General features: G+C 60.8%; 175 protein-coding genes, 1 other RNA gene and 2 pseudogenes. 70 read left to right on the top strand and 108 right to left on the bottom strand.

Annotation, left to right across the window (positions count from 1 at the left end):
* Positions 1-88: 88 nt before the first annotated feature.
* The 3 genes from GIV26_RS06335 to GIV26_RS06325 form a co-directional block, all read right to left on the bottom strand.
* Positions 89-1,012, bottom strand: coding sequence for an SdiA-regulated domain-containing protein (locus GIV26_RS06335; protein WP_236279688.1), 924 nt, complete (start codon positions 1,010-1,012; stop codon positions 89-91).
* 247 nt (positions 1,013-1,259) lie between these two features.
* Positions 1,260-1,925 (bottom strand): fumarylacetoacetate hydrolase family protein, encoded by a 666-nt coding sequence (locus GIV26_RS06330; RefSeq protein WP_236279687.1) that lies wholly within the window; start codon positions 1,923-1,925, stop codon positions 1,260-1,262.
* Between the two features lie 22 nt (positions 1,926-1,947).
* The gene (locus GIV26_RS06325; protein WP_005792341.1) at positions 1,948-3,342 is read right to left on the bottom strand and encodes an FAD-binding oxidoreductase; all 1,395 of its coding nucleotides are present in this window, start codon (positions 3,340-3,342) and stop codon (positions 1,948-1,950) included.
* A 205-nt stretch (positions 3,343-3,547) separates the two neighbouring features.
* Between GIV26_RS06325 and serA the strand changes: the two genes are divergently transcribed.
* A complete protein-coding gene (gene serA, locus GIV26_RS06320) occupies positions 3,548-4,777 on the top strand; it encodes a phosphoglycerate dehydrogenase (RefSeq protein WP_003195214.1) in 1,230 nt (409 codons plus the stop codon).
* 135 nt (positions 4,778-4,912) lie between these two features.
* On the opposite strand, the gene GIV26_RS06310 is transcribed toward serA, so the two are convergent.
* A complete protein-coding gene (locus GIV26_RS06310; RefSeq protein WP_034128985.1) occupies positions 4,913-5,353 on the bottom strand; it encodes a DUF4399 domain-containing protein in 441 nt (146 codons plus the stop codon).
* 134 nt (positions 5,354-5,487) lie between these two features.
* On the opposite strand from GIV26_RS06310, the gene GIV26_RS06305 reads away from it, so the two are divergent.
* Positions 5,488-5,961, top strand: coding sequence for a transporter substrate-binding domain-containing protein (locus GIV26_RS06305; protein ID WP_020301833.1), 474 nt, complete (start codon positions 5,488-5,490; stop codon positions 5,959-5,961).
* A 108-nt stretch (positions 5,962-6,069) separates the two neighbouring features.
* On the opposite strand, the gene GIV26_RS06300 is transcribed toward GIV26_RS06305, so the two are convergent.
* Positions 6,070-6,552, bottom strand: coding sequence for a DUF523 domain-containing protein (locus tag GIV26_RS06300; protein ID WP_236279686.1), 483 nt, complete (start codon positions 6,550-6,552; stop codon positions 6,070-6,072).
* Positions 6,553-6,554: 2 nt separating this feature from the next.
* Positions 6,555-7,187 (bottom strand): 2OG-Fe(II) oxygenase, encoded by a 633-nt coding sequence (locus GIV26_RS06295; RefSeq protein WP_003195222.1) that lies wholly within the window; start codon positions 7,185-7,187, stop codon positions 6,555-6,557.
* 131 nt (positions 7,188-7,318) lie between these two features.
* On the opposite strand from GIV26_RS06295, the gene GIV26_RS06290 reads away from it, so the two are divergent.
* Positions 7,319-8,071 carry a DUF2059 domain-containing protein gene (locus tag GIV26_RS06290; protein WP_236279685.1) on the top strand — a complete coding sequence of 251 codons (753 nt, stop codon included), beginning with the start codon at positions 7,319-7,321 and terminating at the stop codon, positions 8,069-8,071.
* An 86-nt stretch (positions 8,072-8,157) separates the two neighbouring features.
* Here the strand turns inward: GIV26_RS06290 and GIV26_RS06285 are convergent, their stop codons facing one another.
* Entirely contained in the window at positions 8,158-9,099 is a 942-nt protein-coding gene (locus tag GIV26_RS06285; protein WP_106117742.1) for an alpha/beta hydrolase, read from the bottom strand.
* Positions 9,100-9,197: 98 nt separating this feature from the next.
* On the opposite strand from GIV26_RS06285, the gene GIV26_RS06280 reads away from it, so the two are divergent.
* Both GIV26_RS06280 and GIV26_RS06275 read left to right on the top strand, forming a co-directional pair.
* Complete coding sequence (locus GIV26_RS06280; RefSeq protein ID WP_032894642.1) at positions 9,198-9,773, top strand: DUF6436 domain-containing protein; 576 nt, start codon at positions 9,198-9,200, stop codon at positions 9,771-9,773.
* Between the two features lie 26 nt (positions 9,774-9,799).
* The gene (locus GIV26_RS06275; protein ID WP_089041497.1) at positions 9,800-12,154 is read left to right on the top strand and encodes a penicillin acylase family protein; all 2,355 of its coding nucleotides are present in this window, start codon (positions 9,800-9,802) and stop codon (positions 12,152-12,154) included.
* Positions 12,155-12,282: 128 nt separating this feature from the next.
* Here the strand turns inward: GIV26_RS06275 and GIV26_RS06270 are convergent, their stop codons facing one another.
* Positions 12,283-13,248 (bottom strand): GlxA family transcriptional regulator, encoded by a 966-nt coding sequence (locus GIV26_RS06270; protein ID WP_034128992.1) that lies wholly within the window; start codon positions 13,246-13,248, stop codon positions 12,283-12,285.
* Between the two features lie 248 nt (positions 13,249-13,496).
* Between GIV26_RS06270 and GIV26_RS06265 the strand changes: the two genes are divergently transcribed.
* Entirely contained in the window at positions 13,497-14,138 is a 642-nt protein-coding gene (locus tag GIV26_RS06265; RefSeq protein ID WP_236279684.1) for an HD domain-containing protein, read from the top strand.
* 128 nt (positions 14,139-14,266) lie between these two features.
* Here the strand turns inward: GIV26_RS06265 and GIV26_RS06255 are convergent, their stop codons facing one another.
* The 7 genes from GIV26_RS06255 to GIV26_RS06225 form a co-directional block, all read right to left on the bottom strand.
* The gene (locus GIV26_RS06255; RefSeq protein ID WP_003195236.1) at positions 14,267-15,151 is read right to left on the bottom strand and encodes an ABC transporter permease subunit; all 885 of its coding nucleotides are present in this window, start codon (positions 15,149-15,151) and stop codon (positions 14,267-14,269) included.
* Entirely contained in the window at positions 15,148-16,068 is a 921-nt protein-coding gene (locus GIV26_RS06250) for an ABC transporter permease subunit (protein ID WP_003195238.1), read from the bottom strand. The genes GIV26_RS06255 and GIV26_RS06250 overlap by 4 nt, the downstream gene beginning before the upstream one ends.
* Positions 16,065-17,207 (bottom strand): ABC transporter ATP-binding protein, encoded by a 1,143-nt coding sequence (locus GIV26_RS06245; protein WP_003195240.1) that lies wholly within the window; start codon positions 17,205-17,207, stop codon positions 16,065-16,067. Before GIV26_RS06245 ends, GIV26_RS06250 begins: the two co-directional genes overlap by 4 nt.
* Positions 17,208-17,273: 66 nt before the next feature.
* A complete protein-coding gene (locus GIV26_RS06240) occupies positions 17,274-18,368 on the bottom strand; it encodes a polyamine ABC transporter substrate-binding protein (protein WP_014720384.1) in 1,095 nt (364 codons plus the stop codon).
* 241 nt (positions 18,369-18,609) lie between these two features.
* Entirely contained in the window at positions 18,610-19,704 is a 1,095-nt protein-coding gene (locus GIV26_RS06235) for a polyamine ABC transporter substrate-binding protein (RefSeq protein WP_019817783.1), read from the bottom strand.
* A 183-nt stretch (positions 19,705-19,887) separates the two neighbouring features.
* Positions 19,888-21,252 carry an aspartate aminotransferase family protein gene (locus GIV26_RS06230; RefSeq protein ID WP_054917061.1) on the bottom strand — a complete coding sequence of 455 codons (1,365 nt, stop codon included), beginning with the start codon at positions 21,250-21,252 and terminating at the stop codon, positions 19,888-19,890.
* 57 nt (positions 21,253-21,309) lie between these two features.
* On the bottom strand, positions 21,310-22,668 hold the full coding sequence (locus GIV26_RS06225; RefSeq protein WP_003195249.1) for a glutamine synthetase family protein: 1,359 nt from the start codon (positions 22,666-22,668) through the stop codon (positions 21,310-21,312).
* Positions 22,669-23,265: 597 nt separating this feature from the next.
* Between GIV26_RS06225 and GIV26_RS06220 the strand changes: the two genes are divergently transcribed.
* Together GIV26_RS06220 and GIV26_RS06215 are read left to right on the top strand one after the other, a co-directional pair.
* Positions 23,266-24,642, top strand: coding sequence for a glutamine synthetase family protein (locus GIV26_RS06220; protein ID WP_003195252.1), 1,377 nt, complete (start codon positions 23,266-23,268; stop codon positions 24,640-24,642).
* Positions 24,643-24,872: 230 nt separating this feature from the next.
* A complete protein-coding gene (locus tag GIV26_RS06215) occupies positions 24,873-25,502 on the top strand; it encodes a TetR/AcrR family transcriptional regulator (protein WP_236279683.1) in 630 nt (209 codons plus the stop codon).
* A gap of 121 nt (positions 25,503-25,623) precedes the next feature.
* Here GIV26_RS06215 and GIV26_RS06210 read toward each other — a convergent pair whose 3' ends face one another.
* The 8 genes from GIV26_RS06210 to GIV26_RS06175 all read right to left on the bottom strand — a co-directional run bounded on the left by GIV26_RS06210 (position 25,624) and on the right by GIV26_RS06175 (position 32,876).
* Entirely contained in the window at positions 25,624-25,839 is a 216-nt protein-coding gene (locus tag GIV26_RS06210; RefSeq protein WP_003176783.1) for a TOBE domain-containing protein, read from the bottom strand.
* Between the two features lie 19 nt (positions 25,840-25,858).
* Positions 25,859-26,665 carry an aliphatic sulfonates ABC transporter ATP-binding protein gene (gene ssuB / locus GIV26_RS06205; RefSeq protein ID WP_032902254.1) on the bottom strand — a complete coding sequence of 269 codons (807 nt, stop codon included), beginning with the start codon at positions 26,663-26,665 and terminating at the stop codon, positions 25,859-25,861.
* A complete protein-coding gene (ssuC, locus tag GIV26_RS06200; protein WP_003195258.1) occupies positions 26,662-27,447 on the bottom strand; it encodes an aliphatic sulfonate ABC transporter permease SsuC in 786 nt (261 codons plus the stop codon). The genes ssuB and ssuC overlap by 4 nt, the downstream gene beginning before the upstream one ends.
* Positions 27,448-27,456: 9 nt before the next feature.
* Positions 27,457-28,605: an FMNH2-dependent alkanesulfonate monooxygenase gene (gene ssuD / locus GIV26_RS06195; RefSeq protein ID WP_003195260.1), complete on the bottom strand. Its 1,149-nt coding sequence runs from the start codon at positions 28,603-28,605 to the stop codon at positions 27,457-27,459.
* Between the two features lie 26 nt (positions 28,606-28,631).
* A complete protein-coding gene (locus GIV26_RS06190; RefSeq protein ID WP_072445610.1) occupies positions 28,632-29,600 on the bottom strand; it encodes a sulfonate ABC transporter substrate-binding protein in 969 nt (322 codons plus the stop codon).
* Between the two features lie 97 nt (positions 29,601-29,697).
* A complete protein-coding gene (ssuE, locus tag GIV26_RS06185) occupies positions 29,698-30,291 on the bottom strand; it encodes an NADPH-dependent FMN reductase (protein ID WP_014720392.1) in 594 nt (197 codons plus the stop codon).
* 328 nt (positions 30,292-30,619) lie between these two features.
* Positions 30,620-31,258: a peroxiredoxin gene (locus tag GIV26_RS06180; RefSeq protein WP_003195267.1), complete on the bottom strand. Its 639-nt coding sequence runs from the start codon at positions 31,256-31,258 to the stop codon at positions 30,620-30,622.
* Positions 31,259-31,532: 274 nt separating this feature from the next.
* Positions 31,533-32,876: an OprD family porin gene (locus tag GIV26_RS06175; protein ID WP_034128998.1), complete on the bottom strand. Its 1,344-nt coding sequence runs from the start codon at positions 32,874-32,876 to the stop codon at positions 31,533-31,535.
* 370 nt (positions 32,877-33,246) lie between these two features.
* On the opposite strand from GIV26_RS06175, the gene tauA reads away from it, so the two are divergent.
* Complete coding sequence (gene tauA, locus GIV26_RS06170) at positions 33,247-34,233, top strand: taurine ABC transporter substrate-binding protein (protein WP_236279682.1); 987 nt, start codon at positions 33,247-33,249, stop codon at positions 34,231-34,233.
* 113 nt (positions 34,234-34,346) lie between these two features.
* Here tauA and argA read toward each other — a convergent pair whose 3' ends face one another.
* Both argA and argE read right to left on the bottom strand, forming a co-directional pair.
* On the bottom strand, positions 34,347-35,645 hold the full coding sequence (gene argA, locus GIV26_RS06165) for an amino-acid N-acetyltransferase (RefSeq protein ID WP_003195273.1): 1,299 nt from the start codon (positions 35,643-35,645) through the stop codon (positions 34,347-34,349).
* A 133-nt stretch (positions 35,646-35,778) separates the two neighbouring features.
* Entirely contained in the window at positions 35,779-36,927 is a 1,149-nt protein-coding gene (gene argE / locus GIV26_RS06160) for an acetylornithine deacetylase (RefSeq protein ID WP_096144046.1), read from the bottom strand.
* A 158-nt stretch (positions 36,928-37,085) separates the two neighbouring features.
* On the opposite strand from argE, the gene GIV26_RS06155 reads away from it, so the two are divergent.
* Positions 37,086-38,453 (top strand): CYTH domain-containing protein, encoded by a 1,368-nt coding sequence (locus tag GIV26_RS06155; protein ID WP_236279681.1) that lies wholly within the window; start codon positions 37,086-37,088, stop codon positions 38,451-38,453.
* 71 nt (positions 38,454-38,524) lie between these two features.
* Here the strand turns inward: GIV26_RS06155 and GIV26_RS06150 are convergent, their stop codons facing one another.
* Positions 38,525-38,995, bottom strand: coding sequence for an Lrp/AsnC family transcriptional regulator (locus GIV26_RS06150; RefSeq protein ID WP_054896032.1), 471 nt, complete (start codon positions 38,993-38,995; stop codon positions 38,525-38,527).
* A 127-nt stretch (positions 38,996-39,122) separates the two neighbouring features.
* Here GIV26_RS06150 and GIV26_RS06145 point away from each other — a divergent pair, with 127 nt between their 5' ends.
* The 4 genes from GIV26_RS06145 (at position 39,123) to GIV26_RS06130 (ending at position 42,938) form a co-directional block, all read left to right on the top strand.
* Positions 39,123-39,461 (top strand): hypothetical protein, encoded by a 339-nt coding sequence (locus GIV26_RS06145; protein WP_014720398.1) that lies wholly within the window; start codon positions 39,123-39,125, stop codon positions 39,459-39,461.
* Between the two features lie 79 nt (positions 39,462-39,540).
* A complete protein-coding gene (locus GIV26_RS06140; protein WP_236279680.1) occupies positions 39,541-41,238 on the top strand; it encodes a GspE/PulE family protein in 1,698 nt (565 codons plus the stop codon).
* A gap of 78 nt (positions 41,239-41,316) precedes the next feature.
* Complete coding sequence (locus GIV26_RS06135) at positions 41,317-41,631, top strand: DUF2388 domain-containing protein (RefSeq protein WP_003176799.1); 315 nt, start codon at positions 41,317-41,319, stop codon at positions 41,629-41,631.
* Positions 41,632-41,795: 164 nt separating this feature from the next.
* A complete protein-coding gene (locus tag GIV26_RS06130; RefSeq protein ID WP_236279679.1) occupies positions 41,796-42,938 on the top strand; it encodes a DegT/DnrJ/EryC1/StrS family aminotransferase in 1,143 nt (380 codons plus the stop codon).
* A 144-nt stretch (positions 42,939-43,082) separates the two neighbouring features.
* Here GIV26_RS06130 and gcvH read toward each other — a convergent pair whose 3' ends face one another.
* The 9 genes from gcvH to GIV26_RS06085 all read right to left on the bottom strand — a co-directional run bounded on the left by gcvH (position 43,083) and on the right by GIV26_RS06085 (position 52,481).
* Positions 43,083-43,466: a glycine cleavage system protein GcvH gene (gcvH, locus tag GIV26_RS06125; RefSeq protein ID WP_003195293.1), complete on the bottom strand. Its 384-nt coding sequence runs from the start codon at positions 43,464-43,466 to the stop codon at positions 43,083-43,085.
* Between the two features lie 52 nt (positions 43,467-43,518).
* Positions 43,519-44,601, bottom strand: coding sequence for a glycine cleavage system aminomethyltransferase GcvT (gcvT, locus tag GIV26_RS06120; protein ID WP_034129004.1), 1,083 nt, complete (start codon positions 44,599-44,601; stop codon positions 43,519-43,521).
* Positions 44,602-44,757: 156 nt separating this feature from the next.
* On the bottom strand, positions 44,758-46,374 hold the full coding sequence (locus tag GIV26_RS06115; protein ID WP_236279678.1) for an ABC transporter permease: 1,617 nt from the start codon (positions 46,372-46,374) through the stop codon (positions 44,758-44,760).
* Between the two features lie 150 nt (positions 46,375-46,524).
* Positions 46,525-47,529, bottom strand: a complete 1,005-nt coding sequence (locus tag GIV26_RS06110; protein ID WP_014720404.1) for an extracellular solute-binding protein — start codon at positions 47,527-47,529, stop codon at positions 46,525-46,527.
* Between the two features lie 162 nt (positions 47,530-47,691).
* Positions 47,692-48,909: a 2-octaprenyl-3-methyl-6-methoxy-1,4-benzoquinol hydroxylase gene (locus GIV26_RS06105; protein WP_236279689.1), complete on the bottom strand. Its 1,218-nt coding sequence runs from the start codon at positions 48,907-48,909 to the stop codon at positions 47,692-47,694.
* An 8-nt stretch (positions 48,910-48,917) separates the two neighbouring features.
* Positions 48,918-49,403, bottom strand: coding sequence for a DUF4442 domain-containing protein (locus GIV26_RS06100; protein ID WP_034129007.1), 486 nt, complete (start codon positions 49,401-49,403; stop codon positions 48,918-48,920).
* Complete coding sequence (gene ubiH, locus GIV26_RS06095) at positions 49,396-50,583, bottom strand: 2-octaprenyl-6-methoxyphenyl hydroxylase (protein ID WP_054895992.1); 1,188 nt, start codon at positions 50,581-50,583, stop codon at positions 49,396-49,398. The genes GIV26_RS06100 and ubiH overlap by 8 nt, the downstream gene beginning before the upstream one ends.
* Positions 50,580-51,902 carry a Xaa-Pro aminopeptidase gene (gene pepP, locus GIV26_RS06090; RefSeq protein WP_034129009.1) on the bottom strand — a complete coding sequence of 441 codons (1,323 nt, stop codon included), beginning with the start codon at positions 51,900-51,902 and terminating at the stop codon, positions 50,580-50,582. The genes ubiH and pepP overlap by 4 nt, the downstream gene beginning before the upstream one ends.
* Before the next feature lie 21 nt (positions 51,903-51,923).
* On the bottom strand, positions 51,924-52,481 hold the full coding sequence (locus tag GIV26_RS06085) for a YecA/YgfB family protein (protein ID WP_034129010.1): 558 nt from the start codon (positions 52,479-52,481) through the stop codon (positions 51,924-51,926).
* A 138-nt stretch (positions 52,482-52,619) separates the two neighbouring features.
* Between GIV26_RS06085 and GIV26_RS06080 the strand changes: the two genes are divergently transcribed.
* From GIV26_RS06080 to GIV26_RS06065, 4 genes are all read left to right on the top strand, one after another.
* Entirely contained in the window at positions 52,620-52,829 is a 210-nt protein-coding gene (locus GIV26_RS06080) for a TIGR02449 family protein (protein WP_003177365.1), read from the top strand.
* Positions 52,826-53,143: a cell division protein ZapA gene (locus GIV26_RS06075; RefSeq protein ID WP_054895993.1), complete on the top strand. Its 318-nt coding sequence runs from the start codon at positions 52,826-52,828 to the stop codon at positions 53,141-53,143. Before GIV26_RS06080 ends, GIV26_RS06075 begins: the two co-directional genes overlap by 4 nt.
* A gap of 30 nt (positions 53,144-53,173) precedes the next feature.
* Positions 53,174-53,352, top strand: a non-coding RNA gene (ssrS, locus tag GIV26_RS06070) — 6S RNA.
* 57 nt (positions 53,353-53,409) lie between these two features.
* On the top strand, positions 53,410-54,042 hold the full coding sequence (locus tag GIV26_RS06065) for a 5-formyltetrahydrofolate cyclo-ligase (RefSeq protein ID WP_054917082.1): 633 nt from the start codon (positions 53,410-53,412) through the stop codon (positions 54,040-54,042).
* Between the two features lie 9 nt (positions 54,043-54,051).
* Here the strand turns inward: GIV26_RS06065 and GIV26_RS06060 are convergent, their stop codons facing one another.
* Entirely contained in the window at positions 54,052-54,201 is a 150-nt protein-coding gene (locus GIV26_RS06060; protein WP_010207387.1) for a hypothetical protein, read from the bottom strand.
* Positions 54,202-54,396: 195 nt separating this feature from the next.
* Here GIV26_RS06060 and GIV26_RS06055 point away from each other — a divergent pair, with 195 nt between their 5' ends.
* Positions 54,397-54,846: an EVE domain-containing protein gene (locus tag GIV26_RS06055; protein ID WP_057975322.1), complete on the top strand. Its 450-nt coding sequence runs from the start codon at positions 54,397-54,399 to the stop codon at positions 54,844-54,846.
* Between the two features lie 109 nt (positions 54,847-54,955).
* On the opposite strand, the gene GIV26_RS06050 is transcribed toward GIV26_RS06055, so the two are convergent.
* The gene (locus GIV26_RS06050; protein ID WP_124379883.1) at positions 54,956-55,363 is read right to left on the bottom strand and encodes a flagellar basal body-associated protein FliL; all 408 of its coding nucleotides are present in this window, start codon (positions 55,361-55,363) and stop codon (positions 54,956-54,958) included.
* A gap of 150 nt (positions 55,364-55,513) precedes the next feature.
* On the opposite strand from GIV26_RS06050, the gene GIV26_RS06045 reads away from it, so the two are divergent.
* Positions 55,514-56,491 carry an NADPH:quinone oxidoreductase family protein gene (locus GIV26_RS06045; protein ID WP_236279677.1) on the top strand — a complete coding sequence of 326 codons (978 nt, stop codon included), beginning with the start codon at positions 55,514-55,516 and terminating at the stop codon, positions 56,489-56,491.
* Positions 56,492-56,782: 291 nt separating this feature from the next.
* Positions 56,783-58,120 carry a glycerol-3-phosphate transporter gene (gene glpT, locus GIV26_RS06040; RefSeq protein WP_032878817.1) on the top strand — a complete coding sequence of 446 codons (1,338 nt, stop codon included), beginning with the start codon at positions 56,783-56,785 and terminating at the stop codon, positions 58,118-58,120.
* Here the strand turns inward: glpT and GIV26_RS06035 are convergent.
* Positions 58,117-58,770 carry a gamma-glutamylcyclotransferase gene (locus tag GIV26_RS06035; protein ID WP_054895996.1) on the bottom strand — a complete coding sequence of 218 codons (654 nt, stop codon included), beginning with the start codon at positions 58,768-58,770 and terminating at the stop codon, positions 58,117-58,119. The genes glpT and GIV26_RS06035 overlap by 4 nt on opposite strands.
* A gap of 250 nt (positions 58,771-59,020) precedes the next feature.
* On the opposite strand from GIV26_RS06035, the gene GIV26_RS06030 reads away from it, so the two are divergent.
* Positions 59,021-59,503, top strand: coding sequence for a sn-glycerol-3-phosphate transporter (locus tag GIV26_RS06030; protein WP_236279676.1), 483 nt, complete (start codon positions 59,021-59,023; stop codon positions 59,501-59,503).
* 58 nt (positions 59,504-59,561) lie between these two features.
* Here the strand turns inward: GIV26_RS06030 and GIV26_RS06025 are convergent, their stop codons facing one another.
* From GIV26_RS06025 to GIV26_RS06000, 6 genes are all read right to left on the bottom strand, one after another.
* Complete coding sequence (locus GIV26_RS06025; RefSeq protein WP_236279675.1) at positions 59,562-60,530, bottom strand: CDP-6-deoxy-delta-3,4-glucoseen reductase; 969 nt, start codon at positions 60,528-60,530, stop codon at positions 59,562-59,564.
* Positions 60,530-61,996: a 4-hydroxy-3-polyprenylbenzoate decarboxylase gene (ubiD, locus tag GIV26_RS06020; RefSeq protein WP_003195329.1), complete on the bottom strand. Its 1,467-nt coding sequence runs from the start codon at positions 61,994-61,996 to the stop codon at positions 60,530-60,532. The genes GIV26_RS06025 and ubiD overlap by 1 nt, the downstream gene beginning before the upstream one ends.
* Positions 61,997-62,055: 59 nt before the next feature.
* Positions 62,056-64,038 (bottom strand): acyltransferase family protein, encoded by a 1,983-nt coding sequence (locus GIV26_RS06015; RefSeq protein ID WP_236279674.1) that lies wholly within the window; start codon positions 64,036-64,038, stop codon positions 62,056-62,058.
* A gap of 156 nt (positions 64,039-64,194) precedes the next feature.
* Entirely contained in the window at positions 64,195-65,454 is a 1,260-nt protein-coding gene (gene rho / locus GIV26_RS06010) for a transcription termination factor Rho (RefSeq protein ID WP_003176825.1), read from the bottom strand.
* A gap of 234 nt (positions 65,455-65,688) precedes the next feature.
* Positions 65,689-66,018, bottom strand: coding sequence for a thioredoxin TrxA (trxA, locus tag GIV26_RS06005; protein WP_034129019.1), 330 nt, complete (start codon positions 66,016-66,018; stop codon positions 65,689-65,691).
* A gap of 121 nt (positions 66,019-66,139) precedes the next feature.
* Positions 66,140-66,835, bottom strand: a complete 696-nt coding sequence (locus GIV26_RS06000; RefSeq protein WP_060763912.1) for a FadR/GntR family transcriptional regulator — start codon at positions 66,833-66,835, stop codon at positions 66,140-66,142.
* A gap of 254 nt (positions 66,836-67,089) precedes the next feature.
* Between GIV26_RS06000 and GIV26_RS05995 the strand changes: the two genes are divergently transcribed.
* Genes GIV26_RS05995 through GIV26_RS05980 form a run of 4 tightly spaced genes read left to right on the top strand, consistent with a single transcriptional unit; the run spans position 67,090 to position 69,929 of the window.
* Positions 67,090-67,875 (top strand): transporter substrate-binding domain-containing protein, encoded by a 786-nt coding sequence (locus GIV26_RS05995; protein ID WP_236279673.1) that lies wholly within the window; start codon positions 67,090-67,092, stop codon positions 67,873-67,875.
* Between the two features lie 14 nt (positions 67,876-67,889).
* On the top strand, positions 67,890-68,558 hold the full coding sequence (locus tag GIV26_RS05990; RefSeq protein ID WP_058426445.1) for an amino acid ABC transporter permease: 669 nt from the start codon (positions 67,890-67,892) through the stop codon (positions 68,556-68,558).
* Positions 68,555-69,205, top strand: a complete 651-nt coding sequence (locus GIV26_RS05985; protein WP_034129023.1) for an amino acid ABC transporter permease — start codon at positions 68,555-68,557, stop codon at positions 69,203-69,205. The genes GIV26_RS05990 and GIV26_RS05985 overlap by 4 nt, the downstream gene beginning before the upstream one ends.
* Positions 69,192-69,929, top strand: a complete 738-nt coding sequence (locus GIV26_RS05980) for an amino acid ABC transporter ATP-binding protein (RefSeq protein WP_034129024.1) — start codon at positions 69,192-69,194, stop codon at positions 69,927-69,929. Before GIV26_RS05985 ends, GIV26_RS05980 begins: the two co-directional genes overlap by 14 nt.
* A 4-nt stretch (positions 69,930-69,933) precedes the next feature.
* On the opposite strand, the gene GIV26_RS05975 is transcribed toward GIV26_RS05980, so the two are convergent.
* The 5 genes from GIV26_RS05975 to GIV26_RS05955 form a co-directional block, all read right to left on the bottom strand.
* The gene (locus GIV26_RS05975; RefSeq protein ID WP_070415456.1) at positions 69,934-70,476 is read right to left on the bottom strand and encodes a hypothetical protein; all 543 of its coding nucleotides are present in this window, start codon (positions 70,474-70,476) and stop codon (positions 69,934-69,936) included.
* Between the two features lie 10 nt (positions 70,477-70,486).
* Positions 70,487-72,991, bottom strand: a complete 2,505-nt coding sequence (locus GIV26_RS05970; RefSeq protein ID WP_268942023.1) for a fimbria/pilus outer membrane usher protein — start codon at positions 72,989-72,991, stop codon at positions 70,487-70,489.
* A gap of 6 nt (positions 72,992-72,997) precedes the next feature.
* Positions 72,998-73,699 (bottom strand): fimbria/pilus chaperone family protein, encoded by a 702-nt coding sequence (locus GIV26_RS05965; protein ID WP_205548284.1) that lies wholly within the window; start codon positions 73,697-73,699, stop codon positions 72,998-73,000.
* A gap of 105 nt (positions 73,700-73,804) precedes the next feature.
* Positions 73,805-74,464 (bottom strand): DUF1120 domain-containing protein, encoded by a 660-nt coding sequence (locus GIV26_RS05960; protein ID WP_157717968.1) that lies wholly within the window; start codon positions 74,462-74,464, stop codon positions 73,805-73,807.
* 115 nt (positions 74,465-74,579) lie between these two features.
* Positions 74,580-75,239 (bottom strand): DUF1120 domain-containing protein, encoded by a 660-nt coding sequence (locus tag GIV26_RS05955; RefSeq protein WP_236279671.1) that lies wholly within the window; start codon positions 75,237-75,239, stop codon positions 74,580-74,582.
* 755 nt (positions 75,240-75,994) lie between these two features.
* On the opposite strand from GIV26_RS05955, the gene ppx reads away from it, so the two are divergent.
* A complete protein-coding gene (gene ppx / locus GIV26_RS05950; protein WP_003195352.1) occupies positions 75,995-77,497 on the top strand; it encodes an exopolyphosphatase in 1,503 nt (500 codons plus the stop codon).
* Between the two features lie 139 nt (positions 77,498-77,636).
* Here ppx and ppk1 read toward each other — a convergent pair whose 3' ends face one another.
* Positions 77,637-79,859, bottom strand: a complete 2,223-nt coding sequence (ppk1, locus tag GIV26_RS05945; RefSeq protein ID WP_054896006.1) for a polyphosphate kinase 1 — start codon at positions 79,857-79,859, stop codon at positions 77,637-77,639.
* A gap of 18 nt (positions 79,860-79,877) precedes the next feature.
* Positions 79,878-80,891 carry a porphobilinogen synthase gene (gene hemB, locus GIV26_RS05940; RefSeq protein ID WP_057975313.1) on the bottom strand — a complete coding sequence of 338 codons (1,014 nt, stop codon included), beginning with the start codon at positions 80,889-80,891 and terminating at the stop codon, positions 79,878-79,880.
* Between the two features lie 208 nt (positions 80,892-81,099).
* On the opposite strand from hemB, the gene GIV26_RS05935 reads away from it, so the two are divergent.
* On the top strand, positions 81,100-81,735 hold the full coding sequence (locus tag GIV26_RS05935; RefSeq protein ID WP_034129029.1) for a DedA family protein: 636 nt from the start codon (positions 81,100-81,102) through the stop codon (positions 81,733-81,735).
* Here GIV26_RS05935 and GIV26_RS05930 read toward each other — a convergent pair.
* Positions 81,716-82,951, bottom strand: coding sequence for a sterol desaturase family protein (locus GIV26_RS05930; RefSeq protein WP_127880366.1), 1,236 nt, complete (start codon positions 82,949-82,951; stop codon positions 81,716-81,718). The two genes, GIV26_RS05935 and GIV26_RS05930, sit on opposite strands and share 20 nt — an antisense overlap.
* A 115-nt stretch (positions 82,952-83,066) precedes the next feature.
* On the opposite strand from GIV26_RS05930, the gene elbB reads away from it, so the two are divergent.
* A complete protein-coding gene (gene elbB / locus GIV26_RS05925) occupies positions 83,067-83,732 on the top strand; it encodes an isoprenoid biosynthesis glyoxalase ElbB (RefSeq protein ID WP_089041512.1) in 666 nt (221 codons plus the stop codon).
* A 146-nt stretch (positions 83,733-83,878) separates the two neighbouring features.
* On the opposite strand, the gene GIV26_RS05920 is transcribed toward elbB, so the two are convergent.
* The 5 genes from GIV26_RS05920 to abc-f form a co-directional block, all read right to left on the bottom strand.
* Complete coding sequence (locus GIV26_RS05920; RefSeq protein ID WP_034129032.1) at positions 83,879-84,334, bottom strand: YaiI/YqxD family protein; 456 nt, start codon at positions 84,332-84,334, stop codon at positions 83,879-83,881.
* 1 nt (position 84,335) lies between these two features.
* Positions 84,336-86,231, bottom strand: coding sequence for an FTR1 family protein (locus GIV26_RS05915; protein ID WP_054896007.1), 1,896 nt, complete (start codon positions 86,229-86,231; stop codon positions 84,336-84,338).
* Between the two features lie 202 nt (positions 86,232-86,433).
* Positions 86,434-87,066, bottom strand: coding sequence for a LysE family transporter (locus GIV26_RS05910; protein WP_005792425.1), 633 nt, complete (start codon positions 87,064-87,066; stop codon positions 86,434-86,436).
* Positions 87,067-87,235: 169 nt separating this feature from the next.
* A complete protein-coding gene (locus GIV26_RS05905) occupies positions 87,236-87,802 on the bottom strand; it encodes a mechanosensitive ion channel family protein (RefSeq protein WP_034129034.1) in 567 nt (188 codons plus the stop codon).
* Positions 87,802-89,712, bottom strand: coding sequence for a ribosomal protection-like ABC-F family protein (gene abc-f / locus GIV26_RS05900; RefSeq protein ID WP_014720438.1), 1,911 nt, complete (start codon positions 89,710-89,712; stop codon positions 87,802-87,804). Before abc-f ends, GIV26_RS05905 begins: the two co-directional genes overlap by 1 nt.
* Positions 89,713-89,762: 50 nt before the next feature.
* On the opposite strand from abc-f, the gene GIV26_RS05895 reads away from it, so the two are divergent.
* Positions 89,763-90,227, top strand: a complete 465-nt coding sequence (locus GIV26_RS05895; protein ID WP_034129036.1) for a TIGR02444 family protein — start codon at positions 89,763-89,765, stop codon at positions 90,225-90,227.
* Here the strand turns inward: GIV26_RS05895 and GIV26_RS05890 are convergent.
* The gene (locus GIV26_RS05890) at positions 90,224-91,138 is read right to left on the bottom strand and encodes an AlgP family protein (RefSeq protein ID WP_236279670.1); all 915 of its coding nucleotides are present in this window, start codon (positions 91,136-91,138) and stop codon (positions 90,224-90,226) included. The two genes, GIV26_RS05895 and GIV26_RS05890, sit on opposite strands and share 4 nt — an antisense overlap.
* Positions 91,139-91,330: 192 nt before the next feature.
* On the opposite strand from GIV26_RS05890, the gene GIV26_RS05885 reads away from it, so the two are divergent.
* Entirely contained in the window at positions 91,331-92,008 is a 678-nt protein-coding gene (locus GIV26_RS05885; RefSeq protein ID WP_034129038.1) for an FKBP-type peptidyl-prolyl cis-trans isomerase, read from the top strand.
* 53 nt (positions 92,009-92,061) lie between these two features.
* Here the strand turns inward: GIV26_RS05885 and GIV26_RS05880 are convergent, their stop codons facing one another.
* The 7 genes from GIV26_RS05880 to GIV26_RS05850 all read right to left on the bottom strand — a co-directional run bounded on the left by GIV26_RS05880 (position 92,062) and on the right by GIV26_RS05850 (position 98,450).
* A complete protein-coding gene (locus GIV26_RS05880; protein WP_034129039.1) occupies positions 92,062-92,520 on the bottom strand; it encodes an Rsd/AlgQ family anti-sigma factor in 459 nt (152 codons plus the stop codon).
* 209 nt (positions 92,521-92,729) lie between these two features.
* Positions 92,730-93,251: a disulfide bond formation protein B gene (locus GIV26_RS05875; protein ID WP_127880361.1), complete on the bottom strand. Its 522-nt coding sequence runs from the start codon at positions 93,249-93,251 to the stop codon at positions 92,730-92,732.
* A gap of 236 nt (positions 93,252-93,487) precedes the next feature.
* Positions 93,488-94,729: a heme biosynthesis protein HemY gene (locus tag GIV26_RS05870; RefSeq protein ID WP_105228939.1), complete on the bottom strand. Its 1,242-nt coding sequence runs from the start codon at positions 94,727-94,729 to the stop codon at positions 93,488-93,490.
* 5 nt (positions 94,730-94,734) lie between these two features.
* On the bottom strand, positions 94,735-95,850 hold the full coding sequence (locus GIV26_RS05865) for a uroporphyrinogen-III C-methyltransferase (protein ID WP_236279669.1): 1,116 nt from the start codon (positions 95,848-95,850) through the stop codon (positions 94,735-94,737).
* Between the two features lie 18 nt (positions 95,851-95,868).
* The gene (locus GIV26_RS05860; protein ID WP_236279668.1) at positions 95,869-96,627 is read right to left on the bottom strand and encodes a uroporphyrinogen-III synthase; all 759 of its coding nucleotides are present in this window, start codon (positions 96,625-96,627) and stop codon (positions 95,869-95,871) included.
* Positions 96,624-97,565, bottom strand: a complete 942-nt coding sequence (hemC, locus tag GIV26_RS05855) for a hydroxymethylbilane synthase (protein ID WP_034129044.1) — start codon at positions 97,563-97,565, stop codon at positions 96,624-96,626. The genes GIV26_RS05860 and hemC overlap by 4 nt, the downstream gene beginning before the upstream one ends.
* A 138-nt stretch (positions 97,566-97,703) precedes the next feature.
* Complete coding sequence (locus GIV26_RS05850) at positions 97,704-98,450, bottom strand: LytR/AlgR family response regulator transcription factor (RefSeq protein ID WP_034129045.1); 747 nt, start codon at positions 98,448-98,450, stop codon at positions 97,704-97,706.
* Positions 98,451-98,950: 500 nt separating this feature from the next.
* Here GIV26_RS05850 and argH point away from each other — a divergent pair, with 500 nt between their 5' ends.
* Positions 98,951-100,345 (top strand): argininosuccinate lyase, encoded by a 1,395-nt coding sequence (gene argH, locus GIV26_RS05845; RefSeq protein WP_236279667.1) that lies wholly within the window; start codon positions 98,951-98,953, stop codon positions 100,343-100,345.
* A gap of 106 nt (positions 100,346-100,451) precedes the next feature.
* On the opposite strand, the gene GIV26_RS05840 is transcribed toward argH, so the two are convergent.
* The gene (locus GIV26_RS05840; RefSeq protein ID WP_034129047.1) at positions 100,452-101,111 is read right to left on the bottom strand and encodes a glutathione S-transferase family protein; all 660 of its coding nucleotides are present in this window, start codon (positions 101,109-101,111) and stop codon (positions 100,452-100,454) included.
* 125 nt (positions 101,112-101,236) lie between these two features.
* Between GIV26_RS05840 and GIV26_RS05835 the strand changes: the two genes are divergently transcribed.
* The 3 genes from GIV26_RS05835 to GIV26_RS05825 all read left to right on the top strand — a co-directional run bounded on the left by GIV26_RS05835 (position 101,237) and on the right by GIV26_RS05825 (position 104,881).
* The gene (locus tag GIV26_RS05835) at positions 101,237-101,521 is read left to right on the top strand and encodes a hypothetical protein (protein ID WP_014720450.1); all 285 of its coding nucleotides are present in this window, start codon (positions 101,237-101,239) and stop codon (positions 101,519-101,521) included.
* A 95-nt stretch (positions 101,522-101,616) separates the two neighbouring features.
* Entirely contained in the window at positions 101,617-101,871 is a 255-nt protein-coding gene (locus GIV26_RS05830) for a TIGR02647 family protein (protein WP_003195403.1), read from the top strand.
* A 169-nt stretch (positions 101,872-102,040) separates the two neighbouring features.
* Entirely contained in the window at positions 102,041-104,881 is a 2,841-nt protein-coding gene (locus tag GIV26_RS05825; protein WP_236279666.1) for a class I adenylate cyclase, read from the top strand.
* Here GIV26_RS05825 and rnk read toward each other — a convergent pair.
* From rnk to cyaY, 3 genes are all read right to left on the bottom strand, one after another.
* Positions 104,878-105,291 (bottom strand): nucleoside diphosphate kinase regulator, encoded by a 414-nt coding sequence (gene rnk / locus GIV26_RS05820; RefSeq protein ID WP_034129049.1) that lies wholly within the window; start codon positions 105,289-105,291, stop codon positions 104,878-104,880. The genes GIV26_RS05825 and rnk overlap by 4 nt on opposite strands.
* Positions 105,292-105,422: 131 nt before the next feature.
* Complete coding sequence (locus GIV26_RS05815; protein WP_186353363.1) at positions 105,423-105,644, bottom strand: DUF1289 domain-containing protein; 222 nt, start codon at positions 105,642-105,644, stop codon at positions 105,423-105,425.
* Positions 105,644-105,976, bottom strand: a complete 333-nt coding sequence (cyaY, locus tag GIV26_RS05810; protein WP_054896013.1) for an iron donor protein CyaY — start codon at positions 105,974-105,976, stop codon at positions 105,644-105,646. The genes GIV26_RS05815 and cyaY overlap by 1 nt, the downstream gene beginning before the upstream one ends.
* 238 nt (positions 105,977-106,214) lie before the next feature.
* Between cyaY and lptM the strand changes: the two genes are divergently transcribed.
* From lptM to GIV26_RS05780, 6 genes are read left to right on the top strand one after another with little or no spacing between them, the layout of a single operon-like run.
* On the top strand, positions 106,215-106,382 hold the full coding sequence (gene lptM / locus GIV26_RS05805) for an LPS translocon maturation chaperone LptM (protein ID WP_003195417.1): 168 nt from the start codon (positions 106,215-106,217) through the stop codon (positions 106,380-106,382).
* 14 nt (positions 106,383-106,396) lie between these two features.
* Complete coding sequence (gene lysA / locus GIV26_RS05800; RefSeq protein WP_236279665.1) at positions 106,397-107,644, top strand: diaminopimelate decarboxylase; 1,248 nt, start codon at positions 106,397-106,399, stop codon at positions 107,642-107,644.
* Between the two features lie 3 nt (positions 107,645-107,647).
* Entirely contained in the window at positions 107,648-108,478 is an 831-nt protein-coding gene (dapF, locus tag GIV26_RS05795; protein WP_060766884.1) for a diaminopimelate epimerase, read from the top strand.
* A gap of 13 nt (positions 108,479-108,491) precedes the next feature.
* Positions 108,492-109,208, top strand: coding sequence for a DUF484 family protein (locus tag GIV26_RS05790; RefSeq protein WP_014720458.1), 717 nt, complete (start codon positions 108,492-108,494; stop codon positions 109,206-109,208).
* A 2-nt stretch (positions 109,209-109,210) separates the two neighbouring features.
* The gene (gene xerC, locus GIV26_RS05785; RefSeq protein ID WP_236279664.1) at positions 109,211-110,110 is read left to right on the top strand and encodes a tyrosine recombinase XerC; all 900 of its coding nucleotides are present in this window, start codon (positions 109,211-109,213) and stop codon (positions 110,108-110,110) included.
* Positions 110,107-110,802, top strand: a complete 696-nt coding sequence (locus GIV26_RS05780; RefSeq protein WP_034129055.1) for an HAD family hydrolase — start codon at positions 110,107-110,109, stop codon at positions 110,800-110,802. The genes xerC and GIV26_RS05780 overlap by 4 nt, the downstream gene beginning before the upstream one ends.
* A gap of 188 nt (positions 110,803-110,990) precedes the next feature.
* Here GIV26_RS05780 and sutA read toward each other — a convergent pair whose 3' ends face one another.
* From sutA to glnK, 4 genes are all read right to left on the bottom strand, one after another.
* Positions 110,991-111,323 carry a transcriptional regulator SutA gene (gene sutA, locus GIV26_RS05775; protein ID WP_014720461.1) on the bottom strand — a complete coding sequence of 111 codons (333 nt, stop codon included), beginning with the start codon at positions 111,321-111,323 and terminating at the stop codon, positions 110,991-110,993.
* 102 nt (positions 111,324-111,425) lie between these two features.
* On the bottom strand, positions 111,426-111,851 hold the full coding sequence (locus GIV26_RS05770; RefSeq protein ID WP_034129056.1) for a secondary thiamine-phosphate synthase enzyme YjbQ: 426 nt from the start codon (positions 111,849-111,851) through the stop codon (positions 111,426-111,428).
* 209 nt (positions 111,852-112,060) lie between these two features.
* Positions 112,061-113,398: an ammonium transporter gene (locus GIV26_RS05765; protein WP_020302863.1), complete on the bottom strand. Its 1,338-nt coding sequence runs from the start codon at positions 113,396-113,398 to the stop codon at positions 112,061-112,063.
* Between the two features lie 34 nt (positions 113,399-113,432).
* Positions 113,433-113,771: a P-II family nitrogen regulator gene (glnK, locus tag GIV26_RS05760; protein WP_002555808.1), complete on the bottom strand. Its 339-nt coding sequence runs from the start codon at positions 113,769-113,771 to the stop codon at positions 113,433-113,435.
* Between the two features lie 423 nt (positions 113,772-114,194).
* On the opposite strand from glnK, the gene GIV26_RS05755 reads away from it, so the two are divergent.
* Together GIV26_RS05755 and GIV26_RS05750 are read left to right on the top strand one after the other, a co-directional pair.
* The gene (locus tag GIV26_RS05755) at positions 114,195-114,458 is read left to right on the top strand and encodes an accessory factor UbiK family protein (protein WP_003195432.1); all 264 of its coding nucleotides are present in this window, start codon (positions 114,195-114,197) and stop codon (positions 114,456-114,458) included.
* A gap of 630 nt (positions 114,459-115,088) precedes the next feature.
* Positions 115,089-116,585, top strand: coding sequence for a YifB family Mg chelatase-like AAA ATPase (locus tag GIV26_RS05750; RefSeq protein ID WP_034129058.1), 1,497 nt, complete (start codon positions 115,089-115,091; stop codon positions 116,583-116,585).
* 6 nt (positions 116,586-116,591) lie between these two features.
* Here the strand turns inward: GIV26_RS05750 and GIV26_RS05745 are convergent, their stop codons facing one another.
* Positions 116,592-117,167 carry a TetR/AcrR family transcriptional regulator gene (locus GIV26_RS05745; protein ID WP_034129059.1) on the bottom strand — a complete coding sequence of 192 codons (576 nt, stop codon included), beginning with the start codon at positions 117,165-117,167 and terminating at the stop codon, positions 116,592-116,594.
* Between the two features lie 112 nt (positions 117,168-117,279).
* Between GIV26_RS05745 and GIV26_RS05740 the strand changes: the two genes are divergently transcribed.
* The gene (locus tag GIV26_RS05740; RefSeq protein WP_034129060.1) at positions 117,280-118,194 is read left to right on the top strand and encodes an ABC transporter six-transmembrane domain-containing protein; all 915 of its coding nucleotides are present in this window, start codon (positions 117,280-117,282) and stop codon (positions 118,192-118,194) included.
* A gap of 3 nt (positions 118,195-118,197) precedes the next feature.
* On the opposite strand, the gene GIV26_RS27325 is transcribed toward GIV26_RS05740, so the two are convergent.
* The 3 genes and pseudogenes from GIV26_RS27325 to GIV26_RS05730 form a co-directional block, all read right to left on the bottom strand.
* On the bottom strand, positions 118,198-118,920 hold the full coding sequence (locus GIV26_RS27325; protein ID WP_430962202.1) for a methyl-accepting chemotaxis protein: 723 nt from the start codon (positions 118,918-118,920) through the stop codon (positions 118,198-118,200).
* A gap of 180 nt (positions 118,921-119,100) precedes the next feature.
* Positions 119,101-120,174 (bottom strand): annotated as a pseudogene (locus GIV26_RS27320) (Cache 3/Cache 2 fusion domain-containing protein); the annotation flags it as partial.
* A 176-nt stretch (positions 120,175-120,350) separates the two neighbouring features.
* Positions 120,351-121,271: a LysR substrate-binding domain-containing protein gene (locus tag GIV26_RS05730; RefSeq protein WP_014720465.1), complete on the bottom strand. Its 921-nt coding sequence runs from the start codon at positions 121,269-121,271 to the stop codon at positions 120,351-120,353.
* A gap of 152 nt (positions 121,272-121,423) precedes the next feature.
* On the opposite strand from GIV26_RS05730, the gene GIV26_RS05725 reads away from it, so the two are divergent.
* Positions 121,424-122,827 carry a NorM family multidrug efflux MATE transporter gene (locus GIV26_RS05725; protein ID WP_096144033.1) on the top strand — a complete coding sequence of 468 codons (1,404 nt, stop codon included), beginning with the start codon at positions 121,424-121,426 and terminating at the stop codon, positions 122,825-122,827.
* A gap of 125 nt (positions 122,828-122,952) precedes the next feature.
* Here the strand turns inward: GIV26_RS05725 and GIV26_RS05720 are convergent, their stop codons facing one another.
* Positions 122,953-124,617: a putative bifunctional diguanylate cyclase/phosphodiesterase gene (locus tag GIV26_RS05720; RefSeq protein WP_034129063.1), complete on the bottom strand. Its 1,665-nt coding sequence runs from the start codon at positions 124,615-124,617 to the stop codon at positions 122,953-122,955.
* 266 nt (positions 124,618-124,883) lie between these two features.
* Here GIV26_RS05720 and rep point away from each other — a divergent pair, with 266 nt between their 5' ends.
* Both rep and GIV26_RS05710 read left to right on the top strand, forming a co-directional pair.
* Positions 124,884-126,893, top strand: coding sequence for a DNA helicase Rep (gene rep / locus GIV26_RS05715; RefSeq protein WP_005792464.1), 2,010 nt, complete (start codon positions 124,884-124,886; stop codon positions 126,891-126,893).
* A gap of 58 nt (positions 126,894-126,951) precedes the next feature.
* The gene (locus GIV26_RS05710; RefSeq protein WP_003195447.1) at positions 126,952-127,524 is read left to right on the top strand and encodes a xanthine phosphoribosyltransferase; all 573 of its coding nucleotides are present in this window, start codon (positions 126,952-126,954) and stop codon (positions 127,522-127,524) included.
* 116 nt (positions 127,525-127,640) lie between these two features.
* Here GIV26_RS05710 and GIV26_RS05705 read toward each other — a convergent pair whose 3' ends face one another.
* From GIV26_RS05705 to dadA, 6 genes are all read right to left on the bottom strand, one after another.
* Entirely contained in the window at positions 127,641-129,563 is a 1,923-nt protein-coding gene (locus GIV26_RS05705; protein ID WP_236279663.1) for an acetyl-CoA hydrolase/transferase C-terminal domain-containing protein, read from the bottom strand.
* A gap of 138 nt (positions 129,564-129,701) precedes the next feature.
* Positions 129,702-130,112 (bottom strand): c-type cytochrome, encoded by a 411-nt coding sequence (locus tag GIV26_RS05700; protein ID WP_034129081.1) that lies wholly within the window; start codon positions 130,110-130,112, stop codon positions 129,702-129,704.
* A 182-nt stretch (positions 130,113-130,294) separates the two neighbouring features.
* Positions 130,295-130,843: a cupin domain-containing protein gene (locus tag GIV26_RS05695; protein WP_014720470.1), complete on the bottom strand. Its 549-nt coding sequence runs from the start codon at positions 130,841-130,843 to the stop codon at positions 130,295-130,297.
* 116 nt (positions 130,844-130,959) lie between these two features.
* Positions 130,960-132,033: an alanine racemase gene (gene alr, locus GIV26_RS05690; protein ID WP_034129082.1), complete on the bottom strand. Its 1,074-nt coding sequence runs from the start codon at positions 132,031-132,033 to the stop codon at positions 130,960-130,962.
* 79 nt (positions 132,034-132,112) lie between these two features.
* Positions 132,113-132,466 (bottom strand): RidA family protein, encoded by a 354-nt coding sequence (locus GIV26_RS05685; protein WP_236279662.1) that lies wholly within the window; start codon positions 132,464-132,466, stop codon positions 132,113-132,115.
* Positions 132,438-133,739: a D-amino acid dehydrogenase gene (gene dadA, locus GIV26_RS05680; protein ID WP_054896021.1), complete on the bottom strand. Its 1,302-nt coding sequence runs from the start codon at positions 133,737-133,739 to the stop codon at positions 132,438-132,440. Before dadA ends, GIV26_RS05685 begins: the two co-directional genes overlap by 29 nt.
* A gap of 156 nt (positions 133,740-133,895) precedes the next feature.
* Between dadA and GIV26_RS05675 the strand changes: the two genes are divergently transcribed.
* On the top strand, positions 133,896-134,384 hold the full coding sequence (locus GIV26_RS05675; RefSeq protein WP_003176896.1) for an Lrp/AsnC ligand binding domain-containing protein: 489 nt from the start codon (positions 133,896-133,898) through the stop codon (positions 134,382-134,384).
* A gap of 71 nt (positions 134,385-134,455) precedes the next feature.
* Here GIV26_RS05675 and GIV26_RS05670 read toward each other — a convergent pair whose 3' ends face one another.
* Entirely contained in the window at positions 134,456-134,809 is a 354-nt protein-coding gene (locus tag GIV26_RS05670; protein ID WP_054919711.1) for a YkgJ family cysteine cluster protein, read from the bottom strand.
* A 115-nt stretch (positions 134,810-134,924) separates the two neighbouring features.
* Between GIV26_RS05670 and GIV26_RS05665 the strand changes: the two genes are divergently transcribed.
* Positions 134,925-136,217, top strand: a complete 1,293-nt coding sequence (locus GIV26_RS05665) for an NAD(P)/FAD-dependent oxidoreductase (protein WP_236279661.1) — start codon at positions 134,925-134,927, stop codon at positions 136,215-136,217.
* On the opposite strand, the gene GIV26_RS05660 is transcribed toward GIV26_RS05665, so the two are convergent.
* Positions 136,218-136,442: a DUF1127 domain-containing protein gene (locus GIV26_RS05660; protein ID WP_034129086.1), complete on the bottom strand. Its 225-nt coding sequence runs from the start codon at positions 136,440-136,442 to the stop codon at positions 136,218-136,220. It lies immediately after the preceding gene.
* Positions 136,443-136,608: 166 nt separating this feature from the next.
* On the opposite strand from GIV26_RS05660, the gene GIV26_RS05655 reads away from it, so the two are divergent.
* Positions 136,609-138,033 (top strand): aminotransferase-like domain-containing protein, encoded by a 1,425-nt coding sequence (locus tag GIV26_RS05655; RefSeq protein ID WP_089041523.1) that lies wholly within the window; start codon positions 136,609-136,611, stop codon positions 138,031-138,033.
* 61 nt (positions 138,034-138,094) lie between these two features.
* Positions 138,095-139,663, top strand: a complete 1,569-nt coding sequence (locus GIV26_RS05650) for a phospholipase D family protein (RefSeq protein ID WP_236279660.1) — start codon at positions 138,095-138,097, stop codon at positions 139,661-139,663.
* A 126-nt stretch (positions 139,664-139,789) separates the two neighbouring features.
* On the opposite strand, the gene GIV26_RS05645 is transcribed toward GIV26_RS05650, so the two are convergent.
* Together GIV26_RS05645 and GIV26_RS05640 are read right to left on the bottom strand one after the other, a co-directional pair.
* Positions 139,790-140,932, bottom strand: coding sequence for an MFS transporter (locus GIV26_RS05645; RefSeq protein ID WP_054919722.1), 1,143 nt, complete (start codon positions 140,930-140,932; stop codon positions 139,790-139,792).
* A 158-nt stretch (positions 140,933-141,090) separates the two neighbouring features.
* A complete protein-coding gene (locus GIV26_RS05640) occupies positions 141,091-142,584 on the bottom strand; it encodes an aldehyde dehydrogenase (RefSeq protein ID WP_236279659.1) in 1,494 nt (497 codons plus the stop codon).
* 230 nt (positions 142,585-142,814) lie between these two features.
* On the opposite strand from GIV26_RS05640, the gene GIV26_RS05635 reads away from it, so the two are divergent.
* The gene (locus tag GIV26_RS05635; RefSeq protein WP_014720478.1) at positions 142,815-143,177 is read left to right on the top strand and encodes a cupin domain-containing protein; all 363 of its coding nucleotides are present in this window, start codon (positions 142,815-142,817) and stop codon (positions 143,175-143,177) included.
* A gap of 149 nt (positions 143,178-143,326) precedes the next feature.
* On the opposite strand, the gene rpmG is transcribed toward GIV26_RS05635, so the two are convergent.
* A complete protein-coding gene (rpmG, locus tag GIV26_RS05630) occupies positions 143,327-143,482 on the bottom strand; it encodes a 50S ribosomal protein L33 (protein ID WP_003176906.1) in 156 nt (51 codons plus the stop codon).
* Between the two features lie 11 nt (positions 143,483-143,493).
* Entirely contained in the window at positions 143,494-143,727 is a 234-nt protein-coding gene (rpmB, locus tag GIV26_RS05625) for a 50S ribosomal protein L28 (RefSeq protein WP_003176907.1), read from the bottom strand.
* Positions 143,728-144,184: 457 nt separating this feature from the next.
* On the opposite strand from rpmB, the gene GIV26_RS05620 reads away from it, so the two are divergent.
* Positions 144,185-145,777: an ABC transporter substrate-binding protein gene (locus GIV26_RS05620; protein ID WP_089041524.1), complete on the top strand. Its 1,593-nt coding sequence runs from the start codon at positions 144,185-144,187 to the stop codon at positions 145,775-145,777.
* A gap of 129 nt (positions 145,778-145,906) precedes the next feature.
* Here GIV26_RS05620 and radC read toward each other — a convergent pair whose 3' ends face one another.
* Positions 145,907-146,581: a RadC family protein gene (gene radC / locus GIV26_RS05615; RefSeq protein WP_054919727.1), complete on the bottom strand. Its 675-nt coding sequence runs from the start codon at positions 146,579-146,581 to the stop codon at positions 145,907-145,909.
* A 142-nt stretch (positions 146,582-146,723) separates the two neighbouring features.
* On the opposite strand from radC, the gene coaBC reads away from it, so the two are divergent.
* The 4 genes and pseudogenes from coaBC to argB all read left to right on the top strand — a co-directional run bounded on the left by coaBC (position 146,724) and on the right by argB (position 150,980).
* The gene (coaBC, locus tag GIV26_RS05610; RefSeq protein ID WP_003195481.1) at positions 146,724-147,932 is read left to right on the top strand and encodes a bifunctional phosphopantothenoylcysteine decarboxylase/phosphopantothenate--cysteine ligase CoaBC; all 1,209 of its coding nucleotides are present in this window, start codon (positions 146,724-146,726) and stop codon (positions 147,930-147,932) included.
* Between the two features lie 5 nt (positions 147,933-147,937).
* A complete protein-coding gene (dut, locus tag GIV26_RS05605; RefSeq protein WP_054919777.1) occupies positions 147,938-148,393 on the top strand; it encodes a dUTP diphosphatase in 456 nt (151 codons plus the stop codon).
* 254 nt (positions 148,394-148,647) lie between these two features.
* A pseudogene (locus GIV26_RS05600) lies at positions 148,648-150,054 on the top strand (phosphomannomutase/phosphoglucomutase); the annotation flags it as partial.
* Positions 150,055-150,074: 20 nt separating this feature from the next.
* A complete protein-coding gene (gene argB / locus GIV26_RS05595; RefSeq protein WP_003213275.1) occupies positions 150,075-150,980 on the top strand; it encodes an acetylglutamate kinase in 906 nt (301 codons plus the stop codon).
* 165 nt (positions 150,981-151,145) lie between these two features.
* Here argB and pyrE read toward each other — a convergent pair whose 3' ends face one another.
* Positions 151,146-151,790: an orotate phosphoribosyltransferase gene (pyrE, locus tag GIV26_RS05590; RefSeq protein ID WP_057975296.1), complete on the bottom strand. Its 645-nt coding sequence runs from the start codon at positions 151,788-151,790 to the stop codon at positions 151,146-151,148.
* Positions 151,791-151,872: 82 nt separating this feature from the next.
* Here pyrE and GIV26_RS05585 point away from each other — a divergent pair, with 82 nt between their 5' ends.
* The gene (locus GIV26_RS05585; RefSeq protein WP_003195493.1) at positions 151,873-152,652 is read left to right on the top strand and encodes an exodeoxyribonuclease III; all 780 of its coding nucleotides are present in this window, start codon (positions 151,873-151,875) and stop codon (positions 152,650-152,652) included.
* A gap of 59 nt (positions 152,653-152,711) precedes the next feature.
* Here GIV26_RS05585 and GIV26_RS05580 read toward each other — a convergent pair whose 3' ends face one another.
* Together GIV26_RS05580 and rph are read right to left on the bottom strand one after the other, a co-directional pair.
* The gene (locus tag GIV26_RS05580; RefSeq protein WP_003195495.1) at positions 152,712-153,080 is read right to left on the bottom strand and encodes a DUF4870 domain-containing protein; all 369 of its coding nucleotides are present in this window, start codon (positions 153,078-153,080) and stop codon (positions 152,712-152,714) included.
* Between the two features lie 21 nt (positions 153,081-153,101).
* Complete coding sequence (gene rph, locus GIV26_RS05575) at positions 153,102-153,824, bottom strand: ribonuclease PH (RefSeq protein ID WP_003195497.1); 723 nt, start codon at positions 153,822-153,824, stop codon at positions 153,102-153,104.
* A gap of 217 nt (positions 153,825-154,041) precedes the next feature.
* Here rph and GIV26_RS05570 point away from each other — a divergent pair, with 217 nt between their 5' ends.
* From GIV26_RS05570 to GIV26_RS05545, 6 genes are all read left to right on the top strand, one after another.
* Entirely contained in the window at positions 154,042-154,905 is an 864-nt protein-coding gene (locus GIV26_RS05570) for a YicC/YloC family endoribonuclease (RefSeq protein WP_003195504.1), read from the top strand.
* Between the two features lie 10 nt (positions 154,906-154,915).
* The gene (gene gmk, locus GIV26_RS05565) at positions 154,916-155,536 is read left to right on the top strand and encodes a guanylate kinase (RefSeq protein ID WP_019818119.1); all 621 of its coding nucleotides are present in this window, start codon (positions 154,916-154,918) and stop codon (positions 155,534-155,536) included.
* A 167-nt stretch (positions 155,537-155,703) separates the two neighbouring features.
* Positions 155,704-155,967 carry a DNA-directed RNA polymerase subunit omega gene (gene rpoZ / locus GIV26_RS05560; RefSeq protein ID WP_003195508.1) on the top strand — a complete coding sequence of 88 codons (264 nt, stop codon included), beginning with the start codon at positions 155,704-155,706 and terminating at the stop codon, positions 155,965-155,967.
* Between the two features lie 60 nt (positions 155,968-156,027).
* A complete protein-coding gene (spoT, locus tag GIV26_RS05555) occupies positions 156,028-158,133 on the top strand; it encodes a bifunctional GTP diphosphokinase/guanosine-3',5'-bis pyrophosphate 3'-pyrophosphohydrolase (protein ID WP_003195510.1) in 2,106 nt (701 codons plus the stop codon).
* Between the two features lie 24 nt (positions 158,134-158,157).
* Positions 158,158-158,538: a RidA family protein gene (locus GIV26_RS05550; protein ID WP_003176922.1), complete on the top strand. Its 381-nt coding sequence runs from the start codon at positions 158,158-158,160 to the stop codon at positions 158,536-158,538.
* A 55-nt stretch (positions 158,539-158,593) separates the two neighbouring features.
* Positions 158,594-159,334 (top strand): hypothetical protein, encoded by a 741-nt coding sequence (locus tag GIV26_RS05545; RefSeq protein ID WP_060763899.1) that lies wholly within the window; start codon positions 158,594-158,596, stop codon positions 159,332-159,334.
* Positions 159,335-159,460: 126 nt separating this feature from the next.
* Here the strand turns inward: GIV26_RS05545 and GIV26_RS05540 are convergent, their stop codons facing one another.
* On the bottom strand, positions 159,461-160,312 hold the full coding sequence (locus tag GIV26_RS05540; protein ID WP_236279658.1) for an SDR family oxidoreductase: 852 nt from the start codon (positions 160,310-160,312) through the stop codon (positions 159,461-159,463).
* A gap of 188 nt (positions 160,313-160,500) precedes the next feature.
* Here GIV26_RS05540 and exbB point away from each other — a divergent pair, with 188 nt between their 5' ends.
* The 6 genes from exbB to GIV26_RS05510 all read left to right on the top strand — a co-directional run bounded on the left by exbB (position 160,501) and on the right by GIV26_RS05510 (position 167,298).
* Positions 160,501-161,484 carry a tonB-system energizer ExbB gene (gene exbB / locus GIV26_RS05535; RefSeq protein ID WP_034129097.1) on the top strand — a complete coding sequence of 328 codons (984 nt, stop codon included), beginning with the start codon at positions 160,501-160,503 and terminating at the stop codon, positions 161,482-161,484.
* Between the two features lie 6 nt (positions 161,485-161,490).
* Positions 161,491-161,916, top strand: a complete 426-nt coding sequence (exbD, locus tag GIV26_RS05530; RefSeq protein WP_003195519.1) for a TonB system transport protein ExbD — start codon at positions 161,491-161,493, stop codon at positions 161,914-161,916.
* Positions 161,913-162,659, top strand: a complete 747-nt coding sequence (locus tag GIV26_RS05525) for an energy transducer TonB family protein (protein WP_003195521.1) — start codon at positions 161,913-161,915, stop codon at positions 162,657-162,659. The genes exbD and GIV26_RS05525 overlap by 4 nt, the downstream gene beginning before the upstream one ends.
* A gap of 156 nt (positions 162,660-162,815) precedes the next feature.
* Complete coding sequence (locus tag GIV26_RS05520; protein WP_003195523.1) at positions 162,816-163,736, top strand: hydrogen peroxide-inducible genes activator; 921 nt, start codon at positions 162,816-162,818, stop codon at positions 163,734-163,736.
* Between the two features lie 8 nt (positions 163,737-163,744).
* On the top strand, positions 163,745-165,820 hold the full coding sequence (gene recG / locus GIV26_RS05515; RefSeq protein WP_034129255.1) for an ATP-dependent DNA helicase RecG: 2,076 nt from the start codon (positions 163,745-163,747) through the stop codon (positions 165,818-165,820).
* A 77-nt stretch (positions 165,821-165,897) separates the two neighbouring features.
* The gene (locus GIV26_RS05510; protein ID WP_236279657.1) at positions 165,898-167,298 is read left to right on the top strand and encodes an aminoacyl-tRNA deacylase and HDOD domain-containing protein; all 1,401 of its coding nucleotides are present in this window, start codon (positions 165,898-165,900) and stop codon (positions 167,296-167,298) included.
* A 129-nt stretch (positions 167,299-167,427) separates the two neighbouring features.
* Here the strand turns inward: GIV26_RS05510 and GIV26_RS05505 are convergent, their stop codons facing one another.
* From GIV26_RS05505 to tagH, 13 genes are all read right to left on the bottom strand, one after another.
* A complete protein-coding gene (locus GIV26_RS05505) occupies positions 167,428-167,802 on the bottom strand; it encodes a hypothetical protein (protein WP_003195530.1) in 375 nt (124 codons plus the stop codon).
* Between the two features lie 124 nt (positions 167,803-167,926).
* Positions 167,927-168,850, bottom strand: coding sequence for a type VI secretion system-associated lipoprotein TagQ (gene tagQ / locus GIV26_RS05500; RefSeq protein ID WP_003195532.1), 924 nt, complete (start codon positions 168,848-168,850; stop codon positions 167,927-167,929).
* An 84-nt stretch (positions 168,851-168,934) separates the two neighbouring features.
* A complete protein-coding gene (locus GIV26_RS05495; protein ID WP_236279656.1) occupies positions 168,935-170,647 on the bottom strand; it encodes a formylglycine-generating enzyme family protein in 1,713 nt (570 codons plus the stop codon).
* Positions 170,640-171,824 carry an FtsX-like permease family protein gene (locus GIV26_RS05490; RefSeq protein WP_236279655.1) on the bottom strand — a complete coding sequence of 395 codons (1,185 nt, stop codon included), beginning with the start codon at positions 171,822-171,824 and terminating at the stop codon, positions 170,640-170,642. Before GIV26_RS05490 ends, GIV26_RS05495 begins: the two co-directional genes overlap by 8 nt.
* Positions 171,824-172,528 carry an ABC transporter ATP-binding protein gene (locus tag GIV26_RS05485; protein ID WP_060763895.1) on the bottom strand — a complete coding sequence of 235 codons (705 nt, stop codon included), beginning with the start codon at positions 172,526-172,528 and terminating at the stop codon, positions 171,824-171,826. Before GIV26_RS05485 ends, GIV26_RS05490 begins: the two co-directional genes overlap by 1 nt.
* On the bottom strand, positions 172,528-175,506 hold the full coding sequence (locus GIV26_RS05480; protein ID WP_236279654.1) for a serine/threonine-protein kinase: 2,979 nt from the start codon (positions 175,504-175,506) through the stop codon (positions 172,528-172,530). Before GIV26_RS05480 ends, GIV26_RS05485 begins: the two co-directional genes overlap by 1 nt.
* Positions 175,503-176,222 (bottom strand): PP2C family protein-serine/threonine phosphatase, encoded by a 720-nt coding sequence (locus GIV26_RS05475; protein WP_034129104.1) that lies wholly within the window; start codon positions 176,220-176,222, stop codon positions 175,503-175,505. Before GIV26_RS05475 ends, GIV26_RS05480 begins: the two co-directional genes overlap by 4 nt.
* The gene (gene tagF, locus GIV26_RS05470; protein ID WP_014720494.1) at positions 176,223-176,876 is read right to left on the bottom strand and encodes a type VI secretion system-associated protein TagF; all 654 of its coding nucleotides are present in this window, start codon (positions 176,874-176,876) and stop codon (positions 176,223-176,225) included.
* Positions 176,873-180,373, bottom strand: a complete 3,501-nt coding sequence (tssM, locus tag GIV26_RS05465; protein WP_034129106.1) for a type VI secretion system membrane subunit TssM — start codon at positions 180,371-180,373, stop codon at positions 176,873-176,875. Before tssM ends, tagF begins: the two co-directional genes overlap by 4 nt.
* Positions 180,370-181,659, bottom strand: coding sequence for a DotU family type VI secretion system protein (locus GIV26_RS05460; RefSeq protein WP_054896050.1), 1,290 nt, complete (start codon positions 181,657-181,659; stop codon positions 180,370-180,372). Before GIV26_RS05460 ends, tssM begins: the two co-directional genes overlap by 4 nt.
* Positions 181,660-181,665: 6 nt before the next feature.
* Positions 181,666-183,000: a type VI secretion system baseplate subunit TssK gene (gene tssK / locus GIV26_RS05455; RefSeq protein WP_236279653.1), complete on the bottom strand. Its 1,335-nt coding sequence runs from the start codon at positions 182,998-183,000 to the stop codon at positions 181,666-181,668.
* Between the two features lie 18 nt (positions 183,001-183,018).
* Positions 183,019-183,528 (bottom strand): type VI secretion system lipoprotein TssJ, encoded by a 510-nt coding sequence (gene tssJ, locus GIV26_RS05450; protein WP_019818127.1) that lies wholly within the window; start codon positions 183,526-183,528, stop codon positions 183,019-183,021.
* 57 nt (positions 183,529-183,585) lie between these two features.
* On the bottom strand, positions 183,586-184,264 hold a 679-nt coding region (gene tagH, locus GIV26_RS05445), incomplete at its 5' end, for a type VI secretion system-associated FHA domain protein TagH (protein ID WP_236279652.1).

Raw genomic sequence — 184,264 nt, 5'->3', positions numbered from 1 at the left:
ATATCAAGGTCACCTGAATTTAAACTTAAACGCACCGGACTGCCTGGCGAATGCCGTTTATAAAGAAAACTCTGACGTAATTCGTCAGTTATTTCTGCTTTTCAAAGCGATAGAACAGGTTTGGCTCACTGACCATGTACAGATTGCCGCTCTCGTCCATGGTCACGCCTTCGGCACGTGGGATCGTGTCTTTCAGGCCATTGAAGCCGCCAAGCAAGGTCATGAAGCTGACTTGCTCGCCCGTTTCATCCAGTTCCAGCAGCAGGTGGGAATCGGCCGACAGCACCAGCAAATGCCCGGTACGTGGGTCGATGGACAGGGCCGACAGGTTGCGCACATCCAGTTCGGTGCTGGCCAGTTTTTGCTTGTCGCCGGTCAGCGTATTGCCATCGCTTTTCCAGGTAAACAAGGCCGGCGGACGCTCTTCGCCCAGCACCAGCTGCTGGTTGCGCTTGTCCCATGTGACGGCTTCAAAGGCTTTGTTCTGATCTTTGGACGGGCCCAGGTCATGGCTGGGGAAATCGGCCTTGTTCAGCGCCGTAGTGCCGGCGTCGACCTTGACCACGGTCAGGCTGTGATCGCGCTCATCGACCACCGCCATCAAGCCGTTTTCCATCACCGCCACGCCTTCCGGATTGTTCCAACCGTTGAGCGGCATTTTGCGCAACACATCGCCTTGCAGGCTCAACTCGACCAGGAAGGGGTTCTTGCCCATCACCGAAAACAGGGTTTTGGTCTGAGGATTGTAGGACAGGTCCGAAGCCTCATCCTTCTCCATACCGGGCAGCAACTTGGCGTCGATCACCGCGTGATAGTCGGGCAGCCACACACTCTCCCGGCGCTCAGCCGAACTCTCGAAACGCTCCAGCACCCACAGCAGACCGCGATCGTCCCAGTGCATGGCCCAGGCCACGCCATACAAAATGGCACCGGCCAAGAACACCCAGGAATACCAGCGCATGGACAAGCGGGAGCGGAGCGAGGTTCTCGAAGTGGGCAGAGGCACGACCATTGAGCGCTTTTCCGGAAAGTGAGCCGTAGGGGATAGCACAGGATTCAAGGCCCCGCGCGCAAGAGCAGGGAATTATCCGGATGGCGTGTGAAAAAAATGCAAAACGCCGGATCCTGCAGATGTACACAAACAACTGTGGGAGCGGGCTTGCCCGCGATTGAGGGCGTTCAGTCAACTATTCAGTGACTGTCACACCGCCATCGCGAGCAAGCCCGCTCCCACAGTTTAATTGCAGTTTGGCAGTGATTTAGCGCACAACGCTTTCGGAGCGATTGACACCCGCCAGCTCCAACACCACTTCATCCCCCACATTCAACGGGCCAACGCCCGCCGGGGTGCCGGTCAGGATCACGTCGCCCGCTTGCAGGGAGAAGCAACCCGCCATGTACTGAATCATCGGCACAATCGGGTTGAGCATCTGCGCGCTGTTGCCGTCCTGGCGCACTTCACCGTTGATGCTCAGGCGAATGCCGATATCGGTCACGTCTGCAAAGGTACTGCTGACCACGAAGGGGGCAATCACCGCCGCGCCATCGAACGACTTGGCGATTTCCCACGGCAGGCCCTTGGCTTTGAGCTCGGCCTGTTTGTCGCGCAGGGTCAGGTCCAGGGCCGGGGCGAAGCCCGAGATGGCGTCCAGCACTTCTTCCCGGCTCGGCTTGGCGGACAAAGGCTTGCCGATCAACACGGCGATTTCCGCTTCGTAGTGCACCGAACCGCGTTCGGTCGGAATGGCAAAGCCGCCTTCCAACGGCACCACGCAACTGCCCGGCTTGATGAACAGCAGCGGCTCGGTGGGCACCGGGTTGTCCAGTTCCTTGGCGTGTTCGGCGTAGTTACGCCCGATGCACACCACTTTACCCACCGGGAAGTGGATGTTGGTGCCGTCGACATACTTGTGCTGGTAGCTCATGGAACGACTCCTTCAGGTGCGATTAAACAGCGAAGATCTTGCCGGGGTTCATGATCCCGTTAGGGTCGAACACGGCTTTGACGGCCTTCATGTATTCGATTTCAACCGGTGAACGGCTGTAGGTCAGGTAATCGCGCTTGGTCATGCCCACGCCGTGCTCGGCGGAGATCGAGCCGTTGTACTTGGCGACGGTCTCGAATACCCACTTGTTAACGGTGGCGCACTTGGCAAAGAACTCGTCTTTGCTCAGGTTTTCCGGCTTGAGGATGTTCAGGTGCAGGTTGCCGTCACCGATATGGCCGAACCAGACGATTTCGAAGTCCGGGTAGTGTTCACCGACGATCGCGTCAATTTCGCTCAGGAACGCCGGCACTTTCGACACGGTCACCGAGATGTCGTTCTTGTACGGCGTCCAGTGGGAAATGGTTTCGGAGATGTACTCGCGCAGTTTCCACAGGTTGTGCAGTTGGGTTTCGCTCTGGCTCATCACGCCATCCAGCACCCAGCCCTGCTCCACGCAATGTTCGAAAGTTTCCAGAGCGTGGTTGGCGACTTCTTCGGTGGTGGCTTCAAATTCCAGCAACGCGTAGAACGGGCACTCGGTTTCGAACGGCGCCGGCACGTCGCCACGGCCAAGGACTTTGGCCAGGGCCTTGTCCGAGAAGAATTCGAAGGCGGTCAGGTCCAGCTTGCTCTGGAAGGCGTGCAGCACCGGCATGATAGAGTCGAAATCAGTCGTGCCGAGCACCATCGCCGTGAGGTTCTTTGGCGCACGGTCCAGGCGCATGGTGGCTTCGACCACAAAGCCCAGGGTGCCCTCAGCGCCGATAAACAGCTGGCGCATGTCGTAGCCGGTGGCGTTCTTGATCAGGTCGCGGTTCAGCTCCAGCACATCGCCTTTGCCAGTGACGACCTTCATGCCGGCCACCCAGTTGCGGGTCATACCGTAGCGAATCACTTTGATCCCGCCGGCATTGGTGCCGATATTGCCGCCAATCTGACTGGAACCGGACGAGGCGAAGTCCACCGGATAATACAGGCCGTTTTCTTCTGCGACGTTCTGCAGTTGCTTGGTGACCACACCCGGCTGGCACACGGCGGTGCGGTCGGTGAGGTTCACGTCGAGGATCTGGTTCATATAGTCGAACGACACCACCACTTCGCCGTTGGCGGCAACGGCAGCAGCCGACAAGCCCGTGCGCCCGCCCGATGGCACCAGCGCAACCTTGTGCTCATTGGCCCAACGCACGATGGCCTGCACCTGCTCGGTGGTCTTGGGGAACACGATGGCGCTAGGTGCGGGAGCGAAGTGCTTGGTCCAATCCTTGCCGTAAGCCTCCAGGGAGTCGGCGTCAGTCAGCACTTTGCCGGGCTCAACCAGGGTCTTTAGCTCATCAATCAGGGCAGGATGGGTCATCGACAGAACTCTCGAACAATTCATGGTCATCCTGAGAACGCTTCACGTCGCAGGAATAGGTGTTTAGCGGGGTGCGTATGCTAGCATACCGCCCCCGCAGGACAGACCCAAAGGGCGTTTCTGCGGTGACGGCTTTCCTGCCGTCCGGGTCAGCTTGCGCTGCTCGACTCCCTGCCAATTTTCTCCGGGATACAGGTTTACGCAGATGAGCAAGACTTCTCTCGATAAGAGCAAGATCAAGTTCCTTCTTCTGGAAGGCGTCCACCCATCGGCTGTCGACGTTCTGAAAGCCGCCGGGTACACCAGCATTGAGTACATCACCAGTTCTCTGCCGGAAGCCCAGCTCAAGGAAAAGATCGCCGACGCGCACTTTATCGGCATTCGCTCCCGCACTCAGCTGACCGAAGAGATCTTCGACCACGCCAAGAAACTCGTGGCTGTCGGCTGTTTCTGCATCGGCACCAACCAGGTCGACCTCAATGCAGCGCGCGAGCGCGGCATCGCGGTGTTCAATGCACCGTACTCCAACACCCGTTCCGTAGCGGAGCTGGTGCTGGCCGAGGCCATCCTGCTGCTGCGCGGTATCCCTGAGAAGAACGCTTCCTGCCACCGTGGCGGCTGGATCAAGAGCGCGGCCAACTCCTTCGAAATCCGCGGCAAGAAGCTGGGCATCGTCGGCTACGGCTCGATCGGCACGCAACTGTCGGTGTTGGCTGAAGGCCTGGGTATGCAGGTGTTCTTCTACGACACCCTGACCAAGCTGCCATTGGGCAACGCCACCCAAGTGGCCAGCCTGACCGAGCTGCTGGGCATGTCCGACATCGTCACCCTGCACGTTCCGGAAACGGCCGAGACCCAGTGGATGATCGGTGAGAAGGAAATCCGCGCGATCAAGAAAGGCGGGATTCTGATCAACGCCGCTCGCGGCACCGTGGTCGAGCTGGATGCCCTGGCCGACGCGATCAAGGACAAGCACCTGATCGGCGCTGCCATCGACGTGTTCCCGGTGGAGCCACGCTCCAACGATGACATCTTCGAAAGCCCGCTGCGTGGCCTGGACAACGTGATCCTGACCCCGCACATCGGCGGCTCCACCGCTGAAGCCCAAGCCAACATCGGCCTGGAAGTCTCGGAAAAACTGGTCAAGTACAGCGACAACGGTACCTCGGTATCGTCGGTCAACTTCCCGGAAGTGGCCCTGCCGGCTCACCCGGGCAAGCACCGTCTGCTGCACATCCACCAGAACATCCCTGGCGTGATGATGGAGATCAACAAGGTCTTCGCGGAAAACGGCATCAACATCTCCGGTCAGTTCCTGCAGACCAACGAGAAGGTCGGCTACGTGGTGATCGACGTCGACGCCGAGTACTCGGACCTGGCGCAAGAGAAGCTGCAGCACATCAACGGCACTATTCGTAGCCGCGTGTTGTTCTAGTAGGAGCGAGCTTGCTCGCGAAGAACGTCAACGATGACGCGTTTAAGCTGTTTAAACGCGGTGCCCTTGGTATTTTCGCGAGCAAGCTCGCTCCTACAAATAAAAACGGGAGCCCCGCAACGGGCTCCCGTTTTTTTATTTGACGTTAACAGTGATCACTTTCGATGCAACAGTGGGCTCGAACTGGCGATGTACGTTGTCGCCGGCCACCAGTTGCAGGGTGTGCTTGCCTGGCGTCAGGGTCAGCTCGGTTTCGGTCTGCGCCTTGCCGAAGTGAATCGAGGTAGGCGTGGCCGGGATCGCCTCATTGGCGTTGAGCGACTCCACCTTCTGGTCTACCAACAGGTGGTGGTGCCCGGCGTTAGGCACTTGCTTGTCGATCGGTTCCAGGTCCAGCTTCTTGACGCCGAATTTGACGGTGAAGGTTTTATCAACGGTGGCGCCATCTTTCGGCGAGACGATGAACACTTCGGCACCTTCAGGCGCAGGCGTACGAGGAAGGTCTGCGGCACTGGCCAACATCGAGGTACCCAGCAAAAGGCTGGCAATCGTTGCACGGGACAAAAGGGCTTTCATTCGCTTCTCCAGTTTTTCTGTGAAATCTGTAGGGTTATGACAACTTCGCGATAAATTGCGGTCCAAGGCACCCGACACCATAACAAAACGTTGCTGAACGGCGCCTCGCCTGTACGAATTCTTTAGGAGTGACCATGCGCTTTTCGCCTGGCCTGTTGCTGTTGCTTCCTCTTCTGAGCCCCTTGGCTCATGCCGAACTGATTGACGACGTCAACGATCGCGGTGAACTGCGCATCGCCCTGGAAGCCAATACCCCGCCGTACAATTTCAAAGAGGGCGACAAACTCGCCGGCTTTGAAGTGGAGCTGGGTGAACTGCTGGCCAAGGAAATGGAGGTGCGCTCCTCGTTTATCACCACCGATAACGCGGACCTGCTTTCCGGTGTGGAAACCGGCAAGTACGACGTGGCCATTAACCATATGGCTATGACTGCCGAGCTTGAGGATCGTTTCGATTTCAGTGAGCCTTATCACCAGAAGCCGGCATTGGCGATCCCCTTCCAGAAGGGCAACCCGGCGTTCAAGACCAGTTTGAACGGGGCGTTGAAGCGGGTTAAGGACGATGGCCGGTTGAAGGCGCTGTCGCAGAAATGGCTCAAGGCGCAATAAATGTGGGAGCTGGCTTGCCTGCGATAGCGGTGTATCAGCACCTTATGTGTAACTGACAGACCGCTATCGCAGGCAAGCCAGCTCCCACACTTGATCTGTTTAAGCTTCTTAAAGCTGCGTGAGGGCAATCGCCGCCTGTGGCAACTCCAGCTCACTGAACACCTGCACACCATGGCGCTTGAGCAGCGCCGCCGTGACGCCTTCGCCACTGACCTTCACCCCGCTGAAGGTGCCGTCATAGGTCAACAGATTGCCGCAGGATGGGCTGTTGGCCTTGAGAATGGCGATGCGGATGTGATGGCGTTGCACCAGCGCCAAGGCTTGGCGGGCACCGTCGAGAAAGGCGCTGGTGAAGTCTTCGCCCTCGGCCGTCAGCACCTGGGCGCGGCCTTCCCACACGTCGATGCCCTGCCCGCCTGGGATTTCGGCCGAGGGCCGCGGTGTGGGCAAGCCGCCCGCCACTTCCGGGCAGATGGCAACCACGCGGCCTTCAGCTTGCCACACCGCCAGTTGGTCGAATGGGCCGCTGGCCCCGCCGTCATAGCGCACCTTGTGCCCGAGCAGGCAGCGGCTGACCAGAATCTTTTCCATGTTTAAAACGGCTCGTTGCCCCGCCGGCGAAACCAGCCCGTCAAGGACAGGCGTTCGCGCGTAGCGGGCAGGACTTCGTGAGGCACCTCGCCCGACAGGAATACCACCAGGCAACCCCCGGTGGGCACCACGTCGTATTCGACACCGCCCTTGAGGTACATGCGCAGTTGGCCGCCATGCTCGGGCAGCCAGGCGTCGTTCAAGTAGATCACCGCCGAGACCATGCGCCGGTCATCGTCGCGAAAACGGTCTACATGCTTGAGGTAAAACGCGCCCGGCGGATACATCGCGAAGTGGCTTTCGAAATCTTCCAGGCCCAGGAACAGGCTGCGATTCATCGCCAGGCGCAGGCCGTCCATCACACCCATGTAGGTATCGCAGATAGGCGCGTCCCCCTCCTCCAACCACTGGATATGGTCACCGCGAATGCCCTCGCGAATCTCCTGGGCCGGCCCACGACCTACTGCTGCGGGCGCCAGTTCACCTTGCGCCGCACGTTTACGGCACTCAGCCGCCAGCTCCAGGGTCAGAGCCTGGGGCAGGAAGCCATTTTGCTGCGACCAGCCTTTTTCGGCCAGGTCGTCGACGATGCGTTGCAGCAGCGGGTGATCGAGGGGTATTTGCATGGCGCGCATAGTATCCATACGCCTGAAAATCCGACAGCGCCGTTGAGCGTCTGAATACACTTTAGTCAGGTGACTGATAGGACTTCTCGACAAATCCTACGCCCGACACGGACAATAGTGGCCGACTGACAGGAGTCCTTATGCGTCGTTTGTTTTTTTCTGTGTTGATGTTCTGCGTTTTGCCCGCCTGGGCAGACGGCCATGACCAGTTGTACAAGGTCGCCGGCTGGGCCGAACAACGTGCGCACTTCAATGACGCCCTCAGTGCCGCCCAGCAGCGCTACCGCAATAGCCTGCCGCCGGTGGTGTACCAGGCGCTGGTGGACAACAGTAATAAACGCTTTGCCGCCCAGGCCATGGACCAGCGTGCCGAGGCGCAATTGCGCAAGCACTTGCCCGACCCGAAACCTGCCCTGGCGTTTTTCCAATCGCCCCTGGGCCGCAAGATCGTCGCCGCCGAGTTGCTGGCCACGCGCCGCGACCAACTGGCAAAAAACGCCCAGGGTCTGCCTAAACTTGAAGCCGATGCCACCCGCAGCCTGATCATCGGCCACTTGGCCCAGGCCCTGCCCGCCCGCGAGGCCGGCGCCGAGGTCAGCCTGGCGATTGCTGGCGTGGCGGCCGACAGCTTGAGCCAGATGATCCCAGGCCTGCTCGGCGGCGGTCAGGCGCAAGGAATGTTGAATAGCCAGCGCGAGCGGTTGATGCAGCAGATCGACAAGGATTTGAACAATACCCTGCTGTATGTCTATCGGGATTTGTCCGACCCGGAGCTGGAAGAGTTCGCCACCTTTGCCGAGTCGCCGGAGGGCAAGGCGTATTATCAGGCCGCCCTTGCAGCCATTCGCGCAGGGCTTGCCGTTGGTCAAAGCACCTCAAGCCTGACGCAGTAAACCCTGTCGGAGCTGGCTTGCCTGCGATTGCGATGTGTCAGTGACACCGCTATCGCAGGCAAGCCAGCTCCCACATTTGGACTGCGTTATTTCAGGTGATCCGTGAGGAAGTTAAAATATGCTTCGCGAATCTGCGGAATTTCATTGGCCAAGTGATGCCGCCCCTGCTTGAGCATCAACACCTCAGGCCGGTCGAACTTACCTCGCAACACCTGCAAATTGTGCTGCCAGTCCACCGTCATATCTTCCTCACCCTGCACGATCACCGGGCGCCGGGGGCTGCGTGGTGCGGCTTCGATGCGTTTGATCCAGCGCGCCAGCGACCCCACCCAGGCGGTAGGCAATTGGCGAGGCTGCAGCGGGTCGGCTTCCAGGAACGGCTTGAACGCAGGGTCGTTGGAGTTATCGCTGAAACGCCGGGCGATGCCTTTGACGAACGGGCGCAGCAGGTAATAGCTGACCTGCGACCAACCCCAGGCACGCGGCCGCACCAACGGCGACAGCAGGAAGGTCTTGCCCTGGGCCGGGCTTTGGGCGCCGTGGTTGAGCAGATGGTCCACCACGATGGCGCCGCCGGTGCTTTGCCCGAACAGGTGCCAGGGTTGCGGCAATTGCAACGCCTTGGCCTCGACGAACAAGGCCTGCACCACGCTCTGGTACACCGCAAAGTCATCGATGCTGGCGCGTGCGCCGCTGGACAAGCCATGGCCAGGCAGGTCGCAGGCGATCACCACGAAGTCCTGGTCCAACGCCCAATCCACCACATGGCGATACAGCCCCATGTGATCGTAGAAACCGTGGAACAGGAACATCGTCGCCACTGGCGCTGGCGGCCACCAGACCTGGGCCACCACCTCGAACCCATCCACCTGCAAGCGCCCCAGGCGGCTCACCGCCGGCACCTGGCGTGCGGCCAGGTCGAGCCCGTAGAAACGCTGGTAAACCCTCGCCTCGGCTGACAGCGGCTGCGCATCCACCAGGGGGCGCAAGCTTTCGCGCAGATGATCAGGGTCAAAGGTGACGGGCATAAAGGCTTCCAGACTTGCGGTGAAGATGAATATCGAGCTGCGATATTCATCTGTCAGGACAAGCATGGCAAGCTACGCGACCTGCGAGGATACATCCAATGCGACCGCCCTACCGTAACGCCCTGTTCGCCAGCCTGATCCTGGTTATCTGCGCCGGGGTGCTGTGGGCGGCCTATGACTGGTTCCAGGGCCGCTACCTGCGCGCCTTCAGCGAACACACCGCGGTATTTTCCGGCGATGCGCTGCAACTGCCCGCCGCTCTCAGCGGCCCTGGCCCGATTCGCCTGGTGCACTTCTGGGACCCGGCCTGCCCGTGCAATGTCGGTAACCAGCAACACCTGGGCGAGTTGATTGAGCAGTACGCGCCCCAAGGGGTGGAGTTCTATGCCCTGCAAAAACCCGGCAGCCACGGCCAGTTGCCCGAGAACCTGCGCCACCTGAAAGTCCTCGATGCCCTGCCCGGCGCGGACCAGATCCCCGCCAGCCCGGCCGTGGGCATTTGGGACCGCACCGGCAAGCTGGCGTATTTCGGCCCCTACAGCGAAGGCCTGACGTGCAACGCCAGCAACAGTTTTATTGAGCCAATCCTCAAGGCCCTCGGAGCCGGACGCGAAGTGAATGCCACTCACACCCTCGCGGTAGGCTGCTATTGTTCGTGGCCTAAGGATCTGTAGTCCGTCCACTTTGGTAAGGAATGTTCATGAAGCGCGTCTTGCAGGTTTTTGCGGTGCTGATTGTGCTGGTCGCCCTGGGCGTCGGTTGGTACGTCTACAGCAAACAACCTACGCGCCAGGGCACGGTGACGCTGGCGCACCTGCAAGGCTCGGTCACGGTGCGCTACGATGACCGTGGCGTACCGCATATCCGCGCCGAAAACGAAGCCGACCTGTACCGCGCCCTGGGCTATGTGCATGCCCAGGACCGCCTGTTCCAGATGGAGATCATGCGGCGCCTGGCCCGTGGCGAACTGGCCGAGGTGCTGGGGCCCAAGCTGCTGGAGACCGACAAACTGTTTCGCAGCCTGCGCATTCGCGAGCGCGCCTTGAGCTATGTGGAACACATGGACCCTGGCTCAGCCTCGTCCAAGGCCCTGCAAGCCTACCTGGACGGGATCAACCAGTATCAGGACAGCCACGCCAGCCCCATGGAATTCGATGTGCTGGGCATCGCCAAGCGCCCGTTTACCGCCGAAGACAGCATCAGCGTCGCCGGGTACATGGCCTACAGCTTTGCCGCAGCCTTTCGTACCGAGCCGGTACTGACCTACGTGCGCGACCGGCTGGGCAGCGCCTACTTGAACGTCTTCGATCTCGACTGGCAACCCAAGGGCGCCCTCAACCTGGCGGCCAGCGATTGGCAGACGCTTGGCGCCATCGCCGCCCTGAGCGAAAAGGCCCTGGCCGACAACGGCCTGCCGCAGTTCGAAGGCAGCAATGCCTGGGCCGTCAGCGGCAGCCATACCCAAAGCGGCAAACCGTTGCTGGCGGGTGACCCTCATATCCGTTTCTCGGTGCCTTCGGTCTGGTACGAGGCGCAGCTGTCGGCGCCAGGCTTCGAGTTGTACGGCTACCACAACGCGCTGGTACCGGTGGCGTTCCTGGGGCACAACCTGGACTTCGGCTGGAGCCTGACCATGTTCCAGAACGACGACCTCGACCTGGTCGCCGAGAAGGTCAACCCGGACAACCCCAACCAGGTTTGGTATCACGGCCAATGGGTGGACATGAGCAGCAGCGAGCAGCAGATCCAGGTCAAGGGCCAGGCGCCGGTAACCCTCACCCTGCGCCGTTCGCCCCACGGCCCGATCATCAACGACGTGCTCGGTGAGAACGCCGGCAGCACACCGATTGCCATGTGGTGGGCGTTCCTGGACAGTGAAAACCCGATCCTCGATGGCTTCTATCAGCTCAACCGTGCCGACACCCTGGCCAAGGCACGTGCCGCAGCCGCTAAGGTGTCGGCGCCAGGCCTGAACATCGTGTGGGCCAATGCCAAAGGCGATATCGGCTGGTGGGCGGCAGCGCAGTTGCCGATCCGCCCGGCCGGCGTCAACCCGGCGTTCATCCTCGACGGTAGCACTGCCCAGGCCGACAAGCTGGGTTTCTACCCCTTCAGTGCCAACCCCCAGGAAGAAAACCCGCCGCGCGGCTATGTGGTGTCCGCCAATGCCCAGCCGGCATCGCCCACCGGCATGCCGATCCCCGGTTATTACAACTTGGCTGACCGCGGCCAGCAGTTGAACGCGCAGTTGAGCGACACAAGCGTGAAGTGGGATGTGACCAACAGCCAGGCCCTGCAACTGGGCACCACCACCGCCTACGGCCCACGCCTGCTGGCACCGCTGTTGCCGGTGCTGCGCGAGGTGGTCAAGGACCCGGCGCAACTCAAACTGGTGGAGCAGCTTGCCAACTGGAAGGGTGACTACCCGCTGGACTCCACCAATGCCACGCTGTTCAACCAGTTGCTGTTCAACCTCAGCGACGCAACCTTTCACCCCAAACTCGGCGATGCCTTGTTCAAGACCCTGCTCGGCACCCGCGTGATCGACGCCGCATTGCCCCGCCTGGCCGCGTCGGCAGACTCGCCCTGGTGGAACGGCAATCGGGCCGACACCGTCAAGCTCGCCTGGGACAATAGCCTGGCCCACCTCAAGGCTACGTTCGGCGATGACCCGGCACAGTGGCAGTGGGGCAAGGCGCACACCCTGACCCACGGCCACCCGCTGGGCCTGCAAAAACCGCTGGATAAAATCTTCAACGTCGGCCCCTTCCCGGCACCGGGCAGCCACGAAGTGCCGAACAACCAGACCGCCCCGATTGGCCCGGCGCCGTGGCCTGTGACCTACGGCCCGTCGACACGGCGCCTGATCGACTTCGCCGACCCGGCCCACGCACTCACCATCAACCCGGTGGGGCAAAGCGGTGTGCCCTTTGATACGCACTATGGCGACCAGGCGCAGAGCTATATCGAGGGCAGGTATGAGCAGGCGCACTTCAGCGAGGAGGAAGTGACGGCCAATACCCGCGGCACCTTGAAACTGCTACCCGCCCGATGATCGTTCCCACGCTCCGCGTGGGAATGCAGCCATGGACGCTCCGCGTCCGCCCTTAGAAGCGGGACGCAGAGTGTCCCAAGAGGCGTTACCACGCAGAGCGTGGGAACGATCACGCATCGTTCCCACGCTCAAACCGGCGCCGCAAAGTTAAGCCTGAACTGTTGCGGCGTGACGCCCAGCCGGCGGTTGAACACACTGCGCATGTGCTGGGCGTCGCGAAAGCCGCATTGATAGGCCACGGTTTTAAGCGGTGCGTGGCTGCTTTCAAGCATCACCCGTGCCGCATCCACCCGCGCCCTCTCGACAAATTCCGCCGGCGTAATCCGCGCTTCACGGGCGAACACCCGGGAGAAATTACGCGCACTCATATTGGCCGCCTTGGCCAGGTCGGCAATGGTCAAGTCTCCCGTCAGGTTGGCCAGCACGTACAACTGCACCAGCGCCACCGCCGAGGTGGTTTCGGCATGGGGCGTGAGGAACGGGCTGAACTGCGATTGCCCGCCCGAGCGCTGGGTGAACACCACCAGGCGCTTGGCCACGCTCAGGGCCACTTCCGGGCCGTGATCCTGGGCCAGCAAGTACAACGACAGGTCGATACCTGCCGTGACCCCAGCGGAGGTGTAGAGCTTGCCGTCCTGCACATAGAGACGGTCGGCTTCGACCTGGGCCGAGGGACACAGGCGCGCCAGGCTGGCGGCATCGTTCCAATGGGTAGTGACGGTCTTGCCGTCCAGCAGACCTGCGCGGGCCAGCATGAAGGCGCCATTGCAGATCGAGCCAAAGCGCTGCGCCTTCGCGGCGGCCGCGCGCAGCCAAGCGTCAAACTCGAAGCCGAAATCCTCGAAGGGTAACTGCGGGCCACCGGCGACCAGCAACAGGTCATAGGGTTGCCGGGCTTCGCTGTAGTGCTTGTGCGCCTGCAGTGACAAACCGTTGGAGGCCGCCATGGCGCCGTGGCCAAAGCCGAGTACTTCCAGCCGATAGTGATCCTCGGGCGCCAGGAAGCGGTTGGCCTCGCAGAACACATCCATCGGCCCGCTCACGTCCAGCGACTGGACACCGGGGAAGATCAGGATGGCGACGGTTTTGCCCATGGTCACAAACACCTTTTTCCAACTGGATAAACGCGACCCCCTTGTGGGAGCTGGCTTGCCTGCGATGCAGACGGCTCGGTACCTCAGGTACACCGAGGTGATGCTATCGCAGGCAAGCCAGCTCCCACAGGGGATCGCCTATATGCTTGGCACGATGTGGCGGCACATTGGCCGGGATCGCCTCCCTGTCGCAATAGCCGCTTCAGGGTCATGGGACCAGACTGAAGTCTTTCCAGAGGAGATCCACCATGAACATCACCATAGCCGGTATTCAGATCCCTGATAGCGCCTTGGCCAGGGCCACCACCGAATACATCCGCGACGTCGAATCGGACCTGCTCTACCACCATTCGCGCCGCGTCTTCCTGTTCGGCGCCTTGAGCGGTGAGCGCAAGCAATTGGCCTACAACCCGGAGTTGCTCTACGTCGGCGCGATGTTCCATGACCTGGGCCTGGTGGAAGGCCACCGCAGTGACGACGAGCGTTTTGAAGTGGACGGCGCCAACGCCGCCGCCGCATTTCTCAAGCCCTATGGGTTGAGCGATGACGATATCGAACAAGTGTGGCTGTCCATCGCCCTGCACACCACGCCGGGTGTGCCGCAACACCTGCGCCCCACCGTAGCGCTGGTGACCGCCGGTGTGGAGATGGACGTGCTGGGCATCGACTACGCCGCGTTCAGCAGCGCGCAGCGCGAAGCGGTGGTGCACGCGCATCCACGGGGTGAGGGGTTTAAGGAGTGCATTATCTGCGCGTTCGCCGACGGCTTGCGCCATCGCCCGCAGACCACGTTTGGCAATGTTAAGACCGACGTGCTGGTGGACCAGGAGCCGGGGTTCAAGCCGATGAATTTTGTGCAGGTGATCCGCACGTCGCCGTGGGCTGCATAGCTAAACCCCACTGTAGGAGCGAGCTTGCTCGCGAAAAACCTGAGAGCGCCGCTGGGTGTCAGGTACCCAGCGTCATCGTTAACGTTCTTCGCGAGCAAGCTCGCTCCTACAGTGGATCGCGTCGGCAGTTAGACCGGCGCTGGCGCCCGGCGCTTGTCCGGCTGCTGCCAGCCATCCGCTGCGGCTTCTTCAATCGCTTGCTGAATAGCCTTCTTGCGATGCTCTTCGGCCCGACGGCTGAAGAACCACACCAGGAAGGTCACCAGCGACACCGCCAACAGAATCAGGCTCGCCACGGCGTTGATCTCGGGTTTAACCCCCAGACGCACCGCCGAGAACACTTCCATCGGCAAGGTGGTGGAACCAGGGCCCGACACGAAGCTGGCCAGTACCAGGTCGTCCAGCGATAGCGCGAACGACATCATGCCGCCCGCTGCCAGCGATGGCGCGATCATTGGGATGGTGATCAGGAAGAACACCTTCCACGGCCGCGCGCCCAGGTCCATCGCCGCTTCTTCGATCGACAGGTCCAGCTCACGCAAGCGCGCCGACACCACCACCGCCACATACGCCGCACAGAAGGTGGTGTGGGCGATCCAGATGGTGACGATGCCACGCTCCTGGGGCCAGCCGATCATCTGCGCCATGGCCACGAACAGCAGCAACAGCGACAGGCCGGTGATCACTTCCGGCATCACCAACGGCGCCGTGACCAGGCCGCCGAACAGCGTGCGGCCCTTGAACTGGCTGATGCGCGTCAGCACGAAGGCGGCCAGGGTACCCAACGCCACCGCCGCCACCGCCGTGTAGCAGGCGATTTCCAGGGAGCGGGCCACCGAGCCCATCAACTGGGTGTTGTCCAACAGGCCCACGTACCACTTGATCGACCAACCGCCCCACACTGTCACCAGCTTGGATTCGTTGAACGAGTAGATCACCAGGATCAACATCGGCAGGTAGATGAACAACAAACCTGCGACCAGCATGAAGCTGGAGAAACGAAAGCGCTTCATATCTTGCCCTCCAGCTCTTTGGCTTGGCTGCGGTTGAACAGGATGATCGGCACGATCAGGATCGCCAGCATCACCACCGCCAGGGCAGACGCCACCGGCCAGTCACGGTTGTTGAAGAACTCTTGCCACAACACCTTACCGATCATCAAGGTTTCCGGGCCGCCGAGCAGTTCAGGAATCACGAACTCGCCCACCACCGGGATAAACACCAGCATGCAACCGGCGATGATGCCGTTCTTGGACAGCGGCACGGTGATTTTCCAGAAGCTGTTGAAGGTGCTCGACCCCAGGTCGGAGGCGGCTTCCAGCAGGCTCTGGTCGTGCTTAACCAGGTTGGCGTACAGCGGCAGGATCATGAACGGCAGGTACGAATAGACCACGCCGATGTACACCGCGATGTTGGTGTTGAGGATCTGCAGCGGCTCGTTGATCAAGCCCATGGACATCAGGAAGCCATTGAGCAGGCCGTTGTTGCTGAGGATGCCCATCCACGCATACACCCGGATCAGGATCGCGGTCCAGGTGGGCATCATGATCAGCAGCACCAGAACGGTCTGCATCTCTTTGCGCGCGGTGGCAATGGCGTAGGCCATCGGGTAGCCGATCAGCAGGCACAGCAGCGTGCTGAAAAACGCCATCTTCAGCGAGCCCAGGTAGGCGGCGATGTACAACTCGTCGCCCGCCAGCAAGCTGTAGTTGGCCAGGTTCAGCACCACCTCCAGCTTTTGCTCAACGTAGGTATAGATCTCGGTATAGGGCGGGATCGCCACATCGGCTTCGGCAAAGCTGATTTTCAGCACGATGAAAAACGGCAGTGCGAAAAACAGGAACAGCCAGAGGAAGGGAATCCCGATGACCACCTGCTTGCCATTGGGCACGATGCGATCCAAGCGCCGCTTGAATTTCTTCATGTTCATGAGCGAAGTACCACGCCGCTGTCGTCTTCCCACCACACGTACACCTGGTCACCCCAGGTTGGGCGCTGGCCACGGCGTTCGGCGTTGGCGACGAAAGACTGCACCAGCTTGCCGCTCGGCAGCTCCACGTAGAACACCGAGTGGCCGCCCAGGTAGGCGATGTCGTGCACCTTGCCGCTGGACCAGTTGTGCTCGCAGGTTGGCATTTCAGTGGTCACCAGCAGCTTTTCCGGGCGAATCGCGTAGGTCACCGACTTGTCTTCCACCGAGGTGGCGATGCCGTAGCCCACGTAGATGTCGCGGTCCAGGTCCGGGCACTTGAGCACCGCGTGGCCTTCAGCGTCGTCCACTACTTGGGTGTCGAAAATGTTGACGTTGCCAATGAACTCGCACACCAGGCGGCTGGTGGGAGTTTCGTAGATATCGATGGGGCTGCCGATCTGAGCGATCCAGCCCAGGTGCATGATCGCGATGCGTTCGGCCATGGTCATGGCTTCTTCCTGGTCGTGGGTCACCATCACGCAGGTCACCCCAACGCGCTCGATGATCTCCACCAACTCAAGTTGCATCTGCGAGCGCAGCTTCTTGTCCAGTGCGCCCATCGGCTCATCGAGCAGCAGCAGCTTCGGGCGCTTGGCCAAGGAGCGGGCCAAGGCCACACGCTGGCGCTGGCCGCCGGACAATTGGTGCGGCTTGCGCTTGGCGTACTGGCTCATCTGCACCAGCTTGAGCATCTCGGCCACGCGTGCGTCGACTTCAGCCTTGGGGATCTTGTCCTGTTGCAAGCCGAAGGCGATGTTCTGCGCCACGGTCATGTGCGGGAACAAGGCGTAGGACTGGAACATCATGTTGATCGGCCGCTCGTAGGGCGGCATGTCGGTGATGTCCACACCGTCGAGGTAGATGCGACCTTCGGTTGGGCGCTCGAAACCTGCAAGCATGCGCAGCAAGGTGGATTTGCCCGAACCCGAACCGCCGAGCAAGGCGAAGATCTCGCCTTTCTTGATTTCCAGGGACACATCGTCCACGGCAATCGTCTCGTCGAACTTCTTCGTGACCCGGTCGATTTTGACCAACACCTTTTTCGGTGTCTGGTCGCCCTCGAGGGCTTTCTTATAGGCGCCGGAGGCAACTGCCATTTACGAAACTCCCAAAAAAAACTGTGCAGCCGGCCCAATGCGGGCCAGCCTTGGATAGTTTTAGCCTTACTTGCCCGTCTTGACCTTGGTCCAGCTACGGGTCATTAAACGCTGCACTTTCGGGGGTAGCTCAAAGTTGACGAATGTCCGCTCGAGAACCGCCTGCGGTGGGTAAACCGCTGCGTCGGTGCGTATCGATTGCTCCATCAGTTTGTCCGCCCCTGGGTTAGGGTTGGCGTAACCGACTTGATCGCTGACCTGAGCGATCACCTCAGGCTGCAGCAAATAGTTGATGAAGGCGTGGGCTTCCTTGACGTTGCTGGCATCCTTGGGAATCGCCAGCACGTCGAACCACAGGTTGCCGCCTTCTTTGGGAATCGTGTAGGCGATGTTCACGCCTTTGCCCGCCTCCGCCGCACGGGCCTTGGCCTGGAACACATCGCCGGAGAAACCGGCCGCCACGCAGATGTTGCCGTTGGCCAGGTCCGAGATGTATTTGGAGGAATGGAAGTAGGTCACGTAGGGCCGCACTTTCAGCAGTTTTTCCTCGGCTTTCTTGTAGTCGGCCGGGTTGGTGCTGTTGGGGTCCAGGCCCATGTAGTTGAGTACTGCGGGCAGCATTTCATCGGCCGAGTCCATGAACGACACGCCGCAAGTGGCCAACTTCTTCATGTTTTCCGGTTCGAACAACACGGCCCAGGAGTCGATCTTGTCGACCCCCAACACTTCCTTGACCTTGTCGACGTTGTAGCCAATGCCATTGGTGCCCCACAGGTACGGCACCGCGTACTGGTTGCCCGGGTCGTTCTTTTCCAGGCGCTTGAGCAGCACCGGGTCGAGGTTGGCGTAGTTTGTCAGCAGTGACTTGTCGAGCTTCTGGAATGCCCCGGCCTTGATCTGCTTGCCCAGGAAATGGTTGGACGGCACCACCACGTCGTAGCCGGTGCGCCCGGCGAGCAACTTGCCTTCCAGGGTTTCGTTGGAGTCAAACACGTCATACACAGGCTTGATACCGCTGGCCTTTTCGAAGTTGGCCAGGGTGTCGGGGCCGATGTAGTCCGACCAGTTATAAATATGCACCGTCGGTGCGGCCTGTACGCTGGCAGCCAGCGTGATACCTGCACCCACCAGCATGGCTTTGCGAAATAAAGAAATTGGCAAGTGGAGGTCCTCTTGAATAGTTGGGGGCCTTGAAGTTGTTGCCCGGCAACAAAACCGGCGCGCAACTTACCGTCGATAAACCGATCCGGCAAAACTTTCTGTCATTTATTTTCTGTACGGCTGCCACTGTTTGTAGGAGCGAGCTTGCTCGCGAAGAACTCACAGGCAACGCGGGCTATCAGAGGCCCCGCGTTATCGTTGAGGATTTTAGCGAGCGAGCTCGCTCCTACAGGTTTGTGCGTTATTTACCGGACTTGATCTTGGTCCAGCTACGGGTCATTTCACGCTGAGTTGCCGCCGGCATGTCGGCAATGGCGTAGAGCTTGGATTGCACTTCGGCCGACGGATAAATACCCGGGTCGCTGGTGATGTCTTTATCGACCAGGGCAGTGGCTTTCTCGTTACCGTTCGGGAAACGCACACTGTTGGTGATCGCGGCCATGACGTCTGGCTTGAGCAGGTAGTTCATGAATGCGTAGGCAGCCTCGACGTTTTCAGCATCCTTGGGAATGGCGACCATGTCGAAGAAGCTGCCAGCACCTTCCTTGGGAATGTCATAGGCGATCTTGACCTTGCCGCCGGCTTCAGCCGCGCGGGTTTTGGCCTGTTCGATGTCACCCGAGTAGCCCACAGCCACGCAGATGTTGCCGTTGGCCAGGTCGGAGATGTACTTGGAGGAGTGGAAGTAGCCGATCGAAGGACGGATTTTCATGAACAGGTCTTCGGCCTGTTTCAGATCAGCCTTCTTCGTAGTGTCGGTCGGCAGGCCCAGGTAATGCAGCGCTACCGGCAGCATTTCGGTTGGCGAATCGAGGAAGCTCACGCCGCAGCTTTTCAGCTTGGCGATGTTTTCCGGCTTCATCAGTACGTCCCACGAGTCGATCTTGTCCACGCCCAGTGCGGCCTTGACCTTCTCCGGGTTGTAGCCGATGCCCATCGAGCCCCACATGTACGGGAAGGCGTGCTTGTTGTCCGGGTCGCTGACCGATACGGCTTTGAGCAGGGATTTGTTCAGGTTGCCGTAGTTGGACAGCTTGGACTTGTCCAGCTCCTGGTAGACACCGGCCTTGATCTGCTTGGCGAGGAAGCTGTTCGACGGCACGACGATGTCGTAGCCGGACTTGCCTGCCAGCAACTTGGCTTCCAGGGTTTCGTTGCTGTCAAAAACGTCGTACACCACTTTGATGCCCGACTCTTTTTCAAAGTTGGCGATGGTGTCCGGTGCAATGTAGTCGGACCAGTTGTAAACGTGCAGCACTTTATTGTCTGCCTGGGCCGCGCCCGCCATTGCGCCCATCAGGGACAAGGCGAGGAGGGTCTTGCCAGCGTTCTTCAAACCTAATGCCTTCATTTGGTGATGCTCCAATTTTTTCTTTTTTGGGCCACAAGCGTTGTATGTTTTACGGCCCAACCGAAGGGCAACAAAACAGGGCGACAGTCTGGCAAGTTCAGGGGCCGGCTTTCAACCAAAGCCCCTGCATTTTTAACTGCCCAGTGCACCGCGCACTGAGCCTAGCACTTAGCCCTGCAAGGCAGCCAAAGTCAGGTCCAGGCAATGGCGGGCCTTGGTGACCAGCTCGTCGATTTCAGCCTTGCTGATGACCAGTGGCGGCGAAATGATCATGGTGTCGCCCACGGCGCGCATGATCAGGCCATTTTCAAAGCAGAAGGTTCGGCAGATCATGCCGGCGCCTTTGCCTTCATGACGCTTGCGCGTCGCCTTGTCCTGCACCAGCTCGATCGCACCGAGCATACCGACGCCGCGTACTTCACCCACCAGCGGATGATCGCCCAGTTCCCTCAGACGTTTCTGCAAATACGGTGCCGTTTCGTCGTGCACACGGTTAACGATGTTTTCATCGCGCAGGATGCGGATGTTTTCCAGCGCCACGGCCGCGGCCACCGGGTGGCCGGAGTAGGTAAAGCCGTGGTTGAAATCGCCCCCTTCGTTGAGCACCGCCACCACTTCGTCACGCACGATCAGGCCGCCCATGGGCACGTAGCCCGAGGTCAGGCCCTTGGCGATGGTCATCATGTGCGGCTTGAGGTCGTAGAAATCGCTACCGAACCACTCACCGGTACGGCCGAAGCCGCAGATTACTTCGTCGGCGACAAACAGGATGTCGTACTTGGCGAGGATTTCCTTGATGCGCGGCCAGTACGTGGCAGGCGGCACGATCACGCCACCGGCACCCTGGATCGGCTCGGCAATAAAGGCGCCGACGTTGTCCACGCCCAGCTCCAGGATTTTCTCTTCCAACTGGTTGGCGGCCCACACACCGAATTCCTCGGGGCTCATGTCGCCGCCTTCGCCAAACCAGTAGGGCTGCGCGATGTGAGTAATGCCCGGGATCGGCAAGTCGCCCTGCTCGTGCATATAGGTCATGCCGCCCAGGCTGGCGCCGGCCACGGTAGAGCCGTGGTAGCCATTCTTGCGGGCAATGATGGTTTTCTTGTTGGGCTGGCCCTTGATCGCCCAGTAGTGGCGGACCATGCGCAACATGGTGTCGTTGCCTTCGGAGCCAGAGCCGGTGAAGAACACGTGGTTCATGCCAGCCGGCGCGACATCGGAAATGACCTTGGCCAACTCCAATACCGGCGGGTGTGCGGTCTGGAAGAACAGGTTGTAGTACGGCAGTTCTTTCATCTGCTTGGCGGCGGCATCGGCCAGTTCATCGCGACCGTAACCGATCGCCACGCACCACAGGCCGGCCATACCGTCGAGGATCTTGTTGCCTTCGCTGTCCCACAGGTAAACGCCGTGGGCTTTGGTGATGATCCTTGGGCCTTTCTCTTTCAATTGCTTGAAGTCGCTGAACGGAGCCAGGTGGTGATCATTGCTCAAGGCTTGCCATTCACGGGTTTGCGGGTTGTTGCTGGACATACCAATCTCCTAGACTTTTCAGTGAAGGCGCGCCGTTTGAAGGGCGCGCCCGGCGCATCAGACGGCGAAGAGCAGGAATTCCCGCTCCCACGAACTGATCACGCGCTTGAAGTTTTCATGCTCGGCCCGCTTGACCGCGACGTAGCCTGTGATGAATTTTTGCCCCAGATATTTCTCAATGGTCTTGCTGTTTTCCATACGTTCCAGGGCGTCTTCGATGGTCAACGGCAGGCGCAGGTTGCGTCGCTCGTAACCACGGCCCACCACCGGCGCGCTCGGGTTATGGCCCTCGACCATGCCGATGTAGCCGCACAACAGGCTGGCGGCAATCGCCAGGTACGGGTTGGCGTCGGCGCCCGGCAGGCGGTTTTCCACGCGGCGGTTCTGCGGGCCGGCATCCGGTACGCGCAGGCCGACGGTGCGGTTTTCTTCGCCCCATTCCACGTTCACCGGCGCCGAGGTGTCGGGCAGGAAGCGGCGGAACGAGTTCACGTTGGGGGCGAATAAAGGCAGCAATTCAGGGATGAATTTCTGCAGGCCGCCAATATGGTTGAGGAACAGTTGGCTCATGGTCCCGTCTTCATTGGAGAAGACGTTCTTGCCGGTGGCGATGTCGATAATGCTCTGGTGCAGGTGCATCGCGCTGCCGGGCTCGCCGGTCATGGGCTTGGCCATGAAGGTGGCGGCCACGTCGTGCTTGAGCGCGGCTTCACGCATGGTGCGCTTGAACACCAGGATCTGGTCGGCCAGGGACAGGGCGTCGCCATGACGGAAGTTGATTTCCATCTGCGCGGTGCCGTCCTCGTGGATCAGGGTGTCGAGGTCCAGCTCCTGCAGTTCGCACCAGTCGTAGACGTCTTCGAACAGCGGGTCGAATTCGTTGGCCGCTTCTATAGAGAAGGACTGGCGACCGGTTTCCGGGCGGCCGGAGCGGCCAATCGGCGGTTGCAGCGGGAAGTCCGGGTCTTCGCAGCGCTTGGTCAGGTAGAACTCCATCTCCGGCGCCACGATGGGCTGCCAGCCGCGGTCGGAGTAGAGTTTGAGGACTTTCTTGAGCACGTTGCGCGGCGACAGCTCGATCGGGTTGCCTTGCTTGTCGTAGGTGTCGTGGATCACCTGGGCGGTCGGCTCGATGGCCCAGGGCACCAGGAATACCGCGTTCTGGTCGGGGCGGCAGATCATGTCGATGTCGGCCGGGTCGAGCAATTCGTAATAGATGTCGTCTTCGACATAGTCGCCGGTCACGGTCTGCAACAGAACACTCTCGGGCAGGCGCATGCCTTTTTCGGCAATGAACTTGTTGGTCGGCGAGATCTTGCCCCGGGTAATACCGGTGAGGTCGCCAATCATGCATTCGACTTCTGTGATCTTGTGGTCTTTCAACCAATCGGTGAGCTGGTCGAGGTTGTTACTCATAAATGCCTCTGGGCTGGGTTTCCTGGCATCCATTAAAGGCCAGGCGTTGGTTGACGCAGCATCCGCGTCGTTTTTTCATTCAGGGTAGGAGCTTACCTGCCATTTGCCCATGGGTTGCATTCCTCAGGCCAAAGTTGTGCGCAATTATGATCGGCACGGCGGATGAGGGTCGCTCAGCGGCGTCGGAGATGGCAAAAAGGAGATCGGCCGGGCCGTCAAGAATATTGGCCGGTGCCTGGGCATTCACGCGGGGCGAACGAACTGCGGACAAAGCCTGGCTGGAGCAGGCAGAGACGCCGATTGGCGGCAGGTGAAACATGAAGCACCCCGGTATTATTGCTGTTATGGGTTTGAATCGAGCTTAGCCTTGTTCATTTTTTTACACAACACCCCCGTAAAAAATCCTACACGGCCCGCTCAAGCCTGCAGGTCCCAAGCCCCTCAAACCCAAAAAATCGCCCCAAAACCCCGCAAAAAAGGCTTCGTGGCGCTTTTTTAGGGCAAAAAATGCCTCGCTTGACTTCGGCAGGCCGTTCGGGTTGACTGAAACCAGAAAAGATCAATGATTGATATTTTTAACAACAAAGGTGTTGCATCATGTCGGTACCCCCGCGTGCCGTTCAGCTTAACGAAGCGAACGCGTTCCTTAAGGATCATCCTGAGGTTCTGTACGTAGACCTTCTAATTGCGGATATGAATGGTGTGGTGCGCGGTAAGCGCATCGAACGCACCAGCCTCCACAAGGTTTACGAGAAGGGCATTAACCTGCCTGCCTCTTTATTTGCCCTGGATATCAACGGCTCTACGGTGGAAAGCACCGGCCTGGGCCTGGACATCGGTGATGCTGACCGAATCTGTTATCCAATCCCCGACACCCTGTGCAATGAACCCTGGCAAAAGCGCCCCACCGCGCAACTGCTGATGACCATGCACGAACTTGAAGGTGAACCTTTCTTCGCCGATCCGCGCGAAGTGCTCCGCCAAGTTGTTACCAAGTTTGACGACCTCGGTCTGACCATCTGCGCCGCCTTCGAGCTTGAGTTCTACCTGATCGATCAGGAGAACGTGAACGGCCGCCCACAACCGCCCCGCTCGCCGATCTCCGGCAAACGCCCGCACTCGACACAGGTCTACCTGATCGACGACCTCGACGAATACGTCGACTGCCTCCAGGACATTCTGGAAGGTGCCAAGGAGCAAGGCATTCCGGCCGATGCCATCGTCAAGGAAAGTGCCCCGGCGCAGTTCGAAGTGAACCTGCACCACGTCGCCGACCCGATCAAGGCCTGCGACTACGCGGTACTGCTCAAGCGCCTGATCAAGAACATCGCCTACGACCATGAGATGGACACCACGTTCATGGCCAAGCCTTACCCAGGCCAGGCAGGCAACGGGCTGCACGTACACATTTCCATTCTGGACAAGGACGGCAAGAACATCTTTGCCAGCGAGGATCCCGAGCAGAACGCCGCATTGCGTCACGCGATCGGCGGTGTGCTGGAGACCCTACCCGCCCAAATGGCGTTCCTGTGCCCCAACGTCAACTCCTACCGTCGTTTCGGCGCACAGTTCTACGTGCCGAACTCGCCGTGCTGGGGCCTGGATAACCGCACCGTGGCGATTCGCGTACCCACCGGCTCGTCCGATGCCGTGCGTATCGAACACCGTGTGGCTGGCGCCGATGCCAACCCTTACCTGCTGATGGCCTCGGTATTGGCGGGCGTACACCACGGCCTGACCAACAAGATCGAGCCGAACGCTCCAGTGGAAGGCAACAGCTACGAGCAGAACGAGCAGAGCCTGCCGAACAACCTGCGCGATGCGCTGCGTGAGTTGGACGACAGCGAGGTGATGGCCAAGTACATCGATCCTAAATACATCGATATCTTCGTCGCCTGTAAGGAAAGTGAGCTGGAGGAGTTTGAACACTCCATCTCCGACCTTGAGTACAACTGGTACCTGCATACCGTGTAAGCGGTTGCTGCAATAAAAGAACGCCGCTGATTTTGGTCAGTGGCGTTTTTTTATGGGTTTATTTTGGGAAACCGGGTTGGCCTCATCGCAGGCAAGCCAGCTCCCACAGTGGAACGCATTTCAAGGTTGGAACTCGGTCAAATGTGGGAGCTGGCTTGCCTGCGATAGCGGCTTGGCAGACAACACAGATTCCTGCTCATACAATGCCTGCTGCCTTGTAGGAGACATCCATGACCACCCGCCCCGCCACTGTTCGCAAACCCCGCGCCCGCAGCCAGGCCCGGATCGACGCGATCCTCGACGCCGCCCGCACCTTGCTGGCCGCCGAAGGTGTGGCGAGCTTGTCGATCTACAGCGTGGCCGAACGGGCACAGATTCCACCGTCATCGGTGTACCACTTTTTCGCCAGTGTGCCGGCGTTGCTTGAGGCGTTGACCGCTGACGTTCACGCAGCCTTTCGCGCTGCCATCCAGGCGCCCATCGAGCATGAATCTCTCAAGCATTGGCGCGACCTGTCCTACATCGTTGAACAACGCATGCTCAGCATCTACAGCAACGATGCCGCGGCACGCCAGTTGATCCTGGCCCAGCATGGGTTGACCGAAGTGACCCAGGCCGATCGCCAGCATGATCTGGAATTGGGCGACTTGATGCTGGCGGTGTTCAATCGCCACTTTGAAGTACCAACGCTACCGAGCGACGTGGATGTGTTTGCCCTGGCATTGGAGTTGAGCGACCGCGTGTACGCGCGCTCGGTACATCAGCATGGGCTGATTACGCCGCGCATGGCGGAGGAAGGGATGCGGGTGTTTGATGCGTATGTGGGGCTTTATTTGCCGACCTATCTGCCCAAGCGCTGATCGTTCCCACGCTCTGCGTGGGAATACATCCCGTGACGCTCTGCGTCACCTTTGGCACAGCGGGACGCGGAGCGCCCCAGGCGGCATTCCCACGCGAGCGTGGGAACGATCAGTGGGGTTATCACAACTTGGCAATCGACACCTCAGTGGATTTCACAAAGGCAATCACTTCACTGCCGATCACCAGCTCCAACTCCTTGACCGAACGCGTGGTGATCACCGAGGTGACAATGCCGGACGCGGTCTGCACGTCAATTTCCGACAGCACGTCGCCGACCACGATTTCCTTGATGGTGCCTTTGAACTGGTTACGCACGTTGATGGCTTTAATAGTCATGGTGTTTTTCCTGTGTGAGTTATTGAGCCCAACGCAATTGCGTCGGCAGCGGTGAAACAGGTTCGGGTTCCGGTGGGGAACCGGGTAGCGACAGCACGCGGTTGAGCACTTCGGCTTCCAGCGCGGCCAGGCGGTGTGAGCCACGGGCCCGTGGGCGTGGCAGGTCGATGTTCAGGTCGAGGCCGATTTCGCCGTTTTCAATCAGAATCACGCGGTCGGCAATCGCCACGGCTTCGCTGACGTCGTGGGTCACCAGCAACACCGTGAAACCGTGCTTGCGCCACAGGTTTTCGATCAGTTGCTGCATCTCGATGCGGGTCAGGGCATCCAGTGCGCCCAGCGGCTCATCGAGCAGCAACAGGCGCGGCTGATGGATCAACGCCCGTGCGAGTGCCACGCGCTGTTTCTGGCCACCGGACAACGCCGCCGGCCATTCATTCGCGCGCTCGGCCAGGCCAACCGCTTCCAGCGCATCCAGCGCTTTGGGCCGCCAGTCGCCCTTGAGGCCCAGGCCGACGTTATCGATGATCTTCTTCCATGGCAGCAAGCGCGCTTCCTGGAACATCAACCGCGTATCTTCAATCGCTTCGTGCAGTGGCGCGGAGCCGGCCAGCAGCTCGCCGCCACTGGCTTTGTCCAGCCCCGCCAACAGGCGCAGCAAGGTACTTTTGCCGCAACCGCTGCGGCCGACCACAGCCACGAACTGCCCCGCAGGAATATGCAGGTCGATCTCTTTGAGCACTTCGCGGGTACCAAAGGCCTTGCGCAATTTGCGCACCGCCAGTGGGATACCCTTCAACAGACGCGGAGGTTGTTGGGCCGTCATGCTGCACCTCCTTTGACTTGATACGCCGGGTGCCAGCGCAGCCACACACGTTCCAGCCCACGGGCTGCCAGGTCGGCCAGTTTGCCGAGGATGGCGTACATGACGATGGCCAGTACCACCACGTCGGTTTGCAGGAATTCACGGGCATTCATCGCCAGGTAACCGATGCCGGAACTTGCCGAAATGGTTTCCGCCACGATCAGCGTCAGCCACATGAAGCCCAGGGCGAAGCGCACCCCCACCAGGATCGACGGCAGCGCGCCCGGCAGAATCACTTGCCAGAACAGGCTGAAACCGGACAAGCCATAGCTGCGCGACATCTCCACCAATGCCGGGTCGACATTGCGAATGCCGTGGTAAGTGTTCAGGTAGATCGGGAACAAGGTACCCAGGGCCACCAGGAAAATTTTCGCAGTCTCATCAATGCCGAACCACAGGATCACCAGCGGAATCAGCGCCAGGTGCGGCACGTTGCGAATCATCTGCACCGAGCTGTCGAGCAAGCGTTCGCCCCACTTCGACAAGCCGGTAATAAAGCCCAGGGCCAGACCGATGCTGCCACCGATCACAAAGCCCAGGCCGGCGCGCCAGCCGCTGATGGCCAGGTGCGTCCAGATTTCGCCGCTGACCACCAGGTTCACCCCGGCTTCGATCACCGCACTCGGCGCTGGCAGAATGCGCGTCGACAACCAACCCGCCGACACCGACAACTGCCACACCGCCAGCAATAAGATCGGCAGCACCCAGGGCGCCACGCGATGGCTGATTTTTTCTAAGTCCATAACGGCGCCTCAGCTCTGTGACGCAGCTTTGGGAAGGATGTCGTTGGCAACCATCTCGCCAAACGGGCTGACGTAGCCGGCGCTTTTGGGCAGCTCGGGACGTTCGATATCCAGGTGCGGGAACAACAGCTCGGCGACCCGATACGACTCTTCCAGGTGTGGATAACCGGAGAAGATAAAGGTATCGATACCCAGGTCCGCGTACTCCTTGACCCGCGCCGCAACCGTTGGGCCATCGCCCACCAGCGCCGTCCCTGCGCCGCCACGTACCAGGCCGACGCCGGCCCACAGGTTGGGGCTGACTTCCAGGTTGTCACGGCTACCGCCGTGCAAGGCTGCCATGCGTTGCTGGCCCACCGAATCGAAGCGCGCCAAGGACGCCTGGGCGCGGGCGATGGTCTCGTCGTCCAGGTGGGAGATCAGTTTGTCGGCGGCTTTCCAGGCTTCGTCGTTGGTTTCGCGCACGATCACATGCAAGCGAATGCCAAAGCGCACCGTGCGTCCCAGTTTTGCAGCCTTGGCGCGTACCTGCGCGATCTTTTCCGCAACGGCTGCCGGCGGCTCGCCCCAGGTCAGCACCATCTCGACCTGTTCGGCCGCAAGGTCCTGGGCGGCTTCGGAGGAACCCCCGAAATACAGCGGCGGGCGTGGTTGTTGAATCGGTGGGTAGAGCAATTTTGCGCCTTTGACGCTGATGTGCTCGCCGTCGTAGTCCACGGTCTCGCCTTCCAGCACACGGCGCCAGATGCGGGTGAATTCCACCGACGCCTGGTAGCGCTCTTCATGGCTCAAGAACAATCCGTCGCCAGCCAGTTCTTCCGGATCGCCACCGGTGACCAGGTTGAACAGCGCACGGCCACCAGACAGGCGATCCAGGGTCGCGGCCTGACGCGCGGCCACGGTCGGGGAGATGATCCCAGGGCGCAGGGCAACCAGGAATTTCAAGCGCTGGGTCACGGGGATCAGCGAGGCGGCCACCAACCACGAGTCTTCGCAAGAGCGACCCGTAGGGATCAACACCCCGCCGAAACCCAGGCGGTCAGCAGCCTGGGCCACTTGTTGCAAGTAACCGTGGTCGACAGCGCGGGCGCCTTCGGCGGTGCCAAGGTAATGACCGTCGCCGTGGGTGGGCAGGAACCAGAAAATATTGAGGCTCATGGAGTTGTCTCCTGAATGAAGTCGGATTACGGCGCTTTGGCAACCGCGGCGGGTGGCGTCCAGATCACGTCCTTGATGCTCAAGGGCTTGGGGATCAATTTGAGTTGGTAGAAGGTGTCTGCGATTTTCTGCTGGGCGGCGACCACTTCCGGGGTCAGGAACAGCGCGCCGTAGCCCTGGCGTTTCACCGATGTGAGGGTGATATCTGCCGGCAGGCCGAGCAGTGGGGCGACCTGCTCAGTCACTTCCTGCGGGTTGGCCTTGGACCATTCGCCTACCGCACGCACCTCTTCCACCAACGCCTTGATCACTTGCGGGTGCTGTTCGGCGTAGGGTTTGGTGGCCAGGTAAAACTGATGGTTGTCGGCAATCCCGGTGCCGTCTCGCAGGGTGCGCGCTTGTAGTTGCTTCTCGGCGGCGGCCTGGTACGGGTCCCAGATCACCCAGGCGTCCACGCTGCCACGCTCGAACGCAGCACGGGCATCGGCGGGGGGCAGGAACACGGTCTTTACGTCGGTGTAGTTGAGGCCGGCATCTTCCAGGGCACGCACTAGCAGGTAGTGCACGTTGGAGCCTTTGTTGAGCACGACCTTTTTACCCTTGAGCTCGGCCACCGATTTGATCGGCGAGTCCTTGGGCACCAGGATCGCTTCGCTGGTAGGCGCGGGTGGTTCGTAGGCGACGTAGAGCAGATCGGCGCCAGCCGCCTGGGCAAACACCGGTGGGGTTTCGCCGGTAACGCCGAAGTCGATGGAGCCAACGTTCAGGCCCTCGAGCAATTGCGGGCCACCGGGAAACTCGGTCCACTGCACCTGCACGCCTTGGTCGGCCAGGCGTTTTTCCAGGGTGCCCTTGGCCTTGAGCAGCACCAGGGTGCCGTACTTCTGATAACCGATCCGCAAGGTCTCGGCGGCTTGGGCTTGAACGATGGCGCCGAGGGACACAGCCGCAGCAAAGAGTGCGACCAGACCACGACGCAAGATGACAGTGCGCATGGCGCTCTCTCCAACTGTGCGATTAGGGTTTTGGCTGCACCTGCTTGGCCGTTGTCGGCTGAGTAAGGTGAGTGTTTCCAGCTTTTCGGGGTGAGGCTCAGATGCTCCAGCGAGCACTCAACAAACGTTCATTCAATACGTCAGGGTCCAGCGGTTTTGGCCGGCGCGCCATGGCGCTGTAGAGCTGCTCCAGGGCTTCGTGCAGACGCTGTTCGAGTACCGGCACCAGTTGCGCCTGCACGCTGCCTTCGCCATAGGCGATCTGGCTGTCTTCGGCAAAAATACCGTGGAGCAATTCCTGGGCCTTGAGGGCCGACAGCACCGGCTTCAGGGCGTAGTCCACCGCCAGCATGTGGGCGATGCTGCCGCCGGTCGCCATCGGCAGCACCACCTTATGGGCCAACGCACGCTCCGGCAGCAGGTCCAGTACGGTCTTCAACGCCCCGGAAAACGACGCCTTGTACACCGGCGTGGCAATCACAAGGCCGTCGGCATTGGCGACTTGTTGCAGCAGGTCGATGACCTTGGGGCTGTCGAAGCGCGCATGCAGCAAGTCTTCAGCCGGGAAGTCCCGTACCTGGTAACTCACCACTTCCACGCCCTGCTGTTGCAGCCACTGACGGGTTTTATCCAGCAAGACCCCAGAGCGGGACCGCTGGCTGGGACTGCCTCCAAGTGTTACGACCAGCATGCAGGAGATTCCTTGAGCAAGTGTCGGCGGTTCGCTGTACGGCGATGGCGCCAAGATGGGATAGACCTTAGCAGCAGATTTATATATCTATAAATCTTATTTATTCATTTGTTTATTCCATAAAAACATAAGCGATTGATCAATCCCCAGGCGAAAAAAAAGGCCGTGGAAACGGCCTGAAAACCCCTGCTGTGAGTCAGTGCTTTTTGGTAGGAGCGAGCTTGCTCGCGAAAAACTCACAGGCGCCGCGTTCATTCAGGAAGCACGCGTTATCGTTGACGTTTTTCGCGAGCAAGCTCGCTCCTACAGAGGCATGGTCCGTGATGCCTTAACGATTGGGTTGTGGGGTAAGACGCAGGTACGGCTTCACCGCGCGATAGCCCTTGGGAAAGCGTTTCTTGATCTCTTCCTCGTCCTTGAGTGACGGCACGATGACCACCTCATCCCCATCCTGCCAGTTGGCCGGTGTTGCCACCTTGTGGTTGTCGGTCAGCTGCAGCGAGTCGATCACCCGCAGGATTTCATGGAAATTACGCCCGGTGCTGGCCGGGTAGGTGATGGTCAGGCGGATCTTCTTGTTCGGGTCGATCACAAACAAGGAGCGCACGGTGAGGGTATCGCTGGCATTCGGGTGGATCAGGTCGTAGAGGTCCGAGACCTTGCGGTCGGCGTCGGCCAGGATCGGGAAGTTGACCACGGTGTTCTGGGTCTCGTTGATGTCTTCGATCCACTTGTGGTGCGAGTCCACCGGATCTACCGACAGGGCGATGGCCTTGACGCCACGCTTGGCGAATTCATCCTTGAGCTTGGCGGTAAAACCCAGCTCGGTGGTGCACACCGGCGTGAAGTCCGCAGGGTGGGAAAACAGCACACCCCAGCTGTCGCCCAGCCATTCGTGGAAGCGAATCTTGCCGGCGCTGGAATCCTGTTCGAAGTCGGGGGCGATATCGCCCAGTCTTAGGCTCATGGTGTGGCTCCTGATGAGTGCTTATGGAGCCCACTGTGCATGGATTTTTTGTGATTTAAAAAGAATAAATATCGATTTATCTAGACGATAAAAGAATATTAAAAATCAGTTCATTGGACTTGGGAACGGCCTGAGGCCAACATCGCCTTCAAGGTTCGAGAAGGCCTTGAGACGCTGCAAAAAAGAGGGATTCAGGAAGGGCTTGCGGGGGTTGAGCCCGACTTGAATAGCAAGACACCTTGCCCGGCATTGCGCCGGGCAAGGTTTTACAGTCTTACAACAGCGGGATCGAGTAGCTGACGATCAAGCGGTTTTCGTCCTGGTTACGCGCGTTGGCGATGTCGCTGCGCCACATAGCGTTTTTCCACGCCACGCCGACGTTCTTCAGCGGACCTTCCGGTACGACGTAGGCAACAGTGATGTCACGCTCCCACTCGGACTGGCCGGTGAACTCGGTACGGTTGCTGGCGACGGTGTCGATATGATCACCTTTCAGGTAAACCACACCGGCGGTCAGGCCAGGCACGCCGACTTTGGCGAAGTCGTAGGAGTAGCGAGCTTGCCAGGTACGCTCGCCGGCACGGGCGAACTTCTGGATTTGCATGTCGGTGGTGATGTAAGCCGACGAGCCGTCACCCTGGTTCAGCCAAGGGAAGTCGCTGCTGCCGTTGCTGACCTGGTAACCGCCACCGAAGGTGTGACCGGCCACCGAGTACAGGAACAGGCCGCTGTACAGGTTGTTGTCGACTTTGCCACGGCCGGAGTTCACGCCGCTGTAGTTGCCCGTCGAGAAGTAAGCGGACTGGTTGCCGTTGTTACCATCGTCGGAGCTGTTGAAGTAACGCAGGTCAGACTTCAGCACGCCAGGACCGATGGCCCAGTTGTGGGTCAGGCCCAGGAAGTGTTGCTTGTAGAAATCTTCCAGGTTGCCGTAGTAGTACTGGGCGGTCAGATCCTTGGTGATCTTGTAGTCGCCACCGGCGTAGTAGAACTTGTTGCTCGAACGCCAGTTCACACCGCGGCTGTTGGCGCCGGAAATGGACAGGCTTTCGTTGTTGCTGGAGTTACGGCCCTTGGCCTTTTCGATCTGGCCCGCGACCAGGGTCAGGTCCTTGATGTCGCTGGAGGTGATCTGGCCACCTTGGAAGGTTTGCGGCAGCATACGACCATCGTTGGTGACGATGACCGGCAGCTTGGGCTGCAAGGTACCCAACTTCAGTTCGGTTTGAGAGATCTTGGCCTTGGCAGTCAGGCCCAGGCTGGAGTAGTTATCAACGGCTTCGCCATTGGACTTGCTCGGGAAGATCGTGCCACCGTAGGAGCTGGCAGTCGCGCCGTTGGTGCCACCGCCGGAATCCAGGCGAACACCCAGCAGGCCGATAGCGTCCAGACCGAAGCCGACGGTGCCTTGGGTGTAACCGGAGATGAAACGCAGATCGAAGCCTTGGCCCCACTCTTCGTTGCGGCTCGGGTTGGCCGTGCCTTCGCGGTTATCGGTGTTGATGTAGAAGTTACGCAGGCCCAGTGTGGCCTTGCTGTCTTCGATGAAACCGGCAGCGCCTGCTTGCTGGGCGATTGCGCCCAACGTTACAGCCACAGCCAAGGTGGACTTCTTCATGTACCGCTCCTCTCATTTCTAATTTTTGTATTTCTTTGGTCTCGGGTCTGACGCCCTCGATCCACAGATGCGCGATTAGCGCCAGATAGTGACCACCAAGTCAATCGTAACCTTGTGTGTCTACTACCTTCGTCTAATCGCAGTTGATTTGGTCCTTGCAGGGTAATGAGTTTTTCATACACCCAAAAAGAATTATTTCATTCTTTTTCATACGATCCAGGAATAAGACTTTCCGTGAAGCTGGCCGGTCAGGATAGACGCGCCGCTCCATAAGCTAATTCCTAAAGGGTATTTACTGGTGCTTTTTTAGATCGATTAGTGTTGCCGTACGGTTGTATACGTCACTCACGATCAAAAAGGCGACGCCATCATGGCCAAACGCACATCCTCCCGTCAATTTGTTACAGTTTTTGTATCGCTATTACTTTCTTTTGGTGTCAACGCCACCGACCTGACGGTGGGCTACCAGACCGGCATCGATCCCAGCAAGGTTCCCCAGGCCGACGGCCTGTATGAAAAAGCCATCGGCGAAAAAATCGCCTGGCGCCGCTTCAACAGCGGGCCAGAGGTAGTCACGGCCATCGCTTCGGGTGATGTACAAATCGGCAACCTCGGCTCCAGCCCGCTCGCGGCGGCGGCCTCGCGCAACCTGCCGATTGTGGCGTTTATCGTATCGGCACAGATCAACGCTTCTGAAGCCCTGGTGGTGCGCAACGGCAGTGGCATCGACAACCCCCAGGACTTGATCGGTAAAACCATCGCCACGCCCTTCGTCTCCACCTCCCATTACAGCCTGCTCGGCGCGCTGAAACACTGGGGGCTGGACACCAAACAAGTCAAAGTGGTGAACCTGCAACCGGCCGAAATCGCCGCCGCCTGGAAGCGTGGCGATATTGATGGGGCTTTTGTGTGGTCCCCGGCCTTGGGCGAAATCCGCAAGAGCGGCAAGACCCTCACAGACGCGGCGCAGGTGGGCCAATGGGGGGCGCCGACGTTTGAGGTGTGGGTGGCGCGCAAGGATTTTGCGCAAAAACATCCTGAGGTAGTGGCCAAGTTCGCCAAAGTTACCCTGGATGCCTTTGCCGACTATGCCGCCCACAAAGACAGCTGGACGGTGGATTCCGAGCCAGTGCAGAAAATCGCCAAATTGACAGGTTCAAATGCGGATGACATTCCGGAACTCTTGGCCGGTACGACGTTTCCGGATGCGCAGGCACAGCAAACCGCTGCGCTGCTCAAGGGCGGCACGGCGAAGGCGATTGAGGAGACGGCGAAGTTCTTGAAGGAACAGGGGAAGGTGGAGACGGTGCTGCCGGATTATTCGGCCTATGTGACCGACAAATTCATCACACAATAAATACAGTCTTCGGTGGGAGCTGGCTTGCCTGCGATACCAGCAACTCGGTCCTTCAGATAAACCGAGGCGCCACTATCGCAGGCAAGCCAGCTCCCACACAGAGCCGCACTCTTTTACAGGGCCTTTTCAAAGATCTTGGAGTTGCGCTGATAGTTGTACAGCGACGCCCGCGCCGACGGCAGGCGGTCCACGCTGCTGGGTACAAAACCGCGTTCGCGGAACCAGTGGGCCGTACGGGTGGTGAGTACAAAGAGGGTTTTCAAGCCTTGGGCGCGTGCCCGGGTCTGGATGCGTTCGAGCAATACATCGCCTCGCGCGCCGTGGCGGTACTCCGGGTTCACTGCCAGGCACGCCAACTCCCCCGCATCCGAATCCGCGATCTGATACAGCGCCGCGCAGGCGATGATCATGCCTTCGCGCTCGACCACGCTGAACTGTTCGATCTCACGCTCCAGCACTTCCCGCGAACGGCGCACCAGAATGCCCTGCTCTTCCAGCGGGCTGATCAGGTCCAGTAAGCCGCCGACGTCTTCAATCGCCGCTTCGCGCACCAGTTCGAATTGTTCCTGGGCCACCAGCGTACCGCCGCCGTCGCGGGTAAACAGCTCGGTGAGCAAGGCGCCATCTTCGGCGTAGCTGACGATATGGCTGCGCCCTACTCCACCCCGGCAGGCTTCGGCAGCGGCATCGAGCAGTTCGGCTTGATAGTTGCTGCCCAGGCGTTGCAGGTGCGCGGGTACTTGTTGTGGGCGCAATTCACGCACCAGGCGGCCGTTCTCATCGATCAGACCGGGATCGGCGCCGAACAGCAGCAACTTGTCGGCGCCCAGGTCGATGGCGGCGCGGGTGGCGACGTCTTCGCAGGCCAGGTTGAAGATCTCGCCGGTGGGCGAATACCCCAGGGGCGACAGCAGCACGATAGAGCGCTCATCCAACAGGCGGTTGATACCCTTGCGGTCGACCCGGCGCACTTCGCCGGTGTGGTGGTAGTCCACGCCTTCCAGCACGCCGATTGGCCGTGCGGTGACCAGGTTGCCGCTGGCCACACGCAGGCGCGAGCCCTGCATCGGCGATGACGCCATGTCCATGGACAAGCGCGCCTCGATGGCAATGCGCAAATGACCCACCGCGTCGATCACACACTCCAGCGTCGCAGCATCGGTGATGCGCAAGCCTTCGTGGTAAGCCGGGGTAAGGCCGCGTGCTTCAAGGCGGGTTTCGATTTGCGGGCGCGAGCCGTGCACCAGCACCAGGCGCACACCCAGGCTGTGAAGCAGCACCAGGTCGTGGACGATATTGCCGAAGTTGGGGTGGTCCACACCATCGCCGGGCAGCATGACCACAAAGGTGCAGTCGCGGTGGGCGTTGATGTAGGGCGAAGCGTGACGAAGCCAGTTGACGTATTCGGGCATAACACCTGGGCCTGTAATAAAAAGCAGCCAAATAAAGGATCAATCGTGAAAGCGCACAGCGGCTGATGGTTATCGTCGGAACAGGCTTGGCGACACGCTCACTCTCCTTATGTACGAATGGGCAGGGGTTAATTTATGCAGGTTTCAGGCAGTAGTGTTCGATCAGTTCCCGCAATAGACGCACTGTAGGCGTCAAGCGTGACATTTCAAGGTACTCGCCAGGCTGGTGGGCGCAGGCAATGTCGCCAGGGCCGAGCACCAGGGTTTCGCAACCAAGGCGCTGAAGATAAGGCGCTTCGGTGCCGAACGCTACTGCTTCGGCACGATGACCGGTCAAACGCTCCGCCACCCGCACCAACTCGGCGTCTTCGGGCTGCTCAAAGGGTGGCACTTCGGGGAACAACGGCGCGTAGTCGATCTTGACCTTATGCCGCTCGGCCAGGGGTTCGAGCTTCTGGCGGATCGCGGCGCGCAGCACCTCGGGGTCCATGCCCGGCAGGGGTCGCAGGTCGAACTCCAGGGAGCACTGGCCGCAGATGCGGTTGGGGTTGTCGCCGCCGTGAATGCAGCCGAAGTTCATCGTCGGCTGCGGCACGCTGAATTGCGCGTTGCGGTACTCGCGCTGCCAGGCCAGGCGCAGGCCGCGCAGTTCGCCGATGGCGTCATGCATGGCTTCCAGGGCGCTATGGCCCAGGCTGGGGTCCGACGAGTGGCCACTGCGCCCGAGGATCTCGATGCGTTCCATCATCACGCCCTTGTGCAGGCGGATCGGCTTGAGCCCGGTCGGCTCACCGATCACAGCTGCACGACCTAATGGACGCCCCGCCTCGGCCAGCGCACGGGCACCGGACATAGAGCTTTCCTCGTCACAGGTGGCAAGGATCAACAGCGGTTGCTTGAAGGGTTGGTCCAGCAGCGGCAACACCGCGTCGATAACCAGTGCGAAGAACCCCTTCATGTCACAACTGCCCAGCCCTACCCAGCGGCCGTCGACTTCCGTCAGCTTGAGCGGGTCGGTGTTCCACAGCGCCGCGTCATACGGCACGGTATCGCTATGCCCCGCCAACACCAAGCCACCGGGGCCGCTGCCGAAACTGGCCAACAGGTTGAACTTGCCGGGGCTGACTTGTTGGATATCGATGGCAAAGCCCAGGTCGCCCAGCCAAGCGGCGAGCAGGTCAATCACCGGGCGGTTGCTCTGGTCGAGAGACGCCTGGGTGCAGCTCACCGACGGCGCGGCGATCAAGGCGGCGAACTGCTCTTTCATGGACGGTAACGGCATGCGCGGTCTCCCAACTTCCCGGATGAACCTCACTATAGAGGCATCTGCGCAACACAATAAACCGTTGCGGCACGTTGCCGGGCTCAGTCCTGTACACTGCACGACCTTGGCAGCCACACTTTTCCCCGGCTGCGCTCCCGATCCTGGATTTTCCGGCCATGCAGAAAGAAACCGAAATCAAGCTACGCGTCAGCCGCGAAACACTCGCCGCGCTGCGTGAGCACCCGCTACTGAAAAAACGCAACAAAAGTGGCTGGGAACGCCGTGAGTTGATGAACCAGTACTTCGACACCCCCGAGCGTGACCTGGCCCAGGCCAAGGTTGCCCTGCGCCTGCGCAAGGACGGTGACGACATCATCCAGACCCTCAAGACCCGCGGCCAAAGCGTCGCCGGCTTGTCGGAACGCAACGAATACAACTGGGGCCTGCCCAAAGCCAAGCTTGACGTGAAGAAACTCGATGGCGAGTGCTGGCCCGAGCAACTGGCCGAGCTGGACAAAAAGACCCTCAAGCCGATCTTCACCACCGACTTCGTGCGTGAACGCGCCGAAATCGCCTGGGGCCGTGGCAAGGCCAAGGTGGTGATCGAAGCCGCCCTGGACCTGGGCCATGTGGTGGTCGGCAAGCAGAAAGAAGAAATCTGCGAGCTGGAACTGGAACTGCGCGAAGGCGAACCGGCGGCCCTGCTGGAACTGGCCGCCGAGCTGGCCGCAACCCTGGCCCTGATGCCGTGCGACATCAGCAAGGCCGAACGCGGCTATCGCCTGTATGACGCCAGTAGCTATTCCCTGAGCCTGCCGGCGCCACAGATCCACGCCGAAATGCCATTGGACGACGCCTTCGCCGCGATCCTGTGGCACCTGCTGGGCAGCAGCCAGCGCCTGGCCGAGCAATACCGCTTCAATGGACACTGGCGCCTGCTGCAGGACTGGGTCGAGAACCTCGGTGAATTGCGCGCCCTGATCGGCAGCCTCGGCCAGGCCGCGCCACGCCAATCCACCAGCGAACTGCGCAGCGCCCTGGATGCGTTGCTGGAAGACTGGTGCCCGCTGGTCCAGGCCGGTGACGACGATGAAGACATTCGCAAAGCCGCGCCGGAACAGTTCATCGAAGAGCTGCAAGACGTGCGCTGGGGCCTGTTCTCACTCAACCTCTCGCGCTGGCTGCTGGCCCGTACCTGGACGGCCGAGCGTAACGTGCGCGGCAACCGCCAGGGCGCTGCGCAAATTACCAACTGGCTGCCACGCCTGTTGGCTGACGACGCCGTCGCCCTGCAACTGCAGCGCTACCAGCAACAGCCGGAAGACCTGGCCGAGCAACTGCCGCGCATCGAACGCATCCAGGCCTGGCTGCACCATGCGCGCCACGTGGTGGACATTCCTGAGCTGGACCGTTTGTACGGCGAGCTGAACAAGCTGGCGCACCTGGCCAACCAGCCGATTACCGATGAATCGCTGGATGCGCGTATGCACCAGGCGATTGCGGTTTATCAGAATCGTGCCTGGAAGACCCTTCTGCGCCTGTAATCGCTATCGCGGGCAAGCCCGCTCCCACATTTGCTGTGGGAGCGGGCTTGCCCGCGATGAGGCCCTACCTGTCAGCGCAATACTGGCAGGCTGGTGGTGGACTTGATCTCCGACAGCGCCACAATCGAGTTGACCTCCTGAATCCCCGGCACCATCGACAACTTCTCGAAGAAAAACCGCTCGTACGCCTCGATATCCGAGGTGACGATACGCAGCAGAAAATCCACCGCCCCCATCAGCACATAGCACTCCAACACTTCCGGGAACCCGCGAATCGCCTCGGTGAACTCGGTAAAATTGGAGCGACCGTGGGCGTTGAGTTTGACCTCGGCGAAAATCTGCGTGTTGAGCCCGATTTTCTTGCGGTCCAGCAGGGTGACCTGGCCGCGGATCACGCCCTCCTCCTTGAGCCGCTGAATACGCCGCCAGCATGGCGACTGCGACAGGCCGACCTGTTCGGCAATCTGTGCACTGGAGAGCGAGGCATCCTCTTGCAGCAAGGCCAGGATGCGGCGGTCGTAGGCGTCCAACTCATTGTGCATAAAAGTACCCATGAATAGGCTTATCTTGAATTGTTTTGGTCTATTTATCGCCAAATAGGCTTATTTTAGATAAGAAATCTCCCCAGGCGAATGTAAAAATTTCTCCAGTCGAAACTGGAGAGTCAGCATGCATGCCGTCGAAACCGCCTACCCCGCCACCCGCGTCGATGCGTGGGCCGCCAATAGCAGCCACTGCCAGGCGCACTATCGCATCGTCGCCGAGGCTGAACCGGACGTGCTGTGCCGGGTGCTGAACTACTTCGCGCTGCAATTGCTCACGCCCACCCAGGTCAGCATGAACCGGGAAGCCGACCTGCTGAGCATCGATATCGTGATGACCGGCCTGAGCTGGCACCGCGCCCAAGTGATCGGTGAAAAGATTCGAAACCTGATCAGCGTCTGCACCCTGGAACTGTGGTCCGCTGATTCCGAGCGGCCTCAAGCGTTGGCAGCGATGGCGCAGTAAAAACCGGCAATACACGCGCCAGCAGGATCTTCAGCAACTGGCTAGCCTGGGATTACCCCCAAGCCCCAGGAAAACCTGCATGTCCGTCGCCGCTCACGATCACCCCTTGGAACTGCAGCAATTGTTGCCGGCGTTGGTCGAGCAAGGGCTGATCACGGCGCAGGCGGCGCAAAAGGTAGCGCCAGCGTCCGGCAGCCAGCATCCCCTGGAATGCATCGCAGCACAGGGCCCTTGCCTGGAGACCTTGACCCAATGGCTGGCCCGGCAGGTAGGCCAACCTTACCTGCGCATCGACCCGTTGAAGATTGATGTGGCAGCCGTGGTGCCGTTGATGTCCCACGCCTTTGCCCAGCGCCACGGCATTCTTGCAGTCGCCGTCGATACCCACAGCGTGACGATCGCCAGTGCCCAACCCTATGTCACCACCTGGGAAGCCGGGCTGTCCCAGGTGCTCAGACGCACGATCAAGCGCGTGGTTGCCAACCCCAGCGATATCCAGCGCTGTATCAACGAGTTTTACCGTTTAGCCAAGTCCGTCAGCGGTGCGGATGAAAAGATGACGACGCCTGGCAATCTCGACTTGCTCAGCCTCGGCGCCAGCGACAAGGAGCCGGATGCCAACGACGCGCATATCGTCAACATCGTCGACTGGCTGCTGCAGTACGCCTTTGGCCAACGAGCCAGCGATATCCATATCGAGCCCTGCCGCGACCAGGGCCGGGTGCGCTTTCGCATTGATGGGCTGCTGCATGACGTCTATCAATTTCCCCCGCAGGTCACCATGGCCGTGGTCAGCCGCCTGAAAAGCCTGGGGCGAATGAACGTGGCCGAAAAACGCAAACCCCAGGATGGCCGCGTCAAGACCCGGAACCCTGCGGGTGTCGAAGTGGAATTGCGGCTTTCGACCCTGCCCACGGCATTCGGCGAAAAACTGGTGATGCGAATTTTTGACCCACAGGTGCTGCTCAAGGATTTTGACCAGTTGGGTTTGTCCAACGCCGACCAGCAGCGCTGGCACGCCATGACGCGACGCAGCCACGGCATCATCCTCGTCACCGGCCCCACCGGCTCAGGCAAGACCAGCACCCTCTACACCACCCTCAGGCAACTGGCGACCCGCGAGGTCAACCTGTGCACGGTGGAAGACCCGATTGAAATGGTCGAGCCGGCCTTCAACCAGATGCAGGTCCAGCACAACATCGACCTCACGTTCGCAAGCGGCATCCGCGCCCTGCTGCGCCAGGACCCGGACATCATCATGATCGGCGAAATCCGCGACCAGGAAACCGCAGAGATGGCTATCCAGGCCGCGCTGACCGGGCACCTGGTTTTCTCGACCTTGCACACCAACGATGCACCCAGCGCCATCAGCCGCCTGCAGGAACTGGGCGTTGCTCACTATTTGATCAAAGCCACGCTCATAGGGGTGATGGCGCAGCGCCTGGTGCGGCTGCTGTGCAGCCATTGCAAGCGCCCGCTGGGCCAGGAGGACGCTGACGGCTGCGAAGCCGTCGGCTGTGCGCAATGCCGTGACAGCGGTTATCGAGGCAGGGCCGGGCTGTATGAAATCATGCTCATGGACCCGGCACTCCAAGCGCTGGTCACCCCGGGCGCGGACGTACAAGCGCTGCGCCGTGAGGCACTGGCGCAGGGCATGAGCAGCCTGCGCATGGCCGGCGTCGAGAAAGTGAAGGCCGGCCTGACCACGATGACGGAGGTATTGCGGGTCACGCCAGGGGATTCAGAAACAAATTCTTCGGGTTTGATCGAGTACTGAAACTGTTTAGTCAGTGATGGAACTGGATCGGGTTAACTACAATCAAAACGTACAGATAACCCACCGGAGTCACCCATCATGCGTCTCAAATATGCTGTCGCAACCCTCGCTGTGCTTTCCCTACCTGTCGGCTCAGCCATGGCCGATAGCTTCTGGCGTAATGTCATCTCGTCGGGCGCCACCACTGGCTCGACTTACCTGACGTTCAAGGACCACAAGCTGGTGGTCGCCGCCCAGGACGACGCGGGCAGCTTCGTCGCCAGCGACGGCGGCATTCGCGGCCCGTATCTGGAAGCGGCCATGCAGAAGGTCCGCGCCGATAACCCTGGCCTCCAAGCCACGGACATGGAACTGGCTAACGCCATCCTGGCGAAGAATGCTGTAACCGAGTAACAACTGCCCTCATAAAAAATGCCGCTTTCTCAAGCGGCATTTTTTTGCCTGCTGCATGACGAATCGTTCATGGATGACAGGCTATATTCAGTCTCAGCGTGCAACCATGCCCTACTGACTCGTCTATCTTTCATTGCCTACCTGAAACGGATGCCTTCTTCGTCATGAGCCAACAGCCCTTCCTGCCGTTTTCCAAACCGACCATTGATGAAGCCACCATTTCGGCGGTCGGCGATGTTCTGCGTTCCGGCTGGATCACCAGCGGACCAAAGGTGCAGGCGTTCGAAGCACAGCTGTCGGACTATTTTGGCGGCCGTCCGGTGCGCACCTTCAACTCGGGCACCTGCACCATGGAGATCGCCTTGCGCATCGCCGGGATCGGGCCTGGGGATGAAGTCATCACCACCCCAATCTCCTGGGTTGCCACGGCCAACGTGATTCTCGAAGTCGGCGCCACTCCCGTCTTTGCCGACATCGACCCGGTGACGCGCAATATCGACCTGGCCCAGGTAGAAGCTGCCATTACTCCGCGCACCAAGGCGATCATCCCGGTCTACCTGGCCGGCTTGCCCCTGGATATGCCGATGCTCTACGCGCTGGCCAACAAGTACAACCTGCGCATCGTCGAAGATGCTGCCCAGGCCCTGGGGTCCATCTGGGATGGAGAACGCATCGGCGCAACCGGCGACTTCGTGTCCTTCAGCTTCCAGGCGAACAAGAACATCACGTCGTCCGAAGGCGGCTGCCTGGTGTTGAACAATGCCGAGGAGGCCCGTCTGGCAGAGAAGTACCGCCTGCAAGGCGTCACCCGCAGCGGCTTCGATGGCCTGGATGTGGATGTGCTGGGTGGCAAGTTCAACATGACCGACATTGCCGCCGCCATAGGCCTGGGGCAATTTGCGCACATCGAGAAGATCACCGCCCATCGTCAGAACCTGGCACGGCACTACTTCAAATGCTTTGGCAGCGATTTCGAAGCCAAATACGGCGCGCAACTGCCGCCGGCCGACTTCGAAAACAGCAACTGGCACCTGTTCCAACTGGTATTGCCGGTGCGCCAGGATGGCCTGCCAGCCCGCGCCACGTTCATGGAACAGATGCAGGCCCACGGCGTGGGTATCGGCTATCACTACCCGCCGATCCACCTGCTGAGCCTGTATCGGGCACAGGGTTTCAAGGAAGGCATGTTCCCGGTGGCGGAGCGTGTTGGGCGTTTGATCGTGTCGTTGCCGATGTTCACGGCGATGACAGAGGCGGATGTGGAGCGGGCTGTAGCGGCGGTTAAAGCCGTATTGAAAAGAGACTGATCACAACCAGCAGACACACCCCAATCAACTGTGGGAGCTGGCTTGCCTGCGATGCTGGCACCTCGGTGTATCGGTGATACCCGGGTGATCCAATCGCAGGCAAGCCAGCTCCCACATTGATTTGTGTCGTTGTAACTATGGCGTTTATTCGCCGATGGCGGCTTTGTAGCCCGCGGCATCCAGCAGCTTGTCCAGCTCGGCCTTGTCGCTTGGCTTGAGCTTGAAGATCCACGCGCCGTACGGGTCAGAGTTCAGCAGCTCAGGGCTGCCACTCAGCTCTTCGTTGACAGCAATCACTTCGCCGGCAACCGGCGAGTAGATATCCGAGGCTGCTTTCACCGACTCAACCACACCCGCCTGGCCTTGCGCTTCAAAATTGGCACCCACTTCCGCCAACTCAACAAACACCACATCACCCAAAGCTTCCTGTGCATGGTCGGAGATCCCGACGGTCACGGTGCCGTCAGCTTCCAGACGGGCCCATTCGTGACTTTCGGCAAAACGCAGGTCGGCAGGGATATTGCTCATAGTCTGTGTCCTCAAGATGAAATGTCAGCGGCCTTTGGCCTGCCGGAATTGGTTAGATCAGGGTTTTGCCATGACGCACGAAGGTCGGCTTGACCACTCGAACCGGATACCACTTGCCGCGGATTTCCACTTCGGCCCGGTCGGCAGTCGCCGTCGGCACACGCGCCAGCGCAATGGATTTGCTTAGCGTAGGCGAGAAACTACCACTGGTGATCTCTCCTTCGCCAACATTGGCGATACGAACCACCTGATGAGCACGTAGCACGCCACGCTCTTCGAGGACGAGCCCCACCAGTTTGAACTGCACGCCGGCCGCTTTTTCTGCTTCCAGCGCAGCGCGGCCAATGAAGTTACGCTCGACCGGTTCCCAGGCGATGCTCCAGGCCATGTTGGCCGCCAGGGGCGAGACGGCCTGGTGAATATCCTGGCCATACAGGTTCATGCCGGCCTCCAGGCGCAAGGTGTCGCGCGCACCGAGGCCGATGGGGGAAATGCCTGCGCCCACCAGATCGTTGAAAAAGCCCGGTGCCTGATCGGCCGGCAGCACGATTTCGAGGCCGTCTTCGCCGGTATAGCCGGTGCGGGCGATAAACCAGTCACCGTCGGCCCGGCCTTCGAACGGCTTGAGCTGGTGGATCAGGGTGCCACGGGACTGGGTCACCAGTTCGGCGATTTTCTGCCGGGCGTGGGGGCCTTGGATGGCGAGCATGGCCAACTCTGACCGCTCATGCAGCTGCACTGAGTAGGTGCCCAGTTGCGCCTGCATCCAGGCCATGTCCTGATCGCGGGTGGCGGCGTTGACCACCAGGCGGTAACCGGTTTCGGTGCGGTAGACGATCATGTCGTCCACTACCCCGCCCTGCTCGTTGAGCATGGCGCTGTATAACGCACGGCCACAGCCATGCAGTCGGTCGACATCATTGGCCAGCAGGTACTGGAGCCATTCCTTGGCCTGGGGGCCGGTGACATCGATCACGGTCATATGAGATACATCGAAGACCCCGCAGTCACGTCGCACCTGGTGGTGCTCTTCAACTTGCGAGCCGTAATGCAAAGGCATATCCCAACCGCCAAAATCGACCATTTTCGCGCCGAGGGCGAGATGCAGGTCATACAGAGGCGTACGCTGTCCCATGGGTTTCTCCTTCCGGGCTTGGCGAAGGCGCGCAGAGCTGCCACTTGCGCCGAACACCTTGTACTACAAGGCCCGCAGCCACATACAGCAGGTCGATCCGAAAGACGGAGCGCACCGAATGCCGCGCATTGTAGCCTCAAGCCGTAGGACTGGCACCTAACCGATTTGCCGAGCCGAGCGACGAATCAGCCCGATGACCGGCAACAAGCCAACCAGCACAAGGGTCAGCGCCGGCAAAGACGCCCGCGCCCATTCGCCTTCACTGGTCATTTCAAAGATGCGGACCGCCAGGGTGTCCCAACCAAACGGGCGCATCAGCAAGGTGGCGGGCATTTCCTTGAGCACATCCACAAACACCAGCAGCGCTGCGCTCAACGTGCCCGGCAGCAATAATGGCAGATACACTTTGCAAAACAGTCGTGGGCCGCTCACGCCAAGGCTGCGTGCCGCTTCGGGCAGTGACGGACGGATTCGCGCCAGGCTGTTTTCCAGCGGCCCGTAGGCCACCGCCAGGAACCGCACCAGGTACGCCAGCACCAGTGCCGACAGGCTGCCCAGCAGCAAAGGCTTGCCCGCCCCGCCCAGCCATCCGGAGAGCGGCACCACCAACTCGCGGTCCAGGTAACTGAACGCCAGCATGATCGACACCGCCAGCACCGAGCCTGGCAAGGCATAGCCGACATTGGCCAGGCTGATACCGGAGCGAATCGCCCGGGTGGGCGCCAGACGGTTGGCAAAGGCCAGTATCAGCGCCACGCTGACGGTGATCAGCGCTGCGATACCGCCCAGGTAAAGGGTATGCACGATCAGCCCGGTGTAACGTTCATCCAGGTCGAAGCGGCCACGCTGCCAGAACCACGCCACCAGTTGCAGCATCGGAATCACGAACGCACAGGCGAAGACCAGGCTGCACCACGCGCTGGCCGCCACGGCTTTGAACCCGCGCAGGTGGTACAACGCCTTGCCCCGTGGGCGCTCATTGCCCGGTCGGCTGGCCCCGCGCGCACGTCGCTCGCCATACAGCACCAGCATCACTACCAGCAGCAGCAGGCTGGCCAGTTGCGCGGCACTGGACAGGCTGAAAAAGCCGTACCAGGTTTTATAGATTGCAGTGGTAAAGGTGTCGAAATTGAACACCGAGACCGCACCAAAATCCGCGAGCGTCTCCATCAACGCCAAGGCCACACCGGCACCAATTGCTGGTCGCGCCATTGGCAATGCCACGCGCCAGAACGCTTGCCATGGCGATTGCCCCAGCACCCGCGCCGCTTCCATCAAGCCTTTGCCCTGGGCCAGGAACGCGCTGCGCGCCAGCAGGTAGACATAGGGATAGAACACCAGCACCAACACAATGACCACGCCGCTGGTAGAGCGTACCCGCGGCAAGCGCAACCCGGTGCCGAACCACTCGCGCAGCAGGGTTTGCACCGGACCGGCGAAATCCAGCAGGCCCACGAACACAAAGGCCAGCACATAGGCAGGGATTGCAAAGGGCAACATCAGTGCCCAATCGAGCCAGCGCCGCCCGGGGAACTCGCACAGGCTGGTCAGCCAGGCCAGGCTGACGCCGAGCAGCGTCACGCCCAGGCCGACACCGAGCACCAGGGTCAAGGTGTTGCCCAGCAAGCGGGGCATCTGAGTGTCCCAGAGGTGCGACCAGATCTGCGGGTCGATGCTTTGCCAGGACAGCAGCAGCACGCTCAGCGGCAACAGCACCAGGGCGGCGACGCTGAAAACCGGTAGGTACCAGCGACGTTGGGCGGGGTGGGCCAAGGAAAAGCTCTCAGAAAAATAAAGATGTTGAAGCGGCCACTAACCAATGTGGGAGCTGGCTTGCCTGCGATACAAGCACCTCGGTGTATCAGTGATACCGAAGTGATGCAATCGCGGGCAAGCCAGCTCCCACAGTTAAGCGGCGCAGCTTCAGTTCCAGCCAGCGCGATCCATCAGGCGAATCGCTTCGGCCTGGCGCTTGCCTGCCACTTCCACCGGCAAGGTATCGGCCACGAACTTGCCCCAGGTCGCCACTTCCGCCGATGGCGGTACCGCCGGGTTGGCCGGGAATTCCTGGTTGACGTCGGCGAAGATCTTCTGCGCCTCAGGCGTGGTCATCCACTCCACCAGCGCCTTGGCCGCTTCCGGGTGCGGTGCGTGCTGGGTCAGGCCGATGCCAGAGAGGTTCACATGCACGCCGCGGTCGCCCTGGTTCGGCCAGAACAACTTCACTGCGAGGTCTGGCTTCTGCTTGTGCAGGCGACCGTAGTAATAGGTGTTGACGATACCCACGTCGCACTGCCCGGCGTTGATCGCCTCCAGCACGGCGATGTCATCGGAGAACACGTCGGTGGAGAGGTTATTCACCCAACCCTTGATGATTTCTTCGGTCTTGGCCGCGCCATGGGTCTCGATCAACGTGGCGGTCAGCGACTGGTTGTAGACTTTTTTCGCCGTGCGCAGGCACAGGCGGCCTTCCCACTGCTTGTCGGCCAGGGCTTCGTAGGTGGTCAGGTCGCCCGGTTTTACCCGGTCGGTGGAATAGGCGATCGTTCGCGCACGCAGGCTCAAACCGGTCCAGGCGTGGGCCGAGGAGCGATATTGCAGAGGAATGTTCTTGTCGATGACAGGAGAGGTGAACGGTTGCAGGATGCCCATCTGCTCGGCCTGCCAGAGGTTACCGGCGTCAACGGTGAGCAACAGGTCGGCGGTGGCGTTCTCGCCCTCGGCCTTGATGCGCTGCATCAACGGGGCTTCCTTGTCGGTAATGAACTTGACCTGTACGCCGGTCTTTTTGGTATAGGCGTCGAAGACGGGCTTGATCAGTTCGTCGATACGCGAGGAGTAGACCACGACTTCGTCGGCCGCCTGCACGGTGGTGCTGCCGATCAGGGTGAGTGCCAGGGCAGTCAGGAGGCGCTTGGGTGCCAACATGGGTGCGGTCTCTCATTTGCAAATGGAGGGCAAATGATAAGGACTCACATTTGGTAACGCTTGGTGGAGGCGTTACCAGATGTTGCACAGCCAGAATATGCGCTGGAGCTGATGGCCTCATCGCGGGCAAGCCCGGCTCCCACAGAGGGTTGTATTGTCAGTTCAGGGTTTGGCGAGTTCGGGAAGATCGCCAGTCAACCCCAGCGCCTGGCGCACAAACACTGCCTTGGCTTCGGGCATCTGGTCGACGATTTTCAAACCCGCGTTGCGCAACCAGCGCAGCGGCAGTTGATCGGCCTGGAACAAGCGCTCAAAGCCTTCCATCGCCGCCATCAGCGCCAGGTTATGGGGCATTCGGCGCCGCTCGTAACGGCTCAGCACTTTTACATCGGCCAGGCGCTCGCCGCGCTCGGTCGCCGCCAACAGCACTTCGGCCAGCACGGCTGCATCGAGGAACCCCAGGTTGACGCCCTGCCCCGCCAACGGGTGAATGACGTGGGCGGCGTCGCCGATCAACGCCAGGCCTTCGGCCACATAACGTTTGGCATGGCGCTGGCGCAACGGTACGCACACACGCGGGTCGGCACTAACCACAGTGCCCAAGCGCCCCTCGAAGGCACGCTCCAGTTCCCGACAGAAGCGTTCATCATCCAGCGCCATCAAGCGCTCGGACTCCGCGGGCGTGGTCGACCAGACAATCGAGCACCAGTCTTCCTGCCCATCGCGCACCAGCGGCAGGAACGCCAACGGGCCGGTGTCGGTGAAACGTTGCCACGCGGTGCGCTGGTGCGGCTGACTGCTGCGCACGCTGGTGACGATGGCGTTGTGCAGGTAATCCCATTCGCGGGTAGGTGTACCGGTCAGGCGGCGTACGGCGGAGTTGGCACCGTCGGCGGCCACCACCAGCGGCGCGCGCAGCTTGCGGCCGTCGGCCAGGGTCAACAACCAGTCATCGCCGGATCGGCGCATCTGTTCCAGGCGCGCATTGGCCAGCAGGCCGAGGTCGCAGTCATGCAGGCGATCGAGCAAGGCATCCTGCACCACGCGGTTCTCGACGATATGCCCAAGCACCTCCGCATGCAAACTGGCCGCCGAGAAGTGGATCTGCCCAGTGCCGCTGCCGTCCCATACCTGCATTTCGCCATAGGGGCTGGCACGCCGCTCTACGATGCCGTCCCACACGCCCAGGCGCTCAAGAATGCGCTGGCTGGCCGCCGACAGCGCGCTCACCCGCGGTTCAAACGCCGCAGCCGGTTCAAACGGCTTGACGCTCAACGGGCTGCCGTCGAGCAGCAGCACCTGCAGGCCACTGCCCTGCAACGCCAGCGCCAGGGCGCTTCCGACCATTCCGGCCCCGACAATCAGCACATCTGCGCACATGTCCATATTCAAGCCTGTCTCGCTGGCGGCTTGCGCCGCACATAAAGGGTTTTGTCGACCCGCGCCACCAGGGTGCCGGAGCCGTCATGAATCTCGACCTTGAGGTGGGGCAGATATTTCTCGCCACCTGCGGTCTGGCGCCGGATTTCATCGAGCAAAGCGTCGTCGATGGAGAATTCGGCATACACCGGGCCTTTGCCCGGCGAGATGAAGTCGATACTCGCAGCCTTGTCCCACACGATGTAGTCGCGGCCCAGGTTTTCCATCAACAGCAACATGTAGAACGGATCGACCATCGAATACAGGCTGCCGCCAAATTGCGTACCGACGTAATTGCGGTTGTACCAACCCAGGCCCATGCGCACCTTGGCATGCCGGAAGTCGGCACTCAGTGCCTGCACCCGCACCCCGGCGCCGAGGTACGGCGGGTACAGGGTGAGGAACCAGCGCAACAGCCGCGCCTTACCCACGCGTTGGGTTAGCCACTTACGCATCGGAACGCGTACCCAGGCCCATGGCCTGGCGGGCGAACCAGCGTTTGGCTGGTGGCAACAGGTCGAGGCCGAGCAAGCCCATATTGCGGCCCAGCGCCACCAACGGTTGGGCACTGCCAAACAGGCGCGTGACCTGGTCGGAGAAGCCTACGGTGAGTTGCTGGTCCAGGCGCTGGCGCTCGCGATAGCTTTGCAAAGTCGCCAGGTCACCCGGCACAGCAGGCCCGGCCAGCAGCGCTTCGGCCAAGGCATTGGCATCGCGCAGAGACAGATTGAACCCCTGCCCGGCAATCGGGTGCAGGCTATGGGCGGCATTGCCGAGGACCGCCAGGTGCGAACGCACTTGCTCTTCGGCTTCCACCAGGGTCAACGGGTACAGGTGGCGGGCACCCACTTGCTTGAGGGTGCCCAGGCGATACCCGAACACACCCTGCAGTTCGCTCAGGAAGCTACGCTCGTCGAGGCTGGCCAAGCGCTGGGCGTCCATGCCGATGCGGGTCCAGACCAGCGCGCAACGGTTGTCCGGCAGCGGCAGCAAGGCCATGGGGCCTTCATCGGTAAAGCGCTCGAACGCCTCGCCATTGTGCGCTTCGCTCGGGGTGATGTTGGCGATCAGCGCGCTCTGGTTGTAGGGCCGGGTTTTCACGCCAATGCCCAGTTGCTCTCGCAGGCCGGAACGGCCGCCATCGGCCAGTACCGCAAGGTCGCATTCCAGCACGGTTTCATCGTTGAGGGTCAGGCGATAGCCATCGGGCAGAGGCTCCATGCGCGTGACTTCCGCCGGGCAGCGCCAGCTCACCACGTCCTTGTCCAAGCCTTGCCACAGGCATTGGCCGAGCCAGGCGTTTTCCACCACATAACCCAGGGCTGGCACGCCCTCCTCCATCGCGGACAAACGCGCGGTGGAGAAGCGCCCACGGTCCGATACATGGATCTGCTTGATCGGCTCCGCACGTCGGGAAATGGCATGCCACAGGCCCAGCCGCTGGTAAATCTGGCGCGCGCCAAACGACAGCGCGGAAGAGCGCGCATCGTAGCTCGGTTGGTAACTGTCGCCCGGTGCAAAGGGCTCGATCAGCACGATCTTCCAACCCCGCGCCTTGGCCCCCGCTTGCAACGCCAGGGCCAGGCTGGCGCCCACCAGGCCACCGCCGATAATCGCCAGGTTGACCCGGCTCATCGGGCAGCCGCCATCAACGCCTCGATCTCGGCAACGGTCTTGGGCACGCCGCCAGTCAGGATTTCACAGCCTTGCTTGGTCACTACCACGTCGTCCTCGATGCGCACGCCAATGCCACGCCATTTTTTTGCCACGTTCTGGTTGTCCGGGGAAATATAGATGCCCGGCTCCACGGTCAAGGCCATGCCCACTTCCAGCACGCGCCATTCACCGCCCACTTTGTACTCGCCCACATCATGCACATCCATGCCCAGCCAGTGGCCGGCACGGTGCATGTAGAAGGCGCGGTAGGCTTCGCTGGCGATCAACTCGTCAACGTCACCTTGCAACAACCCCAGCTTCACCAGGCCGGCGGTGATGACCTGCACGGTCGCCTCATGGGCCTGGTTCCAATGTTTGTTCGGCGCGATCTGCTTGAAGGCGGCTTCCTGGGAGGCCAGCACAATCTCGTAGATCGCCTTCTGCTCCGGCGAAAACTTGCCGTTGACCGGCCAGGTACGGGTGATGTCGCTGGCGTAGCAATCGATCTCACACCCGGCGTCGATCAGCACCAGGTCGCCGTCCTTGAGCACCGCGTCATTCTGCTGGTAATGCAGGATGCAGCTGTTGCGCCCGGCGGCGACGATGGAGCCATAGGCCGGCATCTTCGCGCCGCCTTTGCGAAACTCGTAATCCAGCTCGGCTTCCAGGCTGAACTCATGCAGGCCGGCACGGCTGGCCTGCATCGCCCGCACATGGGCCGCACAGGAAATTCGCGCTGCCTCGCGCATCACCTTCACTTCTGCCGCCGATTTATACAGGCGCATATCGTGGAGCAAATGATCCAGGGCAACGAATTCGTTCGGCGGCTGGGCGCCCAGGTGTGCTTTTGAACGGATCACGTTGATCCACTCCATCACGTGCCGGTCGAACTCGGCATTGCTGCCCATGGCCGAGTACACACGGTCGCGACCTTCGATCAGGCCGGGCAGGATGTCGTCGATATCGGTAATGGGGAAGGCGTCATCCGCGCCAAAGTCGCGAATCGCGCCCTCGGTGCCCGCACGCAGGCCGTCCCACAATTCGCGCTCGGCATTGCGCTCGCGGCAGAACAGCACGTACTCGCCGTGTTGGCGACCGGGCATCAGCACGATCACCGCTTCGGGCTCGGGGAAACCGCTCAGATACTGGAAATCGCTGTCCTGGCGGTAAACATGCTCGACATCGCGGTTGCGGATGGCCACGGCGGCGGCCGGCAGGATCGCGATGCTGTTGGGTTCCATCTGCGCCATGAGCGCCTTGCGGCGACGGGTGTATTCCGCTTTGGGGATATGAATCATGGGCAGATGGGCTTCCTTTCTTTAGTGCAACGACGGCTTGGCAGCGACCGGCTCAGCGGACTTCCTGGTCTCGGTGAACAGCAGCAACGGCGCGACGCGCAGGTATTCCATGACTTCCATGTAGTCGCCTTCGCCATCTTCGGACTCTTCCAGGGCATCTTGCACCTGTGAGATCGCCGCCAGGTCCTGCAGCACTTCCTTGGCGTCGGTGCTCAGCTCCAGGCCGCCGGCATTCACGCCGAAACCGTGGAGGAAGCCCTGGCACCACTGGCCCAGGGCAGCAGCGCGCTCGGTGAGCGGCGCGTCATCGGTCGGCAGCAGCAGGACCACGGTGACGTCGTCACCGGTCAACTCGCCCTTGACCATCTCTTGCAGGCCGATCAACGCATTGCGCACGTTCTCGGTGGGTTCGGTTTCCAGCAACTCGGCCACATCGGCCAGCCAGTTGTCGGCATCAAAGCCCACACCGGTGCAACTGCGGCCCAACAGCACGCCGTGCAGTTCGGCAGGCGAGCAAGGGTGGCCGCTGGTGCTCAGCAGTTTGGAAAAAGCGTCGTACGGGGAATTCTGAATGGGCATGGTGAGCTAGGCGCCAGACGGCGCAATGTCTAGAATGGAGCGCTGTATCCTAGCACCGGCAGACGTACCAAGACTATCGAGGGCGTCAGATCGTTTATCCTGCAGTTGCCATTCATCAGACAAATCCAGTGGAACCCAATGGAAGACACCGACCTGCAAGCGCTGATGGCCAGACTCGAACTGCTAATTGATCGGGTCGAGCAACTTAAGAGTCAAAACGGACTCCTATTAGCTCAGGAAAAGACCTGGCGCGAGGAACGCGCTCACCTCATTGAAAAAAACGAAATCGCCCGGCGTAAGGTCGAATCGATGATTTCGCGCCTGAAGGCCCTGGAGCAAGACTCATGAGTTCAAGCAATAGCGTTACCGTGCAGATCCTCGACAAAGAATATTCGATTATCTGCCCCCAGGAAGAACGCAGCAACCTGGTGAGCGCTGCCCGCTACCTGGACGGCAAGATGCGCGAAATCCGCAGCAGCGGCAAAGTGATTGGCGCCGACCGCATCGCTGTGATGGCCGCGCTGAATATCACCCACGACCTGCTGCATAAGCAGGAGCGCCCTGACGTACAGGCCAGTGGTTCGACGCGCGAGCAGGTTCGTGACCTGCTTGATCGCGTGGATCTGGCGCTTTCCACCGATTCAGACACACCCAAGGGCTGATTGCCGAGCGGGTTTAAGGTATACTCGCCCCACTCCCTGGCGTGTTTGCCAGTCGGCGATGTCCCTGAGCCGATTCGCACTACCCTGGAAGTTGCACGTTGGGCTGGTGTGCATGTCCGCTAGACGGAAAGCCTTAAAGCCTACTGCTTCTTCCACCTTGAACTTTCGGGTTCAAGGGCTAAGTCGACAGCGGCTCTGTCGGGGAGCCTGAATTCCCAAACTCAATGCCAGTCCCCGGACTGGCATTGTTTTATGAGCCGAAAATCATGACCGAACCTGCGCCGCTATCTCGTCCGCAACTTCGACGCATGTTGCGCAAGGCCCGCCGCGCCCTCACGCCAAGCGAGCAGCGCCAGGCCGCTCAGGGTGTGTACCGGCAACTGGCACAGCACCCGCTGTTTCGCCGGGCCAAACATATCTCTTTATATTTGCCCACGGATGGTGAAATCGATCCGCGCCTGCTGCTGCGTGCGGCCCAGCGCCGCGGCAAAGCCACTTACCTGCCGGTGCTCAGCGCCTGGCCGCGCACCAAGATGGTGTTCCAGCGTGTACGACCTGGGGATAAGTTGCTGCCCAACCGCTTTCGCATCCTTGAACCACGGGTCAATGCCCATCGTCAGCGCCAGGTCTGGGCGCTGGACCTGGTGTTATTGCCGCTGGTGGGGTTCGACGATGTGGGTGGGCGCCTGGGCATGGGCGGCGGGTTCTACGATCGCAGCCTGGCCTATCTTGCCCGCCGCCAGAGCTGGCGCAAGCCAACGCTGCTGGGGCTGGCCCATGAATGCCAGAAAGTCGAACGCCTGGCGCAGGCGAGTTGGGATGTGCCGTTGGCGGGGACGGTGACTGATACGCAGTGGTATGACGCACAAACGCCGCTGGAAACAGCGGCGCCTTGGTGAATGCTTGAGTTAACGCTTGAACGGTTGTGGCTGCTGCTGAGCCAGTTCAACCGGTGCATCGGTCTTGTTCGACCACAGGCTCTGGGCATAACCGGTGGTCACGACGCCCAGACCAAACAAAATAACCAAAATCCATAGTAAATCCGGCTTACGTTGCATCGATTGCCCCCCTTTCAGGCACCTCGTACACGATGACAACAACGTTCCAAAGTAGTCCGTTGCAGCTGCGTCAAGCTTAAAAGCGCGCATTCTGCGGTAACGTGAACCAACACGCAAACCTTGACGCCAACCGACTGTCGGTTTGTCATGCAATTGCCCGACAACTTGCCCAATGCCTTTTTCAGGAGCCCAACAATGGCCTACTGGCTGATGAAATCCGAGCCCGACGAACTCTCTATCAACGGCCTGGAAAAGCTCGGCGAAGCGCGCTGGGACGGGGTACGCAACTATCAGGCCCGCAACTTTTTGCGCGCCATGGCCGTGGGCGACGAGTTTTTCTTCTACCACTCCAGTTGCCCGGAGCCAGGGATTGCCGGCATCGGCAAAATCACTCGGGCCGCCTATCCGGACCCCACTGCGCTGGAACCAGAAAGCCACTATTTCGACGCCAAGGCCACCCCGGAGAAAAACCCGTGGAGTGCGATCGATGTCGCGCACGTGCAGACCTTCCCCAAGGTGCTGGGGCTCGGCTATCTAAAGCAGCAAACTGCACTGGCTGAAATGCCGCTGGTGCAGAAAGGCAGCCGGCTTTCGGTCATGGCGGTCACACCGCAACAGTGGGCGGTGGTCCTTCATTTGCTTTAACTGACCTGGCTTCTTGTAGGAGCGAGCTTGCTCGCGAAAAACTCACAGGCGCCGCTTTTATTCAGGAAGCACGCGTTATCGTTGACGTTTTTCGCGAGCAAGCTCGCTCCTACTGGATGATCAGGTTGTTGAACAGCAGGTCTTCTACCACTGGCTTGCCGGTTTCATCGTTCATCACCTGCTGGGTTTGTTTCAGGGCTTCCTGACGCAGCTTTTCCTTGCCTTCGACCGTACTCATGGCCTCGCTGGTCTGCTGGGTAAACAGCGCCACCAACTGGTTGCGGATCAACGGATCGTTGGCCTTGACCGCCGCGGCTGCTTCGGTGCCGGTCACACGCAGGGCGATATCGGCCTTGTACACCTTGAGTTTGGCCGTGCCATCCAGGCCGTAATTGCCCACGAACGGCGGGCTCAGGCTGATATAGCTGACCTTCGGCGCCTCGCCCTCTTTGGCCTCTTCGGCCTGGGCTGCCATCGGCAAGGTCAGGGCCAGCATCAACAGGATCCACGCTTTCACAGTTCATTCCTCGAATTCGGTTGCCGGGTAGCATAACGCTAGCAAGGCTGAGCACAAGCTTATGGGGGCTTATCAGGCGCGGGCATGCTCGTTGACCCACGGGCGTTCCCTCCTACACTTATCGGCCACGACGCCAAAAGGAATAGTCCGATGAAAGCTGTGCTGTGCAAAGCCTTCGGCCCCGCCGAAACCCTGGTGCTGGAAGAGATCGCCAGCCCCGTGATCAAGAAGAACGAAATCCTGTTGGACGTGCACGCGGCCGGGGTGAATTTCCCGGACACCCTGATCATCGAAGGCAAATACCAGTTCAAGCCGCCCTTTCCGTTCTCACCCGGTGGCGAAGCGGCAGGCGTGGTCAGTGAAGTGGGTGAGAAAGTCAGCCATCTGAAAGTCGGTGACCGTGTGATGGCGCTGACCGGCTGGGGCAGCTTTGCCGAGCAGGTCGCCGTGCCCGGCTATAACGTGCTGCCGATCCCGCCGAGCATGGATTTCAACACCGCCGCCGCCTTCAGCATGACCTACGGCACCTCCATGCATGCGCTGAAACAACGCGCCAACCTGCAACCCGGCGAGACCTTGCTGGTGCTTGGTGCGTCCGGCGGCGTGGGCCTGGCCGCCGTGGAGATCGGCAAGGCCATGGGCGCCCGGGTGATTGCCGCCGCCAGCAGCGCCGACAAGCTCGCAGTAGCCAAGGCGGCCGGCGCCGATGAGTTGATCAACTACAGCGAAGCCAGCCTCAAGGATGAGGTCAAGCGCCTGACCGATGGCAAAGGCGCCGATGTTATCTACGACCCGGTGGGTGGCGACCTGTTTGACCAGGCCATTCGTTCGATCGCCTGGAATGGTCGGCTGCTGGTGGTGGGGTTCGCCAGCGGGCGTATTCCTGAACTGCCGGTGAACCTGGCGTTGCTCAAGGGCGCAGCGGTGGTCGGGGTGTTCTGGGGCTCGTTTGCCCAGCGCCAGCCGCAGGATAACGCGGCGAATTTTCAGCAGTTGTTCACGTGGTATGGCGAGGGCAAGTTGAAGCCGTTGGTGTCACAGGTGTATCCGCTGGAACAGGCCGCAAAGGCGATCAATGATCTGGGGCAGCGCAAGGCAGTGGGTAAAATAGTTGTCCAAACCCGATAACACACCTGAAATGCAATCCATGTGGGAGCTGGCTTGCCTGCGACAGCGGTGAGTCAGCTGCTACAGATGAAGCTGAAAGACCGTCATCGCAGGCCAGCCAGCTCCCACAGTAGTTACTTCGCGGTCTTAGGACCTAACCACGACCATCACTTATCTATAGGCGACATGTTCGTAAAAGAACATGCAATTGCTCTCGTTTCCTGTGTTTGCAGATAAGAGGCGATGCTATTTTCGGTAACGAAACTGTAACATTCGCATCCGCAGTCAAAACAAGAAATTTGGAGCTCTTGAATGTTTGCTTTCTTTCGTCCTGCCGCACACCAGGCGCCCCTGCCTGAAGAAAAAATAGACAGTACCTACCGACGGCTGCGCTGGCAGATCTTCGCGGGTATTTTCTTTGGTTACGCCGGTTACTACCTGCTGCGTAAAAACTTCTCCCTGGCCATGCCCTACCTGATCGACGAGGGTTACACCCGCGGTGAACTGGGCCTGGCGATGTCGGCGATCGCGATTGCCTACGGCTTGTCCAAATTCCTGATGGGCCTGGTGTCCGACCGCTCCAACCCACGCTATTTCCTGCCCTTTGGCCTGCTGGTTTCGGCGGGGGTGATGTTCATTTTCGGTTTCGCACCTTGGGCAACGTCCAGCGTGACCATGATGTTCATTTTGCTGTTCATCAACGGCTGGGCCCAAGGCATGGGTTGGCCGCCAAGTGGGCGGACCATGGTGCACTGGTGGTCGCAGAAAGAACGCGGCGGCGTGGTGTCGGTTTGGAACGTGGCGCATAACGTCGGCGGTGGCTTGATCGGCCCGCTGTTCCTGCTGGGCATGGCGTGGTTCAACGACTGGCATGCGGCGTTCTATGTACCGGCCACCGTGGCCCTGGCGGTGGCGGCGTTTGCCTTCATCACCATGCGGGACACTCCGCAATCGGTGGGCCTGCCGCCTATCGAGAAGTACAAGAACGACTATCCGGAAGGCTACGATGCCAGCCACGAAGACGAATTCAGCGCCAAGGAAATCTTCGTCAAGTACGTGCTGCGCAACAAAATGCTCTGGTACATCGCCTTCGCCAACGTGTTTGTCTATCTGCTGCGCTACGGCGTACTGGACTGGGCGCCGACCTACTTGAAAGAAGCCAAGCACTTCACGGTCGATAAGTCGTCCTGGGCGTACTTCTTCTACGAGTGGGCAGGTATTCCGGGCACGCTGCTGTGCGGCTGGATGTCGGACAAGATCTTCCGTGGCAACCGCGGCCTGACCGGTATCGTGTTCATGGCCCTGGTGACAGTGGCCACTCTGGTTTACTGGCTCAACCCGCCGGGCAACCCGATGATCGACATGATTGCGCTGTTCTCCATCGGCTTCCTGATCTACGGCCCGGTGATGCTGATCGGCCTGCAGGCATTGGAACTGGCTCCGAAGAAGGCCGCCGGCACCGCAGCGGGCTTCACCGGTCTGTTCGGTTATCTGGGCGGTTCGGTAGCGGCAAGTGCGGCCATGGGCTACACGGTCGACCATTTCGGCTGGGACGGTGGTTTCGTGCTGCTGATTGGTGCGTGCGTACTGGCGATCGCGTTCCTGATCCCCACGCTGTGGCACACCAACAGTGTCAGCTCGGCGCGTTAATCGCCCGGGCAACCCTTGGCACAACGCTTGAGCCGCGCCTCCAGGTTTTTATCTGGCATGGCGTGGCTACGCAGGGCGTTCACGGTCTGCTCGACATAATCGCGAGTCGTGCCGTAACGCCCGCAAGCGCTTTGCAGTACATGATTAAGCACGATATCAGGCAAGTTGCCAGCATAGCTGGGCAAATGCCGCTCCAACACAAACCCCAACGCCTGCACGGTACTGCCATCTTGCAATCGGCAGCTGAGCCAGTGCGGCCGGTAAGAGGGGTAAGGCATCTCGCGTTGCCACAGGGCATACAGCGAGGCCTCCAACTGATCTTCCGGCAAACGGTAGGCGAACCCGCTGCAGGAACCACCGCGGTCCAGCCCGAACACCAACCCCGGCAATTCCGGCGTACCCCGATGCTCATGGGACCACAGGTACAAGCCCCGGTGATAACCGTGGACCCGTGCCCGAACGCGCTCGGTGGATGAACATTCAGGGCGCCAGATCAGCGAACCATAAGCAAATAGCCACACCGGCCCACCCTTATGCCGTGCCATGGTGGCTTGCATCGAGCTCATCAACTGTTCGTGTGTGAGTTGCGGCCCAAGATCGAGGCGCGGAGGGTAAGCCAATTGCAGAAGATCGGTTTCAATGGCGGTCATGGCGAAATGCGGTACGCCTCCTGAGTGTTACCAGTTGTGAGCGACTTTACCGTAATAAAACGCAGCGCTGTAACCGTACGGCGAAAAAGTGCCACTGGGCATTAATCAACGCCGCCACTCGTCAGGATCTGGACGGTTAATCCCGCTACTGTCAGCCCCGGTTCAGCCTGGGCGGGCGCCATGCCGTCAAACTAGCGCGCACATAACGACCCACTTAGCCGTTCATTACATCGACTATCGAGGTCGCCCCATGAAAAAATTTCGATTGCCTGGGCTGTTGTTCCTGGCCCAAGCCACCACCGCGCTGGCGAGCGAAACCCCTCCCGCCAACGACGACAAAGGCTTCTGGTACGCCCAGACCAGCGTCTACACCCGGCACTTCGCCCCCGACCCCGAGCACAACAACAAGCAGGACTTGATCGGCCTGGAACGCAACGAGGCGTCGGGCCTGCTGTATGGCGGGGTGACTTTTCGCAACTCGTTCCGCCAGCGCTCGTACTACGCCTATGCGGGCAAGCGCTATGACCTGGCCGACTATCCGGTGTATGCAAAATTGACCGGCGGGCTGCTTCAGGGCTATCGCGGCGAGTACCGCGACAAGATCCCGTTGAACCGATTCGGTGTGGCGCCGGTGATCATTCCGTCGGTGGGCACGCATTACGGGCCGGTGGCGGCGGAGTTGGTGTTGCTCGGGTTCAACGCGGCAATGGTGACAACTGGCGTGCGCTTCTGACACGACACTGTCCCCTGTGGGAGCTGGCTTGCCTGCTCCTACATTATTCAGCGCAAGTTCAGGGCCTTGGGGCGTAGGCGAAGACGTCGGCGCGCATCCGGTGCGCATCCATGCCGGCGTTGACCAGTGCGTCCAGCGTGCCGTAGATCATCGCCGGCGAACCGCTGGCGTAGACGTGCACGCTATTGAGGTCGGCAATGTCTTCGCACACTGCCTCATGCAGCAAACCACAGCGCCCTTCCCAACCACACAGGTCGCTGACGACTTTGTGCAGGAACAGGTTGGGTAATTGCAGCCATTGATCCCAATGCTCGATTTCGTAGAAATCTTCCGGCAGACGCACGCCCCAATACAGATGCACCGGGTGCTTGAAACCTGAAGCGCGGCAATGCTCGATCAGACTGTTCATCTGCGCCATGCCGGTGCCGGCGGCCATCAGTACCAGTGGCCCGTCTGGCAGTTCAGCCAGGTGAGTGTCGCCAAACGGCAGCTCGACGCGCGCCATCTGGTTACGCTGCAACTGTTCGATGAGGCTGCGCGCGCTGGCTTCCCGTGCCAGTACATGCAACTCCAACTCACGCCCGGCATGGGGCGCCGAGGCAAGGGAAAACGCTGACTTCTCGCCGTTGTCCCGCTCGATCATCAGGTATTGCCCGGCGTGATAACGCACCGCCTTGCCAGCCGGGGCGCGCAGGCGCACGCGCCACACATCGCCACCCACTTGCACACACTCGATCAATTGGCACGACAATTTGCGCAACGGCAACTCTCCCGGCGCCAGAACGCCATCCCACAGCACCACACAATCCTCCATGGGCTCGGCGATACAGGTGTAGAACTCACCATGATCGCGCACTTCCCCGGCTTGGCGTACCCGGCCCTCCACCAGCAACGCCGCGCAGACATGGCACACGCCATTGCGACAGGCTTGAGGGCACTCATAGCCCAGGCGACGGGCGCCTTCGAGGATTCGCTCGCCAGGAGCCAGCTCCAGCACAGCACCGGAAGGTTGCAGGGTTACACGCATCAATCTATTCCCAATTCTTTCCAGATCGCATCGACCCGCGCAGTGACAGCTTCATCCTTGACGATCACCCGGCCCCACTCACGCGTGGTTTCGCCCGGCCATTTGTGCGTGGCATCCAGGCCCATCTTTGAGCCAAGGCCCGATACCGGCGACGCGAAGTCGAGGTAGTCGATAGGCGTGTTGTCGATCATCACCGTATCGCGCTTGGGGTCCATGCGCGTGGTGATGGCCCAGATCACGTCGTTCCAGTCCCGGGCATTGATGTCGTCGTCGGTGACAATAACGAACTTGGTGTACATGAACTGTCGCAAAAACGACCATACGCCGAGCATTACCCGCTTGGCATGCCCCGGATACGACTTCTTCATGGTCACGATGGCCATGCGGTACGAACAGCCCTCGGGCGGCAGGTAGAAATCGGTGATTTCCGGGAATTGCTTTTGCAGGATCGGCACGAACACTTCGTTGAGCGCCACGCCGAGGATGGCGGGCTCATCGGGCGGACGACCCGTGTAGGTGCTGTGGTAGATCGGCTTGACCCGATGGGTGATGCGCTCGACGGTGAACACCGGGAAGCTGTCGACTTCGTTGTAGTAACCGGTGTGGTCGCCGTAGGGGCCTTCATCGGCCATTTCACCTGGGTGAATCACGCCTTCAAGGATGATTTCGGCGGTGGCCGGCACTTGCAGGTCATTACCGCGGCACTTCACCAGCTCCGTGCGATTACCGCGCAACAAACCGGCGAAAGCGTACTCGGAGAGGCTGTCAGGTACGGGCGTGACCGCGCCGAGGATGGTCGCCGGGTCGGCACCCAGGGCCACGGATACCGGGAACGGCTTGCCGGGATGCTTTTCGCACCACTCACGGAAGTCGAGGGCGCCGCCACGGTGGCTCAGCCAGCGCATGATCACTTTGTTACGGCCAATGACTTGCTGACGGTAGATACCGAGGTTCTGGCGGTCCTTGTTCGGGCCTTTGGTGACGGTCAGGCCCCAGGTGATCAGCGGGCCGACGTCGCCGGGCCAGCAGGTTTGCACCGGGAGCATGGCCAGGTCGACATCGTCGCCCTCAATGACCACTTCCTGGCACACCGCGTCCTTGACCACCTTGGGGGCCATGGCAATGATCTTGCGGAAGATCGGCAGCTTGGACCAGGCGTCCTTCAAGCCCTTGGGCGGCTCGGGCTCCTTGAGAAAAGCCAGCAGCTTGCCGATCTCGCGCAGTTCGCTGACGGACTCGGCGCCCATGCCAAAGGCCACGCGCTCGGGAGTGCCGAACAGGTTGCCCAGCACCGGAATATCGAAGCCGGTCGGGTTTTCGAACAACAGCGCCGGGCCCTTGTTGCGCAAGGTGCGGTCGCAAATCTCAGTCATTTCCAGCACCGGAGAAATCGGCATCTGGATACGTTTCAACTCTCCGCGCTGCTCAAGTTGCTGCACGAAATCCCGAAGATCCTTGAATTTCATTAACCATGCCACCCGTAAAATAGGCGTACATCCTACCTGCTCTGAGGGCGGCTGGCAGCTTAATTGGCCGTCAATCCGCGTGATTGCAACGAACTGAACAACGGCTCCAGGAAGGCTTCGATGTGTCGCGCGCCGACGTCTGAAAGGTGGTTATCGTCGGTATACAGCGCTCGGCCATTGAGTTCGACCCGGCATACACCGTCGGTGCCACACAGCAAAGGTGCAGGGTCCAGCACCGCGACACCGCTGTCGGCCGCCGCCAACTCATCAAACAAGTGCGTGATAAAGGCCTGGCGCTTTACATGCTCGGCCACGGCGAGCCCTTCACCGTCCACGGGGCGGTTCATCATGGCCAGGCGGCTGAGACGGTAAGGTACGATGATTTCCTGCAGCGGCACTTCCTTGACCAGCCAGACCTTGTGCCCGGCAGCGCGCAAGCCCTGGATGCGCTCGCGCAAGCCCTGGGCAAAGCGTTGTTCGGCGACGGCACGCACATACTGGCCGGTGCCGGGGTCTTTGAGCGCATGCTCCTTGTCACCGGACATTTGCCCGTACACATACAGGCTCCAGCGGGCGGCCAACACCACATCGCTGAAAGCCTGCTCGGACATGGCCTTCTCGACGCGACGATTGAAATGCGCGCAGCGGGCAATATTCTCCAGGCCATCGAGGGGAATACAGCCGGCAAAACTGGCTTCGACCAGGCTGATATCGTGGCGATCAGCGCCCTCTTTAAGTGCGGGTATCAGCGCAGTGGCGTGACTGTCGCCCCATACCAGCGCTGAAACAGATTGGCCTTTCGGGCCGAAATGGCAGAACAAGCGTTCATCGGGCGTATCTTTGTCGGCCATGCACGCCAGCAGGTCAGGGCTCCACTTCTTGGCCTGGGCAAAACGCAACGCCTGTTCGGACAAGCGCGAAGGCACGCCGTCAGCTTCGCGTATCGCAAGGCCAGTGAAGCCCAGCCCCAGAATGCCGACCATGGCTGACGCCAGAATCGCCTTACGCGAAGCCAGCAAACGTTTTTCCCGGAACGGCGTTTCCACGAAGCGCCAGGACAGATAGCCCAGCACCAGCGAAAGCAGCATCAGCCCTGCCAATTCCAGCGCGCTCAAGCCATCCACCGCAGCATAGTTGGCGTACACGAATACCGGCCAGTGCCAGAGGTACCAGGAATAAGAGATCAGCCCGATACCCACCATGATCCGTGTGCCCAACAGGCGAGCGACCCAGGTCTGTTGCTGGCCGTTGGCCCAGATCAACCCGACCACCCCCAGCACGGGCAACAACGCGGTCGCACCTGGGAACGGCGTTTTCGCGTCGTAGCCCAGCACAGCGATGAGGATCAATGCCAGGGAAGCCAGGCTGACCCCTTGAGCCAAGGCCGGCGAGGCGCGCCATTCACGCTTGGGCTGCACCGCCAGCATTGCACCGGCCAGTAGTTCCCAGGCCCGCAGATGCAACAGGAAGAAGGCTTTCTGCGGCTCATGCTGAACCGCCCAGACGCTCATGCCAAACGACACCAACAGTACCGCGAACAATGCCAGGCGCCAGTACTTCAACCGACTGGAAAGCAACGTCAGCAGCAATGGGAAGAAAATATAGAACTGCTCTTCTACTGCAAGCGACCAGGTATGCAGCAAGGGCTTGATGTCGGATGAGGCATCAAAGTAGCCATGCTGACGCGAGAACAACAGGTTCGACGTAAAGGTCACCTGATAGTGCGCAGACCGCCCTAACTCCTCATAGTCCTTGGGCGCCAACAGAAACCAACCCACTGCCAGTGTCGCGGCGATCATCACAAACAGGGCCGGCAAGATACGCCGGGCTCGACGAGCCCAGAAGTCGATGAAGCTGAAGCGTCCAGCTTGACGCTCACGCCAGATAATTGACGTGATCAGGAAACCTGAGATGACGAAGAAGACGTCAACGCCAACAAAACCGCCAGTAATGCCAGGGACACCAAAGTGGAACAACACGACTGCAAGGACAGCAATGGCACGCAGGCCATCGATGTCTCTGCGGTAAGCAAGGGTGGTCATAAGAATGTGGTCAGTCTGCGACGAAAGGGATGAGCGAAGTCACGCGTCAATTTTTGTTACTTAACGGATACTTATGCCACAAAAATCGCAGAATCTCGACGCAAAAAAAATGGCGTCCCATTAAGGACGCCATTTTTTTGGACCTGAAACGCTGTATTACTTGCGTTTCATCGACAGGAAGAACTCGTCGTTGGTCTTGGTGGTTTTCAGCTTGTCGATCAGAAACTCGATGGCCGCAACTTCGTCCATCGGGTGCAGCAGCTTGCGCAGGATCCACATACGCTGCAGTTCGTCGTCTGCGGTCAGCAACTCTTCGCGGCGGGTGCCGGAGCGGTTGATGTTGATCGCCGGGAACACACGCTTTTCAGCGATGCGGCGGTCCAAAGGCAGTTCCATGTTGCCGGTACCCTTGAACTCTTCGTAGATCACTTCGTCCATCTTCGAGCCGGTTTCAACCAGCGCGGTGGCGATAATGGTCAGCGAGCCGCCTTCTTCGATGTTCCGCGCAGCGCCGAAGAAACGCTTTGGTTTCTCCAGGGCGTGGGCATCGACACCACCGGTCAGCACCTTGCCGGAGCTCGGGATCACGGTGTTGTAGGCACGGGCCAGACGCGTGATGGAATCGAGCAGGATCACCACGTCTTTCTTGTGCTCGACCAGGCGCTTGGCCTTTTCGATCACCATTTCGGCAACCTGCACGTGGCGGGTTGGCGGCTCATCGAACGTCGAGGCAACCACTTCGCCGCGCACGGTGCGCTGCATTTCGGTCACTTCTTCCGGACGCTCATCGATCAACAGCACGATCAGATGAACTTCAGGGTTGTTACGTGCAATGTTCGCGGCGATGTTCTGCAGCATGATGGTCTTGCCGGCTTTCGGCGGTGCGACGATCAGGCCACGCTGGCCTTTGCCGATCGGAGCGCAGAGATCGATCACACGACCGGTCAAGTCTTCGGTGGAGCCGTTACCGGCTTCCATCTTCATGCGCACGGTCGGGAACAGCGGGGTGAGGTTCTCGAAGAGAATCTTGTTTTTCGCGTTCTCTGGGCGGTCGAAGTTGATCGTGTCGACCTTGAGCAGGGCGAAGTAACGCTCGCCTTCCTTCGGAGGACGGATCTTGCCAACGATGGTGTCACCAGTGCGCAAGTTGAAGCGACGGATCTGGCTCGGCGAGACGTAGATATCGTCTGGGCCGGCGAGATAGGACGCGTCTGCAGAGCGGAGGAAGCCGAAGCCGTCCTGGAGGATCTCCAGCACGCCATCACCGGAGATTTCCTCGCCGCTTTTCGCGTGCTTCTTGAGCAGGGAGAAAATCACGTCCTGCTTGCGCGAACGGGCCATATTTTCTATGCCCATTTCTTCGGCCAATTGGAGCAGGTCGGTAATCGGCTTTTGCTTGAGTTCAGTCAGATTCATATAGGAATGACGTAATCATTTATGGAGGGGGGAAATTAAGCTTTTGGCTTAATGAGGCCGCGCCGCAGAGAAGGCGACAGGATCGCGTACTAATCGAAAAGGAATGCGTCGGCGACGGCTTGCAGGGGGCAGTGGAGAAACCACTGCGGGGCCGAATGTACCACCTGGATTTCGGAGCGTCTAGCCCTGCTTTACGAAAAAGCCCCGCTATTTGCGGGGCTTTTTTGACGACGCTTAGATGTTCGCGTCGAGGAAAGCTTGCAGCTGGGACTTCGACAGCGCGCCCACTTTAGTCGCTTCAACATTGCCGTTCTTGAACAGCATCAGCGTAGGAATACCACGTACGCCATGCTTGGCCGGAGTTTCCTGGTTGTCGTCGATGTTCAGCTTGGCAACGGTCAGCTTGCCTTCGTAGGTGGTTGCAATGTCGTCCAGGACCGGAGCGATCATTTTGCAAGGGCCGCACCATTCAGCCCAGTAGTCAACCAGCACCGGGCCGGCAGCCTTGAGTACTTCGGCCTCAAAGGTCGCGTCGGTGACGTGCTTGATAAGATCGTTGCTCATGGATGTCTCCGGATTGTAAGCAAAAAAAACGTTGCCCATCATAGCCGCCCTTCCCCTGTTCAGGAAGCCGCGTCTGATTGAGTCTTGCTATGAAGTTGAATGAGTGTGGGTATGACCCCACTCACGACGTAACGGGCGTCACGAACGCAATGCCCGTGCGCAACGCAGCATTACGTATATGTTCCTGCATGGTTTTCTGCGCCGTCGTACTGTTGCGGCGGGCCAGGGCGCGCAGGATCCTGCGATGTTCCTGCCAGGTTTCCATGGCCCGCTCCGGCCGGATGAACGGTAGTTTTTGACTCTCCAAAAACACCTCGGCACTGGCACTGAGGATACTCACCATTGCCTGGTTACCGCTGGCCAGCAGAATGCACTGGTGAAATTCGAAGTCCAGGCGAGCGGCCGCTTCGAAGTCACGCGCCTTGAGCACTCTGTGCATGGCTTCGACATTATCCTCCAGGCTGTCCAGCGCCTCGATGGTCAGTGTCATCGCCGCCAACCCCGCCGCAAACCCCTCCAATGCGTAGCGCAGCTGGAAGATATCCGGCGGCGTAGCCTGCGCCGCGAAGGGCCAGGCAAACCCGGGCGCTTCTTGCACGTCCTGCACGAACACGCCCTTGCCCGGCTGCACACTGACCACGCCCAAGGCGCTAAGCGATGACAGCGCCTCACGCAACGACGCCCGGCTCACCCCCAATTGCAGGGCCAGGTCGCGCTGGGACGGTAACGCATCGCCCGGCCCGAAGCCTTGCTCCTTGATGAGTTTGCGGATGGCCTGCAAGGCCGCTTCCGGTACGGCTTGGGCAATGGAATTCATAAAAAGCACAGGTTCCCGATAGCTGCGTGACCCGTTGTAAAACTATTTATGGCCGGCTGCAAGCCACGCCCCAAAGGGGCTCGCAGCTTTTTGTCAGCGCTCGAAAAGGGTGCGAAAACCCTGGCAACTGTTCAGACCAGTAAGACCTGTGCATCTCAATAAACATCAGCCTTGCAGACGATCCGAACGGTGCTGGCATGGGCTGTGCACTGGGCAAACTCAGAAAATTCCTTCGCCTTTTCCGGAGAGTTGCCATGACCAAGCGCTACAGCGCCCTGCTCACTGCCCTGTTTGCCAGCCTTATGCTGAGCCAGGCACCCGCCCAGGCGAATGGTCTGGATGACATCGTCGCTCGTGGCACGCTCAAGGTTGCCGTCCCCCAGGACTTTCCGCCGTTTGGCTCGGTGGGCCCTGACATGCAACCCCGTGGCCTGGACATCGACACCGCCAAGCTGCTGGCCGACCAACTCAAGGTCAAGCTGGAACTGACCCCGGTGAACAGCACCAACCGCATCCCGTTTCTCACCACCGGCAAGGTCGACCTGGTGATTTCCAGCCTGGGCAAGAACCCCGAGCGCGCAAAGGTCATCGACTTTTCCAACGCCTACGCGCCGTTCTACCTCGCCGTGTTTGGGCCGCCTGACGCCGCCATCGCCAGCCTCGAAGACCTCAAGGGCAAGACCATTAGCGTGACCCGTGGCGCCATCGAGGACATCGAGCTGACAGCGGTAGCGCCCAAGGAAGCCACGATCAAGCGCTTTGAAGACAACAATTCCACTATCGCCGCCTACCTGGCCGGCCAGGTCGACCTGATCGCCAGCGGCAACGTGGTCATGGTGGCCATCAGCGAACGCAACCCCAAACGCGTACCCGCGCTGAAGGTGAAGCTCAAGGACTCGCCGGTATACGTGGGCGTGAACAAGAACGAGCCGGCGCTGTTGGAAAAGGTCAACCAGATCCTGGTCGCAGCCAAGGCTGACGGTAGCCTGGAGAAAAACGCCATGCAGTGGCTCAAAGAACCGCTGCCTGCCGACCTCTGACGCGGAGCTCAACGATGGCCTATCAATTCGACTTTGTGCCGGTGCTGGCCAATACCGACCTGCTCCTGCGTGGCGCGCTGTTCACCCTTGAGCTGACGGCCATTGGCGCCATCCTCGGCGTGGCACTGGGCACTGTCGGCGCCGTGGTACGGGCGTGGAAGATCCAGCCGTTTGCATGGCTCTTTGGTGTGTATGTCGAGTTGATCCGCAACACGCCGTTCCTGGTGCAACTGTTCTTCATTTTCTTCGGACTGCCGTCCCTGGGGTTGAAAATCACCGAATGGCAAGCCGCCGTGCTGGCGATGGTAATCAACCTGGGGGCGTACTCCACCGAGATCATACGTGCGGGTATCCAGGCCATCCCACGGGGGCAACTGGAAGCGGCCGCGGCGCTGGCAATGACGCGCTTCGAGGCGTTCCGCCATGTGGTGTTGCTACCAGCCCTGGGCAAGGTGTGGCCAGCCCTGAGCAGCCAGATCATCATCGTGATGCTCGGCTCGGCGGTGTGTTCGCAGATCGCGACTGAAGAGCTGAGCTTTGCCGCCAACTTTATCCAGTCGCGTAATTTCCGGGCCTTTGAAACCTATGCCCTGACCACCCTGGTGTACCTGTGCATGGCGCTGATGATTCGCCAGTTGCTCAACTGGATCGGCCGACGGTTTGTCATGAGGAACAGCCGATGAGTGATTTTTCGTTCTGGGACATCGTGCGCAACCTGCTTACCGGCCTGCAATGGACGCTGCTGCTATCACTAGTGGCGTTTGTGGGCGGCGGCCTGATCGGCTTACTGGTGATGACCCTGCGCATCAGCCGCAAAGCGTTCCCACGCAACATTGCCCGCGCCTATATCGAACTGTTCCAGGGCACGCCACTGCTGATGCAGCTGTTCCTGGTGTTTTTCGGCGTTGCCCTGCTCGGCGTGGACATATCGCCCTGGCTGGCAGCGGCGATTGCGTTGACCCTGTTTACCAGCGCTTACCTGGCTGAAATATGGCGCGGCTGCGTCGACTCAATTGCCCACGGCCAATGGGAAGCCTCGGCCAGCCTGGCGCTCAACCCGCTTGAACAACTGCGCTACGTGATCTTGCCCCAGGCGCTACGTATTGCTGTCGCGCCGACAGTGGGCTTCTCGGTGCAGGTGGTCAAAGGCACCGCCGTGACCTCGATCATCGGCTTCACCGAACTGACCAAGACGGGCGGCATGCTCGCCAACGCCACCTTCGAACCCTTCATGGTCTATGGCCTGGTGGCCCTCGGTTACTTCCTGCTTTGCTACCCCTTGTCCCTCAGTGCGCGCTACCTGGAAAGGAGACTGCATGCCTCTGCTTAGAATTTCTGCCCTGCATAAGTATTACGGCGATCACCACGTGCTCAAGGGCATCGACCTGACGGTGGACGAAGGCCAGGTGGTGGCAATCATCGGCCGCAGCGGCTCGGGCAAGTCCACCTTGCTGCGCACCCTCAATGGTCTGGAGTCGATCAACGACGGTGTCATCGAAGTCGATGGTGAATACCTCGACGCGGCCCGCGCCGACCTGCGCAGCCTGCGGCAGAAGGTCGGCATGGTGTTCCAGCAATTCAATCTGTTCCCGCACCTGACCGTGGGCGAGAACGTGATGCTGGCGCCGCAAGTGGTGCAGAAAGTGCCAAAGGCCAAAGCGGTGCAGTTGGCAAAGCAGATGCTGGAACGGGTAGGCCTGGGCGAGAAGTTCGACGCTTTCCCTGATCGACTGTCCGGTGGCCAGCAACAGCGAGTCGCCATTGCCCGCGCACTGGCCATGTCACCCAAAGTGCTGCTGTGCGATGAAATCACATCGGCCCTGGACCCTGAGCTGGTCAATGAAGTGCTCAGCGTGGTGCGCCAACTGGCTAAAGACGGCATGACCCTGATCATGGTGACCCACGAAATGCGTTTTGCCCGGGAGGTTGGGGATAAGTTGGTGTTCATGCACCAGGGAAAGGTGCATGAAGTGGGCGATCCGAAAGTGCTGTTTGCACATCCGCAATCTGCCGAGCTGGCAAACTTCATCGGCAGCCATGGATCACCTGCCTGAGGACTCAGCCACCGGACACCAGCTCGAAACGCCCATTGCCCTCGTATGTGGTTTTATTGCCAACAGCAGTGGCTGCGCTCGATAGCCAGGTGTCTACTTGCACCTGCGCCGAAAAAGCGTGGCCTCTGGCAGGAGCTCCGCCGACCAGCACTACCAGAGATTGGCCTGGGCGTAGCTGGGCGTCCCGTTCGGTAGGGTTGTGCCATTGCGCTAACTCGATGGGTTTACCGTCGAGTTGAGGATGCTGAAGCGTCAGGTTGAAAAAACCCTGGCGTCCAAACCTGTAGCCAGTCTCATTGGCCGGCACGCCTTGAAAACGTAGCGCAATCACCGCAGCCTCCACGCAGATCACGTTCAGACGTACCATACGCTTCCCCAGCGAAGCACCCCGGTTTTCGAGCTGTTCGCCTGGGCGAAGCAGGCCGTAATCGATGATGGGCTGGCTCAGGGACAGGCGGCAGTTCGCAGCACTTGCCGGCGCTGCCAGTAAAAGGCAGCTCAACAACAGCCCCAAGCCTTTGAGGCACCCGATACGCCACTCGTTCATGCGGGCCATCTCACCGACAGACCGCCGAAGCGGTTTCGTAGAATTTGCCATTATAGGTTTGCTCCGGAAGGTCGAGTTGCAGCGCGCAGGACACTGTGCTGGAAGAGACTTTAAGGGCCTGGGGCGCGTCGACGTTGCTGAGAAAAATCATCCCATCCCCGACCACCGTGGTCAGCAATGCATTTTCTGGCCCCAGCACGGCAGCGCCCTGAGGCAATGGTTTGCCGTGTATATCCGTAGCGCGCAGCAGTACCCGGCGTACGTTGATTACTTCGAAATCGACCCTGTTGAAGGACCCACGGCCCGCTTCCAGGACCTTGGTACCGTTCTTGATATCCATCTGGCGAGGTAGGCTTTTGCCTTCCAGCTCCAACACGCTCGACTGATAAGCCGGCAAACTGGCGATCACAGCCTTGCCCCACGGGTCGGTCCAAACCGGCCCTTGAGGTGTGGTAAGACGAGCACCGGCAACCTCGCCCACCGAGACCACGCCAAACGTGTCCTCAACCCGATACGGCGACAATGTGAAACCTTCAGAATGGGCGACCACCGCCCCTTGCAATTGCCCGGAGTAACTGGTGCTGGACGAGTCACGATTCAGCCCCAGCCCCACTTGCGCGTAACGAGAAGACGCGTTGAGCGTGCCGCCCAGGGTGTGCTCACGATGCCCTGCGAAGTCTCTGTCGCTGCGTATCTGGTAGTTCAGCGTCTCGTCGACACGCTCATCATAGGCAGTGCCGATACTGGAGCGCTCTCCCTGACGTCGAGCGAATGCGCTGAGGCTCCGATCACGGCCCAGGGGAACACTGACCTGCAGTCGAATACCCAGTCCGTCATCGTTCCGGTCATCGGCACTGTTGGACTGGCCAATCTGAGAGTCCACGGTCACACCGACGCTGGCATATCTGAAGCTCTTGTTCCACGTGCCGTAGATATTCTGGGTAATCCGGCTCTTGAAATCGGCCCCCCGGTTATAACCGATTGAGAAGCCACCCAACTGAGGGTCCGCCCAACTGAATCCTACGGTGTACTGGTTCTTGAATCGCGAACCATCCACATCGTTTACATGAGGCGTCACTGTATCGATGACGTCACGATAGCCCGGTGTCTGCGCAGTGGCACTCAAGGACATCTGTACATTCGCAGGCAGGCCGACGCTCACAGACACACTGTTGCGCGCGCCTTGTACGTTTGTTGAATGATCCCGGGACAAGTTGTTACGCACCCCCAGGGAAAAGCGCTGGGAAAAGCTGCTGTCCAGGGCAAGCCCCACCGCATTGTAGCTATCGGTACCTTGTACCCCTGCGCTGACCGCGCTGTCCTTGCCCACAGCCCACGTACCACTGGCCATGGCCAGCAGGGGCTCTTTGGCCCCTCTCCCCTCCACCTCGCGGATCTTGCCCAAAGAAGCTGTATATCCAGACTTCACGGGGACCACTGCGCGGAACGTAGCAGCCGGCACGATAAAACTGCGCTGCCCGCCCTGGGTCTCTATCACCGTGACCTGAAGGTCACTGGTGCCGTTGAGCAAGGGCAGATTGGTCAGTGTAAAAGGCCCCTCAGGAACGACCGTGGTATAGATCAACGCGCCGGATTGCCGTACTTCCACCCTTGACTGGCTCAGGGCTCGCCCCTCGACTACCACGCCATTGTGACTGCCACCACTTTCAATACCATCGGGAAAAATCTGCGCGCCCGTCAGTTGTACTCCCCCAAACACCGGGTTATTACTCGATATCTGACCGACCTGGAAGGTCGAAGCCAAAGGCAAGAAATCCCGTTGTGCATAGGCGAAAAGGTGTTCGGCCGTTGTGCGGCGATCGTTGGAAATATAAAGCTGGCGGCTGCGGGCAATCCAATCGCCAAAATTGAAGCCCACCTCTGTGGAGGCTGAAAGATACCGATAGGTATCCGCCCTGGAATGACTGTTGATTGCCTGGACGTCGTAATTGAGTAGCGCTGCCGTGCCTCCGCGCGCATAGCTGCCGGAGTCTCGCTGAACGTCTCGCAGCGCTTGCGTAGGCACCACCAACGACACCTCTTCGTTGCCAGGACGCAATGTCGTTACTGTCTCAGGGTATTCGGCTTTGAAGTCATGACAGGCTTGCTCGGGGGGGACACTTTTGTCGATCACCGAGGAAGGTACCCGCAAGCTGCCACGATCAAGCAAACTACGGGTAAAGCATAGCTCACCTTCTTTATCGAACCGAGCATCCGTCAAGCCTATCCGCTCACCGTTGACGTGCAGGTCCACGACCCTCACACCCTCACTGAAACGTGGCGCATGACGAAAATAGTGGGCAACCGAAGGGCTGATACCACGCGCCTGCAGCGTTTCCAAGTCGAACCCGGAAATGCTCGATACACGGGCGGCAGAAGCATCCGTGACCACCACCGCCATCATTGCCATGCACACCGACAGGCTCAGCCCGCTTCGCCTGAAAAGCGCCTCACGCTTTTGTACATGATTCAAGTCGTCGGGAACTGCACCGAAACTGCCATTGGTTGTGTTCATGAACGGTCACTGCGCATTCGTGATGAGCAGCGCATCGTAGCTATCGACAGCGAAGCCGTAGACGGTCGCGGGTTCAAGGGTGACCGAGGTCGCACCGGGTACAGGCTTGTCCAAGGCCACCTGCAACACTTCGCCAGGCAGCACGTAGGTACGAGCAAGGCTGGCCGTCACTCGTTGCGGATTAAGACGGACGTCTGCCGCCAAGCGAACTACGTAGGGGCTGTCGTTGCGCACACTCAAGACGTTGGCCTGAAGATGCCAGGTCAGTAGCTCCCAAGGCGCATCGTTCTTTGGCAAGCCTTTGGGATGCAGGATCAGCGGAAGGTTCTGCCGAAGGCTGATACCAATGGTCGCACCGGAACCAGGTTGTGCCTGAGGAATTCCTTCGAAGGACACACGCTTCAGGCGCTGGGTCTTGAGTGGTTCGGTGCCTATTGAAAGAAACCGCACCATCTGACGCTCTCCTGCATCCACACGTGTGACCGGTGGGGTGACAACAATCAGTTGCTCGGTATCTTCCGGGACATCCTCAATAACCGAGTGCAGCAGTGCCGGACTGCTATCCGTGTTGGTGACGTTAATGCTGACTTCACCTTCTGCCTCATGTAGCACAATGACGGTGGTATCAGGACGCATACCGTCGGCGAACAGCACCGCCGGCAAGAAAAAACCTATTAACAAGCATGATTTAAGAAATCTTTTAACCATCACTTCACTACCCACTTGTGCGCACAGGCTTTGCGAAAGAAATATTGGCCGACACAAAGCCCGCTTAATAAAGCGTGGCTCTGCTCGGCCCCTTTCCGAACCTAGTTATAGATAGCGCAGCTCTAACGTAGCCTGACCGTCCAGATTAATCTGATTACTCATATTTAACTCTGATGTTTTATTGATAACAGGCAACACTTCAATTTGGCCTGCCACCGTATTAAGCTTGATAGGTGCGTAGACATTTCCTGCCCGCCAAGCCGTAAGGTTGGAGGTATGGCCGACGGCTTGGGTGCTATTCGTATGCCAATATCCGCCATTATTCTCGGAACCAACAATCCCCACCGCTACACCGTCCGCCACAGAATTACGTAGGTGGATCAGATACCCACCAATCTTTTGCCCTTGGGACGTAGCACCCAATCCGAAGTTATAAATATCTTTATAATTACTGCCAAAAAGACTGAGCATCATGCCGGGAATTCGAGAGCTTGCACGATTGTCCGACGCCCTGATCGCCACCGTTGTCTTGACATTGCTGGCACACTTGATCGAATAAGGCGTTGTCTTTTTAGCCAACTGTGTATAACGCGTCGGGCTCAGGGAATTCGGGTCAATCCTTCCGTAGTCAAAAACCGAATTGGTTATCGTGAAACTGCAGCTGACGGGGGCAATCGTTCCTTTCACACTCAGGTCAGCAGCTTGAGCATGAAAACCAAGGGACGCCAAGCACGCGACACTCATTACAAACATCGTCTTATTCATTTTTAGCACTCTCAACATAACGATAAATATCAGATCAAACCCGATGACAATTAGGCCTGCGCTATCACCCACACACCGATGCGAATTATCTGATCAAGGAAGTACGAATAGGAGCCTAGAGGTAACGAAGCTCCAAGGTTGCGTGACCGTCCAACTCGATTTTACTGCTTACATCGAGCGCGGACTTTTTATTAATAAAGGTGATAATCTGAATATTCCCCGATACCGAATTAACCTTAAGTGGTGTTTGCGCTCCTGAACCACCCCACCAGGCAATGACATCGCCGCCTTGACCCAACGCGTTACTTCGATAGTTCGTCCATGTATTGCCATTGTCTGCGGAAGTCACTGTACGGACGGTTCGCCCATCAGCAATAGAGTTTTGAACATGTACGGCATAACCACCTATTTTTTGTCCTTTGGACGACAAACCCAATCCATAGTTGTAGTTATCAGTGTAGCCCTGGTCTATTGAGCTAACGATACCTGGCACTTTGCTGGATGAACGATTATCCACTGCCTTGAGCCCAACCGCAGTAAGTGCACTTCCCTCGCATTTAACAGCGAACGGCGTAGACTTCGCCGTCAAACGCGTATACTGAGTTTCGCTTAGGCTCGACGGCCGGATATCACCATAATCGAAAACGGCATTAGTCATTGTAAAACTGCAACTGGCAGGAACAATGGCCCCCTTTACGCGCAACTCTGAGGCCTGAGCACTCAGACTAGCCACCGAAAGCACCATACCTGCCACCAAAACAAACTTTACTTTCATGATCTTACATCCTGCATAGACATAGAAATGGATTCGCTAGCAAAAAACCAATATCGCTCATCACTAAAACTGCCGACACAACAACTATCGGAAATAACACAGCTCTAGCGCAGGCTGCTTGCCATCGAACTCATAGTGTTAAACTGCAACGGGCGGGGCCATTAATACCCTTCACTCGTAGATTGGCTGCTTCGACGCTTAAATCTACAGCAGCCAGAAGCAGTCCCGCCGGCACTGACACTTTGCTCTTCATCTGAGCACCTTAATTTCCTGAATATGTAAAAACAGCACCTATAGTCAGCGATGTGAGGTGTTCACTTGTTTAACCCCACACGCATAACTACCCCCTTGTACAAGCCCTGAGCGACAAATAATTACCGCCACGGCTTAATTGCCGACCGGCAGTATCGGCGCCACACATAAATAATTAAGCCGGAAAAATACCTCAATCAACGTAAGACAGCTCTGCGAAAACGGCTCACATTTAGATTGTTTACTGTAGGAGCAAACACAAAAAACCAAGACAAATATGCATACGCATGTAGGACTAAGTTGACCATCCAGAAATTACGCACACTGCAAGTTATTAACTACAGCGACTCCTGACCCAATAACACAGCTATCGCAACCACCTCCTACAAGCGGCATTCACAATTTCTGATGAGTGATTGGGGAAAATTCCTCTGGCACTACGCGTTGGCGCCAGCCGTCGATCGTGGCACGATGGCAAGGTTATCGACCGAGACCCCCAAACCATGCCGCAATCCCAAGCCAAGAATCTGTCCTTGATCGCCGCCATCGACCTGGGCTCCAACAGCTTTCATATGGTCGTGGCCAAGGCCCAGAACGGCGAGATCCGCATCCTTGAGCGGCTCGGCGAGAAGGTGCAACTGGCCGCCGGGATCGACGACGAGCGCAAGCTCAATGAAGAATCCATGCAGCGCGGACTCGATTGCCTCAAGCGTTTCGCACAACTGATCAACGGCATGCCCCCTGGCGCGGTGCGTATCGTTGGCACCAACGCCTTGCGCGAAGCGCGCAACCGCAACGAATTCATCCATCGCGCCGAGGAAATCCTCGGGCATCCGGTGGAAGTCATCTCGGGCCGTGAAGAGGCACGCCTGATCTACCTCGGCGTGTCCCACACCCTGGCCGACACGCCCGGCAAACGCCTGGTGGCAGACATTGGCGGTGGCAGCACCGAGTTCATTATCGGCCAGCGTTTCGAACCCCTACTGCGTGAAAGCCTGCAGATGGGGTGTGTGAGTTTCACCCAGCGTTATTTCAAGGATGGCAAGATCACCCCGGCGCGTTATGCCCAGGCCTACACCGCAGCGCGCCTGGAAATCATGAGCATCGAACATGCCTTGCACCGCCTGACCTGGGATGAAGCCATCGGCTCGTCCGGCACCATCCGTGCCATTGGCCTGGCCTTGAAGGCCGGTGGCCATGGCACCGGTGAGGTGAACGCCGAAGGCCTGGCGTGGCTCAAGCGCAAGCTGTTCAAGCTGGGGGATGCAGAGAAAATCGACTTCGACGGCATCAAGCCCGACCGTCGCGCCATTTTCCCTGCGGGCCTGGCGATTCTCGAAGCCATCTTTGACGCCCTCGAACTGCAACGCATGGACCACTGTGACGGCGCCCTGCGCGAAGGTGTGCTCTACGACCTGCTGGGCCGGCACCATCATGAAGACGTGCGAGAGCGCACCCTCAGCTCGCTGATGGAGCGTTACCACGTCGACCTGGAGCAAGCCGCCCGCGTCGAGCGCAAAGCCTTGCACGCCTTCGACCAGGTGGCCGAGGACTGGGACCTGGAAGACGGCGTCTGGCGCGAGTTACTCGGCTGGGCAGCCAAGGTGCATGAGGTCGGCCTGGACATCGCCCACTACCATTATCACAAGCACGGCGCGTACCTGATCGAACACTCGGACCTGGCCGGTTTCTCGCGGGAAGACCAACAGATGCTCGCCCTGCTGGTACGCGGCCATCGTCGCAATATTCCCAAGGACAAGTTTGCCGAGTTCGGTAAAGACGGCATCAAGCTGATCCGCCTGTGTGCGCTGCTGCGCTTTGCAATCCTGTTCCACCACATCCGCGGCACCCAGGAAATGCCCCAGGTCAAACTGCACGCCGATGGCGATAGCCTGGAAGTGATGTTCCCCAAAGGCTGGCTGGATGAAAACCAGCTGACCCAGGCGGACTTCGCCCAGGAAGCGGAATGGCTGACGCGGGTAGGGTTCAGCCTGAACCTGCGCTAAGCAAATCTAAAAGCATTCTGCAGAACAAATGTGGGAGCGGGCTTGCTCGCGAATGCAGTGGATCAGTCACCAGATGCATTGACTGACACACCGCATTCGCGAGCAAGCCCGCTCCCACATGGAATTGCGTATGCCTGGGCTAGTTCACCGTCAGAATCGGGCTACCCAACTTCTCCAGCAACGTCGCCTGCGCGCTGCGCGGGTTCTGGTTGCCGGTCGGCGTGTTACGCACGTAGCGCCCATCCGACTGCAGGCTCCAGCTATGGGTGTTGTCGGTCAGGTAGCTTTCCAGCTCCTTCTTGACCCGCATGATCAGCTTCTTGCCTTCTACCGGGAAGCAGGTCTCCACACGCTTGTCGAGGTTGCGTTCCATCCAGTCGGCGCTGGAGAGGAACATCTGCTCTTCGCCGCCGTTGAGGAAGTAGAACACGCGTGTGTGCTCCAGGAAGCGGCCGATGATCGAGCGCACGTGGATGTTATGCGACACGCCCACAATGCCGGGGCGCAGGCAGCACATGCCACGCACCACCAGATCGATGCGCACACCGGACTGGCTGGCCTTGTACAGCGCGCGGATGATCTTAGGATCGGTCAGCGAGTTGAACTTGGCGATGATGTGCGCCGGTTTACCGTCGAGAGCGAACTGGGTCTCGCGGGCAATCATGTCGAGCATGCCCTTCTTGAGGGTGAACGGCGCGTGCAGCAGCTTCTTCATGCGCAAGGTCTTGCCCATGCCGATCAACTGGCTGAACAACTTGCCGACGTCTTCACACAGCGCGTCATCGGATGTCAGCAGGCTGTAGTCGGTGTAGAGCTTGGCGTTGCCGGCGTGGTAGTTGCCGGTACCCAAGTGGGCGTAACGCACAATTTCACCGGCCTCACGGCGCAGAATCAACATCATCTTGGCGTGGGTCTTGAAGCCGACCACGCCGTAGATCACCACCGCACCGGCCGCTTGCAGGCGGCTGGCCAGTTGCAGGTTGGACTCCTCGTCAAAGCGCGCCCGCAACTCGATCACCGCAGTGACTTCCTTGCCGTTACGCGCAGCATCCACCAACGCATCGACGATTTCCGAGTTGGCACCGCTGCGGTACAGGGTCTGGCGCACGGCCAGGACGTGCGGGTCCTTGGCAGCCTGGCGCAGCAGGTCGACCACCGGGGTGAACGACTCGAAGGGGTGCAGCAGCAGGATGTCCTGCTTGCTCACCACGCTGAAGATGTTCTCGCTGTTTTGCAAAAGTTTCGGGATCTGCGGAGTGAACGGCTTGTATTGCAGCTCCGGGTGACTGTCCAAGCCGGTGATGCTGAACAGGCGCGTCAGGTTTACAGGGCCGTTGACCTGGTACAGCTCCGACTCGGCCAGGTTGAACTGCTTGAGCAGATAGTCCGACAAATGTTTCGGGCAGGTATCCGCCACTTCCAGGCGCACCGCATCGCCATAGCGCCGCGAGAACAGTTCGCCGCGCAGGGCACGGGCCAAGTCTTCAACGTCTTCGGAGTCCAACGCCAGGTCGGCGTTACGAGTCAGGCGGAACTGGTAGCAGCCCTTGACCTTCATGCCCTGGAACAGGTCATCGGCGTGCGCGTGGATCATCGACGACAGGAATACATAGTTGTCGCCAGCGCCCCCTACCTCTTCCGGTACCTTGATGATCCGAGGCAACAGACGCGGCGCTGGAATGATCGCCAGGCCCGAATCGCGGCCGAAAGCGTCGATACCTTCGAGTTCGACGATGAAGTTGAGGCTCTTGTTCACCAGCAAGGGGAACGGGTGCGTCGGGTCGAGGCCGATAGGCGTGATGATCGGCGAAATTTCGTCCCGGAAGTAACGGCGCACCCAGGTCTTGATCTTGGCGGTCCAGTGACGACGACGAATGAAGCGGACCTGATGCTTTTCCAGCTCCGGCAGCAGGATGTCGTTGAGGATCGCGTACTGGCGGTCCACATGGCCGTGCACCAGCTCACTGATACGCGCCAGGGCCTGGTGCGGTTGCAGGCCGTCGGCACCGGCTTGCTCACGGGCGAAGGTGATCTGCTTCTTGAGGCCAGCAACACGGATCTCGAAGAACTCGTCCAGGTTGCTGGAGAAAATCAGCAGGAATTTCAGCCGTTCCAGCAAGGGGTAGGACTCATCCAGCGCCTGCTCGAGCACGCGGATGTTGAATTGCAGTTGTGACAACTCGCGGTGGATGTACAGGCTGCTGTCATCCAGGTTGGTGACCACTGGCACTGGCGCCGGCGCAGGTGCTTCGGCCACCACCGCAGGCGGTGCAGGCTCCAGCTCCGGCGGGGTCTGGGCGACTTGTTCAACCACCGGGTGAGCGTCTTTTACGGCAACTTCTGAGAGTCCTTCGGTATTCATCGAGTGTTCCTGTGAGGGCTATTGTTGCTCTCTAAGCAATTGGGCGGCGCGGGCGGCGAAGTAGGTCAGAATGCCATCAGCGCCGGCACGTTTAAAGGCAGTCAGGGATTCGAGGATCACCCCTTCACTCAACCAACCATTCTGGATCGCCGCCATGTGCATGGCGTATTCACCGCTGACCTGATAGACAAAGGTCGGCACTTTGAATTCCTCTTTGACCCGGTAAAGAATGTCCAGGTAAGGCATCCCCGGCTTGACCATCACCATATCGGCGCCTTCGGCCAGGTCGGCGGCCACTTCGTGCAGGGCTTCCTGGCTATTGGCTGGGTCCATCTGGTACGAGGCCTTGTTGGCCTTGCCCAGGTTCAGCGCCGAGCCTACCGCATCGCGGAATGGGCCGTAGTAGGCGCTGGCGTATTTGGCCGAGTAGGCCATGATCCGCACATTGACGTGACCGGCCAGCTCAAGGGCTTCGCGAATCGCCTGGATGCGTCCGTCCATCATGTCCGACGGTGCAACCACCTGGGCGCCCGCAGCCGCGTGGGACAACGCCTGCTTGACCAGTGCATCGACGGTGATGTCGTTCTGAACATAACCGTCTTCGTCAAGAATGCCATCCTGGCCGTGGGTGGTGAAAGGGTCCAGGGCCACGTCGGTGATCACGCCCAGCTCCGGGAAACGCTCGCGCAGGGCACGGGTGGCACGCTGGGCAATCCCCTGGGGGTTCCAGGCTTCGGCGGCGTCCAGGGTCTTGAGTTCGGCCGGGGTCACCGGGAACAGCGCCAGCGCCGGGATGCCCAATTCGACCCACTTCGCCGCCTCTTCAAGCAACAGGTCAATGGTCAGACGCTCCACACCCGGCATCGACGCCACCGCTTCCCGGCGATTTTCACCGTCGAGCACGAAAACCGGCAGGATCAGATCATTCGTGGTCAGTACATTTTCACGTACCAGGCGACGAGAAAAATCATCACGACGATTGCGACGCAGACGGGTGGCGGGGAACAGGCGATTGGCAGGGGTAAAGCTCACGACAGACTCCTGAGCCCGTGTTTACGGGCGAGCGTTGCAGTTATAAGCGGCCATTATGACGAATGAATGACAGTTGTGCTTATCGACACGACCTGTAGTCCCATTCGTCATTTGCGTAGGAATTGTTCACTTCGTGACACATCTCGATACTTTCATGAATCTTCGTGAAGGCGTAGGCTGCGCGTTCATTTCGCCAGCACCCTAGACCATGCTTCAACAATTTCTGCATGACTTCGGCTACTTTGCCCTCTTTCTCGGCACGTTCTTCGAAGGCGAGACCATCCTTGTACTCGCAGGCTTCCTGGCGTTCCGTGGCTACATGGATATCAACCTGGTGGTGGTCGTTGCCTTTTTTGGCAGCTACGCCGGCGACCAGCTCTGGTACTACATGGGGCGCAAGCACGGCCGCAAGTTGCTGGCGCGCAAGCCGCGCTGGCAACTGATGGGCGACAAGGCACTGGAACATATCCGCAAGCATCCGGATATCTGGGTATTGAGTTTCCGCTTCGTATACGGGTTGCGCACGGTGATGCCCGTGGCGATTGGCCTGTCCGGCTACCCACCGTTGCGCTACCTGGTTCTGAACGGTATTGGCGCGGCGATCTGGGCCGCGGCACTGGGGGCGGCAGCCTATCACTTCGGCGCAGTGCTGGAAGGAATGCTCGGCAGCGTCAAGAAATACGAGTTGTGGGTATTGGCCGCCTTGCTGGTGCTGGGCTTTGGCCTGTGGCTGCGCCGTCGCTTCAAGAATGCCCGCATCGCCCGCCAAGCCTGTGCCGAGGCCAAGGCTCGGCTGGCTAACGAGCCAGCCTCGGTCGAAACGCCTAAGACACCAACCGAGTAAGCCGGCTTCTGCAACAGTAGAGGCCGATGATGCTGAGCAGGCTGTAGCTCGCCAGGCCCAGCCAGCCCAGGTTGCTGGCGGGCCACAACCCCACCAGCGGCGCCAGCCATACCAAGGGAACATTCAGCGCCAGGCGCGCCAGCTCGGCCTTCAGCGCCCATGGGCGATTCTCCAGCGCCACGCCCAGGGTAAACAACCCCAGCGCCATCGTGCCCCAGCCAAGGACCAGCGCCGTGGAGGGCAAGCCCTCACCGAAATTCATCAGATAACTGCCAAACCCTACATAGGCCGCAAACTGCAAGGCGATGTAGACCTGTTGGCGCACATCCAGCGGCACCTCGAATTTGCGGAACTGACTCAGGTCCGGCTTGGCCATCGGGTACTTGGCCTTGACGTCCGCCGGGCGCCAGCCGGTGCGCATGAACCAGATACGCAGCTTGTCCCACCAACGCTCAGTACGCCGGGCGTCACTCCAGAGTTGCGCATAAAACTGCAGGTTGGCCCACAGCGGGTTCCAGCTGGCCAAGGGTGTGGTCACACCGAAAATCACCGGTTCGTTATCGTCTTCCTCCTGGAAGGTACCGAACAGTCGGTCCCAAATAATGAACACCCCGCCGTAGTTGCGATCCATGTAGAGAGCGTTCTGCGCATGGTGGGCCCGATGATTGGACGGTGTGACGAAAAACCATTCGAACCAGCCAAGCTTGGGAACATGGCGTGTATGGACCCAGAATTGATACAGCAGGTTGAGCGACGCCACGCTGATAAACACCACCAGTGGCACACCAACCACCGCCAGGGGCAAGTAGAAGATCCAGCTCAGCAGGAAACCGGTGCTGGTCTGGCGCAAAGCGGTGCTGAGGTTGTAGTCCTCGCTCTGGTGATGCACCGAATGCGCGGCCCACAGTATGTTGCGCTCATGACCCATGCGGTGCAGCCAGTAGTAGCAGAAGTCATAGAACACAAAGGCAAACACCCAGGTCCAGGCACTCTGGCCAGGCAATTCGAACAGCGCCAGGTGCTCGATGGCGAACGCGTAGGTCAGCAGGCCCACGCCCTTGGTGAGCAAGCCTGTGGTGGTGGACAGCACTCCGGTGCTGAGGCTGTTGATGGCATCCGCCACTCGGTAGTTGCGCACGCCACGCCAACGGTCGGCCAGCAACTCGACCACGATCAGGGCAATAAAAAACGGTACTGCGTAAGGCACAAAGTCCATGGGCTAGTCCGGTCTATTTTTGTTACATCAAGATTAGGTGCAGCGACGTGAGTTCCCATTGGCAAGAGGTTACAAATTAGTAGACATTTAACGCCATGAATCAGGAGAAATGCCCATGAGCAAAAAGATTGCAGTGATCCTTTCCGGCTGTGGCGTGTACGACGGCGCAGAGATCCATGAAAGCGTGATCACCCTGCTGCGCCTGGACCAGCGCGGCGCTCAAGTGGAATGCTTTGCACCCGACGTTGCGCAGTTGCACGTGATCAACCACCTCACGGGCGAAGAAATGCCCGAGTCTCGCAATGTGCTGGTGGAATCCGCGCGCATCGCTCGAGGCACCGTGAAGGATATTGGCCAAGCCAACGCCGCAGACTTTGACGCGCTGATCGTGCCGGGCGGTTTTGGCGCGGCCAAGAACCTGTCGAACTTTGCCGTGGAAGGCGCCGGCTGCAGCATCAACCCCCAGGTGCTGGCACTGGCTGAAGCCTTTGCCGAAGCGGGCAAGCCGGTGGGTTTGATCTGCATTTCGCCGGCCCTGGCCGCCAAGATCTACGGCCCTGGCGTGACCTGCACCATCGGCAACGATGCCAGCACCGCCGCAGCCCTGGACAAGATGGGCGCCACCCACGTCGAATGCACTGTGGAGGATATCGTCGAGGACCAGGCGCGCAAGCTGGTGAGTACACCGGCCTATATGCTGGGCAAGAACATCAGCGAGGTGGCGTCCGGCATCAACAAGCTGGTGGATCGGGTATTGGAATTAACCCACGAAAACGACTGATGGGGATGCACCTGTGGCGAGGGAGCTTGCTCCCGCTGGGTGGCGAAGCCGCCCCATCTAAGCTGACGCGGTGATTCAGATAAAACACTGACGACGGCTTTGGGGCTGCTGCACAGCCCAGCGGGAGCAAGCTCCCTCGCCACAGATCAGGCTGGTTTCATCAAGCGGGTAAGAATTCGGTCCAGCGCATTGGCAAACGCCTGCTTGTCCTTTTCGCTGTGGGGCGGCGGGCCGCCGCCCATCTGGCCTTGCTCGCGCAGGTCGGTAAACAGGTTGCGCACCGCCAACCGCTCGCTCATGTTCGCAGGGCTGAACTCCTTGCCACGCGGGTCGAGGGCCGTGATGCCCTTCTTCACCAGTCGATCGGCCAAGGGCACGTCGCTGCAAATCACCAGTTCGCCGGGCACGGCGTGCTCCACCAGGTAATCATCGGCGGCATCCGGCCCGCTGGGCACCACGATCAGCTTCACACAGGCAAAGCTAGGCTTGATCTGGCTTTGCCCTGCGACCAGCACCACCTCAAACTGGCGCTTGAGGGCAAACTTCACCACTTGGTCCTTGGCCGCCCGAGGGCAGGCGTCGGCGTCGATCCACACGCGCATGCTACGCCGCCGCCCGGTGCTTTTCGGTCAGGCGGCTACGGCCATACAACACCACAATCGCCAGGATCGCCACGGCCTGTGCCCCCAGCGAGTACGCATCGGCGTGGATGCCCAGCCAGTCGAAGTCAAAGAACGCCACTGGCCGCGTGCCGAAAATGCCCGCTTCCTGCAAGGCTTTCACACCGTGCCCGGCGAACACCACCGACAGCGCACACAGCAATGCGGCGTTGATGCCAAAGAACAGCGCCAGGGGCAACTTCGCCGAACCGCGCAGGATCACCCAGGCCAGGCCCACCAGCAGCACCAGCGCCGTGGCACCACCGGCCAGCACCGCGTTGTGCCCGGCAGGGCCGGCCTGCAGCCACAGGGTTTCGTAGAACAGGATCACTTCGAACAGTTCGCGATATACCGAGAAGAACGCCAGCACGGCAAACCCGAAACGCCCACCGCCGCCCACCAGGCTGCTCTTGATGTAGTCCTGCCAGGCCGCCGCGTGACGCCGGTCGTGCATCCACACGCCGAGCCATAGCACCATCACACTGGCAAACAACGCCGTGCAGCCTTCAAGCAATTCACGCTGGGCACCGCTGACGTCAATGACATAGGCCGCCAAGGCCCAGGTACCCAAACCTGCCAACAGCGCCAGGCCCCAGCCGACGTTGACGCTGCGCACCGCCGATTGCTGGCCGGTGTTACGCAGGAAGGCGAGGATCGCGGCCAGCACCAGAATCGCTTCCAGGCCTTCACGCAGCAGGATCAGCAAGCCGGAGATATAGCTCAACGACCAGCTCAGGCCATCGCCGCCCAGCAAACCAGCCGATTCAGTGAGTTTGCCTTTGGCTGCATCCAAGCGCTGCTGCACCTGCTCGATAGGCAAGCCGTCCTGCAACGATTGCCGATAGGCCATCAGGGCCTTCTCGGTGTCTTTGCGCACATTGGCATCGACGTTATCCAGGGAGCTTTCCACCAGCTCGAAGCCTTCCAGGTAGGCTGCGACGGATAGATCGTAAGCCTGCTCATGGTCGCCGTTGCGGAAAGCCGCGAGGCTCTTGTCCAGGGTGGCGGCAGTGTAGTCGAGCAACTGCGCGGGGCCACGCTGAACCTGCGGCGGCTGCGCACGCTGGGCGCGGAATGTCGTGGCAGCGTCAGGACCGTCAGCGGCGAGCACTTCAGTGGGGGTCTGGCGGGCCAGGTCGGCGAGGTTGAATGTCTGCTCGCCTTTGGCAGCGGCCGGGTCGGCCGTGAAGCCGGCGATATAGGTTGCCAGGTCCCAACGCTGGCGGTCGTCCAGTTGGTCAGCGAACGACGGCATGTCGGTGCCTTCGACGCCCAGGCCGAGAGTGTTGTAGATCGCGTAGAGGCTCAGGCGGTCCAGGCGCGTTGCATCGCGCAGGTTAGCCGGCGGTGGGGTCATGCCCACGCCTGCCGGGCCATCGCCGGCGCCCGTTGTGCCGTGGCACACCGAACAATGCTGGGCGTAGAGCGGCGCGCCGCGCGTCGGGTCCGGCGTGATGGCCGGGGCCTGGCTTACTTCATACGCCACGGCCAGCTTGGCGCCCAATTGACGAGCCTGGCGGGCGACGCTCGCGCCGTCCTGGTGGGCAGTGACCGCGGCCAGCAGCTCATCAACGCCCTTTACCAACTCGGCGCGCTCAGGCTTGTCTGGCAACTCCGCCACCAGCCCCTGCAATACCCCGAGAAACTCGACTTGTTCGCGGTATTCAGAGTCATCCACCACCTTGCCCGCCTCTACCGTCGGTGGGTAGTCGGCGCCAATGTAGTCAAGCAAATGCAGGGCTTGCGGCGCGCCCTCGGCGGTCGCGGCCGACAGATTGAGGCTGCACGACAGCAATGCCGGCAACAGCAGCCAGGCGAGAAAGCGGAAAGGGGCGGTCATGAATGAATCTCAAGTGGAAATACGAAGTAACACTATTGTTGAGCTTTAATGGATTCGACTCAAGGTGTTATTTCATATCACCCTAAAACCAATGTGGGAGCGGGCTTGCTCGCGAATACGGTATATCAGTCAAAGAAAATAGTGACTGAAGCACCGCATTCGCGAGCAAGCCCGCTCCCACATTTTTGAGCCAGTCGCTTGGTCAGGCCGTGGCGCGATGCAGGCTGGCAAGGAAACCGGCAGCGCCGACAAACAAGCCAGCAAAGGTGCGGTTCACACGTTTCTGTTGTTTAGGCGTACGCAACAGGCGCAAGACTTTCGAGGCCAAACCTGTGTAGCCCGCCATCACGATCATATCGACGCTGATCATGGTCGCACCAAGGATCAGGTACTGGATCAACAACGGCGCCTGCGGGTTCACGAACTGCGGCAGCACCGCCAGCATGAACACCAACGCCTTGGGGTTGCTGGCGTTGACCAGAAAGCCGCGGAACATCATCGCCATCGGTTTGCCGATCGGGCGTACGGCGGCGTCATCGGTCATGTCCATGGGCAAAGCGCGCCATTGCTTGATGGCAAGGTACACGAGGTAGGCCACGCCGAACCATTTGATCGCATAGAACGCAGTAGACGAGGCCGCCAGAATGGCCCCCAAACCACCGGCGACCACAGCAATCTGCATCGCCAGGCCAAGTTGCAGGCCGATGGCGTTCCAGTAGCCACGCACAAAACCGTACTGTAGGCCGCTGGACATCGAGGCGATGGCACCGGCGCCAGGAGAAAGGGAGATGATCCAACTGGCCAGGAAAAAGGCCAGCCATGTATCGAGAGCCATTGCACACCTCGCAAGGGAGTTAGCGGTTGTGCCTTAAGCTAACTCCAGCGACCAAAGGCTGGCTACAGATTTCTGCAGGAGAGAGCTTGCTCGCGAAAAATGCACAGGCGATGCGGGCTGACTGCAAGCGCTGCGTTATCGTTGACGGTCTTCGCGAGCAAGCTTGCTCCTACAGGATGTTGGTGCCAGAGCCGGGCCAACGGCGTACCGAGCGCTGGAAGAACAGACTATTGGGCACCTGCACCATCGCGCTGTTGGTCCCGGCTTCCTCGACTTCGATCAGCGTGGTGTAGAGCAAGTTGATCGCCACGACCCGGCCCTTCACGCCCGGCTTGTCGACGGTGTCCACCAGCTCGACGATATCACCCAGGCGAAACGGCCCGACGGTAAAGATCAGGATCGCGCACAGCAAGTTGGACAGCACCGACCACATGGCGAAGAACGCCACGGCCGCCACCGCGACAAAGCCGGACAGGGCCGTCCACAACACCGTGGCCGACACACCCAGGCGGCCCAATACAAAGATCAGTGCACTGCCCATGATCAGCCAGCGCAAGCCGCCGCGCAGGGGCATCAGCAATTGCGGCGGAAGCGGGTAGCGCTCACCCAGGCGTGTCAGGCCTTTGGCGACAAAGCGCTGGGCCAGGTAGCCGGCCAGCAGGATCAGCAGGATTTGCACGCCAATCCAGATGGGCTCGATCCATTGCACCGGGACTGGCAATTGCAACGCTTCCATCAGGACAGCGCCTCCAGCTCCGCTTGCAGGGTTTCGAGCAATTCGAGGGCCTCCATCCAGGTTTCCTCCAGTTGCCCCTCGCGCACCTTGAGCTTGGCCTGTTCGGCCAGCAGGTCACGCAGCTCGTCCTTGCGCGCCGCCTCATACACGGCGCTGTCGCCCAGGCTGGCTTCGATCTTGGCCAGGCGCTCATGCACCTTGCCCAGTTCGGCTTCCAGCTTGTCGGCCTCACGCTTGTGCGGCGCCAACTGCTGGCGCAGCGCGGCGGCGGCCTGGCGCTGGGCTTTCTTGTCAGTCTTGTCCGGGTTGACCGGCGTGTTGCTGGCCGGCGCATTGCGCAGGCGGTATTCCGTCAGCCAGCGCGCGTAGTCGTCCAGGTCGCCGTCGAACTCTTCGACCTTGCCGTCGGCGACCAGCAGGAAATTGTCGGTAGTGCTCTTGAGCAGGTGACGGTCGTGAGACACCACCAATACCGCACCGCTGAACTCCTGCAGGGCCATGGTCAGCGCCAGGCGCATTTCCAGGTCCAGGTGGTTGGTCGGTTCGTCGAGCAGCAACAGGTTCGGGCGATCCCACGCGATCAGGGCCAGGGCCAGTCGGGCTTTTTCGCCACCGGAGAAATTCAGCACAGGTTCGTCAATGCGCGCGCCACGGAAGTCGAAACCGCCAAGGAAGTCGCGCAGGGTCTGCTCGCGCTCGGTCGGCGCCAGGCGTTGCAGGTGCAACAGCGGGCTGGCCTTGGCATCCAGGGAGTCCAGTTGGTGCTGGGCGAAGTAACCCACCACCGTGTTCTCGCCACGGGTCAGGCGGCCGGCCAGCGGCTCAAGCTCACCCGAAAGGTTCTTGATCAGTGTCGACTTGCCTGCACCGTTCGGGCCGAGCAAACCGATGCGTGCGCCCGGCGTGAGCTGCAGCTTGACCTTCTCAAGGATGGTTTTGTCGCCATAGCCCAGGCGAGCATCCGAGAGGTCCAACAGCGGGCTGGAGATCTTCACCGACTCACGGAAGACAAAGTCGAACGGCGAATCGACGTGGGCCGCCGACAGCTCTTCCATGCGTTCCAGGGCCTTGATCCGGCTCTGGGCCTGGCGGGCCTTGGTAGCCTGGGCCTTGAACCTTGCGATGTAGCTTTCCATGTGCGCACGTTGCGCCTGTTGCTTTTCAAAGGCCTGTTGCTGCTGGGCCAGGCGTTCGGCGCGAGCGCGTTCGAACGCGGTATAGCCGCCACGGTACAGAGTGATTTTCTTCTGTTCGACATGGGCGATGTTATCGACCACGGCGTCGAGGAAATCCCGGTCGTGGGAAATCAGCAGCAAGGTGCCCTGGTAACTCTTGAGGAAGTCTTCCAGCCACAGGATCGCATCGAGGTCCAAGTGGTTGGTCGGCTCGTCGAGCAGCAACAGGTCCGAGGGGCACATCAGCGCTTGGGCCAGGTTCAGGCGCATGCGCCAGCCACCGGAGAAGTCGGCGACCGGACGGTCCATCTGTTCGTTGGTAAACCCAAGGCCAGCGAGCATCTTGCGAGCACGGGCGTCGGCGGTATAGCCGTCGGCGCTGTCCAGCTCCGAGTGCAGGCGCGCCTGTGCGGCACCGTCCTGGGCTTTTTCGGCCTCAGCCAGGTCGTGCTGCACCTGGCGCAGGCGCAGGTCGCCATCGAGCACGTAGTCGATGGCGATACGGTCCAGGGTGTCGATCTCCTGGCGCATATGGGCAATGCGCCAGTCGGCCGGCAGCAGGCAGTCCCCCGAATCCGGGGTCAGCTCACCCAGCAACAAGGCGAACAACGTGGATTTGCCGGCGCCATTGGCTCCGATCAGGCCGGCTTTGTGACCGGCGTGCAGGGTCAGCTCGGCGTCTTCGAGAAGACGTTGCGGGCCACGCTGTAATGTTAGGCTTTGAAGTCGGATCATAATGGCGGCGGAGTCTACCAGCTTCGTTGGCCGCTGGCTTGGGTGTGAATATGTGCGCTGACCTGTGGAGCTTTGCCCTTTCGACCTATGCCCGCCCGGGCGTGGAGGCCGCTTGCCTGCGCTTGCAGGAGCAAGGGGCAGACGTGTGCCTGTTGTTGTGTGGTGCGTGGCTGGAATGGCGAGGTGTGGCATATAAGCCCGAACGCGTTCAGGCACTGCAGCAGATTGCCCAGCCGTGGCGGGTGCAGGTTGTCGAACCCTTGCGACAAATGCGCGGGCAATGGCGAGCCTTGGCCCAGCAGGATGCGCAATTGGCATTGCTACGAGAGCAGGTCAAGACACTGGAACTGGAGGCCGAAAGAACGCTGCTGGCGCGCTTGGAAGCGCTGGCGCAGGCGTGGCCGATCAATGAGGTGCCGGGTCAGCAAGAATGGCTTGAAGGCCTGGCGACCGAAGCCGCCAACCTTGACCACGACGCGCTGCTGCAATTGCGCGCCATGGCCACCAACACTTAGGAAGCGCTGGTTGGGGTGGTGCTTGGCGCTACCGGTGCAGGGGTGCTGCTGGCCGATGCAGTTGGAGCGGTGGCTGCTGCCGGAGTAGCAGTGGGTGCTGCTGGAGTAGCTGGCTTTGCGGGCGCTGGCTTGGCAGCGGGCTTGGCAGCGGGCTTCGCGGCCGGTTTGGCGGCAGCAGGTTTAGCAGTTGGCTTAGCGGCTGGTTTGGCAGCAGCGGCTTTAGCGGCTGGTTTGGCAGCAGCAGTTTTAGCGGCTGGCTTGGCGGCTGGTTTGGCAGCAGCAGTTTTAGCGGCTGGCTTGGCGGCTGGTTTGGCAGCAGCAGTTTTAGCAGCTGGCTTAGCGGCTGGTTTGGCAGCAGCAGTTTTAGCAGCTGGCTTAGCGGCTGGTTTGGCAGCAGCAGTTTTAGCGGCTGGCTTGGCGGCTGGTTTGGCAGCAGCAGTTTTAGCAGCTGGCTTAGCGGCTGGTTTGGCAGCAGTTTTAGCGGCTGGCTTCGCGGCTACTTTTGCAGGCGTACGAGCACCCAGTGCCTTAGCTACGGCTTCCTTCACACGGCCAACGCCTTGGGCCAATTTCAGGCTTTCTTGAGCGTCTTTTTTGAGTTGGGAAATGTAGCTGCGGGTTTCGGCTTGGCGATCCTTGAGAGCATCCAGCAGCTCTTCAAGTTCTTTGACCGCGCCTTTGGCTTTGGCTTGCGCCTTGGACTTGCCGGCAGTGGCGGCGTCTTGCAGTTTGGTGCGGGACTTGTGCAGTTTTTCTTGCGCTTTACCGCGTTGTTTTTCCAGTTTGGCGAGCAGTTTTTCTGCATCAGCCAAGGCTTGGGAGCACGCGCTTTCCAGATGTTCGAGCAGGCTGCCCGAAAGTTGTTGGAGCAAGTGCAACGGGGTATTTACAGGCTTCTGTTTGGCCGACATGGTTTACCTCCTGGCTGACGTGGGTGCGGCTCATACTAGCCCTCTGCTCTTACCGCCGCTAGGGCATGTTGACAGTATCGTTTGCGTTGCGTTGCAACGTGCGAAAATTCTTATCGATATAACGGAAAACCACGTCACTTTTTACGCAGCCGCACTGGCATAATCCGTCGCACTTTCGCCGGGAGAATGCCCATGTCGCGTTACCTTTTTCTAGTGTTCGGCTTGGCGATCTGCGTGGCCGATGCAAGCGAGCAACCCTCTTCAAACACCACCGCCGCAACCCCACACGATCTTGCCTATAGCCTGGGCGCAAGCCTTGGCGAACGGTTGCGCCAGGAAGTCCCCGACCTGCAGATACAGGCTCTGCTCGACGGACTCAAGCAAGCCTACCAGGGCAAACCACTGGCGCTGGATAACGCGCGCATCGAACAGATCCTCGCACAGCACGAAGCGCAGAACGCCGCCGACGCCCAACGACCTCAAAGCGAAAAAGCACTCGCTGCCGAGCAGCAATTTCTCTCAAAGGAAAAAGCCACCGTCGGGGTTCGTCAGTTGGCCGATGGGATCCTGCTCACCGAGCTGGTAGCGGGCACTGGCAACAAGCCGTTGGCCAGCGATGAAGTGCAGGTTAAATACGTGGGCCGACTGCCTGACGGAACTGTCTTCGACAAAAGTACGCAACCGCAATGGTTTCGCCTCAACAGCGTGATCAGCGGTTGGAGCAGTGCATTGCAACAGATGCCGGTGGGTGCGAAATGGCGTCTGGTGATTCCTTCAGCCCAGGCCTATGGCGCAGACGGCGCAGGTGAGTTGATCCCCCCCTATACGCCGCTGGTGTTCGAGATCGAACTGCTCGGCACTCGCCACTGACCCATAAAAAAACGGTGCGACATGCGCACCGTTTTTTATCTCGCCGCCAAGGGTCAGGCCTGGACAGCAGCCTTTTGTTTGTGGGCCGTGTGCAACACTTCGATCAGGCAATCTTCCAACTCGAAACGCTCATGGAGCAGACCGCCGAGCTCCTTGAATTTTTCAGCAACACACTTGCCTTCATCACACAGATCATTGAAGGCCAGCAGCTTCTCGGTGATCACATCAATGCGCGGGTAAAGGGTTTCGGCCAATTCCAATCCGCGCTTGTCATTGAAGGCTTTCGCTTCGCCGGTCAGCTGCTCATAAACCTCAAAATGACCCGCAGACACGTAGTCCACCAAAGACCCGCAGAATTCTTGCAGAGGCTTTTGCTTCTCAGCCAATGCATCGGGATGGGCACCAAGAGTGTCATAGGCCTGAATCAGTTCGTGGCGCTCCAACAGCCATCTATCGATCAGCTTATGCACCCCACCCCAGCGTTCCTGAGCATTCTGACAACTTTCCAACATGATGATCTCTCTTCCCTATTGGGGCGCCGCAGCTCTGTACCTGCGCAACACTTCAAGGATGAAGCAGCAGACGGACAAGGCCGTGTCTGACAAGCGGTTTGGATAACGCGTGCGGGCCAGATTATGCCCGCATGACTATGGCTTCAAGGTACGCAGGAGAGAATGTTCATACAAGTGTTTAATCCGCTCCTACAACCTGAGTCTTGTTTTCAAGGCGTTGCGAGGCGCAAATGCCTGTCGAACAACAACCGTGACACCTGCATGAACCCCAGGATCAGCATCGCCACGAAGAACAACAGACTCCACTCAGGCAGGCTCAGGTCAAACAGCGTCCAGTTGATTTCGACACAATCGACCGTGCCATTGAACACCGAGCGCATTGCCTGCCAGACAGACAGGTTTTCAAGCATGTGCTGCACGCTGGGCCAGCAATCCCCGGCCTGACTTGCCGGCCTGTTCTGCAACAGCACTTGCCTGCCTGCGGTGATGGCGCCCAGCAACGCACAGGCCATGCTCGCCAGCCCGTAGAGGCAATGGCCGGAACGCCCAGGTCTGTGAAGTGCGGCAATCAGGTTGATCAAGGCAAAAGACGCGAGGAACAGGCGCTGTACCTGGCATAGAAAACAAGGTCGTAGCAGCGCGCCGTATTGAAGGTAGAAAGACGCGCCCAACGTCAGCGCACCCGCCATGAACGCCAGGAAAAACAAAGAGCGTAAAGGGGCCAAAGACATTGTTTATCCGCACTGCAAGAGATAGGTCGCTACGGTAGAGGAAAGGCCCGACCCCTTTCAATACGCCCTAGAGCAGACATTTCCTCGAAAACATAAGGACATCCCGCCACGGGCCCGAGGAAATTCAGTTACAACAAGTAGGAATTAGTAACAAGGCCAGTTAAACCGAGTGTTTTCAAGCGTTGAAGGAGCGGGTGTCGGATCGGTCCGAGCCAATCCACTCACCCTTTCCTACTTCAAGCTCGCGCAGGCACCGGCAGCGGCGAAGACAGCAGGCGATTGTCGAGCAATCCCAAGCCTTCCTGAAACAGCTGGTTGCTGCGCTCGGTGTCGCCCAATTGGGCCAGCAGGCGAGCCAATTCGGCGCAGGCTTCGGGATTGCGCTGCACTTGCAGGCTGCTTTCCAGATAATCCCGCGCCTTGCCCCACAGACTGTTTTGCAGGCACAGACGGCCCAGCGTCAGCAACAGGCTGGCATCGCCTGGGTGGTCCTTGAGCCAGCCTTCGGCAAACTTCAATTGGCGCGCAGGATCACTGCCGCGCAACAGGCCGTACAACCGGATCAAGTGGCTGTCATAACCGCGCTTGAGAGCACCACGCAGCACTTCTTCGGCCTTGGCATCCGCGCCCAATCGACGCAGTTGGTCGGCATACGCCAACACCAGTTGTGGCTGTTGGCGCTGGGCAGCGGTCAGTTGCTCCCATGCGCGTTCCAAGGACTGCAACCCTGCTTCGCCTTGCTCTTCACGCTGGGCCGCCAGGCTCAGGTTCTCGCCCCAGGCGCGACGCTCCAGCTCGGCCAGCTCATTGGCGGGCAAGACTTTGTCCTTGCGCAGCTCAGGCAGCAGGCGAATCACAGACGACCAATCGCCACGCTGCTGATGCAGGCGTTGCAGTTGTCGCAGCACTTGCGCGTTATGCGGGTGACGCTCATGCATCGCCTGAAGAGTGACCAGCGCGCCTTCCGTATCACCTCGATCCATCTGCAATTGCGCGTGGCTCAAGGCAATGGCCAGTTCGGCCTGGGGCTGGCGCTCCAGAGCGCGCTCCAGCAAGCCGTCGGATTCCTCATAACGGCCCTGTTCATTAGCCGCACGGGCGGCACCGATGTAATACAGCAGCGGCTGACGCTCTGCTTCGGCGGCGCGGTGCAAGTGGCGCTCCGCACTGGCCCAACGTCCCTCGGCGAGGTCCATCTGGCCTTGCTCGATAGCGATCTGAACACGGCGGCTGCGATTGCGCCGTGACCAGGGGTTGACCACGCCACCGGATGTGGTGACCAGGCTCCACAACACGCGGACCAGATAAATCGCCAGGCCGATGGCAAACACCGCCACCAATGTCGCCCACAGGCTTGATTCGTAATGCAGCAGGTGAGGATAGGTAATCAACACGTAGCCGGTGTGCTTCGAAATGCCTACACCCAGGGCCAGGGCGAGCGCAATTGCGAGCACCAGGATCACATAGAAACGCTTCATCAGCTCTACTCCTGGGTCGCCGGTTTGCCAGCCGCGGCCTTGGCTTCGTCGGCCGACAGATGACGACGCTCAAGGTACGCCTGCACAGCGGCCAGGCTCGCGGCCAGGTCAGGCGTGACCACAGACACGGCCTTGGGCTCAAGCTCGGCAATGCGCGCCAGCATCGCCTTGCTCTGCGGGTTGTCCTGGTTGAAGTTGTCCTGCAACACGCTGCGCGCTTCCCCCAACGAGCGGCTGTAGACGGCCGCCTCGCCGTTAAGCGCAGCCCATTGGGCTTGCTCCAGTGCCAGGCTCAAGGCCAGGCGCACTTGGTTCAGGCCTTGGCCTGCCAGCAAGGGACGGATGTTGTCATCCGGGTTGAAGTCAATGCGGAAATAACGGGAGATCTGCTCCCACCACTGGCTCAACTGGTTCTGCGTATCGCTGGTGGGGCGCCCCTGGGAAGCAGGCTCCGTGAGCTGATACTCCGGGGCAATCGCCGCCAGTTGCACCACCTGGTCACGCAAGGCAGCCAATTGCAGGTACAGGCCGGTACGGTCCGGTTGCTCGGTGCTGCGCAGCGCGGCCAGGCTCTTGGCCAATTGCTCCCGTGCAGCGAAAGCCCCTGGGTCGCTCTGTTCGCGAAGAATCTCGTCGGCACCCTGGACCAGCGACTGAGCGCTGTTAATGTCTTGCAAGGCGGACAAACGCAAGCTGGCCAGACGGATCAGATGCTCGGCCTCGGCCAGGCGCCAGTCCTTGCGGCTGGCACCCAACACGGTTTCCAGACGCTGGTTGAGGCGCTGCTGATCTCCCTGCAACTGCGTGACCAGGCGGCGACGCTCTTCCAGCTCATCCGCACCCGGCAACTGCGCCAGGCGGGCGGTCAGCTGTTGCTGGCCTTGCTTGAGGCTCTGGGACTGGTCATCCAGGGTCTGCACCTGGCCCAGTTGGTGCTGGCTGCTGGCTTGCAGGGCACGGACCTGCCAGATCCCCCAGCCGCCGGCGGCTACGCCCGCAGCGCCCAACAGCAAGGCGACGACGGCCAGGCCATTGCCACGGCGTGGCGCGCTGACCGGTGTCTCGACCGGCGCATCAAGCGCGGGCTGAGCTTCATCTTTAGGCAAGGCTGTTTCGCTCACGTATCCGTCCTTTGCGTATCAGAGAGTGGGAACGGGATAGCTCCCTAACGCCACTAACAAAGCCGCGGCACTCGCGCCGCGACAATCCACAACTTTTTCTGCACCCGCCGCCCGCGCCATTTCATATACACGCGGGCTGGGCACGAACAACGGCAGCTGTGCCACCTCTGGCCAATCGTGGCCGGCTGACGCGTGCAGGTGTAAAAAACCCTGCCCACTGCTGACCACCAGGCCGTTCAAGCGTTCCAACTGGATGCGTTGCATCAACGCGCCCTTTTCATACACCGGAAGAAAACGCCGATACAATTCCAGGTAATCGACACTAGCACCTTGCTCGCGTAAACGCTCTGCCAGCAACTCACGCCCGCCCTCGCCGCGCAGGATCAACACCCGACCGCCCGGCAGAGCAATAGCCTCGCGCAAGGCGGGCAGTTCAAGCAAGGCCTCGCTATCGTCGCCAGTGGCGGGATAGTGAACCTTGAGGCCATGATCGGCCAGTATCTGTGCCGTCGCCGCGCCGACACTGAACCAGGGCATTGGCGGCACACTGTCCCCCAACCGCTGCAACGCCAGGCGTGCAGCCGGCTTGCTCACCACGATGACGGCGCAATAGCGCGGCAGCGCGCCGAATACCGCGCGTTGCTCAGCAGTCACCGGCAAGGCTTCGGTCTCCAGCAAAGGCAGGCAGTTGCTGTGAATGCCGCTCTTGGCCAATAACGCCGCCACGGCCGTCGACTCCTCGGCAGGCCGCGTCAGCAGCACTCGCCATTTGGTCACTGCGGGCCGGCCTCGCCATAGACTTTTTGCAAAATGGCACCCGCGCCTTTTTCCAGCAGTTCCTCGGCAACCTGAATCCCCAGTGCCGTGGCATCACGCTGCGGCCCACGCACCTCGGCGGTCAGCAGGTTACCGCCGTCCGGATCACCGACCAGGCCACGCAGCCACAGGTTCTCACCTTCGAGTACGGCATAGCAGGCGATGGGCACTTGGCAGCCACCGTTGAGGTGTTTGTTCAAGGCACGCTCGGCGGTAACACGCACTTCGGTGTCCGCGTGATCGAGAGGCTTGAGCAGTGCGTGAATTTCGCTGTCGGCGGTGCGACATTCGATGCCGACTGCACCCTGCCCGCCAGCTGGCAGGCTGTCTTCGACGCTGATGGCCGAGGTGATGCGGTCTTCAAAGCCCAGGCGGATCAGGCCGGCAGCGGCGAGGATGATCGCGTCGTATTCCCCGGCGTCCAGCTTGGCCAGGCGCGTGTTGACGTTACCACGCAAAAAGCGGATCTGCAGGTCGGGACGCCGCGTCAGCAACTGGGCCTGGCGACGCAGGCTGGAGGTGCCGACGATACTGCCCGGCGGCAGTTCGTCCAGGGACGCGAAGGTGTTGGAAACGAAGGCGTCGCGCGGGTCTTCGCGCTCGCAGATACAAAAAAGGCCCAGGCCTTCAGGGAAGTCCATGGGCACGTCTTTCATCGAATGCACGGCGATGTCGGCTTCGTTGTCCAGCAGCGCAGTTTCCAATTCCTTGACGAACAGGCCCTTGCCGCCGATTTTGGACAGTGGCGAGTCCAGCAGCTTATCGCCGCGACTGACCATGGGCACCAGGGAGACCTTGAGGCCGGGATGGGCCTGCTCAAGGCGTGCTTTGACGTATTCGGCCTGCCACAAGGCCAAGGCGCTTTTACGGGTGGCGATGCGGATTTCGCGAGAGGACATGGATCAATCCGTACTGAATAGATACGGCGGATAATAACAGCTCAGGCAAATACGCTTTGATTTGAATCAGCAAGTGCGGGGCCTCCCTGGCCACGTCGCACCGGGATAAGGAATGCAGACCGCGCCGCAGCCCTTGGGCTAAAGCTGCTGCATCATTTTGCGCACGCCAGCGACATGGCGTCGGCTGACGATCAACGCATCGCCATTGAGCCCCTTCAGGAATAACTGAAAGTGCCCCAGGGGCGTGCGCTGCAGGCGCTCGATACGTTCACGGGCGACCAGCGCGTTGCGATGAATGCGCACGAAACGCTCGCCAAACTCGTCTTCAAGCGCCTTGAGCGGCTCATCGAGCAACACTTCACCGGTCTCGTGGCGCAAGGTCACGTATTTGTGATCGGCAATAAAGTAGACCACCTGGCCGAGTGGGATCAGTTCGATGCCCTTGCGGGTACGCGCGCTGATATGGCTGCGTGGCCCGTTACCACTTTGCGCAGCCGGTTGCGTCAAGGCAGCCAGTTGGGCGCGGCTGGGACGCTCGGCTTTTTTCAAGGCTTTGAGCAAGGCTTCGGCAGTGGCCGGCTTGACGAGAAAACTGACACCGCTGTCTTCCAGCGCCTGTGCAGAAAACTCATCCTGCGCCGCACACAACACCACGGCAGGCGGCGATTCGCGTTCGCTCAAGCGGGCGGCGACCTGCAGGCCATCAAAGCCCGGCATCCGGATATCGAGCAGCACTACATCGGGCTTGTGGCTGTCGATCAGCGTCAACGCCTCCTCGCCACTGGTGGCACTCGGTTCAAGGACTGAATAACCCTCGAGTTCACTGACCAGACGGCTCAGTCGCTCGCGGGCTTGGGGTTCGTCATCAACGATCAGGACATTCATATTGCGCTGGATTCCTGCGTGAGTCTCGCACAAGGATAGCGTAGACAGGTGCGGTGACTGACGTCACAGCGATCCACGCTAAGACTAGCGCGAGCGGCAAAAAGTGCCCTGAGAATGGCACCCAAATTTACCCGGACCTGTTCAATAGCGCCCAAGACCCGCTGCATTCGGGCATCGTCGTAGGGTTCACTGATAAACAATCCGAATACCCCCCTGTTTAATGGATAGTCTGGTTATGACCGCATCACCCGACTTTGGTGCATTCACACACTATCAGTCCAACTGTAGACGCTCAGTGAGGCGACATTGCTCAATCGTCAAATATCGTTTCAATAAGTACCTGTCACCAGTCTCGTCCTGGATGCGGTCGGCGGCAAGGCACTTAGCCATCTCTTACACAAAAAAATTGCCGACCACCCGCAGCACCGCCTCCACGGGCAACCCTGTTATGATCGCCTGCACACCTTCATGCCTCTTTTAAGCAGATCACGAGCGAATCCATGAGCACCGACAAGACCAACCAGTCCTGGGGCGGCCGCTTCAGTGAACCCGTCGACGCCTTCGTCGCGCGCTTCACCGCCTCCGTCACCTTCGATCAACGCCTGTACCGCCACGACATCATGGGCTCCATCGCCCACGCTACGATGCTGGCCAAGGTCGGCGTGCTGACCGACGCCGAGCGTGACAGCATTATCGACGGCCTGACCACCATCCGCGGTGAGATCGAGGCAGGGACGTTCGACTGGCGCGTAGACCTCGAAGACGTGCACATGAACATCGAGGCACGCCTCACTGATCGCATCGGCGTGACCGGCAAAAAACTGCACACCGGCCGTAGCCGTAACGACCAGGTCGCCACCGATATCCGCCTATGGCTGCGCGATGAGATCGACCTGATCCTGGGCGAAATCACCCGCCTGCAAAAAGGCTTGCTGGAGCAGGCCGAGCGTGAATCGGACACCATCATGCCCGGCTTCACCCACCTGCAGACCGCACAACCCGTGACCTTCAGCCACCACCTGCTGGCCTGGTTCGAAATGCTCAGCCGCGACTACGAACGCCTGGTCGATTGCCGCAAGCGCGCCAACCGCATGCCGCTGGGCAGCGCTGCACTGGCCGGCACCACCTACCCGATCGACCGTGAGTACACCGCACAACTGCTGGGCTTTGACGCCGTGGGCGGCAATTCTTTGGACGGCGTGTCGGACCGTGACTTCGCCATTGAATTCTGCGCCGCCGCCAGCATCGCGATGATGCACCTGTCGCGCTTCTCCGAAGAGCTGGTGCTATGGACCAGCGCGCAATTCCAGTTCATCGACCTGCCAGACCGCTTCTGCACCGGCAGCTCGATCATGCCGCAAAAGAAAAACCCCGACGTGCCAGAGCTGGTGCGTGGCAAGAGCGGCCGTGTGTTTGGCGCGCTGATGGGCCTGCTGACCCTGATGAAAGGCCAACCACTGGCCTACAACAAGGACAACCAGGAAGACAAGGAACCGCTCTTCGACGCCGCCGACACCCTGCGCGACTCGCTGCGCGCCTTTGCCGACATGATCCCGGCGATCAAGCCCAAGCACGCGATCATGCGTGAAGCGGCACTGCGCGGATTCTCCACCGCGACCGACCTGGCGGACTACCTGGTGCGCCGTGGCCTGCCGTTCCGTGACTGCCACGAAATCGTTGGCCACGCCGTGAAGTACGGTGTGGACACCGGCAAGGACCTTGCGGAAATGAGCCTGGAAGAACTGCGCCAGTTCAGCGACCAGATCGAGCAGGATGTGTTTGCCGTGCTGACCCTGGAAGGCTCGGTGAATGCCCGTAACCATGTGGGCGGCACTGCGCCGGCACAGGTCAAGGCGGCGGTCGTGCGCGGCAAGGCATTGCTCGCCAGCCGCTAAAACTGTGGCGAGGGAGCTTGCTCCCGCTGGGCTGCGCAGCGGCCCCAAAATCTTGGGAGCGCTTCGCACTCCAGCGGGAGCAAGCTCCCTCGCCACAAAAGCGACTCTATTTCTTGGCCGCAATCATCGCCATGAACGCCGGCATCGCCGCCTGCCTGTCCGCCTCTACCTTCTGCGCATTGGGCATCTCATTCAGGCGCGCCAACAATGCCTTCGCCTTCGGCAACTGCTCCAGCAGGTCCAGCCCAAACAGCTTTTCGCCCACACCGCAGGCCAGGCTGAGGCTGTACATGAAATACAGGTCCGCGAGGGTGAAGCTCTCACCTGCCACATAAGGCGCAAACTTACCGTGCCGGCCTAACGTACCCATCCCAAGCAGCAGCTCGGCCCTGGATTTTTCCTTGATCGCCTCCGGCACCGTCATGCCGAAAAAAGCCTCGGCGTAACACGCCCGCGCAGGCAGTTCGATGTACAGCTCGATCTCACGGCACAACGCCAACACCTGAGCCCGCGCAAACGGGTCGGCGGGCAACAGCGCCGGGCCTTCCTGGCTCTGCTCGAGGTATTCGAGGATGACGCTGGTTTCGTTGATGAACCCCTGCTTCACACCCAGCACGGGCACTTTGCCGCGGGGGCTGACCGCCAAAGCTTCGGGGGTTTGCCCGGCGTAAAAAGGCACTTCTTCGAAGGGCAGTCCTTTCTCCAACAGCGCCAGCTTGACCATGTTGTAGTAGTTGCTGACCGAAAATCCGTAAAGCTTGAGCATCGCAAAGCCTCCAGGCCGGGTGTGGGGTTGGCTGCAAGAGTTATAGATCCTTGAGGGCACCCTGACCAGCAGCATCACCCACCTGAATGGGGGTAGACTGACGCCCTTTCCTTGAGGAGCCTGCCATGAGCGAGCCGACCGATATCGACAACGACGAAGAAGAATTCACCGAGACCACGCTGATCGAAGCCATCGAGAACCAGATCGAGAGCGATAACCCGCCAGCGGCCAAGGCTACGTTCAACAAACTGACCCTGGTGGGTTACGAGCGCGAAGATATCCTGAATCTGATGGCTCACGTGCTGGCGTTCGAGATCGATGCCATGCTCGAAGATGACCGCGCCTTCAATACCGAGTGGTATGAAACGGCACTGCGGGCACTGCCCGAGCTGCCGCCGGAAAAGGAATAACCCCGGCACGCAGCAACACGCTGGACAGTTCGGCAAAGTGCGTTCACCTTATGGCCTGCTAGCCTCTAATAAATTTTAGAAAGTCTGGAGTCCTTATGTCGTATACCCCTGAGTTGGTTGCCGAACTGGAAATCCTTGTACTCTTCCCCTTGGACAGCACCAAGGAAGGCTTGAAAGTCCATCAGACTGCCGCCCCCACTGCCATCGCCGCTGCCAAGCGCCTCCATGCCAAAGGGCTGATCGACCAACCGGACGGGGGCTACCTGACGAGTCTTGGCCGGGACGCTGCCGAGCAAGCCCAAACCCTGCTGACCATCCTCACCACTGCCAGCACCAAAGAAGCCGCCTGATACCTGATACTGCCCATGGAGTCCGCCGCCTGCGGATTCCGCGGGCACTGCTGCGCGGCATACAGAATTCTGACGCCAAAAAGCCATTTCCCTCTAAAACTCCTACGCTACTGTCTGTAAACTCCTGCATGGCCGCCCGCGTCGGGCCCTGCGAGCCAACGAGTTCGACATGACCCGCACCCATGAAATCCGCCCCGATCTGGACGAAGGCATCGACCGCAAGGTGCTGACCCAACTGCGCGCGCGTTTCATGACCCTCAATCAAGGCCGCATGGCCCGGGCCGTCGAGGGGCTGACGCCACGTCAGCAAAGCGTGCTGGCCTTGTTGCCGCTGTTTTTCCACGTCAATCACCCGCTCTTGCCGGGCTATGTCTCTAGCAGCACGCCGGCCGGGCTGTCGAATTTCGAACCGGACGCTCAGGCCCTGGCCGATGCCCAGCGCCTGACCCGTTCGTTCTCCTATAAACCGCGCCACGGCAACCCGCCTACGCCGATCCACGGCTTGTTCCTGATGGGCAGCCTTGGCACCCTGGCCCAGGCCGATCAAAGCGATATGGACGTGTGGGTGTGCCACGCTCCCGACTTGAGCGAAACCGAGCTGGCCGAGCTGCGCAAAAAGTGCCAACTGCTGGAAACCTGGGCCTTGGGCATGGGCGCCGAAGCGCATTTCTTCCTGATCGACCCGACGCGCTTTGTGTTGGGTGATCGCGATACGCAACTGAGTTCCGACGACTGCGGCACCACCCAGCACTACCTGTTGTTGGATGAGTTCTATCGCACCGCGATCTGGCTGGCCGGGCGCACGCCCATCTGGTGGCTGGTGCCGGTCTACGAAGAAAGCCGCTACGCCGAATTTACTCACACCCTGGTGTCCAAGCGTTTTATCCGCACCGATGAAACCCTCGACCTCGGCCATCTGGCTCATATTCCTCCAGGGGAGTTTATCGGGGCCGGGCTGTGGCAACTGTTCAAGGGCATCGAGTCGCCCTACAAGTCGGTGCTCAAGCTGCTGCTGACCGAGGTCTACGCAAGCGAACACCCGAACGTGCGCTGCCTGAGCCTGCGCTTCAAACAGGCGGTGTTCAGCCATCAGGTAGACCTGGATGAGTTGGACCCGTACATCATGGTCTACCGCCGTATCGAGGAGTACCTCAAGGCCCGCAACGAGCTGGAGCGCCTGGAATTGGTGCGGCGCAGCCTGTACCTGAAGGTCAACCGCAAGCTCAGCGCCGGCCAGCGCACCGCCGGTTGGCAACGGCAACTGCTGGAACGCCTGGCGCATGAGTGGAGCTGGGACACGCGCCAACTGGCCCTGCTGGACAGCCGCAGCCAATGGAAAGTGCGCCAGGTCGCCTCCGAGCGCCGCGCTCTGGTCAATGAGTTGAACTACAGCTACCGCTTCCTCACGCAGTTCACCCGCAGCGAACAGACCGCCAGCGCGGTCAATAAGCGCGAACTCAATGTACTGGGCCGCCGCTTGTACGCGGCGTTCGAGCGCAAGGCCGGCAAGGTCGAGTTCATCAACCCCGGCATCGCCCCTGACCTGGCCGAAGATACCTTGACTCTGGTGCAGTCGCCCAACCGCAAGGAGCCGGGCCAACACCATTGGGGCCTGTATAACGGCAACCTTACCGCTCTCGAATGGGAACACTTTGCACCGATCAAACGCAGCCGCGACCTGCTGGAAATGCTCACCTGGTGCCATCGCAACGGCGTGATCGACAGCAGCACCCGCCTGGCGCTGCACCCCGGCACCAGTGACATGACCGAGTTCGAGCTGTTCAACCTGCTGGGCAGCCTGCAACAGACCATCACCCTGCCCCTGGCCAGTGTCGACGAGGTCCGCTTGCTGCGCCCGGCAGTGCCAGAAGAGGTGCTGCTGCTGATCAACGTCGGGGTTGACCCGCTCAAGCATCATCGCGACCTGAATATTCTGATGACCACGGAGCGCACCGACTCCCTGAGCTATGCCGGCGTGCGCGACAACCTGGTGCTGACCCTGGACCAAGTCACACTCAACAGCTGGAACGAAGTGATGGTCAGCCGCTATGACGGCCCGCACGCCCTGCTCGACTGCCTGCGCGACTATCTCAACCAATTGCCATCGAACCATCTGCCACGCCTGCGAGTGCGTTGTTTTTGTCACAACCGGGCACAGTTCATTGCCCAGCGGGTGGAAGAGGTATTCGACACCGCGCAGCATCTGCTGCTCGGCCAAGGCAATCATCGCTACCTGCTCCAGGTGCAGCAGCATTATCACGTCATGGAACTGGTACCGGGCCAGGCCACCCATGTGTCACTGCCGACCCAGGACGCGCTGATCGCCTACCTCAGCGAGGAGCTGGTCAGCTATAGCCCGTGGCACCTGGACGCCATGGCCTTGGAAGACCACGACCTGGCGCTGCTGCTGCCCATGGGCCAAGCCGAGTGTGTGCAGGTGTTCTACCGCGTCAATGAAGGCTTCGCCGACGTCTATGTGCTCGACGAATTCAACGCGCTCTGGCAACAGCGCTTGCCGTTTCATGATGAGCAAAGCCTCTTGGCCCCACTGCAACGCTTTTTGCAATCGATCCTGTACCGTCGGGAAGCGCTATTGTCCCTGGACACCCAGCAACCTGCGGGCGAAGTACAGATCCTGTACTACCAACTGTTGCCATCGGGCAACGGTCGGGCGCGGGGCGTGGAGCCACGGCCGGCCCCGCAAGACCCGGCCAACAAGGCGTTTTATGACGTGCAGGCCATCATCGGTAAAGGCGCGCCAGGCCAGGTAGGGATCACCCTGTACTGCAATCAGCGGGAGTTTTCCGAACTGGAATTTGGCGACCAGCTGTTTGCAGTGGTCGCCCGGGAGATCGTCGGGCAACGTCGGGAAACCGAGCGTTACCGCGGCTATATCACTGACCTGGATCTGTCGGGGCTGCTCGGTGATGTGCAAAGCCCAAGCAATCTGTACCTGCGCTATAAAGCCGAACTGGAACAGTCACTCAATGCGGCCTTGGATCAGGTTTAGAGCGGGAAGGCGCCGCCATCTTTGGGCTGGCCTTCGACGCTGAGCAATTCCAGCTTGAGGGTCTTGCCGCCAGGCGCCGGCCAGTCGATGTGCTGGCCCACTTGCAGGCCAAGCAATGCGCTGCCCACGGGCGCCATGATCGAAATCTTGCCTTCGTCGGCGTTCGCGTGCTTGGGGTAGACCAGCGTCAGGTGATAGTCCTTGCCGCTGCTTTGTTCACGGCAATGCACGCTGGAATTCATGGTCACGACACCCGCAGGCACTTCATCGTGACCAACCACGTCTTCGGCGCGGTCGAGTTCGGCTTGCAACGCTTCGACGCCGGGAAACTCGTCGCCCAAGCGGTCGATCAGTTGCTCCAGACGCTGCACGTCAAGACGGGTAAGAATGATGGACGGTGCGGTGGTCATGATTCAGGCAGACTCCTTTTTTCTGCACAAAAAAGCAAAACCCCGCCAGGAAAAGGCGGGGTTCTCACGGACCTCGATGAATGGAGGTGTATCCGGACACTACCACAGCGACACAAATAAACAAGACGCCGTCAGGTGCTCGCCTTGCGCTGCTCGGCCTCGGCGCAGATCACCCGGCGCCGCGCATCGTCGGCAGAGCGCCATTCCCGGATGTCTTCCACATGGCGAAAGCAGCCAAGGCAGACTTTCCGCTCGTCCAGGCGACACAAACTGATACAAGGTGACGGCACCGCCGGGCTGACATTGCTGAACAGCGGCTTGGGCGGGCGTACGGCTACAGGCTCACTCACCATCAGATCTCGTCGAAATCCAGCTCGACGCCGGTGTATTCCTGAACCAGGCGCATGAGCATCTCACCCAGCAACTCTTCACTCTTGTCGCACTGCCATGTGCCGCTTTCTTCATCGTAGTCGAAGTGAACGCCACCGGAGCGCGCCGCCAGCCACAACTGACGCAGCGGCTCCTGGCGACTGAAGATCAATTGCTGGCCGCTCTCGAACTTGACCGTCAGCACACCGGCCGAGCTTTCCAGGTCCACGTCCAGGCCGCTGTCGTCGAAAATATCTTCCAGCTTCTCTTGGGTGGCATCCACCAGGTCGTGAAAACGGGCTTCGGTCAAACTCATTGTGGCAACCTCAAAAGTGTCTGGTTTTGCTCAAGCGCCGCACGATACGGGCGAGCTTCGCCGATTGCAAAGGATACTGATTTCATCACGGATGACGGTACGAAATATCCCCAGGCATCGTAGCCTGCTTCCCTACTGTCTCGGCAAACCCCCGCCGGACGGGTGGTGCGGCGCATAGGCAAGCTGGCGGGTGGTCGGTATACTCGGGCGCAATTAATGCATATTCAAGGATTTCGCCATGAAGCGCCTGATCTCTTCCCTTGCTGCGCTCGTCGCGGTCGCTTGCCTCGTTAGTGCCTGTGGCCAGAAAGGCCCGCTGTACCTGCCGGATGACAGCAAAGATCCAAACGAACAGGCGCAATCGTCGCAAAAGCCGTCAAAAGCCCATAAGCACGACACCTACTAAGTTAAGGGAAACTTATGGACGCTTTTAACTACCGGGACGGCGAGCTGTTCGCGGAAGGCGTGGCCTTGTCCGCGATTGCCCAGCGCTTCGGCACCCCGACCTATGTGTACTCGCGTGCGCATATCGAAGCTCAATACCGCTCGTTCACCGACGCCCTCGACGGCGTGCCGCACCTGGTGTGCTACGCAGTCAAGGCCAACTCCAACCTGGGTGTACTCAATGTCCTGGCGCGTCTTGGCGCTGGTTTTGACATCGTGTCCCGTGGCGAGCTGGAACGCGTACTGGCCGCCGGCGGCCAGGCTGACAAAATCGTCTTCTCCGGGGTCGGCAAGAGCCGCGAAGACATACGCCGCGCCCTGGAAGTCGGCGTACATTGCTTCAACGTCGAATCCACCGACGAACTGGAGCGCCTGCAAGTCGTTGCCGCCGAAATGGGCGTTCGCGCGCCGATCTCCCTGCGCGTCAACCCGGATGTCGACGCCGGCACCCACCCGTACATTTCCACCGGTCTCAAAGAGAACAAGTTCGGCATTGCCATCGCCGACGCCGAGGACGTGTACATCCGCGCCGCTCAACTGCCAAACCTGGAAGTGCTGGGTGTCGACTGCCATATCGGCTCGCAACTGACCACTCTGCCACCGTTCCTGGATGCCCTCGACCGCCTGCTGGCCTTGATCGACCGCCTGGGCGAGTGCGGCATCTACCTGCACCACATCGACCTCGGTGGTGGCGTGGGTGTGCGCTATCGCGATGAAGAGCCGCCGCTGATTGCCGACTATATCCAGGCCGTGCGCGAACGCATCGAAGGCCGCGACCTGACGCTGATGTTCGAGCCGGGCCGCTACATCGTCGCCAACGCTGGCGTGTTGCTGACCCAGGTCGAGTACCTCAAGCACACCGAACACAAGGATTTCGCCATCGTCGATGCGGCGATGAACGACCTGATCCGCCCGGCGCTGTACCAGGCCTGGATGGATGTCACCGCCGTGACGCCGCGCACAAGCGAAGCCCGCGCCTATGACATCGTCGGGCCCATCTGCGAGACCGGCGACTTCCTGGCCAAGGATCGTGAGTTGGCGCTTGAGGAAGGTGATCTGCTGGCCGTGCATTCGGCCGGTGCCTACGGGTTTGTCATGAGTTCCAACTACAACACCCGCGGGCGTACCGCCGAGGTGCTGGTGGACGGTGATCAAGCATTTGAAGTGCGTCGCCGCGAGACGGTAGCCGAGTTGTATGCTGGCGAAAGCCTGCTGCCGGAGTAAGCCATGCTGCTGCGTTTTACCAAGATGCACGGGCTGGGTAATGATTTCATGGTCCTCGACCTGGTCAGCCAGCACGCGCACATCCTGCCCAAGCACGCCAAACAGTGGGGTGATCGCCACACCGGGATCGGTTTCGACCAGTTGCTGCTGGTCGAGGCACCGAGCAACCCGGAGGTGGATTTCCGTTACCGGATCTTCAACTCCGACGGTTCCGAAGTGGAACAGTGCGGCAACGGCGCGCGCTGCTTTGCGCGCTTTGTGCTCGACAAACGCCTGACTGCCAAACGCCAGATTCGCGTCGAAACCAAGGGCGGCGTGATCGAACTGGACATCCGCAATGATGGCCAGATCAGCGTCAACATGGGCGCCCCACGCCTGGTGCCGGCGGATATTCCGTTCCAGGCCACCGAGCAGGCCCTCAGTTACCCGCTGGATGTGGATGGCAAAACCGTGGAGGTCGCCGCCGTGTCCATGGGTAACCCCCATGCGGTGCTGCGGGTCACCGACATCAATAACGCCCCCGTGCATGAACTGGGGCCGAAGATCGAACATCACCCGCGCTTTCCGGCACGGGTCAATGTGGGCTTCCTGCAGGTGATCGACCGTAACCGTGCGCAATTGCGCGTATGGGAACGCGGCGCCGGCGAAACCCAGGCTTGCGGCACCGGTGCTTGCGCCGCTGCCGTGGCCGCGATCAGCCAGGGGTGGATGGATTCGCCACTGTTGATCGACCTGCCCGGCGGACGTTTGTCCATCGAATGGGCAGGCCCTGGCCACCCGGTGATGATGACCGGGCCAGCCACGCGTGTATACGAAGGACAGGTCCGTCTATGAGTGAGCCAAGCTAATGACCGATAAGCCTCAAGTACCCGCACACGCTACCCCGAGTGAAAGCCTGGAGGCCGCTGCTGTCGCGGCGTACCTTGAGGCTAATCCGGACTTCTTCGTCGAGCACGAAGAACTGCTGCCGGCCCTGCGCATCCCCCACCAGCGCGGCGATACCGTGTCGCTGGTGGAGCGGCAAATGAAGATCCTGCGCGAGCGCAACATTGAAATGCGCCACCGACTCTCTCATCTGATGGACGTGGCCCGCGACAACGACCGCTTGTTCGACAAGACCCGCCGCCTGATTCTGACCCTGATGGATGCCACCAGCCTGGAAGAAACGGTGATCGCCGTGGAAGACAGCCTGCGTGAGGATTTCCAGGTGCCCTTCGTCAGCCTGATCCTGTTCAGCGACAACCCGATGCCGGTGGGGCGCTGGGTCACAGGTGGCGAAGCGCAGACGGCCATCGGTGGCCTGCTGTCCGAAGGCAAGACCGTCAGTGGCACCTTGCGCGAGCATGAGCTGGACTTCCTGTTTGGCGCCGAACAGCGCAAGCAGATCGGCTCTACGGCCGTTATCGCCCTCAGCCATCAAGGCTTGCACGGGGTACTGGCCATCGCCAGCCGCGACCCGGCGCACTACAAAAGCTCGGTGGGCACGTTGTTCCTGACCTATATCGCCGAAGTGCTGGGCCGCGTCCTGCCACGCCACACCACCACCCTGCGCGCGGTGCGCTGATCATGGAGCGGCAACTGGACGCTTACTGCGCTCACCTGCGCAATGAGCGCCAGGTGTCGTCCCACACGCTGGAAGCTTATCGGCGGGACTTGAACAAGGTCCTGGCCTATTGCGAAAAACAGCACGTCAGCAGTTGGAAGGCCCTGGATATCCAGGCCCTGCGCAGCCTGGTCGCCCGGTTGCACCAACAGGGCCAATCCTCCCGCAGCCTGTCTCGCCTGCTATCGGCGGTGCGCGGCCTCTATCACTACCTCAATCGCGAAGGCCTGTGCGACCACGACCCGGCCATTGGCCTGTCACCGCCCAAAGGCGAACGGCGCCTGCCCAAGACCCTGGACACAGACCGCGCCCTGCAATTGCTCGACGGTGCCGTCGAGGATGACTTCCTGGCCCATCGCGACCAGGCAATCCTGGAGCTGTTCTACTCCTCGGGCCTGCGCCTGTCGGAGCTGACGGGCCTGAACCTCGATCAGTTAGACCTCTCCGATGGCCTGGTGCAAGTGCTCGGCAAAGGCAGCAAGACGCGCGTACTGCCCGTGGGCAGGAAAGCCCGCGAAGCCTTGCAGCTATGGCTGCCGCTACGCCTTCTGACCAACCCTGCAGACGATGCCGTGTTTGTCAGCCAGCAAGGCCGGCGCCTGGGGCCGCGCGCGATTCAACTGCGGGTCAAGGCTGCCGGCGAGCGCGAGCTGGGGCAGAATCTGCACCCGCACATGTTGCGTCATTCCTTTGCCAGCCACCTGCTCGAATCCTCCCAGGACCTGCGCGCCGTGCAGGAGCTGCTCGGGCACTCGGATATCAAGACCACGCAAATCTACACCCACCTCGACTTCCAGCACCTGGCAACGGTGTACGACAGCGCCCATCCACGGGCCAAACGCATCAAGGGCGGCGACTCATGAGTATCAAGCTGATTACCTTCGACCTGGACGATACCCTCTGGGACAACGTACCCGTCATCATCAGCGCCGAAGCGTCGATGCGCGAATGGCTGGCGACCCACGCGTCCAAGGTCGGCGACCTGCCCCTTGAGCATTTTGCCAGCCTGCGCCAGCAGGTGCTGCAGCGTCATCCCGAACTCAAACACCGTATCAGCCTGCTGCGTCATCGCGTGTTGATGCATGCGTTCGAGGAGGCCGGTTATCCCCAGCCTGAGGCCACAGAGATGGCGGATGTCTGCTTCGAAGCGTTCATCCACGCACGCCACCAACTCAGCGTGTTTCCGGAAGCCGAGCCGATGCTCAAGGCGCTGCGCCAGCACTTCCTGCTCGGCGTGATCACCAATGGCAATGCCGATGTGCAGCGTGTGGGCCTGGCGGACTACTTTCACTTTGCCCTGCGCGCTGAAGATATCGGCATCGCCAAGCCGGATGCACGGCTGTTTCATGAAGCACTGCAACGTGGCGGTGTGGATGCCAGCGCGGCAGTGCATGTGGGCGATCATCCTGGGGATGACATCGCCGGCGCGCAGCAGGCGGGACTGCGGGCAGTGTGGTTCAACCCCACGGGCAAGGCCTGGGAGGGTGACAAGCGCCCGGATGCGCAGATTCGCAGCCTGACGGAGTTACCGCCACTGCTGAGTCGCTGGAGCTAACACTGACCCCAATGTGGGAGCTGGCTTGCCTGCGATAGCGGTGGATCAGTCAACACAGGGCTCGCAGATAGACCGCTATCGCAGGCAAGCCAGCTCCCACAGGGTATTGCAGCAAACCGGTAAATTGCTCCAGGCATGAAAAAGCCCGCAGCGACGGCGGGCTTTTTCTTACAAGCAGGAGGCAGACCTCAGATAGGTCGGCTGCCGTACTTGTTATCCGGCTTCTTCGGTGGATCAGCCACCACGTTGGCCTCGACTTCCTGCACTTTGCCGCCTTTAGCGAGGAACTCTTCCATCGCACGCGCCAGGGCATCGCGCTCTTTGTTCTTGGCTTCAACGCTCGGCAACTCGTCTACCGACACAGCCGCCTTGGCTTTGCCTTTGGCTTTGGGAGCCGCGTCATCGCCAACACTGTCATCGACGTCCTCAGCAACGTCTTCGGCCGCAACTTCAAGACCGTCTTCGGTGTCGTCTTCATCACCTACTTCGAGGTCGTCTTGTTCCAGATCATCGTCGCTCATGTTCTACCTCATGACTTGCGAAAAGCAGATTAGTTATAGCCCAGCTTCACCCTCTGTCGAGGTTGCCGGAAAAAAATCAACATCCACTGGATCACCAGTGGCTTATGCCCCTTCACCATGCAAGGTGGCGAGGACTTTACGAGCACCGCCATGATCACGGTGCTCGCCCAGATAAACACCTTGCCAGGTCCCTATCGCCAAGCGGCCGGCCTTGACCGGCAAACTCAGCTGGCAGCCCAGCAGACTGGCCTTGAAGTGCGCCGGCAGATCATCCGGACCTTCGTCGTTATGTTCAAACCCTGCGCGACCTTGTGGCACCAGCAGGTTGAAAAAACGCTCGAAGTCACGGCGAACCGCCGGGTCGGCATTCTCGTTGACGGTCAACGAGGCCGAGGTGTGCTGCAGCCACAGATGCAACAGGCCCACACGGCACGCCCTCAATTCAGGCAAGCCGGCAAGCAACTCGTCCGTTACCAAGTGAAAGCCCCGGGGCTTGGCCCGCAGGGTAATCAGGGTCTGTTGCCACATACAGTTCTCCGCCCATCGGCGCGCATTCTAGCGCGCTCTGGGAAAAAACAAAGTGCCTAATACGCCTTCATGCCTGTAAGACATTTGCACCCTTAAAAGTGCAGTGTGGATCCCATCACAAAGTCGATAAAAAACCCATGCACCTTTAGCCACAGACAAACGCCGGGCAAAAAAATGCCCGGCAAGCCGGGCATGTTTTTTTCGCGTAGTTACAAGTTGTAGCCGCGCTCGTTGTGTTGCGCCAGGTCGAGGCCGACCGCCTCTTCTTCTTCGGTGACACGCAGGCCCATGACCATGTCGAGCACCTTGAGGATGACGTAGGTCACAATCGCCGTGTAGATCACGGTGAAGCCCACGCCTTTGCACTGGATCCAGACCTGGGCCGCGATGTCGGTCACGGTGCCGAAGCCGCCCAGAGCAGGAGCTGCGAACACACCGGTGAGGATCGCACCGACGATACCGCCAATACCGTGCACGCCGAAGGCGTCCAGGGAGTCGTCATAACCCAGTTTGCGCTTGAGGCTGGTCGCGCAGAAGAAGCACACCACACCGGCGACCAGACCAATCACCAGGGCGCCCATCGGGCCCACGGTGCCAGCCGCTGGTGTCACGGCGACGAGGCCGGCGACCACGCCCGAGGCGATACCCAGTGCGCTTGGCTTGCCGTGGGTGATCCACTCGGCAAACATCCAGCCCAGGGCCGCAGCTGCGGTAGCGATTTGAGTTACCAGCATCGCCATGCCCGCGGTGCCGTTGGCCGCCGCAGCGGAACCGGCGTTGAAGCCAAACCAGCCGATCCACAGCATGGCCGCGCCCACCAGGGTATAGCCCAGGTTATGCGGGGCCATCGGGGTGGTGGGGAAGCCTTTGCGCTTGCCGAGCACGATGCACGCCACCAGGCCAGCCACACCCGCGTTGATGTGCACAACGGTGCCGCCGGCGAAGTCCAGCACGCCCCAGTCCCACATCAGGCCGCCATTGCCGCTCCAGACCATGTGCGCAATCGGCGCATAGACCAGGGTGAACCAGATAGCCATGAAGATCAGCATCGCGGAGAACTTCATACGCTCAGCGAAAGCACCGACGATCAGCGCCGGAGTAATGATGGCAAAGGTCATCTGGAAGGTGATGAACACGGCTTCCGGAAACAGCGCCGCCGGCCCGGTGATGCTGGCTGGGGTGACACCCGCCAGGAACGCCTTGCCCATGCCGCCGAAGAAGGAATTGAAGTTGACCACACCTTGTTCCATACCGGTGGTATCGAACGCGATGCTGTAGCCGTAGACAACCCACAGGATGCTGATCAGGCCAGTGATGGCGAAGCACTGCATCATCACCGACAGAATATTCTTGGAGCGGACCATGCCGCCGTAGAACAGCGCCAGGCCAGGGATGGTCATGAACAGCACCAGCGCGGTGGCGGTAAGCATCCAGGCGGTGTCGCCGGAATTGAGGACTGGAGCAGCCACTTCATCTGCCGCCATGGCCAGGCTTGGCATTACGATGGACAGCAGGGCTCCGAGCCCTGCGAATTTACGCAGAGTCATATTGTTTTCTCCTGGGGCGTTGGGGTTTGGCGGCTTAGATTGCGTCGGTATCGGTTTCGCCGGTACGGATGCGAATAGCCTGTTCCAGATTGACCACGAAGATCTTGCCGTCACCGATCTTGCCGGTGTTGGCCGCCTTGGTTATCGCCTCGATAACCCGATCAAGATCCTTGTCGTCAATGGCGACATCGATCTTCACCTTCGGCAGGAAATCGACCACGTATTCCGCGCCGCGATACAGCTCGGTATGACCCTTCTGCCGACCGAAGCCCTTGACCTCAGTAACGGTAATGCCCTGCACGCCGATCTCGGACAGTGACTCGCGTACATCGTCCAACTTGAACGGCTTGATGATGGCAGTGACTAGCTTCATGAAAACTCTCTCCCGAATTTGGTGGACTTGCCCCAGGAAAACAAACCCGTCTCAAGTCTAAGCGCAGTGCCTGGCTTTGTAACGCATCGTCGCCTCGGCATTTGCCGTCGCGACGCCAGCGAACCACTGGTGACGAGCCCTGTACCCCGGATCCGTCGGCGCACTGCATTCGTCACAGCGACTGCATCAGTGCATGGGTCATGATCGTCTAAGCAGAAACCTTGCCAGCTCCGTAAAAACCACCGAAATCAATCCTTTGCCCGCTTATGCCCACCTACGGGGCGCCTGCGCGGCCGCAATGCGCATCAAAACAGTGCGCAGCCGCCCGCCCCCATGCGCGAAAACCGTGCGCAGCGGGGCGTGAAAATGACTATAGACGCTGCGTGGTACACTGCCGGCCAACTGTTTTCCGGAATATGTCCAATGCTCGCGCCCAAAGACTTCCTCGACGCCCTGAGCGGCCACGCCTCTCGCCTGTTCAGCGGCGACACTCCGCTGCCCCGCAATGAAATCGAAAGCCAGTTCAAGGCTTTGCTACAGAGTGGTTTCAGCAAGCTCGATCTGGTCAGCCGGGAAGAGTTTGACAGCCAGATGGTGGTACTGGCCCGCACACGTGCGAGGCTGGAGAGCCTGGAGGCGAAGGTGGCTGAACTTGAAGCACGGTTGACGCCACCTTCTGCTGAATAAACAAGGTGAGTGTGGGAGCTGGCTTGCCTGCGATGGCCATAGGTATCTACACAGCTGTGGCGACGCTGGACTTGTGGCGAGGGAGCTTGCTCCCGTGACGACCGGATAGCCGACGCTGTTCTAACTGACGCACCGCGATCCAAATGTGGGAGCTGGCTTGCCTGCGATAGCGCCCTGACAGTCAACCCAGCTGGATTGTGTACATATCCATTGCTGCGGTAACGGCCACTCAGGGTTCCGCCCTGACGGCGGCTCACTTTTGAAAAGCGCAAAGGTAAGCAAAACGCTCTTGCCCCACCACTCGGCACCTCGCTTAGGCTCGGTGTGCCCGTAATTCGCCAGCGTGGTTTAACGGGGCGCCTAAGATCAAAAGCAGATCAAGAGCGACTCGCTTCGCATCGTGGTTACCTTGCTGCGACAGCCTACAAAGTTGTGTAGATACCCAAGCTGCGATGGCGGTGCATCAGCGGATGATTTTTTGCTGACACACAGCCATCGCAGGCAAGCCCCCACATTTGTTTTGCATTGCCGCCCGGATACGTTCTGTAAAACCTCCCCGCCCCGCTCCATCCCACCTCGTCTACCCTTGAAAAAACCGCAGGAAGCGGCCCTCCCATTCAAGGAACGAGCATGTCCCTCGCCATCGTCCACAGCCGCGCCCAGGTCGGTGTAGAAGCCCCCGCCGTCACCGTCGAGGTGCACATGGCCAATGGTCTGCCGTCTCTCACTCTCGTGGGTTTGCCCGAAACTGCAGTGAAGGAAAGCAAGGATCGCGTGCGCAGCGCCATCCTCAACTCGGCGCTGCAATATCCGGCCCGCCGCATCACGCTCAATCTCGCGCCCGCCGACCTGCCCAAGGACGGCGGGCGTTTTGATCTGGCGATTGCCCTGGGCATCCTGGCAGCCAGTGTGCAAGTGCCGGCGTTGATGCTCGATGACGTGGAATGCCTTGGGGAATTGGCGCTGTCCGGCGAGGTGCGCGCGGTGAAGGGGGTGTTGCCGGCCGCGCTGGCGGCGCGCAAGGCCGGGCGCACCGTGATAGTGCCGCGCGCCAATGCCGAGGAGGCGTGCCTGGCGTCGGGGTTGAAGGTGATTGCGGTGGATCACCTGCTGCAAGTGGTGGCGCACCTGAATGGACATGTGCCGATTGAGCCCTACAGGTCCGACGGTTTGCTGTACTTGAACAAGCCTTACCCAGACCTGAGTGAAGTGCAGGGCCAACTCGCGGCCAAGCGAGCATTGCTGATCGCGGCGGCGGGCGCGCATAACCTGCTGTTCAGCGGGCCACCGGGTACCGGCAAGACCTTATTGGCCAGCCGGCTACCGGGCTTGCTGCCGCCATTGAGCGAGCAGGAAGCGCTGGAAGTGGCCGCAATCCAATCCGTGGTCAGCCTGGCCCCTCTGAGCCATTGGCCCAACCGCCCGTTCCGTCAGCCACACCACTCGGCATCCGGGCCGGCGCTGGTGGGTGGCGGCTCGAAGCCACAACCGGGGGAAATCACCCTGGCCCATCACGGGGTGTTGTTCCTGGATGAGCTGCCAGAGTTCGATCGCAAGGTGCTGGAGGTGCTGCGTGAGCCATTGGAATCGGGGCATATCGTGATCTCCCGCGCCCGTGACCGCGTGAGCTTCCCGGCGCGCTTTCAACTGGTCGCGGCGATGAACCCCTGCCCTTGCGGCTACATGGGCGAGCCCAGCGGGCGTTGTCGGTGTACACCGGAGCAGATCCAGCGCTATCGCAACAAGCTCTCCGGGCCGTTGCTGGACCGGATTGATTTGCACCTGACCGTCGCGCGGGAGGTCACTGCGCTGAACCCCGCCCAACAAGCCGGTGATACCACCGCGCAAGCGTCCGCTCAGGTGGCGCAAGCCCGGGAACGCCAGCACCAGCGCCAGGGTTGCGCCAATGCATTCCTCGATCTGCCCCGGCTGCGCGAACACTGCCAGTTGGCCAAAGCCGATGAAAGCTGGCTGGAAAGCGCGTGTGAGCGGCTGACATTATCACTGCGCGCAGCCCATCGATTGCTCAAGGTGGCTCGCACCCTGGCGGACCTTGAGCAAGTGGAAGGCATCGCCCGCCATCATTTGGCGGAGGCGTTGCAGTACCGACCAGCCGCAAATGGCTAGCACTTGTCAGGCAAAATCCAGCAGCAGCCTCGCCACTTCCAGCACTTCTTGCAGCGCCGCTTCTGCGGACTCTGCGGAAGGCTTGAGCATCAGGTCATCGGCATAGCCCATCGCCAGGGCGAAGATCTGCCGTGCAGCGCGTTGAGCCGACTCGCAGCGAAAGACGCTATCGGCAACGCCCCGCTCGATCACCTCGGCAAGCATGCTTTGCCATTGGGCGTTGATTACCAGATAAGCCTGGGTCATTTGCGCGTCATGCATGGCCTCGTCCCAGGCGTCGAGCCACAGCGCCCAGCCGGCGTCAGCGGTGCTGGGCAGGCAGTCGCGCAAAAAACCCACGAGCGCCTCCAGGGGTGGCGCATCGGCCAACGGCTCGCGCACTTCATCCAGTTGCTCATTGGCAAAGCGTACGAAGGCTTCGCGGCGCAGTTCATTCCAGTCGCTGAAGTAGTGATAGACATGACTGCGCGACAAGCCGGCATGTTCGGCGAGGTCACGGGTGGATACATCGGCGAAACCCTTGCTGCGAAACAGCTCCAGGGCGGCGGCGATGATCTGGTCTTTACGGTCGGTACGCGACATGGGCAATTCCTTCGAGCACGAGCAGATAAGCGGCGCTTGCTTTTTGAGCGATCGCTCAAGGATACTTGAGCAGTCGCTCAATAATAGCGTCTATTACTCCTCTGGTGCACCCATGACATCCGTCACCCCACAAATTCTGATCGAAGAAAGCAAGAAAATCGGCCAGCAGTCTGCCAGCCAGACCCTCAAGGCTATTGCCAGAGCCTATCCCGGCAAGCTGTCTTGCACCTTGTCGCTGGTGGCGCTGGAGAACGCGCTGTTGTTGGCTTACCCACTGTTTGCCGGGTTCGCGGTGGATTCGATTATCCGTGGCGATACCACCAGTGCGTTGCTGTATGCCGCCGTGGTCATGGCGTTCTGGGCCGTTGGGGCGGCGAGACGGGCGCTGGACACCCGTACGTTCACGCGCATCTACGCGGACCTTGCGGTGCCGGTCATTCTCAACCAGCGCCAACAGAACCACAGCACCTCGAAATCGGCGGCACGGGTAGTACTTGCTCGGGAGTTTGTCGACTTCTTTGAAAAGCACGTGCCTATCATCGCCACGGCATTGGTGTCGATTGTGGGCGCGGCAGTGATGCTGATCGTGATTGAGCCATGGGTAGGCATGGCGTGCCTGGCGGCCCTGCTGCTGTGCATCACCTTGTTGCCGCGTTTTGCCCAGCGCAATCAGGCGCTGCACGAACGTCTGAACAACCGCCTGGAAAAAGAAATCGGCCTTGTCGAAAAGGTCGGCGCGCCGACCCTGCGACGCCACTACCAGGTGCTGTCACGCCTGCGCATCTGGCTGTCAGACCGCGAGGCTGCGGCGTTCCTGTTTATCGGCATGACCGCGGCCTTACTGTTCGTGGTTGCGATCAGCCAATTAGCCATGTCCCCAGCGGTGAAGGCCGGCCACATCTACGCCGTCATGACCTATCTGTGGACCTTCGTCACCAGCCTGGACGAAGCGCCAGGCATGGTCGACCAACTGGCGCGGCTCAAGGACATTGGCAAGCGCGTAGACCCAGGGCTTGGGGAGGCCTGAGCCTCAACGAAACCGATCCACCTCATGACGCAAGCCTGCCGCCAAGGTCTCCAGTTCCTTGGCGGTAACCGCCAGGTTGGACACCACTTCACGCTGCTCGCTGTTGGCCAGCGCAATGCTCTGCAGGTTGCTGCTGAGCAAGGTCGCGGTGCTGCTCTGTTCCTGGGTGGCGGTGGTGATCGCAGCAAATTGCTGGCCGGCCGAGCGGCTTTGCTCGTCAATACGCGCCAGGGCCGAGGCCACATCGGCGTTGCGCGACAGGCCTTCCTGCATCAGCGCATTGCCGTGCTCCATGGTGCTGATGGCGTTACCGGTTTCCTGCTGGATGCTCTGGATCATGCCGGAGATTTCATCGGTGGCCTGGCGGGTGCGCGAAGCCAGGTTGCGCACTTCGTCGGCGACCACGGCGAAGCCACGACCTTGCTCGCCGGCGCGCGCAGCCTCGATGGCGGCGTTGAGCGCCAGCAGGTTGGTCTGTTCTGCGATGGCGGTAATCACGCCGACGATCCCGCCGATTTCCTGGGAACGCTGGCCCAGGGTGTTGATCACGGCAGCGGTGCTGTTCAGCGCAGTGGCGATATGTTCCAGGGACGATGACGCCTCTTGCATCGAACTGCGGCCGATACGGGTTTGCTGGGCATTCTCTTGAGCCAGGCGCTCGGTGTTGCCCATGTTGTCGGCAATGTTCAGCGAGGTAGCACTGAACTCTTCCACCGCACCGGCCATGCTGGTGATCTCGCCGGACTGCTGCTCCATGCCTTCATAGGCACCGCCGGACAAGCCCGACAGCGCCTGGGCGCGGCTGTTGACCTGTTCGGCGGCGGTACGGATATGCGACACCATGGTCGACAGCGCCTCACCCATCTGGTTGAAACTACGCGCCAGCTGGCCGATTTCGTCATGGCTGGACACATTGAGCCGCGCACTCAAATCGCCCGCGCCCAGGGCCTGGGCCTGGCGCACCAGCTCGCTCAATGGCGCCAGCTTGCTGCGCAACAGCCACACCGTGGCGCCCACTGCCAGTAACATCGCCAGCACACTGCCGATCACCAGGCGGATGCCGACTTCCCAGGTCACTGCGCGAATCTCAGCCTTGGGCATGCTCGCTACCACCGCCCAAGGGCCGCCTTCAAACGGCACCGAGACACTATAGAAATCTTCGTTTTTGTCGCTCCAAAAACGGCCAGCACCCGGCTTTTTCGCCAGGTCGAGCATCACGGCAATCGCCTGATCCGGCGCTTGCACGCCAGCCGGCGGCACCAGCCAGTGCTTTTGCTCATCCAGCAGCGCGAGGGAGCCGGTCTGGCCGATGCGGAAGCGCTTGAGGTTTTCAAACTGGGCGTTCTGCGCATCGGTGTAATCGAAACCGATGAACAGCACGGCGATGACCTGCCCACTGCTGTCACGTACGGGGCTGTATTGGGTCATGTAGGAGCGGTCGAACAACACGGCACGGCCGATGTAGGTCTGGCCGCTCACAACGCGCTGGTAGGCCGCGCCCTGACGGTCTAGCACGGTGCCAATGGCGCGATTGCCGTCCTGCTTGGTCAGGGAGGTGCTGACGCGGATAAAGTCGTCGCCGCTGCGCACGAACACCGTGGCCACGCCACCGGACATCTGCTTGAACTCATCCACCTCTTCGAAGTTATTGTTCAGCACCTCATTGCCCAGGTAGAGGCTCGGCGTCTGCACGCCGGCCACGGCCACGGGCTGGTCCGCACGCACACTCAAGCCGGCGCCGAAGCGCTTTTCAAACAGCCCGCTCAAACGCTGGGTGCTTTCACGCAAGGTGCTGTGGAAGGTGTTGAGTTGGTCGGCGAGCAAACGTGCCTCGCTGGCCAAGTGTTCCTCGCGGGTGGCGAGGTTGGCGGAGTCGAGGGTACGCAAGGCAAAGACCGTACTGCCGCTGATCACGACAGCCAGAATCACGGCGAGTGCAAGGCCTAACTGGGAGGCAATCCGGGCACGAGGTTGAGACATGACAGCTCCTGGCCGAGGCCAGGATCATCCTGATCTCATAGCGCTGCTCGGCAAATTATCTAGTGGGAAACGGTAGTGCACGAGGGTTCCAACACCTTTCTTCGGCGGCATTTGGCAATACTTGAGCGAATCACAGGGGTATCCCGCAAACGATTGCACAAAAGGTCCGGCCCTACTCAATCGAGGCGTTCAACCTGAGGCAATTCCATTGCCTTGACTTCACCTTGAAGAAATTCCGCCAGCCGTCGCAAACGTTCGCCACCCGGACGGGTTTTCGGCCACACCAGGTAGTAGCTTTCCCCACTGGCGACCGCCGTAGGCCACGGCAGGCTCAAGCGTCCCTGCGCCACGTCTTCGGCCACCATCAGCAAATCCCCCATGGAGACGCCATAGCCTCGGGCGGCGGCTATCATGCCCAGTTCAAGCGTGTCGAACACCTGCCCACCCTTGAGTGAAACGTGAGATGACAACCCCATGCGCTGCAGCCAGTAACGCCAGTCGCGGCGGTCAGGCGTCGGGTGCAGCAGTTCGGCGGTTGCGAGCCGCGTCACGTCCCAGGGACCGTCGTCCAACAGATTCGGCGCTCCCACCGGGATAAGCATTTCCGCAAACAGATAACTGGCCTCCCAGTCCGCCGGAAAGTGCCCGTTGCTGAGCAACACCGCGCAGTCGAATGGCTCTTGGTTGAAGTCCACTTCATCAATGCTCATCCACGCACTGGTGAGTTGCACCTCATTGCCTGGCTGCAACGCGCGGAAGCGACTCAACCGCGCCAGCAGCCAGCGCATGGTCAAGGTGGACGGCGCCTTCATACGCAGGATGTCATCTTCGGCATTCAAGGTATGGCAAGCACGCTCCAGGGCAGCGAAGCCTTCCCGTACGCCTGGCAGCAACAAACGCGCCGCTTCCGTGAGCTGCAACGTGCGCCCGCTGCGCTGGAACAATCGGCAGGCGAAATAATCTTCGAGCGTACGGATATGCCGGCTGATCGCACTCTGGGTAATCGACAATTCCTCAGCCGCACGGGTAAACGAGTGGTGACGGGAGGCGGCTTCAAATGCCCGCAAGGCATAAAGAGGAGGAAGACGACGAGACATGCTGAAAGCTCCGACTGCGCAATCTGGAAACCCTACCAGAATCGCTCATGCATGAGTTTTAATCATGCCAACGATCGCTTTTATCCTTTTGTGCAATGCGCTGAATGCGCCGAGAATCAACCCTTCCCCACCTTCCTGACCATTCGAGTGTGATGATCATGCAACATCCGGCACGTACCGAACTCTGGGCCATTCTGCGGCTATCGGGGCCGTTGATTGCCTCACAGTTGGCGCACATGCTGATGGTGCTGACCGACACCTTGATGATGGCGCGCTTGAGCCCCGAGGCACTGGCCGGCGGAGGCCTGGGCGCGGCGAGCTATTCGTTCGTGGCGATCTTCTGCATCGGCGTGATCGCAGCCGTGGGCACCCTGGTCGCCATTCGCCATGGCGCGGGCGATATCGACGGCGCCACTCGCCTGACCCAGGCCGGGCTGTGGCTGGCGTGGTTGATGGCCCTGGCGGCGGCGTTGCTGTTATGGAACTTGAAGCCGGTGCTGCTGATGTTCGGCCAGACCGAAACCAACGTGCATGCGGCCGGGCAATTTCTGACGATCCTGCCCTTTGCCCTGCCCGGCTACCTGAGCTTCATGGCCCTGCGCGGCTTTACCAGCGCCATCGGCAAGGCTACCCCGGTGATGGTGATCAGCCTGTGCGGCACCGTGGTCAACTACCTGCTCAACCATGCGCTGATCGAAGGCATGTTCGGCCTGCCGAAACTGGGCCTGATGGGCATCGGCCTGGTGACCGCCATCGTCGCCAATGGCATGGCGCTGGCACTGATGTGGTACATCCGCAGCAACCGCACCTACGCCGCCTACCCGCTGGGCACCGGCCTGCTGCGCCTGAATACCCACTACCTGCGCGAGCTGTGGCGCCTGGGCCTGCCGATTGGCGGCACCTATGCGGTAGAGGTCGGGTTGTTTGCCTTTGCGGCGTTGTGCATGGGCACCATGGGCAGCACGCAGTTGGCGGCACACCAGATCGCCCTGCAGATTGTCTCGGTGGCCTTCATGGTGCCGGCGGGGATGTCCTACGCGGTGACCATGCGCATCGGCCAGCATTACGGCGCCGGGCAGTTGCTGCAGGCACGCCTGGCCGGACGAGTGGGCATAGGATTCGGCGCCATGGTGATGGTGGGATTTGCGGCGGTACTGTGGCTGTTTTCCGACCCGCTGATCGGACTGTTCCTCGACCATGACGACCCGGCGTTCCATGACGTCATCGTGCTGGCGGTGAGCCTGCTGGCCGTCGCCGCCTGGTTTGAATTGTTCGATGGCGTGCAGACCATCGCCATGGGTTGTATCCGTGGCCTGAAGGACGCCAAGACCACCTTCCTGGTGGGCCTGGGTTGCTATTGGCTGATTGGCGCACCGTCAGCCTGGTTGATGGCGTTCACCCTGGGTTGGGGGCCAACAGGCGTCTGGTGGGGCCTGGCACTGGGCCTGGCGTGTGCGGCGGTGAGCCTGACCTGGGCATTTGAGGCGAAGATGAAGCGGATGATTAGGCAGGAGCCGGATGCTCCTGTTGGATTCCGAGCGGCCCTGCCTGACTAGCGAGTACACGCGGCACATGTGGGAGCTGGCTTGCCTGCGATAGCGGTGTGTCAGGCTAATCATTATTAGCTGAACGACCGCTATCGCAGGCAAGCCAGCTCCCACATTTGAACCACTTTGAAGGCTTAACCCAACAGCGCCTGCTGGCTTTGCCCGAACATCAGATATTCCACCAGCTCGGGCAGCGGCAACGGCTTGCTGATCAGGTAACCCTGGACCTGGTCGCACCCAAACAAGCGCAAAAGCTCAAGCTGCTCAGGGGTTTCCACGCCTTCGGCGACTACTTCCAGGTTGAGGTTGTGGGCCAGGTTGATCATGGCGTGCACCAGCTTGCGGTTTTCTTCGCGCTCTTCCATGCCGCCGACAAAGCTCTTGTCGATCTTCAACAAGGCAATCGGCAGGCTGTTAAGGTGCACAAACGACGAAAAACCGGTGCCGAAATCATCCAGGGAAAACCGCACACCCAGCCGGCCAAGGGCGTCCATGGTCTGCTTGACCAGGTCGCTGCGGCGCATCACGGCGGTTTCGGTCAATTCGAACTCCAGCCATTGCGCTTCCACGCCACGCTCGGCAATCAGGCGGCTGAGGGTAGACAGCAACTGACTGTCCTGGAACTGGCGAAACGACAGGTTGACCGCCATGTGCAGCGGCGGCAGGCCGCGTTCACGCAGGTCTTGCATGTCGCGCAGGGCTCGGGAGATCACCCAGTAGCCCAATGGCACGATCAGACCACTCTGTTCGGCCAGCGGCACGAATTCGCTAGGCGGCAACAAGCCGCGTTCACCGTGGCGCCAGCGCACCAGAGCTTCGAGGCCAACGATATGACCATCGTCCAGGTCCAGTCGCGGCTGGTAATGCAGCTCCAACTCATCGCGACGCAAAGCCCGGCGCAGTTCACTTTCCAGGTCGGCCAGGCTGCGCGCGTTGCGGTTGATGCGTTCATTGAAGATATGAAAGGTACAGCCCTGGGTGCTTTTGGCCTGCTGCATGGCGATATGGGCATGCCACATCAACGGGTCGGCGCCAGCGCGGGCTCGAGCATGGGCCATGCCCAGGCTGCAACCGATCAACAGGCTTTCGCCATCCACCCAATAGGGTTCGGCCATCACTTCGGTGATGCGCTCGGCCATCCATTCGGCGCGCTGGGGCGCCCGGCGGGTATCGATCAACAAGGCAAACTCATCGCTGCCCAGGCGCGCCAGTTGGTCCCCGGCTTCGAGCTGGCTCTTGAGCCGCGACACCACTTGCAGGATCAAACGGTCGCCCGCCTGATGGCCGAGGGCATCGTTGGCATGACGAAAATTGTCCAGGTCCAGATGGCCGAGGGCCAGGCCACGGCCTTCGTTTTCTGCCAGCCGGGCGGCCAGCAAGGTCTGAAAGCCCTGACGGTTGGCAATACCGGTGAGCGGGTCTTGCTCGGCCAGGCGCTGCAAGGTGTTTTCTAGCACGCCGCGCTCGCGCACATGGCGCAGGCAGCGGCGCAATGTGTCGGCGTCCAATGCATCCAACACCAACCAATCGCTGACACCCAGCGGCGCCACCAGTGGCTCCTGCTCCAGCAACAATACACACGGCAGGCTGCACCGGCCGGGGCCGGGCTGCAGGCTGGGCGTGGTCAATAACACAGCACCCTGGTCGTCATCGAACAGGCGGCTTACCGAGTCCCAGTTGGGCGCACTGATCAGCACAGCCCCTTCGCCCATCGGCTCCAGGCACTCGCGCAACAACGCTGCCCACTCGGGCTCATCGGCCAGCAGCAGCAAACGCAAGGGTTCGACAGGCGTAGACACGCTAACTCCCTAGACTCTGCAAAATTTCATTAGCGGTGCCATTATGACGTGCGGCCTGACAATGACAAAGGATGACAAATGATAGGTGTTATCAAACACGTAGACTGTAAATATTAGTCTCGAATAATCCTTAACATCCTGCGGCAAAGTAGCAAAACCGGCAAATTTAGATCGAGTGGTACGTCACACCGTCGTTCTATGGCAGCAGAATCTTTCCAGCCTGTTAAAATGCCCGCCCTTTTGAACAACGACCCCTGAAATTCCGTATGTCCCGACTCAACCCCCGGCAGCAAGAAGCCGTGAACTACGTCGGCGGCCCTCTATTGGTGCTCGCCGGTGCAGGCTCCGGCAAGACCAGCGTGATCACGCGCAAGATCGCGCACTTGATCCAGAACTGCGGCATCCGCGCCCAGTACATCGTCGCCATGACCTTCACCAACAAGGCGGCGCGGGAAATGAAAGAGCGGGTCGGCACCCTGCTCAAGGGTGGCGAAGGCCGTGGCCTCACCGTGTGCACCTTCCACAACCTGGGCCTGAACATCATCCGCAAGGAGCATGTGCGACTGGGCTACAAGCCGGGCTTCTCGATCTTTGACGAGACCGACGTCAAGGCCCTGATGACCGACATCATGCAGAAGGAATACGCGGGCGACGACGGCGTCGACGAAATCAAGAACATGATCGGCTCGTGGAAAAACGACCTGATCCTGCCCGCCGAAGCCCTGGAAGCTGCACGCAACCCCAAGGAGCAGACCGCTGCCATCGTCTACACCCACTACCAGCGCACGCTCAAGGCGTTCAACGCGGTGGACTTCGACGACCTGATCCTGCTGCCAGTCAAGCTGTTCCAAGAGCACAAGGACATCCTGGAGAAGTGGCAGAACAAGGTGCGTTACCTGCTGGTGGACGAATACCAGGACACCAACGCCAGCCAATACCTGCTGGTGAAATTACTGATCGGCACGCGCAACCAGTTCACCGTGGTGGGCGACGACGACCAGTCGATCTACGCCTGGCGCGGCGCCCGCCCGGAAAACCTGATGCTGCTCAAGGAAGACTACCCCTCCTTGAAAGTGGTGATGCTGGAGCAGAACTACCGCTCCACCAGCCGCATCCTGCGTTGCGCCAACGTGCTGATCTCCAACAACCCCCACGAGTTTGAAAAACAACTGTGGAGCGAGATGGGCCATGGCGACGAGATCCGTGTGATCCGCTGCCGCAACGAAGACGCCGAAGCCGAGCGCGTCGCCGTGGAAATCCTCAGCCTGCACTTGCGCACCGACCGGCCCTACAGCGACTTTGCGATCCTGTATCGCGGCAACTACCAGGCCAAACTGATCGAGCTGAAGCTGCAGCATCACCAGGTGCCGTATCGCCTGTCGGGCGGCAACAGCTTTTTCGGACGCCAGGAAGTCAAAGACCTGATGGCCTACTTCCGGCTGATCGTGAACCCGGACGACGACAACGCCTTCCTGCGCGTGATCAACGTGCCACGCCGGGAAATCGGCTCGACGACCCTGGAAAAGCTCGGCAACTACGCCACCGAACGCAAGATCTCCATGTACGCCGCCACCGACGAAATCGGCCTGGGCGAACACTTGGACACGCGCTTCACTGATCGCCTGTCACGCTTCAAGCGCTTCATGGACAAAGTCCGCGAACAGTGCGCCGGCGAAGACCCGATCAGCGCCCTGCGCAGCATGGTCATGGACATCGACTATGAAAACTGGCTGCGCACCAACAGCTCCAGCGACAAGGCCGCCGATTACCGCATGGGCAACGTCTGGTTCCTGATTGAAGCGCTGAAGAACACCCTGGAAAAAGACGAAGACGGCGAGATGACCGTCGAGGACGCCATCGGCAAGCTGGTGTTGCGCGACATGCTCGAGCGCCAGCAAGAAGAGGAAGACGGTGCCGAAGGCGTGCAGATGATGACCTTGCATGCGTCCAAGGGCCTGGAATTTCCCTACGTGTTCATCATGGGCATGGAAGAGGAAATCCTCCCGCACCGCTCCAGCATCGAAGCCGACACCATCGAGGAAGAACGCCGCCTGGCCTACGTGGGCATTACCCGCGCACGTCAGACCCTGGCCTTCACCTTTGCCGCCAAGCGCAAGCAATACGGTGAAATCATCGATTGTGCCCCCAGCCGGTTCCTGGATGAACTGCCGCCGGACGACCTGGCCTGGGAAGGCAATGACGACACTCCCACCGAGGTGAAGGCCGTTCGCGGCAACACCGCCTTGGCGGATATACGCGCGATGTTAAAGCGCTAGAATCGACTACTTTTTAATCTACTTTCGGCGCACAACGCGCCATTAGAGGAAGCTTTCCGTGGAAGCACTGCACAAGAAAATTCGCGAAGAAGGCATCGTGCTTTCCGATCAGGTCCTCAAGGTTGACGCCTTTCTGAACCACCAGATCGACCCGGCACTGATGAAACTGATCGGCGACGAGTTCGCCGCACTGTTCAAGGATTCGGGCATCACCAAGATCGTCACCATCGAAGCGTCGGGCATTGCCCCGGCGATCATGACCGGGCTGAACCTGGGTGTGCCGGTGATCTTCGCGCGCAAGCAGCAATCCTTGACGCTCACGGAAAACCTGCTGTCGGCCACGGTGTATTCCTTCACCAAGAAAACCGAAAGCACCGTGGCGATCTCCCCGCGCCACCTGACCAGCAGCGACCGCGTGCTGGTGATCGATGACTTTTTGGCCAACGGCAAGGCGTCCCAAGCGCTGATCTCGATCATCAAGCAGGCCGGCGCGACCGTAGCCGGCTTGGGCATTGTGATCGAGAAGTCGTTCCAGGGTGGGCGTGCAGAACTGGATGCACAGGGTTATCGGGTTGAGTCGCTGGCGCGGGTGAAGTCGCTGGCCGGTGGTGTCGTGACCTTTATCGAGTAATCACTGTGTGGGAGCTGGCTTGCCTGCGATAGCGGTGTGTCAGTCGACAGAGATGTCGACTGACACACCGCTATCGCAGGCAAGCCAGCTCCCACATTAGGTTTTGCGTTGCGCTGTCAGTGGGCGGTGGCCTGCAGTCCGGCCAGCAGCAAGCGTTGATACAGGTCTTCCTTGATGCCCTTCGGCTTATCCAAGCGCATCCGCTGCAAATGCTCGGGAAACGCCTCCGGCTCCGGCGCGTCGAGTGCCGCCTTGCCCAACTCCAGAATTTCCGTGAGCTTGAATTTGCTCTTGAGCCAGTTCAGCGCCCGCAACAAGTCCCGCTCCTCATCCGTGAAGTCACTGCCCAGGGGGTATTCGGGGAACAAGCGACGGTGCCTGGCCTGAATCGCCTGGAGCCGCTGCGGCGTGTTGTCGGCAAAACGCGGATCCAACTGGAAATCCTTGGGCAGTTTGCCGGCCTTTTGCGCCTGCTCAATCAAGTCGTGCTGGAACCTTGAGTCAGTGATGTTCAGCAACGCTTCGATCACCTTGGCATCCGTCTGACCCCGCAAGTCGGCAATACCGTATTCGGTAATGACGATATCCCGCAGGTGCCGGGGAATGGTGCAGTGGCCGTACTCCCAGACGATATTGGAACTGACCTCACCCGCCGACTCGCGCCAGCTGCGCAAAATCAGGATTGAGCGTGCACCTTCCAGCGCATGCCCCTGGGCCACGAAATTGTATTGCCCGCCCACACCACTGAGCACGCGACCGTCTTCCAACTGATCAGCCACGCCCGCGCCGAGCAAGGTGACCATGATAGCGCTGTTGATAAACCGCGCATCCAGGCGCTGCAAGCGCTTGAGTTCTTCCTGGCCGTACAGCTCGTTGATGTAGCTGATGCGGGTCATGTTGAATGCCTGGCGCTTGGCATGGGTCATTTCCTGCAAGCGCTGGTAAAAACTGCGAGGCCCCAGGAAGAAACCGCCATGGATCGACACGCCATCGGGTTGCGCCGCGTCGTCCAGGGTGCCCGCGTTGGCCTGCATCTGGGTCGCCACATCCGGGTAGACCTTGCGCCGCACGATCCCGGCATCCGCCAATACCAGCAGGCCGTTGACGAACATCTCGCTGCAACCGTAAAGGCCACGGGCAAACGGCTCGACGCCGCCTTCGCGACTGATCAACGGCGCCCACTGATACACATCCAAGTCGGTGAGCAACAGGCGATAGGCTTCTTTGTCGGCCTGGCGCGCCAGCAAGGCAGCCGTCAGTGCATCGCCCATGGAGCCGATGCCAATCTGCAACGTACCGCCATCACGCACCAGGGTGCTGGCATGCAGGCCGATAAAATGATCCTGAAAGCCCACCGGCATGTTCGGAGTGGAGAACAGCGTGGTGCTGTCTTTTTCATCCAGCAGGTAGTCGAACTCATCCATGCCCAGCTCGGCATCGCCAGGCATGTAGGGCAAATCGCTATGGACCTGGCCGACGACCAGGATGGTCTCCCCAGCCGCGCGGCGCTTGGCGATCATGGGCATCAGGTCGAGGGTGATATCCGGGTTGCAGCTCAGGCTCAGGCGGTCGGGATGCTCGCTGCTACTGGCAACCAATTGCGCCACCAGGTTGAGGCCGGCGGCATTGATGTCGCGGGCCGCATGGCTGTAGTTGCTGCTGACGTAATCCTGTTGCGCCGCGGCGCTGTGGAGCAAGCTGCCGGGCTGCATGAAGAATTGCTGCACACGGATATTCTTCGGCAGGCTGCCCTTGTGCAGGTCCGCGAGGAAATCCAGCTCGGGGTAGTCGCCAAACACTCGTTCGATGAAAGGTTCGATAAAGCGCTTTTGAAGACCGTCACCCTGCGTAGGGCGGCCCAGGCTCAAGGCCGTATAGAGCGTCAGCGCCCGTTCGGGCAATTTTGCGATGCGCCGGTACAGCGCGTTGACGAACAGGTTGGGCTTGCCCAGCCCCAGCGGCATGCCCATGTGGATATGCGCCGGCAGGCGCTCCAGTACGTCGTCAACTGCTTGCTCGATTGAACACAACTGCACCATCCGACTGCTCCCGAACATTCCATGAATTAGGGGTTGGACCGAGCTTGCCGGGTCTTTGCTGCAATGAACAGCCTGAATACCAAATCGCGGGCACAAAAAAGCCGCTGGTAAGCGGCATTTTTGACGAAGATCGGCCGATTACAGCCCGGACATCTTCTTGATCGCACCCTTGAGGTCGTCATCCGAACAATCAGCGCAGGTGCCTTTGGGCGGCATGGCGTTGATACCGGTGATGGCCTTGGCCAGGATGCCATCGAGGCCACCTTGATGGTCGGCGCGTTCTTTCCATGCGGCGGTGTCGCCAATTTTTGGCGCACCCAAAAGGCCGCTGCCGTGGCACGCATTACAGTGCTTGGCGATGATCTCATCGGGGGTTTTCGCGCCGCCGCCGCCGGCTGCCACGGCAACTTCCATGCCCTTGCATTCCTGGCCCTGGACGCAAACCTGGCCCACAGGCTCCAGGCGCTTGGCAATGTCATCATTGGTCGCAGCTTGAGCGCTGACAGCCCATAGGGCCAGTACGGTTGCTGGTGCAGCCAGCATTTTCATAATTAGGTTCACGCGTTCACCCTCAATGGTGGCTATTCACGCCTGCGGCCACGGTTTCGCAGGCGGCGAAAGTATAACGGTTAGCCCGCCTGGCCGAAACAACCCTATTAAATAAAGGGAGATTCGGCCTCACGGTGTACAGCTGCGGGAACCTCTGCAACGCTGGCAGGGCGCCTCTATTCTTAAAAGTTCGCGGGTGTGGCTGCGCTGATTAGTCGCGCCGGCACGTCGAACGGATTGCGAAAACGATGAGGCCTGGTGCTTTCAAAGTAGTAGCTATCGCCCGCTTCGAGCACAAAAGTTTCAAGACCGACCACCAATTCCAGGCGCCCTTCCACCAGAATTCCGGTTTCTTCGCCTTCATGGGTGAGCATTTCTTCGCCAGTGTCGGCACCCGGAGGGTAGATTTCATTGAGAAATGCGATAGCCCGGCTTGGGCGCGCCCGGCCCACCAGTTTCATGGTGACGGCACCGTCAGAGATGTCGATCAGCTCATTGGCTTTATAGACGATCTGCGTCGGTATTTCCTGGAGCACTTCTTCGGAGAAGAACTCGACCATGGACATGGGGATACCGCCCAACACCTTGCGCAGGGAGCTGATCGAGGGGCTGACGCTGTTTTTCTCGATCATCGAAATGGTGCTGTTGGTGACGCCCGCACGCTTGGCGAGCTCACGCTGGGAAAGACCTTTGAGTTTACGGATGGATTGCAGTCGTTCGCCGACGTCCAATGCAGGAGCCTCCTAGGATTCAGGCTTTGTTGTAATTGAGCGTTATCATGGCGACAGCGTTCAGTATTTACAACACTTGGGCCTAAATCCCGGTGTGCTCGGTTCGTTGCCGGCGGCTAAGCGCCGCTATAGAGCCTTGGCACTCGGCGCAGATTGCAGAAAATCTGATAGGGGATGGTCTCGGCGGCCACGGCAACATCACTGGCGAGGATGTGCTTGCCCCACAACTCTACGGTGGAACCAAGGCCCGCCTGGGGCAAGTCGGTGAGGTCGACACAAAGCATGTCCATGGACACGCGCCCCAGCAGCCGGCTGCGCTGGCCAGCGACCAGCACCGGGGTACCGGTCGGCGCATGACGTGGGTAACCGTCGGCATAACCCATGGCAACCACGCCGATGCGCATCGGCTTGGGCGTGACGAACCTGGCGCCGTAGCCCACCGGCTCACCGGCCGGCAACTCGCGCACGCAGATGACTTTGGACTCCAGGGTCATCACAGGCTGCAAGCGCGCGGCGAGGGCCTGGTCTTCGCCAAAGGGCGTTGCGCCATAAAGCATGATACCGGGGCGCACCCAGTCGCTGGACACGCTTGGCCAGCCCAATACAGACGGTGAGTTGCGCAGGCTGACCTCAGCCGCCAGCCCCTGGCGCGCCGCCTCAAACACCGTTACTTGTTCGTTGCTGCTGACGCAATCGAGCTCATCGGCGCGGGCAAAATGGCTCATCAGCACGATTTTCGCCACTTTGCCACTCGCCAGCAGGCGCTGATACGCCTCCTGGTAATCCTTGGGGTGCAGGCCCACACGGTGCATGCCCGAGTCCAGCTTCAGCCACACTGTCAGCGGCTTGCTCAAACGAGCTTGCTCGATGGCGTCCAACTGCCAAAGCGAATGCACCACGCACCACAAATCCTGCTCGATGATCAGCGGCAGCTCGTCGGCTTCGAAAAAACCTTCCAGCAGCAACACCGGCGCACGAATGCCGGCGGCGCGCAGTTCCAGCGCTTCCTCGATGCACGCCACCGCGAACCCGTCGGCTTGCGCCTCCAGTGCCTGGGCCACGGGCACCGCGCCATGGCCGTAGGCATCGGCCTTGATCACGGCGAGGGCCTTGGCCCCGGTGACTTCTCGGGCCAATTGGTAGTTATGGCGCAGGGCTTGGAGATCAATCAGGGCACGGGCTGGACGCATGGCGGCAGGCTTCTAGGCAGCAAAGTCAATAAAAAACCGGTGCCGACCAACAACGCCGGCACCGGGAGAGGGATCGTTGTTAAGGCAGCGCAGCCACGACAGACAGCTCTACCAGAATCTCGGGTTCGCACAGCTTGGCTTGGACCGTGGCTCGGGCCGGGGCGACGCCTTTGGGCAGCCATTTGTCCCATACCGCGTTCATCAAAGCGAAGTCGGCGTCGATGTCCTTCAGGTAGATCGTTACCGACAGCAACCTGGACTTGTCGGTACCCGCAAGGTTCAGCAAGCGCTCGATATTGATCAGGGTTTCACGGGTCTGCTGCTCAATCCCGGCGCTCATGTCGTCGCCAACTTGCCCTGCCAGGTACACGGTACCGCTGTGGACAACGATCTGGCTCATGCGCTCATTGGTGAGCTGGCGCTGGATTGACATGTTGTGCGGACTCCTGGTGGTTGCCATAACGGGAAATATCGAGGCCTGCGGCGCTGATCTGCGGCGTTTTCTTCGCCATCAGGTCGGCCAGCAAGCGACCTGAACCACAGGCCATGGTCCAACCGAGGGTACCGTGGCCTGTATTCAGGAACAGGTTCTTGAACGGCGTGGCACCCACAATCGGTGTACCGTCCGGGGTGGTCGGGCGCAGGCCGGTCCAGAAACTGGCCTGGGCCAGATCGCCGCCCTGAGGATAAAGGTCGTTGACGATCATCTCCAGGGTTTCACGTCGCCGCGGGTTCAGCGACAGGTCAAAACCGGCTATTTCAGCCATGCCACCGACGCGAATACGGTTGTCGAAACGGGTGATCGCGACTTTGTAGGTTTCATCGAGAATGGTCGAGGTCGGCGCCATTGCCGGGTTAGTGATCGGCACAGTCAGCGAATAACCCTTGAGCGGGTACACCGGCGCCTTGATCCCCAATGGCTTGAGCAACTTGGGCGAGTAACTGCCGAGAGCCAGTACATAGCGGTCGGCAGTTTCCAGCTTGCCGTCGATCAGCACACCGTTGATGCGGTCGCCTGCGTAGTCCAGGCGCTGGATGTCTTGTTCGAAGCGGAATTCCACGCCCAATTGTTTGCACATTTCGACCAGGCGCGTGGTGAACATCTGGCAATCGCCCGTCTGGTCGTTGGGCAGGCGCAAGGCACCCGCGAGGATATCGGTGACGCTGGCCAGGGCCGGTTCAACCCGGGCAATGCCGGCTCGGTCGAGCAATTCGAATGGCACGCCGGACTCTTTCAGCACGGCGATGTCCTTGGCGGCGCCATCGAGCTGGGCCTGGGTGCGGAACAGTTGGGTAGTCCCGAGGCTGCGCCCTTCGTAGGCAATGCCGGTCTCGGCGCGCAATTCGTCAAGGCAGTCGCGGCTGTACTCGGACAGGCGCACCATGCGTTCCTTGTTCACCGCGTAGCGGCTAGCCGTGCAGTTGCGCAGCATCTGCGCCATCCACAGGTATTGGTCGATATCGGCGGTGGCCTTGATCGCCAGCGGCGCGTGGCGCTGAAGCAGCCATTTGATGGCCTTGAGCGGCACACCCGGCGCGGCCCATGGCGACGCGTAGCCAGGGGACACCTGACCGGCATTAGCGAAACTGGTTTCCATGGCAGCGGCAGGCTGACGATCAACCACCACAACGTCGAAGCCGGCCCGCGCCAAATAGTAGGCACTGGTCACCCCAATGACGCCGCTACCCAAGACCAGAACGCGCATTTTTATATCCTCATCGCGGGCTCAGCCGCTGACGTGTGTTATTCGAGCAATGATGGGCGCAGTGTAAAAAACAATCGGCAGTGCATTTCACTATATAAATGCCTATATTTGGCGACAATTCTTGGCAAAAACCCTTTTGACAGAGGCGTATCCCCTATGCGTACCAACACCCAGACCAAGCGGGAGCTGGACAAGATCGACCGCAATATCCTGCGCATCCTGCAAACCGACGGGCGCATCTCGTTCACGGAGCTGGGGGAAAAGGTCGGGCTGTCCACCACGCCCTGCACCGAGCGCGTGCGGCGCCTGGAGCGCGAAGGGATCATCATGGGCTACAACGCACGGCTCAATCCCCAGCATTTGAAGGGAAGTTTGCTGGTATTTGTCGAGATCAGCCTGGATTACAAGTCGGGTGACACCTTTGAAGAATTTCGCCGAGCCGTGCTGAAACTGCCTCACGTGCTGGAATGCCATCTCGTGTCGGGTGATTTCGACTACCTGGTGAAAGCGCGAATCTCGGAGATGGCGTCGTACCGCAAATTGCTGGGCGATATCCTGCTCAAACTCCCCCATGTGCGGGAATCCAAGAGCTATATCGTGATGGAAGAGGTGAAAGAGAGCCTGAACCTGCCGATCCCTGACTGACCCAGTGACACAACACGGTCAAATGTGGGAGCTGGCAAGCCAGCTCCCACAGTTTTAACCGAGTACATCCGCTAGACCAACACCTGCCGGGTACTCGCCATGTACTCATGAATCTGCTTCTCCACCCGCGGATGAATCAGCTCCACTGGCCGGCGGCCATTAGGGCACGGCAAGGTCTTGGTGGTGCCGAACAGGCGACAGATCAGCGGCCGCTCGTCATACACCGTGCAACCCTTGGGCCCCAGGTGTACGCAGTTCAGCGCGTCCATCGCCGCCTCTTGCTCGGCAGCGGTCTTGCGCGGCAGACGCGACATTTCCTCGGGCGAGGTGGTCACCGGCCCACAGCAGTCGTGGCAACCGGGGACGCACTCGAACGAAGGAATCTGGCGACGCAGCGCGCTGATTTTCTGACTGTTGCAACTCATCGAAACCCATACCGAACGGCGAATAGACGTGGATTCTGACGCAAAAAGCCCCGCGCAGACAGCGTCGTGCGACCCCTGTATCCTGCGTCAAATTTTCCAGACAGGGAGGTTCCCCATGACCGCCAGCGCCCGGCACACCGCTTCCTACTACGCCGCCAGCAGCGTGCCGCAACCGGATTACCCGACGCTGACGGGTGAGGTGAACGCCGATGTCTGTGTGATCGGCGGGGGGTTCTCGGGGCTCAACACCGCCCTGGAGTTGGCCGAGCGCGGCTTTCGCGTGGTGTTGCTGGAGGCGCGCAAGATCGGCTGGGGCGCCAGCGGGCGCAATGGCGGCCAGTTGATTCGCGGTGTCGGCCACGGGCTGGATCAGTTCACCCAGGTGATCGGCAGCGACGGCGTGCGCCAAATGAAGCTGATGGGCCTGGAAGCCGTGGAGATCGTGCGCGAGCGTGTGGAGCGCTTCCAGATCCCCTGTGACCTGACCTGGGGCTACTGCGACCTGGCCAACAAACCCCGCGACCTACAGGGCCTGGCCGAGGATGCCGAAGAGCTGCGCAGCCTGGGCTACCGCCACGAAGTGCGCCTGTTGCAAGCCAGCGAGATGGGCACGGTAATCGGCTCTGATCGCTATGTAGGCGGCATGATCGACATGGGTTCCGGCCATCTGCACCCGCTGAATCTGGCACTGGGTGAGGCTGCCGTTGCCCAGCAGTTGGGCGTGGCGCTATACGAGCAATCCCCCGTGACCCGAATCGACTATGGTCCTGAGGTCAAGGTGCATACCGCCCAAGGCACTGTGCGCGCCAAGACCCTGGTACTGGCCTGCAACGCCTACCTGAACGGGCTCAACCCGCAACTGAGCGGCAAGGTGTTGCCCGCCGGCAGCTACATCATTGCCACCGAGCCCTTGAGCGACGCGCAAGCCACCCGCCTGTTACCGCAGAACATGGCCGTGTGTGACCAGCGCGTGACGGTGGACTACTTCCGCCTGTCCGCCGACCGCCGCCTGTTGTTCGGCGGCGCCTGCCACTACTCCGGTCGAGACCCCAAGGACATCGGCGCCTACATGCGACCGAAGATGCTGCAGGTATTCCCCCAATTGGCAGACGTGAAAATAGACTACCAATGGGGCGGCATGATCGGCATCGGCGCCAACCGCCTGCCGCAGATTGGCCGCCTGGCCGATCAACCCAACGTGTATTACGCCCAGGCCTATGCCGGCCATGGCCTCAACGCCACGCATCTGGCGGGCAAGCTGCTGGCCGAGGCCATCAGCGGCCAGCAACAGGGGCGCTTCGATCTGTTCGCCCAGGTGCCACACATCACCTTCCCCGGCGGCAAACACCTGCGTTCGCCGTTGCTGGCCCTGGGGATGCTCTGGCACCGCCTTAAAGAACTGCTCTGATCAATCGCGCCAGAAGGGTTTCAAACCCTCACGGCGCGCCTGCTCGGCGGTCAGCCCGATGTCGCGTAACTGCTCGCGGCTCAGGTCCAGCAGGGCCTTGCGCGTATGGCGACGGCGCCAGAACAGATTCCAGCGGCCAGGCGCCGAGGCAGTGATCACCTGCTCCTGCGCCACGTCCAGTTCCTGACTGCGTAACGCCAGCCGTACATCGCTCATGCCGCTCATTTGACTGCCCCTCATTGGCCTGTTGTCTTAAGTGATCAGCATGCGCGGGCGGCCAGAACCATTACAGATTCAGCCAACTTTTATTAAATACATACAGATGCTGCTCTTGCGTGGCTGAATCCTGTATTTTCCCCCTATCTGTACTGGTCCCCCGGGAGCGACCACCATGACCCTTTACGTCAACCTCGCCGAATTGCTCGGCACCCGTATTGAACAGGGCTTCTATCGTCCGGGCGATCGACTGCCATCGGTGCGGGCCTTGAGTGTGGAACATGGGGTGAGCCTGAGCACCGTGCAGCAGGCGTATCGGTTGCTCGAAGACAACGGCCTGGCGATGCCCAAGCCCAAGTCGGGCTATTTTGTTCCGGTGGGCCGTGAACTGCCGGCACTGCCCGAGATAGGCCGCCCGGCCCAACGGCCAGTGGAAATTTCCCAGTGGGACCTGGTGCTGGAACTGATTCGTGCGGTGCCGCGCAAAGACGTCATACAGATGGGCCGAGGCATGCCGGATGTATTGTCGCCTACCTTGAAGCCGTTGCTGCGTAGCCTCGCCCGTGTCAGCCGGCGCCAAGACCTGCCGGGGCTGTATTACGACAATATCCTTGGCTGTATGGAACTGCGTGAGCAAATCGCCCGGCTGTCATTGGACTCCGGCTGCCAACTGAGCGCCGAAGACATCGTGATCACCACCGGTTGCCACGAAGCCCTCTCCGCCAGCATTCACGCGATTTGTGAGCCCGGCGATATCGTCGCGGTGGATTCGCCCAGCTTCCACGGCGCCATGCAGACCCTCAAGGGCCTGGGCATGAAAGCCCTGGAAATCCCTACCGACCCGCTCACCGGCATCAGCCTGGAGGCCTTGGAACTGGCGCTGGAACAGTGGCCGATCAAAGTCATCCAGCTCACCCCAAACTGCAACAACCCCTTGGGCTACATCATGCCGGAAGCCCGTAAACGCGCCTTGCTGACCCTGGCCCAGCGCTTTGACGTGGCGATTATCGAAGATGATGTGTATGGCGAGTTGGCCTACAGCTACCCACGCCCGCGCACCATCAAATCCTTCGATGAAGACGGCCGTGTGCTGCTGTGCAGCTCGTTCTCCAAAACCCTGGCGCCCGGCCTGCGCATTGGTTGGGTCGCACCGGGACGCTATCTGGAGCGGGTGCTGCACATGAAATACATCAGCACCGGCTCTACGGCCACACAGCCGCAGATCGCCATTGCCGAATTCCTCAAAGGCGGTCATTTCGAGCCTCATTTACGTAGGATGCGTACCCAATACCAGCGTAATCGCGACTTGATGCTCGATTGGGTCAGCCGTTATTTCCCCGCTGGCACGCGCGCCAGCCGGCCCCAAGGCAGCTTCATGCTATGGATTGAGCTGCCGGAGGGCTTCGACACCTTGAAGCTCAACCGCGTGCTGGTGGAACAAGGTGTACAGGTGGCGGTAGGCAGCATCTTCTCCGCCTCCGGCAAGTACCGTAACTGCTTGCGCATGAACTACGCTGCCAAGCCAACGCCGCAGATTGAAGAGGCCGTGCGCAAGGTAGGTGCAGCTGCACGCAAGATGCTGCAAGAGACGGCGGACTGACCTTTCCCGAGCAAATGCCGTCATATGCCACAACCGCCCTGACCTGGAAGCAGTTTCCTTGATGATTCGACGGCTTTTACCGTTTTGCCTGCTGGGCGCCCTGGCCCTGGGCGGCTGCGCCACGGTCGACACCCCGCGCATCCCCAGCGATGCCCTGCCGGCGAAGGACTCCTCGTTCGGTCGCTCGATCCAGGCCCAGGCCGCCCCCTACCAAGGACGCTCGGGCTTCCGCTTGCTGCCCAACAGCAGTGAGGCTTTCATGGCTCGCGCCGAGTTGATTCGCAACGCCCAGACCAGCCTCGACTTGCAGTACTACATCGTGCACGACGGCATCAGCACCCGCATGCTTGTGGACGAACTGCTCAAGGCCGCCGATCGCGGGGTGCGCGTGCGGATTCTGCTGGACGACACTACCAGCGATGGCCTCGACCAGATCATCGCCACCCTCGCCGCCCATCCCAAGGTGCAGATACGCCTGTTCAACCCGCTGCATCTGGGCCGTAGCACCGGCGTCACGCGCGCCATGGGCCGTGTATTCAACCTGTCACTGCAACACCGGCGCATGCATAACAAGCTGTGGCTGGCCGATAACAGCGTGGCCATCGTTGGCGGGCGCAATCTGGGCGACGAGTATTTCGACGCCGAACCGAACCTGAATTTCACCGATATCGACATGCTCAGCGTCGGGCCGGTGGCCGAGCAATTGGGTCACAGCTTCGACCAGTACTGGAACAGCGCCTTGAGCAAGCCTATCGATGACTTCGTCTCGAACAAACCCTCCAAGGTCGACCTCGCCGTCGCCCGCGGGCGCCTTGAAGCCTCCCTGGCTCAGTCCCGTCAGCAGAACCACGCGCTGTATAACCGCCTGCGCACTTACCAGACCCAGCCCCGCATGGACCTCTGGCGCCGCGAGTTGATCTGGGCCTGGAACCAGGCGCTGTGGGACGCACCGAGCAAGGTACTGGCCAAGGCCGACCCCGACCCCCGACTGCTGCTGACCACTCAACTGGCGCCAGAGCTGGCGGGTGTCAGCCATGAGCTGATCATGATTTCGGCTTACTTCGTACCGGGCCAACCTGGGCTGGTCTACCTCACAGGGCGTGCCGATGCGGGTGTTTCGGTGCGCCTGCTGACCAACGCACTCGAAGCCACCGACGTACCGGCCGTGCACGGCGGTTATGCGCCGTATCGCAAGGCGCTGCTGGAGCACGGGGTAAAGCTCTATGAGCTGCGCCGGCAACCGGGCGACCCCAGCGCAAGCAGCGGCCCGCACCTGTTTCGGCATGGCAGCTTGCGCGGCTCGGACTCCAGCCTGCACAGCAAGGCGATGATCTTCGACCGAGAAAAGTCGTTTATCGGCTCGTTCAATTTCGACCCGCGCTCAGTGTTGTGGAATACCGAAGTTGGCGTACTGGTGGACAGCCCAGAGCTGGCCGAACACGTGCGCAACCTGGCGCTGGAAGGTATGGCGCCGGCGTTGAGCTATGAGGCCAAACTGCAGGACGGCCAGGTGGTGTGGGTGACAGAAGACAACGGCCAGATGCACACCCTGACCCGCGAACCGGGCAGTTGGTGGCGACGGTTCAATGCCTGGTTCGCCACACGCGTTGGCCTGGAACGCATGCTCTAAAAAACACTGCACATCACCTGTAGGAGCCGGGCTTGCCCGCGATAGCGGTGTGCCAGGTAACAAATAAGCGACGGGCAACCCGTTATCGCAGGCAAGCCAGCTCCCACAATTGATTGCATTTCGAGGTCAGGCCGGCTGCGTAGCGCCGAAAGCCCCTTGGCGCAGCAACAGCACCACCAACCCCAGCGCCCCGGCCGCCATCAACAGCGGCAGCGCATGCCCACTGATCCACTGGCTGCCCGCCCCCGCCACCAACGGCCCGATCAGACAGCCAATACCCCACAGCTGCGCCACGTGAGCGTTGGCACGCACCAACGCATCGTCGCGGTAGCGCTCGCCAATCAAAATCAGCGACAAGGTGAACAACCCACCAGCACTGGCACCGAACAGCACCCACACCGGCCAGATCAGCAACGTGTGCATCAATAACGGCACCGCCAGGCTCGACGCCAGCAACAGCAGTGCACAGGCCAGAAACAGGGTACGTCGCGGCAGATAGTCGGCCAGCGCGCCAATGGGCAATTGCAGCAACGCATCGCCCACCACCACCGTGCTGACCATCGCCAAGGCGATCTCGGCGGTAAAACCCTGTTGCAGGCAGTACACCGGCAACAGCGTCAGGATCATCGCTTCGAACGCAGCAAACAACGCCACGGCCCAGGCAATCGCCGGCAGGCCCAGGCAAAAGCGCCACAGGTCGCCAAAGGTCACGCTGAACGAATCCGCCGTCGGCGCGCCGGTACGTCCCAGCAACAGCAGCGGCGCCAGCACCAAAAGGCCCGCGCCGACCCAGAAGCCGTAGTCATGGTCGGTGCCAATCAGGCCCAACAGCAACGGCCCCGACAGCTGGCTCAAGGCATAGCTGCAGCCATACAGCGCCACCAGGCGGCCACGCCACTGCTCGACCACCAATTGGTTGATCCAGCTTTCACCCAGGATAAATACGATGGTCAGGATCACCCCGATCATCAGCCTGAGCACCAGCCACACCGGGTAGCTGGGCAGGATCGCCAGCAAGCCGATGGACACCGCACCGGCCCACAGGCACAGGCGCATCAGGTTGGCAGTGCCGAGCCAGGACGCCATGCGGCTGGAGACCTTGGCACCTAGCAGTACGCCGAATGCCGGCATCGCCGCCATCACGCCAATAGCGAAACTGCCATAACCCCAGCCTTCAAGACGCAGGGATACCAACGGCATGCTGACACCCAGGGCCAGGCCAACGCTGAGTACCGACGCCAGCACGGCGAAATAAGTCGCCCAACGCATTGCCACGCTCCTGTGGATAATTCTGCTTCGCAAAACGACTGTAGGAGCGAGCTTGCTCGCGAAAAACGTTAACGATGACGCGTTCATGCTGGATAAACGCGGCGCCTTCAGGTTCTTCGCGAGCAAGCTCGCTCCTACAGGGGGATCAGCAGTGTTGCTTAGAGCTTGATCCAGGTCGCCTTCAGCTCGGTGTACTTGTCGAATGCATGCAGCGACTTGTCGCGGCCATTACCCGACTGCTTGAAACCACCGAACGGTGCAGTCATGTCGCCGCCGTCGTACTGGTTAACCCACACGCTGCCGGCGCGCAGAGCCTTGGCCGTCAGGTGTGCCTTGGAGATGTCCGCCGTCCACACCGCCGCAGCCAGGCCGTATTGGGTGTCGTTGGCGATGGCGATGGCTTCTTCGGCGCTGTCGAAAGTGATCACCGACAGGACGGGGCCAAAGATCTCTTCCTGGGCGATCTTCATGGCATTGGTCACACCGTCGAAAATCGTCGGCTCGACGTAGGTGCCGCCGGACTCTTCCAGGGTGCGTTTGCCACCCGCGACCAGCTTGGCGCCATCGGCGTGGCCAGCTTCAATGTACGAAAGCACGGTGTTCATCTGCTGCGTATCCACCAATGCACCCACAGTGGTGGCTGGGTCCAGTGGGTTGCCGGGTTTCCAGCCCTTGAGGGCCTCGATCACCAGCGGCAGGAAGGTGTCCTTCATCGAACGCTCGACCAGCAGCCGCGAGCCGGCGGTGCAGACTTCGCCCTGGTTGAAGGCAATGGCGCTGGCGGCGGATTCGGCCGCCGCTTGCAGGTTCGGCGCGTCGGCAAACACGATGTTCGGGCTCTTGCCGCCAGCCTCCAGCCAGACACGCTTCATGTTCGATTCGCCGGAGCGGATCAACAGTTGCTTGGCGATCTTGGTCGAGCCCGTGAACACCAGGGTATCGACGTCCATATGCACCGCCAGCGCATTACCTACAGTGTGGCCATAGCCAGGCAGCACGTTGAACACGCCTTTTGGAATACCAGCCTCAACGGCCAACGCGGCGATGCGGATGGCGGTGAGCGGGGATTTTTCGGACGGCTTCAGGATGACAGAGTTGCCGGTAGACAGCGCCGGGCCGAGTTTCCAGCAGGCCATCATCAACGGGAAGTTCCACGGCACGATGGCGCCAACGACGCCGACGGGCTCGCGGGTCACCAGGCCCAGTTGATCGTGGGGCGTGGCGGCGACTTCGTCGTAGATCTTGTCGATAGCCTCGCCGCTCCAGCTCAGGGCTTGCGCCGCGCCGGGGACGTCGATGTTCAGGGAATCGCTGATGGGTTTGCCCATGTCCAGGGTTTCGAGCAGCGCCAGCTCTTCGGCGTTAGCCTTGAGCAGCGCGGCGAAACGGATCATGACTGTCTTGCGCTTGGCCGGCGCCAGGCGCGACCACACACCGGAATTGAAGGTGGCACGCGCATTTTCCACGGCGCACTGGGCGTCGCTGGCATCACAGCTGGCGACAGTGGCTAGCAAGCGCCCATCCACCGGGCTGATGCATTCGAAGGTGTCACCGGAAACGGCGGCGGTGTATTCGCCATTGATATAGGCGCGGCCTTCGATTTTCAGAGCCTTGGCGCGTTGTTCCCAGTCGGCACGGGTCAGGGTGGTCATGCGAGTGTCCTCCTCTTATTGAATACAAGGGCCTGGGAGGTTTATCCCGGCGCCATCACGAATGCTTGCCCGGCCAGCCTGCTGTTCGGCTCAAGGCAGCTGCCACCCTAAACCAGCGGCTGGGGATGTTTCAATATATTTGACAGAACGGCGGCAAACGCCCTTGCGATGTTCATTTTAATAAACATAGACTTTGGGCTCTCCAACTGCAGGCCAGACGGGAAATGCACATGAGCATCCAGGACATCGTCGATTTCAGCCAAGCCAACACCGCCCCCGAACGCTACCGCCCTGCCGCCGAGAAAATCCTCAAGGGCGACCCCGAACAGACACTCTACAACCACTACAACAGCCCATGCGGCCAGATGAACGCGGGCGTCTGGGAAGGTGAAGTGGGCCAGTGGAAGGTCAATTACACCGAGCATGAGTACTGCGAGATCGTGCAAGGCGTGTCGGTGTTGCGCGATGCCGAGGGGAATGCCAAGACACTGCGGGCCGGCGACCGCTTTGTGATCCCTGCCGGTTTCAGTGGTACCTGGGAAGTGCTGGAAGCGTGCCGCAAGATCTACGTGGTGTTTGAAGAGAAAGCCTGATCATTGGTTGATCGACAACGGGACGCTGAGCGTCCGAGACGGCATTCCCACGCAGAGCGTGGGAACGATCAGCAGAGCGTGGGAACGATCAGGCAAAAAAAAGCCCGCATCGTGAGATACGGGCTTTTTTTCACAAGGAAGAAAATCAATTACTTGATTTTGCCTTCTTTGTAGATCACGTGCTTGCGAACGCGCGGGTCGAACATTTTCTTTTCGAGCTTGTCCGGGGTAGTACGCTTGTTCTTGTCGGTAGTGTAGAAGTGACCAGTACCGGCGCTAGAGATCATTCGAATCAATTCACGCATGATAGAGCTCCTTAGATCTTGCCAGCGGCGCGGATTTCGGCCAGCACGACAGTGATGCCACGCTTGTCGATAATACGCATGCCTTTAGCAGATACACGCAGGCGAACAAAACGTTTCTCTTCTTCAACCCAGAAGCGGTGATGCTGCAGGTTCGGCAGGAAACGACGACGGGTTTTGTTATTTGCGTGGGAAATGTTATTCCCAGTCACCGGACCCTTACCGGTAACTTGACAGACTCTCGACATGCCTCAGCCCTCTAAAACCACATGCCCAACCCGGCATGGGTTGGCCGCTTAATCTCTCAGTCATTTGGCGCCAGGCGCCGCGTTTCTTTAGGGTCTTACCGGCTACACCTACAGTGAAGGAACCGGGCCCCTAGAAAAGAGCGCTGCTTTATACCAGAAAGACCCCAGTGCAACAACAACCTGTGTACTTTTAGCAGCGTAAATCTTGGCCACAAGTGCCTGAACCGCTGCCAGGAGGGGCCGCTGTAACAGCCGACCGCTCGTCGCACAGAATGATTTACAACGTCTGCGGTCACAGGGAAGTGCACGGCGAAACACGCTGAGGCGCCATCAAAACAGCATTTTGGCCAAAAGCACAGGCAAAAATGGGCTAGTCATTTATCAATCAGACCTCTACGGTAGGCTTTTTCCAGACTGCACTCGCAGATGGGCCTTCGATCTGCACAGGAAACCGAATATGCGCCTCGCTGCCCTACCGCTATTGCTTGCCCCTCTCTTTATTGCGCCGATGGCCGTTGCGGCCACCAACTTGAGCGTATGCACCGAGGCCAGCCCCGAAGGGTTCGATGTGGTGCAGTACAACTCACTGACCACCACCAACGCCTCGGCCGACGTGCTGATGAACCGTTTGGTGGAATTCGACGCGGCCAGTGGCAAGTTGGTACCGAGCCTTGCAGATAGCTGGGAAGTGTCGCCCGATGGGCTGACGTACACCTTCAAACTGCACCCCGACGTGAAATTCCATCGCACCAGCTATTTCAGCCCAAGCCGCACCCTGACCGCCGAAGATGTACGCTTCAGCTTCGAGCGCATGCTCGACCCGGCCAACCCGTGGCACAAGATCGCCCAGAGCGGCTTTCCTCACGCCCAATCCCTGCAATTGCCGGCACTGGTCAAGAAAATCGACGCCCTTGACCCACTGACCGTGCGCTTCACCCTCGACCATGCCGATTCCACCTTCCTCCCAGCACTGAGCATGGGCTTTGCGTCGATCTATCCGGCTGAATATGCCGATAAATTGCTCAAGGCCGGCACACCCGAGAAGCTCAACAGCCAGCCCATCGGCACCGGCCCGTTTGTGTTCGTGCGTTTCCAGAAAGATGCCGTGGTGCGTTACAAGGCCAACCCGGACTACTTCGCCGGCAAACCGGCGGTGGACAACCTGATTTTCGCCATCACCCCGGACGCCAACGTACGCCTGCAGAAGCTGCACCGCGATGAATGCCAGATCGCCCTGTCACCCAAGCCCCTGGATGTGGGCGAGGCCGAAAAAGACGCGGCGCTGAAGGTGGAAAAAACCGCCGCCTTCATGACCGCGTTCGTCGCCATCAACAGCCAGCACCCACCGCTGGACAAGCCCGAAGTGCGCCAGGCGATCAACCTGGCCTTTGATAAGGGCAGCTACCTCAAGGCCGTGTTCGAAGGCACCGCCGAAGCGGCCAACGGTGTCTACCCGCCGAACACCTGGAGCTATGCCAAAGAGTTGCCAGGCTACCCGCAGGACCTCGCCAAAGCCAAGGCCTTGCTGGGCCGCGCCGGGCTCAAGGACGGTTTCAAAACCACGATATGGACCCGCCCTACCGGCAGCCTGCTGAACCCCAACCCGAACCTCGGCGCCCAACTGTTGCAGGCCGACCTGGCCAAGGTTGGCATCCAGGCCGAGATTCGCGTGATCGAATGGGGCGAGTTGATCCGCCGCGCCAAGGCCGGCGAGCACGACTTGCTGTTCATGGGCTGGGCTGGGGACAACGGCGACCCGGATAACTTCCTGACGCCGCAGTTCTCCTGCGCCGCGGTGAAGTCCGGCACCAACTTTGCCCGCTATTGCGACCCCACCCTGGATAAGTTGATCAGTGCGGGCAAAACCACCAGTGAGCAAGGTGTGCGCAGCAAGCTGTATCAGCAGGCCCAGGCGCAGATCCAGCAACAGGCGCTGTGGCTGCCACTGGCGCATCCGACGGCGTTTGCCTTGACCCGCAAGAACATCCAGGGGTACCAGGTAAGCCCGTTCGGGCGCCAGGACTATTCGAAAGTCAGCCTCAAGCCCTAAGGCACAACCCCCCACCTGTAGGAGCGAGCTTGCTCGCGAAAATCGTCAACGATGACGCGGAAAAACCTGACACCCCGCGGGGCCCTCTGGTTTTTCGCGAGCAAGCTCGCTCCTACAGAGGCAGGGCCGTTACAGCCAACCGTATTCAGCCATCGACAGCGGGTCACCATCGCCCACGATGATGTGGTCCAGCACCCGCACATCCACCACGTCCAGCGCCTTTTGCAGCAGCTTGGTCAATTTTCGATCAGCCGCGCTGGGCTCCGTGCTTCCCGACGGATGGTTATGACACAGGATCAATGCCGCCGAGTTGTACGCCAAGGCGCGCTTGACCACCTGTCGCGGGTAGACAATCGCAGCGTCGATCGTGCCTTGGGACATGACCTCGAACCCTAGCACCCGATGCTTGGAGTCCAGGAACAGGCAGCCGAAGATCTCATGGGGCTCATGGCGCAGCAGTGCCTTGAGGTACTCACGCACGGCCAGCGGGTTTTCCAGCACAGAGTCAGTCCGCAAGCGCTCGGCCAGGTGGCGCCGGGACATCTCCAACACCGCCTGCAACTGGGCAAACTTCGCCGGCCCCAGCCCCAGATGCTGGCTGAACAACGTCTGGCTGGCCTCCAGTAACGGGCGCAGGCCACCGAATTGGGCCAACAGATGGCGCGCCAGATCCACCGCACTTCGGCCGGCCACCCCCGTACGCAGGAAGATCGCCAACAGCTCGGCATCGGACAGGCTCGCCGCGCCGCCTTCCAATAACTTCTCCCGTGGACGCTCTGCCACGGGCCAATCACGAATACTCATCCCACCTCCCTGTATCTGCTCCGCTGTTGCCCGGCGGGCGCTGTGTTATCGTAGGGCCCTCTTTTTTGCCTGCGATTTCACCTGGGGAGGGGTCATCGCAGGTGTCATTGAACTGGCATCACTGAACTGGAAAGGCAAACCAATGCAGCGTCTGTATCGGAAACGCATCGTTCTCGGCGTCGGCGGCGGCATTGCCGCCTACAAGAGCGCAGAGTTGGTTCGCAGGCTCCTGGACCAGGGCGCCGAAGTGCGCGTGGTCATGACCCGTGGTGGCAGTGAGTTCATCACCCCGCTGACCATGCAAGCGTTGTCCGGCCACCCGGTTCACCTCGACCTGCTGGACCCGGCCGCAGAAGCCGCCATGGGCCATATCGAACTGGCCAAATGGGCCGACCTGGTGCTGATAGCCCCGGCCACTGCCGACCTGATCGCCCGCCTGGCCCAGGGCATTGCCGATGACCTGCTCACCACCCTGGTATTGGCCACCGACGCCACCGTAGCTATCGCACCGGCCATGAACCAGGCCATGTGGCGCGATCCGGCCACCCAGGCCAATACCCAACTCCTGCAAACCCGCGGCCTCAAGGTGTTCGGCCCGGCTTCCGGCAGCCAGGCCTGCGGCGACGTCGGCCTGGGCCGCATGCTCGAAGCCACGGACCTGGCGCAGTGCGCCGCCGAGTGCTTCCAGCATCTGGCCCTGACCGGCAAGCACGTGCTGATCACCGCCGGCCCGACCCAGGAAAACATCGACCCGGTGCGCTACATCACCAACCATAGCTCAGGAAAAATGGGCTTCGCGTTGGCAGAAGCTGCGGTCGAGGCAGGCGCACGGGTCACACTGATAACCGGCCCGGTACATTTGCCGACCCCTGATCGCGTTACGCGTATCGACGTAGTCAGCGCCCGGGACATGTTGGCGGCCTGCGAAGCCGCCATTCCCTGCGACCTGTTTATCGCCTCGGCAGCGGTTGCGGATTACCGACCCGAGGTCGTGGCCCCGCAGAAGCTCAAGAAAGACCCTACGAGCGGCGACGGCCTGCTCCTGCAAATGGTGCGTAACCCGGACATCCTGGCCACCATCGCTACCCGTCCGGACCGTCCGTTCAGCGTCGGCTTCGCAGCCGAGACCGAGCACCTGCTGGACTACGCCGCACGCAAACTGAAAGACAAAAACCTCGACCTGATCGTTGCCAATGATGTCGCCAACCCGAGCATCGGCTTCAACAGCGAGGAAAATGCGTGCAGCGTGATCGACCGTGAATTGCACGCCACCCTTTTCGCCCAGACCAGCAAGGGCAAGATTGCCCGCCAACTGATCTCTTTTATCGCCCAACGGCTGAACCAGGTTTAATGTCCATGCATGCTTTACAAGCCAAGATCCTCGACCCACGCCTCGGCAACGACTTTCCCCTGCCGGCCTACGCCACACCGGGCTCCGCCGGCCTGGACCTGCGCGCCATGCTCAAGCAAGACACCGTCCTTGAGCCGGGCCAGACCATCCTGATTCCCACGGGCTTGTCGATCTATGTCGGCGATCCTGGCCTGGCGGCGCTGATCCTGCCGCGCTCCGGCTTGGGCCATAAACATGGCATCGTGCTAGGCAACCTGGTCGGCCTGATCGATTCCGACTACCAGGGCGAGTTGATGGTGTCGTGCTGGAACCGTGGCCAGACTGCTTTCAACATCGCCGTCGGCGAGCGCATCGCCCAACTGGTACTGGTGCCGGTGGTGCAGGCGCATTTCGAATTGGTGCAGGAATTCGACGAAACCCAACGTGGTGCAGGCGGTTTTGGGCATTCCGGCAGTCACTGACTAAGCTGAACGTGGCCGGGCGCAATCGACCGGCCACACACCGCCGCCCGGCCTTTCAGGATAAAGAATGCGCGGAAATGATCATCGAGATTTCTATAATGAAATCAAAGGATTAGGTAAAAATAATGCCGAGGCCGAAGCGCCGATGGCATTTTTACACCACGAACTCTCTGCCGAAAACGCCGTCATACCCTTCAGTTTGAGCCTGCCGGCCAGCCACATCAGGCCCGCCTTGCCCCCTTTCAGATGGAGTTTCCCCCGCGATGAGTACCGCAGCCCGCGTAGCCCCGACCTTTCCCGACAGCATTTTTCGCGCCTATGACATCCGTGGTGTGGTCCCCAAGACCCTGACCGCCGAAACCGCCTACTGGATCGGCCGCGCCATCGGCTCCCAGAGCCTGGCCCAAGGCGAACCCAACGTCTCGGTAGGCCGTGACGGCCGCTTGTCCGGCCCGGAGTTGGTCGAGCAACTCATCCAGGGCCTGGCTGACAGCGGCTGCCATGTCAGCGACGTCGGCCTGGTGCCAACCCCCGCGCTGTACTACGCCGCCAACGTACTGGCGGGCAAATCCGGGGTCATGCTCACCGGCAGCCACAATCCGTCGGATTACAACGGCTTCAAGATCGTCATCGCTGGCGACACCCTCGCCAATGAACAGATCCAGGCTCTGCACACCCGCCTGAAGACCAACGACTTGACCAGCGGCACCGGCAGCATCACCAAGGTCGATATCCTCCAGCGCTACTCCGATGAAATCACTCGCGACGTCAAGCTCGCCCGCCGCTTGAAAGTCGTGGTGGACTGCGGCAACGGCGCAGCGGGTGTGATTGCCCCGCAATTGCTCGAAGCCCTGAACTGCGAAGTGATCCCACTGTTCTGCGAAGTAGACGGCAACTTCCCCAACCATCACCCGGACCCAGGCAAGCCGGAAAACCTGGTAGACCTGATTGCCAAGGTCAAGGAAGTGGGCGCCGACGTCGGCTTGGCCTTCGATGGCGACGGCGACCGTGTGGGCGTGGTGACCGAAACCGGCGAGATCGTGTTCCCGGACCGCCTGTTGATGCTGTTTGCTAGAGACGTGGTTGCGCGCAATGCCAACGCCGAGATCATCTTCGATGTGAAATGCACTCGTCGCCTGACGCCATTGATCAAGGAATACGGTGGTCGCCCGCTAATGTGGAAGACCGGTCACTCGTTGATCAAAAAGAAAATGAAGGAAACCGGCGCGCTGTTGGCCGGTGAAATGAGCGGTCACGTGTTCTTCAAAGAACGTTGGTTCGGGTTTGACGATGGTATCTACAGTGCCGCTCGCCTGCTGGAGATCCTCAGCAAGGAGAAATCCACGGCCGAAGAGCTGTTTCAGACCTTCCCGAATGATATTTCTACGCCAGAGATCAATATCCATGTGACCGAGGAGAGCAAATTCAGCATCATTGACGCATTGCACGATGCGCAATGGGGTGAAGGCGCCAACCTGACCACCATTGATGGTGTGCGAGTCGATTACGCCAAAGGCTGGGGCCTGGTTCGCGCGTCCAACACCACACCGGTGCTGGTCCTGCGTTTCGAGGCGGATACCGAGGCTGAGTTGCAGCGCATCAAGGACGTGTTCCACGCCCAGTTGAAACGTGTTGCCCCTGATCTCCAATTACCGTTCTGATTTTTTGCCCGGAGCCCTGAATGACCCTCGAACGCGAAGCCGCTGCCAACACCGCCAAGGTCCTGTCCGAAGCGTTGCCTTATATTCGACGCTACGTCGGCAAGACGCTGGTGATCAAGTACGGCGGCAATGCCATGGAAAGCGATGAGCTGAAAACCGGCTTTGCCCGCGACATCGTGCTGATGAAGGCCGTAGGGATCAACCCCGTGGTCGTCCACGGCGGCGGCCCGCAAATCGGCGACCTGCTCAAGCGGTTGTCCATCGAGAGTCACTTCATCGATGGTATGCGCGTCACTGACGCGCAAACCATGGACGTGGTGGAGATGGTCCTCGGCGGCCAGGTCAACAAAGACATCGTCAACCTGATCAACCGCCACGGCGGCAGCGCCATCGGCCTGACCGGCAAGGATGCGGAACTGATCCGCGCCAAGAAACTGACCGTGACCCGCAAGACGCCGGAGATGACCCAGCCGGAAATCATCGACATCGGCCAGGTGGGCGAAGTCATCGGCATCAACACCGATTTGCTCAACCTGCTGGTCAAGGGCGACTTCATCCCGGTAATTGCGCCGATCGGCGTGGGTGCTAATGGCGAGTCCTATAACATCAACGCCGATCTGGTAGCCGGTAAGGTGGCGGAAGCACTGAAGGCTGAAAAGCTGATGCTGCTGACCAACATCGCCGGTTTGATGGACAAGGAAGGCAAGGTACTGACCGGCTTGACTACCCAGCAGGTAGACGACCTGATCGCCGACGGCACCATCTACGGCGGCATGTTGCCGAAGATCCGTTGCGCACTGGAAGCCGTGCAGGGCGGCGTCGGCAGCTCGCTGATCCTGGATGGCCGCGTGCCAAATGCAATACTGTTGGAAATCTTCACCGATACCGGTGTCGGTACGTTGATCAGTAACCGCAAGCGCCCTTGATCGCTGCAAAGCAAAAGGCCCCGCTCAATTGAATTGAGCGGGGCCTTTGTTTGTACACAGTTCAAATGTGGGAGCTGGCTTGCCTGCGATGACGACAGTACATGCAAAAATGCACCGCCTGACACACCGCTATCGCGTGCAAGCCCGCTCCCACAGGATTCAGTGTCAGACGCCGAACTGCTCGCGGTATGCACGCACAGCCGGCAAATGTTGCTTGAGCTGCGAGTCATCTTCCAGGAACTGCAACACCTGGTTCAACGACACGATGCTCACCACCGGAATGCCGAAGTCACGCTCCACTTCCTGGATCGCCGACAACTCACCGTTGCCACGCTCCTGGCGGTTCAAGGCGATCAACACACCGGCAGCCTTGGCGCCGTCCTGGGAAGCGATGATCTGCATCACTTCACGGATAGCAGTACCCGCGGTGATCACGTCATCGATGATCAGCACATCGCCGGTCAATGGCGCGCCTACCAGGCTGCCACCTTCACCATGGGCCTTGGCTTCCTTACGGTTGAAACACCACGGCAAGTCCTGCCCGTGATGCTCCGCCAGGGCTACCGCCGTCGCCGCTGCCAGGGGAATACCCTTGTAGGCCGGGCCAAAGAGTACGTCGAAGGAAATACCGCTCTCAACGATGGCTGCCGCATAGAAACGGCCCAGCTGAGCCAGGGCCGAACCTGAGTTGAACAGGCCCGCATTGAAGAAGTACGGGCTGGTGCGCCCGGACTTGAGGGTGAACTCACCGAAGCGTAAAACGCCGCGATCGATGGCAAAACGAATGAAATCGCGCTGATACGCCTGCATGAAAAAAGCCTCAGATACCACGGATTTAGCTAATTGGGTGGACGGCGTGTATCATACACGCACGCGATTTTTGGGGCCATTTATGCGGATCATCAGTGTGAACGTTAATGGTATTCAGGCTGCAGTCGAGCGTGGTTTGCTCAGTTGGCTGCAAGCACAGAATGCCGACGTCATCTGCCTGCAGGACACCCGTGCCTCCGCCTTTGAACTGGACGACCCAGCCTTCCAACTGGATGGCTACTTCCTTTATGCCTGCGATGCCGAAGTGCCCACCCAAGGTGGCGTGGCTTTGTACTCGCGGTTGCAACCCAAGGCGGTCATCAGCGGCCTCGGCTTCGAGACAGCCGACCGCTACGGGCGTTACCTGCAAGCCGATTTCGACAAGGTCAGCATCGCGACCTTGCTGCTTCCTTCCGGGCAGAACGGCGATGAAGACTTGAACCAGAAATTCAAGCTAATGGACGATTTCGCCCGTTACCTGGATAAGCAGCGACGCAAACGTCGCGAGTACATTTATTGTGGCTCGCTGTACGTGGCGCAACAGAAACTGGATATCAAGAACTGGCGCGACAGCCAGCAATCCCCGGGTTTCCTGGCGCCAGAACGCGCCTGGATGGACGAGATTGTCGGCAACATGGGCTATGTCGATGCCCTGCGTGAAGTCAGCCGCGAAGGCGACCAGTACAGCTGGTGGCCAGATAACGAACAGGCTGAGATGCTCAACCTGGGCTGGCGTTTCGACTACCAGCTGCTGACCCCAGGCCTGCGCCGGTTCGTACGCAGTGCACGCCTGCCGCGCCAGCCGCGCTTCTCGCAGCACGCGCCGCTGATCGTGGACTACGACTGGACATTGACCATCTGAGGTCTTTTTCCAGGTACAAAAAAACCGACAGTGATGTCGGTTTTTTTGTGGCCGCCCGGTTACTTGACCAGGCGCCAGGTCCACGGATAGCGATAGGCAATGCCTTTGTTGGCCTTGATACCGGCGATGATCGTCAGTATCAACGCACCAATCACCAGCACGGTCATCAGCAAGAAGCCAACGACCACGAAGCCCAGCAACAGGCACACCAGCCAGGCGATCGCCACGGTGATCTGGAAATTCAGCGCCTCCTTGCCCTGGTCATCGATGAGCGGGTCCATGTCCTTCTTGAACTGCCACAGGATCAACGGCCCCAGCAAGCTGCCGAAGGGGAATACCAACCCCAGGAATGCCGCAAAATGACACAACATTGCCCACTGGCGTACTTCCTTGGACGGTGCCGGAACCGGCAACTGGCTGTCATTCATGGCGTTTCTCCTTGGGCCGGCTCAGTCAGCCAGCGCGGCGTTCTGCAATTCAAAGATTTCGGTCATGCCTTTCTGGGCCAAGGCCAGCATGGCGTTCAGCTCAGCCGGCTGGAATGGCGCGCCTTCGGCAGTGCCCTGCACTTCGATGAAACCACCGGTGCTGGTCATGACCACGTTGAGGTCGGTCTCGGCAGCCGAGTCTTCCAGGTAGTCCAGGTCCAGCACAGGCTCGCCCTGGTACATGCCAACAGACACAGCGGCGATCATCTGCTTGAGCGGGTCACCCGCTTTCAGGCCGCCACGCTTCTTGATGACTTTCAAAGCGTCGACCAGGGCCACCATGGCGCCGGTGATGGACGCCGTGCGGGTACCGCCGTCAGCCTGGATCACGTCGCAGTCGACGTAGAGGGTGACGTCACCCAGCTTGGACATATCCAGGGCGGCACGCAGGGAGCGGCCGATCAGGCGCTGGATTTCCAGGGTACGCCCGCCTTGCTTGCCACGGCTGGCTTCACGCTGGTTACGCTCGCCAGTGGCGCGCGGCAGCATGCCGTATTCAGCGGTCAACCAACCCTGGCCCTGGCCCTTGAGGAAGCGCGGCACGCCGTTTTCGACGCTGACAGTGCAGATGACCTTGGTATCGCCAAACTCGACCAGTACGGATCCCTCGGCGTGTTTGGTGTAGTTGCGGGTGATGCGGATCGAGCGGAGCTGATCGGCAGCGCGACCACTTGGACGTTTCATAGGGGATACCTGTACTGAGGACGAAAAACTGCCGAGCATTATAGAGCCGCAAGCCGGTTCGAGGCACTTCTAAAAAATTCGGTTACGAATGGTCAGGCGATCGGCCATTGTTTTGGCGCACCCGCCCCACTGCGCTACACTCCTGCGCCTTCGCAGCCTGTCGGCTTCAATTTACCCATCAGCCCGTATTTGCGGGACTGCATCGCGAGGTACCTCCATGGTGCACAGCATGACCGCCTTCGCCCGTGTCGAAAAAGCCGGGGCCCAAGGCACCCTCAGCTGGGAACTGCGCTCGGTCAACAGCCGTTACCTGGAGCCGCACCTGCGCCTGCCGGAGTCGTTCCGCGACCTTGAAGGCGCGGTTCGTGAAGCGCTGCGTCAGGGCATCTCCCGCGGCAAGCTGGAATGCACTCTGCGCTTTACCGAAGAAACCACCGGCAAGCCGCTGCAGGTCGACCGAGACCGCGCCGCCCAACTGGTGGCCGCGGCCGAAACCATCGCCGGCCTGATCAAACAGCCGGCCGCATTGAACCCTCTGGAAGTATTGGCCTGGCCCGGCGTGCTGGTGGCCGACGCGGCAGACCCTCAGGCCTTGAATGCCGAAGCCCTCGCCCTGTTCAACCAGGGCCTGAAGGAGCTCAAGGCCGGCCGTGAACGCGAAGGCGCCGAACTGGCGCGCCTGATCAACGAGCGGCTGACCTCGATCGAAGCCGACGTAGTGACCCTGCGCGAATTGGTACCGCAGATGCTCGCCACCCAGCGCCAGAAGGTCCTCGACCGCTTCACCGACATGAAGGCCGACCTCGATCCGACGCGCCTGGAACAGGAAATGGTCCTGCTCGCGCAGAAGAGCGACGTGGCCGAAGAACTTGACCGCCTGAGCACCCATATCCTTGAAGTGCGCCGCGTACTCAAGTCCGGCGGTGCCGCCGGTCGGCGCCTGGACTTCCTGATGCAGGAACTCAACCGCGAAGCCAATACACTGGGCTCCAAAGCGTTCGACCCGCGCAGCACCACGGCGGCGGTCAACCTCAAAGTGTTGATCGAGCAAATGCGCGAACAAGTACAGAATATTGAGTAAGGCACCCTCCATGACCCACAGCACCGGCACCCTTTACATCATTTCCGCCCCTTCGGGCGCGGGCAAGAGCAGCCTGGTCAAGGCCTTGACCGACGCTGACGAGCAGATCCGCATTTCGGTCTCGCACACCACCCGCGCCATGCGCCCGGGCGAAGTGGACGGCGTGCACTATCACTTCGTCGAGCGTACCGAGTTCGTCAAGATGATCGAACACGGTGACTTCCTGGAGCGCGCCGAAGTGTTCGGCAACCTCTACGGCACCTCGCAGAGCCACCTGCAACAGACCCTGGACGAAGGCCACGACCTGATCCTGGAGATCGACTGGCAGGGCGCCGAGCAAGTGCGCCAGCTGATGCCCAAGGCGCGCTCCATCTTCATCCTGCCGCCATCGCTCCAAGCCCTGCACCAACGCCTGACCAACCGCGGCCAGGACAGCGATGAGATCATCGAGGGCCGCATGCGTGAAGCCGTCAGCGAAATGAGCCACTACGTCGACTACGACTACCTGATCATCAATGACGACTTTACCCACGCCCTGGATGATTTGAAGGCGATTTTCCGCGCCAACCAACTGCAGCAAAAGCGCCAACAGCAGCGTTTCGGCAAATTACTCGCCGAATTGCTCGGCTGATTGACTCTTCCCAAAACAGCTGCAAGGGCCTTACATTGGCACTTGTAGCGGTTTTGCGAAGGCCTGCAAAAAATCAGCGCTTCCCTAAACGCTGGTGATTTTTTAAACTGCTCAGTCCGCTCGCCCAACCGGGCAGCGCGCATCTTGCATTCGCTCCGAGGAATACCATGGCCCGCGTAACCGTTGAAGACTGCCTAGAACACGTGGATAACCGCTTTGAGCTGGTCATGCTCTCTACCAAGCGTGCCCGTCAACTGGCCACTGGCGGCAAAGAGCCTCTGGTCCAGTGGGAAAACGACAAGCCTACCGTTGTAGCCCTGCGTGAAATCGCTGAAGGCCTGATGAGCTACGAGTTCATCGCCAACGCCGAAATCGTTGAAGACGAACCGCTGTTTGCAGCGTTCGAAGGCGAGTCCAACGAGGACGTCTAAGCCTATGCCTGGTCGACGTAGCACGGCGCGGGGTCACAGCCATCGGCAGGAGTTCACACTTTGCCGAGCATAGACGCCCTCGCCGATCGCTTATCGGCCTACCTCGGCGCAGACCAGGTCAACCTGGTTCGCCGAGCGTATTTCTACGCCGAACAAGCCCACGACGGCCAACGCCGACGTAGCGGCGAGGCGTATGTCACCCATCCTCTTGCGGTGGCCAATATTCTTGCCGACATGCACATGGACCATCAGAGCCTGATGGCCGCGATGCTGCATGACGTGATCGAAGACACCGGCATTGCCAAGGAAGCGCTCAGTGCGCAATTTGGCGAAACCGTGGCCGAACTGGTCGACGGGGTCAGCAAGCTGACCCAGATGAACTTCGAGACCAAGGCCGAAGCCCAGGCGGAAAACTTCCAGAAGATGGCCATGGCCATGGCCCGAGACATTCGGGTGATTCTGGTCAAGCTGGCCGACCGGCTGCACAACATGCGCACGCTGGAAGTGCTGTCCGGCGAAAAGCGCCGGCGCATCGCCAAGGAAACCCTGGAAATCTATGCGCCCATCGCCAACCGGCTGGGCATGCACGCCATTCGTATCGAATTCGAAGACCTGGGCTTTAAAGCCATGCACCCCATGCGTTCGGCGCGCATCTACCAGGCGGTCAAGCGCGCACGGGGCAACCGCAAGGAAATCGTCAACAAGATCGAAGAGTCCCTGAGCCATTGCCTGGCGATTGACGAAATCGAGGGCGAGGTCAGCGGCCGGCAGAAGCACATCTACGGCATCTACAAAAAGATGCGCGGCAAGCGTCGGGCCTTCAACGAGATCATGGACGTCTATGCGTTCCGGATCATCGTCGACAAGGTCGATACCTGCTACCGCGTACTGGGAGCTGTACATAATTTGTACAAGCCCCTGCCGGGCCGCTTCAAGGACTACATCGCAATTCCCAAGGCCAACGGCTACCAGTCGCTGCATACCACCCTGTTTGGCATGCACGGCGTGCCGATCGAGATCCAGATCCGCACCCGCGAAATGGAAGAAATGGCCAACAACGGCATTGCCGCCCACTGGCTGTACAAGTCCAGCGGCGACGAGCAGCCCAAAGGCACCCATGCCCGTGCGCGCCAATGGGTCAAGGGCGTGCTGGAAATGCAGCAACGTGCCGGCAACTCCCTGGAATTTATCGAAAGCGTGAAGATCGACCTGTTCCCGGACGAGGTCTACGTGTTCACGCCCAAAGGCCGGATCATGGAGCTGCCCAAAGGCTCCACGGCGGTCGACTTTGCCTACGCGGTGCACACCGATGTCGGCAACAGCTGCATCGCCTGTCGCATCAACCGGCGCCTTGCCCCGTTGTCCGAACCGCTGCAAAGCGGTTCCACGGTGGAGATCGTCAGCGCACCGGGCGCTCGCCCGAACCCGGCCTGGCTCAACTTTGTGGTCACCGGCAAGGCCCGTACGCATATTCGCCACGCGCTGAAATTGCAGCGCCGCTCCGAATCCATCAGCCTGGGCGAACGCCTGCTGAACAAGGTGCTCAACGGCTTCGACAGCGCCCTGGACAAGATTCCGCAAGAGCGCGTGCAAGCGATGCTCCACGAGTACCGACAGGAAACCATCGAAGACCTGCTGGAAGACATCGGCCTGGGCAACCGCATGGCCTACGTGGTTGCGCGCCGCCTGCTGGGCGAAGGCGAACAGTTGCCGAGCCCCGAAGGCCCACTGGCGATTCGCGGCACCGAGGGCCTGGTGCTCAGCTACGCCAAATGTTGCACGCCGATCCCGGGCGACCCGATTGTCGGCCACTTGTCCGCCGGCAAAGGCATGGTGGTGCACCTGGACAACTGCCGCAACATCACCGAAATCCGCCACAACCCGGAAAAATGCATCCAGCTCTCGTGGGCCAAGGATGTCACCGGCGAATTCAACGTCGAGCTGCGAGTTGAGCTGGAACACCAGCGCGGCCTCATCGCCCTGCTGGCCAGCAGCGTCAACGCCGCCGACGGCAATATCGAGAAAATCAGCATGGACGAACGCGATGGTCGCATCAGCGTGGTCCAACTGGTGGTCAGCGTGCACGACCGCGTGCACCTGGCCCGCGTGATCAAAAAGTTGCGCGCCTTGACCGGTGTGATCCGCATCACCCGCATGCGTGCATAACCGATCCATTACAAGGAGTCATTCATGACCAAGACAGTTATCACCAGCGATAAAGCTCCAGCCGCCATCGGCACTTATTCCCAGGCGATCAAGGCGGGCAACACCGTCTACATGTCCGGCCAGATCCCGCTGGACCCAAAGACCATGGAACTGGTTGAAGGCTTCGAAGCCCAGACCGTACAGGTCTTTGAAAACCTCAAGTCCGTGGCTGAAGCTGCCGGTGGTTCGTTCAAGGACATCGTCAAGCTGAACATCTTCCTCACCGACCTCAGCCACTTCGCCAAGGTCAACGAGATCATGGGCAAGTACTTCGAACAACCTTACCCAGCTCGCGCCGCCATCGGCGTTGCCGCCCTGCCAAAGGGCGCACAGGTTGAGATGGACGCCATTCTGGTCATCGAGTAAAACACCCGGCGCAGCCCCACAGGCTGCGCCGACTTCGTTTCAGAAGGATTTCGTAATGCGCAAAGCGCTTGTAGCCTCCTCGTTGCTCGCCCTGTTGCTCGGCGGCTGTGCCAGCAACCCCGCCGACCTGGATGTAAGCGGTACCTGGATCAACCAGGCCGCCATCGACGCGGCAGCCAAGGGCGGCCCTTTGCGTGAAGCCCTGCAGTCCTATGGCCCCAACCTCGAGTGGGAGGTCAACACCAAGGCTTTGCAGGCGCGCTACTACAACGGTTTTGAAGTGGCGGAAGGCAAGTTGTCGGGTGAAAAGCCCGGCGCGTGGAGCGTGGACTTCTATGGCAGCTCAGCCACCGAACTCAAGCGCAAAGGCAAGCAACTGCTGCAAGTGGCCAACGACAATGAGCCCGAACAGCTGTTTGCCCGCGCCAAAGAACCCGCACCGGAAGGCGCGCCACTAGGCGCCACCTTCGAGCGCGCGTTGTATGCGGCCTATATGGGCGGCGACTGGAAGATCAGCGACGGCACCGGCAGCGGTGCCACGGTGCAGTTCCAGGCAGACGGCAAGGTCGCCGGCCTGCCGGGGGTTGATCGCTATTCACTCTGCCTGGCAGGCGATTGCGCCTCCATGAGCGGCGGCTACGACAGCATCTGGCTGCAACTGGACGGCCAGGGCAACCCATGGATCTTCACGCGCAAGGGTAAGCAACTGGAGATCTTCCAGGCGATCAATACCGCGCAGGCCGATGAAGTGCCTTCGTTTACGCCAGGCCCTCGCCAATGGTTGCTTGAAAAGTAATAAAAGCCTCGCCCAAATCCAAATGTGGGAGCTGGCTTGCCTGCGATGACGGTATTACATCCAACAAAGATGTGATTGATATACCGCTATCGCAGGCAAGCCAGCTCCCACATTTTTTGCCGCGCTTCAGCCTTTCAGAATCGCCGCATAGCCTTCCCGGTACGTCGGGTATGTCGGCGTCCAGCCAAGCGCCTTCATACGTGCATTACTGCACTGCTTGCTCCCCGCACGCCGCACACTGGCGTCCTCGGCCCATTCGGTCACACCCAGGTACTCGCGCAACCACGCCACCACCTCGGCCAGTGGTGCCGGCGCATCGTCAACGCCGATATAGAACTTGTCCAGCGAACCGCCTTTTTCCACATGCCGCAGCAAAAACGCGAGCAGGCCCGCGGCATCATCAGCATGAATTCGGTTGCCATATAAAGGCGGGTCAACCGCTACACGATAGCCTTGGCGAACCTGAGTCAGCAGCCATTCCCGACCCGGACCGTAAATTCCGGTCAGCCGCACAACGGTGGCCGGGATGCCGCTATTGAGCGCCACTTGCTCAGCTTCCAGCATCACCTGCCCGGAATAGCCCTTCGCTTGCGTCTCGGACGTTTCGTCGACCCACTCGCCGTTCTGCTGTCCGTAAACACTGCTGCTGGAGACAAACAGCAGATGTTTCGGCTCCTGGCCGTAATCGCCCAGCCACTCCAACACATGCTGCAACCCTTGCACGTAAGCGGCGCGATAGCCGGCTTCGTCGTGGTCAGTGGCAGCGGCGCAATACACCAGATAATCCACCCCGCCGATCGGCCAGGTGTCCGGGCAGTCCTTTTTGAACAGATCGCCGGCAATGCCGATCACACCGTCGGGCAAGCGTGAAATATCGCGGCGCAGGCCGTGGACCTCCCATTCCAAGGCCAGCAATTGACTAGCCAGCCGACTACCCACATCACCGCAACCGGCAATCACAACAGAAGGCGCAGACATCATAAAACTCCATTCTCAAAGGCGCAGATTAGCCGCGCGAGTGGATCAACGGCCAGTAAAAAGCGAAATAAAGTAACAGTGCCACTTTAGTTAACAAGAATTACTTGCAATAATAACCGCCCATTTGTCCTCGACCCTAAATGGTCTGGAAGGACGATCACCCATTTTTTCTCTCAGGTCCGGCCAGCATGACACGTCATACAACCCCCGCTTCGCCAACCAAGCTTCACAGCCCCTCCCGCGCCTGGCGTGCGATTGCTGCGATGCTGTTCAGCGTATTGCTGGCACCGACCGCCGCATTCGCTGACGCCACTGCCCCAGCCGCTCCGGCAGCTGCCGAGCAAAATGCCGCTACTGCGGCAACGCCTGCCGTCGCGCCAGTGGCCACCGACCCGGCCCAGGCCGCCGGCGCCGCCGCACCTGCCGACGAAACCGGCGTGGTGCTGGAAGAAGACAACACCCTGGGCATGGCCCACGACTTGTCGCCATGGGGCATGTATCAGAATGCTGACGTGGTGGTGAAAGCCGTAATGATCGGCCTGGCCATTGCCTCGATCATCACCTGGACCATCTGGATTGCCAAAGGCTTCGAGCTGTTGGGCGCCAAGCGTCGTCTGCGCGCTGAAATCGTCCACCTGAAAAAAGCCACCACCCTCAAGGAAGCGAGCGAAACCGCGACCAAGAAGGGCACCCTGGCCAACCTGCTGGTGCACGACGCACTGGAAGAAATGCGCCTGTCGGCCAACACCCGTGAAAAAGAAGGCATCAAGGAGCGCGTCAGCTTCCGCCTTGAGCGCCTGGTGGCCGCCTGCGGCCGTAACATGAGCAGCGGCACCGGCGTACTCGCTACCATCGGTTCCACCGCACCCTTCGTCGGCCTGTTCGGTACCGTGTGGGGCATCATGAACAGCTTCATCGGTATCGCCAAAACCCAGACCACCAACCTCGCCGTCGTCGCCCCCGGCATCGCCGAAGCTCTGCTGGCTACCGCCCTGGGCCTGGTTGCCGCAATTCCTGCGGTGGTGATCTACAACGTCTTCGCCCGTTCGATCGCCGGCTACAAGGCTCAGGTATCGGATGCGTCGGCAGAAGTCCTGTTGCTCGTCAGCCGTGACCTCGATCACCTGCCTACCGAGCGCAGCTCGCAACCGCACATGGTGAAAGTGGGGTAATCGGCCATGGGCCTGCATTTGAATCAAGGCGACGACGAACTCGTCGAGAACCACGAAATCAACGTCACGCCGTTTATCGACGTGATGCTGGTACTGCTGATCATCTTCATGGTGGCGGCACCGCTGGCGACCGTGGACATCAAGGTGGACCTGCCCGCGTCCAGCGCCAAGCCGGCGCCGCGGCCGGAAAAACCGATCTTCCTCAGCGTCAAGGCGGACCAACGCCTGTTCCTGGGCGAAGAAGAGGTCAAGGCTGAAACCCTGGGGCCGGTGCTGGATGCCAAGACCCAAGGCAAGAAAGACACGACCATCTTCTTCCAGGCCGACAAAGGCGTGGACTACGGCGACCTGATGAGCGTGATGGATGCCCTGCGGGCAGCCGGCTACCTCAAGGTAGGCCTGGTCGGACTTGAGACGGCAGCCAAGAAATGATCACGACGCGCCACAAACTGACGCGTTATGGCACCAGCCTCGCCGTCGTGCTGGGCGTGCATGCCGTCGCGATCATCATCGCGCTCCAATGGTCCGCGCCGCAGGCGATCCAGCTGCCACCCGCCGCCATGGTCATCGACCTGGCGCCGCTGCCAGCACCGCCGCCGCCTCCAGCACCGCCCAAGGTCGTTGCGCCGCCGCCGCCACCGGTCGAAGAGCTGCCCCTGCCGAAGCTGGCCGAGGCGCCCAAGCCAACGATCCAGGTGCCCAAGCCGGTCAAGCCCAAGCCCAAGCCACAACCGCCAAAACCGGTGGAGAAGAAGCCCGAGCCGCCCAAGGAGAAACCTTCCGAGGAGCCGCCGAGCGAAACGCCGCCGAGCAACGCACCTGCGCAGAAGTCCGCCCAGCCTACACCGGGCCCGTCGGCACAGCAGCTGGCCGCCCAGGCATCCTGGCAAAGCACGTTGCTGGCGCATCTGCAGAAGTACAAGAAGTACCCGCCCGGCGCCCAACGCAGTGGCAAGGAAGGTATGAACCGCTTGCGCTTCGTGGTCGATGGCGAAGGCAATGTGCTGTCCTACGAACTGGAAGGCCGCTCCGGCAACGCCGACCTGGACCGTGCAACCCTTGAGATGATCCGCAAGGCTCAGCCGCTACCCAAGCCACCGGCAGACCTGTTGAAAAACGGCAGCGTCGAACTGGTCGCGCCGTTCGTCTACAACATCGACAAGCGTCGCCGCTGAGAGAGCACTGTGGGAGGGGCTTGCTCCCTCCCACATTCGCTTTAATACCTCAGTAAAATTCCGATATTCCCCACTCAATCCCCAGCAAAGTTCTGATAACGTGCGTCTATCGATTGCAGCCGGTATGCTTGGCCCGCAACCTCATGGACGCCCGCTATGACTCTCACAGAATTACGCTACATCGTGACCCTCGCCCAAGAACAGCACTTCGGCCATGCCGCCGAGCGTTGCCACGTCAGCCAGCCGACGCTGTCGGTGGGTGTGAAAAAGCTTGAAGACGAACTCGGTGTGCTGATTTTCGAGCGCAGCAAGAGCGCCGTGCGCCTCACCCCGGTGGGCGAAGGCATCGTTGCCCAGGCCCAGAAGGTCCTGGAGCAGGCGCAAAGCATTCGCGAACTGGCCCAGGCCGGCAAGAACCAGCTGACCGCGCCGCTCAAGGTCGGCGCGATCTACACGGTCGGCCCCTACCTGTTCCCGCACCTGATCCCGCAACTGCATCGCGTCGCACCGCAGATGCCGCTGTATATCGAAGAAAACTTCACCCACGTGCTGCGCGACAAACTGCGCAACGGCGAGCTGGACGCGATCATCATCGCCCTGCCCTTCAACGAAGCGGACGTGCTGACCCTGCCGCTCTACGACGAGCCGTTCTACGTGCTGATGCCGGCCTCCCACCCGTGGACCAAGAAGGACACCATCGACGCCGGCCTGCTCAACGACAAGAGCCTGCTGCTGCTCGGTGAAGGCCACTGCTTCCGCGATCAGGTGCTGGAAGCCTGCCCGACCCTGACCAAGGGCAACGACGGCGCCAAGCACACCACGGTGGAATCCAGCTCCCTGGAAACCATTCGCCATATGGTCGCTTCCGGCCTGGGTATCTCGATCCTGCCGCTGTCTGCGGTAGACAGCCATCACTACGCCCAGGGCGTGATCGAAGTGCGCCCACTCACGCCGCCGGTGCCGTTCCGTACCGTAGCGATTGCCTGGCGCGCCAGCTTCCCGCGCCCCAAAGCGATTGAGATTCTCGCGGACTCGATCCGTCTGTGTTCGGTGGCCAAGCCGCCCGTTGCGAGCTAAGCCACGGTATGACTGAGCTGTCGCAGGTGTCGGTGACGGCACTCAAGGGTGTCGGTGAGGCCATGGCCGAGAAGCTGGCCAAGGTCGGCCTGGAGAACCTTCAGGACGTGCTGTTCCACCTGCCCCTGCGCTACCAGGACCGCACCCGCGTGGTGCCCATCGGCCATTTGCGCCCTGGGCAAGACGCGGTGATCGAAGGCACCGTCAGTGGCGCCGACGTGGTGATGGGCAAGCGCCGCAGCCTGGTGGTGCGCCTGCAGGACGGTACCGGCGGCTTGAGCCTGCGCTTCTACCACTTCAGCAACGCGCAGAAGGAAGGCCTCAAGCGTGGCACCCGCGTGCGCTGCTACGGCGAGGCACGCCCTGGCGCATCGGGCCTGGAAATCTACCACCCGGAATACCGCGCCATTACCGGCGACGAGCCGCCACCGGTGGACACCACGCTCACGCCGATCTACCCGCTGACCGAGGGCCTGACCCAGCAACGCCTGCGCCAGTTGTGCATGCAAACCCTGACGATGCTTGGCCCGCAAAGTCTGCCCGATTGGCTGCCCCTGGAGCTGGCCCGCGATTATCAGTTGGCGCCCCTGGCCGATGCGATTCGGTATTTGCATCACCCGCCCGCCGATGCCGATGTGGACGAACTCGCCCTCGGTCATCATTGGGCCCAACATCGCCTGGCCTTTGAAGAACTGCTCACGCACCAGCTGTCCCAGCAACGCCTGCGCGAAAGCATGCGTTCCCTGCGCGCCCCGGCGATGCCCAGAGCCACGCGGCTGCCTGCGCAATACCTGGCCAACCTCGGCTTTGCGCCCACCGGCGCGCAACAGCGCGTGGGCAATGAAATCGCCTACGACCTCAGCCAGCAAGAACCGATGCTGCGGTTGATCCAGGGTGACGTAGGGGCAGGCAAAACCGTGGTCGCTGCCCTGGCCGCCCTGCAAGCCCTGGAAGCTGGCTATCAAGTGGCGCTGATGGCACCGACGGAAATTCTCGCCGAACAACACTTCATCACCTTCAAGCGCTGGCTCGAACCGCTGGGCCTGGAGGTGGCGTGGCTGGCTGGCAAGCTCAAAGGCAAGAACCGCGTGGCCGCCCTGGAGCAGATCGCCGCCGGCGCACCGATGGTGGTGGGCACCCATGCGCTGTTCCAGGACGAAGTGCAGTTCAAGAACCTTGCGCTAGTGATCATCGACGAACAGCACCGATTTGGCGTGCAACAGCGCCTGGCCCTGCGCCAGAAAGGCGTGGGCGGGCGCATGAACCCGCACCAGTTGATCATGACCGCCACGCCGATCCCACGCACCCTGGCCATGAGCGCCTACGCCGACCTCGACACCTCGATCCTCGACGAGCTGCCGCCGGGGCGTACGCCGGTCAACACCGTGCTGGTCACCGACACCCGGCGCGTCGAAGTGATCGAGCGCGTGCGCGGTGCCTGCGCCGAAGGCCGCCAGGCGTACTGGGTATGCACCCTGATCGAAGAGTCCGAAGAACTGACCTGCCAGGCCGCCGAAACCACTTATGAAGACCTCACCAGTGCCTTGGGTGAGCTCAAGGTGGGGTTGATCCATGGCCGTATGAAACCGGCGGAAAAAGCCGCGGTAATGGCCGAGTTCAAGGCCGGCAACCTGCAATTGCTGGTGGCGACCACCGTGATTGAAGTGGGCGTGGACGTCCCCAACGCCAGCCTGATGATCATCGAAAACCCCGAGCGCCTGGGTCTGGCGCAACTGCACCAGTTGCGCGGGCGGGTTGGCCGGGGCAGTGCCGCCAGCCACTGCGTGCTGCTCTATCACCCGCCGCTGTCGCAGATCGGTCGCCAGCGACTGGGCATCATGCGCGAAACCAACGACGGTTTTGTTATCGCCGAAAAAGACCTCGAACTGCGCGGCCCCGGTGAAATGCTCGGCACGCGCCAGACCGGCCTGCTGCAATTCAAGGTTGCCGACCTGATGCGCGATGCCGACCTGCTGCCCGCGGTCCGCGATGCTGCGCAAGCATTGCTCGAGCGTTGGCCCGATCACGTCAGCCCCTTGCTCAACCGCTGGCTGCGCCACGGCCAGCAATACGGCCAAGTGTGACGCCTGACGCACTTATCCGACCAACACCCGTATCAAGCTGGTTATACTCCAATGAATGTAAGAAATTGGATCAGGCCATGTCAGAAGTTGCCCTCGCCACAGCCCCACTGAACGCCCCGCCGGTTATTCGGGCGCTGCTCGCAAAGCTCGCCATCCCCTACACGGAAGTCATCGAACAGCCTGGCCTGAACCCTGCCCGAAAGGTCCAGGCGGTGTTGCTTGAAGATGCGGTTGGCGCGCTCATGGTGCTGTTCCCCCAAAGCCAGTTGCTGGACCTCAACCGCCTCGCCGAACTCACCGGTCGCCGCCTCACGGCTGTCGCCCCCGAGCGGGTCGAGCGCATGCTGGGCAAGCATGACCTGAGCCTGCTGCCGGGCTTGCCGCCACTGACCAGTTCGCCGTGCCTGTACGAAGGCCGCTTGCTCAATGAGCCGAGCCTGCTGGTGCATTCGGGCGAAGCCGGGCTGTTGCTGGAAATCCCCACCGACGCCTTCAAGAGCCTGCTCACCAAGGCCAGCGCCGCGCAGTTCGGTGAGCCCTTGAGCAACATCCGTCCGAACCTCGACCGCCCCAATGATGACCGCGAGGAAATCACCCAGGCGATGCAAGCCTTCACCGCTCGCCGTATCCAGCAACGCCTGGAAGCGACCATCGAAATTCCGCCGCTGGCCGACACGGCGCAGAAGATCATCAAGCTGCGCGTGGATCCCAACGCCACCATCGACGACATTACTGGCGTGGTGGAAACCGACCCGGCCCTTGCCGCCCAGGTCGTAAGCTGGGCCGCGTCGCCCTACTACGCCTCGCCGGGCAAGATCCGCTCAGTCGAAGACGCCATCGTGCGCGTGCTGGGCTTTGATCTTGTGATCAACCTGGCGCTGGGCCTGGCCCTGGGCAAAACCCTGAGCCTGCCCAAGGACCGCCCGCACCTGTCCACGCCGTACTGGCACCAGTCGATCTACACCGCCGCCGTGATCGAGGGCCTGACCCGCGCCATGCCCCGCGCCCAACGCCCGGAAGCCGGCCTGACCTACCTGGCAGGTTTGCTGCACAACTTCGGCTACCTGCTGCTGGCCCACGTGTTTCCGCCGCACTTCTCGCTGATCTGCCGCCACCTGGAGGTCAACCCGCACCTGTGCCACAGCTACGTCGAGCAACATTTGCTGGGCATCAGCCGCGAACAGATCGGCGCCTGGCTGATGCGCTACTGGGACATGCCGGACGAACTGTGCACCGCCCTGCGCTTCCAGCACGACCCCACGTATGACGGGCAATACGCCGAGTACCCAAACCTGGTGTGCCTGGCGGTACGCCTGTTGCGCAGCCGGGGGATTGGCTCCGGGCCGGATGAATCCATTCCGGACGCGTTGCTTGAGCGCCTGGGCCTGAGCCGCGAGAAGGCCGAGGACGTGGTGGGTAAAGTGCTGGATGCCGAAGTGCTGTTGCGCGAATTGGCTTCGCAGTTCAGCCAGGGGTAAGCCCACCGCCTGTTAAACCGCTATCGCAGGCAAGCCAGCTCCCACAGTTGACCGTATTTCCAAGTTGGAACGCGGTCACTGTGGGAGCTGGCTTGCCTGCGATGAAGTCAACTCGGTCTACCTGACCACCTACTTCTTTTTCTTCGGCTTCAAATACTTGGTGAGGCCCTGGAACCAGATCACCAGTGCCGGGTTGCCCTTGATCTGGATCGACTTGTCCTGAATCCCCGTCATGAACGCCAGTTGCTTGTTCTTCGCCTGCATCGTGGCGAAGCCGTAGGCGGCATCCTTGAAGGCAATCGCGAAGGCCGGCGCCGGGTGGACACCTGAGCGGCTGGTGATGCGCTGGTCTTTGACGATGAAGTGACGGGCAACCTTGCCGTCGAGGGTCTGCAGCTGGAAGGCCAGGTCTTTGTCACCCAGTTGCTGCTGGAAGGCGGGGTTGGTGCGGCTGGCTTTGCCCATCATCAGGCCCAGCACCCACAGGAGAAGACGAAATTTCATGCACACGGCCTCGGTGTATTTATTGGAGTGGCCGCAGCAGTGTAACGATTTGCAAAAGGAACGCCACCGATCTCGCGCTTTAGGCGCAGATCGGTTGGCGTTTAACGCTTATAGCAACAAGTACTTAAACGTTAGGGCAAGGCACTGGCGCCCAGTCGGCCAGGTTTGGATTGCGGCAGGTTGCTTCGATCTGGGTCTTGCCCGCACTGGCGACCTGCTTGCTTTCAGCTTGCTTGGCCTGCACGGTCTGGATGCTACGTTCGGTGGTGACCGCTTCTTTCGGCACTGTCGGCAGAACCGGCTTCTTGGCTGGCTTGACGGCTTTCTTGCCCTTGGCCGGAGCGACCACTGGCGTGGTATCGGCGGTGGCCACGGTCACCACATCGCTGCGCTGTACGCCGACCTGTTGCAGGTCTTTCTCGTAGGCCTGGGTGTAGTTGTTCAGGTCTTCGCTGGCTTTGCCGTTGACCGTCACGATCAGGTCATTGGACTCCTTCAGGCCCGCGACGATTTCCGCCAGGCGCTTGCGGCCTTCGGTGTCGTTGACGGTCTTGGCCTTGCGATCAGCCACCAGCTTGGTGAATGCGCTCTGGTAGCACTGCTGCGACGCCTTGGCATAGGCGGTGCTGCGGTCGATGTCCGAGGCGCTTTTGTTGAAGTCGGTGGAGTAGGACGCGATGCGCTGGTTGTCATCGGTGATCTGTTTCTGGCGCTCGGTGTAGTAACCCGCCGCACCGCCAGCCAGGGCGCCGCCTGCGGCACCGATCGCGGCATTGCGGCCACGGCTGTCCTTGTCGCCGGTCAGCGCGCCCAGCAGGGCACCGCCGGCCGCGCCGATCGCGGCACCGGTGACGACCGACTTGGTCATGTCCGAATCGGTGGCGCGCAGGTGCTGCACCGGCTCATAGCAGTTGGGGTAGTACTCGACCTTGGTGCTCGACGCCACCTTGGACGCAGGCGACGTAGCGCAACCAGTCAACACGGTGCTGAAACCAGCTGCGATCAGCAGCAGGTGACGCTTGGAAACCGCCTTACGGGAAAAAAGCATAGATGTGATCTCTGTTAAGTTTGACTTGCCCAGCACGGCCCACCGCCGCCTGAGTCCCTTCCAAGCTCGCTAGACAGCCAACGATCAAGACCGCTGACCGCTCGCTGCGAGCAATTCCTTCAAGATCGTTGCCGGGTCGGCCCGCTGTTGCTTGCGGTAGTTGCCGACATGGCGAACGAACAGTGTCGCGCGCGTCACCAGGCTCTTGCCGAGCACTGGCTTGCGATCCAACTCTTCCTTGATCCGTTGAAACTGCGCCTGGATCACCGCATCGGTGTAGCGCGTGCCGGTGGCCAGGTTGTCGATGTAAATCGCCACCGCGCCGTCCAACGCGCTGCGTCCATTGGTGATGGCCATGTCGAACAGCTGCGTGCTGGCCTCGTCCTTGCTGTCCACCGCCTGCTGGCGACTCTTCTGCAGGTTGGCCAGGCGGATGTTGTAGTTGCTGATGGTCTCGGCCACCAACGCCGCCGACTGGATCAAATTGCCCGCCGCTTCTTCGCGTTGCTGGGCGATCAGCGACACGTTGCGCTTGAGCTCTTCGTTGACCAGGCCCAGTTCGGCTTGCAGCTTGGGATCGACACTGGCGGCGATGATGCTGTCCAGGCGTTTGGTCGGGTCCTGGGCGTCGTCGATGGCATCGGTCAGCGCGGCCAGGCGGCCTTCCTTCTGCCACTGGGCGAACAGCTCCTTGTAGCGCGAGCGCGGCGCCGACAACGCGCCAATCGCCACGCGAAAACCGGTGGTCTCGTTGCTTTGCTCGGTACCATCAGCGGCAAACAGCGGGTATTCGCGGCGCATGCCGGTGAACAACGTGCCCTCGCCTTCCAGGTAGTTGCCGCCCTTGACCACAAAGCCGCCGTAGGTGCCCTGGCGGCGGCCGGCGTGTACCAGTTGGAAGGATTCCTGGACCATTTCCGCGGCGTTGCCGATCACGTCGAACATGCCGATGGGGTTAGGCAATTTGGTGCCGATGGGCATCAACCGCGCCGCCTGGCCGGTGCCACCGGCCACTTGGTTGAACACCGCGTAATCGGCCAGCGGGCCATCGCTTTCACTGCCCTCGGCGCGCCGTGGATACAGCCGGCCTTCCAGGTCCTGGCGGCTCACCGCCTGGCCGCCGCGTGCGGCGTACTCCCACTCCACTTCGGTGGGCAGGCGCACAAAACCCAGGCCACCGTCTTCGGCCGCCGCACCGCGCCCGCTCACCGGCAGCAGTTCGCGGTGGTATTTCATCAGCCAGGCGCTGTACACCGCCGAAAAACGCTCGGCTTCAAAGCGCGACAGTTTCACCTTGGGCAAACGCCCGGCCATGCCCGTGGGCGCATCACACGCCGGCGCCGGTTCGCCGCTGGCCAGGGACTGCGCCTGGGCCATCACCTGGGCGTATTGGCGAGCAGTCACTTCGTATTTGCCAATGAAGTACAGCATGGGCTTGAGCGGGGTCTTGGCGTCGGTCTTCGGCATCTGCGGCGCGATGACCTTGCTCCAGTCCTTGGGCAAGTCCTTGAGGGTGAACTGGCCGTTGATGAAGTCGCGGCGGTAACCGGAAATAAACGACTGCTGATAACCCGCCTCGCCTTCGGCAAAGGGGTAGCCCAGGTTGATTTCACGGTCATCCAGGGTGCCCTGGGCCAGAATGTAGGCGTAGCGGAATACCATGTTGCCTTCGCAGGGCAGCGGCAGGCTCACGTCGTCCGGCAACGGCTTGGGGTTGTCGAGCTTGTCACTTGCTTCATCAGCCCAGGCCAGCGAGGCCAGGCTCAGCGCCACGCAGGCGCCCAGTAATTTATACATCTCTGATTCCTTCAGAAGCCTGGATACGGGCCACCCGCCAACCACCACAGGCGGCCGCCACGGCACTGACGCCGAGCACCGCCACCAGGGCCAGGCCGTAATGGCGCGCCAACAGATGGCTGGCGTACTCGCCTGGCACCTGTACAAAAAGCTTGTTCAACGCCGCCTCAGCCAGGCCATACAGCCCAACGCTGAGCACAGCGGCAAAACCCGCGCTGTATAGCGCTTGCAGCAGCACAAACAGCAACAACGCGGCGGTGGAAAACCCCAGCAGGCGCAACACCGAGAGTTCACGGTGCTTACGCGCCACCGCCGCCAGGGTCCCCGCGAAAATCGCCGCAAACGCCCCGGCCAACGCCAACCCGGCGATGATCCAGAACACAATCGACAGGTTGCGGCTCAACGATTGCACTTGAGCGATGGTGTGCGCCTGGGTTGAAACCAACAGGTTCTGCTCGGCGAAATACACCCGCAACGGTTCCACATCACTGAGGCTGCGCGCATACAGGCGAAACGCCGGGTAGATGCGCTGTTCACTCACGCTCGCCGCTTCACCGGCCCAACCCAACGCCGGCACCGCACGGCCATCGCGGTAATCTTCCGCTGCCTCCAGTAACGCCAGATCGGCAAACAGGCCCTCGCGAGCGAAGGCCTCCAGCGGCAACACCGCCAGCACCTGCAACCGCGTGCGCTGGGCCTCGACGCGCCCCGCCACTTGCCGCGCAAAGCTGGTGTCCAGCCAATCACCGGGCCTTGCCGCGAGCTTTTCGGCGGCGGTATGGCTGAGCACGATCTGGTCCAGGCCGTGGGGCATCGGCAAGCCTGTCAACAACGGGTCGCCTGCGGCAGTCGGCAGCATTTCCAGGGTCAAGGTGCCCACCTGCGCCGTGGCCGCAATCTGCCGTGTGCGCGGTAAAGCAAACGCCACATCGCTGCGCTCACCCAGCTGCGCGATAAACGCCGCGCTGAATCGACCACCGCCCAACGGGATGATTTCACGGCTGGCGGGGTCGGTCTCCAAGCGTTCGGTCAAACTGCTAACCAGTCCAAATTTCAGCCCGAATAACACCAGCAATGGCGCGATAACCGCCACCAATGCCAACACCGAACAGGCCGACAGCCACCCATCGTTGCGGTAGTCCTGCCACGCAAGCGAAGCAACCAGGCCGATGCGCATCAGCACGCCTCCCCGAGGGTTGCGGTGACGCCGCCGTCTGGGTCGCGCTGGCAACTGATACGCCGCACCTGCAAGCCACTGGCGCGGGCCAGCGGTTCGTCATGGGTGGCGATCACACAGGCCGTACGGTGTTCGCGGGCCTGGGCCAGCAGCGCCTGCATCACGCGCTCGGCGTTGAGCGGGTCCAGGGACGCCGTCGGCTCATCAGCCAGCACCAGTTGCGGCCCATGGGCCAGAGCCCGCGCACAGCTGACCCGCTGGCGTTGGCCCACCGACAACGCCGCCGGGCGCTTGGCCAACTGATCGCTGATCTGCAACTGCTCAGCCAGGCGCGCCACGCGGCCGTCGTCCTGCAAGCCCAGCAGTTGGCGCGACAGCGCGATATTGCCGCGCACATCCAGAAACCCCAGCAACCCCCCGGTCTGCGGCACATAGCCCAGATGCTGGCTGCGCAACGCGGCCAGCGCCGATTGCCGATCAGCACGCCACAGCGCGCCGATGTCGTGTTGGTTGAATGCAAACTGCCCCACCTGATCCGGCGCCAACACCAGCGCCAGCACGTCGAGCAAGGTGCTCTTGCCGCAACCGCTGGGGCCGACAATTGCCAGTTGCTCACCCGCGCCCAGCTGCAACGCAGGGATCACCAGGCTGTAGCGCTGGCTACCGACGCCCCGGCTCTTGTGCACCGCACTCAGGTTCAGCATTACGGCAGCGTCGACAGTGGCACGCGGTACAACGCATCGCCCGGTTCGGCATCGCCGAAACGGACCCAGTTGGCCACGTCGTTATGGAGGGTTTCATACAGGCGGATTTTCGAATCCAGCTCGTCGATAAAGTCTTCCTGCTCGGCCACGCTCAATGACAACCACAGGTCCTGGGTCATGTTCAGCGACTTGCTGCGGTACGGCAGGCCCTCCAGGTATTCACCGAGCAGGCCGCCGTCAGCCAGGTTGCCGCCCTTGCGCAGGGCCTGCGGGTCGCGGCTCATATAGGCCGAGGCGCTGGCGATTTCCTGGAAGAAATCCTTGGGCGAGCTTTGTGTTTTGCGCGCCGCATCCACGATCAACTTCAACGATTGTTGCAGGTCGTTGAGTTGCAGCTTGGTCAACATCACGCACACCTGGAACGCTGGCAGCGCCGGGTTGGTCAGGTCACGATCAGCGGTCCAGGCGCTGACCAATTGCGGTGCCTGGCTCGCGGTCTTGCGCCCGAGAAAGTCCATGTGCATGGCATAGCCGACGGCGGCGGACTTGTCCGCCAGACTCGGCGCGGCACTGAGCAACGGCACTGGCTGCGGCGTATTGCTGCGCACCTGATGCACCAGGTTGGCGAATACCGTGCCGATCTCATCGACGCGCTCACCCAGCTTGCGCACATCGCCCCCTGGCACTGGCGTATACAGGTCGCCGATCTGCGGGTTGGCGTCGGCGGTGAGAACGCGATACTGGCTCTCGGCGCCGGCATGGGTTTTCTTGCCGGCATCAGTGCGCAGGTGCAGCGCATAGATCTTGATCTGCTTACCCAGGGCCGCCTGGCGCACTTCGGCTTCGTTCATCTGGGTGGCGGCGAACGGGTCGTTCTTGCGCAGCGCGCCGGCATCGGAGACCAGCAGGATGATGCGCCCGCCGTAGCCGGACCAATCCATGCCGTCCACTGCCTGCATCACCCCGGCAAACGCATCTTCGTTGAACGAGTGGCTGGACACCGTCGACGCTTTGACCTGGCGCGCCATATCCAGGAAGCGCTGCGGGTCGCGGCCTTGGTCGAGGCTGATCAGGGTCTTGGCGACATACTCAAGGCCCGGGGTTTTCTGAATGCTGCTGCGAAAGCCGACCATGCCGAAGCTGACGCTGTCCAACTCGCCACGCTCGGCAATGCGGGTTTGTAGCTCGTGCACCACGTCGCGAATCTGGTCGATGTAGGGCTGCATCGACACGGTGGTGTCCACCACCAGCACCACCGCCGTGCGGAACGCGTCGGCATTCGCGCTGAGCGTCGGGCTGGCCGGTCTGGCAGCGGCGCGGCTGCCTGGGTCGATGGAAGCCACGTTGAGCAACTGCACCGGCTGGCCGTTGTCGTCGAAGCTCTCTTTGGAGTCGAAGATCGGCAACAGGTAGAACTGGTTCTGCGGCACCGCGCTGGCGGTGGGTTCCAGGGCCAGGACTTGCTGGTTGTCTTCACGGTTATTCTGCGCCTTGGCCAAGGCGCTTTTCGCTGCGGCAGGGTCGGCCAGCAGTTTTTCCACCTCTGCGGACTGGCGCAGGAACATCACGGGCGCCCGGCCGGAGCGCTCGGTGAACTTGAGCACCAGGCTTTGTTTCCAGTCGCTGACCTGGGAGGCCGGCAGCCAACCGTCGCTGCGACCATCGGTAGCGGCGCCGACGCGCACCCACGGGCTGCCATCGACTTCTTTGCGCTGATACACGTAGAGCACGGAAAACGCCGGCAGCGCTTTACCCGGCGGGCTCCCAGCGTCCGCTGAAAGCTGGGCGCCGGGTTTGCTGAGTACACGCTGGAACAAGGTTTTCTTGCCTGCCATCAGCAACGGGCGTTGACCGCCATCCACTTCAGCGACAGCCACGGGCGGCGTCACCTTGGGCACCACGGCGGCTGGCGGCTTGGCCGGTTCATCGCCGCCGCTCAACCACCAGTAGCTGGCGCCACCAATGGCCAACGCGACGGCGACCGCCACGGCGGCCAAGGCCAATACCGGCCCACGGCGCTGCTCGGACGGGGCATTGTGCTGCGTCGGCGTCACCACCGGTTGACGCACTATTGGCTGCGGCCGCGGTTTATCCGTCGGAATGTCGATGGTGACAGGGGTCATGCCCGCCAGATCAAAGCTCAATGGAATCGGCAGCGGCCGTACCAGCGTGGCATCCGATTCATCAGCCGGCAGTTGATCCAGCGCCAACAACAACGCTGCCGCATCCGGATAACGCTCCGCCGGGTCCTTGGCCAACAACTTGCGCAGCACACCCTGGTAGCGCCCGTGATGCACCGGCAATTCCGGCAAGGGTTCAGTCAAATGCGCCAGAGCGGTGGAAAGCGCATCGGTGCCGTTATAAGGCAGCTTGCCGACGAGGATTTCATACAGCACCACGCCCAGCGCGTAGAGGTCGGCGCGGCCATCGATCTCCTGTCCCCGCGCCTGCTCCGGGCTCATGTAGCTCGGCGTGCCCACGGCAAACCCGGCCTGGGTGAACTGGGTGCGATCGTCCAGCGACTTGGCAATCCCGAAGTCCGACAACACCGCCGTGCCATCGGCCCGGAACAGAATGTTCGCCGGCTTGACGTCGCGGTGCACCAGCCCTTGGGCATGGGCATAGCCCAGGGCCGAGGCAATCTGGCGGATGAGCGTCACGCCCTGCTCCGGGGTCAGCCCAGCAGCAATGCGCTCCTTGAGCGTGCCATTGGGCAGGTATTCCATGGCCATGTAATACAGCTCACCGACGTTGCCGATGTCATGGATGGTCACCGTGTGCGGGTGTGACAAACGCGCCAGCGTCTTGCCCTCGCGCAGGAAGCGTTCGCAGAAACTCGGGTCGGCCGCCAGCGCTGCCGCCATCACCTTCAACGCCACCTTGCGCTCCAGCGAGCGCTGGGTCGCCAGGTACACGCTGGCCATGGCGCCTTCGCCAATCTCGCCTTCGATGTCATAACCCGGGATGACGATGTTCATGACGAGACCTTCACGACGAGGGTGGTGATGTTGTCTGGTGCGCCGCGATTGAGGCCCAGGTGCACCAGGCTGCGCACGATTTCATCCGGCGCGTCATGGCTGAGCACGTCGCGGATTTCATGGTCTTCGACGGTCTTGTTGAGGCCATCGCTGCACAGCAAATAGCTGTCGCCGGGAGCGATCAACAGGTCCACCGAGGCGACGTCCAACTGGGCCTCAACGCCAATGGCGCGGGTGACGATATTGGAGCGCGGGTGGGTGCGGGCGTCGGCTTCGCTGAGCAGGCCGCTGTCTTGCAGGTCTTGCACGTAGCTGTGGTCGCGGGAAATGCTTTCCAGCACGCCGTCGCGCAAGCGGTACAGGCGACTGTCGCCGGCCCACAGGCACACCCCGCGCAAGCCGCGCGCGGCGAACACCACCACGGTGCTGCCCATCATGGTCACGCCACGGTTGGCGGTTTCTTCGCGCACGGCCGCGTTGATGCGCAGCAGGTCATTGCGCAGCGCCGCCGAGTATTCGTCCAGGGAGCGGCCCAGCGGCACATGGCGCAGGCTGTCGACGATCAAGCTGCTGACATAGTCCCCCGCCGCGTGCCCGCCCATGCCATCGGCCACCACCCACAGGCGGTTTTCCGGCAGGTCCAGAAAGGCATCTTCGTTGACTTGGCGAACCATGCCCACATGGCTTTTGCTCGCGGATTCGTACGTCACGCCCATCTACACCACACCTTCTTGTCCGAGCAAAAACTGCGCAAAATCGCTGGCGGCAGGCAGGCCCTGGCACCGTAATAAACCGGGGGAGATACGCTGCGAACCTCGCCCCCACCACAGGCTTGCGCCCTCGCACGCCTGTTCGGCCAGCGCGGTCATACGCTGGTGCGGCACGGTGGCTGCCACCCTTTGCAGGCCGGCAAAACGGCTGTCCACCGCCCGCGGCTCGCTGGCCGGCACGCCCAACTCGTCGAGCCCGGCGTTGAAGCTTTCGAAGGTCGCGCCGCTGTCCAGGGTGCTGAGCAACAAGGTTTCAGCCTGCTCGAACCAGGCGTCCGAACCGCCCACCAGCGACGCCGGGTTGGTGTCGTGATCCAGCAAGGTCACCACCGCCAGCGGAAAATACCGCCCGACCCGGTCAATGCTCGGCATCACCACGCCCGCCGCCGCATCCGGCCCGCACACGCCCGGCGCCAGCACAAAGCGCCACAACGGGCTGACCAGGTACGCATTCAGCCAGTCAGCGCCGAGGCTGTTCTGGCTGGCGAGCAAACCCGCTGCCAGCCAGCTGTCCCACGGGCCGATAAAGCTCTGGGGCAAGGCGCGGCTGACGAAGTCGCCGCGGCTGGCCAACTTGCCGTAGAAACCTAGGGCCGTCATAACCGCTCCGGCAGGCTGAAGCCGCTGAGCACGCGGCTCTTGAACGGGTTGAACGCACTGTTGGCGCGCAACTCGTAGGCGATGCTCGCACCATCGACCCGCAGGCGCAGGTTGAAACGGTCCGGCGAGTTGCCTGCCGTGAGGTCTGATTGCTCCAGCAGACGGAACCAGGCCCACGGGCCGTCCAGGGTGATACCGGAGCGACCACTGGCCGACGGCGGCATGATAGAAATACGCACCACGCCAATGCTGCCGGGGTTCGGCCATTGCATCGCTACCGGCCGGCTCGGGCCGTGGTCGTAGCTCAACTGCTGGCCGTCCAGGTCAAGCAGGAACTGAGTGATGGTAGGGTCCATCGACACCGGCTTGAGTTCGAAACGCACGATGGGTTGGGTGCCACCGGAGCGGAAGAACGCGTCCCGAATCGTCGCCGCACGCTGGAAGGTTTGCAGAACGCCAGGAGCAATCCCCAGCTTCTGCGCCGCCCCCGGTTGCCAGCGCCAGGTCTGTGCCGACGTGTCCACATAGGGCTGCAGGTATTTGCGGAAGTAGTTGTCCATCACCCCGCCCACACCGAAAAACTGGCCGAAGTCATCCAGGGTGGCGTCCCGCGCACTGCCCGGCGACATCGGGTAACGCCCGGCCAACGACTGGCGATACACGTTGACCACTTCACTGACCCAGGCCGCGTTCAGCTGGTTACGCACCCCGCCCATCATGCTGTTGGTGGTGGAATTGACCACCGACTTGACCATGCCCTGCACCAGCGGCGGCTGGCGCTCGGCGTTCAGGCTGACCCGCGTGGCCGCAGCCGCCGCCTGGTTCTTGGCCTCGCCGAGCAAGGCATCGCCGCTGGCACCGACCATGGCGCTGACCTGCACATACAGCGCATTCATGTCCGACAGCAGGCCGTCGATGGCCGCCGGTTCGCCTTCGTTTTTGCTGACGATGCTGTTGAGTTCGGCAAAGTGCGCGGTCACCGGATCATCCGCCGGTGCCGGGGCATTCGCCGTCGGTTGTGCCTCGCCCAGCAAACTGCCGAGGCGCTCCTTGAGCTTGTCCACGCCGCCTTCCACCGGCACGCCTTTGGCGGCCAGTTGGCGTTCTTCGGCTTGCAGGTCGGTTTCCCTGGCGACCGCCACCAACAGTTTTTTCAGCGGCGAGGTGGGACCGGAAATCACCCGCAGCACATCGGCGGCCTGTGCCACGCTGGTGATCGGCACAAAGTCGATGTCGGCGAGCAACGCGTCCCACTGGCGCTGGTAATCCTGGAAGTACAAACGGCGCACGTCGGCGGCCAGGCTCACCACGTTCTGCTGGTCGGCCTGCTCATGGCCCAGCACCCATTGCTCTTCGGCCAGGGTGCCGGTCTGGTTCAGGCTGCTGAGCAAAAACGCCTGGCGATAGCCCTTGGCAGTAAAGAAACCACTCAACGGCTCGCCCAACGGCTTGCCGCTCTTGCGGCTGAACACCAGTGCGGCATCGCGACCGGCGGCCTCATTGAGACGAAAGTCCGGGATACCTTCGGGCAGTTTCTGGCGCTTGACGCGGTCGTACACGCGCTGGGCTACCGGCAATTGCTGCAATTGGCGACGCAGGTCGTCGATCAGGCGTGGGTCCAGGCGCGCGCTCGGCGGATGGCGTTCGAACAGCGCTTGCAAGTGCCCGGCCAGGGCCTGACGCTGGTCGGCCGGCAGGTCGCGGGGCAGGTTGCGGTCCCAGTCCAGGGCGATCCAGGCCTTGATGAAGTCGGGGTCGTAATGCTCGGTGTCGGCGAGCATCAGGTAAGCCTTGAGGCCCTCGTAGAGAAAGTCCGAGTTACCGCCGCCGTGCAGTTGCTCTTCGATACGCGTCACCAGGCGTGGGGCGAACACGGCGATCAAGAGTTTGCGGTACACGCTGGCGGACTCGGCTTCGAGCATATCGCCCTGGTACAGCCCCAGCCCTTCGGACCAGCTCGGTGAATCCCCCGCCAGGTTCTTCACCGCGTTGAGCAACGGCAGCACGGCGAGCACTTCCCGTTGTGCCGGGCTCAGGTTCTGTACGGTCTGGCCCAGTGGCGCGACCTTCTGATCGACCTGGGCGATATACGCCTGGTTGGCGCGATAGCTCACCCACCACAGGCTGCTGACCACCACCACCAGCGCGACGGTGGCCGCCAGTACGCCACGGGCGATCCACTTGCGGCGCCGCTCGACTTTCGGGTTCACCCCCACCAGGCCGCGCTCGGCAAAGGCCACGGCGGTGAAGAGTTTTTCGATGAAGTAACTGCGCCCGGTGCCGCTCTGGCGCGCCAGGTGCTGGCGGTCCAGGTTCATACTCTGGGCCATGGCACCGATCAGGCGGTCAATCGGGCTGCCTTCCTGGGTGCCGCTGGTGAAGTACACGCCACGCAGCAACACGCGCTCTTCAAAGGCGTTGGGTTTGAACACGCCTTCGAGGAAGCTTTGCAGGCAATCTTTCAGCGCGCCGAACTGCTGCGGGAAGCCGTAGATCAGGTCGCGTCGTGCCGGGTCGCGTTCCTGCTGCAAGCGCTCGACCAGGCGTTCGTTGAGACGCTGCTCCAGGCCCGCGAATTCGCTTTGCAGGTGCGCCAGCGGGCTGTCGCTGTTTTTGCCGTCGTCCAGGGCAAAGGTCATGCCCCACACCTGGGCGCGCTCTTCCTTGCTCAGGTTGTCGAAGAACTCCATGAAGCCCGGCACCAGGTCGAGCTTGGTGAGCATCAGGTAGATGGGGAAACGCACGCCCAGCTGCGTATACAGCTCCTGGATGCGCAGGCGAATCGCGGCGGCATGGGCTGCGCGCTCGGCGTCGGTGCCCAGCAGCAGATCCGAGAGGCTGATGGCGATAAACGCCCCGTCGATCGGCCGGCGGGAACGCTGCTTTTTCAGCAAGTCGAGAAAGCCCAGCCAGGCGGCTTTGTCCACCGTGGAGTTGCTGTCCTGGGTGGTATAGCGGCCAGCGGTGTCGAGCAATACGGCCTGGTCGGTAAACCACCAGTCGCAGTTGCGCGTACCACCCACGCCCCGCACCGCACCGGCACCCAATTGTGCCGCCAGCGGGAAATGCAGCCCGGAATTGACCAGCGCGGTAGTCTTGCCCGAGCCCGGCGGGCCGATGATCACGTACCACGGCAACTCGTAGAGGTTGCGGCGCTCATCGCCGCCCAGCTTGGCCTTTTTCAGCAGTGCCAGGGCTTCGTCCATGCGCTGGCGCAGCGTGGACAGCTCTTCGGCGGTCGCAACGCTGTTGGGGTCGACCGGGGTTTCTGCGGCCAGGCTGCGCATCACTTCGGCGGCCTGGCGACGGGCCTGGATGATGCGGAACACGCGGTAGGCCACCCACAGCGCAAACACCAGCACGATCAGCGCCCAACGGCGCCCTTCGGGCACCAGCACGTCCAGCAGCGGGCCAACAAACCAGATGATCAGGCTCAGGGCAATCAGGCCCAGCACGGGGATCACCCAGCGAATCATGAAACTGAAAAACGCCTTCACTCGACGCCCTCCGCCAATACGGTGATTTCAACCCGACGATTGCGGGCACGGCCTTCGGCAGTACTGTTAGTGGCCAACGGCTCCGTGTCGCTGCGGCCTTCGGCACTGAAGCGCTCGGCCTGGCCGGTCTTGGCCGCGAGAATTTCCAGCACCGACTTGGCCCGGGCTTCGGACAATGCCCAGTTGGACGGGAAGCGCAACGTGGCAATCGGGCGGTTGTCGCTGTGCCCGGTGACACGCACCTGGCCCTTGACCTTGCGAATGGCGTCAGCGATGCGCAGCATCAGCGGCTGGTAGTCATCGACGATGCTGGAGCTGGCCGAGGCGAACAGCTCATCGCCACGAATGGTCACCACAGAGCGGTCAACCTTGTCTTCCACCGCCACGCGGCCGGCCTTGATGTCATCGGCCAGGAACCCGGCCAGGCGTGGGCGCTCAATCACTTTGGGCTGCGCCACCGGACGGTCGATGGCCTGCACCGGGATCTCGCCCAGGGCATGAATATTCTTGAACACCGGCTCGGCGTCCGAGGCCAGCTTCATGCGCAGGCCGAACAGCAACGCCAACAGCAGCGCCAAGCCAATCGCCACGGCTATCCATGGCGGCATAAATTGCGCCAGGCGATCACGGGCCACGGTCACGCCGCGCCAGTGCGGCGACAGCTCACGCTCGTGCTCGCCACGGGCGCTGCGTATCGCTGCGGCGGTGCGTTCACGCAAGGCTTCCAGCTGGCTGCGCCCGTCGGTCATCACGCGGTAACGCCCTTCAAAACCCAGGCACATGCACAGGTACAACAGCTCCAGCAGGTACAGGCGTTCCCGTGGGCTTTGCAGACAGTGGTCAAGCAACTGGAAAACCTTTTCACCACCCCAGGCTTCGTTGTGCACGGTGATCAGCAGGCTCTGCTTACCCCAGTCACTGGTGCTGCCCCACGGCGTGCTCAGCACCGCCTCATCCAAGGCAGTGCACAGCGCGTAACGGGCCAACAGCACTTCATTGCGTGCCACACCGGCGGCTTCGGCGCGCTCTTCGAACTGGCGCAGGTACGCCAGCAACTGCGCACGCAGGCTGGCTGGCGCGGGATGGGCGATGGTGTTGCGCAACCGCGTCAACAACGCCAGCAACGGGCCGGCGGCACTTTCCAGCGGGTTGAGGCCCTGGCTCTTGCCGGTGAGGATCGGTGCAGCCGGCATCGACAGCGGCGCAGGTTCGGCACGTGCGGGTGCAGGCTCTCGGCCACCCGGGCGCGGCATGAACTGGGTGCGGTCATCATCATTGGGATGCATCGCCAATTATCCTCGGATCGCCCAGAAGGCCAGGTTCAAGCCCGGGAACTGCCCGGCGATATGGAAGGCGAAACCGCCGGAATTATTCAGCTGCTGCCAGTGCTCGCTGCCACGGTCCAGCTCGTAGTAGGTGCTGCCGGCGTGGTAAGGCAATTGGCGCGGCGCCACCGGCAACGGCAGCAGGCCGATGCCCGGCAGTTGCAGGTTGACCATGTCGCGGATGTGCTCCACCGAGCCGACCTTGCTCTGCTGGCCGAAACGCGCACGCAGGGTTTCGCCGGGCACATCGGCGCGCACCACGAGGATGAAACTGGCGTTGTCGAGCAGGGTCTTGTCGGCCAACATCGCCACATGGATGCCGTAGGCTTTCTCCACAATCGGGATCGGCGTGGCCTTGCTGTCGATGAGCATCGACAGCGCCTCACGCAAGGCCGCCATCACCGGCATGAAGCTCAGGGCCAGGTCATCGTGCTGGTACTGCGGGTATTCCTGGGGGCGACGGCTGGAGGTTGAGAAGGTGGAAAACTCACCGGCCAGGCTGACCAGTTCGCTGAAGAAGCGCTCCGGGTGCAACGGGCTCAACTGGCTGAAGTGCTGGATCAGCGGCTGGGCGCGGTTGACCAGTTGCAGCAGCATGAAGTCGGCGATCTCCGAGGCACCACCGGCGCCCGAGGCCACCACGCGGCCGGCCAGGGCTTCGCCACGCTGGTGCAACAGGCCCAGCAGTTCACTGCGAAAGGCCGTCAGCGGTTTGCTCGCGGCCACGTCCAGCACGGGCGGGATGTAAGTGTCATCGAGCACCAACGCACGGTCGGCACGCTTTTCCTTGATGCGTACCAGGCCGATGGCCGCGTAGTCGCTGATGCCGTCCTGCGCCGTCAGCAGGCGCAACGCCCGCGACCCCACGGCCACCGGTGCACGGTTTTCGAACGGGGCGTTGTCGTCGCGCACTTCACGCACCTGGCTCACGTAGCGCGCGGCTTCCAGGGCCTCGCCCTCGTCCACCGTGTCACGGGCGCCGGCACGCTTGAGCGGCAGGGCCAGGTAAACCAGGCCGTCGCGCAGGTTGTCGTCGATATTCAACGGGCTCGGCGCAAGGTCGTCCTGGGGAATATTGAACGGCGTGCCATCGGGCAACAGGCCGCGGGCCGACACGATCGCCAGCTTGCCCTGGGCCAGCAGGCCCTGGTCGATCAGCAGCTCGGAGAACCCCCAGGCACCCACCGACAACGGGCGGCTGCGGGCGTCGATCAGGTTTTCCAGGTAACGGTCATGCTGCTGGAAGTGCTGCGTTCCGATGAACATGCCTTCCGACCAGACCACGCGATTGTTCCAGGACATGGGGGCTCCGATTGCTTGTTATTGGGCTGGGCTGGATGGGGAAGCCACGACGTCGGCGCGCACGGCATGCACGTCGAGGCTGATCTGGTATTCGCTGTATTGGCGCGGCGGCACGTTGATGACCGTGCGCCATTGCGCACGGTCCAACTCGCGGTAGCCCACCAGCAAGCCGATCTGGCGCGTGGACGGGTCGAGATCGCGCTGCAGGCTCAGTTGCTGGCCGGGCTGCACCATCACTTCGTCCTGGTCCAGCAGGTCGAGGCCGAGGGTGGATTGCGCACGGTCAGCCAGGGCGAAGTAATCGGAGCGTGAAAAGGTCGCGGCGTTTTTCAATTCGAAAATGCGCACCCGCACCGGCGCGGCCTGGCCGTTGGCACCGGGGTTAAGCCCGGCAATCGCGTGAAAGTGCAGCTCAACGGCGGCCGTGTCAGCTTCGGCCTCGGCAGCCGCCTGGGGTTTGGCAGTGTCGTTGGCACACGCCGTCAGCAGCAGCGCGGTGGCGGCTGCGAGTAAAAACCTGGGAATCATCCTGCGTCCTCAATGACGTATTTAGCTATCCGTTTTATCCATTGGTGCGAGGCGTTTTCAGCGTCGCTGTCGTGCACTGTGTTCTTCGTAGGCCCGGCTGAATTCACGACCGAACAAGTCCTGGAAATCGTCCTGGGCCTCGCGGGAAATGTTGCTGTAGAGCTCGGTGAACTGCTGCCAGTACTGGGCCTGGCGCGAACCATTGAAGAGACTGGAGAGGCCGCCAGGCTTGCCCATGCGCTCCTCCAGCTGCGCCGGTTCAAAGCGCGTGAGCAAGTGCTTGATCGCCGCTTCCACGCCAGCCATCACGGCCAACTGGTGGGCGCGCAGGTCGTCGAAACTGTCACGTACGGCAAGGTCCGGCGCCATGAACGCCTGGTTGCCATGACGCAACAACAGCAGTAACGCTTCATCGGCATTCGGGGCGAATTTCAACGGGTTGTTTTCGGCGGGGCGGATCATCGTCTGCTGCATGCGAAACTCGCCCTTGAGGCTGGCACGGGCGCGCAATACGTCGATCAGGCCCTCGACCATCAGCCGGTAGCTGCGGCCGATGCTTTCCATCTGCGCGCAGGCGTCGGCTTTGTCCAGGCGCAACTGGTCCAGGCCCGCACCGCGCAGGAAGGCTTGCAGGAGGTCCGGTGGTGGCTCGGCATTGGCCACGGGGAGCGCAACAGGCTCGACCACGGGCGGCGACGGGATGATCGGTGCTGGGGCGGGCGCAGCATTGACGACG

Origin of the sequence: Pseudomonas sp. PA-1-3F, from assembly GCF_021609665.1 — a bacterium.
Classification (GTDB): Bacteria; Pseudomonadota; Gammaproteobacteria; order Pseudomonadales; family Pseudomonadaceae; genus Aquipseudomonas; species Aquipseudomonas paracarnis.
Note: the sequence above shows the minus strand (reverse complement) of the source record. Positions and strands in the feature narration are given on the sequence as shown.

Excerpts from the sequence above, each read along its gene's own strand:
- tauA (WP_236279682.1), top strand. The coding sequence starts at position 33,247 with ATGGCCAAACGCACATCCTCCCGTCAATTTGTTACAGTTTTTGTATCG.
- xerC (WP_236279664.1), top strand. The coding sequence starts at position 109,211 with ATGGAGCGGCAACTGGACGCTTACTGCGCTCACCTGCGCAATGAGCGC.
- lysA (WP_236279665.1), top strand. The coding sequence starts at position 106,397 with ATGGACGCTTTTAACTACCGGGACGGCGAGCTGTTCGCGGAAGGCGTG.
- rnk (WP_034129049.1), bottom strand. The coding sequence starts at position 105,291 with ATGACCACCGCACCGTCCATCATTCTTACCCGTCTTGACGTGCAGCGT.
- GIV26_RS05920 (WP_034129032.1), bottom strand. The coding sequence starts at position 84,334 with ATGCGCGTGTGGATCGACGCCGACGCCTGCCCTCGGGCGGCCAAGGAC.
- GIV26_RS05790 (WP_014720458.1), top strand. The coding sequence starts at position 108,492 with ATGACCGATAAGCCTCAAGTACCCGCACACGCTACCCCGAGTGAAAGC.
- GIV26_RS05935 (WP_034129029.1), top strand. The coding sequence starts at position 81,100 with ATGCTTCAACAATTTCTGCATGACTTCGGCTACTTTGCCCTCTTTCTC.
- GIV26_RS05730 (WP_014720465.1), bottom strand. The coding sequence starts at position 121,271 with ATGTCTCGTCGTCTTCCTCCTCTTTATGCCTTGCGGGCATTTGAAGCC.
- GIV26_RS06135 (WP_003176799.1), top strand. The coding sequence starts at position 41,317 with ATGCGTCTCAAATATGCTGTCGCAACCCTCGCTGTGCTTTCCCTACCT.
- GIV26_RS05980 (WP_034129024.1), top strand. The coding sequence starts at position 69,192 with ATGCCTCTGCTTAGAATTTCTGCCCTGCATAAGTATTACGGCGATCAC.
- pyrE (WP_057975296.1), bottom strand. The coding sequence starts at position 151,790 with ATGCAGGCGTATCAGCGCGATTTCATTCGTTTTGCCATCGATCGCGGC.
- GIV26_RS06175 (WP_034128998.1), bottom strand. The coding sequence starts at position 32,876 with ATGAAGAAGTCCACCTTGGCTGTGGCTGTAACGTTGGGCGCAATCGCC.
- GIV26_RS05995 (WP_236279673.1), top strand. The coding sequence starts at position 67,090 with ATGACCAAGCGCTACAGCGCCCTGCTCACTGCCCTGTTTGCCAGCCTT.
- GIV26_RS05520 (WP_003195523.1), top strand. The coding sequence starts at position 162,816 with ATGACTCTCACAGAATTACGCTACATCGTGACCCTCGCCCAAGAACAG.
- exbD (WP_003195519.1), top strand. The coding sequence starts at position 161,491 with ATGGGCCTGCATTTGAATCAAGGCGACGACGAACTCGTCGAGAACCAC.
- ssuD (WP_003195260.1), bottom strand. The coding sequence starts at position 28,605 with ATGAGCCTCAATATTTTCTGGTTCCTGCCCACCCACGGCGACGGTCAT.
- GIV26_RS05875 (WP_127880361.1), bottom strand. The coding sequence starts at position 93,251 with ATGTCTTTGGCCCCTTTACGCTCTTTGTTTTTCCTGGCGTTCATGGCG.
- GIV26_RS05840 (WP_034129047.1), bottom strand. The coding sequence starts at position 101,111 with ATGCTCAAGCTTTACGGATTTTCGGTCAGCAACTACTACAACATGGTC.
- GIV26_RS05510 (WP_236279657.1), top strand. The coding sequence starts at position 165,898 with ATGTCAGAAGTTGCCCTCGCCACAGCCCCACTGAACGCCCCGCCGGTT.
- GIV26_RS05990 (WP_058426445.1), top strand. The coding sequence starts at position 67,890 with ATGGCCTATCAATTCGACTTTGTGCCGGTGCTGGCCAATACCGACCTG.
- exbB (WP_034129097.1), top strand. The coding sequence starts at position 160,501 with ATGACACGTCATACAACCCCCGCTTCGCCAACCAAGCTTCACAGCCCC.
- radC (WP_054919727.1), bottom strand. The coding sequence starts at position 146,581 with ATGAGTATTCGTGATTGGCCCGTGGCAGAGCGTCCACGGGAGAAGTTA.
- rho (WP_003176825.1), bottom strand. The coding sequence starts at position 65,454 with ATGAATCTGACTGAACTCAAGCAAAAGCCGATTACCGACCTGCTCCAA.
- GIV26_RS05750 (WP_034129058.1), top strand. The coding sequence starts at position 115,089 with ATGTCCCTCGCCATCGTCCACAGCCGCGCCCAGGTCGGTGTAGAAGCC.
- rpmB (WP_003176907.1), bottom strand. The coding sequence starts at position 143,727 with ATGTCGAGAGTCTGTCAAGTTACCGGTAAGGGTCCGGTGACTGGGAAT.
- GIV26_RS06015 (WP_236279674.1), bottom strand. The coding sequence starts at position 64,038 with ATGACCACCCTTGCTTACCGCAGAGACATCGATGGCCTGCGTGCCATT.
- GIV26_RS05650 (WP_236279660.1), top strand. The coding sequence starts at position 138,095 with ATGATTCGACGGCTTTTACCGTTTTGCCTGCTGGGCGCCCTGGCCCTG.
- GIV26_RS05765 (WP_020302863.1), bottom strand. The coding sequence starts at position 113,398 with ATGACTCTGCGTAAATTCGCAGGGCTCGGAGCCCTGCTGTCCATCGTA.
- GIV26_RS05895 (WP_034129036.1), top strand. The coding sequence starts at position 89,763 with ATGTGCGCTGACCTGTGGAGCTTTGCCCTTTCGACCTATGCCCGCCCG.
- GIV26_RS05480 (WP_236279654.1), bottom strand. The coding sequence starts at position 175,506 with ATGAACATCGTCATCCCGGGTTATGACATCGAAGGCGAGATTGGCGAA.
- GIV26_RS06030 (WP_236279676.1), top strand. The coding sequence starts at position 59,021 with ATGAAAAAATTTCGATTGCCTGGGCTGTTGTTCCTGGCCCAAGCCACC.
- GIV26_RS05665 (WP_236279661.1), top strand. The coding sequence starts at position 134,925 with ATGACCGCCAGCGCCCGGCACACCGCTTCCTACTACGCCGCCAGCAGC.
- lptM (WP_003195417.1), top strand. The coding sequence starts at position 106,215 with ATGAAGCGCCTGATCTCTTCCCTTGCTGCGCTCGTCGCGGTCGCTTGC.
- abc-f (WP_014720438.1), bottom strand. The coding sequence starts at position 89,712 with ATGATCCGACTTCAAAGCCTAACATTACAGCGTGGCCCGCAACGTCTT.
- GIV26_RS06270 (WP_034128992.1), bottom strand. The coding sequence starts at position 13,248 with ATGGGCAAAACCGTCGCCATCCTGATCTTCCCCGGTGTCCAGTCGCTG.
- gcvT (WP_034129004.1), bottom strand. The coding sequence starts at position 44,601 with ATGGGACAGCGTACGCCTCTGTATGACCTGCATCTCGCCCTCGGCGCG.
- GIV26_RS05550 (WP_003176922.1), top strand. The coding sequence starts at position 158,158 with ATGACCAAGACAGTTATCACCAGCGATAAAGCTCCAGCCGCCATCGGC.
- argH (WP_236279667.1), top strand. The coding sequence starts at position 98,951 with ATGAGCACCGACAAGACCAACCAGTCCTGGGGCGGCCGCTTCAGTGAA.
- dadA (WP_054896021.1), bottom strand. The coding sequence starts at position 133,739 with ATGCGCGTTCTGGTCTTGGGTAGCGGCGTCATTGGGGTGACCAGTGCC.
- GIV26_RS06290 (WP_236279685.1), top strand. The coding sequence starts at position 7,319 with ATGCGTCGTTTGTTTTTTTCTGTGTTGATGTTCTGCGTTTTGCCCGCC.
- GIV26_RS06310 (WP_034128985.1), bottom strand. The coding sequence starts at position 5,353 with ATGAAAGCCCTTTTGTCCCGTGCAACGATTGCCAGCCTTTTGCTGGGT.
- ssuB (WP_032902254.1), bottom strand. The coding sequence starts at position 26,665 with ATGACGGCCCAACAACCTCCGCGTCTGTTGAAGGGTATCCCACTGGCG.
- GIV26_RS06250 (WP_003195238.1), bottom strand. The coding sequence starts at position 16,068 with ATGAACATGAAGAAATTCAAGCGGCGCTTGGATCGCATCGTGCCCAAT.
- GIV26_RS05905 (WP_034129034.1), bottom strand. The coding sequence starts at position 87,802 with ATGGAAGCGTTGCAATTGCCAGTCCCGGTGCAATGGATCGAGCCCATC.
- alr (WP_034129082.1), bottom strand. The coding sequence starts at position 132,033 with ATGCGTCCAGCCCGTGCCCTGATTGATCTCCAAGCCCTGCGCCATAAC.
- GIV26_RS06220 (WP_003195252.1), top strand. The coding sequence starts at position 23,266 with ATGTCGGTACCCCCGCGTGCCGTTCAGCTTAACGAAGCGAACGCGTTC.
- GIV26_RS06150 (WP_054896032.1), bottom strand. The coding sequence starts at position 38,995 with ATGCACAATGAGTTGGACGCCTACGACCGCCGCATCCTGGCCTTGCTG.
- GIV26_RS05660 (WP_034129086.1), bottom strand. The coding sequence starts at position 136,442 with ATGAGCGGCATGAGCGATGTACGGCTGGCGTTACGCAGTCAGGAACTG.
- GIV26_RS05570 (WP_003195504.1), top strand. The coding sequence starts at position 154,042 with ATGGTGCACAGCATGACCGCCTTCGCCCGTGTCGAAAAAGCCGGGGCC.
- GIV26_RS06335 (WP_236279688.1), bottom strand. The coding sequence starts at position 1,012 with ATGGTCGTGCCTCTGCCCACTTCGAGAACCTCGCTCCGCTCCCGCTTG.
- GIV26_RS05960 (WP_157717968.1), bottom strand. The coding sequence starts at position 74,464 with ATGAATAAGACGATGTTTGTAATGAGTGTCGCGTGCTTGGCGTCCCTT.
- GIV26_RS06180 (WP_003195267.1), bottom strand. The coding sequence starts at position 31,258 with ATGAGCCTAAGACTGGGCGATATCGCCCCCGACTTCGAACAGGATTCC.
- GIV26_RS06085 (WP_034129010.1), bottom strand. The coding sequence starts at position 52,481 with ATGCCCATTCAGAATTCCCCGTACGACGCTTTTTCCAAACTGCTGAGC.
- GIV26_RS05675 (WP_003176896.1), top strand. The coding sequence starts at position 133,896 with ATGCGTACCAACACCCAGACCAAGCGGGAGCTGGACAAGATCGACCGC.
- GIV26_RS06275 (WP_089041497.1), top strand. The coding sequence starts at position 9,800 with ATGAAGCGCGTCTTGCAGGTTTTTGCGGTGCTGATTGTGCTGGTCGCC.
- GIV26_RS05460 (WP_054896050.1), bottom strand. The coding sequence starts at position 181,659 with ATGCATCCCAATGATGATGACCGCACCCAGTTCATGCCGCGCCCGGGT.
- GIV26_RS27325 (WP_430962202.1), bottom strand. The coding sequence starts at position 118,920 with ATGGCCGGTGCGGTGGAAGAGTTCAGTGCTACCTCGCTGAACATTGCC.
- rpoZ (WP_003195508.1), top strand. The coding sequence starts at position 155,704 with ATGGCCCGCGTAACCGTTGAAGACTGCCTAGAACACGTGGATAACCGC.
- GIV26_RS05825 (WP_236279666.1), top strand. The coding sequence starts at position 102,041 with ATGACCCGCACCCATGAAATCCGCCCCGATCTGGACGAAGGCATCGAC.
- GIV26_RS05490 (WP_236279655.1), bottom strand. The coding sequence starts at position 171,824 with ATGCGCATCGGCCTGGTTGCTTCGCTTGCGTGGCAGGACTACCGCAAC.
- GIV26_RS06105 (WP_236279689.1), bottom strand. The coding sequence starts at position 48,909 with ATGTGCGCAGATGTGCTGATTGTCGGGGCCGGAATGGTCGGAAGCGCC.
- GIV26_RS06245 (WP_003195240.1), bottom strand. The coding sequence starts at position 17,207 with ATGGCAGTTGCCTCCGGCGCCTATAAGAAAGCCCTCGAGGGCGACCAG.
- GIV26_RS05830 (WP_003195403.1), top strand. The coding sequence starts at position 101,617 with ATGTCGTATACCCCTGAGTTGGTTGCCGAACTGGAAATCCTTGTACTC.
- tagQ (WP_003195532.1), bottom strand. The coding sequence starts at position 168,850 with ATGCTTTTTTCCCGTAAGGCGGTTTCCAAGCGTCACCTGCTGCTGATC.
- GIV26_RS05880 (WP_034129039.1), bottom strand. The coding sequence starts at position 92,520 with ATGTTGGAAAGTTGTCAGAATGCTCAGGAACGCTGGGGTGGGGTGCAT.
- GIV26_RS05545 (WP_060763899.1), top strand. The coding sequence starts at position 158,594 with ATGCGCAAAGCGCTTGTAGCCTCCTCGTTGCTCGCCCTGTTGCTCGGC.
- GIV26_RS06110 (WP_014720404.1), bottom strand. The coding sequence starts at position 47,529 with ATGTTGGCACCCAAGCGCCTCCTGACTGCCCTGGCACTCACCCTGATC.
- GIV26_RS05755 (WP_003195432.1), top strand. The coding sequence starts at position 114,195 with ATGCTCGCGCCCAAAGACTTCCTCGACGCCCTGAGCGGCCACGCCTCT.
- ssuC (WP_003195258.1), bottom strand. The coding sequence starts at position 27,447 with ATGGACTTAGAAAAAATCAGCCATCGCGTGGCGCCCTGGGTGCTGCCG.
- GIV26_RS05915 (WP_054896007.1), bottom strand. The coding sequence starts at position 86,231 with ATGACCGCCCCTTTCCGCTTTCTCGCCTGGCTGCTGTTGCCGGCATTG.
- GIV26_RS05580 (WP_003195495.1), bottom strand. The coding sequence starts at position 153,080 with ATGAATGACAGCCAGTTGCCGGTTCCGGCACCGTCCAAGGAAGTACGC.
- ubiD (WP_003195329.1), bottom strand. The coding sequence starts at position 61,996 with ATGAAATTCAAGGATCTTCGGGATTTCGTGCAGCAACTTGAGCAGCGC.
- GIV26_RS05585 (WP_003195493.1), top strand. The coding sequence starts at position 151,873 with ATGCGGATCATCAGTGTGAACGTTAATGGTATTCAGGCTGCAGTCGAG.
- GIV26_RS06100 (WP_034129007.1), bottom strand. The coding sequence starts at position 49,403 with ATGCGTAAGTGGCTAACCCAACGCGTGGGTAAGGCGCGGCTGTTGCGC.
- GIV26_RS06075 (WP_054895993.1), top strand. The coding sequence starts at position 52,826 with ATGAGTTCAAGCAATAGCGTTACCGTGCAGATCCTCGACAAAGAATAT.
- tssK (WP_236279653.1), bottom strand. The coding sequence starts at position 183,000 with ATGTCCTGGAACAATCGCGTGGTCTGGTCGGAAGGCATGTTCATCGGA.
- GIV26_RS05525 (WP_003195521.1), top strand. The coding sequence starts at position 161,913 with ATGATCACGACGCGCCACAAACTGACGCGTTATGGCACCAGCCTCGCC.
- GIV26_RS06060 (WP_010207387.1), bottom strand. The coding sequence starts at position 54,201 with ATGCAACGTAAGCCGGATTTACTATGGATTTTGGTTATTTTGTTTGGT.
- GIV26_RS05485 (WP_060763895.1), bottom strand. The coding sequence starts at position 172,528 with ATGCTGAACCTGAGTGCGGTGCACAAGAGCCGGGGCGTCGGTAGCCAG.
- GIV26_RS05910 (WP_005792425.1), bottom strand. The coding sequence starts at position 87,066 with ATGGCTCTCGATACATGGCTGGCCTTTTTCCTGGCCAGTTGGATCATC.
- GIV26_RS05635 (WP_014720478.1), top strand. The coding sequence starts at position 142,815 with ATGAGCATCCAGGACATCGTCGATTTCAGCCAAGCCAACACCGCCCCC.
- GIV26_RS05985 (WP_034129023.1), top strand. The coding sequence starts at position 68,555 with ATGAGTGATTTTTCGTTCTGGGACATCGTGCGCAACCTGCTTACCGGC.
- rph (WP_003195497.1), bottom strand. The coding sequence starts at position 153,824 with ATGAAACGTCCAAGTGGTCGCGCTGCCGATCAGCTCCGCTCGATCCGC.
- ppx (WP_003195352.1), top strand. The coding sequence starts at position 75,995 with ATGCCGCAATCCCAAGCCAAGAATCTGTCCTTGATCGCCGCCATCGAC.
- argB (WP_003213275.1), top strand. The coding sequence starts at position 150,075 with ATGACCCTCGAACGCGAAGCCGCTGCCAACACCGCCAAGGTCCTGTCC.
- GIV26_RS06295 (WP_003195222.1), bottom strand. The coding sequence starts at position 7,187 with ATGCGCGCCATGCAAATACCCCTCGATCACCCGCTGCTGCAACGCATC.
- GIV26_RS06155 (WP_236279681.1), top strand. The coding sequence starts at position 37,086 with ATGCAGAAAGAAACCGAAATCAAGCTACGCGTCAGCCGCGAAACACTC.
- GIV26_RS05780 (WP_034129055.1), top strand. The coding sequence starts at position 110,107 with ATGAGTATCAAGCTGATTACCTTCGACCTGGACGATACCCTCTGGGAC.
- GIV26_RS05815 (WP_186353363.1), bottom strand. The coding sequence starts at position 105,644 with ATGGTGAGTGAGCCTGTAGCCGTACGCCCGCCCAAGCCGCTGTTCAGC.
- GIV26_RS05700 (WP_034129081.1), bottom strand. The coding sequence starts at position 130,112 with ATGAAAATGCTGGCTGCACCAGCAACCGTACTGGCCCTATGGGCTGTC.
- coaBC (WP_003195481.1), top strand. The coding sequence starts at position 146,724 with ATGCAGCGTCTGTATCGGAAACGCATCGTTCTCGGCGTCGGCGGCGGC.
- GIV26_RS06025 (WP_236279675.1), bottom strand. The coding sequence starts at position 60,530 with ATGCGTGTAACCCTGCAACCTTCCGGTGCTGTGCTGGAGCTGGCTCCT.
- trxA (WP_034129019.1), bottom strand. The coding sequence starts at position 66,018 with ATGAGCAACGATCTTATCAAGCACGTCACCGACGCGACCTTTGAGGCC.
- GIV26_RS05870 (WP_105228939.1), bottom strand. The coding sequence starts at position 94,729 with ATGAAGCGTTTCTATGTGATCCTGGTGCTCGCAATTGCGCTCGCCCTG.
- GIV26_RS05970 (WP_268942023.1), bottom strand. The coding sequence starts at position 72,991 with ATGAACACAACCAATGGCAGTTTCGGTGCAGTTCCCGACGACTTGAAT.
- GIV26_RS05540 (WP_236279658.1), bottom strand. The coding sequence starts at position 160,312 with ATGTCTGCGCCTTCTGTTGTGATTGCCGGTTGCGGTGATGTGGGTAGT.
- gmk (WP_019818119.1), top strand. The coding sequence starts at position 154,916 with ATGACCCACAGCACCGGCACCCTTTACATCATTTCCGCCCCTTCGGGC.
- GIV26_RS05685 (WP_236279662.1), bottom strand. The coding sequence starts at position 132,466 with ATGTCAATCCAGCGCCAGCTCACCAATGAGCGCATGAGCCAGATCGTT.
- GIV26_RS06230 (WP_054917061.1), bottom strand. The coding sequence starts at position 21,252 with ATGTCCAGCAACAACCCGCAAACCCGTGAATGGCAAGCCTTGAGCAAT.
- pepP (WP_034129009.1), bottom strand. The coding sequence starts at position 51,902 with ATGATTCATATCCCCAAAGCGGAATACACCCGTCGCCGCAAGGCGCTC.
- GIV26_RS06225 (WP_003195249.1), bottom strand. The coding sequence starts at position 22,668 with ATGAGTAACAACCTCGACCAGCTCACCGATTGGTTGAAAGACCACAAG.
- GIV26_RS05890 (WP_236279670.1), bottom strand. The coding sequence starts at position 91,138 with ATGTCGGCCAAACAGAAGCCTGTAAATACCCCGTTGCACTTGCTCCAA.
- GIV26_RS06325 (WP_005792341.1), bottom strand. The coding sequence starts at position 3,342 with ATGACCCATCCTGCCCTGATTGATGAGCTAAAGACCCTGGTTGAGCCC.
- ssuE (WP_014720392.1), bottom strand. The coding sequence starts at position 30,291 with ATGCTGGTCGTAACACTTGGAGGCAGTCCCAGCCAGCGGTCCCGCTCT.
- GIV26_RS05955 (WP_236279671.1), bottom strand. The coding sequence starts at position 75,239 with ATGAAAGTAAAGTTTGTTTTGGTGGCAGGTATGGTGCTTTCGGTGGCT.
- GIV26_RS05655 (WP_089041523.1), top strand. The coding sequence starts at position 136,609 with ATGACCCTTTACGTCAACCTCGCCGAATTGCTCGGCACCCGTATTGAA.
- glpT (WP_032878817.1), top strand. The coding sequence starts at position 56,783 with ATGTTTGCTTTCTTTCGTCCTGCCGCACACCAGGCGCCCCTGCCTGAA.
- GIV26_RS05620 (WP_089041524.1), top strand. The coding sequence starts at position 144,185 with ATGCGCCTCGCTGCCCTACCGCTATTGCTTGCCCCTCTCTTTATTGCG.
- GIV26_RS05725 (WP_096144033.1), top strand. The coding sequence starts at position 121,424 with ATGATCATGCAACATCCGGCACGTACCGAACTCTGGGCCATTCTGCGG.
- glnK (WP_002555808.1), bottom strand. The coding sequence starts at position 113,771 with ATGAAGCTAGTCACTGCCATCATCAAGCCGTTCAAGTTGGACGATGTA.
- sutA (WP_014720461.1), bottom strand. The coding sequence starts at position 111,323 with ATGAGCGACGATGATCTGGAACAAGACGACCTCGAAGTAGGTGATGAA.
- GIV26_RS06080 (WP_003177365.1), top strand. The coding sequence starts at position 52,620 with ATGGAAGACACCGACCTGCAAGCGCTGATGGCCAGACTCGAACTGCTA.
- GIV26_RS05740 (WP_034129060.1), top strand. The coding sequence starts at position 117,280 with ATGACATCCGTCACCCCACAAATTCTGATCGAAGAAAGCAAGAAAATC.
- GIV26_RS06140 (WP_236279680.1), top strand. The coding sequence starts at position 39,541 with ATGTCCGTCGCCGCTCACGATCACCCCTTGGAACTGCAGCAATTGTTG.
- hemC (WP_034129044.1), bottom strand. The coding sequence starts at position 97,565 with ATGTCCTCTCGCGAAATCCGCATCGCCACCCGTAAAAGCGCCTTGGCC.
- GIV26_RS05965 (WP_205548284.1), bottom strand. The coding sequence starts at position 73,699 with ATGGTTAAAAGATTTCTTAAATCATGCTTGTTAATAGGTTTTTTCTTG.
- GIV26_RS05670 (WP_054919711.1), bottom strand. The coding sequence starts at position 134,809 with ATGAGTTGCAACAGTCAGAAAATCAGCGCGCTGCGTCGCCAGATTCCT.
- GIV26_RS05505 (WP_003195530.1), bottom strand. The coding sequence starts at position 167,802 with ATGAAATTTCGTCTTCTCCTGTGGGTGCTGGGCCTGATGATGGGCAAA.
- GIV26_RS05475 (WP_034129104.1), bottom strand. The coding sequence starts at position 176,222 with ATGGGCGTGACGTACGAATCCGCGAGCAAAAGCCATGTGGGCATGGTT.
- GIV26_RS06300 (WP_236279686.1), bottom strand. The coding sequence starts at position 6,552 with ATGGAAAAGATTCTGGTCAGCCGCTGCCTGCTCGGGCACAAGGTGCGC.
- GIV26_RS05705 (WP_236279663.1), bottom strand. The coding sequence starts at position 129,563 with ATGGTGCAGTTGTGTTCAATCGAGCAAGCAGTTGACGACGTACTGGAG.
- GIV26_RS05835 (WP_014720450.1), top strand. The coding sequence starts at position 101,237 with ATGAGCGAGCCGACCGATATCGACAACGACGAAGAAGAATTCACCGAG.
- GIV26_RS05645 (WP_054919722.1), bottom strand. The coding sequence starts at position 140,932 with ATGCGTTGGGCGACTTATTTCGCCGTGCTGGCGTCGGTACTCAGCGTT.
- ppk1 (WP_054896006.1), bottom strand. The coding sequence starts at position 79,859 with ATGAATACCGAAGGACTCTCAGAAGTTGCCGTAAAAGACGCTCACCCG.
- GIV26_RS05495 (WP_236279656.1), bottom strand. The coding sequence starts at position 170,647 with ATGTATAAATTACTGGGCGCCTGCGTGGCGCTGAGCCTGGCCTCGCTG.
- cyaY (WP_054896013.1), bottom strand. The coding sequence starts at position 105,976 with ATGAGTTTGACCGAAGCCCGTTTTCACGACCTGGTGGATGCCACCCAA.
- GIV26_RS05640 (WP_236279659.1), bottom strand. The coding sequence starts at position 142,584 with ATGACCACCCTGACCCGTGCCGACTGGGAACAACGCGCCAAGGCTCTG.
- GIV26_RS06210 (WP_003176783.1), bottom strand. The coding sequence starts at position 25,839 with ATGACTATTAAAGCCATCAACGTGCGTAACCAGTTCAAAGGCACCATC.
- recG (WP_034129255.1), top strand. The coding sequence starts at position 163,745 with ATGACTGAGCTGTCGCAGGTGTCGGTGACGGCACTCAAGGGTGTCGGT.
- tssJ (WP_019818127.1), bottom strand. The coding sequence starts at position 183,528 with ATGATTCCCAGGTTTTTACTCGCAGCCGCCACCGCGCTGCTGCTGACG.
- GIV26_RS06190 (WP_072445610.1), bottom strand. The coding sequence starts at position 29,600 with ATGCGCACTGTCATCTTGCGTCGTGGTCTGGTCGCACTCTTTGCTGCG.
- GIV26_RS05885 (WP_034129038.1), top strand. The coding sequence starts at position 91,331 with ATGTCGCGTTACCTTTTTCTAGTGTTCGGCTTGGCGATCTGCGTGGCC.
- rep (WP_005792464.1), top strand. The coding sequence starts at position 124,884 with ATGTCCCGACTCAACCCCCGGCAGCAAGAAGCCGTGAACTACGTCGGC.
- GIV26_RS06035 (WP_054895996.1), bottom strand. The coding sequence starts at position 58,770 with ATGACCGCCATTGAAACCGATCTTCTGCAATTGGCTTACCCTCCGCGC.
- ubiH (WP_054895992.1), bottom strand. The coding sequence starts at position 50,583 with ATGAGCCGGGTCAACCTGGCGATTATCGGCGGTGGCCTGGTGGGCGCC.
- GIV26_RS06065 (WP_054917082.1), top strand. The coding sequence starts at position 53,410 with ATGACCGAACCTGCGCCGCTATCTCGTCCGCAACTTCGACGCATGTTG.
- GIV26_RS06145 (WP_014720398.1), top strand. The coding sequence starts at position 39,123 with ATGCATGCCGTCGAAACCGCCTACCCCGCCACCCGCGTCGATGCGTGG.
- GIV26_RS06285 (WP_106117742.1), bottom strand. The coding sequence starts at position 9,099 with ATGCCCGTCACCTTTGACCCTGATCATCTGCGCGAAAGCTTGCGCCCC.
- GIV26_RS06255 (WP_003195236.1), bottom strand. The coding sequence starts at position 15,151 with ATGAAGCGCTTTCGTTTCTCCAGCTTCATGCTGGTCGCAGGTTTGTTG.
- GIV26_RS06130 (WP_236279679.1), top strand. The coding sequence starts at position 41,796 with ATGAGCCAACAGCCCTTCCTGCCGTTTTCCAAACCGACCATTGATGAA.
- GIV26_RS05930 (WP_127880366.1), bottom strand. The coding sequence starts at position 82,951 with ATGGACTTTGTGCCTTACGCAGTACCGTTTTTTATTGCCCTGATCGTG.
- GIV26_RS06280 (WP_032894642.1), top strand. The coding sequence starts at position 9,198 with ATGCGACCGCCCTACCGTAACGCCCTGTTCGCCAGCCTGATCCTGGTT.
- argA (WP_003195273.1), bottom strand. The coding sequence starts at position 35,645 with ATGCCCGAATACGTCAACTGGCTTCGTCACGCTTCGCCCTACATCAAC.
- dut (WP_054919777.1), top strand. The coding sequence starts at position 147,938 with ATGCATGCTTTACAAGCCAAGATCCTCGACCCACGCCTCGGCAACGAC.
- GIV26_RS05745 (WP_034129059.1), bottom strand. The coding sequence starts at position 117,167 with ATGTCGCGTACCGACCGTAAAGACCAGATCATCGCCGCCGCCCTGGAG.
- tagF (WP_014720494.1), bottom strand. The coding sequence starts at position 176,876 with ATGACGGCCCTAGGTTTCTACGGCAAGTTGGCCAGCCGCGGCGACTTC.
- GIV26_RS06045 (WP_236279677.1), top strand. The coding sequence starts at position 55,514 with ATGAAAGCTGTGCTGTGCAAAGCCTTCGGCCCCGCCGAAACCCTGGTG.
- GIV26_RS06055 (WP_057975322.1), top strand. The coding sequence starts at position 54,397 with ATGGCCTACTGGCTGATGAAATCCGAGCCCGACGAACTCTCTATCAAC.
- rpmG (WP_003176906.1), bottom strand. The coding sequence starts at position 143,482 with ATGCGTGAATTGATTCGAATGATCTCTAGCGCCGGTACTGGTCACTTC.
- serA (WP_003195214.1), top strand. The coding sequence starts at position 3,548 with ATGAGCAAGACTTCTCTCGATAAGAGCAAGATCAAGTTCCTTCTTCTG.
- GIV26_RS05975 (WP_070415456.1), bottom strand. The coding sequence starts at position 70,476 with ATGAACGAGTGGCGTATCGGGTGCCTCAAAGGCTTGGGGCTGTTGTTG.
- GIV26_RS06305 (WP_020301833.1), top strand. The coding sequence starts at position 5,488 with ATGCGCTTTTCGCCTGGCCTGTTGCTGTTGCTTCCTCTTCTGAGCCCC.
- GIV26_RS06000 (WP_060763912.1), bottom strand. The coding sequence starts at position 66,835 with ATGAATTCCATTGCCCAAGCCGTACCGGAAGCGGCCTTGCAGGCCATC.
- elbB (WP_089041512.1), top strand. The coding sequence starts at position 83,067 with ATGAGCAAAAAGATTGCAGTGATCCTTTCCGGCTGTGGCGTGTACGAC.
- gcvH (WP_003195293.1), bottom strand. The coding sequence starts at position 43,466 with ATGAGCAATATCCCTGCCGACCTGCGTTTTGCCGAAAGTCACGAATGG.
- GIV26_RS06330 (WP_236279687.1), bottom strand. The coding sequence starts at position 1,925 with ATGAGCTACCAGCACAAGTATGTCGACGGCACCAACATCCACTTCCCG.
- GIV26_RS05770 (WP_034129056.1), bottom strand. The coding sequence starts at position 111,851 with ATGTGGCAACAGACCCTGATTACCCTGCGGGCCAAGCCCCGGGGCTTT.
- GIV26_RS06265 (WP_236279684.1), top strand. The coding sequence starts at position 13,497 with ATGAACATCACCATAGCCGGTATTCAGATCCCTGATAGCGCCTTGGCC.
- GIV26_RS05850 (WP_034129045.1), bottom strand. The coding sequence starts at position 98,450 with ATGAATGTCCTGATCGTTGATGACGAACCCCAAGCCCGCGAGCGACTG.
- GIV26_RS06215 (WP_236279683.1), top strand. The coding sequence starts at position 24,873 with ATGACCACCCGCCCCGCCACTGTTCGCAAACCCCGCGCCCGCAGCCAG.
- argE (WP_096144046.1), bottom strand. The coding sequence starts at position 36,927 with ATGCCGTTACCGTCCATGAAAGAGCAGTTCGCCGCCTTGATCGCCGCG.
- dapF (WP_060766884.1), top strand. The coding sequence starts at position 107,648 with ATGCTGCTGCGTTTTACCAAGATGCACGGGCTGGGTAATGATTTCATG.